Genomic DNA, 227595 nt, shown 5'->3' with positions numbered 1-227595 from the left:
TGGATCTTTTAATAGCCTTAGCAGTCCGAATATCGAGACACTTTCCCGATTTTGCTCTGCTCTCAATTTCGCTTCCTTTACCATGGATAATCCCTCTTGCACTTTTTCGGTTACTGGCGTAGCCACAATTTCCGCAACCTCAGCCACAGAGACCAGGTTTTCCTTTTTAGCGATCATCTCGATGAAAGGCGTTGCCCGTTCTAACATTTCCACTGTTTGAGCAAGTTTTGGCAGCTTTTCGACAAGCGACAATAGCGCATCAATATTATCCTTATTAAGGGCTACTTTTGAAATATGTGAGAGGGGTTCGGCTACATTGTTGATGGTTTGGCTATCAGTTGCCAGTACGCTTACCATCTCAATGCCCTGCTCCATCTTCACTACAGCTTCTTTGATTTGCGGCAGCTTCTGGACCAGCGTCGTCAAAGCTTCCTGTACTTCAGGATTTGATAATTCATTTACCCATTGGCCTGGCGTTTGTGTAGTTGCTACAGACATAATCTTCTCCCTTTCTTTTTCTCCACTCTGTATCAAGTATATTATTTCCTGTCCAAAGATGACAACTCATAAGAAATATTTTGCATATCCCTATAAGTTTAGATTAATTGAAAATATATACCAAAGCAATAATTAGTTGGTAATCCGGGGAAGGATGGAAGAACAAATCCACAGCATCAAGCCGCACGCAACTATCAGGATTCCCCAGTCGACGAGAAGATGGGCAGAATGACTAACTAGGAGCAAGCCCCGCAAGGCATCCACCAGGTAGCTAAGAGGATTAATCAGCGCTAATATTTGAAGCCAATCCGGCATAATGGAGATCGGATACAGGGCATTGGAGGCAAAGAAAAGCGGCATAGTAATCAGCTGGCCGATCCCCATTAACCTCTCCCTCGTTCGAACCAGAAAAGCAATCATCATCGAGAGTCCTGCAAAAAAAGAAGCACCAAGGATGACTGTAAAAAACAGTCCTAACACGTTGCCGATCCCCCAATCCAGGTGGACACCGAGGATAACGGATAAAATCATGATGACCACCGCCTGAACCGCTGCCCTCAAGGAAGCGGAAAGCATTTTTCCGAGTATAAAAGCTGAACGATAAATCGGTGTGGACAAGATTTTCTGTAATACCCCAGAATCTCGATCCCAAATAATCATGATTCCATAAAAAATGGAAAGAAAGGTAACGGATTGGGCCAGAATACCTGGAGCTAAAAATTCCAAATAGCCCACGCCGCCTGTAGGAATTTCCCGCAGTCCACTAAGAGCCTGCCCAAAAATCAAGAGCCAAAGAGCCGGCTGCACTCCCCGCATCAGCAGTTCCGTCGGGTCCTTGCTTAGCTTTCTCGCTTCCAGCTCCACGATCACACCTGCGTAAGCAAGGTAGGAGACCACCCCATTCCGGCGTTTACCCGAGTCTTTTTGCGGTGCGGCGGCTTCGATAGACATCTCTCATCCCTCCCTGATGCTGATCTGGATTTCCGGCAAAATGTACAAAGATCTCATTCATCCCCGCTCCGGGATTGCCCATGCTCGCTCTAAGCTCCTCTAATGAGCCTAACGCTGCAACCTCCCCCTTACACATAATGGCTATTGTGGAACACATCGCTTCGGCTTCTTCCATGTAATGAGTCGTTAGAATAATTGTCATTTTCTCTGTATTTCTCAGTTCTTCAATGTGGCTCCAGACTCCTTTTCTTGCAATCGGATCCAATCCAACCGTCGGTTCATCAAGATAAAGAATTTTCGGCCGGTGAAGAATGGCCTGACCGATTTCCAGCCTGCGAATCAAGCCGCCTGAATAAGTTTTTGCTTGCCGATGGGCCACCTCTTCTAAGTTAAGAAGCTTAATCACTTCTTGAATCCTTTCTTCCCGAACCCGCCTCGGCAATCCGTGGAGCTTGGCAAAGAGAAGAAGATTTTCATATCCGGTCAGGGTCCCATCCATAGAAATCGCTTGCGGAACATACCCGATCAGCTCCCGAATCTGCTCCGGATGTTTTTTAAGGTCCAAGCCCCCGATTTGAACTTCCCCGCCCTCCAGATCGGTTAGCGTTGTCAGTATCTTTATCGTGGTTGATTTCCCTGCCCCGTTCGGACCAAGCAGCCCGAAGCACTCCGCTCGCCGGACAGAGAAGCTAATATTTTTAACTGCCTGCACTTGACCAAAATTTTTGGTAAGTCCGGCAACATTTATCATGGACTCTTCCATGCCCTTCCCCCTCTCTCCATGTTGGCAAGTGAAAAGCAAGAAGGGAGGTGCTTCCCTTAGGTCCTCCCCCCTATCATCTCCGCTTAAGCCCCTGCTCTTCTACAAATTCTTTCATATATATCCTGCTCTTTTTTTCCAGCATAGTGACCATCAGCTCTGTCCAGCGATCCTTTCTCTTTCCTTTGGTTCTTTCCTCATAATACTTTCTCATGATTTCATCATATTCCTGAAGTTCCCGTTTCATTTCCTCGGTATCCGGCTGATATACATTTTCATGGTAGATGTGAGTCCATGGCAGTCTGGGTTTAATCTCCGGATTTTGCTCCGGAACTCCCACTGCGAGTCCGAATAAAGGGATAACAAACTTCGGGATCCCCAAAATTTCCCGAACCCGGTATAAATCATTACGGATGCCGCCAATATAACAAACACCCAATCCATAAGATTCAGCGGCAACAGCCATGTTTTGTGCAGCAAGGGCAGCATCTATAGCCGCAACCATAAACTTTTCTGTACTTTCAATGGAATCCAGCACGTCTCCTTCCGCCCACTCTCCTAATTGCTTATGTCGATAGAGATCTGCGCAAAACACAAAAAAATGACCGTTGTTCGCCACATAAGATTGATTTCCTGCAACCTCCGCCAACTGATCTTTTTTCAACTGATCCGTAACACCTATAATGGAGTAAGCTTGGATATGGCTGGAAGTCGAGGCAGCTTGAGCAGACCTCACTAACGTTTGAACTTGCTCCCTGTTTAAGGACTTGTCCCGGAACTTCCGTATAGACCGATGACTCAGCAGTAATTCAATAGTTGGATTCATGTTAGTCCTCCTAAAAATTTTTACCACTATATATTATCTAGAAAAGTGTTCCAAACTACAATAACTACACAAAAAAGAAGACTCTGGGTCGAGTCATTTCTACCAGAGACTTTCCATTCACTTTTGTTTATGGTTTTCAATAAATTCGATGGCGTTATAGATCCATATGGCTGCTTCTTCCCTCGTTAAGGGCAGTTGAGGCTCGAACTTCTCCCCGTCTTTCAATTCGCCGATTTTTGTAAGGAGCAGCTTCTGGATGCTGTTCATAAATTGCGGATTGATGCTCTGCTCATCCTGAATCATAATATACAATTCTATAAACATATAATCGCCTGTTTTGAGTGCCGCCTTCATGAGAAGGTCGGCAAATTGCTCGCGCGTCATATATTCATTTGGCTTCACATTTTTATCCAATTCCATCCCATTCAGGTGAGCTACAAGGAATGAATTAGCATACCAGGCATCATTAGGAACTGAAGTGTAGTAATCACTGGCTTTAGGTTCCTTCACGAATCGGATATGGTCAATATTTAAATTTAAGCCCTTTACGATTAAAGTAACAGCTTGAGCATAAGTCAATTGCTGGTGAGGGGCAAACTTTTCTGCGCTTATCCCCTGGATGATCCCTCTGTTCTTTAAAGAAAGGAGTTTCCCGTGTCCCTCCCTTTGTCCAACGTCAGTAAAAGCAAGCCCAGTAGTTGGGGCTAGCAAAGAAATGGACAATACCATCGTTAAAAGACCCTTCCAGTTTTTCATCATCGCTCATCCCTTCTATTCTTTTCTATAGTTATGGACGGCAAAGAAGATCCCAGGGTTGCATCTTCCTATGAAAAAATCTTTAGTGGTATAGATCCATTTCCTTATCTGGCAATCAATACGTTTTACAATACGTGTCGGGTTCACCGCTTGTGCTGTGTTCTTGGTAATAATGAAAAACCCTTTGAGATATCATTCAAAGGGCTTGAAAATTGATAATGCATAGCTTCCGATATTATCCGGTAAATAATTGAGTCCATATAATTCTACGCTGTCCTCCCGTTGCCCAACCGACTCCAGTACGTGTAAATTTTGGATTTAAGATATTATTTCGATGGGGTTTACTCTTCATCCAAGCGGCTACCACGCTTTGAGGTGTTTCATAACCCCATGCGATATTTTCTCCATGAGTACGAAAAGTTATCCCAAAACACCTTAACATTTGCTCCGGAGATCCAAAGGTTGGAGAATTGTGACCGAAATAATTTAAATCCCTCATATCAATGGATTTAAGGGCGGCAATTCTTCCGAGACGCCCATCCGATATGAGTGCCGGAATTCCTCGGCTAGTTCTTTCCTTATTCACTAAATCGACAACATCATCTGCTATGTTTCTGACAGATCCTCTACCAGATGCATAACGTCTGTAAGCCTGACTTCTCTTTAGCTTCTTTCCTGCCCATGCCGTGCCTATCCCTTTCATTTTCCTTTTCATTTTTTCCTCCTATATCATTTTCCGATAATTGAATTGATTTATCTGCATACTCCTTTCTCATTTCCAATAATCAGGTAATGCTAAAATGCTTTTGTTTGCTTGTGCTGCTGTCAGGTTGAGACACCTAAAAATAAAACAGCAGCCCAGTCTGGAAGATGCCAGACGAGCTGCTGTTATTAAACAAGAAATTAAACCAACCTATATTATGTACGGTAATGGCTGGCCCGCCTGGATTCGAACCAGGGCATGACGGAGTCAAAGTCCGTTGCCTTACCGCTTGGCTACGGGCCAATCGCTTATATGCATATAGTACCCGATATGGAGCAGTACTATACACGATTTCATATACTATTTTATCTTTGGTCTTTGGTGCTCTCGCAGCCATTATAATTGAACCCTATTGCAAGTATATGTAAAATAAAGAAAAAGATGTAAATAAGAAAGCAAAGTTGGTGAATGGCATTGGGCAAATTTCTTATCTTTTCCTTCCTCTGGTGGATAACAGGAAATCCATTTTTGGCTATACTTCTTCTCCTTATTATCTTTTATTTTCTTGACCGTCGATATATCGGTCTCTTTCCAAGCGTAACCAAGCCGATCCGGGAATACCAACGTGCTCGAAAAATAGAACAGGAGCTGCGGCTAAATCCTCATCATACAGCGAATAGATTGGAATTAGCCCGAATTTGGATGAACAAGCGCAAATATGGAACGGCTATCCCTTATTTACAAGAGGTTTACGCAAAGGTGGAGGATTCAGCCGAGGTGTTGTATGAGCTTGGGCTGTGCTACCTTAAAACGGGGAAGGTGATCGAGGGGGAACGAATGATTCTAGAAGCGCTGAAGGACAATCCAAAGTTAAAGTATGGTGAACCTTACCTGGAGTTAGGGGAAGAATTCAGCAAGAAAGAGATAGGAAAAGCGCTCCGCTACCTGGAACAGATTCGTGACATTCATTCTTCTTCTTCAGAAACCTACTATCGGTTAGGGCAGTTATACCTGCGGCTCGGCCGTAATCAGGAGGCCAGATCCTCCTTTAACGAAGCCTTGGAAATTTATCGAAGCCTCCCCAAATATATCCGCCGCAAGCAAAGGAAGTGGGCCCTCCTCTCACGATTGAAAAGCTGGTCTGCTTAATTCCTGAAAAAAGGGTCCCGACCAGCGGGTACCCTCTTTTCAACCTTGCTATCATTCCTCATTCTTTAAGCGATTTGTATTTTCGATAAAGGTGGCTACAGACTGATCCAGGAGAAATTCGCGGAAGCGGTCTTCATTGACATCCGTATCGACCTCCAGCTCTTGCCCTAATACTCCATAGGGGTCTTTAGGAAGAAACGGATGTTTTTTGTTTTTTGATTTTCCCATTAGCCCAATTCTTCCGGAAGAGATACGATAGTCATATTCTCTTGAGCATCATGATCGACAATCACTTGGATTCCTTCCTTCCAGGGATATCTCCCCGTAATTCCATCGGTAGGATTATCTCCTTGATTCAGCACATTAAAATCGCCGTAGTCACCATCCATAAACCGTTGAATAAAGCCCATAATTTCTTGAAGAGGAATTATGCCTGTCACCCCTTGGGTAATTGTCAAATCCCCTAGTCGGTTTTTCATATCAACGCTCCCTTTCCAATACTTCTTCCCTATTTTCTTCATCCCCCTGCCTTTTATGCGGCAGCATTTGACTTCCTATGGCCCGTCTTATAGTAACGGGCTAATAAATGGCCAAACAGAGAAGCCAAAATCTGCTGAAAAAGCATAGCCATTACGACTGGCGCTGCCACTGCCCCCGGAAAATAAGCTACAGCCATCACCGCCCCGGCGCTGACATTCCTCATCCCTCCAGTGAATACTAAGCTGACAATGTCTTCTCTGTTCCATTTTAATAGTTTCCCCAGGCCCCAGCTAAGGAGATAGCCGGTGGAGGAGACGAAAAATACGGTGCAGGCGATAGCAACAAGCCTCCAATTGACATGGATCAAATAGGGAGAAACCATGGAACTATTGATCATCACGACCATCCCTAGCCCAATCTTCAAAAAGGGAGCTAAGCGCGGGGAAAGGGTCACTTTCACTTTGCCTTTCGTCATTTGATTAAGCAGCATCCCTAAAAGAGAGGGTATAACGATCATGCCCAGCAGCCCTTTCATTAATCCCCACCCGTCAATCGCTACCATTTCCCCTACCAGAACGGAGAGGCTGAAAGGTACGAGCAAGGGAGAAAGGAGGGTGTCGATCAGGATAATGGATAAGGCCAAGGCGTGGTTTCCCCGGTAGATGGAAACCCAAATGAAGCTAGTAATTCCTGTAGGGATTACCATCCCTAAAATTAATCCTGTAATAGTCAAAGCATCCCCACTGAATGCGATATGTCCAACAGACCAAGCCCATAGCGGCATCCCGATATGCAGAACCAGAAACGCGATGAAAATCGGAAAAGGGTGCAGCATGACATTCGCTAAACTCCTAAAATCAGAGCTTAAGCTTCCCGCAAACGTCATGAAAGCGAAAATCCACGGCACGAGAAAAGTATAGTCATGCAGACGTTCGGCTAGCACCACCCCGCTTACAACACTTACAGGAGTTATGAGCGGCATAGCTTTCTCAAGCCCTCTATTCAATAATTGCAACATGATTTCCACTCCTAGTGTAACTTTTTCTTACTCTATTAAATCATATTTAGGTGTACTTTCCTATGTAACAGATGAATATCCATTACAATAGAAACCTATTAGTTCAAATTACTCTTGATCTGAAAACGGATACGAGGTTATCGTAATACTATTCTCAAATACTAGAAAAAAAACAGAGAAATAAAAGAATCTGGGGGTTTTCATGCTTGAACTGGGTACTAAGCTTTATTGTATTTTCTCCTTACCTGGCAGTAGTACCGATCCTGTTTATCACCTATCAATACTTTAAAAAAGGGGATTGGGCACTCAACCACTCTTGGACGAACGGGCTCTACATCTTGTTTTGGTGGTCTATTCTAGTGGGGTTTGTCAATGATCAAGGGGTGTACATCTCTACCTCTCTATTCATCTTGGGATACTTTTTCATCAGTCACTATTTGAGGGACAAATACCATACGGAAGTTTCGATTGAAAGGCTATTGTCTTCGCTTTTCTTCCTTTCGATTGGTTCTGCTTTCATTTCTTTCTTGGATCGAATGGGAGTAATCAGTTATGATCCTGCATGGTGGAAATTTCTTCTGGGAACAAGAAGTATCGTTGATATTGGAGCCTATCAGAACGACCGAGTCTCTGGAACCTTTAATAATCCCAATCTGGCAGGCACCTGGTATGCCAGTATGATTCTGATCGGCATTTACCTCTTCCAGCAAAGAAAGGGGCTGCTAAAGTGGGCTTATGCCTTTGGAGTAGTGATTTTTATTTGTTCCTTACTTTTTACGGAATCTAGAGCGGCTATTATGGGCTTAGGCCTTGGATTCGTCATCTACGCCTATTTCAGCGGGCACAAGAAACAAATGCTTGTCCTGATGTTTCTTTTGATGGGAGGCATTGCCCTCATGCTTCACCGTCCCGATTGGTTTCCGCGTGGCGAGTTCCTATTTTCGTCCATTCGGGACCGCGCAGCCATTTGGACCAATACGTTTGAGATGTTTCTGGAAAGGCCGATTACGGGTTGGGGAATTATGGGGATCTACTTCGCCGATAAAAGTGTTTATGATTACCTGAGGGTCTTTCATGCCCATAATATCTTCCTGACGCTAGCGACTACGCTTGGCATTGTCGGACTATTTATCTTCCTTCACATGCAATGGTCCTTGCTGCAGGAAATCCGCTTTCTTTACCAGTCAAACTGCCGATTGACTCCTCTATTAAGCGGCATGCAAGCCATGATAATGGGGCAAGGCCTCTTGGATTTCACCATCATGAGTCCGCAAATCTGCCTTCTCTATATCTCTTCTGCCGCATTCATTGGAGGATTAGCTCAAATGTATAAACCTTCTTATGTGAAGCTTGCACAATGGTCACGCAGGGATTACAAGAAAACATAGCGGAAAAAGAAAAATCTCCGGATATTCTCTGAAACAGAGAAAAATCCGGAGATTTCTTCTTAATCGGCCAACAAGCTGCGAATCTGTAGAACTTTTTCCGCGAACTTCTCATCACTCAGTACCGGCTTAGCACTGTCTGCGTCAATATCCTGCAGAAGCTCGTGCCAGGATTTGCAGCCTTGATAGCTTTCGTGAATCGGGACAACGACCGGCTTAGGCAACTTATAAACCCTTAATAGCAAAACATGTAGAGGCTGTTGCTTCTTCCATTTCAAACGGTCTTCAGCGACATTATCCACCCAAATATGGCAAGGCGAAAGGGCACGAACCTTATCCTCATCAAACACTTCAATGTCGTCCACTGCCTCTGCAAAAACTCGGATTTGTACCGTAGAACGGCGAGAATCCCATTGATTCATGGAATCAAAGAAGTCCGGTTCGTATTGAGGCTTGACCAAATCTACTTTTTGATGTTCAAAGGTAGGATATAAAAAAAATCGGTTTTCAATTAGTTCGAATTGCTTGGTTTCCTCCTGAATTCCGCCTTTGCGAAGTAAAATGATCTGCTCTCCTTCCTCTAAAGCTTTTACGGCTACTCCCCATTCCTTTAACGCAACTTTCATCCTAGCATCTCTCCTATTGACAGTCTTCCTTTAGCATACCTTTTCACATTCTCTCGTTCAAGCACCAATGGAATGGAAAAAAGACGTCTTAAGACGTCGGGATTTTTTACTATTTTGCAACCTGCTCCTCCGCTTCTGCCTGCTTCGCTGCGACTTCTCCAATAATCGGGAGAGCATACCATTCTCCTTTATAGGCCTTCACCATCATCAAAATCCATAGGATTAGACTAACCGGGATGAGGATCAGATTTCCAATCCAGCCGATGATAGGAATGAAGCCAAGAATAAAGTTGAGGATAAATAACACAGCAAATATAAGGACAGATTGTAACGCGTGAAATTTCACAAACTTATTTTCTTTCTCAAGCAGTAGGATGATTACACCTGAAATCACTCCAAATAAATAGCACAAGAATCCTGCAACGTTGGCTTCTAAACCAATGGAGGTTTTTTCTCTCGATTCATCACTCACGCGGTTTCCTCCTTTTCGCATTCTTCTATGCTATCTTATTCGGATTTTGTAATAAAATGAGGATTATAAGAAATGACTTCAGTCATATTTTTCATCGTTCTCTTGCGTTATCCCATCCACCAGGAGATCTAGCTCGTTTTCAAAGGGAAGATACAATGGGGCCGGCAAACGTTCAGCTATGTGCTCGATATCTGGGTAAGCCAAGGCTTGATCGAGCGAGGCAAAGCCGTCTAGCGTCTCATACCATGCCTTGAATGAATCAATGAACACATAGAACTTATGCTCCAGAAATGTTGCCTCATCTTCTGCCCCCTCCATAATGGAAGTTTTCTGATTGCGGTCCCATTGTTCAATGAGTTCATTTAGGTCTCTCATCATTTTTTCTTTCATCAATCTCCCTCCTTGCTACCAAACGCTTCAGCCAATAGATGGTACGAATTCAAAGTGGCTTGAAAATCATGGGTTCTCGTAACGACCATAAACTCTTCTGTTTCATATTCCTCGCTTAAGGACAAAATCTGGGCTTTCACCTGATCTTTCGAGCCAATGATCATGCGCTCTCTATTCTCTTTGACGATCATTCGTTCAAAGGGACTATAATTATACTTCTGTGCTCTTTCTAACGTCGGAATCCCCGCATTTCTCTTTCCTTGCCTAAACTCAAGGAGCATCAGGTCAAGGCTGGATGCTAACTTTTCTGCTTCTTCTTCCGTTTCCGCGCAGATTACAAAGACAGCCACTATAGTACGGGGATGCTCACCCATTAAGCTAGGTTTAAATCTCTGCTTATAGCTTCTTGTCGCATCCGGTCCGCCTGATCCATTAATAAATTGAGCAAAGGCAAAGCCCGTTCCCTTCTCTGCAGCCAACCGGGCACTATAATCACTTGATCCCAATAACCACACCTCAGGAGCTGTCGGAATGACCGGGGTAGCATAAAGCCCTTCAAAGCGATGTCCCGGCTGCAATTGGTCATACAGATAACCCGCCAGGTCATCCAACTGCAAAGGATAGTTGTCGACCGTACTCAGTTTCCCTTCCTGCAGGGCTTGAGTCGCGATCGGCATACCACCCGGGGCCCTGCCTAGCCCAAGATCAATCCTTCCTGGTGCCAATGCTTCCAGCACCCGAAAATTCTCTGCGACCTTAAAAGAGCTGTAATGAGGCAGCATAACTCCTCCAGAACCCAATCGGATCTGCTTCGTCCTGGCAGCCAAATGGGCAATCAGCACCTCTGGGCTTGAACCCACCAAACTTATGGTATGATGATGCTCCGCTACCCAAAATCGCCGATATCCCCAAGTTTCCGCTTCCTGTACGAGTTGAACTGTCCGGGAAAAAGCCTCCAATGCTGTTCCCCCCTCGATGATGGGGGACTGGTCTAGAATACTGAGAGAAATCAAAGATGAACACCTCCAAAAAAGTGCTTTATAATATACAATACCATATTCTTTCAATCCAGGACCTAAAAAAAGGGCCAAAAGCTTTTGCTTTCGAACCCTTCCTAGATAGCTATTCCTTATGGCCGTGCTTATGATGCCTGTCCCACTGCGGGATGAACCCGTTTTTCTCCTTCTTTGCATAATGCTCTTCCAAATGGGAGATAATTTTTTGACCTTTCTCTTCTGACATTAGGCCAAACTGCACATACTTCTTAATCACTTCTTTCTTTTTCTCTAAAATTTCCTTATGTAAAGCAGCTAACTCACTTTTCTGCTGAACCGTTAATTCCACCTTCTTTTCAGAAGCTGCAGGATCGGTTTCGGCAAAAACATTGCCCTGTCCCAGCAACATCATGGTGCAAACTATCGTGATCGCCAAAGATTGTTTAAATCGACGCATAAGAAAACACTCCTTCCAATAATTGTCGTTTTATCTTTTGAATATTTAACGGTTTTTATACTGCAGACTATTGTCCTATCTCTTCATTTTTCAAGTAATTTCCATAGCTATTTGAAATGTTGACACCACTTCATGGCAAACATATGAACCTTTCGCTACAGGGAGTGATTAATCGGACAAAAGCAGGTATGATGGTACATGTGAAGTGTTACACAAACTTAAAGGAGTGTGGACAAACGATGACTGGAACTTTGGTGCTTTACCCAAAAAACAAGGCTGTAATTCTTATTAGTGAAGTAGAGCAATCCGTTGTTGAGGAAATTAAAGCTCAATGCGGATGTGATCATTGCATGTGCAGCTTAAACGGGAACGTGGTGGATTTTGGACAAATTGATTACGTTACCTGGAGAACGGAACCGATTAACCTTGAATACGGATTTTAATAGAGTGATAAATAAATATAGCTATAGCTAAAAAAGAGGATAGATCAGTTAAACATCTATCCTCTTTATGCATGGTTATGTTCATTTTAAGTATACTATTTAACTCTGAGATTTTTAGCATCATTCTCCAGCCTTTGTCTGATATCTATAACGATTAAGCAAAAATGACGCAAACATTAACAAAGCTAAACTAAGGAAGGCATTCCGGTACATATGCTCAGGGTGGCTGTTCCATTCGAGAAACAGTCCTGCCATCGTAACTCCTATTGCCCCTCCAATAAATTGAACTAGCTGCATCATTCCCATCCCGGCTCCGACTTGCGGCTTATCCAAGATTCTGGAGGCTTCGTTAGATAGACTGGAGGTCATGCTCGTAAAGCCTAGGCTCGTTGACATATAGGTAACAAGTATGACAAAGGGAGAAACTCCCGAAAAGAAGGCAAATACAACTGCGGATAAACCCAAGAGAAGATGCCCGGTTTGAATTAAGGGGGCATTTCCGAACCGATCTATAGCTCTCCCGATGAAAATCGCAGCAAACGCCGATAGCATTGCCCCTGGAAAAATAATCATACCAATGGCTGCCGGACTCCTTCCAAAAAGATCCGATAGCATGATAGGCATTAGAAAAAGAATGGCAAAGTGGCTACAGAATGCGGAAAACCCCATAAATAAAAGCATAAGATATTTTCGGTGCCTTAATAGGGCAGGTTGGATAAAAGGAATCTTTTCCGTGAGCCGATGAATATGTCTCCAAAGAAGAATGAGAGAAAGGAGCGTTAAAGCTAGCACCCATATTTTAAAACTGACAAAAAAACCAAGCATCCCTGCCACTCCGATGGCCGTTAGGGAGGCACCTATGGCGTCAAAATCAACAGTTTGCCGTTTTTCTACCGGAAGCCATTTCCGATATAGCGGAATTAGAATCAATACAAGAGCGGTTACCGCAAACAGGGAATTCCAGCCCCACCACTGGGTAAGCGCCCCGCCTACAACAGGCCCTAAACCGAACCCTAAAGAAGCTGCGGAAGCAATAAGCGACATGGCCCTTCCCCTTCTGGGCAAAGCGATATACCGCGCAGCCAAAACCATCGCTAAACCCGGAACGGCCCCCGCACCTAAAGCTTGTAAAAATCGGCCAACGATCAGCAGGAAAAAGGAATAGGCGAAAAAACCGATAAAAGAAGACAAGCCAACCAGCGCTAACGCGCTGATCAACAGGCTGCGGATCGGTATGAAATCCGATAATCGACTATACGTAATTGTTGAAATGGCAAAGGCTACAGAATAACCGGAAACAAGAATTGAACCGGCTGTCGGCGTGAGTTGAAATTCATTAATGACAGTCGGCAAGGCCACATTGAACATAGTAGTATTCATAACGACCAGCCATACCGTGAGACTCCATAACGGAACCACTTTTTTCTCTATTGTGAAATTATTTACATCCTCCATCTCTCTGCATGTTCCTTCCTTCATTTGCTTACTTTAATCATACATAAAATCAATTCATGTTAGAAGTCGTTTGAACACATTAGGTTGAGCCATAAACGGATATTCAACCCTTCGCAAATAAGGTATAATAATTCTGTTTTGTGGTTAACCGAAATACATGGAGGTTTATATCGAATGCTGAACAAAAAATGGTTGGCTGGAATGATTACCCTAAGCCTTTTAGGAAGTAGCTCTTCTCTGGCTTATGCCTCTTACAACGACATTGAACATTCTTATGCAAAGGATTCTATTTTATACTTATCTCAGCAGGGCGTCTTAATCGGAAAGCAATCCGGAGTATTTGCTCCAAAGGAAACCGTTACCCGTAAGCAACTTGCGGTCATGGCAGCAAAGGTTTTGGGCATTCAGCCATTTCCTTCTCCTACCCCAACGTACTTCGATATTCCAAGCACAGATTGGTCCTATGTTTACATAGAAGCTCTTAGCCATCTAAGTGTAATCAAGGGGACAGAAGGCCGTTTCCATGGAGAAGAGCCGATCACTCGCGAACAAGCTGCTGTCCTTCTTTTTCATGCCTTAGGCATTGGAAAGACTTCCGATCCTTCTCTTTCTGAAACGACTTTTTCCGATGAAGCCTCCATCGCACCCTATGCTAAAGAAGCGGTAGCAGTTCTAAGCCGCCTCGGCATACTGAAAGGCAATCAAGGGTACTTCTCCCCAAAAGACTTGGTGACAAGGGAGCAAATGGCCGTCATCGGCAAACAAGTGTTTGATCGACAGAGCCAACAGGCCCAAAATAAAGACTGGACCGCATCCCCTTTGACTGTTGAGCTTAAAGTGGGGGAACAGACCCCGATCACCATTTTGCGAGCAGAGCAATCACCATATACCCCGGTATACGGCTGGGATCATCATGAGATTGGCACGATTACGCCCTCGGGATTATTTTCAGCCAAAGCAGTCGGAAAAGGGTTCTTATCCGTCAATCTAGGCAACCAATCTCAATATATCCTTGTAAAGATAACAGAATAACGTGGAGGAGAATGCATCATGTTACGCAAAGTCATTCTTGGGCTTTTAGCTTCCTGTTTGCTGATAGGGTCTGGCCAGGCAGCTGAAATGAACCCAGCAACTACAAGCTCTGCCCCGCCAATTACCTATACGGTAGAACAAGACGCGCCAGATGAAATGTTTCAACGAAACGAATATAAAATGTATCCGGGTCCGATTGATGGACTTCTCTCGAAAAGTGACACCTGGACAGGTTTCTTCCGACAAGAAGGGCGTGAGATCTCGGTCGATTTAGGGCAAAGCCGGATACTGAGCGAGGTTTCCATTGAATTTAACCAAAACAAAGGATCTGGTATTGTCCTCCCCAAATATTTGGATGTCAACGTCTCTGCGGACGGCCAAAAATGGAACAAGCTAGGGCAAGTGAAGCCCCATGTGCTCTCTTCTGAGCCTGGCGCCCTGACCCGCCGATATAGCCTTACCTTTTTGCCTACCTATACAAGGTATGTGAAACTTCACTTCCCTGTGGATGTTTGGGTGTTTGCACGGAAGCTTTCTTTTAAAGAGGAACCCTTAACCGCCTTGGTAAAGCCTGCGATTTTAGGGCATGCAAAAGAAACACCCGCTACGGATCAAGGTTATCTGAAGCTGGAAGGTCTCCATGATTTAGCTCTCATTTATACCGGAGGGCATGGGGAAAAAGGAACCTGGAAAAAGGACGATTTCGTGCCCATGGCGGGCTATGTTGACCCACAGGGGAAAATCCAAGGGAACATGTTTGATTCCTTCTTGTTTCTTCCTTATCCCAACCTCACCAATACCAAAGAAGAGTGGAACTTCTATTTAGAGGATTTGTTTAAACAAGGCCAGCAACTCGATGCCTTAAATGAAGCTAGCAAGTGGATTGCGGAACAAAATCCAGCTGTTCTTGTGAAACCGAAAGTCATCCTGACTATACCTTATCCTCATCCGAGCCAGGATGCGTTTGGACTGCTTGAGGATCCAACGAATGCGCTGATTTTTAATCACAATAAGGTAGCATCCGAAGATGCAGTCAAAAATCGTGCGGCGGCAGTCCAATGGTATTATCAGGAACTTATGAAAAAGTGGGAGCAAGCTTCTTTTTCCCATTTGGACTTTGCAGGTATTTATTGGTACCAAGAGACGATTGATAATACCATTCCTTATGAAAAAGAACTCGTACAGCTTGTCGCTAATATGGTTCACAAGGATGGTCATAAATTTTTCTGGATTCCTTATTTCGGTTCGCATGGCTATGAGCACTGGTCCACATACGGGTTCGATTATGTGTTTCTTCAGCCGAACTTCTATGCCCAAGAAACCCCTCCTGCAAACCGCATGGAGAACATTACCCAAATCGCCAAAAAGCATGGATTGGGTATTGAAATAGAGCTAGATGATAAGATCTTATTGAATCGCTATTACTATGACCTCTTCTATGAGCAATTAGATAAGGGAGCCCAATTCCAAATTAATACGGAAGCCAGCAATGCCTATTACCTTGGCGGATCGAAAGTGCTCGTCCAAGCCTCTAAAAGCACTCAGCCACTGGCGAGACAAATCTATGACAACATGTACCATTGGATAAACGGTTCATATAAGTCAAAATAACAAACATAACTAAAAGGCTCCTTTTATTTTAAGGAGCCTTTTTCTTAACGAGTTTTTAGATAGTCCCTGCGTTCTGAAAATCCGTCTGGATTCCAGGAATACCGGGAACCCAATTGGCCGGAACTCCTTGCCCGGTTTTGCGCCCGTATTGAATCGCCTGGACTAATCGCAGTATCTCGTAACTATTTCGCCCAACCTCTTTAGGGTAAATAAGCTTAGATACTATAACGCCATCAGGATCTATGATCACCGTTGCACGGAAAGCTGCACCGGCAGACTCATCTAACACTCGGTACGACCTGCTGATATGAAGGTTTCGGTCAGAAAGCATGGGAAACGGTACCGTTCTTGCTTTTGGCGACACATCCTTAAAAACTTTATGAGTAAAAACGCTATCCGTACTGATCGGCCAAACTTCTGTGCCTAGCGCTTGGAAGTAAGGATAAAGAGCAGCGACCGCTGCCAATTCTGTCGGTCAAACAAATGTAAAATCGCTTGGATAAAAAAATAACACGATCCACTTTCCCCTGTAGTCAGCTAGGTTCAGATTCTTTACTTCCTTACCGATTAAAGCCGGCGCAGTAAAAGGCGGGGCCAGATCATCACGGGTGGCGCAAAATGGTTGGTTCCGTTTCTCGTCGATATGCATGAACCCAAAGCTTCTCCCTTCCTCTCAACTCCTTCCATACTATGCAATGGGCGAATGCCTTGTTATTAATCCTTCTCAAATAAAAAACTGTCCCCGTGCTCAGGTAAGAGCATCAGGGACAGTTCCCTACTAATTAGTAGAACAAGCCTGGTTGTGCAATAATTACAAGCAGGATATAAAGAACCAAGATAAACGCGAGGCTGCCGCCCCATCCAGCAACTGCACCCATGTTTCCTCCCCCTTTCGTCTATCATCTGTTGTATCCTATGCACCGTCCGCGGAGAGTGGTTGTACGTTTGCCTATATGAGCGCATTAGTTTCTTTCTATCTCTTGGAAAATGATGTATAATGCTTGTGGACTTGAATGGATATAGGAGGAGGAGCTTAAGTGCAAAAGTATGCTGTTTTAAGCAATGGAGTGGAGATGCCTAGTTTAGGCTTAGGCGTGTGGAAAATCAAAGATGGAGATGAAGTGATCTCTTCTATCAAGCATGCCGTCCAAACCGGTTATCGCAGCATTGATACTGCTGCCGCTTATGGTAACGAAGAAGGGGTTGGACAAGCTATCAAAGAATGTGGCGTGCCTCGCGAAGAGCTCTTCATCACGACCAAAGTATGGAACACGAACCAGGGCTATGATACAACGCTGCAAGCCTTCGACGAAAGCATGAAGAAGTTGGGGCTGGAGTATTTAGACCTTTACCTGGTCCACTGGCCTGTAAAGGGAAAATATAAAGAGACTTGGAAATCCTTGGAAAAGCTTTATAAGGATGGCCGAGTTCGGGCGATCGGGGTTTGCAACTTCCAAGTACACCATCTTAAGGACCTTATGGCAGACAGCGAGATAACTCCCATGGCAAATCAAGTGGAATTTCACCCGATGTTAACCCAGAAGGAGCTTCTCACTTTCTGCAACGAGAACAAAATACAGCTTGAGGCTTGGAGCCCTCTCATGCAAGGGAACTTAGATCTGCCGGTCCTAAACGAGCTAAGCGCAAAGTATAAGAAAACACCTGCTCAAATCGTCCTTCGGTGGGATCTTCAGCATGGTGTCGTGACCATTCCTAAATCTGTTACCCCTCATCGGATTGAGGAAAACGCGGGCATCTTTGATTTCGAACTGTCTGCTGAGGACATGGAGCGTATAGACTCTCTCAACCAAAATAAAAGGTTTGGTCCAGATCCAGACAATTTTAATTTTTAAATGATATAGGGACTGGATTAAAGCAGTCCTTCTCTTTTTACATAAAGTGAATACTCCTGGATATTGCGGTAAACAGTATTATTGTTACCAATCAATGAGGAGGTTTTTCCATGAACGCTCAACGAGCAAAAGAAATTGCCGATTCCCCTGTGATGGCCAACGTCACTTATAACGATACGCCCATTTACATTCAACATGTTAATGAGGCCACCGAAACGGCACGAATCTTTCCCCTCAATCAACCCGAAAATGAGCAAGAGGTACCTTTAAACAGTTTAACCGAACATTAGAAAAAAGGGGGACCCATAACATGATTTTGGGTTCCCCTTCTTTATTCATTGATACGCCTAATTTACTTCAAATCTTCAATTGAGTTCACTTCCATATAAGAAGGTACAACAAGCCCGATCTTTGTACCCTTCAAGTTGGCTCCAAGGTCATCAAACTGACCTTCAAACTGCTCATAATAGTCAGCGTGCGTGGTGGGCAACCATGCAGCAACAATCGCATCCGCGTCCCCGCCTGCAACACCTGCCCACATCGGTCCAGCTTCTACTTGGCTCAGTTCTACCTTGTAGCCCAATTGCTCAAGGACAGCTCCTACCATATGCGTACTGGCAATCTCGGAATCCCAGGCAACATAGGCTAATGTGATTGGATCTCCTTGAACCGGTTCCACACCCTCAACCCAAGACTTCACTTTTCCTCCATTATTATCGATCCATTCCTTTGCTGCCTCAACAGGGTCTTTCCCATCGATGATATTGATAGAAAAACTAATCGATGCGCTGGAATCCCATGAGATTTTTTCTTTCATTCCCAAAAACAAAAAAGAAGCCGACTGATCAAGTCTGGCTTCTTTTTTGTTGTTACATCGAAAAAGTGGTCTTTATGAAAGATGCCACTTCTTCTGATGTTCTCATGGCTAAAATCTTATCTTTGTAATTGGCCATTTGTTGTTTGGACAGCTTTTTGATTTGGCTTCTTGCTGGCAGGATCGATGTTGCACTCATGCTGAATTCATCCAGCCCAAGCCCCAGCAATATGGGTATGGCGACAGGGTCGCCGGCCATTTCCCCACACATGCCCACCCATTTTCCCTTCTGATGGGCAGCCTGAATCACATGGTCGATAAGGCGTAAAATAGCCGGATGATAAGGCTGATATAAATATGATACGCGTTCATTCATTCGATCTGCAGCCATGGTATATTGAATGAGGTCATTAGTTCCTATGCTAAAGAAATCAACCAACTCGGCAAATTGGTCTGCGATGATAGCGACCGAAGGAATTTCTACCATAATTCCCACTTCAATGGCATCCGCCACTGAAATCCCTTGTTCGATCAGCGCTTTTTTCTCAGTCATTAACATCTCTTTCGCTTCTACAAACTCTTCGATAGTTGCCACCATCGGAAACATGATTTTAAGATTGCCATGAACACTTGCACGGAGTAATGCACGCAACTGCGTCCGGAACATCTCCTTTTCTTCCAAGCATAAGCGGATAGCCCGGAAGCCAAGAAACGGATTCATCTCTTTAGGCAAGTTGAGGTATGGGAGCTCTTTATCCCCGCCTATATCCAGAGTCCGAACCACAACAGGCTTTTCCCCCATTTTCTCAAGAACCGTTCGGTAGGACTCATATTGTTCTTCTTCCGTAGGCAGCTGGCTTCTCCCCATATATAAGAATTCGGTTCGGTAAAGTCCAACCCCTTCTCCGCCGTTGTCCAATATCCCCTTCACGTCTTCAGGGGTACCAATATTCGCAGCAAGCTCTACATGCTCCCCGTCTTCCGTGACTGTCGGTTCGTGCAGCAGCTTGGCCCATTCCGCTTTTTGCGCTTCATAGGCCTGCTTTTTTAACTCGTATTGCTCAAGCGTTTCATCACTGGGGTCGACGATCACCAGACCATCCAATCCGTCGACAATCACTTTTGTCCCGTGTTGAATCACAGATGTAACCGTTTTTGTCCCAACGACTGCCGGAATCTCCATGGAACGGGCCATGATGGCTGAATGGGAAGTTCTTCCCCCAATATTCGTGACAAACCCTTTTACAAAATCACGATTTAACTGAGCGGTATCCGATGGAGTCAAATCTTCTGCAACAAGAATGACTTCTTCAGAAAGCAAGCTGAGATTAGGAATCGTCACATTTAATAAGTGAGCCAAAACCCGGTTTGTGACATCCCGAATATCTGCTGCCCGCTCTTTCATATATTCATTGTCCATCTGCTCGAACATGGCAATAAACATCTTAGCGACTTCACTAAGCGCAAACTCTGCATTTACCCCTTCATTTCGAATATTCTCCCGGACAGGATCCAAGAGCTCTGGATCGTTCAACACGAGAAGATGAGCGGCAAAGATCGCCGCTTTATCTTCTCCTAACTTATGAAGGGCATGCTCTTGAATCTTTTCCAGCTCTTGCTGCGCCTGCTCTACCGCATGTGTAAGCCGTGCTACCTCAGCTTCCGAGTCGCTCACACTTTTTTTGTTTACACTGAGATCTGGACTTTCCAATAAATAAGCTTTTCCTATGGCAATTCCTGCAGATGCAGCAATACCTTGAATCGAAGATACCATTATTGCCCTAATCCTTCCTGTTTTAATGTTTCACCAATGGCACTTAATGCCTCGGTTTCATCGCTTCCTTCTGCTGTAACTTTAATTTCTGCTCCTTGCTGTACCCCTAAGGACATAACAGCCATAATCGATTTTAAATTGATATTTTTTCCATTATATTCCATCTTAATATCAGAGCTAAATTTCGTTGCCGTTTGGACAAGGGCGGTTGCCGGACGGGCATGCAGACCTGCTTCACTTGTGATTTGAAAGTTTTTTTCTACCATGTTATACTTCAACCCTTTCTTTTGCTTTTATGGATATAATCCCTTGCTCACCTTGACTTACTTGGCCTTTCTTTTGAATCTCAATATATTCTCCTTCTCGGAGATTTGTAAAAACGATCGGTGTAATGATAGAAGGAACCTTAGACTTGACTGCTTCCAAATCCACCTTAAGGAGAGGTTGTCCCCTTTTCACCTGATCATCTTGAGAAACCAATGCCTCGAACCCCTCGCCTTTTAGCTTCACTGTATCAATGCCAAAATGGATGAGGATTTCTCTTCCCTTATCTGAAACAATCCCAATGGCATGCTTTGTCGGAAATACGTTGACAATCCTCCCATCGACTGGAGATACGACCGTTCCTTCACTAGGAAGAATGGCAAAACCATCACCCATCATTCTCTGTGAAAAGACTTGGTCGGGAACCTCATCTATGGGAAGTACTGTTCCTTGCAGAGGGGAAACAATTCCCTCTTCTAGGGCAGCTTTACTCTGCGCAGGCTTGACATTTTCAATTTCTTCTAACTCCTTATCCGCTAGCGCATCAGGCATCACTTCCTCTACCTGTTCACTGACCTCATGCGCTGCAGACTGCTCCATAGGCTTTGGAGTCTTGCCTTCCATAATATCTTTGATTTGCGATTTCAAGTTATCTGATTTCGGGCCAAAAATGGCTTGAATATTGTTCCCAACTTCTAATACTCCCGCAGCACCTAGCTGCTTCAACCGATCTTTATTGACCTGTTTACTGTCGTTTACGGATACCCGCAACCGGGTAATACAGGCATCGAGGTGAGAAATATTTTCCTTTCCGCCCATGGCTTGGAGCACGTTATAAGCTAAGTCTCCTGCCCCTGCTTTTCCCGCAACTTGCTTTTCTTGGGCAACTTCTTCGCGTCCCGGCGTTTTCAGGTTAAATGTCTTAATTGCAAACCGGAAGCCGAAATAGTAAATAACGGAGAAAACGAGACCCACCGGGATCACTAGCCACCATGCGGTTCGATTCGGAAGAACTCCAAACAGCAGGTAGTCAATGACTCCTCCTGAGAATGTCATCCCAATTTTCACATTCAGGATGTGCATGATCATAAACGATAAACCGGCAAAAACCGTGTGGATCGCAAACAGCATCGGCGCTACAAACAGAAAGGAAAATTCAATCGGCTCGGTAATTCCCGTCAAGAAGGAGGTAAGAGCAGCTGAGCCCATGATTCCTGCCACCATTGTTTTCTGTTCCGGGCGAGCCATATGATAAATGGCTAGAGCTGCAGCAGGCAATCCGAACATCATAAAAGGATATTTTCCGGTCATAAAGGTACCGGCCGTCAATTCAACACCATCTTTGATCTGCTCAAAGAAAATTTTCTGATCTCCGCGGGCAACTTCCCCCGCCAGATTCGTATACTCTCCGAATTCATACCAAAAAGGAGAATAGAAGATATGATGCAGCCCGAAAGGAATTAATGCCCGTTCAATCACTCCAAAAACAAAGGCTGATGCGGTTAAGTTGGCGCCTACCATGTTATGGGAGAATGCATTTAGTCCCCCTTGGATGGGCGGCCAAACAAAAACCATGGCAATCCCAAGAAGAATCGCACTGGCCGACGTAATGATCGGAACAAAGCGTTTCCCGGCAAAGAAGCCTAAATAAGACGGCAATTCTATATTAAAGAAGCGATTATACATGAAAGCCGCCAGAATCCCAACAATAACCCCGCCAAACACACCGCTTTGCAGGGTCGGAATCCCTAGTATATTGGCATAAGCCGGATTCGCCGCTATAAGCTCCGGTGTAACCCCTAATATCACGCTCATCGTTACATTCATAACTAGATAAGCTAAGATCGCCGCTAATCCAGCTACACCATCTCCACCGGCCAATCCTACTGCCACTCCTACAGCAAATAAGAGGGGCAAATTTCCAAAGACAATTCCGCCTGCCTGCTCCATGACATTGGCTACCATCTGCACGCCACCTGCTTCTAGTACAGGAAAACGGGCAGTAAGGGCAGGATTATGCAAGGCGTTGCCCAGAGCCAGAAGGATACCGGCAGCTGGTAATATCGCAACAGGAAGCATGAGGGCTTTCCCAACTTTTTGCAATGTCCCAAAAACCTGTTTAAACATGACTTTCCCCCTTTGTCTTTTATTTTCTAACCATCATGAAGGTATTATGTGCAGGAAGTAAGGATAAAAGTCTTTCCATTAGCTTTAGAGAGCTGCAGCTCAAAACGCAAAAAAGCATGAGAAAAGAGAATAAAGAAATAAATGTCAGGTACGCTCTTGCATCCTGTCCATTCGCTTCCTACCTCTTCACTCATGCCTGATCGGATCAGTAACACGTTCAGAAAGTTAAGCTTATTTGAATTTATTTGAAAGCCTTCTCAAATGCATGGTCAAATATACTGCCTCTGCTTCATATACTTTTCTGTCCAAAGCGTTCTGTAGCACTTTTATCAACTTCCAAGCCAAATTATAGCATACTGGATATTCTTCCTTCAATAACAAAGTTAACTTTTCGGGCTCTTCTACTTCTTCTCCATTTTTGACTCTCTGGATGGTAAATTGCAAATGACGAATGAGTCGCATATAATTCACACTCGATCGGTCGATCATAACTTCTAGATTATTTTCTATAAGGCCAATCAATTGGGCAATCAGTTGATTATATTGAGTAACTTCTGAAACTGGCTTTTTCGCAAGTGCGCTATGGATATGAAGCGCAATAAAACCCACTTCCCCCTCTGGCAGTGCCAGATGTGTTTTCGCTGCTAAAATCTTAACGACTTCCTCAGCGATTTGGTACTCTTTCGGATATAGGTGCTTCGTTTCCACCAAGAAAGGATTCTTAATGTCTAAGCCTTCCTGAATGCGCTTAAACGCAAAGGATATATGATCCGTCAAAGCTATATGAATATGTTCATTTAGCTTTGATTTCATTTGGTCCTCAATGAAATGCATAACCTCGCTCATTGCTTCAATGAGGGTCTCAGAAACAAAAGGCAGCAATTTTTTATACTGTTCCTGTTCGTTTGGATCTTTAAGGACAAACATCTTTTCGATTGAAGGAGAAGCGATAGAATCGCCTTTCTTTTTTCCAAATCCTAGACCCGCTCCGATTAAAATGACCTCATCTCCGGTTTCTGTTTCTGCCATGAGGACATTATTATTCAAAACTTTTAAGATATAAAAGGACTCTTGCAAGACCTCCAGCTCCCTTAACAACAAGCATTCACTTGAAACTCATCATATCGGATCCTTTAAAAAAGTTCAACCCTAAATATCTTAAAACAAGGCACTAATCAATGGAAAAGTTGCTTTTTGTCACAAGTTATTGTATAATAAATTTCCGACTTCACTTTAATCTACATGTAACAAAACCCTATAAATCCTCGCTAGAACCCGTCTGGTTATTTTCCTGGCTATAACTCAAGGTGTTTTACGTTATTCCCCTGGATCGGTCATCGGAGCCGTAAGGATGGAAGAGAGGTAGGGCTTTCATGAATTGGAAAAAGGTTTGGGTCTTGTTCACCAAACTCTTGATGGTAATATACAGGCCTGCAGGATCCCTGCAGGCCTGTTTTGCGTATTTATTCGATCACGTCATAGTATTGAAGACCCACGCTTTCTATAAGAGGAAGATTGCCGCTGCGCCTACATATGAAAAGCTGATGTAACGGTCTTGTCATCGCTACATATAAAAGCTTCAAATCTAATTCTTCCCGAGTATATGGATATTCGATAGAAGCAATGAACACCACATCAAACTCCAGCCCTTTTACGGTATGACAAGGTACAATCACTGCATCTGTCCGTGTCATATCGTCGTCTCCAAGCAAAAGCTTTATATTGAAACTCGATTCCTTTTTCAAATGGCGGAAGATACTATGGCATTCTTCTTGGGTTTTCCCAATAATCGCCATAGACTCAAAGCCTTCACCTTTTAATCGCTCGATTTGGAAGGATAGATATTGTGCCAGTTGTTGATAATCTTGAGTTTCTTTTACTTGAGGCTTCGCACCGTGCCGGACAACAGGTTCGGCTAATATGAGACCAGGATTAGAGGACTGCTTGATGATCTGGTTGGCTAATTCCATAATTTCGATCGTCGTGCGGTAGCTTTGCTTAAGTATTTTGAATTGGCAATTTCCACTGGAAAAAACCGCTTTGCGGACATCTTCCCAGTCATTTATGCCCCGGTATCCATGGATACCTTGGGACAAGTCGCCGAGAATGGTAAATAGTTCAGTATGAAGTCCAGCCTTTAGCGCATAGAGCTGAAACAGGCTAAAATCCTGCGCTTCATCAATCACGATGTTTTTAACTTTATGCACCTCATCCCACCCAAACAGTTGATGCTTGAGAAAAAGCAGCGCAGCCATATCTTCCATTTCATATTTTTTCTGTTCTAATAATTGCAGGCTGTAGTGGCTAAGAAATTCTGCTTGCTTGTCTGCCATAGATGGAGCGTAATGCTTTATCTTTGTGAGTAAATGTTTATAGCAGTCAAACAAATCGTATTTAGGAATTTGAGCGATGTAATTTCTAATTAAGGATTTGCTTTTCTCTTCCAACTCCAATAGTTTGGCTTCCTTGCTATCCATTAGGGAGACAACGGTTTCCCTCCGTTTCTCCAAATCCGTCATCTTCTCAAAGCAGCGATCAATTTGTTTGTCATAAAAATTCTTAATTGATTTCTGGATATCCTTTTTCTTGGTCTTAAGATGGTTAGCGAAGATTTTCTTCATCTGGTCTAGCCGTTTGTAAATCGGCATATAGGCATAATCATGAAAAAATAGGCGGTCCATGTCCTCTCTCGAATAAATGATATGCTTACCTATTTTCAAGTCTTTATTGGGCAAAAAATTAGCTTTTATATCTTGAATGTAGGCTTCGATAATGCCTTTGTATTCCATGGACCCTTTGAATGCTGAAGCCCATTGCAAGAGTTCATGTCGCCCCCCAATAAACAAGATGAGCTTCCTGTCTTCGGCCAGCTTATATTTTTTCCCTATCACATCACCCGCGAAGTCTATCCAAGTTGTTTGCTTTACGTTTTCTACACCAAGTTCAGGAAGAACTTCGGAAATGTAATGAATAAACAATCGGTTGGGTGCAAGGATCATAAATTGCTCCGGTTCAAAACGATCCGCGTAGGTATAGATAAAATAAGCGATACGATGTAAGGCGATGGTTGTCTTTCCGCTCCCTGCTACTCCTTGGACAATCAGGGGGCGATTCATTTCGGCACGAATCACCTGATTTTGCTCTGCCTGGATCGTTGATACGATATCCTTCAGTCGCTTATCGGCATTGCTGCCCAATGAATCCTGAAGCAATTCATCCCTCGTCGTAATATCTATGTCCCGGAAATCCTCCAGTTTTCCTTCTTCGATCATATATTGCCGTTTAAGGAACAACTCCCCTTTTGCTTCCCCTATTTCTGTCTGGTAGGTTACCTCTCCTGGACGCCCTTCATAATATACATTTGCAATAGGAGAACGCCAATCCACGATCACAGGTTCATGATCCTCCATCCGATACAGCGAAGTTTTCCCGATATAGAGCTTTTCGGTCTTTTCGCTATCTTCCGGCTTAAAGTCGATCCGGCAAAAATAAGGCTTTTTTTGGATCCGATGAAGGCTATGCACATCTCGCTCAACCATCTCGAGGAATTTCGCATTGGTTAAAATATTAATATAGCTTTGGCTGCTGTCAGTTGGGTCAAGCTCTGTCATTGCCAGCTGAATATTGGCTTTAAGAACCCCGATATTTTCCCCGGATAGACTGAGAACCTGGCGAATATATTCTTTTGTTTCATCCAGCCGTTGCAGTTCGTCTTGGTAGTCCGGATGTTTATGTATCATCAGGCATCTAACCTCCCTTTTTTTTGAAATTGGAGCATCATCACCCTTGTAGCGGGACGAAATTTGACCAACAAAGACAAAAAATGCAGTCTTCTCATCATAATAAAAGCCACTTATAATATAAATATGACATACTAAACCGTGAATAAATGATACTAATTAAGGAGCTGGATCAAAATGACTATCCTAGTTTGCCAAGAATGTGATGCAACGGTTGATTTCATGCAAGACGAAAAGGTTAGTACTTTATATGTGAAGTGCTCCTGCTGTAAAGAACAAAGCCACAAGCAAGCCTAAATGGGCTTGCTTTTTCTTTTGGGCATTAAGTAAGCTAACGATAAAGGCAAAGACCCCTTGTGATCTTTGCCCTATTATACCATTATGTTCCGTTGACAGTTATTTTCCTTTGGGCATACTACTTAAAGACAAGCAGGAGGTGCTCACTATGGAAAAAGACATTCCGCGCTTATGGGAAATCACCCTCATTTGCGTTATTCCAACCCTTGCTTTCTTTGGGTGGGCAGCACGCATTATCATAAGTTAATAAAAAGCGATCGCTAAAGACGCAAAAACGCTACCTCTAACTTAAGGTAGCGTTCTTTTATTATACTATGTAGCTTTTACCTGCCTAAGTACGAATTCAACATCCAAACATGCTTTTCCAAGCTGGAAAAAATAGCTAGGAACATATCACCTGTTGTTTCATCCCCGACAGATTCAGCAATTTCCATACCATGCTTCAGTTCAGAAAGCATTTGTGTAAAATCATTAACCGTAGACTGAACCATTTCCGTTGCGGACTCATTTCCTTTCGCTTCCTGTACGGAAGCCAATTCAAGACATCCTGTCATGGTTGCAACTGGCTTACCGCCTATGGCAAGCAAGCGTTCTGCCAATTCGTCAATATGGACAGCACCCTCATTATAAAACTCCTCAAACTTGGCGTGCAATGTGAAGAATTGCTCTCCAGTGACATACCAATGATAATTGTGCAGTTTAATAAACATGACTGACCAATTGGCAATTTGTTTGTTCATCATTTCCGTTAAATTCATGAAACTGGACCTCCTTTGTTCTTGTCCATAGATTAGGTTGTCCAAAAAATAATGGATTAACCTGGTTATAGAGGGATTCCGAACGCAAAGAAAAAAGTGCCCCATACCTGGGACACTTCAATACCCGTTTCTATTTAAGAAGAGATAGAGTTACCTGATTTGCTAATGGTCACTTCGTGATGCTTATATTCCTTTTCCCAGAATTCCGCATCGGTGATTCCTGCCTTCACTGGATCAAAAACAGGGTCTTTCCCTTCCTTTTTCTGCTGTTCGTAATCTTTAAGCACCTTTAATGCAGGCTTTGTAAGGAGCAGAATCGCAATAATGTTCAACCAGGCCATACTTCCTACGCCGATATCCCCTAACCCCCATGCAAGTTCAGCTGTTTTGATGCTTCCATAGAATACGACAAGCAGTATTCCGATTTTCAATGCGTATTCGGACCATACTCGCTTGACTTTTCGGTTAAGATAGGCCAGATTGGTTTCTGCCATATAGTAATAAGCCATAATCGTTGTAAACGCGAAGAACAAAAGGGCAACAGCGACAAAAGGAGCACCAAATCCAGGTAAGACCGATTCAACTGCTTGCTGCGTATACATAGGCCCTGGACTAATATCCCCAAGATTATTGACAATGGGATCCATGCCATCAGGCTTTACATTGTACATACCCGTAATGAGAATCATAAATGCTGTAGCCGAACAAACAAAGAGCGTATCAATATAGATGGAAAATGCTTGAACCAACCCTTGCTTGGCCGGATGCGAAACCTCGGCTGCAGCCGCTGCATGGGGAGCCGTACCTTGCCCCGCTTCATTGGAATAGATCCCTCGTTTTACTCCCCAAGAAATCGCCGCACCAAGAATTCCGCCAAAGGCAGCATCTGTCCCAAATGCACTAGAGAAGATAAGAGCAAGTACGCTAGGTAATTTTTCGATATTAACTGCAACAATAATAAGTGCTACAAGAATGTATCCCAAGGCCATAAATGGAACAACTACTTGAGCTACCCCGGCAATCCGCTTTACTCCCCCAAAGATGATGGCAGCAAGGAAAGCTACTAATAAAACTCCTGTAAGGGAAGTGTTCATTCCGAATGCATTTTCCAAACCAGCTGCAATGCTGTTTGCCTGAACGCCTGGCAATAATAATCCAGTTGCGATAACCGTAACAATTGCAAACAATACAGCGTACCACTTTATTTTCAAGCCTTTTTCAATGTAATAAGCAGGTCCGCCGCGAAACTGCCCATCTTGCTTGGTTTTATATAATTGTCCTAAAGCAGCTTCTACAAATGCAGAACCAGAGCCTAAAAAGGCAATTAGCCACATCCAAAAAATAGCACCCGGTCCACCATAGGCAATCGCTGTAGCAACACCGGCTATATTCCCTGTTCCTACTCTTCCCGATAAAGCAAGAGAAAGAGCTTGGAAGGAGGACACCCCTGCCTCAGAACTCTTGCCTTCAAACATAAGCTTTATCATTTCCTTGAAGTGACGAAATTGAATAAAGCGGGTCGCAATTGTGTAAAACAATCCGGTTCCAAGGCAGAGATAAATCAACCCTTGACTCCAAATCAAACCATTCATCCAATTCACAAATGATTCCATTTAAGTACCCCCTAAAATTTTCTTTTTTTTTTATAATTATAAAATATTTATACACTTGAACAAAGTTTTTGTCCAGTCATATATTTTTTTCCATATTCAGGAATAAATCAATATAACGGTGGATCTTTTATCCTAAATACCTCAAAATAAAAAGATCTACTCATTATACAATTAATTTAGCTAAATGACACTGGAAAGCGATCCTAATCCAATGCAAATGAAAAACCCCCAATTTTGGGGGTTTTTCTTCTGGAGGGAAAGTTTTAATTTTTTGCTGTAATGATGAACAAACTTTCCCAGAAGCCTATAAGCTTCTGTTTCACTACATTGGCTTGCGATCCATGTACTGTACAAGGACCGAAGCAAGTGTCTTTTGCTGGTCAGGGTTTGCACTTTCCCAAAGCTCCTTCAGAAGGCGCTCTTCATCATTTTTTGGCTCTACCTTATCTGCAAGATAGTCAGCCATCTGATAGGCAATGTTGGAAATAGTCGCATCGTTCATTCCAGCGTTTTGAGCTTGATCAATACGCTCATTTAAGAAGGATTTCCAATCGTTAAAGTTATCTAATACAGACATTGTATAAAACCTCCTTAAATTTTTCTTCCGGGAGGGAGCGCATGTGTCGATGTTATTTTGTCCGTTGGACGAAAAAGTATTCAATACAAAAAAGCCTTCCTATGTAATGATTTTTGGCCTATCTATACTTGAAGCCAGGGGAGAATAGCAGATGCTTCATATGGCTATTTTTCCACTCTCCAGCGATTGCTCAGATGCCTGAAGAAAATCCCGAACTTCCTCAATTGTCAGACCCATCTCTTTTGCCAATAAGATTAACTCTACCCATTCTTGGTCTAATGCCTAGCCCATTTCATTATTCATCTCCTCGCTAAATATAGATCACAGTTCCCTGGTAAATTTATTCTGTAATTTTTGCACTAGATTTTGTCCATGTATTTATAGTATTAATGTATCACAGTATTTGTTAGAATTTTGTCATAATTCGCGCTGCAATTAGCCTTTTTTTTAGACAACTTGCGATATCAATTTAAAGAACAAAAAATGTCCTGCATACTCCTTAAAGGATAGGCAGGACACTTCAAAAGAAAGCTTCATTATTCAAGTTGTCACCCTCTATTTCTTATTCATGATGCTTGCCGTAACAGCGGGTACATTCATAAATCGGTGATTGAGCCTTTTCTTCAAATTGTTCACCACATTGCTGACATTCCTTTTGAATACGGTTCTTTTCCATTTTCATTATTGCATTCCTCCTGTTAATATAGTCTTCTTGTTATTCATTGTATTATAACAGATTGAATATGTCAATGTGTTATTGTACAATTTTTTTATCTTAAATAATTGAAACGTGGATGGAAAAGTTATATAAGGAATACTTCGAGAAGGAGATCTCCATATGCGAATCCTATTATTTATTCTCTTACTCTTTTCCATAACATTAACCGGTTGCAATGCCTGGAGTAATTTATCTGCTCAAGTCCCAGTTCAGCTTTCTTCAAAGCAAGTTGCTGAGCTAATGAAAGCCCCCGAAGTCCAGCAAGCTCTTATTCAGGTTATGTCTACTCCTGAAATGCGCAGACAACTGGCTCAAGTGTTATCTAGCCCTGAAATGCAGCAAGTCATTATTGATTTGATGAAAACACCGGAAATGCAAAAATCCATGGTTCAGGTAATGAAAAGTACAGAGATGAAACAGGTAGTAGTAGAGGTTATCCGTTCGATAGGTATACGTGAAATGATCAGAGAGCTAAGATGGTAAAATAGGAAAAAGTCCTTCTTCCCTAATTTGGGTAAGAAGGACTTTTGTTTATAGATTGTAAGGGGTTACCATTTCATTTCGTCTATAATGAAAATCATATTCGGTAAACCAGTCTTAGCCGATGGGAGTATGACCGACGATCCGCACTTGGATCTTTTGTCTGCCATTTTGCAGAGCCTCCTTACGCTCCCAGCAAAAAATATCAATTTTCTGCCCTTTTACTGCACCGCCCGTATCGGCAGCCAGTTTCCGTTCTATCCGACCGTCAGGATATTTGACCTCGATTACACTTCCTAATGGAATAACTGACGGATCAACGGCTATTACTTGCTCCGAAACTTTTAGTCCACTTGCGGTAGTTAACCCATTTCCGACCCCACCGGCTGGTGTATACCAAGTGGCCGTAAAATTCATCCATGGGCCTTCCTTTCTTGCCGAGCGAGCCATCAATTGGGAGTGATTCCCTCCTTTACTTGCTCGGCTTGCTAAAAATTTACTTGGTTCTTCACCTCTTGGATTGTTTTTTTCTGAACTTCAACCTGCTTTTTCAGTTCCGTTATTTGTGTTAGATGACCTTTGATTTCCTCCTTATAATTTTCAATCTGTTTTTTATTTTTATCGATTTCTGTTGATAATCGATCAATGTGCTGGTCCTTTTCCTGAAATTGTTTCTGCAGCGTATCAAGACGTTGAGCTTGTTCTTGGTGCATGCTGTATGAAAGCGATCCAATTCCTACTAAAAGCACAACCACACTGATCAAGGCAAACCAAACGACACGTTTCTCCATTGCTACCCTCCTGCTGAACTCTTAGACATTGTTTTGGAAAAGCTACTACAGATTTTACCAACTTGTCTATAAAAAGAGTGTCGATTACAGGGTGCGTTTCTTCACTAATTTTGTAAAATTCCGTAAAATTTGAATGAAATGATCGAAAACAAAAGTACACTCTGTCGAATTGAGTTTGCTCTATAACCTATGGACATAATAAATTCGAGGAGGGATCATGATGAATGATATGAACTGGATCTTATCTGTATCAAATCAAGATAACGATGGTTGGGTGGATATGGCTAAAACCTGGCACCCGAGTATTGCCTTGCAGCTAAAAGAGGGATTGGAGTCCATGGGACTGGACTGCCGTATTCTCCACCAGGTAGGGAATGTTCGACTAAGGGAAGATTTAACTTGGAATAAGGCATTGGAATTAGGAAAATTTATGGAAGGCATCGACGAATTTGACCAGCACATACACGATCGTCTAGTATAAGACAAAATTAACAGGGTATCTCAGTCGTGATGAGATACCCTTTCTTTCCTCTTTTATTACTCATTTCATTAGTTTATTCATCGTTTTTAATAATTCATCTATAACTTCGTGATCTCCGTCCTGGATCCTTTCTATAACGCAGCTCTTCATGTGTCCTTCTAGCAGTAACTTTCCTACACTATTGAGAGCAGACTGGATAGCTGCAATTTGGTTAAGGACATCATCACAGTATGCGTCCTTTTCAATCATACCTTTTACGCCGCGAATCTGTCCCTCTATACGGTTGAGCCGGGTTGTCAGATTGGACTTCACTTTATCCGAGTGATGGCTCTTCCTATCTCCATCCTCAGTACAGCAGATTTCGGCTTCCTTCTGATTCAAGATTACACCGTCTTGATTTTCCACCATGGAACCAACCTCCTTTTCTATATTTTACTATACCCCTCTACGGTACTCAAGTTTTTTTCTTTTTTGAGATAGGTGGAATTTATAGCTACGTTGCATGATTGGGACAACACAAGAAAAACTTGTAGTTTTCCTGTTATCCTTTTACATTTAAAACCTTTTGTTTATACTATACCTAACCAGCTCTGTAAGGAGGGTACTATGGCAGACAACGCGGATAAAAAAAGAAGAGAAAAACTAAAAAAGCTAAAAAAACAACGAGAAAGCATTAAAAAGGCAGCCAAACGAGGAAAAATCGTCAGTAAGCTTAGCAAAGGAAAGCTCATTATCCCAATGAAAGATGGAAAGCCGATTTTACGGAATAAACCGATACCGAAAAAAGAAACTGCAGAGTCAAAAGAGGGGTAATGGTTTTGGAAGAGGGAGCCATCCCTCCCCTTCGCATAATTCCCCCCCTATCTTCGAACTTCTCTTGTCCTGTTTCCACCCTGTACTGATGATTTGATTTCCCGGATTTACTTTGTATAAGCAGTATGGACATCAAGATAAGCGCCATTCCCGCCACTTGCCATCCATGGAGAATGTCACCAAACCAAGAGATCCCGACTAATGCCGCACTCAAATAAAAAAAGAAGGAGCAGAGTCCTTCTATAGTTTTATGTATCGTTTAATATCTTCTTTTTTGACCTCCACATCGGAAGCTTCGGACCCATCGTCAGCAATGACCCGCTTCCCATAAAGAAAATGACGATTCCACCAGCCTTTTTCCTGATTCGCCCTCATTTTCGAATCCGTTACACCGATCCCTTTTTGGTAGGTGTGAATAAATACAATTTCACCATTCTTTTTTACCTCTTTGACAATACCTACATGCCCATTTCTCTGATAATCATCAAGAGGGTATTTTTTAGCCGTTCCTGCGGTTGAGAAAAAAACGAGATCCCCTTTGCGGAGTTCCTCCCTCGTTAGGACTTTATCACCATCATGTAGAAATTGGGGACGAGATGCTCGTTTCAGCTTTATGCCATTTTTCCAGAAAACATATTGGGTAAGTGAAGAACAATCGAAAACATCCGTCCTTCCCGCTTTTGCCCCATATACATAATCTACGCCATAAAAGGTTTCCGCCAAGGCAATCACATCATCGGCTTTCCTTTCCCATCCCATCACGCTCGGTTTGGCGGGCAGAAGCTTCTCCTCCGGTACTTCAGGAATTTCCGGTTCATCGACAGGAGCCGTTGGCTCGGAAACGACATTCTCCGTCAGAACGGTAGCCACCCGATCCTTTTCATTCCAATGAACCTCCGCATCAAAAGCTTCCGCAACATACCGAAGGGGAACATAGGTCCGCGAATCAATTACGACAGATTCATACTGCCCTATACGAAAATATAAACTTTGGTTGCCTTTTTTCAGCTTAATGCTTCGAGTCTGATTCGACCAAACCGTTTCATATCCGAGATGTTCCGATACAAAACGGACAGGGACCAAGGTTCGGTTCGTATGATTGATAAAAGGTTTCGCGTCAGGAAATTGCACCGCATTTCCATTCACGTTAACCTGGACTTCCGATTGACTCCCATTATCGCCATGAACTACCCCCATGCCCAGTATACTTAAAATAAAGCCCATCAAAATCAGCTTTCTCCTCACGCGCACACCCTTCCTTTCTTCCAATATACGGACAAGCCGTTAATAGAATATTCGAAAGGAAGTAGCGGGTTATGTCGCAAATTACTGACCCATTCGGCGTTCCAGCTCCTGAGCGATTAAGCCAACTACTGCATCATTCATGCTTCCGCCATTTTCCTGAACCACCTGTTGGATCACTTCTTGAACAACTTGATCTCCAAGCTGGTTCGCTGCCTCTCGGATTTGAGGATCCTGCATCGCTTGCTCCAGAAAACGAGCAGCTGCCGCAGCGCTAACTTTAGCTGTGTCCATAAGGGCTTGCTGGAGTTCTTGATCTTCGGTGATTTTCTGTGCAACATCACCCGCCAGCTCCCCCAATTGTTTGCCTGCTTGCTTGACTACTTCAACCTCTTGATCAGAAAGAATTTCTTGCCCCTGATAAGAACAACCGCTGAGGGCAAAAGAAAAAAACATGGATGATAGCAGAAGGGTTTTTCCATTAATCATATCGTTTCACCTGTCCTTTTTTCTTTATCCAAACCTACAAATTGTTTTATTAAGTAATACGGCTATGAGGCAGTAATGTTACACAAAAATTTTAAATCCAAACCAATTGACATGCTTTATTTTGTTATGATAATATTTTATTTTTGATAATTTCACAAATTTATGCTATACTTAATGGGTTGACTCTATGAGGGGGTGTTTCGGTTGTTTCAAATCGGCGATAAAGTTGTTTATCCTATGCATGGAGCAGGCGTGATTGAGGCTATTGAGGAGAAGGAAATTCTTGGAGAAAGACAACTGTACTATATTCTGAATATGCCATTGAAGAATATGCAGGTCATGATTCCTAAATCCAAGACATCTGACCTCGGATTGCGTCAAGTGGTCGATTCCGACATTCTAGAGAATGTCCTCAAGAAGATTAATGACGGTGATCTTGAGCCAGTTTCCAATCCCATGCAGAGACACCGAATTAACATGACCAAGATGAAGAGCGGCGATATCTATGAAGGAGCGGAAGTAATCCGTGACCTGATGTATCTGGAGAAAAGCAAAAAGCTTGCAACCGGGGACAAAGTGATGCTGGATAACGCTCGCCAGATTTTAATCAGTGAAGTGGTGCTGGTTAAAGGGATTGCCGAAGAACAGGCGGCTAATCTAATTAATCAGGTCATCAATGTCTAAGCCATTCCCTACTCTGTTATAGAGATCTAGACTTCATAAGCTGGAGTCTTTTTTCTTTTGTCACCATTCTTTTATACAAAGTAGCAAAAGGGATGCTCCATCTTGAACAGACTGGTTGCATCCCTTTTTGCTTCTCATCTCGAATATCTGCAGAATATATCATTTTCAGGTGTATTTTGAACCCATCAATGTATTATAATACTGTTATTCTTATAATAAAGGAGATTCATCTCATGTCCGAAATTTCCAATCAAGAACAGGAAAGCAACGCGCCTCAAAGAAAAAAGATAAGCCTGCAGGAAGCTATCCAGCAAAAGCTATCTAACAAAAAGCAACAGCAATCCCAAGGCAGGAATAACACGAATTTCGCTCAGTCCAACCAGAAGATGCGAAGCCAGCAAACAAAAAAAGCCAATAATCAGCGCAGACGCACGGGAGTTTAACGAAATTACAAAAACGTAATGTCCTTGTAACAAACCTGTAATATTATGGATGTATGATTAGTTTATCAAGTAACCCCCTTTATAAATATCACTAAAGACTTGCTGAAACAGCAAGTCTTCTTTCTTTTTCTCTGTAATATTCATGAGCCCAAATAAAAGGTGACCCGAAAAATTGCTTAGGGTCACCTGATCATCCAGCTTATTCTCCAGATACCTGACTTACAAGCTGCACCACCGCTTCACGGCTTAGCTTTGCTTCTCCCGCTTCAATCGCATCCAACGTCCCGTGTGCAAGAACCAATGGAATTTTGCAGAAAAGAAGAATCGGGCCGGCTTTAAGACTTTCGGTGTAAACATTGGCCAGATTCAAATTGTTCCTAGCATAAGCAATCATTTCTTCTAACCCCCAGCCCTCCGGAAAAAAATCTACACCTCGCGTCTTATCCTCTACACGATTCCTAACAATATTTACCGCCTGCAATCCGCGGCCAAATGCGACGGCTAATTCCCGGTCGGTGTCCGTCTGATCATACCACATCCAAATTTCCGATAGTAATAATCCCACGAGTCCTGCAACATAAAAAGTATAGTCATCTAAGTCTGCTTTGTCTTTAATTTTCCATTCCTTAGATACCCAGGCGGCCATTCCGTCTGCCATTGTTGCAGTAGACTTGAAAACTTTCGGCGCAATCGAATCAGGGGCATATTTTGCCCAGTCTCCCAGCCGTAACGTCACTTCCGGAAGTTGGGATTGGTAGGGTCTGAAAAGTTCTGTAAATTCATTTTTGCTAAATGGCCTTTGGAGAATCTTTGCCGTTTCTCTTAATAGATGCACTTTGATATCTGAAGATAATTGGGGGTGGTCTTCAATCTCATCAATCGCTCTCATACATAAGTAAGCGGAAGCGACAGCTTCTTGAAGTCCTGGCGATAAGTGACTTATAGGTATAAAAAAAGTGCGGCTTGTGGATAGTAACATATCCATTGCCTCTTTATGCAGATTTAGAATTTCACTCATATGTAAACCCCCTTAGCATATATGCAACTTCCCCTATTATAATTCCTTGCATTATAGCATAGATCCTCGTTGAATCCAAAGGTAGGTTTACATCATACGACAATTTCAATCCATCTTGGTTTATTGAATGGCCTGACGAAGGGCTTCACCATGCTTATCCGTAATTAACCCTAATCTCCATAAGGCGATCCCGCGCAGCTTATACCTTTTGGCGACACCGATCTTTTCAACGATAGATTGTTCATTTTCCTGGTAAGCGGAAATCCCCAATACGAGCTTTTCTGCAGGAACGTTTTCTAACGCCATGGAAACGGCCTCCGTGACTTTGTGCAGAGGCTCAGGTAATCTCGCTCTATCTTGATGATAATCGTAAGCCATAATGACAATTGCATCCGCTATTTCACCCAGCGTTGAATAATCATAGCCTTTATAAACGCTATTAGGCGGGTGAAGGGTTAATGTAATGGACAGGCCTTGCTGTCTGGCTTGTTCAGAAAGCCTGCGGACAAAATGGTTAAATCGACTTTTGGTTTCGAGTAATTGCTCTGGTGTTTCATTATAACCCAATCCCTCAATATCCAAATTGATCCCGCTAAAGTACTCTTTCGCTTCCTCTAAGATGTTATCGATCGCTTGTTGGGTGGACTTCTCATCCCCTAGAATCGACATCATTGTTGGGCTGCGATCAGGTAAATGAACGACCATGTCCGTCCCCATCCGAGATTCCCTTGCCGCCTCTAGAACAGATTCCCAGCCCTCTGGTTGCTTCCAACCCGACGGACTATTTTTCACAAGGGTTCCTCCTGCATCCAGTGAGTACCAGCCAAGCCCTAATTCGTCCACAATATCCGTGTATCCCGTTTCGCGATTAGGATATTCAGCTCCAAACAAGTTCGTCCAACTGCTTGTATCCCGATCTCCAAGCGCATAGAATGCCATAACATTCATGTCTGACGGAGGGGAAGAAATTCGAACGGTTCTAGTCGTCTCCTCCCACTTCACCTCGGCCGATAGGTTTTCACTAAAAAAGCGCAGCGGAATCATCGTTCTTCCTTGTTGGATGATTGGATTTGCTTCCAGTCGAACCTGACTTTCATTTACCATAGCTGTAGCATTTCCTATCTGTAAAGCGATCGATTTTTCTTGGTGAACGGCCTTTACGGTTTGGCTAGAAGCATCCCAGCTCACATCCACTCCCAAAGCTTCGGCAATAGCGCGAAAAGGAACAAGGGTACGGCCATTTTGTATGACAGGATCTACGTCAAAATCGACCTTTAGCCCGTCAACATAGACAGAAATGACTGGAGACTGAGCTTGAACATATTGAGTCCCTTGACCAATGAAAACCATGAGTGCACACATGCAGGTTAAAAAAAACTTTTTCATTTCCCTCTCCTCTAACAAAGTATTCACTTAGGTTAGACGGATAAGGAAGCCAATGGTTACTGCAATCCCAATGAAAAAAAGTAGCTAAAAAAAGGAACGACCTCCATATTAATCAACAATTAAACTTTTTGATATAAATCGTCCAATCAGCGCCCCCAAAACCATCCCGATCAAGCCGTTAAAAATAGGACCTAATCCCCAACGATAACCATAAATGGTTCCTATCGTCCCTGTCATGGCTGCCAAGATAAAAGGGAAGAGCAGTTTTTTTGCACTGTTTCCTGTTTCCTGGTAATAAGCTTGGTAAAAAGCTTCACCTGCCCCAAAAATGTAAATACAAGGATAAAATAACAGCCAATCCCAATTAGCTGTCTGACTTGCCAAGGAAAACTCGCCATGGAAGCTATACAAAATAGCACGGTTAACCCCGCCGAGCCAATTAACAATGAATTCCAACAAGATAAAGGTGAATCCTTTCAACACTTGTCGATTATAGATCTGTCCAAATCCCGGAAAAGTCAGTGACCATAAAAGAGCGATCTGGGCTCGGGAGATTTTCACCCTTCATCGTTCCTTTCGCAATTTGATACACTTATTGTTTACAAGATCAGGAAAAAAACGTCCTCTTTTCATTAAAGATTCCGACAAGATTCGATAAAGATCTACTTTGAAGGTTAGTCTTATCTTTTTAGGCAACTTATGAGATAATCATGAAGTACCCAATTTGAACTTTTTCACATAAAATAAGTTTGTTTCGGTAAATCCTAATTGGTGATTCGAAAGAAATGAGGTGACAATCGTGGGTTCACATACCTATTCAAGACGAGAAGAAATTGCGAATGCCATTACACATGGGGTCGGAGTTCTCTTTAGCATCGCAGCCCTAGTTCTGCTCATCGTCTATTCCGCTAAAGAAGGAACGACAGCCCACGTCGTCAGCTTTACCATCTATGGAGCTAGCATGTTGCTGCTGTACTTAAGCTCAACCCTTCTCCATAGCCTACAGGAAGGCAAGGCCAAAGACATACTAGAGATCATGGACCATGCTTCGATTTATGTATTTATTGCCGGCAGCTACACACCTATTCTTTTGGTTGTAGTGAAAGGCACACTTGGCATTACATTATTAAGCGTGGTTTGGAGCATTGCCTTGTTCGGGATTATTTTTAAAGTGTTCTTCACCAAACGCTTTATATTTCTTTCCACCATCATATACCTCATGATGGGGTGGATGATTGTTTTTGCCTTTGATCCCGTCATATCTAGCCTTGCTACAAACGGGCTGATTATGCTTGTAACCGGAGGATTGCTCTACACGCTAGGGACCATTTTTTATATGTGGCGACTTTTCCCTTATCATCATGCTGTATGGCATCTCTTTGTAGTTGGAGGAAGTGTGTTTCACTTTTTTACCATTTTCTTTTACGTATTGCCTATTCGCTAAAAAGATCGAAAGACAAAAGACACAGAAGCTTAAGCTCCGTGTCTTTTTTTGTACGTATATTATTCTGCAACAATCCCATTGTTTAGCTGCCTAGGAAGATCCCCACTGCTCTCCATGATGTAATCATAATACTGAGAAGCCAAATATAAGACGCTTAAAGGGCTCAATAAATGGTTCGTTTCGGTGAATGGACCCTCAGGGAAACCTACCTGTTGTCCTTCTAATCTTTGAGCTTTAAATCTGATTAGATCCACCAAAAAAGAATCGCCTGTCACAGATCCATCATTATGCCAAGTCATTTGAGCCACTCTTCCCCCAGCCATGCCTCTCAATGTAAACATCCTATTCCTCCAATTCCTTTAAATTTGCACAAAATTCCATTTGGCAGCAAACAAAAGATTTTATGTTGCTAAAGGTAAGTCCATACTAGTACAATAGACTCACTGATAAAAAAACTAGTTAAAATGTAACAAATGCATAATATTCAGATAATTTTTCAACCAAATCGCAATCTCCTTTTCTGGGATGGTCTGTTTGGGTTCACGATGGGAATCCCCTTAACTTGGTTATTTTACAACTACATCTTAGAAATGAATACAACCTTCAGTCTTGTGATTGTGCCAAGCATTGCGTAAACGGCCTGTTCAACGCCCTTATTGCTGGTTTATTGCTTGAAATCAGTCCAATCAAAAAATGGATCTCTTTAGGCAATTCTTCGCATTCGCTACAGAGGAATATCTTTTACCTGCTCGTTTCGTTGATTCTTTTTCCTACCCTATTCTTTATTTTATATGAAGGATACAAGGAAGCACAACATATTAAACAAGAAATGGAAACTTCGATAAAAAAACAGGGTACTCCAGCTTTGGAGCACCCTGTTCTACTTCAGAATGATTAGCCTTCAATTAACGGTGTTACCTCACCTGTGTAGTATACATGCAAATAGTGCAGGGCTCGTGTACAAGCGGTATACAAAAGTTTCCTTTCACTTTCCCGTCCATAAACCTCATGACTAGCATTCATTACAATTACGCCGTCAAATTCTAATCCTTTTGCCAAATAAGCGGGTACAACGACCACCCCACTGAAGAAAGAACGGCTCTTCTTTGTGAAAAGATGCAATTCGCTGTCGATTTCCGATCGCAGTCTCTCAAAAGCTTCGGCTGATTCTTGCGCTGTTTTGCAGATGACAGCAACGGATTGCGCACCTTTCCGGAGAAGAATGCGGATTCCTTCTGCCACATTCGAAGCCAGCTGTTCCTTTTGCTCTATATGAATCATCAATGGCTCTTCGCCATGACGCCCTATCGGCTCTACCGGTTCTGGATCTTTTAAGATCTTTTTGGTGAATTCTATAATCTCACTTGTTGATCGATAGCTCTTGGTCAATCGGGTTACTTTGATATCCTCTTCTCCGAACAGCTGGCCTATCCGATCATAGCTTTGAACATTAGCGGAATAGATTCCTTGGTTTAAGTCACCCAATAATGTAAATCGAGCACGTGGAAATAATCGGTGAATATATTCCAATTGAAAAGGGGAATAGTCTTGAGCCTCGTCGATGATTACCTGTTTGATGCGGTTCAATGCATGGAAGCCCTTAAAGGCCGACTGAAAATATATGATAGGTGTCGCATCCTCATAAGGAACCACTTTACTGGCTAATTTTTCAATAGTTAACCTACCCATTTTTTCAAATCCTGCCTCTTTTTTTTCACCGAATCGTTCGATCCACTCAGAATTTCCTATAAAGCGGGTATACATTCCCATAATGTCGACAAACGCTAACCTCTTTGCCCTGTCCCGGAGGGGAGCCAATGCTTTTTTAGCTTTCCTGTGGCTATCCTCCCTCATTTCCCTATCTGAGCCAAGGTACTTAGGATTCTTCACCATCCGTTTGAATAAATTGCGAGTGATGCGCTGCTCCATTTTATCAAGCTCGGACAGCACCTTTTCCTTGACTTTATCTAACCGATTGCTGATCGAATCGTCATGCCCGAATTCATTGTAAAACCATTCCGCCAGGTCGTCCTTGCTCACTAACACTTTGTCTTTGAAGCTAAAGTCTTCAAATATGATGTCTCTATGCTTTAAGTGTTCAATATACTGATCCAATAATCTCATAAAAGGCATCGAAGTTTTCCATTCAATCCCTCTCACACGTGCCTGGTAGTCTTTCTCATCAACGGAACCCGCAAGCAAATATTCCAGTTGATCGTAGGCATCCTCCACCTCCCAGTGTTCGTCGAATCCCCGGTCCAGGTGGTCTTGGAAGGTGGTCTGGAGCATGTTTGCCTCTCCAAGTTCAGGCAAGACATTAGATACGTAATCATTAAAAATAGAGTTAGGCGAAAAAAGCAGCATTTGGTCTGCGTTTAGAGAGTGACGGTACTTATATAGAAGATAAGCAACTCGCTGCAGAGCAACAGAGGTCTTCCCGCTCCCTGCAGCCCCCTGTACAATAAGGACAGGATGCTGATCATCCCTTATAATTTGATTTTGTTCTTGCTGAATTGTCATTACGATGCTGCTCATTTTTTCATGAGCGCTTTTAGCCAGCATGACCTGCAGCATCTCATCGCCAATATTGATTCCCGTGTCAAACATATCTTCCAATTGGCCTTTTTTGATGATGTATTGCCTTTTTAAAACCATCTCTCCTTCAATTTCTCCGTCCGGCGTTTGATATCTCGCAGGACCTGGCGTATAGTCGTAAAACATGCCTGATATCGGAGCACGCCAATCATAAATAAGAAGTTCATGAGTTTCCTCATCAACGACAGAACCTATACCAATATAGACCTGTTCTGGTTTATCTCCCCCTTTCTCAGCGAAGTCTATCCTTGCGAAGTAAGGGGCTCCCTGCAGTTTAAGAAGCTTATAAAGGGTTTGTTCCGCATGACGAAAGCTGCGTTCTTGTTGTGTAAGTACAGCCTGCTGCTGGGTAATGCTGGCGGCTGTTTCTGCCACATCATCATAATTGGCCAAGTTAACTGTTATTTCGTCCCAGAAATTCTGACGAATGTCTAAAACCTCTGAGCCACGGTGCTCTACGATTCCTTCTAAACGCTTGATTTCATGTTTTATATCGGCTTTAACCCGTTCTAGTCTGTTTCGTTCAAAATTCCAGTCCACTTCTTGGATAGACATTCGTTTTGCCTCCCCCTTTATTATATCTTTGGCCACTCCCCTTATTTTTGTTGAATGGGAGTTTTTAGGTAATTACTCCAGATGCTACAAGTTTTCCTCGTCCAGCCCAAATTATTTAAGAAGTCGAAAAAACAGGCAAAAAAACAAAACAGAGCCGTCCATTGCTATCAGGTCGGCTCTGTTCATGGTACCTTTTTTCTTCAACAAAGTAAAATTACGATATTTTTTCACAAAAAAAAAAGCAGTTTGACGTCATACATCAAATTGCTGGATTCCTAGGACTCTTTCTCCCTAACTATAAGCGGCATATGCTCCTTGAGCATGGTGCCAAGATCCTCAAGGTCCTTAAGCACCTTCCGGTAAGCAAATTTTCTTCCCTCATGAAGCCCATAATAGAACGGATCATTCTCATATCTCTTTGCCAATTCTTTTGATTCTTCCAATCTGTCCTCTAACATCTTTCGATAGAGCTCTAGTTCATTCTTCGCTGCAGTTATCATGATCTAACCCCCACTATCTACAGATATACTTATGTTTATATAATACCAAAATCACTCGAGATATTAAAGCGCTTTCACAACTTTGTCATAAACTTTCTTTCTTCTTTTTTCGAGGAACTTTCTTTCGTGACTGTAAAAACTCGACAATCACTCCCTCTTCCATGACGACTGTCGTGTGATGAAATAGAAACTGAGCTACTTGCTGTTTGACCCATTCAAAGTTTCCCCGCTGGATGCACTGCAAGGCTAATTCCTTCTCTTTCTTGGATAAATCCATCCCCTGTTGAAATCGAATCGTTCGCTCAATCGAGCGTTTAGATTTTAGGATAACCCCATATTTATTCAAATAGTTGAGCTTCCACACAAAAGGCACATCAGCCATATGATTTTTCAGGTGATTACATTTATGGCAAGAGATATCCACATTGGGTTCTTCCGAGGGAAGAAACGTAATGCCCCATTTCGCTTTAAACTTAGGATCTCTCATCAGATAGCGCGGAATCAGATGTTCCTTTGTAGCTTCCTCGGGCCTCAATTCTCTGTGTTTGCCTACACAGACGGGTGATACCTCTCTGTAGCGGCAATCCATATCTATCCACCCACCTTAATTAAAAATTGCTATAAAAAAAAGATCACCCATATAAAAGGCAATCCTCTTGTATGCTAATATGTATGGCGCGCTCGGAGGGATTCGAACCCCCGGCAGACGCGGTACCGGAAACCGCCGCTCTATCCAGCTGAGCTACGAGCGCTCGCATTTGACTTGTGTAGATTATCATACTTCATATTTATATTGCTTGTCAAGCATTTATAAGTGTTCATCCTGTACATCCATCAATTGATAATCTGTTTTTTCAACTTCAATGCAATTATCAACTGATTGTGCCCAATTCAGGAAGTCCTGCCCTTTAATAACCGTCTGGTCACCTTCATGGTACAACGGAAAATTTCCCTGCTGGGCCAACTCTTGGATCGTTTTTTGGCTTAGTCCAGTCAATCCGGAGAGGACGATAAGAGGATATTTCGTTTCCTCATCCACTTCCTTCACTTTGATCTTGTAATTCAACTTTCTTCCCTCCTAACAAACGTCTTGCAATTTGTATCTTGGCATTCATTGCTATTTTGGCCCGTCACTTCAATGCATTCAGCAATGCAGATGGCTCCTTCTCCCCAATACTTGCATGAAGCTACAGTACAAGAAATGGTAGGAGACACTTCATATTCAGGATTCAATATACCCATGACAGATCCTGTCCAATTGACATTATCCGCAGAACTCACATAACTCAGAATGTTGCGGGCGTGGGAAAACGTTTTGCACATGGTTTCCTCAACCATCTCAGACATTTGAGTTTCTTGCTCATGCATAATATCAATGTTTCCGGCCCCGCAACGATCTCCATATAGATAATGAGTACAAGTGTTCACCAGACATTTTACAGAAGGTTTCATTCCATCTCCTCCATTTCACTGTTATGGAGTTTACCCGTGATGGAAGAAATTTATGTAAAACAGTTTCAACTATTTATGAATGGGACATCCCATGCTGCTTTCTTCTCTCATAGCGTCGCACAATGCTCTTCGCCCATCGATTCAGTACCTGATCAGAATCTCCGGTAAACTGGGCAATTAATGAAGAATTCTCTTGTTCAGCACTGCCGTAAAACGAAACGATCCACTGTTGCCTAACTTTTCGCACTTCGATATCTAGTTTTCTCCCTCTTTTATCATTCCAATCCAGCAAATGCTCAAGCATAGCCAGATCAGCTTTTAAATAGTCTCTCATTTCTTTCCACCTCCTGTTTCGTATCCGCATACATACGATTCTATTTTAACAAAAAAATAAGCTGTCGAACTATGCAAATATATGTCCTATTGTATAATAGGATTAGATAGAGGACTTCATTTAGGGGGGCGATGCGAATGACAACCCGCAAAGAAAGACATCAGTTTAAAAAAGCAGAAAAGAAAATTATTGTTTATAAAATCGGCAATTGGGTTTCTACAACCTACATGTATCTTTTTCTCTTTCTTCTTCTCGCTTGGCTATTTTTTCATGCCTTCACCCAGAAGCACGGAATTTCATTACAATGGAATTTAAACTTTGAACTCACTCCTAGCCGCCTCTCTCTATTCTTTAGTACTTTTCTTCTGAGTGGGCTTCTATCGATCCTGACTGAAAATGCCGTGCGTAAAAATAAGCTGAAGTAGGGCATTATTTCAATAGGGATAATGCCTATTTCAACTGAGACTTTTATGGCTTTAGGGCCTGTTTTTGATTGGCTGACCTATGGGGCATGATTCGCTCCAATCGGAAAAAAGAGATCCACGGTCGTCCCGATTCCCTCTTCACTATCAATGTTTATTTTCCCTTGATGTTCCTCTACAATCTTAAAACAAATCATTAGCCCTAACCCTGTTCCTTTTTCCTTATGGGAATAAAAAGGCTCCCCTAATTTATGAAGCCTGCTTTTAGGAATGCCACAGCCTTGATCTATTACTTGTATATGGAGATATTCGTGTCTCTTCGAAACATGCACCTCAATCTGGCCTCCATCTGGCATAGCTTCCATTGCATTTTTCAGCACATTTATCAGCACTTGCTTTACTTTGAATTCGTCGCAAATAATGGTAGGGAGGTTGTTGTCTGCCGTTAATTCGATTTGAATTTTGTTCATTAATGCCTGCGTATTCACAATGGCTAGCGTATTTTGTATGACAGTCATGATATTATGGGGCTTGAAGTTGGCTACTTGCGGTTTTGCCAAACTCAAAAACTCACTGATGATGAACTCTATTCTTTCTAATTCCGAAAGCATAATTTCAACATACTTTGCATCAATGGAACTCCGGAACAGCTGAATGAATCCTTTAATCGAGGTGAGCGGATTCCGGATCTCATGAGCCACAGCTGCAGCCAATTGCCCAATTACGGAAAGCTTGTCCGATCTCCGCAAAAGCTCTTCTGTCCTTTTTCGATCGCTGATATTCCTACAAATGGCAGATATCCCCACTACCCTGCCATGGTCATCGCGAATCGGGGAATAGGTATTGCTCACTTCTATAATCTCTCCATCCCTGCGTCGCCGGATTGTTTCAATTCCGCTTACTACATGCCCTTGCCGAACGGAGGAAAAAATCCTTTCCACCTCTTCTTTTAGCTGATGAGGGATCATAATGCCCCTTTTCCCAACGGATTCTTCTTCTGACCAGCCAAACATATTTTCAAAAGCAGGATTAATTCTTTGTACCCTGCCTTCCAAATCCAAGACGGCAATACCATCTGCACTATGATGAAAAAGCGACTCCCATTGCTCCTGAACCGACTGTCTCATCGATCTCTTTCGGAGCTTTTCTTTCCGAATACGGTAGCGTTTCTCTTTTGCGTTGACTTCTTCCATACGATCACCACCAATAGAATGGATAGGGTTAATGTGCAGGAACCCTATATTCCCTCTCCTTATTCCTTATAATAGGATAAATAGTTTAAGAAAAATAGAGTAATTTAGTAAATAAGCTCCAAAAATAACGTGAATAGTAAATTCCCTGAAAGAAAACGTTTACAAAATTGATTACATCATGTAGTATTATATTAGGACAAGTTTTAACGCGGAGGTACAAAACACGTCCCACAATTTCAAAGATAAGAGGAGGTTACGGTATGAGAGATTTCTGTGTACGGTGCGAAGAGGAGCTAGCCCCAATGGAACGAAACAGAAGTGAGTGCTGGGAATGTCAGGATGACATGTCCGTGACTTACTCGGATGATGTGGAGATGGAATAACAAAAAGAGTGTAAAGGAAGCCTTCGGTGTTTCTTTACACTCTTTTTGCGATTGAATTTAAAAGGACGTAATCAGTGCTCTTAGCTCAGTAATAATTTCTTGTTGATACAAGAGATTACCTTCTCCATACCGTTGGCCAATTTCTCGATATACATTCTTGATTCTCTCTTCATAATCCATAACACCCTCGCGGCTTGGATACTCTTGCTTAAATAAAACCATCGGTTCTTGGACCCGCTTTGGACGAGGTCCCCAACTGCCTAAGACTGTTCCCTTTGGATCAGTGAAAATGACAATAGGGATTGAGCGGCCACCCATTGTTAAAAACTGATCCATCACGTTCAAATTGTTTTCCATCACTAGGATTTCAGTATTGATTTCTGCCTTTTCTAACGCATGTAACACTACAGGCACATTCCGCACGACATCGCCACACCAATCGGCAGCTAAGATCAAACAATGCAGCTGGGCTTTCCCTGCAAAACCTGTAAAGTATTCCTCGTCCTCAGGATTCCAGATAAAACTTTCATAAATCTCCCTAAACTTCTCTTGGTTCACTGTCATACTATCGATAAAATCTTTTGGCTTAAGACCTTTTTCAAACTTACTATGAAGATTCATACTCTATCCCTCCCCCTGCATTATTTTACCAACATATTTACAGGATATAGCCTGCTAAGCATAAAATCAATTGGCTTATGTGTTCCCACGTGAGACTTCAGCATCAGTAAATAAGAAAATACCCTTAGCTCTCTGATTAAGAGGAACTAAGGGTATCCATTTACATCTGCTCTCTCTCAAGCTCATATGACTCATTATCGCTAGCCGAGGCATCGAGGTCCCATTCTTCGTCCGCTTGGTTCATAGGAGCGGTTTGGGCATAGTCAGTGTAGTTCGTAAAGGGTTTGACCGCTTTTCTAGCCGGCTTGGCGGTGAGGTCGTCCTGAATATACCATGCATCTGATTCGTACATGTCTTTCTCCTCCTTTTTCCTGTATATCCTATAGGATGAACTATTTCCTATTAAATAATTCAGCTGAAAACTCTTTAAATATGTGCGGTTCTAACAGACCTTTAGCTCTGTTATGTAAAATCTGGTGTGCATCAATGTCCATAGACAGAAATGGTTCCCGGTTTTCATAAAAAACTCCCTTTATCGAATTGATGTTATTCATAAGTAAAACCTGATAGAATTCTTCGTGACCATTTGCTAATGCCCAAAATTTCCAATCATTGACCTTGTCCCATATAATATGCATGGAGAGTCCCCCTCGTCCCAACAGAATATCTTCTTTTACTAATTTAATATCTTAGCTTTTGAATTATGAATATCTAGAATACCTGACTAATGAAAAAAGACGCTCATGGATTGAACGTCTTTCTATTTCTCCTTTTTTACTTCCTCTTTTTCCTTTTGTTCTTGTTTAGCCTTTGCCCCCTGCTTAATCTCTTGGCGCCCTTCTCTTTGTTGAACCTGGTTTGGGGCCTCGCGATTCGTCTGCTCCTGCACCATTTGGCATCCAAGCAGGAGAAACATCAACACTAATATTCCTAAAGAGCATTTTCCGGTCCGATTTAGCATTTAATCTTCTCCTTTAGTCTAGTTACCCATAGTATGAGCAGAAACTAAGGTAATCATGAATACCCATGGATAACGAATCGATTCACAATTCATTCACAATTTCATTGTCGAAAAAAGTCGAAATGGTGATATAATAATCTTGTTAACCAAATCAAAGTCAAAAATCTTACCTATGACTATAAATAAATTCAAAACTAGGAGGCAAGGAATGAACATTACATTGTCTGAAAAAAAATGTCAGCACTGTGGAGTGAAGTTAAGCGAATATGAAATTCAAGAAAAGAAAGGACACTGTATGGACTGCTATAATGAAATCCATGACGTGAACCGGAAAAAGAAAAATACAAATCTGTTTACACGCACAAAGAGTAAACAATTCGTGTCTATCTACTAAAAAAAGTGCCCCCTTGCGATAACCAAGGGAGGCACTTTTTCATCACCCAATTCTTTCTTATCTAGTCTAATATCCAAGCAACACTTGCTTCTGTTTCATAGTATACAGTAATCCAGTGAGTAAGCTGGAGAGGAACGGGCAATATATCCTGCAATTGCCTTCAAACACCTCCTTTTTCCAAGTCGGGCGGTACTGAGTGAGGTACCGCTTACTTTTTTATTTCTATATATAACAATCAAGGCTGCTCCTTCGAGCAGCCTTAATCTATGTGATCATCCCTGTGGGATGGGGTTTTTCCCAAGTCCATAATACTTATGTTATTCTATGCAACAACACAAGAACTTGAGCTAAATAATATATGAATTTTTTGTGACAATGAAAATAGAAAGGATACCTCACGATTAATAATCAGAGAAAAATACAGCTGAGCTGGTCTTGTAAGCGCATTACTGCTTCTTTCTTGTTATTGTCATATATAGGATTTCACCTTATTATATTCATACAATGGAAAGAAGGTGTGAACTTGATATTTGTTAATGTAATTCTTCCCGTACTCTTAATATTTTTAAGTGGTTATATTATCCAACGAAAATATCAAATGGACTTGAAGCCCATCTCAACTGTCGCTATCTATATTTTATCTCCAGCGCTTGTGTTCCGTACATTTTACAAAACACCCTTAGATATCCAACTCATGTATATTGCCGCCATCTCTTTGATTTTGCTTGGAGCCCTCATTCTCATCACAACCTTGACAGCTAAATTTTGCCACTACGATAAACAGCAAGAAAGTGCCTTGATGCTTTCTACTGCCTTTGCCAACAGCGGTAACTATGGTGCCCCGGTCATCCTCTTTGCCTTTGGGCCTGTTGGATTTGACTATGCTATTACAATCATGGTATTTCACTCCATAATTATGAGCATCTTTGGCGTATATTTTGCATCGCGTGGGCAAAGCGGAGCGAAATTGGCTATTAAAACAGTTTTACAGATGCCAGCAAACTACGCTGCGATCGTCGCAGTGATTATGTATGAATGGCAAATCATCATTCCAGATAATTTCTTTCAAGCCATAGATATGGTTGCCGATGCCGCAATCCCTCTCGTGATGATTATTCTGGGAATGCAATTAGCGAACGTTTCCACTAAGCAAATGGAATGGAAAGGGATAAGTTTAGCAACCGTTATCCGTCTCATCGCTTCACCTTTATTAGCTTACTTGATTTGTCTCATGTTCCCATTGGACCCGGTCTTGCAAAAGGTGCTCATTACACTTGCCGCGATGCCATCGGCTGCAACAACAACAATGTATGCCGTGCAGTTCAATGCCAAGCCTCAGTTCGTCTCAAGCAGTACATTAATTACAACTGTGCTCAGCTTTGTCACCTTGACTTGCTTGCTGAACTTGTTGCAATGATACAGAAAAAAGCTGTCAGCATAGAGGGCAGCTTTTTTTCCATGCTTTGACTTCCTCGGGATGGAATAGTGTCTGGCTCCATCTAATATGATAAAATGAAAATATTAGCAATAAAGGGGGTGCCCTAATGAAAATAGTGAGCGCTTGCTTAATCGGTTGTCAGTGTCGGTATGACAAACAATCAAATCGTGTTTCTGACGTGGAGCGTCTGGTTAAAGAACGGCAAGCTATTCCGGTTTGTCCTGAGCAGTTAGGCGGTCTTCCTACTCCTCGGAATCCCGCAGAGATTATCGGAGGAGATGGCTTTGATGTTCTAAAGTGGAATGCAAAAGTTATCGATAACCAAGGCGCTGATGTCACGCAGCAATTTATTGATGGTGCTTACCAAGCTTTAAATGTAGCTAAGACAGTTGGGGCTACCGAAGCTATCCTCAAAGAAAGAAGCCCCTCATGCGGCAGTCATCAGATCTATGATGGAACCTACAGCAAAACGAAGAAAACAGGTGTGGGCGTAACGGCTGCCCTGTTCATACAAAATGGCATTTCCGTTTCATCTGAAGAGCAAACATAGAGGAGTCATAACTTATGTAGACGGTGTCCCAGTACTGGCTTTGTGCGGGACACCTTTTCTTTATAGTTACCTTGAACCCAGCGGCTGTACTCTTTCTCTTCCGGGTTCCATGTAAGGGGCAGCTTTCTTTACTTGATAGCGCCTTCCTTCTGGTGTAAATTCGGGTACAACTGGCCCTTTTTCCATCCCCCAAATATTGGAGTTGGGTTCATTGACTCGAGAATACCGATAGTAGTTAGGTGACCCCCAACCCCGGACTTCATCTGTGACATCCTTGTCTGAATTTATTTGAGCTAACGTTTGTCCTTGGTTTCCTCGTCTCTGATTGTTTGTCGTCTCCCCCCGGTAGACTTGACCATAAGGTACCGCATTCCCATTCTTTTTCCCTTGTACATTAGTCGATTGATTATTGTTGCGGTTCCCTAAGGCTTTTCCTTGATCGTCACCCGTTTGGTAATAGCCGCATCCTGAGAACAGAAATGATGCAAAGCAAATAGAAGCCAATGCCTTATACCACTTTTTATGCATCGTACACCTCCATTGTCAAAAGGGGGCTTTTTCTTAGCCCCTTAACCTTAGACTCTCCGAGAACCACTATCCCTACATCAAGCAAATGCAGCCAGAAAGAGCATTGGGAATCTCAGGGCATCCGATATTATAGAGGAAACTTTTCTCACAGCAACCGAAAAAAGTTTGACAAATATGTGAACAAAGTGAATAATAGATAAAAAGGAGGATGAATGAAATGGAATCTAAAAGAAAGATACTTAACACTGTGAAGTATGTCGGCGGCAGCGTTCTTACAATGGGAATTGTTATGTTTTTACTTGGTCTGTTTGAAAACGATTACAGCGTTTTAACTTCGCTAGGCATTGGTACAGTTATGGGATCTGTTTTTATCTTTTTAATGGGCGTGTTTTTTGTGGCGACAGAGGAAATGCTCGACAAAACAATTAAAGGAATTAAAGTCGCCCCTGTAAATGCAAGAAAACTTGGCTAAAGCCAAGCTACAAGTTTTCCTTGTGCTGTCCAAATAATGTAAAGAAGTTATACATTAAAAAAGGAGCATCATTGTAGACGCTCCCTTAGTACATAAGATTTTATAGGTAACCCCAAATCATGCATAGTAATGTACCGAAGACAGTAATTAAAGCGATAAATAATCCGTAATAGATGTTTGTATAAATGGCCCCTTTGTCCTCAGATTCACCCGCGTGCATAAATACAACGAGCTGGAGACCCGCTTGCACGAATGCTGTTGCAAGAAGAATCGTCATGCCTACTGCGAATGACATGTCGAAGAAGTAAACGGCAAGTGCCACCGCTGTAAGGAGCAACGAAAACACAAAGCCCATGACTTGATTGCGCGGGAATAATTCATTCATGTTACATCATTCCTTTCAAGTAGACGAAGCTGAAGATGAAGATCCAAACTACGTCCAGGAAATGCCAATAAAGGGAGAAGATAAATGATTTATTGGCTGTTGCAGGCGTCAGTCCATCCCTTTTGATTTGCAGGATAATGAACAAGCCCCAGAACAAACCGAGTGTCACGTGTGCTCCATGCGTTCCTAAAGTAGTTAAAAGGATAGCTGTAAATGCACTTGTTTGAAGTCCTGCCCCTTCGTGAACAAAGTGATTGAACTCATAAATTTCAACTCCCAGGAATCCTGCGCCAAGAAGAAGAGTGATCACAAAAAATGAGATCATCGCTTGCTTATTGCCGATGCGCATGGCATGAATTCCTAAGCCTATGGTAAAACTACTTGTTAAAAGCAAAATGGTTTCAATCATCAATGGAGTGATTTTGAAAAGCTCAGCTCCAGTTGGTCCGCTTCCCGTACGATCAACTAAGGTGAAATAGGATGCGAAAAGCGTGGCAAAAAGCATAATCTCTGCGCCTAGGAAAATCCAAAAGCCTAAGATCTTTAAGCGATTTTCTTCCGTGCTATATTCAAGTGGCAGCGAGTGATCCAATTTCATTAGCTAACACCCCGCATTCTATTTTCTGTCTCTTCAACCTCTTTAACAGAGATGTAATGACCGTGATCCTTTTCGAAAGAGCGGTGAGCCATACAAGCCAAGATTCCGATTGTCGTAAGAATGACAGGAATCCACAAGCCGAATACAAAAGAAAATCCCCAAACGAAAAAGATTGAACTCATGATAAATGGTACACCGCTGTTATTCGGCATATGAATCTTTTCATAATTGCCTTGGAATAACACATGCCCTTTTTTCTTCGCATCCCACAATGATTCGATTGATTTAACTCGAGGTACAATGGCAAAGTTATATTCCGGAACCGGCGTATGAGTCGCCCACTCAAGGGTTCGGGCATCCCAAGGATCCGAACTGATATCTCTTGAAGCATAGCGCGTGCTGTAATACACGTTGTACACGATTATAACAAAGCCTACTGCAAGGCCAATGGCCCCAATAAAAGAAATCATATTCCAAGTTCCATAACCAGTGGATGCAGAGTACGTATACATCCGGCGCGCTTGACCGTCTAAGCCGGAGAAGAACATTGGCATAAACGCTACGAGCGTGCTGATTGCAATGATCCATGCCGAGAGCTTTCCAATTTTTTCGTTCAGCATGTAGCCGAACATTTTTGGCCAATAGTAAGTGAGACCTGCCAGCATCGCAAATACAACGCCAGGAATAATCACCATATGGAAGTGAGCCACTAAAAACATCGTATTATGATATTGATAGTCTGCAGCTGACATTCCAAGCATGACCCCGGTAACCCCTCCGATGGTGAAAAGCGGGATGAAAAGCAACGAATACAGCATTGGAGTGGTGATCTCAATTCTCCCTTTCCAAAGCGTAAACAGCCAGTTAAAGATCTTAACACCGGTTGGAACAGCAATGGCCATGGTTGTAATCGAGAAAATGCTGTTGGCTAGTGCTCCTTGACCCATTGTAAAGAAATGGTGCGCCCAAACTAAGAATGATAAAAGAGAGATTAATACCATTGATGCTACCATCGATTTGTAGCCATATAGATTGCGTCGTGCAAAGGTAGAAATAATCTCACTATAGATACCGAATGCTGGCAGAATTAAGATATAAACTTCAGGATGTCCCCAAACCCAGAACAAGTTTGCCCAAAGCATATCCATACCGCCATTATCCGTGGTAAAGAAATGTGTCCCAAATAACCGGTCCATGGTTCCCATCGCAAGCGCAACGGTTAAAACAGGAAAAGCGAAAACAATAATGATGTTAGCAATAAGAGAAGACCAGGTGAACATCGGCATTCTCATTAAAGTCATGCCAGGTGCTCTCATTTTCAGAATCGTTGTCATAAAGTTAATACCCGTCATTAACGTACCAATACCAGCAATCTGAATGGAAATCATATAATAATTGGTTCCGACAGATTGACTAAATTCGTTGCCAGCTAGAGGGAAATACGAAGTCCAGCCTGCATCCGGAGACCCTCCGATAACGAAAGAGATATTCAAAAGCATCGCACCCATGAAGAATAACCAGAAGCTTAAAGCATTCAAACGAGGGAACGCTACGTCGCGAGCTCCAATCTGTAATGGTACAACAAAATTCATCAAGGCCATGATAAATGGCATAGCCATAAAGAGGATCATTACGACCCCATGAGTTGTAAAAATTTCATTATAGTGCTGTGCATCCAGTAACTGATTTTCAGGCACGGCAAGCTGAGCGCGCATCATGATAGCATCTGCACCGCCACGAAACAGCATCAGCAAAGCCGAAATCAGATACATAATCCCAATTCGCTTATGGTCTACTGTGGTTAACCATTCACGCCACAGATAGCCCCATTTCTTAAAATAGGTTAGTCCAGCGATAATGGCAATGACAGTAAGGAAAATAGCGACCATTGATGCATAAATCGCAGGACTTGGATGGGGTACGGCAAATCGTGCAAAGAAATCCATACTTTTCCGACTCCTTTCAGGAAATCTATTCCTTGTGAATGTATAGCCCGTTGTTTTTTAAACCATGATTAAAAATTAATGATCCATGCTGCTATGTTCTTCATGTTCTTCAGAATGGGTCTCTTTTTCTTCAGTTTCAGATGACCCCTTGTGATCATGTCCTTCCGGCGGTGGTGAAAATCCTAAATGAGTTCCGGTGTATGTGGACTGTCCAAGATGGCCTGGCTCCAATAACTCATCAAATTTTTCTTTAGTAAGAGGCTGTGCCGTCTTTTTCACTTCCTCTACCCAATCATCAAATTCATCTTGTGGCATTGCTGTAACGTTAAACGTATTCTCTGCAAATCCTTTACCGCTGAAGTTTGCATTTCTTCCCATGTATTCCCCTGGAACGTCTGCTGCCAAATGTAACGTGTTAACCATGTCACTCATTGCGTATTTCTGTCCTCCAAGCTGCGGAATCCAGAAACTGGTGATCGGACCGTATGAGTAAAGTTTAAATTCAAGCGGCCGGTCTGTTGGAATATACAAGTAGTTAACCGTTTCGATATCTTCTTCCGGATAACTGAAATGCCACTTCCAGTTCGAGGAGGAAGCATAAACAATCAGTGGTTCTTTATCTCCGTATCCTTCTGGAGCTGCCTCGACCTTATAGTTGCTTTGAACAGAAACAAAGGAAAGGAAAGCAACAATTAGTACCGGAATTCCCACGCAAATCGCCTCCACAAGCACATTCCCTTCAATATGAGGCGGTTCATAATCTTCTCTTTGTTTAGAAGCACGGTATTTTACTAGCATATACACCAATAGCGCAAAAACAACAATCACAATAAACAGCATAATCCAAGCCGATAGCATAATATCATTAGCTAGCGTTTGAGCTTGCGGTCCTTTAGGATCCAGGATCATCAATGGTTCACACCCTGTTAACACCGTTGTAAGAGTGATAACCAAGCTTAAAAATGTCCATTTCAAGTTCATAAAGATTCCCCTTTCTTTACAGTGTAAAAGCTAGCAGCAAATAGATTTTACATGAACACATGTCTCTATCGAGAACAGTAAATTTAAACTATGCCCCCTTTAATCCCACCCATGTTGTGTCATATCTCTCAAAACTAACTAAAAATGACTAAAAGGGTTTATGTTTTGTGAATTCATGCACAATCTTCTTTTCTAGAAAGAAAAATTGTGCATGAATTCACAAAGCACACAAAAAAAGTATTACTAGAACGAATTAAAGACCATTTAATTTAGATTCTGTGTGTTAAACCTTTTATCACTGTGTAAATATATATTAACATACGTTCACCGATTATTTTGTTACGGATTAAGGGCAAAACTGTGTCTAAAATGTTAAGGTAAAAAATAGATCCCTCCTCTTTTAATTGATAAATGAACAGAAAAAAGACCCTCATCGAGGGTCTTTTAGATCTATACATGAGCAAGTTCGGGCGTATTCATATGAAGCGGAGGAGGAACTAACCATCCTTTTTCCTTCATGATGCGTAACAGTCGAAGTCCAAATTGGGCCTTTGATGCATGGAATTGCCCAAACATTGCAGCAATGTCCTCCCGAATCGATTGACCAATGATTTGACTGCAAGCAACTAGCCCTGCTGCAATATCACGGCTAACCGAAGTGGCGACTTCTTGATCCATGAAACGTGCTCCTGCCGGAATGCTTTCCAAGTTAGCAATAGGTCTTTCTGGAGGAGAAGGAGGAAGTCCTACGCCATTGGCTTTCAGCAAATTTTCCACCTGAGTAATTTCCTGCTTCTTGGTTTGAATACAATCCTGAAGAAAATTGCGAAGGTCTCCATCACCCGTATGGTTTATAAAGGTTTGGTAACCTGCCACTAGCGCCTTTGCACTGGACAGATAAGTCCAAACTGTAAACACCTCACCGTAATGCATTGGTTCATTTTGTGGATTTCCACTCAAGATTCCCATCATAGACCTCCCCATGCTTATGATTGTTGTCAAATCCATAGCGGGTTCTCCTTCAAAGTAAATTCATCACCCAAAGAATAGGATATCCCCCGTTCGCTCTCCATAGTAAGGGAAAATTACCCATGTTCATGCCACTCCCTCAATTTTTCATCGGAGGGAAGTAAGAAGGTAGATATCCCCAGTAAAGGAAGAACACTGCAAAAAAGCATAACGATCTGCAGTCCGTATAAATCGGCCATTTTCCCAAGAACAACCGAGCCCAAAGCCCCCATCCCAAAGGCAAGGCCTACGATCAGACCAGAAACCATTCCCACCCTCCCAGGAACAAGTTCCTGGGCATAAACCACGGAAACAGAAAAGCTGGACAATAGTACAAACCCCATGAGAAAGAAAATAGGATATACCCAAACTAGCGGGACATGCGGCAAGACTAAAGCCATCGGGGCGGATCCGAGCATTGAAAACAAAAGAATATTTCTCTTGCCGAAACGGTCAGCCAAGGGACCTCCTAAAAAGGTCCCTAATACCCCAGCAACTAAAAAGGCAAAAATATAGTATTGGGCTTCTTCTATTGCCAATCCATAATTTTGAATAAGATGGAACTGATAATAATTAGAAATTCCTGTTGAATACCAGCTCCTCGCAAAAACTAGAAAAACGAGAACGGAAATGGCAAAGACTACCTGCTTCTTTTGTTGGGGATGAATTTCTCTGCTTTGAAAGGTCTTTTTTATCCTTGGAAAATATTTTAACTGCTGCCGATACCATGTAGAAACGTAAAGCAGCACCAGGATAGCCAAACCTGCAACACTCGTAAACCAAATCGCTCCGAACTGGCCTAATGGCACAAAAATAAGTGCCGTCATTAGAGGAGCAAGGGACTGACCACTATTGCCTCCTACCTGATAAATCGACTGAGCTAAACCTCGCTTGGGTCCTGCAGCCATATAAGCCACGCGGGAGCCTTCAGGATGGAAGGCAGCGGATCCGAGTCCAATAAATACAACAGATAAGAGCAGCCATTCGAAATTTGGAGCTACCGCTAGCCCTAACATCCCAATAAGTGAGGAACCCATTCCTAAGGGAAGCATATAGGGCAAGGCCTGCTTATCGGTAAACCAGCCGACGAGCGGCTGAATGACCGAAGAGGTCATGTTTAAAGTAAAAGCAATCCAGCCTAATTGAACATAAGTAAGATTCATGGATTGCTGCAATATAGGAAAGATAGCGGGTATTACAGACTGCATCGAGTCGTTTAGCAAATGAACAAAACCAATGGCAAATAAAATCCTGTACATGGTAGGCTGGGCTACAGCCTGGGCATTCATAGCCACCTGCATAGCATTGTCTCTCCTCCCCATCTCTGAAACCTATTCCAATTATAACGAATTTGATAGGTTTTGGAACTCCCCTAGCACCTTGGATACTTTCACCATCATTTGAACAGGATAGATAACGAAAGGAGGATCGAAACATGGCCAAAAACCGAAAACCCTCAAAGACACTCGACAAGAACGATATCGTGCCCGATTTTCCCCAAGACCAAGTTCAGTCTAATGGACTTAAGAATGCCGCTCAAAAGGCAAAACAACAAGAAAGCGCAGCCGATTAGGCCCAACTTGCAAGCAAAAAGAGGACCTCATTCCAATAAGGAAGAAGTCCTCTCCATGCTTTTTTGAAAATATGACTTTACCTTGTGAATGTCAGCGGTTTAGATTGGGGTCTGGTGGACACGATCATCCTTTTTCTTTTTCCGATTGCAGGCTGAATTTGGCCATTCCGAGCTCCTCGCTTCGTTTCCCCCTGATAGCTTTGTTTGGTTTCCGGTAATCCTTTTTCCCCCCCCACAATCTCCTCACAGCAAAGCTCCAAAATTTCATCAAAATGAACAAATGACAACTCAATTCCCCCTTTAATATCGCATAGTATAAAAATGAATTTTTCAAATATTATGTTTATATCATACCTTCTTCGTTTGACACTGTAAATTAGTGAATTTTTTCAATAAGTGTGTTTATCCAGTATCTGACATTGTTAGAGTTTTTCACGAAACAGTGAAATATAGAGGAATACCGAGAAATATCAAGAGATACAAAGGTTTCCCCATTAAATCTTCTGTTAAAAACGCTTTCATTTAGAAAATAATCGATTTCCTCTACTTTTCAAACATGATTTACATGACGATATTAGGTATAATAAGAGTATAATAAATTGGACAAATAGGAGCGAATTCTTATGGCTCAACGAGTAGCCACCATGTACAAACAAGTCAAATTGGAACTTAGTTCGCATCAGTTAAAGGATTTTGTCAAACTATTTGAAACCCATCATAATTCTACGCAAATTCGTGTATTCGACAATGGCGACACGGAGATGATCCTCTTTGATCACGGTAACGAAATCCCTCTTGTCTTTCATCCTTTAGGACCTCACTATATCTTCGAAGGATCTTTTGTTGTGAAAGATCTTCAATTGGCCAATACTGTGCGTAAAGCTGTTCAGGAATGTAAAGGTCACGCTCTCGTTCATCGCCTCTACCACAAACATATCATGGAATATCATTATGCCTATGGAAATGTTGTTAAGATCCAAGAAATTCGCGGAGAAAAAACCAAATTGGTTTATGAATTTAAAGATACCATCGGTACCCTTGCCCGTTTATATTCCGAACGCGGGGTTGAAGACGAGATCGCTTGGGTCCGACTGCAAATTGACCAATTACTAGATCTTCGGGTGAAGGCTATTCATACGGAGGAAATTGATGCCCGCTTGAAAGAATTAACGAAAGAACTTTTTATACTAGAAGCATAAAAAAGGGGGAGGAAAAGGCATACTTTTCCTCCCCTTTTTTATCTCAACTTTCACAAAACAGCCACTTCATAACCTTATATTCTCCTGATCTTCATATTATACTAGAAGTAGGAAGAAGGCTTTCTCGGTTCCATCTTAACGAGGCAAGACATTCCGCACGAGCTTTCTTCCTTAATCTGACCGAAGGAGAAGGTGTGTATCATGTCCTTTGCCCATTTTGATGAAATCTGCAGGATTTGTTGTGAGATGGATGAGGAGCCCAGGTTCATTCGCCGCTTTGAGCACGTAGACGGATTTCCAGAAGGAATTTTACCCGAAGCCAAGATTCGCGGATCAGGAGCCTTTTCCCCTGCTGCTGCGCAGCAGGATAAGGCCCAGATTCAACCGCCTGAACCCGAAGACAATGCGATCTATATGATTGAATACGGACCATTAGTTTAGATATTTATCCTAGACCAATCGATTTTTCTGATTGGTCATTTCTTTTTTTTTGAAGTCTGGTACTGAATGGTTAGATGTGATCAATTTCACAGCAAACCTGAAAGGGACTTGGTATATTAATAAATATCCAGATAACAAGAAAAATTAATTGATACAAATCTATATTTTGACAAAATCAGGAGGAATAAATCATGATCATTTTATCTCAGCAAATGTGCCAGAGTTGTGGGGTTAAATTAACAACGTTTGAGGTTCAAGAAAAAGATGGGTATTGCATGGAATGCTTCCATGAAACCCAGTCCAGCAAGAAACCGAAACAGGACTCCGAGGATATCTTTGCCAAAAGGAAAAATACCCGCAAATACGCATGGTATTACCATCATCAAGCGCGTACTGCGGGTAACTCTTAAGTAAAAGGGAAGCTTTCCACGACTTCATATTTTGGCATTCGATCCATGTGTGACCGATATAGGCAAAAACGGTCTGCCTTCCAGGACAAGTCCGTATCTCCTAGTTCTTGCTGAAAGTCAGGAAGGACAAAAGAAAACTCGCCCTGCCATCTTCTTGCTATTGTGATATGAGGGCGATAAGGGCGATTTTCCATTTGGAAACCAGCCTGCTCGCATACATAGCCTGTCGCTTTTTGCAACTCATGAAGCGCTCTCTCATGTTCCGTACCTACCCAGAAGATTCTTGGCGATTGCTTCTCGCCAAAATAACCGAAGTGTGTGGCTTGAAGGGAAAAAGAAGAGATCCCCTCCTTTGCCTTCGGAATCCCTGCTATAACTTGAGACAGGGACTTATCCTCTGCTCGCCCCAAAAAGTGAAGCGTAATATGGTAATCTTCAGCGACAACCTTATTTTTAAAAGGAAGTTCTTCATGGCGAGAAGAAAGCCAATCAGCCAGACGTTGGGCCAATGATATAGGAATAGGCACAGCAAGAAAATAATGGATGTCCATCTCTTCTCCTTTTTTACTGCGGGATCTTTAATCGTTGCCCCACTTTGATGGTATTTTGTTCCTTTAGCTGATTATAGCTTGTGATAGCTTGTATGCTAGTATTGTGCTTGCGTGCAATCTGAAGAAGCGTATCCCCTGACTTCACGTCATACTCCTTAATTCTTGGAACTTTCAGAGTGGTCCCGGAAGGTAGATGGTTATACGAGTTGATTTGATTATGCTGGGCCATCATCTCCATGGATACACCATACCGTTTTGAAATGGAAAAAAGCGTCTCGCCTGGTTTTACTTGGTGGACAGCAGCATTGGCCGTTCTCTTGGGTGATTCCTTGGCTTTGACCGCTTTCCTTTCTATATCATCCACCACAACATAAACCTTAACCGAATTCTTTTCTTGAGCTGATGCCAGCTTGGCTCCTGCTGACTTTGTTTTCACAGGTATGATGATCCTTTGGTTAACCAGCAAGACTCGATTGGGATCAAGTTGGTTGAGGCTAGCCAACTCGTTTACGGTAAGTCCGTACTTTCTCGCAATGCTCCAAAGCGTATCTCCGCTCTCAGCCATATGGATAAAATTCAAAGTTACAGCACCGATTGACTTATACTGCTTAAAGTCCACCGTGATCTGAGTACCTTGGCCCGTTACTTTCATATTTGGCTGTATCTGGGCATAGGCAGGGTGAAACCCTGCTGTGAATAGTCCCACACACGCTGCCAAACTTAGCCCTATTTTCCCCATGCTCGTTTTCACTTCTCCTGCTCCTCCTGCCATGATTTTCTAATTGACATCTATCGACAGATTTCGAGAGCAAACTGCTTTTTCTGGGGGTCATAAAGCTAAAATGTTGGCAAATTATCTAAGTTATTTTCACGGATGCCATCTGGCTCGGAACGCAGGATATCCCTTCCATATTTGTGGAATACATCCACGTGCGCCAGCCTTCCTGCTTTTGCTTCGGCAAGAGCCTGATCATATCCTAAAACGCGTCCGTTTTGTGTCTGAATGGCCATAATGTTTCCATTTTCATTTTTCCTGACAGCGATGATCTGCTCTTGCTGACCCGCAGCATAGGCCATATCAGAATTCTGGAAATTCAGGTTACCTTGGTAGCCCTGATAGCCCTGGTACCCTTGATGGCCCGGATGGCCCTGACTTTCCTGATTGTACTGCAGAGTAGCGCGATTTTGTTGTTCTAATTGAAACAGTCTTTGTTCTAATTGGTAAAGCCTATCCATGATAAACGGTATCGGATTGGTTTGTTGGTACATGGGCTTGATTCTTCCTCACTTATCATTAAAGTCCTGTTGATCATGCATTTGGTGGTACTTCTGTTGTGGGGTTGACAAGTTCAAAGCATCCTCAACCGTTTCGCGTGCTTTCCGATCATCTTGTTGCTGCTCAACAGCTTCTTGCTCCAGTTGCATTATCTTCCTCGGATTATTAGGCATGTGTTTCCTCCTTAAGTGGGTTAAGTTTATATTTCCCTAATAGCATCCAAATCATTTCGTCTTTTTCCCTATAAGCTTCCCCCATAAATTTGGTAGGTTCATTTTAGTTGATAGGAATGGTAAGATGGAAACTATTAATGAACCCATAGACTAGAAATTACTGAGGAGTCTTAATTATGATTTGGAAGCCCTATGATCCCGTTCATGTCCCCGCGCCCATGCAGGAATGGCTGAACGACTCTCGCATTCCGTTCCTTTTCGGGCCCATCCTTTTTCGTCGGGGCGTAACTACGACAGAGGAATTGGAGCACTTTTTTTATGGGAGCCTTGAACAAACGACTCCCAGCACCGCTTTCGGTCCGGCTATATATAAAGGCGTAGAACGCTTGAAGCAAGCATTCCTGAATAAAGAGAAAATTGTAATCGTAGGAGATTACGATGCCGATGGTACGACAGCCGCTACCGTCATGATGACCGTATTAACCACTTTGCAAAAACATTACGGCTTTGAAGTGGAGTACCTGATCCCTGATCGCTTTTCAGAAGGCTATGGATTAAATGACCATAACTTGCCTCGCCTGCTAGAAAAGAATCCGCAATTAGTTATTACGGTAGATTGTGGGGTATCGAGTGATACTCAAATTAAAGCATTAAAAGAGTTAGGGATTGATACGATCGTAACTGACCACCACGAGCCTAAGCAGGCATTTCCGCAGCATGCCTATACGGTGATCCATCCGATGGTAACGGATTATCCTGAGCATGGCATTTGTGGCTGTACGGTAGCCTATCAATTCATGAAGGCGATTTGGGAATGCCAAGGCAAGAAGCCCCCTGCTTGGGTGGCTGAAGATCTCTTGGACCTTGTAGCGGTAGGCACAGTATGCGATATTATGCCTTTAAGAGGAGACAATCGAATTTTTGTCCGGCTAGGTATGGAGAAGATTCGCAGCGGTCAGCGATTGGCCTTCCGGCTTATGAAAGAAAAATTCGGATGGAAGCAGGTCAATACGAAAACCCTTGGCTTTTCCATCGGACCTCGCATTAATGCGGCTGGCCGGATGAAGGATGCCGATCCTGTCGTCAATTTGTTATTGTCCCAGGATGTGAGCTACTGTGAAAACATCCTTGCCGAGCTGGAAAGAAGAAATACTGAGCGGAAAGCAGCCCAGGAACACGTGGTCGAAGTCGGAATGAAACAAGCTGAAAACTCCCCCTTCCGATTTGTTTTAGCTGTAATGGATGAAACGTTCCATGAAGGGGTAGTAGGCATTGCCGCTTCGAAGATTGTCGAACGGTTTTATAAGCCCACCTTTTGCCTATCCAAGCATGAAGGAAAAGTCAAAGGCTCCGCTCGCTCCATCGAGGGCGTTCACCTCTTTCAGCTGATGGAGAAATATCAGTATCTCCTGGGCAACAAATGGGGAGGCCATGCCGCTGCTGCAGGCCTTACCTTTGAAGACGAAAGCATGGTGGAGCCTTTCTTCAGGGCCTTGGATGAGGAACTGGCTGCCTATCCACCGGAAACCTGGATCAAAATTCACCGTTGGGATGCGAAGCTTAGCAGCGATGACTTACCGGAGATGGATCGTTTTTTTGAGGTACTAGCCAAATTGGAGCCTTTTGGCCAAGGCTTTCCTTCCGTTCAATGGGCGATTGAAGGAACGCTCCTTCCTGGCAGAGAGCTCAAGGAGGATCAGAAAATCGGGAAGCTTCAGGTAGGTTTTTTGAATATTCCTTTCGCCATGTGGTCAGGTGCCTCCCGCGCAGCTTTCCACCAGCCTCAAACCTACTACGGCAGCTTTGAGTACAGTGATTTCTGGAAAGCCATGCAGGTTTTGCCTGTTTGGGTTGAGTAGGAAGTATGACGGGAGAAGCTCCTATCTCCCGTCAAATATCATCCATCTCCCCTTTCGTATCTTCCTTTCCAATACCATTTCACTCTTGATAATTCAAGCAGGAATTTTAGCATGAATGGCTAATACTATTACTCGTTGGACATATAGGAACTGAACCCTCATAAGATCCTTTTCTATTACGAATTGTATAAGAAGCTATTGGTAAGGAGGGCTGGCGGATGATCCCCATAAGTCATAGATATCAATTTGGAGAAGAAATTTTCTCCTCTTCAATGGGAAGCCTTTTTCTCGGAACTGACGTCTCATTGAAACGCCAAGTTTACCTTTATCGAATAGATAAAAAGAGTAAAACTAGCCATGATGAATATATGCGAATGATAGCGGGAGTCTCCCATGTTGCACACCCCAACTTTTTTCACATCCTAGACATGGGTTCCACACCAGAAGTTTACGCTGTGATGGAGAAAAGAGAAGGCACCCATTTATCTCAACTGATTCAGCAGGAAAAGATAAACCTATCCTTTCAAGAAACCCTAGCATTGGTGATTCAAGTCGGAAAAGCCGTTCAGGATGCCGTGGAAGAGCGAATCCGAGGGTATAGCATCACTGCGGAGAATCTTTGGATTTATCGGAATCAAGTTATGGTGATCAATTACTGGAGTGAAGGAGAGAAAGAGCACCGCAGCGTCTTAGGCTTGGTCCACTTGCTCTATCAATTGTTAGCCAGAACCATTGTTATCCCTCCTCAGTATGAGGAGCTGGAACAAAACGTAAGAGAAAACTTAAACCAACTCACCCCCGGAGAAAAAGGGGCAATCCTGCGAATTATTCGGCGAGCTTATAACGGTCAAGATTCAGTCTCGTCCATTATTTTGGAACTAGGCAACCTGCTGCAAGGTCCGGTGCCAATCGAAATCCAAGCAAATCGACTTCCCGCGGAGCCTCCAGAACCTGCAGTTGAAACAAAAAAACGCTTGCTCACCAAACCGAAGGCATCAATTGCTATTCTATTCCTCCTTGTCGTTCTCGTAGCTGCTTTAGGGAAATCATACTGGAAAACGGAAGAAGTAACCGTTTCTGAACCGCCCGTTATCACAGAGGTTCCAACGAAAGTGGTCACAGAACCCGTTGCAGAATCTCCGGAAGTTGTGCCCGAGCCATCCAACAATGCTGAGAAAACTCAGGTAGTCCCTAATCTAGTAGGACTCACGAAGGAAGCTGCAGAAAAGTTGGCCCTGGAGCATGGGCTGCGGTATCAATTCTTTCTAGAGGTGAGCGAGAAGAATCAGGGAGAAGTTTTCAAGCAAGATCTTCCCGTTGGAAGCAAGGTGGGCAAAGAAACGCGCATCACCTTCTGGGTCAGCAAGGGCCAAACCCCTTAATCGCGAATTTCATACTTGTCTCTTAAAGACGCCGGTGCCCATTTGACAATGGTTTGAAGGATCCAAGCCAATAAAGTCAAATCGTCCAGGATCCCAAAAAAGACAAAGAAGTCAGGAATTAAATCAAAGGGGAATATTATGTAGCCAATTACAAGCAGAGCGGACAGAAGCTTATAAGCGCCAGGCACCTGCCTCGAACGAAAGAATTCCAAGAGGAACGGGATGGACTTCCTAAGATTAAAAAGAAAACGAAAACGTCTGAGCATTTTTCGCATGAGCATCTCCCTCTTACATCTTTTGGTAATATATCATACACGTTATAATTCATATATTCAAGGCAATATGAGAAAATCCATGAAAAGCAGGGTCCCCAAACCACTTTGGGGCTCTGCTTTTTGTCCTTGAGGACCATTTTCTAGTAAGCTACTTTTTTTGAGCCTGATTTAAAAATAACCGCATCTATATCATCAATGGAAATAGCCCGTTCACTTGATTTAGACTGGCCCGCTTTCGACATCAGCTTAATCATGACTTGATTTCCCTGAACGGACAAAAGCATCCCGGTCATAACAGAACCCTTTACCTCTAGTTTTACTTTCTTGCCTACTAGCATGGCTAGCGTTTCTGCACTAATCTCGTCCAATGAAATAACCTCCTTTCCTAAGCCGTTTCTACCCTAATAATATATGAATCTTCTCTTTGAAAAGGCTAGACGAGGGTCGATAGTTAATGACCCGTTTCATCTACAATTATTTACAAGAATGCCTATAACCCTTTCCTTCCTCTCATATTTCCATTTGCATTCTGTATTTATCTTGATTAAAATAGAGAAGGTTTAGGAAACGATTTTTGTTGAAAAGGTGAAACTTATGCAGTGCAAAGTTTGTAAAGCTTCTGTTCCGTCTTACACTGGAGTTTGTAAGGAATGTGGTTCTCTCTCCCATTCTCCGGTACAATCTTTTAAAGACACTGTCAATAACTCCCTAGCGAATATTCTCCTTGGCTCCTTTGGGATTCTAATCTTAGGGATTATATTCTTAACCGTCGTCGCAAATGAACTATGAAGCGAAAAATGGCTAAAGCATACTCTATCGAGTACTTTAGCCATTTTTACTTTCAAGAAAGACATGATATCATTCATTTATATAATATATAATGATAGGAAAACGGAGGGATCGATATGCAATTTAAAATGAAAGATAATGGGTTTACCACCCAATTTGAATATGGCGAGCTACATATTTCAGGCGATGCTGCGTATGGATTTCGGCCTTATCAGCTGATGGTTTCTTCTATTGCGGTTTGCAGTGGAGGGGTTCTGCGAAAAATACTGAATAAAATGCGGATTCCTTATGAGGACATTCAGATTTCTGCTAATATGGAGCGAAATGAGGATGAAGCGGACCGGATAGAAAAGATTCATATGCATTTCACCATTAAAGGGGAAAACTTAAATCACATTAAAATAGAGAGAGCACTTGAGCTGACTCGAAAGAATTGCTCTATGGTGCAGTCTGTTAAAGATAGCATCGAAATTACCGAATCTTTTGAGTTAGTTCCTTAAGAAGCAGGGCTGGAATCCAGCCCTGCTTCTTTTTTCACCATAAAACTTGTGCATCTTGCGATAATTTCTGCAAGCCCTCCCAGGCCCTCATCGATGTTTCGTAGCCTTCCTTCAATTTTGCAGGATCCCCAGACTCCATCCCCTCAAGCTCTGTGCTTAGCCCTAAACGATACTGACCCACAACATAAACAAACTTCGCCTGAAATTTTCTAAGCTCCGGATGGTCTGGATGCAGGTCATTGTTTACCTTGTTCCAAATATAGAGCAAATCCTGGTGGGTCTGACCCATCATTTCCCTCACTTCGCCAAGTTCATCGTGTGCCTGGGCCTCTTGCAGCCCCAATTCAAGCTCTTCAATTAACGCTTGGGCTGTTGCAATAAACGACTCCATCTTATGAATGAAGTCTTGGTCATTAGGGGTGGGGGCGCCCCGTACAGCAGATAAATCATAATCCATGCTTTCCGTTGATATTGCCGATTCACGGGAGAGACTGCATCCGCTAAAAATCAAGCCAAACAGCAATATGAATGTAATGAATAGAAGGGAGGTTCTCACCCTAGCTCATTCCCCACCTTTCAGATGATTCTCCCTACTACTCTATGAGCTTGTCCCGGAAAAAATGAATCAAATACCGCCTATGAATCGCAAGCAAGAGTTAACCACTTTATCGCTTGGTCCAGCTCCTCTTTTGTTGTATATCTTCCGAGACTAAAGCGAATCGTTCCTTGGCCCTCAAATTCCTTAATCCCCATCGCTTTCAGGACGCTGGATAATTCCACTATTCCTGAATGGCAGGCTGAACCAGTAGAAGCAGCCAGCTGCGGAACGGCTGAAAGAATATCACTTCCGACCCGTCCAATAAAGCTCACGTTTAAAGTATTTGGCAATCTTTCCTTAGGATGGCCATTTAGCCGGATATTTTCACCAAATTCCTCCTGCAGCCTATTCCAGAAATAATCACGGTGATCTTGAATGGATCGATTTGGCAGTCCTTGCTCCGCCAGCTCACACGCTTCTCCAAGCCCTACCGCAAATATGACATTTTCTGTGCCTGCGCGGCGCCCCTCTTCATGTCCAGCTCCATGGACAAAAGACTCCAGTGGTGTTCCCCTTCGAATATAGAGAGCTCCCACTCCCTTAGGAGCATACAGCTTGTGTCCCGCAATACTCAGGAGATCTACACCCATATCATCTACCCGTGTTGGAATCTTACCCACAGACTGGGCAGCATCCGAGTGCAGCAGGATTCCATGCTTTTTGGATATTTCTGCAATGCGAGCTATCGGTTGAATGGTGCCCACCTCATTGTTCGCATGCATAACGGAGATAAGAATGGTCTTCTCTGTGATCGCAGCCTCGATTTCCTCAGGGGACACTCTTCCGTGTTCATCGACACCCACATAAGTGACTTCCGCTCCTAAGCGCTCAAGAAACCGGCAAGGCTGAATGATGGCAGGGTGCTCAATCGCTGTGGTAATAATATGGTTGCCCTTCTCTTTAAGCGCATAGTAAACGCCTTTTAACGCATGATTATTCGCTTCGCTTCCGCCGCTCGTAAAAATGACTTCAGACGGATCGCAGCCCAGCAACGAGGCCACCTGTCTCCGCGCCCGTTCAACCGCCTGCTTGGCGGACAAAGCCGCCCAGTGGGTAGTCGATGGATTTCCGTAATGCTTCTCCCAAAAAGGCTTCATCGCTTCGACCACTCTTTGATCAATGGGTGTACTGGCATTATAATCCAAATAGACTTGCGTCATATTTCCTACTCCTCCTTTACCCATTCCCAGCGATGTTCATACTTACTCAGCATCGGATGAAGGGAGTGGGCCGTTTTCTTTACAATAAACATTCTCAACTTGCGAATCCATTGTTCAAACGAAGAATAGCTTGCAAATCGGTTCGCATAATCCTCTGTCCAATATACGAAGTGGGGTCCCTCATATCGCTCGGTTAGAGAGCGAAGGGAAGTATCCAACGGGGTATATTTTTTTCTTTTCCCCTCCCACTCATCAATCGTTGCCCATGTTTCCAATCCCATGTCACCAAGGGATTCTCTAATCGTTCGAACCCGGTAAAAATAAGGACTGCCGTTGGAGACACCCATTCGCTTCAGCGTCTGTTCATGTAGGGGGTATAGCACAACTTGAACAAACCCTCGATCCACCGAGAACTCATACATACTTGATAAAGAGCTCAAAGGGTATTGCTCAAACGAATCAATGACGAGCAGCGTCCCCTTCTCCTCCCGTTCAAGCGGTTGGTAGCCATAAGGGACCATCGATCTTTGCCGTGACATCTCCTTCTCCTCCTTGAAATATCTTCCTTAGCTAAGACTATGGCGAAAGGGAAATCCTAGCAGTGGAGGTGATACTTATGAGCGTAAATAAAGATTTGAAAGAACAGGCTTATGAACAACTAGCGGAAAAGCAGATCGAAGAAATCGACCGGATGCAAGCCAAGCGATTCGGATTACCTTTGTCTACTCACACGAATCCGCAAATTCAGGCCCAAGTTTTTTCCGATCTGTTTTCTGGCATCCCTCAATCTGAAGAAAAAGAGGAGCCTCGTTAACATCATATCGATAATTGCTAGGAATATCCAGAAAAAAAAGGAGGCTCATCCGAGCCTCCTTTTAGAAACTTCTTTGACGATTGGTTCCTGATAGAGCTGTTGCATGCTCACGAAATCCCCATCGTTCGTTGCCATAATCCCATGATAGCTAACATCAAGCCCAATTTCTTCTTCTTCTGGCGAAACCCGGACAGGAACGAATCGATCAATCCATTTAAAGCTGAACCAAGTTGCAAAATACCCCCAAATGCACACGACGAGAAGCCCTAACGCCTGAACGCCCAACAGCCCCCATCCGCCGCCATAAAATAACCCGCCATCTGTCGCAAAAATTCCTACAGCAAGTGTTCCAAAAATGCCTGATACGCCATGAACAGGAAAAGCCCCAACAGGATCATCAATTTTCCACTTTTCTAAAAGGTTAGTAGATAGAATCATCAAAATACCGGCCATAGCCCCAATTAGAATAGCTGATTTGTTGCCTACAAATGCACACCCCGCTGTGATCGCGACGAGTCCCGCTAAAGACCCATTAATAACAGAAGGCGCATCAGCTTTCTGATAGCGAAACAGAGTGAATAACAGGGCAGCTGCTCCTCCTGATGCTGCGGCAAGCATAGTAACCAAAGCAATGTGGCCTATTCTCACATCTGTGGCGCTTAACGTACTGCCGGCATTAAATCCGAACCAACCAAACCAGAGCAAAAAGGCACCTACGGATGCGAGAGGCAGATTGCTAGGCATGACAACATGGTTGCCGGCTTCGTTCGTGAATTTATTTAATCGGGGTCCAATGTACTTTGCGGCTGCCAAGGCTGCAAATCCACCCAACGCATGAATCGCAGCTGAACCTGCAAAATCAAGCATGCCCAATTGCCCCAGCCAGCCCCCACCCCAAATCCAATGTCCTGAGAGAGGATAGATCACTGCTGTCATTACCATCGTATACAGGATATAGGCCTTAAAGTTAATGCGTTCCGCTACTGCACCGGAAACGATGGAAATGACGGCAATGACAAAAGCGGCTTGAAAAAGAAAATAAGCATCCAAGGAAAAAGGAAAAGACAGATGACTTAGGTCGCCGGATATCATAAAGCCCGTGGTTCCAATAATCCCTGCAGCATCTTTTCCATACATTAAGGCGAATCCCAAAAAATAAAAGCAAAGTGTCCCGAAGGTGATATCCACGAATACTTTCATAATAATGCTGACGGAATTCTTTAGCCTTACAAAACCAGCCTCCAATAAAGCAAAACCGCCTTCCATCAGCAAGATCATGGCCGCCGTCAGCACGATCCACACCGTATCCAAACCAGAGCTAAGCGTTTCAATATCCATGCTATCCCTCCTCTATTGACAAGAATTTTCTGTAGTTTTTTTCTAACTCATACGATAAGTGCAGGGGTACAAAGAGCTTGTCTGTCTCTTGACGAACCTCTGTAATCCATTTTTCAATCCTTTTCATGTCAGCTTGTATGTCATTAATTTCTTGCAAAGGGCGCTTCACATAAACCATATATTCAACGGCGAGGTGATGCTCCGGCCGTTTAGCAGCTAAGAGTCTCCTAAAAGGTCCCATTGATTGATAAACCCTTTCTTCCGCATTTCTTTTATTCTCATACTGTTCAACCTTCTCAACCAGTCCCCGTACTTGCTTTTCTCTTAAATGCAGCATCTCTTCAAGGAGTGGCATCATCCGATCTGTATTTACCTCATCCATTAAAATTTGTCCTGTACCCTCAAGCATAACAACCATGTCATATCACCTCACCTATATTGTTAGATTATATTACATGATTATGATTATAGCATAATCATATAAAGTTTCAAGATGAAAAAATGGGATGATGCATGAAGCATCACCCCATTTTCCTTACATTTTACGTCTGACAATGAACTCGGTATCATCCTCGTTGATACCCCTCGTGTAGAAATCGAACCGCTCTCGGTCAATCGCCCCTTGAATGCGATCCTCGCTACGTTCATTCACATGGTCGACCATAATCGTCAGCGTATCTTGTGTTTTCAATTGGTCGAGCAGTTGATGGATATGCTGCAGCTCATTATCACTTACTTCGTGCATGACGTTATAACGATAATCTGCCATGTCCTTCCCTCCTTAACAAGCAATCATGCTCACCCTTATCATTTCCTGTTTGAAGGAAAAATTGCACTGTTCAGAAGCGGATTGGGGGCACATCCTATCTTTTGAAAAGTAAAATATAACGTAACATCCTAAATTTACTGGTGGTGAAAAAGCAATAATGATCTTAGGGACAAGAAAACGACTCACCATAATGAATCAACTGTATCAGCGGAAATTACTCCAGCCTGACCATGTTTTTCGCTTATTGCATTTATCCGTTAAAAAGAAAAAACCCATTTCGGTTATTCGTCTCGGTGATGTCATGGCTAAGCTGTTAGCTAGGAAGGACATCTATACTTTAAAAGACGTCTCTCCCTTTCTTGGCATTCCCTATCCCCCACCCCCTAAACTTTTAAGGGCTCTGGAGCATTCCGTCCGCCATGCTACCGTGGTTGGAGTCACCTATTTTCCAAACCGGGCCAAACAATTAATGCAATTCATGCAGGCGAAACAATGGAAACCAAAACTCATTACGGATTCATTTATCAACGACCAATTATATGAGAATGGCTATCTTCATGAATTAATTCGCACCCATCGGGTCGCCCTTGTCGGACGGTCGGCAGAGAAAGCAGCAAAACAGCTGAGAAAAAAAAATCTTCATGTGGCCATAACCGTAAATCTTGAGCATTCCCGCATGCTTCCCCAAACGTTTAGCTTTCTGAAACAAAAAAGAAATAAATGGGATATCGCTCTGGTAGGGGCAAGTGTACCAGGAAGAATCTTATGCGTACATCTCACCCGCCGTCTAAAGAAGACATCGGTAGAGATTGGCCATATGATGGACGCCTTAGCTGATCCTAAAGAGTGGAAAAAACACCATGACCGCATGCGTTTTAAAAAGCGTTGGATGAAGAAATTATTAAAGGGGAATAGGGCTTAACCCCAAGGCCGTTTATTCACCTTCTCAGATAAGCTCGTAACCTCCCAAACTCCCTCAAGGAACTGAAGCGTATAATCAGCTTGATAGACCTCGCCAGGCTTACCGGCAAGAATACCTTTACCTTTCGTACCTGTAACCCGGACTTCATATTCATCGAATTCCTGCTTTAGAACTTCAATCGATAATAAGAGAGCCTCGGTTTGATCAGTCAATGGAACAGTAAAGCTTGGTTCTGCCGAGGAAAAGCCTCCATCAATAGTTCCAAATACCACCTGGCCATGGTAAGCCATTAATCCTTTAGCCACTGTTCTTTTCTCATCCTCCTTCCATGTCTCTAGGCTGCTAGTGTCTAGAGCTAGCACCTCTGGAGGCTGACCGACTTGTGGCGAGCGAAATAAGTGTTTCATTACAGCCCGGTATAACCCAATCTGATCGTCTGCTTCTTTAGCCGTCGTAAAACTGAAAGTATGAGATCTTCGCCCGGCTGTTACCGTAACTAGAACCTTCTTTCCAGGCAAGTACATTTCTGGAGTAAAGCTCATTCCATCCTTAGATCCGGATGTGGCGCCAAGAATCGGAATGGACGAATCATCCGCATAACGCACCTCCATTCCCATGCTTGAGGCTTCTTGTTTCCACTGTACGGTAATCGTATCATATAACGGAACGTTCACTGCCCCATCATTTGGATAAGTATTTTCAATCCATGTGGCATCGAGATACTTATTCCACCCTAACCATCCAGCGAATAGCAAGAGAAGGACGGCCAAACTCGCTCCTGCCCGTTTGGCAGATAACCGGATAGGAGATCCTGGAGAGGCTAAATCCTTTAGGATGATCCCAGCCGTAAAGAGGGCAAGAAAAGCTATGGCAAGATGGGGAAGCATAGGCAGAAAACTGCCGATCGCGGCCTGCTCTGCGGGTCCTTCGGTAATGGGAGATCCCCGGAAAATAAACCAAAAATAAATCGGCGGAATCTGCCCGAGAAGAAACAAGAGCATACCTAATAAAGCTGTGATTAAAGAGATTTGTTGTACAGCCCTGCTTTTCAGCCATAAAAGCCTAGAGCCCAACCACGCTAAGGCACCTCCCCCTGTCGCTAACATGGCCCATAAGGTGATTTCCGCCTCCGTTTCATTCCCTAATAAATACCACGGAAAATAAGGAAAGTATAAAAGCCCCGCAAAAATAGAAAGGACTCCTGTCCATTGAATCCAGCGAGCCGTTTTAAGCAGTAACGTATCCATATTACAATCTCCTTCATTCAACAAATAGAGAGGCTGCCGGAAAGCCTAAGCTTGCTGGTCAGCCTCTAAATTTCTATGTATTCATTATAGCTTATGCATTACTCTCCTAAAACCCGCTTTGCCCCGTAGAAAGGATAATTATTGATATACCACGTGACATCACTAATTTCAACCGATTTCACGGCAGAATGGGCCATTTTATTGTTCCCGATATAAATTCCCACGTGTGAGATTTTACCGCTGCCATAAGAATCAAAAAACAGAAGATCCCCTGCTTTCCAATTTTCCCGTTCAACCTGAATGCCTAGAGCAAATTGTTCCTCGGAAACCCGTGGCAATTTTACACCCAGCTGATCCATTACATACATGGTAAATCCGCTGCAATCAAATCCATTCAAGGTAGCTCCACCCGTGACATAAGGGATCCCGACTAAAGGTGCTATAAGCTGTTGGATTCTTGAAGCGGAGAGATCTCCAGACCGTGAAGCTTCTTGCTTGGGGATGTGTCCAAGTAGCGGAGTATATATATATCCTTCTATTTTTCCCCATTTCACTTGGGTCCATAGCTCACCTGTTTCCTGAATATCAACGGCCGTCCCCTTTTTCAGTACAGTCAAAATTTTCGATTCCAGATGGCCTTCTTGTCTTAAGTTGACATTTTCCGTTACTATGGCCCTCTTTCCTGAAAAACGAACTCCAACCGCCTCCTGCAGTACGGGCTTAGCTTCTGGCAGAGCAATGGCTTTTGCCCCAACGGCAGGCTTAGTGGATAAGACCAGCTTTTGACCGAGATATAGGGTGTCGGATGATAGATGATTGAGGGTTTTAAGCTGGTCCACCCCGAGTCCATACTGGCGGGATAGTTTAAATAAAGTGTCACCCTTGGCTACAATATGCTCTTCAGCTGCGGATGCAGCTGTAGAAGATAGGAATAAAGTCAAGAATAGGATTCCCGTGATCTTTTTCATGAACACCACCTCCGGTTGCCGAAAACTATGAATCTCTTAGTCTAGTATACTTCATTCGCGACAGAAAAGTAAGAATAATTAGATATTCTATCTGTTTCTGTCAAACGAGGGAAGATTATGTAATATAATTATACAATAGCACAATAGTGGAAGGTTATGATAAATCTATTAAATTTTTTGAAGTCTTTATGCGCTTCCAGCCATATTCATTTTCCTCCAGTGCTATATTTTGATCAGTCTTTGCAAAAACTATAGGAAATCATACACTGATTTCATCCCATGTCTAAATGGAGGCAAGCTAATTATGGTTGAGATTACCCTGCACGTTCGCGGAATGTCCTGCGACCATTGTGTAAAAGCAATTGAAGAAGCTTTAGGCTCGTTGCCTGGAATTGAAAGAGCCTTGGTTGATTTAGAAAAAGAAGAAGTTCATATTCAATACGATTCGGACATAGTGGATCCGAATCGGATGAAAGAAGCCATCACGGAGGCAGGGTATGAAGCCGATTAGGTGCCTTCAGCTCCAAATCCAAACGGTCTACGAGTAATAAATTATACAAAAAAAGCCTTCCATTCCAGAAGGCTAATTTCTTCTCAATAAAAGAATGACTAAAAGTATAAACAGCACAAGGATGATAATAAATTCGTCGTCCTGAAAAATTCCGCCAGAATGATCACCCATACACAGTACTCCTTTCCCGCCTACACTTCAGTCTATGAGGCCATCGCCTATACGGAATAGGCATAGGCCCAAGCAGGAAGTAAAATGGGCATAGGCCTAGGGCTTTTTAGCTTTTTCTAAGATAATACAACATCGTCTTTTTGACCTCGGTCCGCAAAACATCCCAACTAGGGTTGAAAACGTGATGATAACCCTTATACAGAAACTTAATGCTTATGCCCAAATCCGTTCTTTTCTGTTCAAATACTTTAACCCCATGTATCCTCAATGATTTTTTATTATGGACTATATCCAGATCTACTTTTTTGATTGCTTCTTCAAGCAGCGTAAGATATGGTTCTTTGGTTTTCAATGATGACTCACCAAGCACTTTTTTATCCCGCACTAAGACCGTCAGAACCAAAGGAAAAAGAACATAATTTCTAACAAGCGTTTCTTCAGTTTCGCTAGGGTGCTGCAAGGCTATTCACCTCAATAGGAACATTTGTTCTTATTATACACAAAAAGAAAAGGAAAGAGAACAAATCCCTTTCCTTTATCAATGGAAAATCTATATGGTTCAGTTATTTTAGAGCAGAAATAGTCTTCAATTCTGGGCTAACAGTAAAAGAAGCTTCTGTTTTTTCGATGACTTCCGAGACAGAAACCCCTTCCTGGGTTTCCATCAACACCATGCCTTCAGCTGTAAAATCAAAAACCGCTATTTCTGTAATCAGCCGGTGTACTACTCCCTGACCTGTTAACGGCAGTGTACATTCCTTCTTAATTTTAGATTCCCCATGCTTATTCACATGTTCCATAATTACGATCACACGCTTTGCTCCATGGACAAGGTCCATGGCCCCCCCCATTCCTTTCACCATCTTCCCGGGTATCATCCAATTGGCCAAATCTCCTCGTTCGGAAACTTCCATTCCGCCAAGTATCGCCAGATCGATATGGCCGCCACGGATCATGGCAAAGGATTCCGCGCTATCAAAATAAGAGGCACCAGGAACAGTCGTCACGGTTTCTTTACCTGCATTAATAAGGTCCGGGTCTTCTTCTCCCGCTAAAGGATATGGACCGATGCCCAGCAGTCCATTTTCGGACTGAAGCAGTACGTTGTAATCCCGCGGGATCTCATTGGCCACAAGCGTAGGCATACCGATGCCAAGGTTGACGTTCATACCGTCTTGAATTTCTTGTACTGCACGTTTAACGATAATTGATCGAACATCTTTCATGATTTCACTTCTCCTTCGGATATTTTTCAAGCCACTTAAGCTTGCATAACCGTTCTTCTTTCGATTCGTTTCTCATAGTCCGTGCCTAAGAGGACACGCTGGACATAAACTCCTGGGGTGTGGATTTCATCTGGGTCTAACTCTCCCACTTCTACGATTTCTTCCACTTCCGCAATCGTGATTTTCCCCGCCATGGCTGCTAATGGGTTAAAATTGCGTGCGGTCTTTCTGAAAACGAGATTTCCGAGCGGGTCCGCTTTCCAAGCTTTCACCAAAGCAAAATCTCCTACAATTCCTTCTTCCAAAATATACGTTCTTCCATTAAACTCTTTGTGTTCCTTCCCTTCAGCTATTGGAGTCCCTACTCCAGTCGCTGTATAGAAACCAGGTATGCCTGCCCCTCCTGCACGGATTCGCTCTGCCAAGGTGCCTTGGGGGACTAATTCAACTTCAAGCTCTCCGCTTAAGAATTGCCGTTCAAAAATTTTATTTTCACCTACATAAGATGAAACCATTTTCTTGATTTGCTTGTTTGCTAGCAGAAGGCCAAGCCCCCAATCATCTACTCCACAATTATTGCTTACCACGGTTAATTCTTTTGTTCCCTGTTCCTTCAGCGTCTGGATCGCTTTTTCCGGAATTCCGCAAAGCCCAAACCCTCCAACAATTAAAGTGGCTCCATCTTGAATATCTGCAAGGGCTTCTGCAAACGAATTCATTACTTTTCCTTTTTTCATCAACCTCTCTCCTTCCATGCTAATTCCGTACTTCATCAATTGTCCAAAAATTAGAAATTATATCTATATGTAAGAGTTTACACCAAGCTGTCATATAAGTAAAATGAATATAAATAATTCATTCTATAACAAAATAGAATAGTTAGGGGATCACTATGGAGCTTAGAGATATAAAATCCTTTATGGAGGTAGCAAACCATAAAAGCTTTACGAAAGCCACTTCCCAATCCTACTTATCCCAGCCAGCTTTGAGTAAAGCCGTTAAAAAATTAGAAGAGGAACTTCATGTCCAATTATTTGACAGGTCACGTCGTGAATTAAAGCTAACGGACGCTGGTCAAATCGTTTTCCGGCAAGGCGTTAAAGTACTGACCGCCATAGACGAGCTAACTGCGCTTTTGGATGAGTTGATAAATATGGAGGCAGGAGAGTTGAAAATGGGGATTCCTCCCTTAATTGGGACTTTATTTTTCCCTTCCATCGCTAGAGTTTTCAATGAAAAATATCCGAAGGTGACCTTGGAATTAGTAGAGCTAGGGGCAAAGCGCATAGGTAAATTAGTTGAAGCGGGGCAAATTGATCTAGGGATTATCGTACTTCCGAGCGATCCAAGCAAATTCAATATCTATCCTTTCATTAGTGACGAATTTGTATTATATGTTCATAAAGATCACTATTTAGCCGGACTAAAGGACGTATCTCTTCACCAGCTTAAGGATGAAAGGTTTATTCTATTTTCACATGAATTCACATTACATGACTATATCAAGCAAGCATGTATAGCAGCTGGCTTTACTCCGACCGTCTCTTACCAAAGCTCCCAATGGGATCTGATTATCGAACTTGTGTCTTCCCAGCTTGGGATTACAATTCTTCCAAAAGCCATTTATTCCAAACAAAACAACCCTCAAATCAAAATTATCCCATTGAATAACTCCACACTGGTATGGGAGCTAGGGATAATAACAAAAAAAGATGCTTACCATTCGTTCGCTTTGAGGGAATTGTTAAAGCTGCTTTCAGTAGGAAATCAACAAAAAGTCCCGTGATTAAATTCATCACGGGACCTTTAACAGCTAACTTAAAAAAGATTTAAAACCAGATAAGCAATTGAAGCGAGCAAGGCCGAAATAGGCAGGGTAATTACCCAAGTTAACACGATTTTACGAGCAACTCCCCACTTTACTCCCTTTACCCTTTTGGCTGCGCCTACCCCCATAATGGCTGAGGATATAACATGCGTGGTACTCACAGGCAAGCCGAATTTTGTAAATACTATGATAATCAGAGCCGAGGATAAATCGGCAGGCCTACTATCGTTACATATGCTAATGAAAATCAATTTGACATTGTCGTCATAGGCAGCCGCGGGTTAAACGCCCTGCAAGAATTTGTTATCGGGAGTGTAAGTCATAAGGTTTCTAAGAGGGCAAACTGCCCTGTTATGATTGTTAAATGACACTGAAAAGAGGGTTTCCCAAACAAAGTGCCCGGCACTCGGGAAACCCTCCTTAATTCTCCAGCTACTCCACCGTAAGCGACTTGGCTAAGTTCCTTGGTCTGTCAACATCATGTCCCCGAACGATGCCAGAATAATAGGCCAGCAACTGAAGAGGGATGGCAGCAAGAATCGGCATCAGGAAAGGATGAGTCTCAGGGATGTATAATACCTGATCCACCTCTTCGGTAAGCGAGTCCTCTCCAATGGTTGTCACTCCGATGACAAAAGCATCCCTGGCTTTTACCTCTTTAATGTTACTAATGACTTTATCCATGAGCTGTCTTTGTGTAGCCAGGGCAATGACGGGTACTCCTGGCGTAATGAGGGCCATGGTTCCGTGTTTCATTTCCCCCGCCGCGTAAGCATCGGCATGGATATAGGCCACTTCTTGGAGCTTAAGCGCCCCTTCCAGCGCCAGGACATAATCCAGACCACGCCCAATAAGGAAAAGATGCTCTTGGTCGAAGGTCACTTGCGCAAACTGGTCGATCGCATCCTTAGTCATGATCAGAGTGGAGTCTAGGTCCATTGGCAAGCGAGTTAAAGATTCCAGTAATGACATGGAATGAACCTCAGCCGTTTGACCCATTCTTTGCTCGAGCCATAACGCCAAGAGCATCATGGCGGTGAGCTGGGACGTATAAGCCTTGGTCGAGGCAACCGCTAATTCCGGACCAGCCTTCGTGTAGATCGTATTGTCCGCTTTCCTGGAAATCGTGCTCCCTACCGTGTTTGTAATGGCAATAATGGGGCAGCCTGAGCGTTTTCCTTCGCGAAGAGCCGATAAAGTATCAGCGGTTTCTCCTGATTGACTGATTACGATTATTAAATCATTCTCGTCAAGAGGAGGGGGATCATCTCTAAATTCAGAGGAATACGATGCTTGAACAGGCACCTTCAGCAACTGCTCCAATACTTTTTTTCCAATGATCCCGGCATGGTAAGAGGTCCCGCTGGCTACAATATCTATCTTTCGAATCCTTTGCACTCGTTCCTTAGTCCATACAGCTTCCAGCTCAGGTAATTGAATGCCGTCTGGTGTCAGCCGGCCCGCTAACGTCTCTTCTACAGCTTTGGTTTGCTCTAGGATTTCCTTTAACATATAATGCTCATGATCTTGGAACAGAACATCTTGCACATTCCATTCCGCAAACATCCGTTTCGGTTCGATCATTTCCCCATCCAGCGACTTCACCTGTACTTTGCCAGGAGTCAAAATGGCAATTTCCCCGTTTTTAATGGGGTAAATTTCTCGCGTATAGGGGAGAAGAGCCGGAATATCTGAAGCCAGGTATGCCTCTCCTTTTCCATATCCTATAACCAATGGATTATCGTGAGAAAGGGCAACGATCATATCCGGATGTTCCCGAGACATCATCGCCAAAGCAAATGAACCTTTCAACAAAGGCAGGATCGCTTGGACAGTTGTTTCAAAATCCCCTGTATCGTACTCTTCCAGCAAATGAGGGATCACTTCCGTATCCGTGTCTGTCGTGAATTGATGGCCTTGTTTCTTTAAGCTCTTTTTTAAAGACGTGTAATTTTCAATAATTCCATTATGGACCACCATAAAGCGATCATCACATCCTGTGAGAGGATGGGAGTTTTGCACAGAAGGAGTCCCATGGGTTGCCCAGCGCGTGTGCCCGATCCCAATGGTTCCCTGCGGGATGGGCTCCCTTAAAATATGGTTTCGCAGATCCTTTACCCGGCCTACGGCCTTTCTTTTTTCAATGGTTATCCCGTTAGAAATAGCGATGCCAGCGGAATCATACCCTCGATAGTCCAACTGATCTAAACAGTCTAAGAGGATCGGCTGTGCATTCCGTTTTCCTATATATCCTACAATTCCGCTCATTTTTTCACCTCGTTCAACTCATGCCTCTCTATTATATCGAATTGATTTGCCTTGTGCGAACGAAAAGGCACATTTCTTAACAAACCGATTTCTTATTAAGTTCGTTGCAGCTTTTTTGAAGAAATGTTTTATCTACAACACATCACTTTTTTAAAAGAGATACAGCCTATTCCTTGAACCGAATTCGTCTATAGGCAGTTACCGTCATCAATGTGTTAAATCACGTCTATCTTTAGCAGTTCATCTATATGTAATTTGTCGGTAGGGAACTCCATCAAAAAATATTTTTGTGAATTAGGCAACATGAAACTTGTAGGATAATATATTTTTAGTAATTCGAACTTAATTATTGTTCTGCGTTAAATTAATGGTTTGATACCGCAATGAAGGAGGAATATCAAAATGAGCCTTGCTAATTGGTCAGATATCATGGATATTTGTAAGGATAACGCCCCTATTGAAAATTTCCGTGGAATCAGGAGAAGAAAAATTGCCATAGCTCAACTGTTAAAATGGCAGAAAGAACTGCCCGCTCCTGTCGAGGAATCAAGACCCCATGCCTTGGTTACCCTGAAGCCATGAAATGATCCAGTACCATAATGAGGTGGCGGAACAAGAGATTCTTTCTTTGAACCCCCACCTTATCTATGAGCAATCCAACCGTCACTTACATACATTGTGTTTGTATAGAAATTTAGAGCGGGAAGGAGCCATAAATTTCAATGCAGCGCATGATGTGCAAAGGCAAGATCCATCGAGCCACCGTGACGGAGGCGGATTTAAACTATGTAGGAAGCATCACCATTGACGCCTCATTAATGCAGTCGGCAGATATCCATCCTTATGAGATGGTCCAGGTTACTAGCTTGAGGAATGCTACGCGTTGGAAGACATATGCTCTTCCAGCCCCTGAGGGCTCCGGCAAGATTTGTTTGAATGGCCCCCCAGCCCATCTGTTCCAACCTGGGGATCTCGTGATTATACTTAGCATGGGCCTATTCTCTGAACAAGAAATTAAAGAGTTAACACCCAAAGTTGTTTTTGTTAATGAAAAAAATCAAATCGTAAATGTAATCGAGCATCCCCTCCCCAACCAGGAGATACCGTAATGGGCAAAGCATACAAAAACAAATGGAGTAAATTCAAGATTTTGAAGGAAAGCAAGAAATTATCCTCTGCACTTCCAGAGACCCAAAAATTTTCTAAGCAAAACCTGTGGAAGATGGTCGAAAAATACAAGGAAGTCATCTTAAAACCCGTCGGAAGCAAGGGAGGAGAAGCGATCCTCCAGCTCACCTCTTTAGGCCATGGAAAGTATGAAATTCATGCTGAGAACAAGAAAAAAGTCATCATTGGAAAAAGACCGGCTTTTACGGAGGTTCACAAAGGACTTAAAAAGGACCAATACATCATTCAGCGAAGAATTGACCTTGCAACGATTCGAAAACGCCCGTTTGATCTGCGGGTGATGGTCCAGCGGGGCAAAACATCCCCATGGACAGTGACGGGGAAGCTCGCTAAATTAGCAGGGAAAGGATATCTTGTAACCAACATTAAACGGAGCAAAGGAAAAGTTCTTTCGCTTGAACATGCACTTCAGCAATCATCCGCAAAAAGGTTCCCGAGGACTAAGCTTCTTTCGAAAGTGGATGATATCTCTGTATCTTCAGCACAATGCTTAGGAAAATCATTCCCCGGGCTAAAAACGGTAGGAATGGATCTGGGAATCGACCAAAAAGGAAAGGTCTGGGTAATTGAAGCTAATTTTTTCCCTGATGTTTCTCTTTTCCTTAAGCTGAAAAATCGGAAAATGTTTCTAAGGATCAAAAAATGGGAAAAGAAATAAGCCGGAAGCCCAATATTTGGGCTTCCGGCTTTTTATGCTGCTTTTTCTGCCATCTCTTCCCGAATAATCCATCGATGCAGGAAATACTCAGTTATGGCTAAAAACGATGCCGTCAATAATGCACCAACCATGGATACGTAAGCGCCTGCGATGAAAAATTGGCTCATAAAGACGATGGCAGCACTTGCGAAGAAATCAAGGATCGTCATCACCCAAAGGCGTCCCGGCTTTAACCATATCACTTCCATCAGATGTCCTGCGGCAGCAAGAACCAGACCTACCACTACAGCTTGTAGCCATGTAGGGTAATATACTTCATCTGTCATCCAATTCACCATGAGAACGACTGCGGGACAAACGATGATCTTCATCAAAAGACCACTCATATAGACCCTCCCCATATTGTTGTTTATAGGTATTATTTCCAGCCTATGAATTAAATATGAGGAGCATAGCGCAATGTCACCCATTCATCGGTTTGGGATCTCTCCGCCAATTGGAACCCATTCTGCTCTAGCAATTGCATTATCTTAGGGGCACTCCACTCCACAAGTCCTGAGAGAAGTAGATTGCCCCGAAACCGCTGCAGCATGTCGTACCTTTCAATAATCAGACGGGTCTCGTCCCCACCAATATTGATAAAGATCCAATCATAGGAGAGATCGATTTCAAAATCCCCCTCTAATAAATCAGCTTGCTTCACGGATATTGAAGAAACCCCATTTAGCGACGCATTATATTGAATCTCCCTTTCTACGGGCTCTATATCTATCGCATCCACATGGCTTGCCCCCTTCAAGGCTGCTGCTAGGCTTAAAATGCCTGACCCTGTACCAAGATCAGCAACCGATTGACCAGTGAAATCCTGCTTTAATATCATTCTTAAACAATCTTGAGTCGTCCCATGAAGTCCCGTTCCGAATGCCCCCTGGGGATCAAACCACAGGTATTGCAGATGGGGATATTGATCAGGCGGCGTATCCGGAGAACAAATGATCCACCCATTGTCTAGGTCGATGTCTTCAAAGGGCTGCTGCCAGGAGTCGGTAAGAATGAATTGATAGCTAATCTCTTCTTCTGCAACTCCAAGCGCATTTGCCAAGATGTCTTTATAGGCGCTTGGCTGAGAACCGGTTCCATCATCCTCCGCATATACCTTAAGATCGATGGTGGCTTCCAGCCTCTCCTGATAGGCATAGCCATTCTCTGTGGTTAACAGTTCAATCGGCGTGTCATAGGAAACATAATAGATGCCTGCTTCGTTTAGTTTATCTACCGCTTCCTCCGCGTCTGCGTACGGGACTTGTATGGTAAATTCATGCAACATGCGTCTCTTTCCTTTCGCTAGGATTCGGTATAAAGCTTAAATAACGCTTGTGTACCGCTTTCTGCTTCCCCTTTCGCCGCTAACTCCTCATAAAGCGACTTAGCAAGCTTTAACCCCGGCGTCAATAGCTTCATTTCTTCAGCGGCTTCTAAGGCGATATTCATATCTTTAATAAAATGCTTAATATAAAACCCCGGCTCGAAGTTCCCTGCGATCATCCGCGGGGCCAAATTGCTGAGTGACCAGCTTCCCGCTGCCCCTGCTTCGATACTTTGCAATACTGTAGATGGATCCAGCCCCGCTTTGCTCGCATAGGCCATTGCTTCGCATACTCCCATCATATTGGACGCAATGGCAATTTGATTGCACATCTTGGTATGTTGGCCAGCCCCTGCTTGACCCTGCAATACAATATTTTTCCCCATTTTTTGCAGGATCGGCAGCATAGCTTCAAAGACATCGCGATCCCCTCCCACCATGATGGTTAAGCGAGCCTCCTTTGCCCCAATATCGCCTCCCGATACAGGCGCATCTAGCGAGTAGATTCCCTTCTCCTTCGCTGCTTCGTAGATTTTTTTGGCGAGAGTGGGCCTCGACGTAGTCATGTCCAATACATACGTCCCAGGTCGGGCGTGATGAAGGATTCCCCTTTCCCCTAAATAGGTTTCCTCCACGTCTTTCGGGTAACCGACCATTGTGATGATCACATCGCAGTCCGCTGCCAGTTCCGCTACTGTTTCCTTCCAAACAGCTCCTTGTTGAATCAATTCTTCCGCTTTCGTTTTCGTACGCGTGTAAATCAGCACCTGATACCCGGCACGGAGAAGATGCTCGGCCATGCTTTTCCCCATTACTCCGATTCCGATAAACCCTACCACATGATCTGTGGAAACTGTCATTCTACCCTCTCCCTTTTCCTGCAAAGATTTGACAATCCCATTATAAGAAACATCCATAAAAGAAACAATCTATTGGGAACGGGGTCGATCCTCCTCTTACGGTTGCATTCACACAAGGTCCCAGCAGACATACACTATAGAAGGAGAAGTTAGAGGAGTTGTCTTCTACATGACCAAACCCACTATAGGCATTTTGACGTGGAGACAGGGTCTCCGTTTTGAGGAGCCTGCTTATCTGCGCCACTTAATCCAGGAAGGAAGAAAGCTTGGTTCCACTGTCTTTTTGTTTTCACATGCTGATGTGTTTTTGGATAAAAGAAAGATTCGAGGATTTACCCCTTCTGCGCAAGGAGGATGGGAGAGCCGCATTTACCCATGGCCTGATGTGGTCATCGATCGCTGTCGCAAAGGCGAGCCTGGTTACCTCGCCTTGAGGAAGCAAAAAGACTTGTTTATGTATGCCAATGGCACGTATACGAACAAATGGAATGCCACTCAATTGTTTTCCCGTGAGGAAGAATTGAACCGCTGGGTTCCCCAAACGGTTGAGTACTCTCCAAATCAATTAATGAAGATGCTTAAAGAGCATCCTTTATTGTATATCAAGCCCGGGAATGGCACAGGCGGAAGAGGAATTCTCAAGATCAGTAAAAATAAAAACGGATACCGTCTTCTCGGTCGTGCCCGCAACCTTGTGACGCGCTCCGCTTTCTTTTCATCCGCCCCCTCCCTTATAGCAGCGGTGAACCGATGGGTCAGAAAAGAAAGCATCCGAAATGGAAATTTTATGATTCAGCAAGGGTTAGATCTAGCTTTAATCCCTGATCGTGTGGCCGATACTAGGTTGCTGATCCAAAAAGACGAGCAGGGCGAATGGAACATCACCGGAGCAGGAATACGTGTCGGTCCCAAAAACAGCCCAACCTCCAATTTGCACAATGGAGGAAAGCCTTTTGAATTCACCGAATTCATGACCACTCGATTTGGAGAAGAAAAAGCGAATACCATCAAGGAAGAATGCAACCTCCTAGCTAAGACCGTGGTTCATATTATTGAGAAGCACTTCGGAAGCATGATGGAGTTTGGGCTTGACATAGGGGTAGATGTAGATGGTCGAGTCTGGCTCATTGAAGTAAACCCCAAACCTGGACGCGATATTTTTAAGGAATTGGGTCGACCCGAGCTTTACCGCAAATCCGTTCAACGTCCGCTCCAATACGCTCTCCATTTAATCTCAGCCAAGCGAGAAACTGAAGCACCGATCGCCACATTGGTCCGTCAAGAGCAAATGAAAGAAATAGAAGAAAAAGAATAAGTTCATTTTTAAAATAGAGTCCCTCTCTGGAACGGGCTCTATTTTTATTTCCTTAGTTGAAATCGGAGGGACAAGCCATGCTAGCAGCCCAACAGAGGGTTGGAGGAAATTGGAGAAGGGCATGAAGACCGTTGGGGCGCAAGGGCTCGGAGGAATTGGAAAGCATTTGGTATTTTAGCGCGTGTTGATATGCTTTAATATCTAAGTATGCCTTTCAATACCGATCCACTAGACGGCAGAGATGACTAACTAGAAAAAACAATGAGAGGATTGAAGGTGTTATGAAAAATTGGTTTAAGCTTACCCTAACGGGTCTCATGTTGGCCACAGGAATATTTGGATTCACAACAAACAGTTCCGCTGAGACCGTAGCCACTGCTTCTAGTAAGGCAATCGCAAAGATAGAAAGCGCTTCAAATGTAAGCAAAAGGGCAAAGATTATCCGGACGGGAAATCGATACCTAGGCGTTCCCTATCGTTTTGGTGCAGAGTATAATACCTCACGCCGATTTGACTGCTCTTCCTTTACTCAATATGTTTACAAGAAAAACGGAATTTCCCTTCCGCGTGGTGCAAGGGATCAGTTTAAAAAAGGGATAAAGATTTCGCGGAAAAATCTAAGGCCTGGCGATTTGGTGTTTTTCTCCACTAAGGCTACACTAAAATACCCGCGCAATTCCATTAAGAGAATTGGACATGTTGGGATTTATGCAGGAAATAACCGCGTCTTGCATACCTACGGTAAAGGTGGCGTCAAATACAATACGATGGCCCGCGGTTGGTGGGATAAGCACTATGTAGGGGCTGTTCGAGTCGTTAAGTCGTAAAGGTATTCGTGCTGTCCAAACGAGTCATAATTCCGACAGTACATAAAAAGTAGCCATAGCTATTCAGCCATGGCTACTTTTTATGTACTCGTTCAATTTCCTGTTGTTATAGAATCGAGATGTAAGTTACGCACGTTTTCCCCTTTCGAAAAAGCCGAACATCTTTGATACAATAGCAGAAGAGAAAAGTAGGAGTTGGAGGAGCATAACATGAACGAAGGCCCCCAAAAACAAACCCAATTCAAAGATTTCCTCCATCTGCTTCAGTGGGCAAATCCTCCCTTTGCAGCGATTAGCGCTGCGGGTTTGCTGAGTATCGTATCCACCATAGCCGGGCTCATTGTTCCCTTTTTAACCAAGGATGCAGTGGACCTTATCTCCGCCCAGACTCATGATCGAGGCCTTTTTGTTTTGCTTGGGGTCGCCTTTCTCATTCAAGCGGTTACATCTGGGCTGTCGCTTTACTTATTGGCCTATGTGGGCCAACTGACCGTAGCTCGTTTGAGAAAGCGGCTTTGGAGTAAGATCTTATCGCTTCCTGTTTCCTTCTTTGATCAACAGCGCACAGGCGAAACGATCAGTCGGGTAACGGGGGATACGGGAGTAATTAAGGATTTAGTTTCTAATCATTTGGTCTCTTTTTTTTCCAGTCTCATCTCGATTATCGGCTCCGTGGTCATTCTTTCTTATATTGATTGGCAGATGACCATTGTTTTGTTGATCGCCGTCCCCATTATGGTCCTGTTCATCCGCCCTATGGGAAGAAAAATCCATTTAATTTCCAAAAGGCTGCAGGATGAGACAGCACAGCTATCAGGCGTGCTAACCGGTGTCCTTTCAGAGATTCGTTTGGTCAAGTCATTCAATGCTGAGCCAATTGAGCAAAAAAATGGAGAAACCGGAATCGATCACCTATTTCGTTCCAGTCTGAAGGAAGCTAAAATCTATGCCATCCTTTCTCCTGTGATGCAAATCTTCATGATGGCCATCCTAGTCGTGATTATTGGATTTGGTGGGGTGCGCGTTTCTTCTGGAGCGTTGACAGCCGGGGAGCTTGTTGCCTTTTTGCTTTATTTATTCAAGATTATGATGCCATTTAGTTCACTCGCTCAATTTTATACGTCTATTCAAAAAGCCATGGGGGCTACTGAACGAATCAATGCCATTTTAAGCCACGAAGAAGAAAGGGGTTTAGAAACTCGGCAGGTGATAGCCATTCATGAACGCATTCATTTCAAGCAAGTCCATTTCGCTTATAGAGATAGCGGTCCCATAATTGAAGGTTTAAACCTAACCATCTTACCAGGGCGGGTGACCGCCATTGTCGGGCCTAGCGGATCCGGAAAAACTACTTTATTCTCCTTGCTTGAACAATTCTATATTCCTCAGCAGGGGCAAATTTTCTTGGGTGCTCACCCCATTACTTCATTTTCCCTAGCCTCGTGGAGAAAGCAGCTCGGATATGTTTCTCAAGAAAGTCCCATGATGGCAGGAACTGTACGGGAAAATATCTGTTATGGAGTGGAAAGAGAAGTGAGCGACAGTGAAATGAAGGAGGCAGCAACCCAAGCTTATGCTGATGAATTTATTCAACAATTACCAAATGGTTACGGCGCAGAGATTGGGGAACGCGGGATCAGACTTTCAGGCGGACAGCGTCAGCGAATTGCTATCGCGCGAGCGATCCTTCGCAATCCCTCCATCCTTATGCTGGATGAAGCTACATCGAATCTCGATAGCGCCTCGGAACAATGGGTACAAAAAGCCCTGCAGCACCTAATGAAAGGCCGCACGACGCTCGTTATTGCCCATCGTTTGTCCACCGTCGCAGATGCGGATCAAATAGTGGTGATGGAAAAAGGAAAAGTAACCGGTCAAGGAACACATCACCAATTGCTAGAAAATCATGAAGTATATCGTGAACTGGCAAAACATCAATTGTAGGAAGGGACACTCTCATAGATGAAAGAACCTAAAATTGTATTAGTCACAGGGGCTTCAAGCGGAATTGGGTATGAGCTGGCCAAGCTTTTTGCCAAGGATGGGAATAAGATCATCCTCTGTGCAAGAAGCGAGGATAAGCTAATTGGCATAGCCAAAGAGCTGGAAAAGGCCTATAACGTCCAACCTCTTGTCCTAGTTGCAGATTTATCGAAACCAAGTGTTCCCCAAGAGATCATGGAACAGCTGAAGGACATAGGGATGGCCCCTGATATCCTCGTTAATAATGCTGGCTTTGGACTTTATGGCTTATTTTCATATATGGACACGCAAGAAATTCTGGATATGATCCAATTGAATATTGCATCCTTAACCCATCTGACAAAATTACTGCTTCCGGGCATGATCGAGAAACGCTCCGGCAAAATCCTAAACGTTGCCTCAACTGCGGCTTTTCAGCCCGGCCCTCTGATGGCGGTGTACTATGCAACAAAGGCCTATGTTTTGTCTTTTTCTGAAGCTTTAGCGAATGAATTGCAGCCATTCGGCATTACCGTTACGGCTCTTTGTCCAGGCCCAACAGACACCGGCTTTGAAAAACGGGCAAAGCTGGAAAAATCTAAGTTATTTCAGGGAGTGAACATGGACGCCAAAACAGTGGCACAAATTGGCTATGAGGCACTCCTTCAAGGGAAGACTACGGTGATTCCTGGGGTGAAAAATCAGATACTTGCCTCCTCTGTTCGCGTCATGCCCCGCAGATTGGTCGCCAAGGTCGTTCGCCGTTTACAAGAGACAAGGAAATAAGCAAACTGTACATAAAAACGAGCCTTAGAAACAATTCTAAGGCTCTTCCTATTATTCCTGCTTCAAATATAGCTTCGTAGGATACGCCCCATTAAAGCAAGCCAAGCAATGTTCCGGTCCATTGGGCATCCCCGAGCCTAATACCTTGAGAAGACCCTCTTCGCTTAGGAAAGCCAGCGTATCAGCCCCAATGGTTTGGCCCATCGCTCTTTCTTCCGCATGACGATTAGCGAAGAGCTCTTCCTTCGTTGGCATATCGATACCATAATAACAGGGATTGCCAACCTTCGGTGAACTGATCCGAACGTGGACTTCCTTGGCTCCGGCTTCCCTTAGAAGCTGAACGATCCGCTTACTGGTTGTCCCTCTTACAATGGAATCATCTATGAGCACAACCCTCTTATCTTGAAGCAGCTCTCTTACCGCGCTGAGTTTCAATCTCACCGCAAGCTCACGCAATTCTTGTGTAGGTTCGATAAAGGATCTTCCCACATAAGGATTTTTAATTAGCCCGATTTCATAGGGTATGCCCGCTTGATGGGCGTAACCGATCGCAGCGGGGATACTGGACTCCGGAACAGCCACGACCACATCCGCTTCGGCTGGATGCTCCAGGGCTAGGATTTTCCCCAGCTCCTTGCGAATCGCCATGACACTTTTTCCTTGAATCACACTATCTGCCCGAGCAAAATAAATAAATTCAAACGAACAAAGAGACTTTTTTTCTTCTTGGGCGAATCGCCCCCCTCTTACCCCATCGCGGTCGATCAGGAGCCACTCTCCAGGTTCCACATCCCGCCAGAAGGTAGCCCCGACAGCATTCAAGGCACAAGTTTCCGAAGCAGCAACAATGGCATCCCCGATCTTGCCTAAAGAGAGCGGTCTCAATCCATGCCGATCCAAGGCAATGAGCATTTGCTGCTCCGTCAGCATCAAAAGCGCAAATGAACCATGGATTCGCTTCAATACATCAGGTACTGCGTCCTCAAATCGTTTCTTTGCTGATCTGGCTAAGAGATGGGCAATCACTTCCGTATCGGTACTCGTTTGAAAAATACTTCCCTGCTGCTGAAGCAGTTCTCGCTCGTACTCAGCATTTACCAAGTTTCCATTATGGGCCAAAGCTAAATCCCCTTCACGATACTTGAATACTAAAGGCTGAGAATTATGGAGGAGACTTTCCCCTGTAGTCGAATAGCGAACATGCCCGATTGCCACATGGCCATGAAGCTGATCCAGGATGGGCCGCGTAAATACTTTAGTGACCAGCCCCATTCCTCGATGATAACTAAAAGTCTCTCCATTGCTCACAACAATTCCTGCGCTCTCCTGTCCGCGGTGCTGCAAGGCATGAAGTCCATAATAAGTCAAGTCAGCGGCTTGGGGGTGATTAAACACACCAAATACGCCGCATTTTTCCCTCATTTCATTTCCCACGTTTCGTATCCTCCCCACCATAGTCTGCCAGTTATCCTAACCCTAGTATCCATAATTTACTTAGGGTTTATGAATTTTATTGGACAAAATTTAGGATGTGCCGGTTCGCATCAGTCCACTTTTCCTCATGCAGAAAGTGTCCGCAATCAGACAGGACAATGAACTGGGAGTTTTGCAGTTCGCGATGGAGACGCTGACAATGCTCCAGTGGAATGACTCGGTCATTTTCACCAGCTAAGATTAACGAGGGGTGTTTGATCTGCTCATAATGATCTTTGAATTTGCCGAAGTCAAACTCGCGGAGCATCATCATATAAGATTCTTCAAAGCCCGGAGTGAAGATCGGGCTTATATATTGGCGGAGCTCCTCATCAGAAAGGAGATTCGGATCATGGTATGCCCCCTTAAACATTTCTGCCAAAACATCTTCTCTTAAATATCGACTTTGGATAAACGTCTTAATAAATGAACGATAAGGAAGATGTCCAAGCAGTTTGACCCAAACGGGCAATTTGTCCCGATAACCGGAGCTTCCCACCAAGACTAATCTGCGAATGAGTTCGGGTCGCATCAAACTCAAGCGCAATCCAATTTCTCCGCCCATGGAACTCCCTACATAGTTCACGGGAGGAAGACCCATCTGGGAAATAAACTTGACCATGGTATCTACATGGTGATCGATGGAGTAACCCGGTCCCAAAGGCTTCTCAGAAAAGCCAAAGCCCTTCAGATCAACAGCTAGCACACGAAAGTGCTTGGACAGTTCGTCGATATTGTATCTCCACGTAAAGGAATAGGCACCAAGCCCATGGACTAGGAGGAGAGGGGGCCCTTCTCCTTTTTCTACATAATGAATGAGAACTCCATCGATTTTTATGAAATTTCCTTTCCAGATGAGCTTTGACGGCACAGATTGTTCTACTTCTGTCATCATCTTCATCACCCTAACTATCCGCTGATTCATCATTTTATTTATCCTAAAGTATGCCCGGAACAACGCTATGCGAATGTACTGCCAAAAATTGATGCATTTACCTACCTTACCATTCCCAGCTGGATAAAAAGGCGGCCAAATGGACTTGGCCTGAAAACACCTCTTGAGCCTCCTGTACAAGGAGTGGATGGTCCCCATAATGAGGCAGATGAGTTAAAATCAGCCGCTTAACTCCCGCCTGCATCGCCAGCTGACCCGCTTCACCCGCCGTCATATGGCCGGCTACTTTTCCTTTTTGCTCATTATAGAGGCTCGCTTCACAAATTAGGATTTCGGCCCCTTTTGAAAAGGATACTAATTCATCACTCCAGCTTGTATCTGCGGTATATACAAGACTGCGACCCTGGTGAGAAAACTTCATAGCCAAACAATACGCGGGATGAAGGGTTGGGCAAAAATCAACCTGCCAAGGACCGATGGGCAGGGGGTGTTGAGCAAATACCCTTACTCCCTTGGTGTAATTATTATGGGTCAGAGTAGAAAAAAGGGAGTTATCCCCTTCCGCATGAGCATAGATCGGGAGAGATTGCGATCGTTTTCCGAGAATCGTTTGAATAAGAAGGGCAAATTGAAGGCAGCCAATATCAGCTACATGGTCATGATGGTAATGGGAAAGTACAACGGCATCCAGCTTCTCAATCGCTATTACCCGCTGCAGTTGAGAAAGTACCCCACTCCCGCAATCCACCAAAATCCGAAAATCCCCTTCTTCGAGTAAAAAGGAAGTGGTGGCCTCTCCTGCTTCCGGGTAGGCGCCCCAAGTTCCTATGCACGTCAATTTCATGATCCTGCTTTCTCCCTTCTCCATTTCATGTTCCTACCTCTATGGTGGAAAAAAGGAACGTGATCCATTCATCATTGCAGACAAACAAAAGGAAGCCCTCTCGGACTTCCCCTCTATCGTTGACCCTCTCGCCTTAGTGGTCTCCGTGATTTCCCTTGCTAGGATTGGTAATGACAAAGCTTTCCTGAGGAAAATACAAGTAATCAATTTTGACACCATCTAGCATTTCTTGGGTCTTATCAAGCAACACATCGATGTCCTTGTCAGTCTTTACCACCTCGTCATTCTCTCCCGGTTCATCCATCCCTAAGCCATAATGTACATGGTCACCATGCGAATGAGTGATGGCCACTCGCAACAATTTGCCCTGCGTATCTTCTTTCTCCATGATTTCTTTTATTTTCTTTGCCGCATTTCTGGTAATCTTGCATTTCATCTTTATTACCTCTTTTCTCCAATATACATTCTCTATCATTATAAACGAAAACTACTTTATTAAAACCACTAGCTTTTTAATAGGCGCAAGCCATTGAGAATCACAAGGATCGTGCTCCCTTCGTGGCCTATGACGCCAAGAGGCAAGGCGAGCTCGTAAGCGAAATTAGAAAAAATCAAGAGTAGAATGACAATCAAAGAGAATGCCATGTTTTGCTTCATGACACGCGTAGCCCTTTTTCCCAATCGAATGGCGGAAGGCACTTTTTCCAGGTCATCATGCATCAGCACAAGGTCCGCGGTATCCAGTGCCACATCACTGCCCGTAGTTCCCATCGCAATGCCAACGGATGCGGTCGCCAGGGCCGGAGCATCATTTACGCCATCTCCAAGCATGGCCACTTTTCCGTACTTCTCTTTTAGAGTTTTGACCATCTCCACTTTTTGTCCAGGCAACAATTCTGCAAAAAAAGCATTTACTCCCGCTTCCTGTGCAATGACCTGAGCCGTTGCGGAACGATCCCCTGTCAGCATGACCACTTGCACTCCTTGCTGCTGCAGCTGAGCTATAGCCGACTTGGCCTCCGGACGAATGGTATCTTGAATTCCCAGTATCCCTGCTAATCCATTGTTATTCTGAATAAAAACGACTGTTTTCCCCTCCTGTTCAAGACGGAGCGCTAAATCATTCACCTCTTCCGTCAATTGGGAAGGATCCATGAATTCACCTTTCCCAATCTTCCAGTGCTCCCCGCCGAATTCGGCCTGAATGCCACAGCCGGGTACAGCCTGAATTTGTTTCGGTCGATCCAGTGAGAGCTGAAGATCTAACGCTTTTTGCACAACCGCTTTACTTAAAGGATGCTCGGATAAACTTTCGATAGATCCAATCGAATAGAATAATTCTGTATGGCTTATTTGCTGGAATGTAAATACATCTGTGACCTGAGGGCGGCCGTAGGTCAGCGTCCCCGTCTTATCTATAGCAAGAACTTTCACATCCGATAGATTTTCTAAGTGGGCGCCACCCTTAAACAGAATCCCATGTCGGGCCGCATTGGAAATAGCCGATAAAACAACAGGCATGATGGATGCCACTAAGGCACAAGGCGATGAGACAACAAGGAAAACCATGGCTCGATAAAGCGTATCTTCCCAACTCCAAGACAATAGATTGGGAGGGATAACGATTAGGAGCAGCGTGATTCCGATAATCCCTTTTGCATAAATTCGTTCAAACCTCTCCATAAAAGCTTGGGAAACCGGCTTCTCACTCTGCGCCTCCTGAACAAGCTGAATAATTTTTGAAAAAAGTGTTGATTCGCTGCTGCATGTCACCTCCACAATCAAGGCTCCATTCTCGTTTAGCGTTCCGGCAAAGACATCATCGCCGATCCCTTTTTCCACTGGAATGGACTCTCCCGTAATCGATGCCTGATTAACGGAAGAACGGCCCTCCGTTATCCTTCCATCTGATGGAATTCGCTCCCCCGGCTTCACTAGCGTAAGGTCGCCGACCTGAAGCTGATCAATCGGTACAATGGTCTCTTTTCCCTCTTTAAGCAATGTAGCGGTCTCTGGCTTAAGGTCCATCAGTGATGCAATATCCCGATAGCTCCGAGCCATTGTATAACTTTCCAGCACTCCGCTTAAAGCGAAAATAAAGATTAGAATGGCCCCTTCCAGCCAGTATCCAATGCTTGCTGCACCCACAGCAGCAACTAACATCAATAGGTTCACATCGATTTCTCTTTCCTCGACTAAAGTATAAATTCCTTCCTTTGCCTTTACAAAACCGCCAATGATATAAGCAAGCACAAATAGCCATGGAGACGGCAAGCTAATACCCAGGTACTCTGACAACCAGGCCGCCATGGTCAATATTCCACATAGCAACGCGGCCAATCCCTCACCGTGCTGGCTTAAAAACTGCAGCCTCTCCCCAAGCTTAAGGGAGCGTGCAGAGGCGGCAGAAGCTGAGGACACATTCGGTTTGATTTCACTCATGAGTGATCCCTCCTGATAATGAATTTCATTTTTTTTACCCCCTAAAAAGCACCGATGCTGCTGTCAAATTGACAGCAGCATGCTAGTTAAGAATGATTATTATTATTTTGTACATATCTAATATTTTTGCCCAAAGGAAACTTATTAATATTATTATATGCTAGATATTGGCATTTTGTAAACTGGAAATTGACAGCCCACGAAATTCTAGATATAATAAATTAAAAATGATAATTATTATTATCTAGAGGTGGTCACTTTGGATATTCAACTTTTGGAAATAGGATTGTTATCCTGCCTTATCGTTGCACTGCCTTTTCTTATGCACAGCTTTCACAAAATCAGCAAATAAAAAAGCCGGTATTCTATCGCTGATAGAACATGGGCTTTTTTATTTACCAGGAATCAAATTATGACAGTATAAAAAAAGACGCGAGAATCATTGCTCGCGTCCTTTTTACTATACACTTTGCTTTAATGGCAGGGTTCCCTTTCCTTCAAGATGTTCAGGATAACCGTATACCCCGTGTTCACTGATGTCCAATCCCATAATCTCTTCTTCTTCGCTCACACGCAATCCGATTACGGCCATAAGTACTTTTAGGATGATATAGGTGACAACCGCTGCATAAAGTCCGCATGCCAGAACGCCTGTCGCCTGAACGCCCAACTGGTGGAGACCACCACCATACAACAATCCTTCTTTCCCTACCCCAACAATTTCAACTAACCTTGGCGAAGCAAAGAATCCTGTAGACAACGTTCCCCAAACTCCGGCAATCCCGTGAACGGATGCTGCATAAATCGGGTCATCTATACCTTTCCGATCAAGATAGATGGACATACCGTAACAAAGAACACCGGCAAAAGCTCCTATGATCACAGAGGCCCAAGCTTCAACAAAAGCACATGAAGCCGTGATGGCGACTAAAGCGGCAAGAACCCCGTTAAGCATGGCGGAAATATCCGCTTTACCTGTGTACATCCAAGAAACGAGTAAGGCGAATACAGCACCGGCCGCCGCCGCTAATAGCGTCGTCATGGCCACATGGCCAAATAAGCCGTTTGAAACCCCAAGGGTGCTTCCTGCATTAAAGCCAAACCAGCCTACAAAAAGAATGAGAACGCCGAGTACCGTATAAACCTGATTATGTCCTGGAAGAAAATTAGGCTTTCCATTTGCGTTATATTTGCCAATTCTCGGCTTAAGAAGGATGGTGGCTACGAGTGCAGCAACTGCTCCTGTCAAGTGAACCACAGTAGACCCGGCAAAATCCTGTTTTCCGTGCTCGGCTAACCAACCGCCACCCCAAATCCAGTGTCCAATTACAGGATAGATAAGTGCTGTAAATAAAATGCTGAATATTAGATAAATAGATAATTTAGCGCGTTCTGCAAAGCCCCCAAAAGCGATAGCAAGAGATACTCCAGCAAAAGCCATTTGGAAAATAAAGAATATCGGAGTAGGAATTCCAAATACATCTTCAATGCCGTTCAAGAAAAATCCGTTTGTGCCAAACAAGGCATTGCCTTCTCCAAATGTAATCCCAAAACCAAAAGCCCAGAAAATCAGCGCACATAGCCCGAATGTAAAAACCGTTTTCCCTGCCACATGTCCCGCATTCTTCATCCGGGTAGATCCGGCTTCCAACAGAACAAATCCTGCTTGCATAAAGAGAACTAAAATTGCAGAAACCATCACCCAAAGCCAATCTACTGTAATTGCTACCTGTTCAATCTCTCCTGCTGCTCCGGCCATTTGAGGAAACAGAAGCAGAAGACCCAAAATAAATGGAGTCCAACCTTTCACCTTCATACTACTACACCCCTTTGTGTTATTTTTCTTAACATCTCTGATCTTTAACAGTATTGTATGCTGAATCAAAAGTACTATCAATTATAATGTTAGATTTTCTAACACAAAACCTGAGGTGAAAAAATTGGGGGCAGCAGAAAACTGCGCCCCCAACCCTATCTATCTTAGGTTAACAAATCATCTCCACAGGACAGGATGATTCAAATTTATATTTGGTTTGGCAAGAAGGGCACTTGGCATAGATTTCCAGGTCCGCTTTCCTCCCTTGATCCACCGTAAAAAAAGTACTGGCGACAACAACTTCTACTTGGCTTTGCTTTATTGGCTCTTTTGAAATTGTCGCAGACCAATTAAACTTTCCTTTGCAGATGAGACAAGTGTGAACCCCTTCTATTGTATTAGCAGCCATGATTACTCTCCTTTCACCTATCGACAATACATATTTCGACAGAAATCGAGGAATTCCTCCCTGACAAAGTAAGTTCACAAGATTGTCATAGATTTGTCTCCTTGCATTCTAGGGCTTGTTCCGACATAGAATGAACTATAGCTTTTCCTGACTTCCGAAAGGAGCTCTTGGATGAATCGGAGAAAGGTCCTTTTCTATAATCTCGTCGCCCTCTTTCTATTTTATCTTAATATCGTTATCAGCTTCGCTTTGGTCTATACCGCCCTAGACCTGACCCAGCTCGGCCCCATTGTAGACCATTACGCTACACCTAACCACCAGGAACAATGGGTAGACCGGTTGACGCGATCTTTATACTTCAGTGCGATTACCCTTCTATCTGTCGGGTACGGTGACGTGACTCCTTTTGGCTGGTCAAAAGCTGTAGCTATCATTGAGGCCCTAATCGGTTATATTCTGCCGACAGCCCTCGTCTTTAAATATGTTTTACTTCCTGCTTCTCCCATAAGGAGAGTATTTCAGCAAGTTAGCCGAATAGATAAAAAATAGCCTGGTCCCCTTCTGAAATTTCCAGTATTGGGCAAGATAAGGGGTGAGGTGATTGTAATGGCTCGTTACGTTGGTCAATTTCGCATGTCAAAAAGCGATAATTTGCTTTACTACTATGAAGATGGTCCTTATAAGGATATCTTGCAATATTTAACAGAACTAACCCAAACCGAACCAAAATACATCCGTTCGGCGCGTGCTTGGACCGTACCTTTACCGAAGCTGAGCAAGAAGGCACTCGAGGAACAGCTGTCTAGTAAGGGTTGGGCTTTTGAAATGCTTTAACTGGACAGGTCTCTTCTCGCTTTTGACACACGTCTCGGTTATGATGGTATCTGTAGGAGGGATGAGACATGATTACAGTTGTCGTTAAAGTGCCGGAACAAACTCCGGAAGTCCAGATTATCGAGAGTGTAGATACTTTGGAAGAAATCATGGAAGGAGAGTTTGAACTGGCCCATGATGACCATTTGGAAGGAATAAGCATTCTGGTTAATGAAGAGGTAAGAGGCATAAAGCCTCATAACTTTACCATTGAAGCTGACGGCTCCCACGATTGGGTGTATGGAACAGCCATTTTTACCCGGCTGGAGGAAGGAATGCTGAAATCGCTAACTGAGAATGAAATCGATCTTATTAAAAATTATTTTTCTAAAACAAGAGCGTACAAATAAACCAGAGGGAATGTCTCCCTCTGGTTTATTTGTACGTGAAATCAAAAAGCGTAGGGCTTTTTTCATAATTTTCGTCTTCGTTTCCTTCATAATAAGGCATATGGTCTTCATAGGCAGCCTTGGCTACGGATACAGCATCGTCAAAGTGATCGAATAAGCCTAAATTTTTCATTTTCCCGTTCAAACATAGCTGCACTCTCCATTGCCCTGTTTTTTTGTACCAAGATACCCCCCGTACACCACTTGTATTATTCCGGTGAATTTTTCGGTTTTGCATATTTTCACCTGGAGAGATAATTCTAAGGTTTCCTCTTCTATTATTAAGGGAGTCCCGATCAATATGGTCAACAACCATTCCTTCAGGGCAATCCATGATGAATCTATGAAGCAGAATCGTTCTATTGACGCCTCCTCTTCGATCCTTTCCATGGATATAGTATCGCTTTCCGGAATCATCAAATCCGGCAAACCAAGTTCCTCTAAAAGATTTTACTTTTTCAAGGTCAGCGGTATCAATCAATACCCTTAGGTAATAGACCTTATATCGAACAAAAATGACGGTTGAATCTCCGCAAATTTCGTATTCATTTTTCATACGGTGCTACTTTCCTCTCCCTGATCGCCTGTTTTCAAAACTTCCCCTAACCTTAGGATAGCTAACCGGTCTCGCTCTAGCCCCCTTCGCTTCCATTCCGTCTGCAAGCGAACAAGAGCCTCCCATGGGGTATCATCAGCTAATCGAAAAGTGCTGTAATGCATGGGGATAAAGGTCGTTGCCCGGAGATCGAGGAAAGCTTGAACCGCTTCTTCCGGGGAGACATGCTGCATTCCCATAAACCACTCCGGTTCATAAGCACCTATTGGCATGAGGGCATAATCGATATCGAAACGTGTCCCTATTTCCTTAAAACCCGGAAAGTAACCGCTGTCCCCTGCAAAATATACCGTTTCTTTTTTATACTTATCTCCCAGAACCCATCCTCCCCAATGAGAAGCATTGGTGTCCCATGGGGTTCGCTTGGACCAATGCTGTGCAGGGACAAAAGATATTTCTATATCATTCATCTTTTTCGCATCCCACCAAGTAAACTCCTCAACCCTCTTAAATCCTTTGTTTATGAATTTCTGACCTAAACCTTCGGGAACAAAAAAGTAAGGATCCCCCTTGATTCCGCGAATCGATTTAAAATGAAGGTGATCATAATGACTGTGAGAGATCAGAACCATATCAATCTTGGGCATCTGAGACAAGGCAATCCCCGGTGGGGTCAATCTTGGATACATCGCCATCTGCCTGGCCCAAACCGGATCTGTCACGATATTTAAACCGCCCATCTTCACTAGGAATGTCGCATGACCAATCCAGGTAAGGGAGTTTTCTGCACGATTTCGATGAAGATAATCTAAGTCAATTTCGGTTTCATTTGAAATAACGAAGGAGTAGTCCTTGATGACAGATCTCCTGGATTTTTGCCACCGAACAAAGTGATCCCAAGTCCGCTTATTTGGAGTGTCGTCCATATTGGAAAACCGCTTACGCCACATCTTAGACATAGGATCCCTCCTTGCTCTTATATAGTTATAGTATAGTCCTTCTGGCAAGAAAGTCACCAGATGGAATCAACTATATGCTCTTTAGCAATAGTTTCTTTAATACCGGAGCAAATCGTTCAGGCAATTCCTTCACTGTTTGAATCATCAAATGCTCTTTGTCGTAGATGTTCTGCATCGTTTTTTGTTCTTCTTCCATTATTTCTCCGTTGGAGAGGAAAAGGCCAATCACTTCAATTCCTTGCTTCCTCGCGTGTATAACTGCTTCTTTCGTATCGATAATTCCATTTTGGTCATATTGAGCTGCTGCCGGTTCCCCATCAGAAAAAACAAGCAGAAACTTATTTTTCTCTTTTCTTTTCTTTAATTCTTGCACCGCTACCCGGATGCTGAAGCCGTCGCGATTATCCTCCTGGGGCTCTAATTGCATTATCTCTGCTCCCGTTTTGCTATAGACGGATTGGTCAAAATCTTTAATTACGTGATAATAGTTAGGCTGATATCCCTCTTTGACTTGATTGGCATCTTCCCAGAAGCCGACAATCGAATGTGGTATCTTCAGTTTTCTTAATACCTCGTGAAACAGGATGGTCCCCTTTTTCGTTTCCTTCATTTTGTTATACATCGAAGCGGAGCAATCGACAAGTAAGGTAAAGGTTGCATCGATCTCCTTGGATTGATGATCCTTCTTATAAAAAACTTTAGGGAAATCCTCTAGTACCATGGGAAGAAGATTTTTCGATAAACGGCCGAAATTCAAGTTTTGTCTGGGGTGGTTTCTTTTATGCTCCAGCGTTCTTTCGATCGTCTTGGATAGTTTTTGAACATGAGATTCCACCTCCGAAACTAGGGCATGATACAGCTCCTTATCCTCCAGACTGGGAGAATTGGCCCCTTTTATTATCAGGACAGCATCTTTATTCTCCTCACCGAATAGGGATTTTCCCCCTTGTGTAGGAGAGTCCGCAAGGCTTGATTCATCCGCCTTTTTTTCAAAATTATTTTTCTCGCTTGCCCTTGCTTTGCCTTGTACCGAGCCTAAAGCCTGGTCACCGTCCTCGGCCCCCCTAATAGCATCCCCCAGCATTCGGGTCTGCGTTCCGCTTTCTAAATCAAATTGCAGAAACCCCCTTGACTGGTCGCCATCCTTAGTTTCGCCATGCCAAGTAGGCATCTTTTCCTGTTTCGCTTCATCACGTCCGCGTTCATGCGAATCCTGATCCTGATTTTTCAGTTGGCTCTTTCGCTTCAAATCGTCGATCGTCAAACCTGAGGCTCGCAGATCAGATCTTAAGAAAGGCAAAATAAAATACTCATTGATACTATCTTTTTCCCCAAATCGGGATAGACGGGCCACAAGTTGTCCGGCAATACGCACAACGTCTCTGGTGTGCCTGGTTTCGAAAGCTTGATATAAATCTGACTTCATCTCTTCCAGGAAATCGAGATAAATTTCATCTACTTCCGGAAAATGCGGATCTGGCGTATCGGAATAAAGAGTGAGATAGATAAGGCAAAAAAGCACATCCAAATCATACCCGCGGCTTAAATTTACGGTTAATTGGCTTTGAAAAAACTTCTGGTATTCCCTGGTGCGGAGGTAGAACCATTTCGCAGTCCCCGGTCTCTTCTTTTTGCATAGTTCTTCCAAACGCATATCCTCTAGGAGAGTCAAAAGCTGTATCCCAAATTTCCGTACGGGGAGCTCCTCCAATTGCTCCAGGTAAAGAGAAATTTCCTTCCAATCCGTATATTCCAACGTACCAATCGCTCGCAGGTAGACATCCGTCTTGTATCCTGCTTCCCTTTCCGGAGAAGGCATAGTATCCCAGAAATGACTCGCTGTCATGACTAGATTCGTCAGGTCAACATAATGTCCATAGTCAAACTTAAATTTAAGGTCCCTTATTCCGGATAAGACGCTTGCGAGATCTTGCAGCTGAAGAAACAGACTTGTCTCGACTTTTTTATTATTAAAGACAATAAATTTCATAAGCCCCCCTCATATCCATCAAAACAGGGTTTCAGCCAGGTTCTGGACAAACTCTCTTTCCTTTTCTTCCTCCATTTTATCGCTGATGGCTCTCTTAATCGCCCTCAGCGGAGGAATGACCGTGCTCAAGTCGCAAGCATCCAAAAGCGCCCGTATCGATGCGGCTTCTTCGGAAACCTTTCCCTGGCTGGCAGCAAGAATCAAATCCTCAGACAATTGCACAAATAACTCGATTTGTTTTTCTTCCTTTAGCATACTGTTTGATCGGATCAGGGTTTTCAATTCTTCGCCCTTAATATAAGGTACTTCAATCACGATAAAGCGATTCATTAACGCTTCATTGAGCGGAACCGTTCCGATATACCCCTCATTGATGGCAGCGATCACTCCAAATCCCTGATGAGCTTTTACTACTTCTCCTGTAAAGGGGTTTGTGATCATTCTACGATAATCCAACACCCCGTTGATTAGAGGCAGCGTCTCTGGCTTGGCCATATTGACTTCATCTATATATAGAAAATGACCATGATTCATGGCCTTAATTACCGGTCCCGGCGAAAATTCGATGACTTGACGGTTATCTTGATAAGCAATATAACGTCCGCCAACTAGGCTTTCCGCATCGAGATCAATAGAGCAATTCACCATATGGATCGGCCTTTTAAATAAGAAGGACAAAGTCTCCGCAAACTTTGTTTTCCCAGCTCCAGTCGGTCCTTTTAGGAGAATGTTTTTTCCCATTCCAAGCGCGGTAATCGCATCTTCCAACAATTCAGCCTGCGGGGGAATATAACCGCCCTGGCCAATTAAATAGCCATATTCTGATGAAGCCTGCCCTTCCACGTGGTTTAGCATGTCCTTTGCTGAGCTGGACAATAGAGAATCAATGGTTTTCATGTGTATCACTCCTAGCATAGCTTCAACATAATCTTGCAAGATTACGAAATACTTATTATACAATAACTGTTTCTTAAAAGTATCCCCCTATTATACCTTAAAAAAAGGGCTGCTCTCAGAGATCTGCTCTCTAGAGGAACGCCCAATCAAAAAGTGATGATTCATATTCCTGCAGGAATCGATTTCCTTACCTAAGCAACCACTGAATCGCCTGCGCAACGCCATCCTCCCAATGAGGCGGGGTTACCCGATCAGCAGATGAACGAACCTCCAACGGGGCATTCCCCATCGCAAACCCCATCCCAGCCCAGCGTAACATCGCCACATCATTCAGGCCATCTCCCATAGCCGCAACCTGTTCAGGCAAAATCCCCAAATAATCGCATACCCGCTGAAGCCCTGTGGCTTTGCTTACTCCTTCTGGGTTAACCTCTATGTTCGTAGGATCTGAACTCGTACATTCCAATTTCCCATAGCTTTTTAAGCGTTTCCACAATTGTTCGATAATCTCGGGATCTTCACTCTTGAACCCAAATTTCAGCCAGTGATATCGCTCCACATCTTCGGGAAAAGTGTCCGGCTTAAACACCTCCCCTACGACAGAGCTCCAAAAATGAGTACCGTATTTCCGGGCCAGCTGATGCAGGAAAGCAATATCCTGGTGACATAGAGTATGCCGCTCCAATAAGCTTCCATCCATCGTCCAAACCTCACTTCCATTTGCTGCAACAAAAGGAACCTGCAGATCCAGGCACTCTAAATAGGATCGGATCATCCGGCAAGGTCGACCCGTGGCAATCGTAACTTCAATCCCTGCCTCGCGAGCACGGCGGATCCATTTTTTGTTTTCAGGCGAAACGGTTCCGTCTTTCCCTAGAAGTGTCCCATCCATATCTAAGGCAATTAAGCGCCATCTGGTCATAACCGTACCCCCTGATTTTTTCTGTGGTCGAGCTAAACCGTCCTCTTATTACTATATTCTACAGGCCAATGTTGTTAACCTTTACTTGCCGTTATAAAAGAAAGGTCCCTCAAGGACAAACGCATTTCCTTGAGGGACAGCCTTTTCTTTCAAAGCTAGGTTCTATAGCTGGCATTAATCCGAATATAATCATAGGTTAAGTCGCATCCCCACGCTGTTGCTTTCGCTTCGCCATCATGGAGATCCACCAAAATCTTCACATTTTCCTTTAACAGGTAATCTCTTGCGTCGTCCTCGCTAAAGGGCACTGGAAAACTAGCCTGAACCACCTGAATGGAGCCAAGAAAAACATCCACCAGTTCAGGTTTGATGTCTGCACCGCTATATCCAACCGCACAGAGAATTCGTCCCCAGTTGGCGTCTGCTCCATAAATAGCTGTTTTTACGAGATTAGAACTGATCACCGTCTTGGAAACTTTGCGAGCAATCTCTTCGGTTGGAGCTCCTGTCACTTCGACCTCCAAAAGCTTGGTTGCCCCTTCTCCGTCGCGCGCAATCTTTTTCGCCAATTCCTTCATTACATAACACAGAGCCTGATAGAAATCATCCGCTTGCGGATGCGCAGAGCTGACTTGGTTATTCCCGCTCATGCCGTTTGCGAGTACGATAACCATATCGTTCGTGCTTGTGTCTCCATCCACTGTAATCATGTTGAAGGTTTCGTCTGTTGCTTTTCTTAGTGCAGACTGCAGGAAGGCTTGGTCCACATTAGCATCTGTGGAAATAAAGGCAAGCATGGTGGCCATATTCGGGTGGATCATGCCTGAACCTTTCGCTGTCCCAGCAAGCGTCACCACCGTACCATCCAGTTCCAATTCCACACAGATTGATTTTTCCACAAGATCAGTAGTTAGGATAGCTTGGGAAAAGAGGGGACCGCTTTGATCGGAAAGATTGTCTGGCAGCTGCTCAATGCCTCGGACAACTTTTTCCATAGGCAGATACTCACCTATAACACCCGTCGAAGCTACACCGACTAGCTCAGGTAAAATGGAAAACGCCTTGGAGACTGTCTTCTGCATGGTGCGCGCATCTTCCAGGCCTTGATCTCCAGTGCAAGCATTCGCATTCCCGCTGTTGACGATGACCGCTTGAAGCTGTCCTTTCTCGATGCTCTCCTTTGCAACCACCAACGGAGCTGCCTGGAAAAGGTTGGTTGTATATACTCCTGCCGCTTGTGCAGGGACTTCACTAAGCAAGATACCCAAGTCGTGCTTTTCTACTTTTTTTATGCCGCTATAAATTCCTGTTGCCCTAAACCCCTTGGGTGTGGCAATATTCCCATCAATGATGCGAAACGTTGACATCATGGTTCTCTCCTCACACGGTGAAAATCAATATTTGACGCTATAATGTATATTTATACTACATTTTCTATGTTAATACAATTAGTATTTTGAGTCCGGCAAGAAGAAGGCTTGTGGCCAAGTTTTTCTTGTCAGCTCATGTCTGTTGTGCATAATAGTATCCCAGTATATAATACGGTTCATAGAGAAACATTTTAACCTGAGGAGGCTGGATCATGCTAGAGCCAGGAGAGAAACCGGAAGCGGGAGATGTGTATCAGAGTTACAAGGGAAACCTCTACATCATCATCGGAAGAGCCATTCACGCGGAAACGACCGAGGAAATGGTCATCTATAAAAGTGATGGGGAGATGATGTTTGTTAGGCCCTTAGAAATGTTCCAAAGCCTAGTACATGTTGATGGTCAAGACATGCCGCGCTATAAGAAAATCTGGGATAAAGAAGGACATTCCACCGTCCTTGCCCGTTAAAAAAAGCTTTATTGAAGTAAAGGGAGTCGATCCACAGTCAAAAGCTATGGAGCCGCTCCCTTCTTTATTTATTCCTTGTGATCAGTCGCTGCAGCCAGCTTCCTTCCTTTTGTTTTCTTCTTCGTTGCCTTGGCGGAAGCTTCGAAGATGTATTCTCTAGAATAGCAATGAAATCACCTTTACTCGTCCCTTGCGGCTCCAAAGTCCCCAAAGCCGGAGGTCCCTCAAGAGCTTCCCACTCCCCATCCGGTGAATTTGAGACCATCTCGGACAGATAACCGAATAGTTTAAGCTGGCTTTCCTGGTGAGCTGTATGTTCCCTGAAAGCAAAGCTCTCAAACAGCCGGGGGTAATGTTCAAAGGATAGAATTAATGTATCTTCCAGCACATAGCGTACATTTTTTCCTCCTTCGGGGACAACATAGCATTCATAGACTGGCAGCGCAGCTAATTCCCTATCTCTCTGAATTTTTCTGATCATCTTGCGGCCATCTCCAAATACAAGCTCTGTTTCCTTGCCCAGGGCATTGCAAACCAGACGGTCCGGGAGGACGGATAGGTAGGTTAGTTCATAAGGCAATAGGTAATATAAATAGACTCCTCCAGGACTCAATAAGACGGCATCGAAAAAACGATCAGAATGATCCGAAATGGGGAGAAGATGAGTATATGGGGTAGAATCGTTAACGGCCTCCAGTAGACTCCAAAAGGAAACTGTAAATTGCAGCCTATTTCTCTCACTTTCATTATGGATTGTCGGTTCCAGCTGCTGAACTCTATTCTTCAGCACTTCTATTGCCTGCTGCATATCCATTTCCTTTCCACACCTCCTATCGATACCAGCCTAACAGAAGCCCATCCTTCCTACAGCTTACCTTTCTCTAATTCCATATTCAGATAGCCCAAGTTCTTGGCTAGCTCTTCAATAAGCCTGTTCACCCTGACTCTCTCATCATCCATGCTTTTAACCGTCTCTTCCAAGCTGTGGATAAAAGCATCGCCGTTGATGACTCTTCCCTCTAATCCATCAATGGCAGAGAAAATATTTGGAATGTGATAATGGAGATAATCGTTTTTATTGATTTGTACTTTTTCAATCGCTTCTCCTCTCAGCTCCAAGAAGGACTGATATAAATCAGCTAGGCATTTCTCGGTTTGTCCTTTGATTGCTTGTCTTATTCGATTTTGGCCAAAATCGATATTGTAAACCAAGAGCTCTCGAAGATAACGGACCTGATCATGCGCCTCATCCATAAACGAACGGATAGTAATTAACTTCTTCAAAGCTAGACTGGAATTTAGATAAAACTGCTTGAGCATATCATGGGCTACCAATGGAATGTCAGCTTGCATTTGCTGTTTTTGCTCCTCAATTCTTTGCCTGCTGAAGACATATCCCGTTGCCAATCTGACTCCGCCTAATCTAGGGTAGTTTTCAATAATGGACCGTTGGGTCTGCTCCAAGATGGAGGCTGCCGTTTCTAAGTCTATCGGATCGAATAGGGTTGCTGATTGTCCTGCTAAAATATGGCGGCAAACAAAGCCTAGCGGGGTTTGATACCATGGTTCAGGTACGCGGAACTCCTCTTCGCCAGCAGGTTTCCATAAGGCTGCAAGCACTCGTTGAACAGCAAATTTCGCTTGAGGATAGGCTCTTCCGTTTTTCATATAAACTTGTACAATCAGATCTAGATCTTGCCCAAACTGGGTTTGCTTCAATTCCTCTAGGGTAAGATAAGGTAGGTCCTTGCCAAATAGTGATTTCAATTGTATTCTACGCTGATCGTATATATTCTCTAAAGTTTGATCCGCTTGCTTCCTTAATTCATCAACAGTAATCTGGGCAAGACTGACAATCGGTACATCAAGCTCTTCTCTAGGAGATTGCCCTTCATGAATCACGTTAGATTCTTCCTTAGGCAGGGCAGGCTCCAAAGGAGCGATCCATTCAGATGCCGGAGCAACATCGGAGACTTGAGAGTTATCCATTTCCCCTTGATCATCCAATGTAGTGACTTGCTCCCCTTCAGCTTCCGTTGTGGCATTTAACTTCTCTTTATGTATATTGACGGCTTGCTGCCATAAATCACGAATGGAGACATCGTGATCTTCTTCAGGTTGGGAGGCTTCGCCCTTTTGTACAGCCGGCAGCTGTTCATTTGCTGAAAAATCGGACACGCCTGTTTCCCTAAACTGATTCAATTTATTGAAAAAGCTCATACACCTAACTCCTATTTCCCAAGATTTGATCTAAATGAAACTGTGCTGTCACTTCGGTATCTTCCTCATCTTCCCTAACTATAGAAAAAGAGGAGTTATCAGCGGAATGCGTTTCGAAGCGGATGTTCACCCTGCCAAGAAGGCAAGTTGAACAGAAGCTGGACATTGTATGCACATGGAAAGATGTATGATGTATAACTTGCCGGCCAAAATCCCTGCAATCGGGATTCGTACATTCAATTGTAACCCACATCTCCCAATCCTCCTTCAAACAGGACTTCTGAATAGTTCTATTCCACATGCAAACAAAAAAACCTCCAATCAAAAGACAAATTTCTGCAATTTTCGCCTGATGAAGACCATCAATAAGATGAAACTGAATTTCTTTTAGGCCTGGATGGGGGATAAGTGCTCATTTCGAAGTTTAGCTTATCCGCATATCTTATATTATTATGTCTTTCAAGGGGGAGAGGGATGGGACCGGAAAGAGAATGGATGGTTGTGCTTCAGTGCCCATGTACCCCAAGCGAGAATATCATTATCACTCACCGAAAAATGCGAGACGGACTAGTCGTCATCTGCAGTTTATGCAAAAGGCCGCTGGTCATCCTGGGGTCCGATGGACACTTGTATCTTGTAGGAGAGATCATAATCACCGATGCGAAAAATATTAATTCCTAATCACCCTTTCCAATTCCTATCGGAAAGGGCTTTTCTTTTTTCACGTATGAACAAGGACGTGGGCCTCGAATCCGTTTTCAAGCAAAAACTTGCTGACATATTCCGGATCGCGCTTTACGCAAATCTCCAACCTTTCCACTTCCTTTAAGTATAAAACCTGCAAAAGATTAAGCTGATCGCAAATATCCTGAAAGACTAACTCATTCGAACAAACAATCCTGCACGACATGGGCATCGTATCTCCTCCTCGCAATAAGTTGTCATTTCCTTATATATATATGATTCAATCATCCTGAGGATTACGGCATCTATGTTACAATTTCACTTAGAGGACTTTTTTGAAATGTTTCTTTCATTTATTTTTTTGATATAATGGGGAGAGCTAAGAACGAGGAAGGGAAGGATTCACATGACTATTGCCATTTCGCTCCTTAGTCTCCTTATGGCGACGATCGTCATGGCTGTCCGGGTTAAGCGAGCCAAACAAGCTATTTCCCTGAAACAAATTGTTTTGCCTCCTTTATTCATGAGCACAGGCTTTGCCATGTTCTTATATCCACCCATGCATGTACCTCTGCTCTATGCGGTCGAATCGCTCCTTTTGGGGATGCTTCTTTCGGTTCCACTCATCCTCACCTCAAAATTTGAAGTTAAGGGACCTGATATATTCTTGAAGCGGTCCAAATCATTTATGGCCATTTTAATGGGATTGTTCCTGCTGCGGATGGGATTAAGAGTGTATTTAGAAGAGTATATTTCCTTTTATGAAACAGGCGGGTTGTTTTATATCCTTGCTATTGGGATGATTTTCCCATGGCGAATTGCTATGGCCCTTAAGTACAAGCAGTTAATTGAAACGCTAAAAAACGGCTCAAAGGCAAACGAGAAAAAAGTCTTGCCCCACATGTAAGGGGTAAGACTTTTTGAGTTTAATCGTCATCATGCTGATCATCGTCGTCATCAGATTTCCCTTTTGACTTTTCTTTTCCATTGCCCCAGTCCTTTGGATGGACTGTCCATTTCCCTTCCTTTCCTCCTTCTCTTTTCCATTCAATGGTACACTCAAATGGTTTGCTCGCGTCAATCTCAAAGGAGTTGGCAATAAACGCAATCATTTCTTCCTCTGAAGCTTTCTCCGCATCAGGTAGGGTGGAATACCATTTCTCCACGTATTGATTGGCTTCTGTCCCTTTAAGCTTGAGCTCTCCATTTCCTGTTTTTATTTCCACTTCCACGTCATCTTTTTTCCACTCCAATTTGACCTTCTTAGATCCTTGATGAAGTTCTACCTTTAACTCTTTGAACGGCAGACCTTGCGAAGGTTCCGCCCTTTGGACTGGAACAGGCTCAGCTGCTGCACTGCTCCCGGCAGATCCTGCAGAGGAATCCGTTGTTGGATTTACCGCCTGTTGAACGTCTTGCTTGGCTTCCAATTCTTTATTAATTAAGATATAACGAGCATCTCCATTCGAATTCAGGATGACCTTCACTTCATCGTTCAATGCCAGATTGTTCCTATCGCCTTTTACTTCATTTACCATCACTTGAGTCTGTGAAGTAAGTTGAAAGCTATGACTTTGCTTGCCATCGAATACCTTGAATTCTCCGGTTTCCCCATCGAGAAAGGAGACTTGGCCTTCGACTGTGGATTGATTTGTTTGAGTCCCTTCTTGCTGAGAATTGGTTCCTGCTGCAGTTTCCGTTTGCGATTGGTTCTTCTGGTAATCAGCCAAGCTGATCAAACTAAACGATATGATAAGTGCAAAAACGGCACCTATTGAAATATATCCTATTTTATTTATTTTCATATTGCACCTCTCACTTTTTCTTTATTGAATCTATTCGAGATCAAGTGGGAGTTTATGGGGGTTGTACAAAAATTGCACAAAAAAACCGCCCCTTATCCCGGAGCGGTCTTAATCTTGTCAGACTTAGTGAGTAGATAGAGCCAGCATATCAGCCATGTCGTCTTGCGCTTCGCCGATTAGCTTCAGGTTAAATGCCTGCTGCAGGACATTCAGTACGCCTGGAGTGATAAATTCCGGCGGCTTAGGACCAATGCGGATGTCTTTGATTCCTAGGCTGAACAATCCCAATAGGATGGCAACTGCCTTTTGCTCAAACCAGGATAATACAATACTTACAGGCAACTCGTTGACTTCACAGCCAAAAGCATCTGCTAAGGCCATTGCAATTTTTACGGTAGACCCGGAGTTATTGCATTGTCCTAAGTCAATATAGCGAGGAATCCCGGTATCTCCTACAGTTCCGTAATCTACATCATTGAAGCGGAATTTACCGCAGGATGTAGTGAGAATAACCGTATCGTTGGGTAGAGAGGTCGCTAATTCACGATAATACTCCCCGCCTTTCCCTGGGGCATCACAGCCTGCAATAACGAAGAAGCGCTTGATCTTTCCGGCCTTTACCGCTGCAATGATTTCAGGGGCTAATCCTAAAACGGTCTCGTGATGGTAGCCTGTTGTTAAAGTTTGATCAGATTCCATATTGGCTTCTGGAAGAGAAAGTGCCTTTTCAATTAATGGGCTAAAATCCTCGCCTTGAATCTTCGTAACGCCTTCCAAACCAGCCACTTCGTAGGAGAAGAAGCGATCCGCATAGCTTCCTTTAATCGGCATAACGCAGTTTGTGGTGGCCAAAATCGCTCCAGGGAACTGCTCGAACAAGCGACGCTGGTCAAACCAGGCTTTTCCGATATTCCCTTTTAGGTGAGCGTATTTCTTTAAGCCTGGATAACCATGAGCTGGAAGCATTTCAGAGTGAGTATAAATGTTAATTCCTTTGCCTTCAGTTTGCTTTAGAAGTTCTTCCAAAGCAAACAGGTTGTGCCCCGTTACTACAATCGCCTTGCCTTCTACTTTATTTTGCGAAATTGTAATCGGTTGAGGAATCCCTAGTCGTGAAGTATGGGCACGGTCTAGCAAGTCCATGACTTTAACCGCAGCACGTCCCACTTTCATGGCCATATCGATATGCTCTTGCATATTAAAGTTAGAGTTTGTTAAGGTCATATACAAAGCTTCATGGGTTGTTGCATCTACCTCTGGATCAGAGTAACCCAACTGGCGGGCATGAGTTGCATAAGCTGCAATTCCTTTTAGCGCAAAAATCATTGTATCCTGCAAACTTGCGATATCTTCATTCTTTCCGCATACGCCGATAACTTTACAACCCCCGGTAGGAGTTTGTTCACATTGGTAACAAAACATTATTTTTACCTCCTCGTGATTTGAACTAAACCTATCTTACCAAGGAGGAGCAAAAGACATAGTGACATTTATCACAATGTCTAAGTTTTTTTCCTTATTCCACAAGAGTCGGCTTCTCGTGCCGATCAAATGATTTTATACACAAAAAAGAAGCGGTGAATACCGCTTCCTGTCATTTAAGCATCTAGATGAGCCAATACTTGCTTTAGCTTCCATAGCTTCTCTTTAGATTGAGCTAAAACTTTATATTCAGCACTCCACATGAGGGAGTTGACCATATATTCAATCGTTTCCGTGGCCTCAAGCAGGGACTGGCGCAGCAGTTCACTTTCTTGCTGTCCTTGGAGTTCACCTTTACCCTCTAACACTTCGGTATTCATTAACTTCCCCTCATTTCATCCCTTTGATGTTTTAAATATACATTATAATTTATAAAAATTCAAGTGTTTTTATTCTGCCGATATGAAAAAAGGAGCTTCCCGATAAAAGGAAGCTCCTTCTTATTGATTTAACTCCATTGTCTGGATAAATTGGCCATTTCGATGGCAACCGCTGCGGACTCCCAGCCTTTATTCCCTGCTTTTGTCCCTGCGCGTTCAATCGCTTGTTCAATCGTGTCTGTCGTAAGTACTCCGAAAATAGTCGGAATACCTGTCTGCAGCGCAATCGCTGCAACACCTTTCGCCGCTTCATTGCATACGAAGTCAAAATGAGGGGTAGCACCTCTGATTACCGTCCCTAAGGTAATGACGGCATCGTATTTCCCGCTTTCCGCCATCTTTTTCGCAATCATGGGAATTTCAAACGCTCCCGGAACCCAAGCCACTTCTACATCATCTTCTTCAACCCCGTGGCGGTTTAAGGCGTCAAGAGCGCCACTCAATAGCTTGGACGTAATAAATTCATTAAAACGCCCTACAACGATTCCGAATTTTAAGCCTGTACCGACTAGTTTTCCTTCATAGACCTTTGCCATTGTATATTTCCCCTTTATTTATAAGTTTAATAAGTGACCGAGTTTATCTTTCTTTGTGTTCAAATACCGTTCATTGCTTTTGTTTGTTTGCATTTGAATAGGAACTCTTTCCACGATCTCTAGATCATGACCGGAAAGCCCCATAATTTTACGCGGGTTGTTCGTTAATAATTTGATCTTGCGTACCCCTAGATCTTTTAGAATTTGCGCACCAATGCCATACTCCCGAAGATCAGCGGGAAACCCTAGTTTTTCATTCGCTTCAACCGTATCGAATCCTTGTTCCTGCAGCTCATACGCTTTTAATTTATTGATCAGCCCAATGCCGCGTCCCTCCTGGCGCATATAGAGAAGGACTCCATTTCCTTCCTGCTCGATTTGCGATAGCGCCGCTTCCAATTGCGGTCCGCAGTCACAGCGATGGGAGTGGAATACATCTCCGGTCAAGCACTCGGAATGAACTCGCACTAGGGTCGGACGTTCCGGATCAATGGTCCCTTTTACAAGGGCGACGTGTTCTTTATGATCCACATCATTGGTATAGGCAACAGCCCGGAAGGTCCCAAAATCCGTCGGCATGGTTACCTCAACCTCACGATGAACAAGCTTTTCTTTATTGGTGCGATACTTGATCAATTCTTCAATGGTAATGATCTTTAGGTCAAATTGCTTGGCAATTTCTAAGAGGTCTGGCACACGGGCCATTGTCCCATCTTCCTTGATGATTTCACAAATAACCCCCGATGGGGAGGCTCCGCACATACGGGCCAAATCTACAGCAGCTTCCGTGTGCCCGGCTCGGCGCAATACCCCGCCCTTTTTTGCAACAAGCGGGAAGATATGGCCAGGTCTGCGAAAATGGCTTGGTTTCGTTTCCGGATTAATCAGATCCATAACCGTTTGAGAGCGCTCATGCGCTGAAATGCCGGTCGTGGTGCTAAATGAATCTACAGAGACGGTAAAAGCAGTCGAATGAGCATCCGTATTGTTCACCACCATGGGCTGGAGCTTAAGCTCTTGGGCTCTTTCCTCTGTAATCGGAACACAGACCAGCCCTCGTCCATGCGTAATCATGAAATTGATCACTTCTGGGGTGGCCTTTTCTGATAAGGCTACAAAATCCCCTTCATTTTCGCGATCTTCATCATCGACGACGATGATCGGCTTGCCTTGCTTTAAATCGTGGATCGCTTCTTCAATGGAATGAAACATTTCTTTTCCCCTCCCTAGAAAAATCCATGCTCCGACAAGAATGCTTCTGTTAGTTTGGAAGCTGGCTTACGGGCAGCGATAAATTTTTCAATATATTTGCCAATCATGTCACACTCTAAATTTACAACAGCCCCTATTCCCTTGTGTTGAAGCGTGGTCATCGAGAGCGTGTGCGGTATAATGGAAACCCGGAAACTGTCCGAAGCGACATCCAAAATGGTAAGGCTAATCCCATCGATGGTAATCGAGCCTTTAGGTATCATATAATGCAGCAGATGTTCGGGAGCTTTTATCTCAATAAGGACAGCGTTTCCGTATCCTTTTTTGGAGGCAATCTTCCCCGTTCCATCGACATGCCCGGAAACAAAATGTCCGCCGAATCTGCCGCCTGCTGCCATTGCTCTTTCCAGATTCACTTGGCTTCCCACTTGAATGTCCGATAAGCTTGTTTTTTGAAAAGTCTCTGGCATTACATCCACGGTAAATTCACGGGAGGTAAAGGAGGTTACCGTTAAACAAACTCCATTTACGGCGATGCTGTCCCCTAATTGAACATCCTTCAAAATCCTTGAAGCGCCAATGGTCAGGACCAGCCACTCCCCGCCTCTCTTTATTCCTTGGATCGATCCCAATTCTTCAATAATCCCGGTAAACATCTAATCCCCCCATTCCGGATACCCCTCTACTCGCAAATCCTCACCCACCGTTTCCACTTCCATATGCTGCAGATGGATGGCTTCTTCCATCTGTTGAATGCCGTCACCCCCAAAGGATGTCGGGGCTAGGGCTCCTCCAACGAGCTTGGGTGCAAAGTAGGTGATCACTTTATCTATCGCTCTTGCCCGAAGGAACGATCCGTTCACTTGGCTTCCTCCCTCAACAAGAATGGAGGAAACCTGATGTTCCCCTAAATGCTTGAGGACATCTTCAACACCTACCAGCGGTCCGTCAGAGACTCGAAAAACTTCCACACCGGCTAGCTTCAGTTGACGGAGCTTTCCTTCGTCAGCCTCAAATGTTGTATAAATCCATGTAGGGGCTTGTCCATCCTGTACAACCTTTGACTCTAAGGGAATTCTTAGCTTGGAATCCAATACAATTCTAAGAGGATTTCTTCCGCCCTCAGGAAGACGGGTTGTTAATTCTGGATTATCTTTTATAATCGTATTGACTCCTACTAGAATCCCCTGATTCTGGTGCCTCAATCGATGAACATCCTGCCTTGCCTTCTCTCCCGTGACCCATCGACTGCTTCCCGTCTGTGTAGCCACTTTTCCATCGAGCGTATTAGCTGTCTTAATGGTAACAAAAGGACGCTGCGTGGTAATGTATTTGATAAAAACTTCATTTAATCTGCGGGACTCAGCCTCACGGACGCCATGAATCACTTCGATGCCGGCTTCCTTAAGCCGCTGAACGCCACGGCCAGCCACCAGCGGATTGGGGTCAAGCATTGCTATTACCACCTGAGAAATCCCTGCACGAATGACGGCATCCGCACACGGAGGCGTCTTTCCATGATGGGAACAAGGTTCGAGGGTGACATAAATGGTTGCCCCCTTTGCCTTTTCTCCAGCCATAGCTAAAGCATGAATCTCGGCATGCGGCTCTCCCGCTTTTAGATGTGCCCCCATCCCAACGATTTCCCCATCTTTAACCACTATGGCTCCAACCATCGGATTAGGTGCTGTTTGACCTTTTGCTGTACTCGCCCATTGAAGGGCCATGTCCATAAAGTATTCATGCGTATTCAATCGTATCCGCTCCTCCAAGAAAGCTTGCACTCATGCAGAACAGAAAGGTACCCTACTTATTTTTTCCAACCCTATTAAATACAAAAAGCCCCAGAAATAGGTAGACTATTCCCAGGGCTTGGTTTATCGGTAGCAAAAAGAAAGCATGGTTCTTCAGATCTGTGCGCATGCCATGCCAAACCTAAAAAGGCATATCCAAATAAGCACAGTCTTTCACTGCTTCTTCCCATTTCCTTCTCCCATCCAGACTATACTGTCGGTTTCGGAATTTCACCGAATCAGCGTCAACCTACTAGGTATCGGCTCACGGACTGAGGGGACTGGCCCCATCACCGCCGGTCGGGAATTTCACCCGGCCCCGAAGGAATATTTATTCAAATTTCTTTAAGTGATGCTTATTTTATCACTATTTTTAGAAATAAACAATCCCTTATGACTCCTGTGTGATTTGTTTTCTTTCTTTTTTCGCCAAAATGACTTCGTTCTGTAGTTCTTTGGCAGCTTCCGTTGGCGAATCGGCCTGGCAAATGGCTGAGATTACCGCTACCGAATCACCGCCTGCATGAATGACCGGTGCGGCCTTTCCATGCTGTATGCCCCCTATTCCAACGATGGGAAGATCAGAGAACCGACGGATATCTTCAATGAGCGATGGAGATACGGCTTCCCCTGCATCACTTTTGGATAACGTAGGGTAAATGGAGCCCACACCAAGATAATCTGCCCTTTGTTGAATGCCCCTCTGTGCCTCTTCAATACTGGATGCGGAGATGCCTAAGATCATGTCATCCCCTATTAAATCCCAAACAGACCCTTCCGGGAGATCATCCTGCCCTAAATGTACCCCATCCGCATCCAGCTGCAATGCCAAGTCGATTCGGTCATTCACAATAAAATCGACCTTCTTCTGGCGACAAAGCTCCCGAATAGGCAATGCCGATTGATTATAGTCTTGGTCCCCCATCTTCTTTTCCCGCACTTGAATGACCTTCACCCCGCCAGCAATCGCCTGCGAAGCAATGTCAAAAGCACTGAAATGGCCATAGCCTTGCAGGTCCATCACTAAATAGACGTCCCAATCCTTCATTCGCATGATTTTACTCATATTATTCTGTCCCATAGGCCCAATGGTTGGTTGGCCCATGCCCTTTCCCCAATCCTAATTCCTTGCTGATCGCTGCGGTAATAAACGCTTTAGCTGTTCGCAAGCTTTCCTCTAGTCCATTCCCTTTGGCAAGCTCGGCTGTGATGCAGGCGGCAAAGGTACAGCCGGTCCCATGGGTATGTCTGGTATCGATTCTTGTTCCGCTGAATGTAAGGATTTCCGTGCCATCAAAAAACAGATCCACGGGCTCTCCTTCCAAATGTCCGCCCTTTACAATGGCAGACTTCGCTCCCATATCCACTATCTCTTTTGCTGCTGAAATCATGTCATCCATATTTTTGATACTCTTGCCTGTTATTACTTCCGCTTCAGGTATATTAGGAGTGACAATCGTCGCCAAAGGGATCAATGAAACAATCAAACTTCTTACCGCTTCCTCTTGGAGCAGCTTTGCCCCGCCCTTGGCTACCATCACAGGATCAACCACCACAAAGGGAACCTGATATTTTCTTAGCTTGTCCGCCACCAATTCAATTACATCGGAAGTCCCCAGCATCCCGGTTTTTACCGCATCCACCCCAATATCCTCGATCACAGATTCAATCTGCTGTGAAATCATGTCTAAAGGGATAGAATGAATGCCATGCACACCTAGTGTATTCTGAGCTGTGATCGCAGTAATCGCACTCATGCCATACACGTTCCGAACCGTAAATGTCTTTAAATCAGCTTGAATCCCAGCACCTCCACCGCTGTCTGATCCAGCAATCGTTAAAGCCCTAGCTATCTTCATTCTAATTTACCTCCTTGTTCTTATAAAAAAGACCATTCGAGAAATGGCCTCGTAGATAGGTCTGATGAAGTTACCGTTAGCATAGGGCATTTTCTTATAGAATTCAAGCACAAAAAAGGTCCATCAAGCTTCGAAACAGCCACCAGGGTAAAAACTGACGAGAAAAGGGTTCCCTAATAAATAAGGAACCCTTTTCTTTCATTGACTATTTTTTCGGTTGGAGGTTGATTTTTCCTCTTTCAAGCGGAACTCCATCTCTCATGAGACCGTTGCGGTTTCGAGGGTTTTTCTTCATGTTTGCCTGTTCTTTCAATGCCATTTAAGACCACCTCCATCAATAGTATGCCCATCATCGTCTTATGGATTGTTGGTGTTTTTTCGGAAGTCATACTGTTCCTGCATATCCGCATCGGAGTCTGGATTGTTCATGGCATTACGCCCTTGGAGATAAACCAAGGTTTCTGCTTTGGCTGGCTGTCTCCTTCGCACATTTACCCAGCTCAAAGATAAAAGGACAAGAATCGATAATAGAAGGAAAATGGTCCAATTCATGTGGAAGTACCGTCCTTTTTCTACTTAGTTTGATTCATCATACCTATGCTATTCCTGCCTCATCTTGCATATTTCCTGCCTCGTCGTGCCAAAATGAGGAGGAATTACAGGACAAGAAGCGAAAGATATAAGGCAGCTTATTATTCGGAGGGAATTTTCTATGTATAAAATCTATGATGTCTCTATGTCTATACAGGAAGGTATGACGGTTTACAAAAATAAGCCGGAGAAGCAACCTTCTTTTGAAACGGTTCAAAATAACTATGTAAGCGAAACAAGAGTAAGCCTTGATGTGCATACTGGCACCCATGTGGATGCTCCTTTACACATGGTAGTCAGTGGGGAAACCATGGAATCGATTCCCTTGGAACATTTGGTGGGCCCATGCCGATTGCTGGATTTATCCCATGTACAGGACGGAGTTACCGCTGCAGATCTTGAGCCTTTCAACGTTCAGGAAGGAGAGTTCCTTCTCTTGAAAACCGCTAACTCGCAAGAAGACAGCTTTAACCCTGAGTTTATTTATGTCAAGGAAGATGCTGCGAAGCTTTTGGTAGAAAAAAGAGTCAGAGGTGTGGGAATTGACGCGTTGGGGATCGAACGAAGCCAACCCGGCCATCCGACCCATAAAGCCCTTTTTGGCGCGAAGATTATCATTATTGAAGGGCTTCGCTTGCTCGAGGTTCCTGAGGGTTCCTATTTTATGATGGCTGCCCCCCTTAAACTAACGGGAACAGATGCAGCACCCGCAAGAGTAATTTTAATCGAGGGTCTCCTCTAACTAACAGCAAGAGGGTGTCCCACAAAGTGCCTGGGACTTTGTTTTGGGACACCCTTATTCTTTACCGTGAAGGCATAAAAAACTTCCAGTTAAGGCGGTTTTGCTAACCTGAAATACTTCGATACAGTTTTTTTTTACTTTTTTTCCACAGCATGTCCGCCGAATTCATTTCGAAGGGCAGCCACAACCTTTCCTGTGAACGTATCTGCTTCTAATGATCGATATCGCATGAGAAGGGACATCGCAATGACCGGGGTTGCACACTGCAAGTCAAGGGCTTCCTCAACCGTCCACTTCCCTTCCCCTGATGAGTGCATAACTCCCTTGATGGCTTCCAGTCTTCCATCTTTCATGAACGCCCTCTCGGTTAGATCCATGAGCCATCCGCGAATGACGGAACCATTGCTCCAAACACGCGCTACCTTTTCGTAATCATAATCATAGCCGCTTTTTTCCAACACTTCGAAACCTTCGCCAATCGCAGCCATCATCCCATACTCAATCCCGTTATGCACCATCTTTAAATAATGACCGCTGCCAGCCTTTCCTGCATAGAGATATCCCTTTTCGACGGCCGTATCCCGAAAAACAGGCTCAACTCGCTCCCAAGCTTCCGGATCTCCGCCAATCATGTAACAGGCACCGTGACGTGCTCCTTCCATCCCCCCAGACGTTCCGACATCTAAGAAATGTATGCCTTTTTCCCTTAAGGTCTCATAACGTCGGATAGATTCTTTGTAATGGGAATTTCCTCCTTCAATTACGATATCCCCTTTTGAAAGGAAAGGAATAAGCTTGTTCAGGGAGTCGTCTACCACTGCATGCGGAATCATGAGCCATATGATCTTAGGTGTTGGCAAAGCATCCACCAGCTCCTTGTAAGTCTGCGCAGGAACTCCTCCAAAGCTGTTCAATTGCTCCACAGCCGCTGTATCCAGATCAAATCCTACAACTTCATGGCCGTGATCCAATAAATTTTGTACCAAGTTTAATCCCATCTTGCCCAAGCCGATCAGTCCGATTCTCATAGAATCTTGCCCCTTTCTTCTATGCCTTAAGCCTGTGCCCACCTTCTCTACATAGTTATAAATTTTGTTTTTTCCGGAAAGAAAATGTGCCTTAAAAAAATGAAAAATATGGTAAACTAGAAGTATTGACGGAGAAGAAAAGGAGATATCATGTTCCAAGTAATCGAGTACCCTCAATATACTCATATCAAATTTACCCACGAAAAAGGGAATCCGATTGATTTGACTTTTATTCGTCGATTCATTGAAGCCCTCGATCATCTCGGCAGCAATCTACCAGCCCTTATCATAGAAGGAACGCCGCATTTTTCTGTGGGAATGAACCTAGAGAAGCTAGCCCAGATGGGCCCTAACGAAGTAGAGACCCTTTTCCACGACTTCGAGAAACTCCTAACAAAGCTGGAGACTGCATCCTATGTCACGATTGCCAAGATTACGGGGTATGCCATGGGCGCTGGTGCCGAATTGGCTCTTGCCTGTGACTTCCGATGGATGGAGCAAAAGGCGAAAATCGGTTTTCCAGGAGTAAATGTCGGATTCACTTACAATACCAAGCGTCTTCAGCAGCTCGTTCCATTACAGGTAGCCAAGAGGCTTGTCCTAGCCGGCTTGACCATCAATGCCCATGCGGCGCAAGCTTACGGAATTGCGGACCGGGTTCAAACCAATAAACGCATAGATGAAGAATTAGCGGAGTACGCAAAACAATTTGCGGCCAAATCCCCTGTTGCGCTAAAATATGCAAAAGCGGCTTTTCTCGATATGGATCCATGGAGAGCGCTTTCTCTCTCCATTGAATCGAAGCATTACCAAGAGGGAGCCCATGCCTTCCTGGAAGGCCGCCGTCCTCAATGGGACTAGAATAAACTAGGGCTAACAGCTGCTCATCAAAAGGAAACTCAAGAAAGAAAGGACTTAATCGGATGACTAAGGACAAGCCATCGGAACACCATCGACCTGATACATCCAAAAATGGCCTGATGAAAAAATATCCACTTCCTGCGGCCGATGAAGTGAAAGATAGAAAAGGACGAACAAGCAAGATCCTGTCGCGCTTTAAATCATTAGACGTCCAATCCGAACCCGATCCGGAATAAATCCGGCTCTTTTACCTGGAAAACAGTATGGAGGAAAGCCTATGATCCCGTCACAGCATTCCCTATTTAAATGGGAAAAGTACTCAGGCCACCATTTGCCAATCATTCTCGACCATCAGGAAGAGCTATATTCGCTGAACTTTACGAAGATGAACTTTGATGATCAGTTCTATCAGAACATCACCCAATGGTATACTGAAGGGATTGAAGAACAAGGCTGCCACTCTCATCTCCTTTATGATGGACTTGGGGAATTGATTGGCTTTTATTTATTCCAAAAGAACGAATCGACCGTATATCTGATGCAAATGTTCGTAGAGCGGACATTTAGGGGAAAAGGTTATGGCCATATGTTGCTGGAACACTATGAGCTTATGGGAAAACAGATGGGTGCGATTTCCTCTTTTCTGCATGCCAGCAGTATGAATCAGCAAGCCGTTTCATTTTATCAACGGAATGGTTATCACATTATTGATCAAGAGCGAGAGGAAGACAGCAGTCCGCGCTTTCTGATGTTCAAAAGTTTGACCAGAAAGCTTGGATGACGCAATATCAACTGTGTTCAAAACTTATAAATGAAACCCTGCAGCTATGGCATAAGCCATGGCTTTTTTAATAAATGGACAAAACTTAACTTACAATTCCTACAAGTTTTCTACTATAATAGCTACAATAGAAAGAATTATTAAATCAAACCAGGGGGAAGCATTCGGATGAACGACAAGCATGTGTACCTATTTTCAGAGGGAAATGCAGGAATGAATGACCTATTAGGGAGAAAGGGCGCTAACCTGGCTGAAATGTATAGTCTAGGTCTTCCTGTTCCTTTCGGTTTTACCGTGAGTACCGAAGCTTGCCGCATGTTTTATGCAGATGGCAAAAAAATCAACTCGCTCATCGAAAAGCAAATTGATGACGCTTTAATAACAATGGAAGAGATGACGGGCAAAGAATTTGGACATGCTAAAGATCCTCTGCTGGTCTCTGTTCGTTCAGGTTCACCCATCTCCATGCCAGGCATGATGGATACCATCCTGAATTTGGGCCTGAACGACACGACCGTGGAAGGGTTAGCCCAAAAGACGGGAAATCCTCGTTTTGCTTTTGATTCTTACCGGCGGTTTATTCAAATGTTCAGTGATATTGTTTTACAAGTGGATCATTATCAATTTGAATGGGAACTGGATCAGCTGAAGAAAAAAGCTCAAGTCATTAGAGATGCTGATCTTTCCGCAGCTCATCTCTATGAGCTGGTTAAGTCTTATAAAAAAATCGTAAAAAAGGAAATAAAAGACGAATTCCCCCAAGATCCTAAAGTCCAATTGATGCTAGCCATCGGAGCGGTTTTCGAATCCTGGAACAATCAACGGGCGGTCTTATTTCGACGAATCAACCGTATTGAGATAGATTATGGGACAGCAGTCAATATCCAAGCCATGGTATTCGGAAATATGGGGGACGATTCTGGAACAGGCGTAGCCTTCACCCGCAATCCGAATAATGGGGAGAATGAATTATTCGGAGAATACCTGCAAAATGCTCAAGGAGAAGATGTGGTTTCAGGCATTCGCACCCCGGAGCCTTTATCCGAATTGAAGCGATTAATGCCAGATACGTATCAGCAATTTAAACTGCTGGCGCGAAACCTGGAGACCCATTATCGTGATGTGCAGGATATTGAATTCACTATCGAGCAAGGCAAGCTATTCCTCCTTCAGACCCGCAAAGCTAAAGTAACGCCCCAGGCAAGTATTAAAATTGCCGTAGATATGGCCGAAGAGGAATTCATCACGCAAGACGAGGCTCTATTAAGAGTAGATCCACATTCACTCATATCCCTATTGCATGAAACACTCGATTCGGATATTGAAGTCGAAGTCCTGGCAACCGGTCTGCCGGCTAGTCCTGGAGCGGCAGCCGGAATCATTGTATTCGATTCGGAAGAAGCCGAACGGCTTCAGCGTACCGGCCATGAGGTCATTTTGGTCAGAAGGGAAACGAGTCCGGATGATATCCATGGCATGGTTGCCAGTGTCGGCATTCTAACCAGCCACGGGGGAATGACGAGCCATGCCGCGGTAGTAGCACGCGACATGAGCAAGCCTTGCATCGTGGGCTGCGAATCCATGCAGTTGGATGAATCCAGGCAAGAGGTGAGCTTTGGCGAGGTTACATTAAAGGCAGGGGATACCCTTACCCTTGACGGTTCAACCGGAAGGGTTATCCTAGGTCGGGCCCCCTTGGTCGCCCCAACCTTAAGCCAGGAGTTTACAACCCTTTTATATTGGGCGAAAAGAAGGAAAACCATGGAAGTGCTCGGAAGTGTTAACACGCCTAAAGAAGCTACACAAGCCAAGTCACTTGGGGCTGAGGGAATTGGACTTTGTCGAACAGAATTTATGTTCATGGATCCGATCCGGGTTCCGATCGTCCAGGAAATGATCTTATCGCAAAACAAATGGGAGCGAAAGAAGGCATTGGACAAGCTGCTTCCCATGCAAAAAAGTGATTTTCTTGAGATGTTTCGGATTATGGAGGGAAAAGACGTTATTATTCGCCTGCTAGACCCTCCGCTCCACGAATTTTTGCCCAGTGCCGAAACGCTATCCATAGAAATAGAACGGGCCAAGCTTCATAAAAACTTCGAGGAAGTACAAGAAAAAGAGAAGCTATTGCGCAGGGTAAAAACGTTGGACGAGTTAAACCCTTCGTTCGGGCATCGGGGATGCCGAATCGGGATAACCTACCCAGAAATTTATGAGATGCAAGTGACCGCCATCATTGAAGCGGCTCTTGAGCTTAAGAAGGAAGGCATCCGCGTCCAACCGCAGATTATCGTACCGCTGATCAGCCACGCGAATGAAATGAAGGTCGTGCGGGAGCAGGTAGAAGAAACACTAAACCATATTTTTGGGGCTTATCAGGATCACATCCAAATTCCTATAGGAGCTTTCATGGAGCTTCCCAGAGCTTGCATGACCGCGGGCCAAATCGTAAAACACGCCGATTTCATCATTTTCGGTTGCAACGATCTTACCCAGACTACGTATGGCTTCAGCCGTGATGATGCCGAAGGGAAATATCTCGCTTATTACATCGACTATAAGATCCTTCCGGAGAACCCTTTCATCTATTTGGATCAGGATGGAGTAGGAGAATTGATTCGAGTGGGAACTGAGAATGGACGAAACAATAATTCGAACCTTCGGGTTGGCGTATGCGGTGTACCAAGCGCCGAGAAAAAATCTGTCCGTTTCTTCCACCAAATTGGCTTAGATTATCTCTCTTGTGTTCCTCATCTCGTTCCGGTCGGCATCGTTTCCGCCGCTCAGGCCGCGATAGTCCAAGAAAGCGTTAGAAAACGGTAATCAAAAATGAAGCGGGGTCAAACCCACCATTCCTTACGGATGAAGGTTAGAGCCCCGCTTTTTTTATCTCGGCTATTCTTCCATCGGCTTCAGTTCAAAACCCTCCTGAAAAAGATCCTTATATTGAATGTCAGGAAACTTTTTCTTCGTATGGGTGTAAAACATCGTATCCATGACTACCCTTCCGTCTTCTGGATATTCAAGGATTTCAAAATACTTCTTCGCTTGCTTTAATCGTTCCTGGACATCTGACCAAGATTCAAATTGCCAGCAAACCTCTAACTTATCCTTAAAAATGCTGAAATGAAGACCTGTCTCAGGCATAAAGGGCATGACCTTACTGTGCATGACCTCGCCATTCCAAACGATCACGTCACCATTCTTCAGGATGATCCCCCGCGCGTAATTCTCTTGTCCGAAAATCTTCTTCACATCCCGTCGGGATGGATTCGTGCATATGAAAAGGTCATCTAAATTATTCATTGCCTGTCCTCCTGCTAACTATTCCGTTTCTTCCTCATCTTCATCATCATCCGTAACGAAGATTAACTCAACCCCTAAGTCCTGCAACAGCTGGAGAACGGCTTCGTTTAGCAGAGGATCGTGAACCAGCCCAATGGATTCAACAAGTTCAAGCTCCTCTAAATCTCCCTTTTCCGCATCCTCTATCAGTTCGGTAATTTCTTCTAGGCCTTTTTGCTGCAGAGCCTGCAAAATTTCTTCTTTAGTCATTTTTTCCACTCCTTCCCTACAAATCGCCTGAACATATTATACATGATTTCTATAGTTGATTATACCCAATTAAAGATATACAACCCATAAAGGAACTTTAAAATTTATTCAGACGAAATCAACACTAGCTTTACATCTGCATGCTACATTAATAATGTAGGAATGATGAAAATATAGTCAAGTTAGTTCCCTTTCTGAGTATTATATGTTACCCTTAATATATAATAAATTCACTTTACCAAACTTTCAGTTCTTTTATTGCAATGGAAACCTGACCAACTTCTGCTTTTTTAGTTCCCATCATAATTATTTCTAGATAATATATAATGATAAAAGGATAAAAATAGAAATTAGATCCAGAATAATTCCTAAGGAGTTATCCAAGTAATGGAAATTAGCTTTGCCATTTGCAGAAGGTAGCGTCCCCTAACCTAAGCGATATTGCAAGAACTGAACAATGTTTTAGGACAAAGATTCGACAGGACAGAAAAGCGACCAAATCTAGCCTTTCTGATTCCCCCAACGGCCGATTCAGGCGAAAAGCGTATTCTCTTATCGAATTTCTCACTTCTAAAAGGAGGCGTTGTTAGTTGAATCCAAATGAACGCATGGTAACCCGTATCAAATCCATCTATTACTATCTGAAGAAGAAAGGAAATGATGTACATTCTACGGAGTTGGCTGAAGAATTTGGATATACTGCACGTACCATTCAGAGAGATCTAAAAACGTTAGAATATAATAAGCTGGTCAAAAACAAAGGGAAAGGCAAGTGGGTTGTAATTTAAACCAAATGAAAAAGGGCGTTTCCCAAAAGTATCATTTGAGAAACGCCAAAATAAGGATGTAAAAACATTTAAACACTCGACAATATTATTATATTCCAATAGCAAAAAACAATCAATGAAAACGCTTAATTTTATTAAAAATAAATTCATATGCCAAAAAAGAAGAATGCGCTCAATAAGGGAACAACCCTTTTGCACATTCTTCTTTTCATTTATATTAATTAGCTTTCATACTAGAGTGTCTTTCTTTCCACTCTGTAAGAAACTGCTCTTTTTCCAGACGCTCTTTTTTAGTTGCCTTGCGTTCCATCTTGTAAGAGGAACAATCTTCAGAATGATCACTAGCATGGAAAGAGAGCTTTTTCTGCTTTTTCATGCATAGATTCTCAGACTTAACAAGATAGAAGCAATTGCGACATGAATTAACAGCTTGGATTTGTGGAGTCTTCTTTTGGGTGATGGCCATTTTTCCCTTGCAAAATGGACATACTTCCATATCCAGATTCTTTGACCAGCCGATGCATCCATCATTTTTGCATTTACGGACATCAATCCACTCTTCTCCAGCGATGATATTCGTTTTCAGCTGAGCCTCAGGACTTTCAGACATTAGAAAGATGTGATTCATTAACATCACGTCCTATTCTATTTAGAATTAGTTGAAGAGGTCCTCTTGTATATTAGTGACATTGTATCATCAAATCAATTCAAAAGATGCAAGTAAGTATTGGAAAAGCCACCTAGCGTAGGTGGCTGAAATCATCATTACTTTATGGCCGGTACAGCTTCCTTCACAAGATCAGGTGTAACGACTTCCATCTCGCCAACACCGCGGATGATCTTACGAGCGTAAGCTTTCTCAGGGTTTAGGATCTTAACCAAGTATTCAATAGCAACTTCAGGATCTACGGTATCACCGCAAGTGTAGCAATCAAGCGCGGCAAACCCTCTCTCAGGGTACGTATGAATCGAGAGATGACTCTCTGACAAAAGAACCAGAACTGTAGCTCCTTGTGGATCAAATTGCTTGGACTGTACAGACAATACTGTTGCCCCACAAGCTTCAGCAGCCTCTACCATATGATGTTGCAGTAGTTCTGCATTGTTTAACAAATCAAAGTCTACACCCCAAGTATCAATTGCAACATGTCTTCCGAAAGTTGAGTATTCCATCTTTCGGTCCCCCCTCCTAGCATATTATAGTTAAACGATATCGCTAGGACCTACGCCATTCACTTTCATCGAGGAGAATTTCCTTGAGTGAATCCTGGTTCCTATTCTGTATCAACAATGAATAAAATAACATGTATTGAATCATGACGCAACCTTTTTTTTGGATTCGAACAAAAAAGAAGGCCAGTTAATTTTAACCAGCCTTCCTGTTATTACTCTCTTCCGCCCCTTGGTTCGCAGTCATTCAGGGAAATGAACGCTTCCTTTACCCGATTCCAGAAAGGGAAGGACCGGCAGCGAAGAAAGCGAATTTTTTCTTTTCCGACGTAGCACCTCATATGCTGAATGGAATCCATCGGAAACGATTCATGATCGACAGATAGCATATAGGTATCTTCCTTAGGCAGTAAAGTCAGGATATGATGCTTCGGAATAACCAGGGAAGAACCTATGGTTCGGTAAACTCGGTTGTTGATCGAAGCCATCTCACTGAGTTGGATCATCTCAAGCGATGGGTGAACAATGGCTCCTCCTAAGCTTTTGTTGTAGCCTGTACTGCCCGAAGGACTTGAGATGCATAACCCATCTCCCTTAAACGACTCGAAGTGGTGTCCGTTAAGCTGCACATCAATTTGAACCGAGCCCTTTGCCCCCTTTATGGTGATATCATTGAGGGCCTGATAGACTACCGTTTGCCCTTCCGCTTCTATCTCAGCCGCTACTAACGGATACTCCACCGTTATTAAGCGGCGGCCCACAATCGCAGCTAGCAGGGACTCAACAGTGTCCCAATCCGAATAAAAGCCAAGATGCCCCGTATTATAGGCAATGAACGCCGTTTTATCCAAACGTTGCTTATAAGTATGATAGGCTTGCAGTACAGTACCGTCCCCCCCTACCGCTATGACCACCTCAGGGATCATTGGATTGTAAGTATAGCCCTGACCATTCAAGTACTCAATGACTTGCTCCTTTTTGGCCTCAGAGACTTCATCGCCCCTGCTGATGACAGCAAAATCCATGGTTACATCTCCGCTTTCTTATGATTGATAAATTCTAGTTCTAATTCTCCTGTATTTTTATCTTTTAATACAAGCATTGCCTCGTAAGGGTTCCCTGCCTTGCTCTTAAATTTGAGTTTACTCGTTTTTCCCTTAGAGAGGAGCGTTTTAACCATACTTTCCGATAATTTTTTCCCAAAGCTGTTTTTCCATACAACAAAAGAACAGCCTTGTTTAAAATGGGTGCAGCCATACCCCTTTCTCCCTTCCACGATCATTCCGCCACAGCCCTCTCTCGGGCAAGCAGCCAGCGGTGAACGCTCGGAAGCCGCCGTGCGGAGGATAGACTCTTTGGCAGAGGATGGCAATGGCTGGTCTCGCACTTTATCGACAATAAGATTTGCCAACTTTTTTACCTGCTCGAGAAAGGAGGTATCCGATGCTTGTCCTTTAGCAATTTGATTTAATCTCCGCTCCCATTGACCCGTCATTTCCGGAGACGTGAGAAGCTCAATGCCAATTTGGCGGATCCATTCAATCGTGGAACGGCCTTTAGGCGTAAGCCCTATCTTTTTCCCCTCCATCATGATATATCCGACCTTTTTTAATCGTTCAATCACAGCAGCCCGTGTCGCCGGCGTCCCTAGTCCCGTATCTTTCATGGCTTCTCGCAGCTCATCATCCTCCATCCGTCTCCCTGCGCTCTCCATTGCCTTAAGCAAGGTGCCTTCCGTATAGAGGCTTGGGGGTGTTGTCTCCTTATCCTTACATTCTGCAAGCAGACAGAGGACGCCCTTGTGAGGGCTTACGGAAAACGTACCCATCGTCTCTTCATGTTCTTCTTCATCCCGTTTTTTCTTTGATTTAGGTGCTTCCGGATATATTACTTTCCATCCCGGTGAGAGCAATTGCTTTACCTGTGTCTTGAAAGTCTCTCCTTCAGTCTGTGTCATGACAGTATGAATATGGTACTCCGCAGGAGGGTAAAATTGAGAAAGAAACCGCCGAACGATCATATCGTAAAGCTTTTGTTCATCTGGAGCCAGCTTCCCGGCCCTCTTGTGTGTCGGAAGAATGGCATGGTGATCCTCTACTTTTGCAGGGTTGCACACATTCCGGTTATTTTTATGGACGAGGCTCTTATTCGCCCCGCTAACAAGCGCATCATAGTCTGTTCCGCGCAGGGCATCCAGCGCTTTATGCATTTCAGGGATATTCTCCTCATTCACATAATTGCTATTCGTTCTGGGATAGGAAATGACTTTGTGCTTTTCATATAATGCCTGGGCAAGATCTAAGGTTTTTTTTGCGGAAAAATGATATTTGCTATTGGCCTCTCGCTGCAGCAAGGTCAAATCGTACAATTTATTGGGATATTCTTTCGTGGGCTTGTTCTCATACTGTGAGATCTGCCCCGGCTTTCCCTTTACTTTCTCAGCGACGAGCTCTGCCTGTTTTCGCTCCAGAATTCTTTCCCCTATCCATTTCCCTTTATACACAAGCTCATCTTGCTGGAACTGCGCTTCGATTTCATAGTAGTTCGTGACTTTAAAATCTTCAATTTCCTTCTGGCGATCATAGATCAGTGCGAGAACAGGGGTTTGAACACGGCCCACAGAAACAAGCGACTTCACCTGGGAGGTGAAGGCCCGCGATCCGTTCATTCCTACTAACCAGTCTGCTTCGCTGCGCGATCGGGCAGCTTTGGTCAGGTTCGCATACTCAGCCTCATCCTTCAATTGTTGAAAACCCCGCCGAATGGTCTCCGGCGTCAAATCAGATATCCACAAGCGCTTGACGGATTGCTTCAATTTCAGGTGGCTCTGAATGAAATAAAAAATCAGCTGGCCTTCCCTTCCCGCATCACAGGCGTTTATTAAAAGCTGAGACCGCTTTGAAAGTTCGGCTATGGTTTTTAATTGATCTCGGGTTTTATAGTTGGGGACAAGCTTAAAGGATTGGGGAATAATAGGAAGGTCGCCAAGGTTCCATCTTTTATATTTGGGGTCATACTTTTCCGGTTGAGCCAATTCCACCAGATGCCCAATGGCCCATGTAATGATATAGTTTTCTCCTTCTATGTACGTTTTATGATTCTTGCCTCTGGGTTCGATGACAGCTGCAATCGTTCGTCCCATAGAGGGCTTTTCCGCAATGACTAACGTCTTCAACGAGACACCTCCTGAGCTAAAGGTTTAAACACCATTCTATTTTATCCTTTTGGCACTGAATAGAAAAGATTGATTCGTGAGGGGAGTGATTCGGAGTGAGATAAGGGAAGGTTTTTCCCTTATCATTCTTAGTGAATCTGCAATCCTGGCTGTGCAATGATCGACCATCTCGAAACACCTGTATTAATCCAAGCTCCCTCTATCTACTCCGAAAAAAGCTTCTGAAGCCTCGGAGAAATCCTGAAAATGATAAGTGGGAGCCTGATGCGTCACAGTGTCCGCTGGGGTATGGATTAAAGCCGAAGCCATTCCTATACCGTTCGCTCCGATAATATCATGTTTTATCGAATCGCCGATGTGAACAGCATCTGTAGGAGAAATGCCAGCTTTCGATAAAGCTGAATGGAAAATTCTTGGGTCCGGCTTGCTTGCGCCCACCTCTTCAGAAATGACCAGTAAGTTTTCTTCAAAATACGAACGCAAATCCATTTTTTCTAATTTAGCCATCTGCATTTCCACCGGACCATTCGTGATTAGGCCCACCCGAGATTGCTTCTGAAGCTTGTGCAAAAACTCCCTTGCGCCTGAATACGGTTCAACATGCCTGAGGTATTGCGTAACAATATACTCGTTCAATTGAGACATTGTGGCATCGCTCAACGGAATCTGGAAGTGCTCAAATGTTCGAAGCCATCTCTCATCACGATAGCTGTCCATTGTACGCAAACCTTTTTCATATTCAAAATAAAGCTCATCTGCGATGGAACGAAAGGTTTCGTAAAAAGGATCAAAGGGAATACCCAATCGCCCGATTCCAATGACTTGCTGCAAAGCTTCGTGCGATGTTTTCTTGTACATCTCATCAAAGCTGAAAATCGTGTTGTCCAAGTCCAAAAATACAGCTTTATACATAGAGCCTGTCCCTTCCATTTAGATTACGCATTCAATGTCCGGAAATGGTACTCATTTCCTCTTCAATCCGGAAAAGAATTTCGTTGCATTTGGCATTGCTCTCTTTACGGACGGCTTGTCCCTCCTGCTGAAGGCGATAAGATTGTTCATGATCTTTAAGGTATCTGGTATTAATATTCATAGTTAGAAGCGCACCCTGGCAGGCCGCATTCAAATAGAAGACAGCACAACCCAGATCACTCAGCACATTTTTTTGAATCCGATCGATCAGCTCTTCGCAAAGGACCATGGCTGAACAGCACTCCTTGGCCAGTCGGAGAGGGACAGCAGCGGCAAGCGCAATCACTTGCTGAAGTTGCTCTTCATCCTTTTTTCTCTCCAGCGCGTTCATAACCCGCTGGAAGGATTCCATATCTTCCTGGCACAGCTTCTCAAACTCATCCCGGTGCTGCTTCAGGCGCTGAACTCGTTGCTGAATATCAACCTGATCCTCATTTCGGTCACTAATCCTGGCAGCCATTAGGGCAATGGCAGCACCCAGCGCGGCCACAACAGCGGATGTGCTCCCTCCGCCTGGTGTAGGCTTAGAGGAACTTAAAACATGAAGGTACTCGTCAATCGTATGGGCGAAAGGGGAACCTGTCACTTCCAACTCCTCCTACCAAGGATCATTCATCACATTATATCCCACTTCTTCTAGGTATTTTTCCTTATTTAATCGGTCCATGTAGCTAGCTTGGGAAATTTCCTGCTCAAAGCTCCTAAAATAACCTTTAAAACCATCAAATATCCATAAGAAAATAAAGGAAAGAAATGTCACTACGGATATAAACTGAACTAGCATCCCTGCACCCCCCTCTTTCATATTATTCCGGGGAGGAGTCATTCAGAATGCTAATATGTGATCGCTTGCCGGCCCATTTGCTCCCAGCCTTTTTCAAAAGAGTAGCGGCCCAGCTTACGGTTTTTTTGTCCACTGAGAGGATCATTCACGTACACAAACCGCTGATCATACCCAACCAATAAAACAGCATGCTCCCGAAAGGTGACTCGGACTTTTCCTTGGGGCCCCTTCCATTGAATCCAATCATAAACGGGACGAAAGCGTGAGTTGATGATGGCAACCACGGGATGCCCCTTTTCCAGGAATTCCAGTACATCGTTAAAATCAGAACCAGTCAAATCCAAAGCCTTTCCTTCCAGATGATGATTCGCCAGCACCAAAAGCGGTTCATGATAAACGCCGAAGCCAGGATTGTTCCAATTATACATATCGCCTACAAAACCGAGGTAGGGATCTCCCCACGATACAATTTTCCCATGCTTCTTCTTAATCGGTGTACGGTCTTTAATCACTTGTTCCGCCAATAGCATTTTGCTCGTTGCTTTGCCCGCATGATGGAGCATCATTGCCAAAGAGGTAACCTCACAGCCTCTCGGCAGCTCTGGATTTTGTTTAATCAACGGTGCGTCCAGCAAGGCAAAACCCTTGCGGGCAGCTGCCCAGCGCCAGACTTCCTGCTGGTCCCAGGTTCGAACCACTCGGCTATTCTCCCACTTATTGGCATAAGGAATGGCCGTACTCAGAGACGAGAACTCCTTAAGCAGCTTGCTGTTTTGATAAACCTGGAACTGATTACCCGTATGAAAAACAGGATAATTCCTTCCCTCACGTTTGATATAGGAACCCGAATGAGCTTTTGCAAAGGCTATGGCTTGAGCCGCATCAGGAAAGCTTTTTTTGCTCTGACTGGGAAGATAGACCTGATAGGGATAGTTGTCCCACAGCCATCGATCGCCCGGCATTTTCCTAATGGAGGCATGATCCCATTTCCGCGCATACTTCAGTGCTTGCTGATGGCTTGGAAACTCTTTCAGCTTTTTGTCATACTGATAAACTTCGAACGGGTAGTTATTCCAAACCCAATTCCCATCCCGCCTGACCGATGAGTGGTCCCACTTTCTCGCATAAACAATAGCGGATAGCTTGCTCTCAAACCGTTTTATAAGCTTTTCTCCTTGGTAAACATCATAAGTGGCTGCAGCCTGAACGTCTGAAGGCCCCCCACTTAGCAGAATGATAGCGGCTGCAGCAATCATAAACCATTTCAACTCAAAAACCCCCAATGCATCATATTTCCTATTTTGCACGGGGGGCTATCTCTTTATGTTATTTACTTATATTTTTTCCAATCCATTTGAGACTCGTTCAACAGTTCTTCAAATGACTTGTTTTTTTCTCTTTGCTTGGCTTCAAATTGCTTGCGAGCCAGTTCTTCTTCGCGTTGCTGCTGCAGCTCTTGTTCTTTTTCCTTTTTTATTCTTTTTAACAGTTCTGCCGTATCTTGACTCAACAGATCTCCCAAACTTAACCCTTTATCCTTTTCGGGAGCTGGGGAAGGAGTTTTTTTGCGCATGGGACAGCCTTCCTTTCCAAAACAAATCAATTAATGCTTTCTCGGCAGTTCTCCTGTCCGATGATAGACCTCAGCCAAGTCGTCTATTTCCTTTTTCAATTCCTCAACTAATGTTTCCTCTGGAATCTTCCTTACAATCTCACCATGACGGAACAGCAAACCTTCCCCTCGGGCTCCGGCAATCCCGATATCCGCTTCACGGGCTTCCCCTGGTCCATTCACAGCGCAGCCAAGGACAGCCACCTTGATAGGAGCTTTGACTTTACTGATATAATCCTCAATTTCATTGGCTACAGAGATCAAGTCAATCTCAATCCTTCCGCAGGTTGGGCAAGAGATAAGCGTCGCCGCATTCGCTGCCAAACCAAAGGTTTTCAGCAATTCACGGCATACCTTGATTTCTTCAACAGGATCCGCGCTAAGCGATATGCGAATGGTTGAACCGATTCCTTGAGCTAATAACGCACCTAATCCTGCTGCACTTTTTATCGTACCGGAAAACAAAGTGCCCGCTTCCGTAATGCCCAGGTGTAATGGGTAAGAAAAAGCGGAAGCGGCTTTCGTATAGGCTTCAATCGCTAACGGCACGTCGGATGCCTTTAAGGAAACGATAATATCATGAAAATCCAAATCCTCAAGAATTCGAATATGATGGAGGGCGCTTTCCACCATGGCATCGGCCGTAGGGTAGCCGTACTTATCCAATAAGTGCTTTTCCAAAGATCCTGCGTTCACGCCAATTCGAATGGGCACCCCTTTTTCTTTACACGCTTTGACGACTTCTTCTACTTTTTCTCTTTTCCCGATATTTCCTGGATTGATCCTTACCTTATCGATTCCATTCTCGATTGCTTTGAGAGCTAGCTTATAGTCAAAATGAATATCGGCCACAAGGGGAATGTGAATCTGCTTTTTAATTTCTTTAATTGCTTCCGCTGCTTCCATGTTGTTTACCGTTACGCGGACAATTTGGCAACCGGCTTCTTCAAGGCGAAGAATCTGTTCAACGGTGGATGATACATCAGCTGTTTTCGTTGTGGTCATACTTTGGATGACGACCTGGTCGCTGCCTCCAATGATCAGATTTCCCACTTTTACTTGCTTCGTCTGGGTTCTATGATACATAATGTGACTCCTTTTGTTTCCTCTAAAAGTTATAATTATCTTCATTTTAAACCATCTTAACCACTTGTCGATAGTAATTTTCTCTAGGTCCCACTCGCATAGGGTTGCTTTAAATTTTGAAAAAATTCTGTAAAAATAACCCTAGCTATGATATACTTATATTACCTCATAACCTTTGTTTCTTCTCCTCACTCGTTGGGGAGCTTTTTTTTGAAGGAACAAGGACGGCGACTATACTGTCCCTTCCGAATCGGTTACCGCATTTTCAATGGCTAAGCGAATACGTTCACCCAAATGTCCTAGTTGGGATATTCTTCCGAATTCCCATATTTCCTTAAAGCTTTGATAGAACCGATCGGCTTCCGTCACCTTTCCATAGGTGTAAAGCCTTTGAATGTCCCTTAGAATGTTGCTTACCATTTGCGACTTCGTCTCAAATTCCTGTTGAGCATCTTTGACTTCTTCCCGTATTAGTGACATTTCCTTATCGAGCTCATGTGCGGCCTCTGCTGCCTTAACCAGCCGTTCACGGATATGCGGGGGAATATTCTGTTCATATTTATAGTTGAGGGAATGTTCTATCGTTGCCCAGAAATTCATTGCTAACGTGCGAATTTGAATTTCAGCGAGTATTTCTTTGGGACCGACGGAGGTCTGTACAGGATATCTGATTATAATATGATGACTTCGATATCCGCTTTCTTTCTGATTGTTGACGTAGTCCTTTTCATAGAGAATTTCCATGTCTTTTCTCTGCAAGACCAGTTCTCTCACTTTGGCTATATCTTCAACGAACTGGCACATGATGCGAATGCCAGCTATATCTTCAATCCCCGTTTCTATATTCTCCATAGCGACATTGAGTCTCTTAGCCTTGGAGAATATGCTCGATATCCGTTTAACCCGGCCCGTGACAAACTCCACCGGGGAATAGTCTTCCCTTTTCTTATATTCCTTGCGGATTCCTTTAAACTTTATCTTTAATTCTTCTACCGCTTGCTCATACGGGATCAAGAATTTATCCCAATCACGATTGCTCACTCCGATTCCTCCTGCCAGAGTTCTTCCCCTATCAGGACATTGCGGTATCCAAGACATCTGGATAGGGAAATCATGCTAATAGTTACCCCATCTATTTTACAGGATTTCTTCGGTAAGGGAAAGTTTTAAGGCCTCTCAATAGTTGAGAGGCCTTATCGATACTCATTAAACGAGTATGGCTTTATCAGATTTGCTCATCATATCTTCAATGTCTTTGATGGATTGCTCCAATTCTTTAATATCATCGTCTAGCAACTCCTTTAAGCGAATTTTATCTTTCAAAAGCTTCCTCGTATGTTCTAGTCGTTGCTTCAGATCGAATACGCCTAAGTACATCTTAATCCCTCCATATTACCTAATCCTTGGTTTTAACCTTTATATTTATATGCAGGGCGGATGAAAAACTTTCCTTTTTCTTTTATGGGACCCACTTGGCTACGATAGGATAGCCATAGGGGCGGTCCTGCGCAGCATAGATGATCCCTTTGACGGGATACCATAGCCAGACAATCCCGAAAAAAATAAGCAGCGGAATCCCGATCAATACAAAAGATAAAAGAGTGGAAATAAATACACAAAAGCTAATGAGTATATGAAACAGCAAAGCCTGTATGGCAAAATCCTTCACCTCATCATCCTTCGTAATAAACAAAAAGATCAACGGAATGAGGATTGGAGCGAAAAAGGCACTCGCGTGAACGACTATAAGCGATGCTTTTCTATCCATCTATAATCACCCTTTCTTGCGTTCTTTCTATACATACGTTGCCTTAGAAAAAATAGTTTCAGAAACAGAAAAAAAAGCAGCAAAGAGGGAATAATATTCATATGCAAATACTTCCGAAGGAGGGAATTCCCTTGATTACTTGCGATGATTGCGGAAAATTTCAAGATGGAAACGAAATTGGCATGTCTTGGATTTGCGAAGACTGCAACCACCCTCTTCTTTTCCCTTCTATTCTTTCTGAAGACGATCCTGCCCAGAGCTAAAAGAAAAGACTTGGCCTTTTAGACGGAAAGGACAAGTCTTTTTTTCATTCAGGAAAATAAATGCAGTTTTTCGATTCTCGCAACGGCCTCCTGAAGTCTTGCTTCAGGCGTCAACAAACCAACCCGTACATAACCTTCACCGGTTTCACCGAAGCCCTTTCCCGGAGCGACAACAATATGAGCATTTTCCAATAGCATATCGGCAAAACTGACCGAGGTATACCCATCCGGAACAGGCAGCCAAGCAAAGAATGAGCCTTGGGAAGGCTTGGCCTCCCAGCCTATGTTCTTCAGTCCTTGATATAATGCATCCCGTCTGGACTGATAGGTGGAAACAAGCTCTTGTACACATTCTTGAGAACTCGTTAAGGCATGAGCCGCAGCCATCTGGACGGCACCGAATAGGCTGACAAACAAGTGATCCTGAAGAAGATTAATCAGGCTGACCACTTTTTTATTGCCTACAACGAAGCCTACTCTCCACCCGGCCATATTATAGGTCTTGGACAAAGTGTACACTTCAACTCCTACTTCTTTTGCTCCTGCGGCTTGGAGAAAGCTCACAGGCTTTTTCCCGTCAAACCCAATCGCTCCATAAGCAAAATCATGGCACACTACCACCCCATGGGCCCCGGCAAATCGTACCGTCTCTTCAAAAAACGTTAGCGGTGCCGTGGCTGCAGTAGGATTATTCGGGTAGTTTAAAAACATCAATTTCGCTTTATCTAGATCTGATTGCGTGATTTCAGCAAAATCAGGCAAGAACTCATTTTCTTTCCGAAGAGGCATAAAAGACATCCGGGCACCGGTTAAGGCCACGCCTGACCAATAATCCGGATAACCTGGATCGGGAACCAGGCATACATCACCGGGGTTTAACAGAACTTGGCATACCTCAATCAGCCCCGTTTTCCCGCCAAACACGATAGCCACTTCTTCTTCCGGATCCAGCTCAACGCCAAACTCGATTTTATACCAATGGGCCATGGCCTCTTTCAACTCTATGCGCCCTTGGAAAGGAGGATACTTATGATGAACGGGATTGGCTACAGCACGCTGCATCTCTTCCACAATATGCTGCGGAGTGGGAAGATCGGGATTGCCTTGACCTAAATTAATCACATCGTGTCCTGCAGCGGCCACCCGATTAACCTTAGAAACCAAGGTGGCAAAGAATTGGGTCGGCAGGCCCTTCATAATATCTGCGGATTCGATTTTCATTGCATTCATTCTCCTCTTGACATACTGAGTGCCTTAGTTTTTGCGAAGACGCTTAGCTATAAAATTCCCTAGGGATTGGACACCTTGCACAATAATGACCAAAAGAACCACCGTCCAGATCATAACATCCAGCTCCCAACGCTGGTAGCCGTAGCGAATAGCCAAGTCACCTAAACCACCCGCTCCAATTACTCCTGCCATTGCTGTAGCGCCGATCAATCCGATGCTGGCAATCGTCAATCCAAGTGAAATGGCTGGTCGGGCTTCACGTATCATGACACGCCAAATAATCTGTCCACGGCTGGCACCCATGGCTTTAAACGCTTCGATAATTCCTGGATCCACTTCCAGAAGAGCCGTTTCCATTAAGCGCGCAATGTAAGGCGCCGTATAGACTACTAGCGGGACAATGGCTCCTTTTACCCCAATCGCTGTTCCCACAATAAACTTAGTGAATGGAATAATCGCGACCATCAAGATGATAAACGGAACAGAGCGAAGGATGTTGATAATCACATTCAACACATTATAAATGATTGCATTCTCATATATATGCTTCGGCCGAGTAACCACGAGAAGGATACCCAGCGGCAATCCAATGGCAGCTGATATGGTCAAGGAGTAAAATACCATCCACCAAGTTTCTACCAAGGATATCAGATACAGATCGCTTTGTTCCAATAAACTAGTCAACATCCTGCAGCACCTCCACCGTTAAGCCTTCCCCTTGCAGATAGTCTATTCCTTGCCGGATGGCGCCCGCATCCCCCGTAAGCTTCAGAATAAGGCTGCCAAAGGTTGTTTCCTTAATTTGAGTAATGTTTCCATACAATATGTTGGGGCGAAGCGGAAAACGGATAGAAAGTTCAGCAAAAACAGGTTCAGCTGTCGTTTCTCCAACGAATGAGACGCGTATGAGCTCTCCGTTAGCTCGTTCCTGCGCAAATTTTCGTTGCAAGTTTTCAGGCAAATGGATGTCAAACACATTTTTAATGAAGTTTTTCGTCGTTTGTGTTTTCGGTTGAGAAAAAATTTCCAAGACACTTCCCTGTTCAACAACCTGCCCATTCTCCATCACGGCTACATGGTCACAGATTTTTTTGATTACATGCATCTCATGGGTAATCAACATAATCGTAATATCAAATTTTTTATTGATATCCAACAATAAGTCAAGGATGGAATCTGTCGTTTGGGGATCAAGAGCGGATGTCGCTTCATCACAGAGCAAAATCTCCGGATCATTGGCTAGAGCCCGAGCAATCGCTACTCTCTGTTTCTGTCCCCCGGACAATTGTGATGGATACGAGCCGCCTTTTTCCGCTAGTCCCACTAATCGCAGAAGCTCGCTAACCTTTTTTTCGATTTTATCCTTCGGGGTATTGGATAATTTAAGAGGAGCCGCTACATTTTCAAATACTGTACTGGACGATAACAGGTTAAAATGCTGAAAGATCATTCCGATCTTCCGGCGAGCTTCACGCAAGGGCTTTTCCGCAAGATTGGTCATTTCTACTCCGTTTACTATGACTGAACCCGAGCTTGGGGTTTCCAAAAGATTAACGCAGCGGATCAAACTGCTTTTTCCCGCTCCGCTAAACCCGATAACACCAAAAATTTCACCTTTTTTAATCTCTAGATTTACATTTTTCACCGCTTCTACTTTACGGCCATTTTGTTCATAGGTTTTATATAAATTTTTTAAAACAATCATAAGGCTAACCTCCTACTTTCTTTAACTAGCTTGCATCTCAAACCTCATAACTGATGTATTTTCAAGTAGCCGGTCCTCCACCTTAAAAAGAAGGACCCCCTGTGAGGAGGTCTTCTTTTCTTATTCAAAGCTTCTCCAATTCCACTTTGCTGCATACTGAACAGTTTACCAGGATGGGACCACAGAGCCTTGGAAATTCTCTTCTATAAACTTTTTCACTTCATCGGAATGATAGGCCTTTACAAGCTTTTCGAACTCCGGACGATCCTTGTCCTCCGCACGAACCGCAATAAGGTTTACCCAAGGAGAATCGCTCGGTTCGATAAAGATGGAGTCCTTCGTCGGGACAAAGCCATGTTCCATAGCAAAGTTTGTATTAATGGCTGCTGCCGCCAGGTCATCAAGCGCCTTAGGAAGGAATGCAGCCTCTAACTCCTTAAACTTTATGTTCTTTGGATTTTCCGCTACGTCATGGACCGTTGCCTTGACGCCAACTCCTTCTTTTAGCTTTATCCAGCCTGCTTGCTCAAGCAGCTGAAGAGCTCTGGCGCCATTCGTCGGGTCGTTCGGCAATCCTACTTCAGCTCCATCTTCCAGTTCACTTACGTCTTTAATTTTGGTCGAATAAATCCCCATTGGGAAATTTATGTTATTAGCTAGCTTCACCAAATCCAAATTATGGTCTGCTTTAAATTGTTCTAAGTAAGGCTCATGCTGGAAGCTATTTGCGTCCAATTCTCCCTCAGCCAATACTTTGTTAGGCTGAACGTAATCATTGAAGGCTACGATCTCAATTTCCAATCCATCCTTGGCTGCTACTTCCTTTACCTTCTCCATGACTTCTTCATGCGGACCGGCTGTTACTCCTATTTTCAACTTAGCCGTTTGTTCCTCGCTAGCTTGGGTTGGTTGATCTTCAGAGCTTCCGCATCCGGCAAGAAGAGATACGGCTAATATCGATGTCGCTAAGACTTTAGTCCATTTTTTCATTTACTTGACTCCCCTTCATGTTGGCATTGGCTTTAGGAGAGAGAACCCTTTTATTGTCAGTATCCGGGCCCTTGGATGATGACAAATAAAAAACCTCTTCGCAGAGAAGAGGTTTGACGTGTATGTAGTCACGGTCACTCTCTTATCTGTCAGAACTCGGCGTCCTGTTGGAATTGGCACAGCATCTTCAAGCAGAAGATCCGCTGCCGGGTTTCATAGGGCCATTCCCTCCACCTCTCTGGATAAGACAAAAAACAATTCCTAGCGGAATAACTCTCTATACTTGTTAACTTCTGCCATATCTGCTTCTCAGAAGATCAATGCATTTCCATTAATAGTCGCAGGAGATAGAGAAGATAACGTTATTGAGAATATTACGTTTTGATCTTTCTGTCAATAAAATCAGATGAAGTCTATATAATTAAAACAGTCAGAGAAAACCAAAATAAAAAAACCAAGCCAGAGAGCATCTCTGGCTTGGTTGGCAAATCGTTTGGATTTCCGCGAGCTATTCCTGATTATCAGGCATAAGGGATACCGGACGTTGGGGAAGGAATGTGGAAATCGCATGCTTGTATACTAATTGCTGCTTGCCATCACTATCAATAACAATAGTGAAGTTATCAAACGCGCGGATCAGTCCTCTTAATTGGAATCCGTTCACTAGATATATGGTAACTGGAACATTTTCCTTTCTCAAGTGGTTAAGAAACGTATCCTGAATGTTGATGGAATTTGCCATTGGGGGTTTACCTCCTCTATTTATATCTTAACAGTTATATTCGTGGTCTTACCTAATCTTTCCTGCTACAAAGGTTCGAATATTTTCGACAAGCTCTTGCCTATCCCCGGGGTTAGTCATATCCTGCCAGGTGATATCCTTCATGGATCTAAACCAAGTCAACTGGCGCTTTGCAAAATTCCGGCTGTTTTTCTTAATCAGTTCAACGGCCTCATCAAGCGATAGTGTACCTTCTAGATGCTCAACCATCTCTTTGTAGCCAATCCCTTGCATCGATTGAAGACCCTTATGATATCCTTCGTCAAGCAATCTCCTGACCTCGTCCACAAGGCCTTGTTCAACCATGATATCTACACGGCGGTTGATTCTCTCATATAAGACAGACCGCTCCATTGTCAATCCAAGAAGGCAGAGTTGATAAGGAGACTCGGGTGACCGCTGTTGAAATTCCGCCATAGGCTTTCCCGTTAATTGATAAATTTCTAACGCACGGATTACTCTTTTTACATCATTCGGGTGAAGACGTTCCGCGGTAATCGGATCAATGGATTGCAGCCGTTGATGCAGCGCCTCTTTCCCATGTTCTTCCGCAAACTTTTCTAAAGCATCGCGCAGGGAATGGTCTTTCTGGGCTTCGGAAAACTGATATTCATAAATGACAGATTGAATATATAGACCTGTTCCCCCTACGATCATCGGAAGCTTTCCCCTATAGTTCATATCCGTAATAAGCCTTCTTGACTCATGCTGAAAATCGGCAACAGAAAATGCTTCATGAGGGTAAATGATATCAATAAGATAATGAGGAATGGACTCCATCTCTTCTTTAGTGATTTTGGCTGTCCCAATATCCATCCCCTTGTAGACTTGCATTGAATCTCCTGAAATGATCTCACCGCTAAGCTCCTTGGCCAAATCAATACTTAAGGCGGTTTTTCCCACTGCAGTCGGGCCTACAATGACCAAAAGCTTTTCTTTACTGTTCATGTTTGATCCTCCCTAAGTCTCGAGGATGCCGTATGCGATTTCCGTGCTATCGTTATGGATTACACTTATACCAAGACGTTCGAACTCCCCGCTATCCCTGCGCTCCTTAAGAACGATTCTACGTTTGGCTACTCTGCGCGCTTCGTTGACCGCCTGGATATCGAGTGGCGTTGGGTTAGCATACCCCCTAAGAACCTGGAGAGAGTCCGATTCAAGGATCCCCTGCCGAAACATAGGATCAAAGTAGACAATGTCATAGCTTTTATCTGGTAGCTTCCTTAGCACATCGAGGTGATGGCTGCACATCACTTCGATTCGCCTTGCAGCTTCATCCAACTCGGGGAATTCCTCAAGGGCTTGTAGCCCTTGCTCAACCAGGAGAGCAATGATAGGCTCAGATTCTATCCCTGTCACTCTTCCTTCCTCTCCTACTGCAAACGAAGCAACAAGGCTGTCCGCTCCAAGACCCATCGTGCAATCTAAAAAGGAATCCCCATTCCGAAGCTGACACGCTTGAATCATTATATCATTATCGCCGCCCAGAAGCCGCTTTATACGAACAGTAGCCATGCCAGGGTGAAAAAAAAACGGCTTTTCTTTCCCTTTGGCGTACCATTGTATCCTTTTCTTCGTAATCACGAGAAATTGATCTGTCTCCTCCTCTTCATAAAACCTCTCAATAGATCTCTCTTTTCTAGGTATGAATGTCCCTTGAATTTGCGCGGCAAGAGCCCGTGCTTTATCGGTCAGGGTTTGCGTTTCTTTCTGGGATGTGGTTACGATCATGTCTTACATCACTCGCTTAAACATTTTTTCAATATCATACTTAGAAAAATGGATAATAATTGGACGTCCATGCGGACAAGTAAATGGTGAATGGGTTTCTCTCAACTTGTCTAACAAAGCTTCCATTTCAATGTGGCTAAGGTGCCGATTCGCTTTGATCGCCGCCTTGCAGGACATCATGATCGCTGCTTTTTCACGCAGCTTAAGCGTATCAATTTTAGTTTCTCCACTGGCAATCATTTCTACCATTTCATGGATAATGGATTCCTCTTCTCCTTCGAGAAACCATCTCGGGTGGGCCCGGACTAGAAAAGTCTGGCTTCCGAAGGGCTCCATATCTAAGCCGACCTGTTTAAATAAATCCATTTTTTCCTGAACCTGCCTCATCTCCTTGATAGAAAGGTGAATGGACAAAGGGATAAGCAAATCCTGCATCTCGATTTGTTCCTGACTAAGCTTTTCGAGAAAGTATTCATACCATATCCGTTCCTGTGCTGCATGCTGATCAATCATGTACAGCCCTTCTTCACTTTGCGCAAGGATATATGATCCATGAAGCTGCGCAAGGGGGTAAAACTCAGGAACAGCCGGCTTGGGTGGCGGAGGCGATGTTTCTCTAATCGCAACAGGAGCTTCCGAAACCGCTAAGGGCGCATTCTCGTTGATGTCCTTCTTCTCTTCCGCTTGCTTAAGCAGCCACTCGGTATACTTTGCAGCAGCTTCTCTTTCTGATCTCTGATCAGGCTTATTATTTTGCTCTATACGTGTAAGAGGATAAGAAGTAGGCCTGTTTAGCTCCAGCCTGGTCTGGGTAGACACCTCAGAGGGATAGGAACGCGAAGGTTCTGGAATCAACCGTTGCTTTCCCCATACTTTTCTTACTTCCTCTTCCACGAAAGCCAATAGCTCCTGCTCCTTGCTTAGCCTAACTTCAAGCTTTGCCGGATGAACATTGACATCGATCAAGGTTGGATCAAGATTGATTTTTAGAATGGCGATAGGGTAGCGGTTTATAGGCAAAAGAGTATGATAGCCCCTTAAAATTGCACTTATAAGACCATGATTGCGTATATAGCGGCCGTTAACCAAAAGAGAGATATAGGAACGATTGGCCCGAGTTGTCTGTGGATTCCCCATGTAGCCTTCGATATGAAAATCGAGGTTGTTTGCCCGGATGGGCTCCATCTCCTTAGCAATAGGCATGCCGTATACGGATGCAATCACATGCAGGAGCTGTCCATCCCCGTAGGTTTTAAACAAAGTCTTTCCTTCGCTTGTCAAAAGGAACGCGATCTCCGGAAAAGAGAGCGCTAATCGGTTCATATAATCAGAAATGTGCCCAATCTCGGTTTGAATGGTTTTTAAATATTTCAAGCGGGCTGGAGTGTTGAAGAATAGGTCTTTTACGGTAATTTCCGTCCCTTGGGGGTGGGCCACGGAGTCCACACTGATTTTGTTTCCCCCCTCCATCACCACTCGAGTGCCAGCCTGTCCCGACTGATTGCAGCTCTTTAATTCTACGCGAGCAACTGCGGCGATACTGGGTAAAGCTTCACCCCGGAAGCCGAGTGTTGAAATGTGGAATAGGTCCCGGTCTCGCTTTATCTTGCTGGTTGCATGGCGCTCGAAACAAATCTCGCAGTCTTCGGGAGACATGCCATGGCCATCGTCAATAACTTGGATGAGGCTTAATCCCCCTTCTTTTACGTGGACCTCAATTTTTCTGCTGCCGGCATCGATTGCATTCTCGACCAATTCCTTGACGACGGATGCTGGCCTTTCCACCACTTCCCCGGCTGCAATCATATTGGCCAATCGATCATCTAACAGTTGAATGACCCCCATGAAACTAACACCTTCCTTCTCTTGAGGGTTTGCTGCAATTTATCTTTATATCATACCACATCTAGAAAAAAAGGAACCAGTCCTGCTGTACAGGGCGGTTCCTCACTCCAAGAAGGACAAAATCTGGAAAGTTGCTTTAAGAAATTTAGGGTACTTTACTAAATACAGAAAGGAGGATGGATGATGGGAAAAGAGCGAAACACAAAGAAGGCGCTGCTTTCAATTGACCATTATGACAGCGTTCGTGACCCCGAGCGACTTCAGGAAGGACGATTAGAGGGAATGAATGTGTATGAGTTATTGCTTCAAGATATATCGGATCAAAATAAAAAATCCTAGCTTTACTTCTAGGAATGGAGGGTTTACCCCTCTTTTTTTCGTGATAAGGGGATTTTACGCTGAGTCAGCCTCCAATCCCCCATTAGTACTGCTAATACCGATGAAACTCTTCCGGGGTATCATAATCCAATTCATTATCAAAGTAGTAGTTGATCTGGCCCTCCAGCCCTTCCCCTTGGTCTATTGTTTGAATGAGTTCGTTCAGGAAATTCGCCGCAGCCCCTTCCGTCTTCAACCTAGCAGAGGTCACAAAAGGAACATTCTCCTCCCCCAGAGTTATAGTCATATCAAAATGCTGATTTAAGAGCTCAATTACGGATTTAATTACATGCTGATTAGAAAACATATCACTCTACCCCTTATCAGTTCTTTAAGATGTATTATGCCCACTTTAAGAAAAGCTTCTTCGAAGCATATTCAAGGAAGCCAGACCGCCTTTAGAGGAAGCTTTTCATTCCTCCAGGAAAGTTTTGTTCGCTTTAACATTTTAGCGAACTTAAACTTTCCATCACGGTAAAAAGAAAAAGCTTAGGAGGCTACCTAAGCTTTTGTTTGATCTCATGAAGATAGTTTATTGCCTGAAGCGGCGTCATGTTCAGAAGATCCACTTCCTTCAGTTCTTTCACTAATTTATCGTACTTTTTCTTGGGCTCGTCCGTTTCTTTGGCTCCCGGTGCTGGTTCATTGACTGCAAACAAATCCAACTGCAAGGTTTCAGGGCTGCTTGGCTTGTCCGAAGGCAGGAAAAGGGGGGCTTCTTTATAGCTTTCCAAAAGCCCTTCTGCCCGCTGTATGATAGAGCTGGGCATACCGGCAAGTTTGGCGCAATAAATCCCATAGCTTTCATCCGTGGCTCCCCGCTTCAGCTTTCTCAAGAAGATGATATTACTTTCTTCTTCTTGAACGGCCATATGATAGTTTTTTAAACGCGGGAGTGTTTCCTCCAAGATGGCCAATTCATGATAATGGGTGGAAATCAGGGCTTTGCATCCAATCTGGTTATGAAGGAATTCGATCACAGCCTGGGCAATCGACATCCCATCGTGCGTGGATGTCCCCCGGCCAATCTCATCTATAATGACAAGACTGTTTCGGGTTGCTTGTGTGGTCATCAGCTGTATGTCCTTCATTTCTACCATAAACGTACTCTGCCCGCCAACCAAATCGTCTGCCGCCCCGATGCGGGTGAAGATGCGGTCTACCAGTGACAGGGAAGCCTCCTTGGCAGGGACAAAGCTGCCTATTTGGGCCATGATGACAATTAAGGCAAGCTGGCGCATATAGGTGCTTTTTCCCGCCATATTGGGGCCTGTGATTAACAATATACGCTGGTCCTCGTCGTTCAGCACCGTATCATTCGCTATGAACGTTTCATTCTCTAAAACTCTTTCCACAACAGGATGCCTGCCGTCTGAAATGACGATGGACGAATCCTCTGTCAACTGAGGGCGAACCAAGCGATATTCCTGAGCAACCTGTGCTAGTGCGCTTAGCACATCGAGGGCGGATACCTCCTTGGATAATGCTTGCAGCCTGGCAATTTCCATCGCTACTTGCGTGCGGATCTGAACAAAGATTTGATATTCCAGCTCCGTTAGTTTTTCTTCTGCCTCGAGGATCAACGCTTCTTTTTCCTTCAGCTCAGGTGTGACAAACCTTTCGGCATTGGCTAACGTTTGCTTTCTTTCATATCGACCAGGTGGAATTTGGGCCAGATTAGCCCTTGTCACCTCTAGATAATAGCCAAACACTTTGTTATATCCAATTTTAAGCGACTTGATTCCTGTTGCTTCCCGTTCTCTTTGTTCCAGCTGCGCGATCCAAGTCTTTCCATCTCGGCTAACTCTTTTTAGCTTATCCAAATATTCATCATAACCCTCGCGGATGAGACCGCCTTCCTTCAAGGAAATCGGCGGTTCATCAGCAATGGCATGGGAAATGAGCTGAACAATATCTTCGCACTCATCTAATCTTTCAACGAGTTCAACTAGCCCTTTGGATAAGCCTGCTTGACCTGACATTAGCCGCTTTATCAGCGGAATGCATTCTAAAGAGCTTCGCAGGTTAACCAAGTCTCTGGCATTTGCATTCCCGTAAGAAACCCTTCCGGCTAATCGTTCAAGGTCATAAATGGCTTTGAGCAACTCTCTTAGCTCTTCTCTCAACAAGAAATGCTCGGAAAAAAATTGGACGGCATCTAATCGCTGTTCGATTTTGGCGCGATCCGCCAGAGGCTTGTCGACCCACTTGCGCAGCATGCGAGCCCCCATGGAAGTAATCGTATGATCCAAGTACCAAAGAAGAGATCCCTTTTTTGATTGATCCATCAGGGTCTCGCTCAATTCCAAATTTCTTTTGGAATAAAGATCAATGGTCATGTATTGCTCAGACTGATATATTTCTAAACTCAGGATATGCGCCAATGTTCTTTTCTGAGTTTCCTTAAGATAGGACAATAGCAGTCCAATATTTTTCCAGAGCAAAGGTTCTCCCCCTTGCTCAGGAAACTGGATCTGTGCAAGCCGGACCAGATCTTCTTCGGCTGATTCTTTGATCAGCTGTATGGCTCTAACCCCCACCGTACGGAATCGATCCTTCAGCAACTGGCCCCCGTCATTGTCATAGATCAAAATCTCTTTCGGCTGATAGGATAAAGCTTCCCCCATTAATTGCTGCAAAGAATCAAACTGCCCCGCATGGAAATGTCCGGTTGAGATATCGCAAGCAGCTAAAGCATACTGCCCCTCTTCCGCCCATACCGAAACCAAGTAATTGTTTTCCCGGTCGGTCAGCATTTTTCCTTCCATTACTGTTCCGGGGGTCAAGACTCGTACAACCTCGCGGCGGACCACTCCCTTTGCCTCTTTAGGATCTTCTACCTGTTCGCAAATGGCAATCTTGTAGCCCTTAGCTAACAAGGTGTGCAAGTAGCCATCGACAGAATGATAAGGGACCCCGCACATCGGGATCTTGTCTTGTCCCCCACCCTCCCGGCCGGTCAACGTAATCTCAAGCTCTCTTGAGGCCAGAACAGCATCCTCGAAGAACAGCTCATAAAAGTCTCCTAAACGAAAAAAAAGAAAGGCATCTGGATAGTCTGCCTTTATGGATAAGTATTGCTCCATCATCGGTGTATATTTAGCCATTGGACTTCCTCTCCTACTTCACAAATCGAGACCATTATATCATACAATGATTGTTTTTTTATGAGAATAAGGAGGGATTTGCCAAGCGACCCGAATATCCTGGAATTCATCCCATTCTTCCATGCGGAAGATCATGTCGCGTAATGGGGTAATATAGTTTTGGTATTTAATATAACCCGTTAGTTTTTCTACTTTCGCCCATATGGAATTCACCGCACTGAAGACCGCTCTCTTGTTTCCCTCATAGAAGGCCTTTTGGATAGATGGATTAAGAACCGGGAGCTGGTTCAATTCCGTATAAGACTCAGCAAGCAATTTCGCTAGAGACAGCACTCCTTTCGTTACGCGCGGAGTCACTAGCCAGCTTGGGAGTGTCCGATATTCAAATCCGCCGTGGAACTGTTTGCGAAAGTCTCCGAGAAATCCGTACTTTGGCCTTCTGCTTAGGGAATGATGATTTTCTATAAGCATGAGCGGAATGGCGAGGTAGGAGTCAAGTACACGCAAAAAATAGGAATTGACAGAGGTCTGGCTAAAATGAATATGGCCTCCTATAGGATACCCTTTCAGCGGCATACCGCCCGCTAGCCATTCAATGGATGAGTTGGCGACTTTTTTTTCGGCTAATAGCATCGTCTTATACAAATTAATCGTAAGTTGTCGCGGGTCCTTTGATGGGTCAGGACGAAGTTCAGCTAAGGGGAGTTGTTTTCTCGTTTGATCGCTGCGGATCCAGATTTGGTCACAGCCGACCTTTCCTTTTTTCCCGAAGTATCGGGAGGCTAATACCATCTTGCCTGTATGTTTGTTCCTCAATACAAATTCAGGATCGGCGCCTAATATGACAGATCGGGGCGATTTGCGGCTGTACTGCGCTGCATACTCATGTATAGCATCCGCAAACTTCTCTGCTAATGCCTCGTTCAGCTTAGGCGTAGGGGTAATGTCGATGACCTGCATTGTCCCATTTACTCCGATGGCGATGAGAACCCCTCCAAAATCAAGACCAACTGCGTAGAGGCTGCGGACGGCAAGTCGAAGCACCTTACGGATCTCTCGCAGGCTGCGATTCATCTCAATCTCTTCATAGGTATCATCCGTGTTTGGTGAAATTTCATTAGTCAACCATACTTTGCGCCCACGCGACCGGAATAGGGCAAGTTCTTGCTGCTGAAAGACAGGAACAAAATATCTTCTAATAGTAGAAACTTTGGACGAAAGCCCATTGCTATCCACAGTAGGAATCCCGTTCCATTTCAGCATATCCAGCATCAAGCGACGGCTAGAAATGTTGGCTAATCCTTCAGCTCCGTTCAGAACATGTCTGGTCGGATCCTGTGACGAATAGGCGTCCCCTCCCCATTGGATGATAACATCCACATCGTCATTGGCTAGGGTCGTACCGCTCGGGATCTTTAGAAGGGACAACAATGGCGCTAACGAGTTTTGCTTAGAATATATCAAGAATGCTGACATTCTACTCTTCCTTTCTTCAACATGGAGGATAACTCCTCAATGCCAAGAATACCGCAATAGCTCCCTATCAACATATGCCCCTATTCCAGGAGGGTGCTAAAGAAAACAAAAAGGGAGGATGATCCTCCCTATCCTATTCAATCGAGGTCGTCGATGAGTCCATCAAGGTCGTCGAAATCTTCAACATCCTCAAGGTCATCGAAGTCTACTTCCTTGTCGCCGTCTTCCAAGATATCGGTACAAACTACATTAAGCTTCGTTTCACCGATTACCTCAACGGCAAATTCACTTTCCACCTTCACCACGATATTCCCGCCCGCAGCAATTCTTGCTTCGAGACAATTGGGCTGCTGAGTGGCTTGAGAAAGCACCTCAAAATTCCCGCGGGAATTGCTGTCATAAAAGGAAAGGGGAACATTCTCGACAAATGAAACATTTTCCTTGATTACAGCCGTATCCGTATTGTTGTTATACGATACCCAGATTTGAATATCATAGGAACCCGATACCTCAATCACGTCACCTACCTTATCTGCATCGAAGGAGTGATTAATAATCCAGCATCCCAAGATGTTGGAAGGCTTTTGTTTTGGGGTAAGGGTATGCGTTCTTTGAGAGAACTTACGACCTTTTCCACAGACCGCTTTCGTAATAATTTCACGGTACTGCATTTCTTTATCTGTACTCGGCATGTTTTTACCTCCTCCATACTGCTTTTCAGTACATTTGTATGCAGGACATTCGTCTAGGGTGCAACATTCACTGATCAAAAGTGAATTCACAAACGTACTTCCAAACCCTGTTAAATATTTTCTATATTTACTTCAGCCTATGCAGGACATTCGTCTAGGGTTCTCAAGGCAAAAAAAAGAAAGTGCCTAATTTCAGCACTTTCCTTTATCCATTTAGCAACAACCGCAGTCATCATGGTCCGCAGAACCCTTGGCTTTCGGGTACCCCGTTTCGCCGCTTAGAGGGTCTCCGCCTGTTGAAACAATTATATTCTGAGATACGGTATTGGCAATTACATTGGTTACCATCTGCAAAAGATCATTAATTTCTAATTGCGTTTGCTTAAATTCAGCGACAAGTGGAATCTCATCGAGTTCTTCCTGGAGTTGATCTATTTCAGCTTCCACTTTTTTAATTAGCTCAGTTCGTCCCAAATGCTCGAGTGCAACCGCTTCTTTCTGCTTCTTCTTGATGGCGCCGATCAGCTCTTGAACTTTGTCGTTCGCTTTGATCTGCCTCTCTGCCTTTTTATAGAATTCCACTTCGTTGGAGCTAGCAATCATGTCTGCCAGCTCTTTTGCTTTATCAACAATAACGCTTTGGTTGATTACCTGTGCATTCCCCATCCCCATCTTAAACCTCCACTTTTGTTAAAAGTTCCCCATATAAGGTCCATGTTTTGGCCTCTGTTATTTTAACATGGACAAACTTTCCGATACAATCCTTTGGTCCGACAAAATGAACTAGTTTATTGCTTCTCGTTCTGCCTGATAAAACATCAGGATTTGTTTTAGATTCCCCTTCCACAAGAAGCTCAACCACTTGTCCTTGCAGTTCTTCATTCTTTTCCCTAGCAATGCGATTCACGACTTCCATTAGACGCTGAAGGCGGGCCTTTTTGACCTCTTCCGTGATGTCGTCTTCCATCCCTGCAGCTGGGGTGCCATGACGGGGAGAGTAAATGAAAGTATAGGCTGAATCATACCTTACTTGCTCAACCATGGATAGAGTATCCTGGAACTGCTCCTCTGTTTCCCCCGGAAAGCCAACGATAATATCCGTTGTTAAAACAACATTCGGGATTGCCTTCTTGATCTTATCGACAAGCTCTAAATACTGTTCCCTGGTATATTTGCGAGCCATTTTTTTCAGAACTTCTGTACTTCCAGACTGAACCGGCAGATGGATGTGCTCCACAAGGTTGCCTCCTCCAGCTAGCACCTCGATGAGATGATCATCAAAGTCACGAGGGTGGCTTGTCGTGAAACGAACCCTTGGCACATCGATTTTTGAGATATCATCCATCAGATCTCCAAACAAATAATTGCGGTCCGTTAAATCCTTTCCATAGGCATTAACGTTTTGTCCTAAAAGAGTTATTTCCTTATACCCTTGTCGAGCCAGTTCTCTTACTTCGGATATCACATCCTCGGGCAAACGACTTCTCTCTTTGCCTCGCGTATAAGGAACAATGCAATATGTACAGAACTTATCGCACCCATACATAATATTAACCCATGCCTTTAGCCCGCCCTCGCGCACTTTCGGCATGTTCTCAATGACATCCCCTTCCTTCGCCCATACTTCTACAACCATTTCCTTGCTGTACAGGGCATCCCTCAAAAGAATAGGAAGACGATGAATGTTATGGGTACCGAAGATCAAGTCAACATGCTGATATTTTTGCAAAATCCGATTGACGACAGACTCATCTTGGGACATGCATCCGCATACTCCGATGATCATGTCGGGTCTTTCCAGTTTTTCCGCCTTCAGGGCGCCTAAATGTCCGAACACTTTATCTTCTGCATTTTCCCGGATGGCACAGGTATTGTACAAGACGATATCTGCCTTCCGCTCGTTATCCGTTGCTGTATAGCCCATATTTTCAAGGATTCCGGCAATGGTTTCACTATCGTGCTCATTCATCTGACACCCGAAGGTAACCAAACAATACGTTTTATCTTTCCCGAGTTCCTTTAGTTCGTCCGGAATCGGATCGAAGTTGACAACCATGATTTCCTCTTTGCCGCGTCGCTTCGCTTCCTTTTGCGAATAACCCACGTCTTCGGCGGTTTTTGGTTTTTTCTTTTTCGCATCTGTATTATAGGTCGTTTGGAAATATTGGCTATAATCCTTGTTAGACATCGAATCACTCCTTTTGGGATAACGCCCCTTACTTGATATTATGACAAACACCTTATCGTGTTAGTTGACACAAGTTTCCCTTATTGTTTGCACTTTAACTCCCCTATTATAACAAATGGCGTGTCAAAGTAAAACGAAGGGCGGTTGGCGCAAAGCAAACAATAAACAAGAAAAAACAGCCACCTTTATGTGACTGCTTGGTTGACTAGCGTTCTTTGACTTCAATGATCCGCTTTAATCCATTTTTTTCGCTTAAATCTTGTTCCGCTCTTTTTCTGGCTTCTTCCTGGTTATTCGCCAGCATATGTCCGCTGATCTGTTTACCTTCCGTTGTTTCAAATAAAATTTGATATCTGCCCATTATTGTATCACCTATGCCTATAATAAAATTTTTCCGAGATTTATTGTAAATCGAAAATGGACTGGCGTCTATCCCTTTTTCTGCTTTTTTATTCATCAAGATATGGAGGGGCAGCCCAAAACCGGCTATAGACCTCAGTCCCGCTGCGAATTTCTTCGTCAAATAGCTCCCATACATCCAGTACCTGATCATACACCCAACGTGTCTTTTTCCCGTTAGTTTCCCAAATTTCATCTTCATACTCTTTCCCCCACTGGTTTGCTAACAAAAGAGCTTCATCATCAGAATCCGCTTTTAATACTACCAAAGTTTCGCAATACGTAGGCATTTCTTCCACTTGTTCCACACGAAAAAGTATAGAAGCTGTATACCACACACGGATTCACCTCACTTTAAGTTTCCGCCACACAACACATTAACCTTACATTTCCCTAACCTCAAGAGGTCCATGCACTGGCGAATGTTTCATGCTATGTTCCTGCGAAAGCGGGAAAAACTATTCCTACTCGCCAAAAGGAGGAGTGGTTTACATGCCTAAAGACATTTTCCGCAACAAGCGGGATTTTGCCAGAGCAGAATTTGCTACCGAATTCTATAAGCCTGACGGACGCCCCCGTCCCCGTGAAGCCAAGTCTCAAGTGCGTCAATATGCACCAGAGCATTATGAGGGCTTAAAGAATAAGAAGGTTCCGTTCCACAAGAAAATTGGAAATCCCGGAGAGTAGTAGCCAGACCACTTTTAGAGGAAGCTTTTTCCCTAACTTTACATCAAGGGATAAACCCTCAAATATGATAAAATTGATTTTATCATATTTGACCCGTAGGGTTGATGTAAAGCTAGGGAATTTAAGCAGAATCAGGATGAGATTCAAAAGGTTATACATTCTGATTCTGTAAAAAAAGAAAGAGGGAGGAGATTCGTCTCTTCCCTCTTTACCTGCGTCGCTCGATGGCCAGAATATAAGGCGGTTGATTTTTAGGATTTACATACTGGTATCGCAGAACCATAAATTCAGGATAAGGAAGGTTTTCGACATACCATTCGACTTCTTCCTTTTCGTTCTTCCCTTCTTCATGTCCCCAATAGACGGTTAAGACAATCAATCCACCCACCCTGATAAGACGAAGAGCTTTTTCAATAGCAGCAAGCGTGGTACTTGCTTGAGTGGCAATCACTTTATCAGAACCAGGTAGGTACCCTAAATTGAATATGACTGCGGCCATACTTCCCTCAGGGTAATCCATTTCATCATGGGATCTGTGAAGCAGCTCAGCACGATGCCGCAACCCATATGACGATAACAATTTATCCGTACTTAGAATGGCTTGGCTCTGAATGTCGTAAGCATAGACCTTTCCTTGATCCTGAACCAACTGGGCTAAAAACAAAGTATCATGTCCATTACCCATGGTTGCATCAATGACCTCATCCCCGGGCCGTACTCTAGATTCAATTAGCTGATGGGCGGTTTGAGTAATTCGCGGGAACATAAGTACCTCCTTTTCCTCCACTAAACAAGGAAAACCATTTCCATTAAAAGGAAAAAGGCTGCCCATAAATACATGAGCAAGCCTTTCTTTTTACATGAATTCTGCACAAAGCTTTTCAAACTTGGCAGGATCGAGTGTAAGATCTTGTTTAGCAAGACCCTGTTCACTAAATCCATGAACCAGGGATTGGTAATCCTTAGCTTCTGTATTCTGATAGATCAATCCGCTCACCAAGTCATTGTTCTCCATCAATACACGCATAGCTTGGATCTTATTATGTGGATCATAGCCTTCAATATCATTTAAGCTAACGACGTTTTCTTTGAACCAGTCGTAAGTATTGATCTTGTTGAAGGTTACACATGGGCTAAATACGTTAACTAAAGAGAAGCCTTTGTGTTGGATTGCCTTTTCAATAATATCAGTCATTCCCTTTAAATCACTGGACATGGTTTGCGCCACAAATGTAGCTCCCATGGAAAGGGCTAACTGCATCGGAGAAACCGCAGCCTCAATGGCTCCCTTAGGAGTACTCTTGGTTACAAATCCAGTACCACTGCGAGGGGAAGTTTGCCCTTTGGTTAATCCATAGATTTGGTTGTCCATAACGATGTAAGTAATATCAACGTTACGACGAATGGAGTGTACAGTATGGCCCATTCCGATAGCAAAGCCATCGCCATCGCCACCTGATGCGATTACAGTTAAATCGCGGTTCCCCATTTTTACCCCTTGTGCAATCGGTAATGCGCGTCCATGGATACCATGGAATCCATAGGAGTTAATATATCCGGAGATTCGGCCAGAACATCCGATACCAGAAACTACAGCTAGGTTTTCCGGTTCAAGACCTACACTCGCAGCTGCACGCTGAATCGCAGCTTGTACAGAGAAGTCTCCACATCCTGGGCACCAGTTCGGCTTGACATTGTTACGAAAATCTTTAAATGTTGCCATGACTATAACAACTCCTTAACTTCTTTATAAACGATAGAAGGCAAGAACGGATCACCATCGTATTTCAATACGGATTTGATTTTATCATGCTGACCAACATGAAGCTTAATTTGAGCTGCCAATTGAGCTGTTGCATTGTTCTCTACAACCACAACCGTCTTAGCGTTTTCTACGTAATGCTTCAGCTCTTCAGCTGGGAATGGCCAGATTAAGCGAACGTGCGCTTGGTTAACTTTTAATCCTTCTTTTTCAAGTCTTTCTACAGCTTCCTCAATCGTGCCTCGAGTAGATCCCATTCCAACAACAAGCACATCTGCTTGTTCATGTTTCGCATTAGCAAGAATCGGATTGGTGACTTTGAGATTTTTCAATTTACCCAATCTCTTGTCCATCATCTTTTGGCGATTTACAGGATCCTCAGACGGTCTACCACCCTCATTATGCTCTACTCCGGTAACATGGTGAATTCCGTTTTTCACTCCAGGGATAACGCGAGGAGAGATTCCATCCTCAGTGAATTCATAGCGCTTAAACAGTCCACCCTCTTGCTCCGGCTGATCCTCGTCCACTAACTTACCGCGATTGATTTTTACGCGAGTATAATCTAGAGGCTCAACAGACATTTTACCCAAAGAAAGCTGAAGGTCTGTTAAAAGAATAACTGGAACTTGGTATTCTTCTGCGATATTTAAACATTCCATAGCATCATAGAAAGCTTCTTCTGCTGTACTAGGAGCTAAGACAACCTTTGGTATTTCTCCGTGAGTACCATAGATCATCGCATTGACGTCACTCTGTTCTTGCTTCGTTGGCAATCCAGTGGAAGGACCCCCACGTTGAGTATTTACAATAACGATTGGCGTTTCTGTCATTCCAGCTAAACCGATGGCTTCCATCTTCAAAGAAAGACCAGGTCCTGCAGAAGCTGTAATCGCGCGCGTACCAGCATAGTTCGCACCAAGCGTCATGGTAACCGCAGCAATTTCATCTTCCGTTTGGATAACCGTTCCGCCGAATTCAGGAAGCTTCTTAGTCAAGTATTCCATAACTTCGGATGCAGGAGTGATAGGATACGCAGCCATGAAGCGAACTCCACCAGCAACAAATCCTAGAGCGATCGCATCATTCCCAATCATAAACATCCGCTTCTTGCCGTCAGCAGGGTCGAGTTTAAATTCTGGAATGCTTCCACCTGCTTCATTGTTTATATATTCAGCGCCTTTGGCGATAGCTTCCATATTTTTGTCTACTACTTTTTGACCTTTTTTTCCAAACAACTCAGTTACCACTTCAGTGAAAGACTCCACAGGCAAGCCTAATACCGCGGTCGAAGCCCCCACGGCAACCATGTTTTTCATTAGGGACGTACCCAAATCTTCTGCTAACTGTGTAAATGGCACAGAGAATAGTCTTACATCCATCCCCTCTGGAGCTGTTGGGGAAAACTTGCTGTCCCCAATGATGATGCCGCCCTTACGCAACTCATGGGCATTGACATCTATGGTTTCTTGATCGAAAGCAACAAGGATATCTAGATCATCGGAGATTGCGCTGATAGGCTTTGTGCTTACGCGCATCTTATTATTTGTGTGTCCTCCTTTAATCCGAGAAGAGAAATGGCGATAACCGTACAAGTAATAACCTAAACGGTTCAGCGCGATAGCGAATATTTCACCCGTACTGTCTATCCCTTCCCCTTGTTGACCTCCAACCTTCCATGAAAGTTGACTTAACATGAACTCCACCCCTTCAAACGTTGACATCGTTTCTTTCTCAAAATTACACCTACAAGCTTATCATTTCTTTCTTTCGGAAGGAAGAGTATTCCCAAAGGCACACTACAGTATGCCTCTTACTAAAATGTGAACAAATTGTTAAGCTTTTAACCGTCTTCATTGTAGTCCTATCTGCAAAAAAATGCAAGTAATTTTGCGGAAGAAATAAAAAATTACAATTCTACATTTTAACCTAAAACTTGAGTGAATAATCTCTCCCAATTACCATGCAACCACTTTTTAACTTGTTCCTCTTTATAATAAACCAATAGGGTATCAACTAGAAGGGTATAATATTCCATACTTTTCAAATCTGTCATGGTTTGTGTGATCCCATCAAAGTCAGACCCGAACGCAATATGATCCTCTCCCCCTAAAGATAATGCATGCTCCAAGTGCTTGATCAATTCCGTGATAGTCACTTGGTTTCCGGTGGAAACAAAATAAGGGACAAAAGTAAGACCAAGCACACCATTTTTCTGGTAAATAGCCTTAATCTGTTCGTCATTAAGATTACGTCGATGTTTATGTACATGCAGACAGTTCGAATGCGAGGCCATGAATGGGTCAGAGGACAGCTCAACCACGTCCCAGAAACCTTTTTCCGATAAATGAGAGACGTCTAATACAATTCCTAGGCGGTTACACTCCCTTACTACCTCTCGCCCAAAATGGGATAGCCCGCTAGGGTTCGGCTCTTCCACTCCATCTGCCGCTTCATTCCGATAGTTCCAGGTCAAGCCTAAGGCTCTTACACCCAGACGATACAAAGTTCTTAAATTCACGATACTTCCTTGCAGCGCATCGGCTCCCTCTAAAGTCAGCATTCCCCCACGCAAATTTTTATCCCTCATGACTTTGGCCATATCGTTTGCATTGTAAATTGGAATAAGTTTGCTGTCTCGTACAACCTTCTCGTAAAAGATGTCAATCATCTTTAATGCGGACTCGAATCGAAGCTGTACAGGGGTTTCTGCATAGACAAACAATGCAAAAGCCTGAACGGATACGTTTGACTTTTCCATAAAAGAGTACTGCACATGCAATTGTTCATTACCGTCATAAAACGATAGGCTCGGCTCTTCCCATAATTTCAGTAAGGCATCACAGTGAGCATCAATGATTTTCATGAAGGGTCCTCCTCTATTTATCGGCGGGCTGACACAGCAAGAAAACTTGGCACGCGCCGAGCCACAAGTTTTCCTCGTGCTGTCCAAATAATATAACGAAGTAATAATTTGACAGTACTAAAAAACCTGTTTACTCAACTTGAATAAACAGGTTTTATCCATATATTAACATACATTCTTATCTTGGCTCTACAATAAGCTTTATGGCCGTACGCTCTTCCCCATCTATTAAAATATCAGTAAATGCAGGTATGCAAATAAGATCTACACCGCTAGGAGCTACAAACCCTCTTGCAATAGCTACCGCTTTGACAGCCTGGTTTAGTGCACCTGCTCCGATCGCTTGGATTTCAGCAGCACCACGTTCCCGCAGCACCCCGGCAAGCGCACCAGCTACAGAGTTGGGATTAGACTTTGCTGAAACTTTTAATACCTCCATGATCCAGTACCTCCTTGAATGATTGGATGATTATTAACACTGCTACTATATTCACCGGTTCAGCCAAACATTCCACTTCTATTCTTGTCCAGTTTCAAATATTCAGTTAATTATTCCTAAAAAAACACCCCTATGTCTCAAAGGGGTGATCTTCGTCAATCCGAATAGGTTTAATTTTAATTCCTTTACCCGTTTCCTTATGTAAATCTATAATTACGGCATTGAGTTGATTGCGTCCGGAAGCAACCTCGAACCGAACAGGCAATTGTGTGAGAAACTTTTTGAGCACAGCGTCTGTTTCCATACCTAAGATGGAATCGTAAGGTCCTACCATGCCAACATCAGTTAAGTAAGCTGTACCCTTTGGCAGGATTCGGGCATCACCTGTTTGGACGTGCGTATGAGTGCCCACCACGGCGGAAACCTTGCCATCAAGAAACCAGCCCATGGCTTGCTTTTCAGACGTTGCTTCTGCATGAAAATCGACAAAAATATAAGGGGTGCGTTGCCTAATCTTTTCAATCAGTTCTTCTGCTATACGAAATGGACAATCAAGGGGAGGAAGGAAGGTTCTTCCCATGAGGTTGACGACAGCCAATTCTGCTTGGTTTGATTTGATATATGTATAGCCCACGCCAGGTGTTCCAGGAGGGAAATTTGCTGGACGGACTAGTTTGCTTTCTCTATCAATAAACTCAAAGATCTCTTTGTTATCCCAGGTGTGATTTCCCATGGTTATCGCTTGGACACCCGCTTCATAAAACGATTTCGAAATAGCCGCGGTAATCCCTCTTCCTCCTGCAGCATTTTCTCCATTCACGACAGTAAACAGCGGCTGGTACTTTCTTTTAAGCTTAGGCAGTAACTCAATTAAGGTTTCTCTTCCACCTTTCCCTACAATATCCCCGATAAATAATATCCTCATTGCTTCACCTCAGTTATCGTTTTTAAACAAAGAAGAATGATAAAGACGTAAAAAGTCTGCTCCTTATGAGAGAAGCCTATATAAAAGTTATATTCTCCTAAAAAGCTAAAAAAATAAAGTGGCTAGCAGCCACTTTATTTTGCATATTCAACAGCTCTTGTTTCACGAATGACGGTCACCTTAATATGTCCAGGATAATCCAATTCACTCTCGATCTGCTTGGTTATCTCTCTGGCCAAGCGATGCGCTTCCAGATCATCAACGACTTCCGGTTTCACCATTATGCGAATTTCCCGTCCAGCTTGAATCGCATAAGATTTCTCAACTCCTTCAAAGGACTCTGAGATCTCTTCAAGCTTTTCTAATCGCTTAATATAGGTTTCTAGCGTTTCTCTTCTCGCTCCCGGTCTTGCAGCAGAAAGAGCGTCAGCAGCAGCAACAAGCATCGCAATCACATTATCCGCTTCCACGTCTCCATGATGTGATGCAATAGCATTCACGACATGAGGATGCTCATTGTACTTCTTCGCTAATTCAACGCCAATTTCCACATGGGATCCCTCTACTTCGTGGTCAATGGCTTTACCAATGTCATGCAAAAGTCCAGCACGCTTCGCTAAGATGATGTCTTCGCCTAGTTCAGCCGCCATCAATCCGCATAAATGTGCCACTTCAATGGAATGCTTAAGAACATTTTGTCCATAACTTGTACGGTATCTCAATCGACCCATGATCTTGATTAGATCTGGATGCAATCCATGGACTCCGGTTTCAAACGTAGCTTGTTCCCCATATTCTCGAATGCGCTCATCTACTTCTCTTCTGGATTTTTCAACCATTTCCTCTATACGGGCTGGGTGAATGCGTCCATCAGCTACCAGCTTTTCAAGCGCAGTCTTTGCAATTTCTCTTCGAATCGGATCAAAGCCGGATAAAATAACAGCCTCCGGCGTATCATCAATAATTAGATCAATTCCTGTCAGTGTTTCTAGTGCGCGTATATTACGTCCTTCTCTCCCGATAATACGCCCCTTCATCTCATCATTCGGCAACGTTACAACAGATACAGTTGTTTCTGCAACGTGATCGGCTGCACATCGTTGAATCGCTGTAGTGATAATTTCTCTTGCACGCTTGTCAGCTTCTTCCTTAGATCTCTGTTCGATTTCCTTGACAAGCATAGCACACTCATGTTTAACTTCGCTTTCTACTTGGGACAGGATAATGGATTTGGCCTCTTCTCTGGTCAATCCAGATATCCTTTCTAATTCAAGCTTTTGGCTATTGTAAAGCTCTTCCACTTTGCTTTGCAATTCCGAGATGGCACGCTCTCTTTTTTCAAGCTCTGCTTCTTTTCTCTCGAAATTCTCCAACTTGCGGTCTAGGGTTTCTTCCTTTTGCAGGACACGTTTTTCTAAACGCTGAACCTCATTTCGTCTTTCACGATTCTCTTTCTCTGCTTCGGTGCGGACCTTATGCACCTCGTCCTTCGCTTCAAGAATTTTCTCTTTCTTAAGCGCTTCTGCTTCTTTTCCAGCCTGGTCAACGATCTGCTTCGCAGCTTCTTCTGCACTGGAAATCTTCGCTTCAGCTATGGACTTACGAATTAGATAACCGATACCGACTCCGACCGCCGCGGCTGCAAGCAGAAGCAAAATTCCTCCAACACTCAACAGATCCATCTGTCGTCACCTCCTTGCACCTGGGTCATAAAGTCAAATTTTCTTTTTCATTTTCACATAAACATTTCATTGAATTTTAGAATGGATTTGTCAAAGGAGACACTACAAGTTTCTAAAAATCCAACTTTTAATTGAAATAAGAGTAAAAGGTGAATATACTTTTATATTTTACTGATAGAAAGTAAACCTTGTCAAGAAATTACTAAGTAATTTCGTTATCTTATTCCATATATCTGTCCCCCACCGCATGTATTCCTTCCATTATCACTTCTAAGGGGAAACCCTTCCTCTGTAAAAAAGGGACTAGCTTTTTTTTCATTTCATAGAGATTGGGGTACTTTACACCCTTACACTTTTTTTCAATCCACTGGATGACCATCTCTTTTTCTTCTCGCCCAGAAAGATGTCCTTGTATTGCTTGGTCTGCTATATTATCTTCGATGCCCCGTTGCATTAACTCCATTCGAAGCAAATATCTTCCCCTAGGTTTCAGCCTTTTTCTTTCCTCCACCCACTGAAGGGCGTAGGTTTGGTCATCTAGGTAGTTTTTCTCAAGCAAAAAGGTAATGGCACTGTCGATATCCTCAGAAAGAAACCCCTTCTTTTGCAAGTATTCCTTAACCTCGGCACTCGTTCGGGGCCTGAAGCTTAAAAAACGCATGGCATACTGAGTTGCCCGATGGCGTTCTTCTGCTAAAAGGACTTCCTTCATTTCTGCAGAATCGATCTCTCTGCCCTTCATTAAGCGGTATTTGACCAAAATATCTTCATGCACGGCGAACGCGAATTCGTCATTCACATAGACATTATACCGAGAACGGTTTTTTTTCTGCTGCTCAATCGATGTAATTTTGGTTTCATTTCCCTGTACTTGCTCTTCAGACATACCTATCCCTACTTTATTATTAAATCAGAGGAAAAAAGCAGTCTGCTCTCTCAAGTAAAAGAACAGACTGCCACCTATTTATTTATTCAAAGTCAAGTTCTAGTTCGTCTAGCGACTCTTCTTCGCTATCATTCTGTGGTTGGATAACGGGATTATCTAAGCTGTAATGCTCTCTTATTTGCTTTTCAATCACTGCTGCAATTTCCGGATTGTCTTTAAGGAACTGCTTCGAGTTTTCCCGTCCTTGCCCTAAACGATCACCGTTATAGGAATACCAAGCTCCACTCTTATTGACAATATCCACTTCCGCAGCAATATCCAACAAACTGCCTTCATGGGAAATTCCTTCCCCATACATAATGTCCACCTCACACACCTTGAAAGGAGGAGCTACTTTATTTTTAACGACTTTAATTTTTGTTCGGTTACCGACCATATCATTGCCCTGCTTAATAGTATCAGCGCGCCGAACATCTAAGCGCACGCTTGAGTAGAACTTCAACGCTCTTCCCCCTGGAGTGGTTTCCGGGTTCCCAAACATGATCCCTACCTTTTCCCGCAGCTGGTTGATAAAGATCGCAATCGCCTTCGACTTATTAATGGCTCCCGCTAACTTCCTTAAGGCCTGGGACATCAATCTCGCTTGAAGACCGACATGAGAATCTCCCATTTCTCCTTCAATCTCTGCTTTTGGAACTAGAGCTGCGACCGAGTCAATAACGAGTATATCAACCGCTCCGCTGCGTACAAGAGCTTCAGCAATCTCAAGGGCTTGTTCTCCTGTGTCAGGCTGCGATAGAAGCAATTCGTCAATGTTTACCCCCAGCTTTTGCGCATAAACCGGGTCAAGGGCGTGCTCGGCATCTATAAATGCAGCTTGCCCCCCATTTTTCTGGACAGAAGCAATGGCATGAAGGGCAACAGTTGTTTTACCAGATGATTCTGGACCATATATTTCTACGATTCTTCCACGCGGGTAACCACCAATACCCAAACAAATATCTAAAGCGATGGATCCACTAGGAACCGTTGAAACAGTTGCAGAGGCAGCCATTTCACCTAGTTTCATAATCGATCCTTTTCCGAATTGTTTCTCTATCTGGCGTAACGCCATATCTAAGGCAGCTTTTCGATCAGACAAAAAAGCTCTCCCCTTCCCTCAATTAAAGTAACGATACAAGCTACCTCGATAGGCTCATATCCCTCACATCTATGATACCTAAAATATCGGTTGTTGCCAATAGCAAATAACAAACAAACGTTCTCTTTTTATTAACAGTTGCTTTCAGGCTAAAAGGGTCAAAAAATGATGGACCTGCTTCAATTTTACCCGCTAATAGCAAAAGAAGACCCTTCTTTAAGAGCCTTCTTTCCTTTGCATGATATATTCTCTATGCCTTTGCCCCTCTAGGTTTAGCCGGCTCTACGTTAACGCGTGCTCCTTTAATCCGGGATTGGCGAAGGGCTTCATATACAAAAGGCGCCACTTCTTCAGTAACTTCAAAGAATGTAAACTTTTCAAAGATATCGATGCGTCCAATGGACTTCGAGGTAATTCCCACCATTTCAGAAACTTCCTTAACTAGATCCTGTGGCTTAATATCCACGTTGCGGCCGACATTCATAAAGAATCGGACCATTCCTTTGGTTGCCCCTGTTTCTCCAAAATTGTATACTTCTTCTTCCTCACCTACTTGCAGGGATGAGGAGAATGCGGTATATAAGGCTGCCGAAGCAATTTTATCAAGAGGGAACTGGTGTTGGAGTTCCTCTACAATACTGCTGAATAATGATAAATCTACATCTTGCGACAATAGATTTACCATCTGATCTCTCCATTGGCCCTGCTGGCGTTCAGCTACTTCTTCGAGCGTAGGAACGTTGCGAGGCTGGATGATAGATTTCGTTACTTTCTCAATCGTAATAAGCTGCTTCATTTCCCGTGGCGTCACTAGCGTTAACGCAATACCTTTGCGTCCCGCCCGTCCTGTCCGGCCGATTCGATGAACATAGCTTTCTGGATCTTGAGGAATATCGTAATTGATAACATGAGTTACATTGCCTACATCTATTCCCCTTGCAGCAACATCTGTCGCAACGAGCAATTCAATGGTTGAATCACGGAAAGCCTTCATCACGCGGTCCCGCTGCGCTTGGCTGAGATCTCCATGGAGGCCGTCTGCCATATAGCCTCTTTCCTGCAAGGCATCAGTAAGTTCATCGACTCCACGTTTGGTGCGGCAAAAGACAATGCCTAAGCCAATATCTTCACTATCCAAGATGCGGCACAAGCTTTCCATTTTGTTACGTTCCAGAACCTTATAATAAACTTGGTCAATAAGCGGGGCAGTCACTTCCTTACGGTTAATAGCAACTGTTTCGGGATTGTTCATATACCTGCGAGATAAATCCTTGATCTCATTCGGCATTGTTGCAGAGAAGAGCAAGGTTTGCCGCGTATCTGGCGTATGGCCAATAATTTCCTTGATATCATCAATGAAGCCCATGTCTAGCATTTCATCAGCCTCATCCAGTACGACCATGCTGACATCATCTAGGCGAAGCGTTTTTCTTCTTAGATGATCCAATATTCTTCCCGGAGTTCCAATAACTACCTGGACTCCTTGTTTCAATGTCCGAATCTGATGCCCAATGGATTGACCGCCATAAATGGGAAGAGTGCGAGTTCGTTTATACTTGGAGATCTTGCGAAGTTCCCCTGAAACCTGAATGGCTAGTTCGCGCGTAGGCGTTAAGACCAAGGCTTGCACCTTGTTGTCATTGGACATTTTCTCAATCAGAGGAATCCCAAAAGCTGCCGTTTTCCCAGTTCCCGTCTGAGCCTGGCCCAATAAATCCTTTCCTCCCAGAATAAGCGGGATGGCAGAAGCCTGGATTGGGGATGGTTCTTCAAAGCCCATGTCATGGATAGCACGATGCACATTACGATGCAATTCAAAATCTGAAAAAGTAATCATATTTAACCACCTTGTATTCAATTAATTTCTCTTAACTGCTGGATCAGCAGGTTTAGACTATTTTTCGCAGCACGCAGCTGAATGCCGTCTCTTGTTCCGGAAAGATTCAATTCGATGAACCGCTCTCCCTGCTCGCTCGAAATTCCAATATACACAAGTCCAACTGGTTTGTTTTCAGTTGCGCCTGGCCCTGCTACACCTGTTATCGACAAGCCAAAATCTGCGCTCAATTTGGCTCGGACCTGAGAGGCCATCATGGTTGCCACAACTGAACTTACAGTGCCATGTTCCTCTATCGTGCCGCCCGGAATATCAAGCAGCAGCTGTTTAGCTTCTGCGGAATAGCTGACAACTCCGCCTAGGAAGACTTCCGACGATCCGGGAATCCTCGTTAACATCCGACTGACTAACCCCCCCGTGCAGCTTTCTGCTAAAGCTAAGGTAAGCCCTTTTTCCTTCAATAAATCAAAGGCTACCGTCTCAAGTGCCTCTTGATTATAACCATATAAAAAGTGCCCCACGCGTCGTTTAATTTCAGCTTCCACTTCATGAATCATTTCATTAGCCATTTCTGTACTCGTAGCTTTAGCCGTCAAGCGAATGGTCACTTCCCCCTCGCTGGCTAATGGAGCGATGGTAGGGTTGGATTGGCTGTCAATGAGATCCATTAGGCTTTCTTCCAAAGCGGACTCACCTATGCCAAAAAATCGAAGAACTTTAGAATGGACCACCTGCTGATCGGGGAACAATGCCTTAAAATAAGGGACTGCATAAGAATCAAACATCGGATTTAGCTCGCGAGGAGGGCCCGGCAGCAATACATAGTGAATTCCTTCCACTTCTATAGCCATGCCTGGGGCCATACCATGGTCATTCGGCAAAACATGGCATCCCTCAATGACCATGGCTTGTTTTCGATTGTTCTCGGTCATGACAATCCCGCGGCGAACAAAAAACTCCTCAATCCGAGACATGGAGATAGAATCTAGCACCAAGGATTTGTTCATGCAGCCGGCGATCGTTTCCTTCGTGAGGTCATCCTTAGTCGGACCTAAACCCCCAGTAAAAATAATAATCTTTGATCTGCTTTGAGCGGTTTCTACGATTCCTTTCAGGCGCTGGGCATTATCTCCGACTACGGTATGATATAGGACATCTATGCCCAATTCGGCCAATTTTTTAGATATGTATTGCGCATTCGTATTAGCAATCTGACCAAGCAGCAACTCTGTCCCTACAGCGATGATTTCCGCTTTCAATTTCTCCTCACCTCTACCATTAACTAAAATCTATAACATGTTTGTTTTTTACAAAATAATCGACACCTGAGAAGAGAGTAATGATAATCGCAGCCCAAACAGCGATCGTTGAGAAAGGAAGGCCTATGTAGGAAAAAGGGAAATTATTAATCATAAGGGAGCAAACGGCTACAATTTGAATGACCGTTTTCAGCTTTCCCCAATTGCTTGCAGCTATAACCTGTCCTTCTGCCACAGCTACGAGCCTCAAACCGGTTACCGCAAATTCTCGGCTAATAATCAGGATGGCTACCCAAGCATCTAGACGTTGCATCTCCACCAAGGAGATTAAGACAGCAGAGATCAGCAGCTTGTCGGCTAGGGGATCCAGAAACTTTCCAAGGTTCGTAACCAACTTATTCTTTCTGGCAATATACCCGTCTAATCCATCTGTGCTCGCCGCAATAATGAAGATCAGCGTAGCGATAATCTCACTGTATGTTATTTTAAAACCGCCAATGCTAAGAACACCAAAATCAAAGCGTACCAGTAGGAAAAGCATCACTACTGGTACTAGAAAAATACGTGCCAAGGTTATCTTATTGGGTAGATTCACCTAGACAACCTCCCCCGACAGGTCATAATCGTAAGAATGAGTAATTTTTACTTTTGCCATTTGGCCTAATGGTCCTTGGTAGCCAGTCACAAACACTTCTCCATCGATCTCTAATGCATCAAATTGAGTGCGGCCAATATAGATATCGTTTTTGCCATCATATTTTTCAATGAGGATATCTAGGACTTGACCAACAAATTGACCATTTCTTTCGTTTGCGATTTCCCTTTGGATTTCCATTAGCGTGTTTGCCCGGCGTTCTTTGGTTTCTTCATCAAGCTGGTCTCCCAGGCGATTTGCTGCGGTTCCTTCTTCTTGGGAATACGTAAAGACACCCAATCGGTCAAACTTCATTTCCTTCACAAATTCGCATAAGCGCTCGAATTCTTCTTCTGTCTCTCCAGGAAACCCCACAATTATGGAAGTTCGAATGGCTAGCTGGCCAATCCGCTCTCTCATTTTGTTTACGAGCTCACGGGTATCGCGCTGACGTCCGGGGCGACGCATTCTCTTGAGAATGGCATCCTCGCTGTGCTGCAACGGCATATCGATATAGTTGCAGATTTTAGGGTTCGTTGCGATAACCTCAATCAATTCATCAGTAAAATAACCCGGATAAGCATAATGGATGCGGACCCACTCAATCCCTTCCACTTTGCTGACTTCAGTCAATAGATCCGGAAGCCGGTGTTGATTGTATAGATCCATCCCATAATTCGTCAAATCCTGGGCAATCAAGCTTACTTCTTTGATCCCCTGCCCTGCCAAATCTTCTACTTCCCTGACAATCGACTCGATCGTTCTAGAGCGGAATTTGCCGCGAAGCTGTGGGATAATGCAGAAGGTACATGTGTTGTCGCACCCCTCTGCAATTTTGACATAAGCGGTGTATGTTCCCGCTTCGACCTTGCGCCTCGCCACGTCTTCATAAGAAAATGCCGGGTTGCCCACCATTACGGGTCTCTCACCAATGAGAGACTTCTCAATAATATCGGTAATTTTATCAAAATCACCTGTTCCAACGATACCATCGATTTCCGGCATCTCGTCCAGTAATACTTCCTTATATCGCTGGGTTAAGCATCCAGCTACAATCAACGATTTTACGTTGGCTTTTTGCTTGAGATCAGCCATATCCAAAATGGTATTGACCGATTCTTCCTTTGCCGCGTCGATGAAGCTGCACGTATTGACAATGACAACCGTCGCTTCTTCAGGCGTCTTAACAAGTTCGAAACCACGTTTATCAATCAATTCTGACATAATATCAGAATCCACAAGATTTTTTTCACATCCCAAGGTAACAATGGCCACTTTTTCCTTGGAGTTCGTTTTTATTGTCATTCGTTTTGCCTCACTTTTCTTCAATAAGCTACTAAGAAACAAGGTGCCTTAATCCCTATAAAGCGTGTAAAAGAGCTTTTTTTGCCTTCTACAGTATAATATATGGATAAGTGGCTGTCAAAAAAGACACCCTTGCTCGAAGGGGCATCCTTCATATAGCAAGGGCTTATGGCTTAAGTGAAATGGCAATGATTTGAGAAGAACGCTTCATTTGACTTGTATCCAAAGGTTGGCCATTTACTGTAATCTGTACATCGGGAGCACTTCCTAATCGTATCCAAGCTTCCTTTGCACCTGTCAAATTCCAATCCTTTTGCGTACCAGCAGTGAGAGTCAACTCGTCGACTCTTTCCCCGTTTTGACCGTTCTTCAAAATTCTCAACCAGCAATTCCCCTTTGCAAGGATCGTAACCGTAATGTCCTTTGCTCCAGTTAGCTCGTAGCGGTAAATATTATTTTGCTGAGAAACGAAGGACAAGGCGGCAGCCGGCACAGGCTGTTCCACAACGGGAGGAACAGTTGGCGTAGGATTACTAGCGGAAGGTTGACCTTGGCCCGGTTCAGGACTAACTGGTGAAGTCTCTGCTCCCTGCTCCACTTCTGGCGATGGGATCGGGGTATTTGGAGTGGTCGGTTCAGGATTTGCCTCTGGTGTATCCCCCAATTGCGTAGTGGCTATGTAGATGACAAAAAGAATAAGCACAGCGAATAAGTAAAGCAAAACTCTAGACAGCCATCTGACACCTTGGATCGATGGCTTGCTTTGTCGTTCCCTCCTTAAAGGGACGATTTGCTCCTCAGCAGGCGGCGGCGGGAAGTTGTTTTTAGCTTGGCCCAATACAACCTCAGGGTCCAATCCCACAGCTTCTGCATAACTCTTGACAAAGGCTCGAGCATAGAAGTGACCAGGCAATGCATCAAGATTCCCATGTTCTATAGCTTCCAAATAGCGTTTTTGGATTTTTGTCATTTGTTGTATATCTTCTAGGGTGTAATCCTTTTTTAATCGTGCTTGTTTTAGCATTTCACCCAATTCCGTCACGGTTTCACCTCCCTAAAATAAATCCTCCATTTAAGTAAGATCAAAACCAGTAAAACTGGAATCCACGATCTCATAGGTAATTTCTTCGTCAGGATCATTCCTCAATTCAATGATATAATCGAAATCATCCAGAGTATATTCCGTCTCACGGATAAAGATATCCGGATGCTCTATCACCTTGGGTGCCGGAAAACGCATGACTTCCCTCATCAGCGAATGATGCTTTTCCGTTGAGCGCATTGTTGAGACAATCCCATCGATGAAAAATACACTTTCTGCGACCATTTCATCATTGGCTAATTGGTTTCTTACCGTTTGTCTTAATAATGTCGAGGAAATGAAGATCCATCTTTTATTGGCGGATACGCTAGCCGCTACCATGGATTCGGTCTTCCCGACCCGAGGCATCCCCCGGACGCCGATCAGCTGATGTCCTTCTTTCTTGAAAACCTCCGCCATGAAATCGACAAGCAATCCAATTTCATCTCTTGTGAAACGGAAGGTTTTCTTATCCTTCATATCTCGCTCAATATATCTTCCATGGCGTACCGCTAGCGTGTCCATGATTGTTGGAGGCCGCAAAGCTGTGATCGTGATATTTTCTACCTTCCTCAGTATATTTCCCAATAGCTCAATCTTTTTGTCATCATCTGTCTGCAGCAGCATTCCCCTCCGTCGGACCTCAACCCCGTTAATCGTTATGATATTTATCGTAAGCATCCCTAGGATGGAGGCAATATCGCCAAGAAGACCAGGCCTATTTTTATGAATTTCCCATTCGAGATACCAATCCCGAGTTTCCATATTATAATCCCCCTAATTCCATAAATCATGTGACAAAACATAATCTTTCTGGCAAGTATACCATATTTTAATAGTTCCATACTCATTTTATTTGTTTTCTCTACAGAATTTCAACCTTATGTAATAAAATAAAATACCCCCAACCGGGGGTTCAAAGACATGGAACTGAGCAAGTTTTACCATAAGCGGACACAAACGCCCCTCCCAGAATGTTGGCCGCAGGGTAAAGACCTGCTCATCCATTAATATGAGACGATTTTGTCCTGTTTATGCTCTTTTTTTTAAGTGTACCAACCACCATTAGGGCTTATCACTTGTCCCGTAATATATCCTGCCTCCGGCTGCATCAGATACCATACCAAGGAAGCGACTTCTTCCGGTTTTCCTAGACGCCTCATAGGAATGTCATCGGCAATTTCCTCTAAGTCCTCATCAGCAAATTGGCGTCTAAGCAAATTTCCTTCAATCGCTCCAGGTACCACGGCGTTTACAGTCACTTTGCTTGGAGCTAGTTCTTTTGCCAAGGCTTTTGTAAACGAGAGGAGGGCTCCTTTTGTCATGGAATATAAAACCTCGCAGGATGCACCTGTCATCCCCCAAATCGATGAGATATTAATGATTCTGCCAAATCTTCTTCTGATCATATATGGAGCTAGCCTTTGGGCTAGCACAAATGGAGCACGCACATTGATATGATACAATTGCTCAATATCTTTTAGCTCGGTCTCAGTAAATAAACCGTAATGCGTGGCTCCTGCATTATTTACCAGAACATCTGGCATTCTGGAGACCTGTGCGATCATGTGTTCAAGCTCTTCAAGCTTTGACAAATCTGCCTTTAAAAGGACGACAACAGCACCAAGCCTTTCACAACTAGCCTTTATCTCCAGCATCTCTTTCTCAGCACTTCGGTAATGCAAATATAAATAATATCCCTTTTGAGCCAATAGCTTCGCTATTGCTGATCCAATTCCCCCGCTGGCACCTGTAAGGAGTGCCCATTTTTCTGCGCTCAACGCTCATCCCTCACTAGCTAATTATGATCTTCTTTTCAATTAATTTGTTCAAAAACAAAAGAAGAGGAGGCCATCTCCCCTTCAGCGTGTTTACCTTATTTCTTTTGGATCGGCTTTATGATTGAAACACTAAGCTGCTCTCGGTCAATATGTTCCAGAAGCCTGTTATTTACATCCTCTAAAGTTATTTCCTCAAGGATCGGGACAATATGAAATAGATCCGTCCCATTGAATTTATACTTTGTAAAAGAATTGGCAATGAACTCTATGGAGTTCAAGGAACGAAGGAATGATCCGATTTTCTTTTTGCGGCTTAATTCAAAATCAGCCTGTTTAATTCCATTTGCCTTGGCGGCTTCTAAACCTTCCGTAACGACTTGAACCAATTTTTCGGGTTCCGGTGTATCCCCGCCCATTACAGAAAAGCCGTATTGGCTTTCACCGCTGTAGTCCGTGCCAAAAGTATCATTAATTACCCCTTGGTCATATAGACTCTGATACAAATCAGAACTTGGTCCCAATAGAATATCTAATACCAGTTGCGTCGTCAACTCCCGGCGCAACAAAGCATCACCGGTTAAACCGACTACTTTCTCTTTGTATCCAAACATGATCTTCGGGATTGCAACGGCCATTTCTCTAACGGTTTGAGGTACTTCTACATTTGTTGGCTCGTCTTCAAAAAACCTTTCAATCTCTTCCTGGGACTCATAACGCTTGCTTTTTTGGTTTTCTCGCACCCATGCCATGACCTCCTCCGGTTGGACAGCTCCCACGACGAACAAAAGCATATTACTTGGATGGTAGAACGTTTCATAGCAGGTATACAACATGTCCTTTGTAATCTTAGAAATTGAAGGAATTGTCCCGGCGATATCGATTTGAACCGGATGGCGATGATACATATTATGGATCAATCCGAAATAAACCCGCCAATCGGCATTATCGTCATACATTTTAATTTCCTGACCAATAATTCCCTTTTCCTTTTCGACATTTTCTTCCGTAAAATAAGGACTCTGTACAAAGTTTAAAAGCGTTGTTAAATTTTCTTTTACATGGCCTGTAGAAGAAAAGAGGTAGGCTGTTCGGTCAAAGCTCGTAAATGCGTTGGCAGAGGCCCCATAAGTGGCAAATTTATTGAATACATCTCCGCCTTCTTCTTCTTCAAACATTTTATGCTCCAAAAAATGGGCAATGCCGTCGGGTACTTTGACTGGTTCTTTTCCTGGAACTTGAAAGTGGTTATCAATGGAACCGTATTTTGTTGTAAAAGTTGCGTAGGTCTTGCTGAAGCCGTGCTTCGGTAAAACATATACATCTAGACCATTATCCAGTTTCTCATAGTAGAGGGTTTCTTTTAACTGCTCATAATTAATTTCCTTCATTTCTATTTCCCCTCCTTATCCCGCAAAAAGTAAATGGTATCAATCTCCACCTTCTGTGCAATGTTTATAATGTCCTTGACCGTAACTTGTTCAATCTTTTCCAGCATTTCTTCTAGTGTTTTAGGCTTGCCAGCAAGTCGGCCATTATAGGTAAAATCAATGATGGTTCGAGCATTATCCTGAATCTCCAGCAACTGATTGCGAAGGGTCGCTTTCGTTTGGGTCAGCTCTTGTTCGCTGATTTCACCGTTCTTCATCATTTGGAGCTGTTCCTTCATGATGGCCACAGCCTGTTCGTATTTATCGATTTCAATACCTGACATCATCATCAGGATTCCTTTTTGGCTTTCCAAACGGGAAACTGCATAATACGCCAGGCTGGCTTTCTCTCTCACATTGACAAAAAGCTTAGAATGAGGAAACCCTCCTAATATCCCGTTGTACATAAGCAAAGCTTCGTAATCGTCATCAATCAAAGTGGTTTGGGTTCTGCATCCGATATTTAGCTTTCCTTGACCCACTTCCATCTCTTCCACAACCGTGTTTTCTTCCACTTTCGTCTTTTGCATAGGCTGGAAAGTAAAATTTTTTACTTGTTTTCTATCCAACCTAAAGTATTTCTCAATTTCCGCCTGGACTTCCTGAGGCTTGACATCCCCTACGACGTAAATATCGATGGGGTTTTCAGAGAGAAGCTGTTCGTAGTATGTATAAAGAGCAACAGGATCGACTTGCTCTAATTCTTCTAATTTTCCATAGGACAGAAGTCGATAAGGTTCATCCTTGCACATTTCTTCTGTCACTCGCTGGTTCGCATATTTAATCTTATCGTCCACAAGACTCGAGATCTTATTTTTCAATGATTCAGCTTCGGACTTTACAAAGCTAGGCAAGAATCCGCCATTTTCCACTAAAGGCTGGGTAATTACTTCACCAAGGAACTCTATCCCTTTGCTTAATAAAGGAGATTGATCAGAAAGGTAGTTTTCATTGGCGATTTCGAGCTGGATTTGGATAACTTGCTTTTCCCCTTTTTTTATAACATCGGTATGGAATACAGCCCCAAACAAACTGTCCAGATATTGCCGAAGCTGTTGAGTAGTTGGATATTTGGCACAGCCGCGTTTAATCACATAGGGAACTAACGCTGTTTTTGTAACTGTACTTTCATGTAAGTCCTGCTCCAATTGAACAATGATGGTCGTAGTTTTAAACTTATCGGTGGATAACACATGCAGATTCATTTCGTGGATTGAAGCACTGTCAAACACGAGTTGACCCAATATGATCCCTTCTCCTTTTTGAGTGTATTATTTCCATTATACTCCACTTTCTCTAATAGTTTAACCTAAAATCCATATTTCGAAGCATTTCAGGGAGGTATGACTAATTCTTAAGAATAAGAAAAGGAGTTCTGCGTTTAGGCAAAACTCCTTTCTTCACTTTCTGCATGGTCCAGTTGGCTATATGCCTGTTCATCTAGTTCATTGAAACGTCCGCAGTCCGGGTGCATGCAAAGCATCCCTTGCAGGTTGCTATCCTTGAACCTGACACCGCTATGGTTGCCGCAATAAGGACAAGACCACATTTTTCTCACATCCTCAAAAATATAGATTGTGCAGCTTAACGTGCAACAATTATAGTTTTGGATTAGAGGAAATTTTTATACATCATTGATAAATTTTAAAATCATCAGGAGATATTTGATTCATTTTTCTTAATTAGTACTTCACGGGGCTTGCTTCCCTCAAAGGGTCCGACAATCTTATTCGCTTCCATCATATCCACTAAGCGAGCTGCTCTGGTGTACCCAATTCGGAATCGGCGCTGCAATAAGGAGGCAGACGCGGTTTGGGCATCAATAACCAGTTTGACTGCTTCCTCATACAGATCATCCTCAGGAGCGGTTTCTGTCATTTGTTCTGGCTCGGATGGAATCATTTCGGCGTGGTATTTAGCCGTTTGCTGGTTTTTCACAAACTCAACGACCGCTTCCACTTCCTCATCAGAAACAAACGCCCCTTGAACACGGGTTGGTTTCGACGCCCCCATCGGAAGATATAGCATATCTCCGCGGCCAAGTAGCTTCTCTGCTCCCCCCATGTCCAAGATTGTACGGGAATCCGTCATGGAGGATACACCAAAGGCAATTCGCGATGGAATATTAGCTTTTATCACGCCTGTAATGACATCCACAGATGGTCTCTGGGTTGCAATGATTAAATGAATGCCTGCTGCCCTGGCCATCTGGGCCAAGCGGCAAATCGCGTCTTCCACATCCCCGGCTGCCACCATCATGAGGTCAGCTAATTCATCTACAATAACTACGATAAACGGCAATGGTTTCCCGCTGCCTGATTGGATAACCGATTGATTATATAAGTCGATATTTCTTGTTCCGCTCTTGGCAAATAGTTCATACCTTTTTTCCATTTCTACAACCACTTTTTTCAAGGCCATGGATGCTCTTCTTGCATCCGTGACAACCGGTGCCAGCAAATGAGGGATCCCATTGTACATATTTAACTCCACCATTTTGGGGTCGATCATCATCAATTTCACTTCATGCGGCTTGGCCTTAAAAAGAATGCTTGTAATGATCCCATTGATACATACACTTTTCCCGCTCCCGGTAGCCCCTGCAACGAGCAAGTGCGGCATCTTGGCTAAGTTAGCGATGATTGGCTCCCCAGAGATGTCCCGCCCTAAGCCGACATTCAATTTCCCTTCTGAATCCTGATACGTTCCAGACTCCAATACCTCGCGCAAACTTACAACAGCCACTTCAGAATTAGGAACCTCGATTCCAATGGCAGATTTCCCAGGGATCGGGGCCTCAATGCGAATGTCCTTAGCCGCTAAAGCCAAAGCAATATCGTCGGCAAGATTAACGATTTTACTCACCTTCACCCCTACTGCTGGTTGAACTTCATACCGAGTGACCGTCGGTCCGCGATGAATTTGCATCACTCTAGCATTTACGCCGAAGCTCTCTAAGGTCTGTTCAAGTTTTCTTGCGTTGGATTGCATATCTCGATATTCTTTTCCCTGTTGCTTCGCCATTTTCGGTCGCGCTAGCAAGGTCAAACTAGGAATTTCGTAATGTGCGACAGGTTCTTCTACAATCACTCCATTGCTCTCTTCTGTATGGATAAATTCAATATCCTTAATATCTAACTCCAGCTCCGAGTTCTTTTCTTTCGCCTTCGTTTGTCCCATAGGCCGCTCTTGATGAGAAACGGGCTCGAGCCCGAGATCCATCTCTTCTTGTTTGAAAGCTGTTTCCACAAAATCATGGATTACGGGAGGATCATAATTACCCTGACCTGCAGATGGAGGAAAGGAAAAATCATCGGAAGAAAAGTCACCTATGGAAGCAGCTTCTGATTTTGCTGGTATAGGCTTGGGCGAATCTTCCTTTTCTGCACGTTCCATAATCAAATGGACCGCTTCTTTTCCTTTGTCTGCAATGGAACGACCGGCAGATGATACCATTTCCCTGCCTCTTGAAAAGATAGAGACATATGAAATTTGGAATAAAAGCATAAGTCCAATCAGAAAGGCAAAAAACGCAATGATCATTGTCCCCGTACGGGCAAACAAATAATAATTAATGGCCAAGCCTACGGCTCCTATGATTCCGCCACCAATATCGGTCGTTGAAGCTTGACCCATTTCCAGCTGTGCTTTTTCTTGAAGAATCGCATTCCAAGAAACCTTGAGTATACCTTGATCCGTGAATTTCCCCTGAGCAGACAACTGGTCAAAAAACAAAATATGATCGAACAGCAAGATAGAAAACAGTATAATGAACAAACCAATCCAACGGGGGGTGTAGAGCACTGGCCACTGCCTGCGAACCATAATATAGAGGGCACAGTATATCCCGATTAATGGGAGAATAAAATCCCAAGTCCCTGCAAAAAAACGGAAGATCCAGGAAAAGGTCTCCCCCACCCATCCGTATTTTGACAGCGTAATGAGAAATACAGCTAACAGCACCAGACCATATAATTCAAACACCAATGTACTCTTTATTGGATTTCTGGGTGAACTCTGCTTACTACCTTTTTTGGCTTTACTAGATGCCATTATTCATCCACCTCTCACTGAAGAAGGAAGGGCAGCCATGAAGGGGGCTGCCCAAAGTTTCCTATATTATAACATAACCTGAGACTGGATAATAGTTCCTGTCTTAAGAAAGAGTAGCTGCAGGACGGAAATGAATCGTTTGTCCAGGCATATACTTGGGATTCAAATAATCCTGTGGATTCGGACTCATCAACCTCACAATCTTTACGTCAGTAGAATGGGGAACCGGCTCAACAAGCATCTTCACTCCTTCAATTTCAGCTTCCTGATAGTGATACTCAGTGGAATCCAGGTTTTTCATAATCATCTCCATAGGCATCACGGAATAAATAATCATGGTTTTCCCGCCCTTCTACACAAATTCAAACTACTGCAATACTTGATTTTGAGACTTTTGCTGCTGAATAAGTTCATTTAATTTCTTCATTGCCTGGGCGATGCCGCCGACCTCATTAATCAGCCCTACTTCCACTGCCGTAGTACCGACAACATTCGTTCCAACGTCTCTTGTTAGTTCGCCGACCTTGAGCATAAGTTCTCTAAACTTATCTTCTTCAATCTTTGAATGCTCTACTACAAAACGGACCACCCGATCTTGCATCTTTTCCAAGTACTCAAAGGACTCTACCACGTTAATGACCAGTCCTGTCAACCTTACGGGGTGCACAATCATCGTCGCTGATGGAGCAATAAAGGAGTAGTCGGCAGAAACCGCAATAGGCACGCCGATGCTATGTCCACCGCCAAGCACGAGGGAAACTGTCGGCTTGGAAAGAGAAGAAATCATTTCTGCAATCGCAAGTCCTGCCTCAACGTCTCCGCCTACGGTGTTCAAGACAAGAAGTAAACCCTCTATTTTGGGGTTTTGTTCGATGGCAACCAACTGTGGAATGATATGCTCGTACTTCGTTGTTTTGTTTTGAGGAGGCAATTGCATATGTCCCTCAATTTGCCCAATAATAGTTAAACAGTGAATGTTGCTTTCAGGGCTCGTAGCAACATTTGTCTGACCGAGCTGTTGAATCGTTTCTAAGATTCCCTTCTTTTTTGGATCCTCGTTGGGCTGCATGGGTTGGTCCGCTCGAATAGGCTGCTGTCCCGGATCCGGAGGAGCTGGCTGACCTGGCTGGTTTAGAAACATTGGGGTTCGCACCATTGGTTGTGGCTGCGTAGGATTAGAGTTATATGGCCTAAATTGACTGAAATCATATGTCATGTCTTTTCCCTCCATATTAAGCGAACTTGGAGCTTACTTCATTTATTATGGACGGAAATTTTAAGAACATGTACAAGAAGCTGCCAGTTTTCGCTTTTTAAAAAAGAGCCTGTGCTTCGCAATGAAACACAGGCTCCTTTTAAGCTTCCATAATTATAGGCAATATCATGGGTCTTCTTTTTGTTTTCTCGTAAAGAAAACGTCCCAGGCCATCTCTCACACTATTTTTCAACGATGACCATTCGTTTACTTTTTCTTCCATACACCTCGTTAATATTTGATTAACAAGTTGGTTGGCCTGATCAAGAAGTTCTTCCGATTCTCGAACATAAACAAACCCTCGTGAAATAATATCCGGCCCGGAAAGGATAGCGCCCGTTTGTTTGCATAGAGTAACAACCACAACAAGAATGCCATCCTGTGATAATAATTTACGGTCACGCAGAACAATATTGCCTACATCCCCGACACCAAGGCCATCGATCAGCACTTGTCCAGCGTGAACTTTTCCCCCTAAACGGGCTACCCCCTCAGACAGTTCGACTGTATCCCCATTATCAAGGAGAAAAATATTTTCCGCTGGAATACCTACTTGCTGAGCGAGCTTCGCGTGAGCTCGCATCATGCGGAACTCCCCATGGATGGGAATAAAGTACTTCGGCTTGAATAGATTGAGCATCAATTTAAGCTCTTCTTGACTGCCATGCCCCGAAACATGAACATCAGACCCATAATAAACATCTGCTCCGATCCGATAGAGCTGATCCACGATTCGTCCTACATGCCTTTCATTCCCCGGGATAGGGGTCGCAGCGATGATTACGGTGTCGCCCGGGAGTATATCGACCTTCCGGTGGGACGAGCGGGCCATACGAGTAAGAGCTGACATGGGCTCTCCCTGGCTTCCTGTAGAAAGAATGGTGATTTCATTTCCGCTGTATCGATCGATATCGTCAATATCAATCAACATTCCTTCGGGTACATGCAGATAGCCTAGCTCCAAGGCTATTTTCATAACATTTTGCATACTTCTGCCGACAACAGCAACCTTCCGCCTATATTGATCCGCCGCGTCGATGACCTGTTGAATACGGTGTATATTGGAAGCAAATGTCGCTACAACAATTCTTCCCTTAGCAAGGTGAAATACTCGATCAATAGCTTGTCCAACACGCCGTTCAGAGCCCGTAAATCCAGGCCTATCCGAATTGGTACTATCAGAAAGCAATGCGATAACGCCTTCTTCTCCTATTTTACTCATGGTTGCCAGGTCAGCCATCTTATTGTCTACCGGGGTCTGGTCAAATTTGAAATCTCCAGTATGTACGACTTTTCCTTCGGGTGTATCAACACAAATTCCCAACGAATCCGGTATGCTGTGTGTTGTCCTAAAGAAGCTAACCTTAAGTTTCTCTAATTGTACGGTAGACTTATCATCCACTAGGTGTAAGGAAGCATCCCTCAATAGCCCGGCCTCCTTTAACTTAACTTGAACAAGGCCTAGGGTCAGCTTGCTTCCATATACAGAAACATCCAAGTGTCTCAGGACATACGCTAAGCCGCCAATATGATCCTCATGACCATGTGTTAGAAAAATCCCTTTTACCTTAGCACGATTTTCCTGAAGATAAGTAATATCTGGAATCACCATATCGATGCCCAGCATATCTTCCTCAGGAAACTTCAAGCCTGCATCAATGACGACGATTTCATCATCGTATTGCACAACATACATATTCTTGCCTATCTCGCCTACGCCGCCCAATGCGAAGATAGACAGTGTTTTGTTGCCTTGTTTCACCAACGGTATACCTCCTAGCCTAGGACTCCTATATTCAGTTTTAGCTTATGAAGATTTGTCATATCAATCACCTCGAATGAGGATGCTAGCCTTCATAGGTACAATAACACCGGACGAGTCACTTGAACCTATTATACATGAATGATCAATTGAAGGAAAGATATTCCGGTCCCGTTACCGTTCCGTCCTCGAAGCCTTCTATGGAAAGAAGCCGCTCTTTCCAAGCCATTAAATTTAGGGAAATAGATAGTAAACTTAATTTATCCGTGAATGTAACGGATTATTAAAGGTCAAAAAAAAGGCGGAAATTATCCGCCTTTAATTAAAAAATATATTTTACTCAAATAAATTATCGATAAACTTAGCTTCGTTTTCACTTGCTGGGACCAGAGGTAATCTCACGGATCCAACTGAAATTCCCTTGCTATTTAAAGCATGCTTTACGGGGACAGGGTTGGAAGTAATAAATAACCCTTCAAAGATGGGCAAGTATTTGCGATGCAGACCCGATGCGGTCTGGACATCCCCCTGCACATAAGCCTCAATTAAGTCCTTCATTTCCTGACCAATTACATGGCTCGCAACACTAACTACGCCATAGCCTCCAACGCTAAGAGTTGGCAATGTCAGCTTGTCGTCACCTGTATACACTTTAAAGCCTTCAGGCGCTTTATCGACGATGAATGCAACTGCAGAAAGGTCACCGCTTGCCTCTTTCACCGAGGTGATATTCGGAATCTGAGCAAGGCGCAAAATGGTCTCCACCTGCATATTTATAGCTGATCTTCCCGGAATATTATAGAGCATGACAGGCAGCTTAGTTGAATCAGCAATGGCTTTGAAATGCTGGTATAACCCTTCCTGGGATGGCTTGTTATAATACGGGACAACAAGCATAATGCCATCTACGCCCGCTTCTTCCGCTTTGCGGGTCAATTCGATGGAAGCCTGGGTATTATTGCTTCCTGTTCCAGCAATCACTTTGGCTTTTCCTTTTGCAACCTCTACTACATGCTTAAACAAAGCAACCTTTTCTTCTTTGCTTAAAGTAGGGGACTCTCCAGTTGTACCGCCGACTACGATCGTTTCTGTACCTGTTTGAATGAGGTGGTTGACCAGCTGAGTCGTTTTATCGAAATCTACCTCCAGCTGATCATTAAACGGTGTGACCATTGCTGTTAATAATCGTCCAAAATCTGTCAAAATAGGGCTCTCCCTTCAAGTCTAGTGTGCAAGTTTATGCAAATTGAATTTGCGATGAAGGGCCCGGACTGCCTTTACCATATCCTCATCCTTCACCAGTACCCATATCGTTGTATGGGAATCTGCACATTGTAAAATTTGAATGTCTTCATGATTTAAGGCTTCTGCTATTTTTGCCATAACTCCTGGTACGCCTGCCATTCCGGCACCGATGATGGAAACCTTGGCACAATGTGGTGTCAATATCGGTTCATGTCCCATATCTTGTAAAATGCTGGCAGCTTTATCCGCGACTTCATCCCTAACGGTATACGCCACTCCGATGGGATTAACATTGATGAAGTCAACACTGATCCCATTCTCAGCCATTGCCTTAAAGACACTCAACTGCAGATCATATTGGCCTTCTTTTGCCAACACTTTTATTTGGGTAATATTAGCGATATGAGCAATTCCTGTAATCAGTCTTTCAGATGCTTGGTTAACTCTTCTTTGCAGCTCTGACCGATTGGTTACCAACGTACCAGGATCTTGACTAAACGTAGATCGGACACGAATAGGCACATTGCCTTGCATAGCCATTTCAACAGCTCGAGGGTGAAGTACCTTGGCTCCCTGGTACGCCATATTCGCGATTTCCGTATACGTCACAGCATCCAGCTGCTGCGCATCTTCTACGATGCGTGGGTCCGCCGTCATGACCCCACTTACATCGGTAAAAATATCTACACAGTCCGCTTGAAGGGCAACGCCTAATGCCGTTGCTGTCGTATCGCTTCCGCCCCTACCCAATGTGGTGACTTCCCAATCTTCCGTTCTTCCTTGAAAACCCGTTACGATAACAACCTGATGGGTTAAGAGCTCTTGTTTTATCCGCGTTCCATCTAGCCTTTGAATTGTTGCATTACCGTATTCCTTATCGGTAATAATCCCGGCTTGCCCTCCTGTTAATACGGTCGCAGAGATGTTTCTGCTACCCAGCATACTGGATAAGGTCGTTGCCGAAATAATTTCCCCGCAATGCAAAAGCAAATCCCAGTCCCGCTTGTTTAGCCTAGCGCCATTCTTATGGATGAGCTCTATTAAGGTGTCAGTGGCATACGGCTGACCTTTTCTGCCCATCGCCGACACAACCACACAAACTGAATATCCTTCTTCCAAAGCCGAACTAATATGATTAATAGCTTCTTCCCTATCTTCTGCTGAAGAAAGGGAAGAACCTCCAAATTTCTGTACCAGTATTTTCATATTTTACACTGCTCCCTTGCAGATCACTGCTTAATAACAGCCTAATCAAAGGGAAATAGCATATTAAGCATTTTGTTTTGCAATCATTTGCTCAGCAATTTGTACAGCGTTCCATGCAGCGCCCTTTAATAAGTTGTCGCTTACTATCCACATATGAAGGCCACGAGGTTCAGAAACATCTTTTCTTAAACGACCTACGTATACTTCCAATTTACCTGCTGACTCAGTGGCTAATGGATACAACTGTTCAGCTGGTTCATCCGCTACAATAATCCCCGGAGCTTGAGCTAGCAACTCCTTCACTTCATCTAAGTTAAAATCTTCTTTGGTTTCGATATATACGGATTCGGAGTGTCCATTCAGAACAGGAACGCGTACACAAGTAGCAGCTACTTTTACAGTTTCATCGCCAAAGATTTTCTTCGTTTCATTGATCATTTTCATTTCTTCTTGAGTAAAGCCATTATCCAAGAAAACGTCAATTTGTGGGATAACATTAAACGCCATTTGATGCTTTTTAGGCAGGGAACCTACTGGCAGAATTTCACCATTTGCTTCTTTCCCTTCCAGAACTGCCTGGGTTTGGTTAATCAGATCTCCAATAGCACGGTTTCCTGCACCAGACACTGCCTGATAGGTAGAAACAATAATGCGGTCAATGCCGTATTTTTCTTTAATTGGCTGTAAAGCTGCTACCATTTGAATGGTTGAACAATTTGGGTTTGCAATAATCCCTTGGTGCTCAAAAGCTTTTTCCATATTCACTTCCGGTACAACCAACGGAACTTCTGGAGTCATCCGGAATGCATTGGTATTATCTATAACAACAGCCCCTCTTTGAACAGCTTCATGGGCTAATTGTTTACTTACGCTTCCCCCTGCACTGAACAAAGCGAAATCAATGCCTTCAAAGCTTTCCGGGGTAGCCTCTTCCACGGTGATTTCCTGTCCTTTAAAAGTTAAAGTTGCTCCTGCGGATCTAGCTGAGGAGAGACATTTCAATTGATTGATTGGGAAATTACGTTCTTCAAGTAAACGTAAAATCTGTGTTCCTACTGCTCCTGTTGCTCCAACTACTGCTACATTGTAAGTTTTTACATCTGCCATTGTATTCTCTCCCTTTTCCGTGTTTATTCTATATACTAGTTCATATATTTAAATTTTTCAACGATAACCGGTTGAAGTTGTTTCCCCTCTAAGGCCATTTCACACGTTTCTTTAATCAATTCCATCCGTGCAACGAGTGATTTTGGCTTTTTTTCCGGGGCATCCTGCCCGAAAGGGACAAAATAAATATCCTTGGCGGCCATAAGCTTGGCAATATTAGCCATATTTAACCCAAGTCCATCATTCGTGGATATGGCTAACACGACCGGTCGATGATTACGCATGGTTGCCTTAGCAGCCATCAAAACTGGGCTATCTGTCAAGGCGTTAGCCAGCTTACTCGTCGAACCTCCCGTCATTGGCGCAATGACCATCACATCCAGCGGACGCTTCGGTCCTAGCGGCTCTGCATCTACAATCGTGGAGACGATATCATTGCCAGTAATATCATAAAGTTGCTTTTTCCAGTCTGCTGCATTCCCGAAATAGGTATCGGTGGATGCTACCGTATGTGTGATGATTGGAATAACATTAGCCCCTTCATCTACTAGCCGCTTAATCTGCGGCATGATTTCTTCCAATGTGCAATGAGATCCTGTCACTCCGAATCCGATCGTTTTTCCTGCCAACTTCATAATGATCCCTCCCGATCTGCCATTTGTTCAGAAACAAGCCTAGACAATGTCTTAGCAATGATCTGGCCCGCTGTTTTTGGCGCAACAATCCCAGGCAAACCAGGTGCTAATAAGGCCTTGATTCCTCGTTTTTCGGCATATCGAAAGTCCGTTCCACCAGGCTTCGATGCAAGATCAATGATCAAAGTGTGCTGCGGCATCCTGGCTATAATCTGCGCGGTGACAACCATCTTGGGGATGGTGTTATACACGATATCCACATCATCCACTTGTTCGGCGAGATCACTAAGTTCGAAGGGAGAAAGTCCCATTTCATATATCCGAGCAAGATGCTCGGGCTTCCTTGCTCCCACCCTTACATGGGCACCTAGGGCATGAAGGGCTCTCGCCATGGATATTCCGACTCGGCCTAAACCTAGCACAATGCAGGTTGAACCGTGAATCGTAATATCCGTGTTTTGGATGGCCATCATTAGCGCACCTTCTACCGTTGGAATGGAATTATAAATGGCTACATCGTCTCGGTCGAGAATCTCAATTAAATTTAATTGATGAGCTTGACAACGATCTTTTAAGAAAGGTTTCGCCATTCCGGTATAAATCGTAACATTCTCGTTTAGCGATTCGAAATGTTTGTCTGTCAATTGGATCGGTTTCGAGCAAAATATGCTTTCTACAAATCCTTCGTCATCCGTACCTACAATAGGGAGAATTAGGGCATTTGTTTCCTGCAATACGTCCAATGATAGCTCTTTTTTTGCCGCTCCTATAAAATTACTTTCTAAATTATCAAATCCAATGAGGGTTACCGATGCGTCCAGCTCGATAAATTTCTTGATGACTTCAAGTTGGCGAGCATCTCCTCCGATGAAGGTAGCGTGAATCCCTGTGAGCATAAAGCTGATAACCCCTTTCAAACAGTTTACTACAATAAAGTGGACATTAAAAGTAGAAAACAAGTTGATTTTTATCAAAGTGGTTTGCCGGAATTCGTTGCGTTCTACCCTCATCGTATGTGCGCGCCTACCGAAGCGTTACAACCATTCGCCTACACTAATATTTGGCAGTCCCTCGTTCCTTTAACTCCACGATAATCATATCGGGCCCAACCTTGCGTATCGCGTTCCATGGAATAATGACATCATTTTTCTTTTTGCCCCATCCAAGGAAGGAGCTCACTGGAAGGATAATCGAATCAATTTTTCCAGAATCCGAATGGATGACTAAATCCGATTGCCCGAGCATGCCCATTCTCTCTCCATTATCGAGATCAATGATTTCCTTTCCGCTAAATTCGCTATATCTCATCGTTACCCCAGCCCTTTCGGTTTATAATTCATGATCCTTGCAGTGGAAGGATATGCCTTGACCCATAAAAAAAGTACTTCTGCTTTTGCAGAAGTACTTTTTGTTGATGCTAGTTAATCCCCGTATGGCCAAAACCGCCTTCGCCTCTGTCAGTAGGCGGAAGCTCCTTAACGATTTCCCATTTAACTGCAGGAAGGGCCTGGATAACCATCTGGGCAATTCGATCCCCACGAGAGATCAAAAAAGGTGCCTCACCATGATTGATCAAAATAACGCCCACTTCCCCACGATAATCAGCATCAATTGTTCCGGGAGAATTGAGACAAGTTATTCCACTTTTTAAGGCGAGACCACTTCTCGGGCGAATCTGCGCTTCCATATTCATGGGTAATGCCAGGGAAAAACCGGCAGGCACAAGTACACGCTTCCCTGGCAATAGCTCAATCGGCTCCTTAATGGCCGCAAACAAGTCAAACCCTGCGGCATATTGTGACATTTGAGTGGGGAGGCTTATATCCTCATTCCCTGGCAGCTTCATAATTTGTATTGTAACGGTTGACTCTTGCAACTTCTTTCCCCCTCTGGCAGGCTACCTGATCAGATGCTCCTGATTGAAGGTTGAAGGCAATTCTTCAAAAGGACTTACCAGCGCAATCGACATCGCTTGCTGAAAAATCTTTTCAGTTGTAGCCTGGACATGATCTAAGGTGACGCTATCTACTCTTTGAATGATTTCATCAAGGCTCAAGTGTTTGCCAAGAAGCAGTTCATTTTTTCCCAAACGGCTCATGCGGCTGTTGGTGCTTTCTAAACTAAGCATAAGACTTCCTTTGAGCTGTTCTTTGCCTTTTAGTAATTCTTCTTTGGTCATACCCTCCGACTTCATGGTCCGCAACGTATTCACAATCACGGAATACACTTCTTCTAGCTGATGCGGAGCGGTTCCGGCATAGACCGTAAACATTCCATTATCCTGGAAGGAAGAATGATAAGAGAATACCGAGTAGGCTAATCCTCGCTCTTCGCGAACTTCCTGAAACAGCCTTGAACTCATGCTTCCTCCAAGAATATTGTTCATTAGAATCAAGGGATAAATATCCTTATTGCCGACTTCAAGTCCTGGAAAAGCCAAACAAAGATGAGCTTGCTCGGTTTCCTTCTTCTTTAATCTAATGCCGGCCTGGAATTGCGGCGGGATCCGGTTATCCACCTCTTCTTCCCTTTGGAAGCCGGAAAATTGCTCTTTGATGGATGCTAAAAGTCCTTCATTGACATTCCCGGCTACGGTAATGACGACATTCGAAGGCGTGTAGCGACTATTGATATAAGAAAGCACTTTTTCCTGGTTTAGCTGGTTAAGGACGTCCTCTGTCCCTAAGATGCTATAACCCAATGAATGGTGAGGAAAGCTAGCTTTGGAAATCAAGTCATGAACCAGGTCATCTGGCGTATCATCATACATTTTTATTTCTTCGATAACAACCTTGCGCTCTTTTTTGATTTCTTCTTCGTCGAAAACAGAGTTAAAGAACATATCTGAAAGAATATCTAGCGCCATCGGGGCATGGTCGTCTAAAACTCTGGCATAATAGCACGTATATTCTTTAGAAGTAAAGGCGTTAACATGACCGCCTATTTGATCAAAGGATTCGGCTATCTCTTTCGCTGATCTGGACCTTGTTCCCTTAAAGAGCATGTGTTCAATAAAATGGGAAATCCCATTGTTCGCAGGCTCTTCATTCCGGGAGCCGGTTCCAACCCAAATCCCCAATGCAACGGAACGCACCGTTGGGATTTTTTCAATTATCACACGTACCCCATTGTCTAGGGTGTATTTTTCGATCACGAGTGAAAGCCTCCTTGTCGTCCCCATGTACTCCGGGGTCTTCTAATGCAAGATAAAAAGCTTCTTTGAAGCCATTCTCTTTGGTAACATCTGCCCTTGACAGTCAGTATATCTACTATAGCAAAATTACCTTTTTACCTCAATAGGGTATAACCGTTGTGATGAGAGAAGTTCACTGACTGTCCCCACTTTTAGTCCCTTGGACTTTGCCGCCTCCAAAAGGGAGGGCAAAGCTTTCATAGAGGACTCTGTAGGATGCATCAGAATCAGACATCCATTATCCAGTTTAGGTACAAGTCTTTGTATAATTTGGGAAGGGGCCGGTTTCTGCCAGTCAATCGTATCTAATGTCCATAATACGGTATACATACCTTCTTGCGCCGCCATCTGAACGGTACGGTCATCAAAGGATCCAGAAGGAGGGGCAAACAACGTCGGTTTAATAGCCAATTCTTTTTCAATAACCTCGTTTGTTTTTGTAATTTCCAGACGTATTCTATTCAAGGAGATGGTTTTCATATCAGGATGGGAATAAGCATGGTTGCCGATTTCATGCCCTGCGTCCTTAATCTTTCGCGCTTCCTCAGGGAATTTGCTGACCCAGGAGCCATCTAAAAAGAAGGTCGATTTCACATTATATTTATCTAATGTCTTCAGAATTTCTGGCAAATATTCGTTCCCCCATGCCACATTAACCATAAAGGAAACAATAGGCTTTTCCGAATTCCCCTTGTAGATGGGAGAGGGCTTTAAATCAGACAGCTTAACTTTTGGCTCAATCTCCTCAAATTTGATCAGGGACTCATCCCACGCGCCTGCTTTTCCTAAGGCATCCAGAGAGCCCTGCATATCGAGGGTTATGCCATTATAACCCGGAATAGCCTTCCATACGGGATCAATACGAGCATCGATAGGAGCGATATCGTGCGTTTTCTTTAATTCCTGCAGTTTCGCCACCCACTCATCCTTAACCGGAACGGATGCCGGGATTCCTTTCACAGAAGAAATATACGTATTGACTGCCTCAGATTGAAATGCAAACAAAAAAAGCACCAGAAAAAGCCCCCCTAATAAGAGCTGAACCTGTGCCTTTGATACATTCATTCCACCACCTCCGTTTAATCCAGACATATCCAATAGTACAAGTTATGTCGGAAGGGTGGCTTATATTCAAAAATAATTGGGAAATATCGATTTGCTTTAAACCGATATTTTCCCGGATTTAGGTTGTTGCATTTTCCTGCTGCTCTTTTGCTTCCTTCAAAAGGACTTTGCGGGAGAGGTTAATTCTGCCCTGGTTGTCAATTTCCACAACTTTTACCATGATCTGGTCGCCGATCGAAACCACATCCTCCACCTTCGCCACTCTTTCTTCAGCCAATTGGGAGATATGGACCAATCCTTCTTTTCCGGAGAAAACCTCAACGAAAGCACCGAATTTTTCAATCCGCTTAACCGTCCCCAAATACGTTTGTCCAACAGCAACCTCACGTACCAGGTCTTCGATAATTTGCTTCGCACGCTGGTTCATCGCTTCATCAACTGATGCAATAAAGATACGCCCATCCTGCTCAATATCGATTTTCACGCCAGTTTCTTCAATGATCTTATTGATAATCTTACCGCCAGGTCCAATGACATCACGAATCTTATCTGGATGGATTTTCATGGTTAGGATCTTTGGAGCAAATTTTGACAAATGATCTCTAGGCTGAGAAATGGCCTCTAGCATCCGCTCTAGGATATGTATGCGTCCTTCTCTCGCTTGCTTGAGAGCCTGTTCCAGAATTTCTCGGTTAATCCCATCAATCTTGATATCCATTTGCAGTGCCGTTACGCCATCACGCGTACCAGCCACCTTAAAGTCCATATCACCCAAATGATCTTCCATTCCTTGAATATCGGAAAGTACAGTAACATGGTCACCCGATTTAACCAAGCCCATTGCAATCCCAGCTACTGGGGACTTAATCGGTACTCCTGCATCCATCATCGCTAGCGTACTCGCACAGATGCTAGCCTGTGAGGTGGATCCGTTGGACTCCAACACCTCGGAAACCAATCGAATGGTATAAGGAAACTCTTCCTCTGAAGGAATAACCGGTTCTAATGCGCGTTCCCCTAAAGCACCATGCCCGATTTCCCTTCTTCCTGGAGGACGCAAAGGACGTGCCTCTCCTACACTGAACGGAGGGAAATTATAATGATGCATAAAGCGCTTGCTTTCTTCAATCCCAAGTCCATCCAGTATTTGTACATCCCCAAGAGCTCCTAGCGTACAAATGCTTAAAGCTTGCGTTTGTCCACGGGTAAATAATCCGGAACCATGAGTCCGTGCCAGTAAGTTTACTTCTCCGGAGATAGGACGAATCTCATCGATAGCTCGTCCATCAGGCCTAATCTTGTCATGGGTAATTAAGCGACGAACTTCATCTTTAACAATAGTATAAAGCACTTCAGATATTGCTTTGGCATCCTCAGGGTAAATCTCTGCAAAATGTTCTAAAGTTTCTTCTTTAATGCTATCAATCGCGTCTTGCCTAGCTTGCTTTTCTTCCACGCGCACCGCTTCCACAAGACGCTCTAGGGCGTATTCCCTTACTGCCTTATCAATCTCGGGATCTACAGCATGAAGAACTACTTCCATTTTTGGCTTACCCACTTTGGCTTGGATATCCTCTATGAAGCCTACAATGGAACGAATATGATCATGACCAAACATAATAGCCTCGAGCATGACCTCTTCCGGAACTTCATCAGCTCCTGCTTCAACCATGTTTATAGCGTCTTTCGTACCAGCAACTACAAGATGGATATCGCTTTGCGTTTGCTGTTCAACTGTCGGATTTAACACAAACTCCCCATTGATTCTTCCGACAACTGCCCCTCCAATCGGCCCATTAAATGGAACATCAGAGATGCTTAAAGCAATGGATGTACCAATCATAGCAGCAATTTCCGAGGAACAATCCTGATCAACGGACATGACGATATTCACCACTTGAACCTCATTGCGGAATCCTTCTGGGAACAAAGGGCGAATGGGACGATCAATGAGGCGGCTAGCCAATATAGCCTTTTCACTTGGTCTGCCTTCCCTTTTAATGAATCCTCCCGGAATTTTTCCTACGGCATAAAGACGTTCTTCATAGTTTACAGTAAGCGGAAAAAAGTCTAGAGTCGATGGTTGGCTTGACGCGGTTACAGTCGACAATACAGCCGTTTCTCCATACCGCACTAAAACTGCGGCGTTAGCTTGCTTAGCCATTTTCCCATACTCAACGGTTAATGTTCTTCCGCCTAATTCATAAGTAAATGTTTCCATTTATGTAAGCCTCCCTTCTCAAAAGTGATTTTAAACTTAATCTTTCGTCATTATACTATTATTTCCTGCAAATGAAAAATTAAAAGATGGATACTCTTGAATCATTTACTTTATTTTTCCAGGTATCCGCGCAATAGAAAAAGCGGGGATGCCCCCGCTTTATTCCTATCGACGTAAGCCTAACTTATTGATTAGATTACGGTAACGAGTTACATCGGAATTCTTCAAGTAGTTCAACAGGTTACGACGTTGTCCTACCATCTTTAGAAGACCGCGGCGAGAATGGTGATCTTTCTTATGCTCGCGCAAATGCCCGTTTAAGTAGTTAATCTTCTCCGTAAGGATAGCTACCTGTACTTCTGGAGATCCAGTATCGGATTCGTGTACACGGTGTTCTTCGATTAACTGCTGCTTGCGTTCTTGTGTCAATGCCATCCTTGTTCACCTCCTTTGTCATAATCCCCAATAGCCGAGATACACCGTCGGTGATATCGGTCATCCAAGCCATGGTTACTTGCCAATTATAGTTATAACCAATCTTCCTTGAGAAATGTCCTTCACTACCATATCAAATACCCTTCCGCTGCTTGCCATGAATCCTCTGAATCGAGTAGCTACTGGCACCGTCCCTGGTATTGATTTCGCTTGATAGATGATATCTGGAACAGATATTCCATCCTGCCGATGTTGACGAATTCTCTGCTTCACATGTGAAGTAATAATCACATGCATAGCCTATAGGTAGGAAATCTCTTCCCTTGCCTCAGGATGCAGTTGTTCAAGATACATGGAGAATAAGGAATCTTGAAAGGCAACCCGAGAGGCATCAGTTAATCCGTTTTTCCGGTAGATTTTTGACATTTCCTTATGCAGTTTCTTAAATTCATCACTGCAACAGATAATGGCCACTTCTTGGCAAAGTTTACTTAATTGCCGATCAGATTCATCGGCCTTCGGCAATTTCACCTTGAACCTCTCCCTTCTTCACGATTCTGAAACACAATCTTCTCCGTGAGATCCATTCCAGTGAAGGTTTAGCAGGAGGAAGTTTACTAGCGCAATAGCTAATAAGAAATTACCACGAGTAAGTATAACATACATTACGGGACGAGTAAATGCCTAATTCGGGTTACTAAAAAGAATATGTTAGCCCTTTTGGCATTAGAACCTCTGTCTGCGACTAACCCGCTCCGAAGCTAGCTAGCTTGCTTTTGGCATAATCCACATCCTGCGAAATCTGCTTCACAAGATGTTCTACCCCGGCAAACTTCTGCTCCTCACGTATAAAGAAGAGAAAATCTACTTTGATTTCCATATCATACATATTTTCACTAAAATCAAAAATATATACCTCTAAACTCTTTTCTTTCTTTTCATGTTCAAAGGTAGGCTTAATCCCGATATTCATGACGCCATAGAGTATTTGTCCCTGGAAATGAATCCTCACGCCATATACACCCGTACGAGGAATCAGGTAAGGTTCATGCAATCCAATATTCGCGGTTGGAAATCCAATTTGCCGTCCTCTTTTTTCCCCATGAACAACAATGCCCCGCAGACTATAGGGTCTCCCCAAAAATTCGGTCGCCTCTTGGATCTTTCCCCCATAGAGATACTCCCTAATAATGGTGCTGCTGATTTTCTCGCCATAACGGGTAATGGGAGATACGACATCAAGGCCATAACGGCCTTGACTATATTCCTGTAAAGTAAAAGCCGTACCTTTTCCCCGATAGCCAAACGTGTAGTCAAAGCCAACGACAATATGACGGGCTTGTAAGGGAACCAAGAATTCATTGATGAAATCCTGGGGATAAACGGACGAAAATGGAATATCAAACGAAACGACATAGGCGAGATCTACCCCCATGCGTTCCAGCAATTCCAATTTCCCTTCAAGTGGCGTTAGATAATGCGTATAGCCGCTTTGGCCAAGTATTTCCCTCGGATGGGGATGAAACGTCATGACAGCTGATTTTAAGCCCAACTCCTTTGCCAAATCAATAGCCTTCTGAATCACTCTTCGATGGCCTTGATGCACGCCATCAAAATATCCAATGGCCAGCACACTTGGATTAAAGTCCAGAGATTCCAAGGGATATTGCAAGTGCTGTATGATCATTATTTATTCCCCTTCCAATCGAAACACTTTTTCCGGTTTTCCCCACGCTTCGTTCTCAACATATACAACTTTGTACAAAGCTAAGAACTTTTTTTCCGATGAATAAATACGGATCAGTTGATCCTCTGGTAAAGTCTGAGATAACCTTAACTTCTTTCCATTTAAAATGTCTAGTGCCTGGTGTGCAGGTACCACGATTTCCGGATATTGCAGCAAAGCCCAATCTATAGGTTTAAGAAGAGAATCAATATTTCCCTCCTCTGCTGCCGCTTCAATTTGTTCAAAAGTAAAGCAATCCTTTAAGCGAAACGGTCCGCTTGCCACCCTTTGCAAATTTTTCATGTGCGCAGGATAACCAAGCTTTTTCCCAATATCTACACACAATGTCCTAATATAAGTACCTTTTGAGCATTTTACATGGATCGTTATTTCAGGATAGGGAGGGGCTAATGTCGTCGATAACACATCAATCTGGTAGATTACGACTTTTCTAGCTTTCCTTTCAATTTCCTTGCCTTCGCGAGCTAGTTCATGCAGTCTTTTCCCATTTACCTTAACAGCAGAGTACATGGGTGGAATCTGCTCAATCGTACCTAAAAAAGTGTTAAGGACTTGCCTTACTTGATCTTCTTCCAGAGGAAAACTAAGCGGTTGGTCTAAGGTAGTTTCACCATCCGCATCCTCTGTAGTGGTGGAGCGACCAATGGAAACTGTTCCTACATACTCCTTCGGAAGATCCTGAATATATTCCGCAACCCGTGTAGCATGCCCGATACACATCGGAAGGACACCCGTTACCGAAGGGTCAAGGGTCCCCGTATGCCCAATCTTCTTCATGTTCAATATTCTTCGAAGCCTATTTACACAATCGTGGGAGGTCATTCCGGGAGGTTTAAGCAATGGTACAATTCCTATTTTACTCATGGCTGTCAGCTCCAAGCTTGTCCAAGTCTATTCTTGACAATCTCTATTACTTCGGGCAAACTTCCTTTCACCGTGCAGCCCGCAGCTTTAGCATGACCTCCACCGCCAAGTTCTTTGGCAATGGCTGAGACATCTACTTTCTTATTCGAACGAAAGCTGACTTTTACCGTTTCCGGATCCATTTGCTTAAATAAAACTCCCACTTCAACACCTTCTATATTTCTCGCGTAATTCACAATGCCTTCCATATCTTCCGGATTAGCTTGGCTCACTTCCATCGCTTCCAGGGTTATAGTAAGATAAGCCGCTTCATCATTAAAATCCATCGTAAGGGTAGGCAAAACCTCTCTTAGCAAACGCAAGTAAGAAGCAGTAATGGTTTCTAAGCAACGCTCCGCCACTTCAGACGGAGACACTCCATGATTCAATAAATCCGCTGCTTTTTGCAAGACTTCCGCCGTTGTATTAGAATACCTGAATCCACCCGTATCCGTTAGAAGACCCATATATAACGATGTGGCTAAGCCAGTATGTAAAGGTATACCCATTTCTTTTACTAAGTCATATAAAATTTCCGCAGTCGCACAAGCATCGGTACGGACAAGATTAAATTTTCCAAACAGATCATTCGTAGGATGATGATCCACATTCAACAATTGGACATCCTTTGTAAAATAACGCGCGGCTTCCCCTACTCTCAGGAAATCTCCGCAATCTAAAGCAATAGCATGATCGAATAATCCATCTGGTTTCTCTTCAGACAAATTGATAATTTTATTACTATGTGGAATAAACAAGAATTTTTCTGGAGTTGATCCTTCATTTACAAGGACAAATTCTTTACCCAGCGCTTGCAGCATATGCCCCATCGCAAGAATTGAGCCTGTCGCATCCCCATCTGGACTAACGTGGTTTACAACAAGAAAGCGGTCGTTCTCCCTAAGGAAACGACCTGCTGCCTCCAGATCCTGTTTATAGTTCATGGTCCGTATCCTTCTTGATATCTTTTAGTATAGTTTCAATACGGCTGCCATAGCTAATGGATTCATCAACCTTGAATTGGAGATCCGGTGTATGGCGAAGCTGAATTCGTTTTCCGAGCTCGCTGCGAATAAATCCTTTTGCCTTATTTAAGGCGCCTAAGGAATTCTCCTTCTGCTCTTCATTTCCCATCACGCTAATAAATACCTTAGCCAATTGTAAATCTCCAGCGACCTCCACACCGGTTACAGTGACGAAACCAATTCGCGGATCTTTAATTTCCCGTTGGATAATTTGACTTAATTCTTTTTTCATCTGCTCGCCAATTCGGCTTACACGAACTTTACTCATGGCCCTCACCTCGAGTATTAATGAGCCGCCGGTAATGCCCCGGCGGCGTTAAAATTCCTTGCTTCGTTATTTTAAGTTAACATCATAGGTTTATCCTAACAGATCTTAGGATGCCGGAACTTCTTCCATAATAAAGGCTTCAATGATGTCTCCTTCTTTTATATCGTTATATTTTTCTATGGTAATTCCGCACTCATACCCTTGGGCAACTTCCTTGGCGTCATCTTTAAATCGCTTTAAGGCATCGATTTTACCTTCAAAGATGACAATCCCATCACGGATTACGCGAACGCCAGAATCCCGGGTGATTTTTCCGTCTGTCACCATACATCCGGCAATATTGCCGACCTTGGATACCTTGAAGACTTGACGAACTTCCGCTTGCCCAATCGTTTTCTCCTGGAAGTTCGGATCCAGCATCCCTTTCATCGCAGCTTCAATTTCTTCCATGACTTTGTAAATAATCCGGTGGAGCCTGATATCCACCTTTTGGGATTCCGCTACCGACTTGGCATTTGCATCAGGACGTACATTAAAGCCAATAATAATGGCATTAGACGCATCCGCAAGCACAACGTCTGATTCTGTAATGGCTCCTACCCCTGTGTGGATGATGCGAACTCTGGCTCCTTCAACATTAATTTTTTCCAGAGATCCCTTTAATGCCTCAGCCGATCCCTGAACGTCAGCTTTTATAATAACGCCTACTTCCTTGACGTCGCCTTCTTTGATTTGGTTGAACAAATCATCTAAAGATACCCTTGCAGATGCCCTCAACTCATTTTCTCTTCGCTTAGATGCTCTTTTTTCTCCAATGGATCTTGCCTTTTTCTCATCTTCAAAGACCATGAACTGATCTCCAGCTTGAGGTACATCGTTCAGTCCAGTAATCTCTACTGGTGTACTTGGACCTGCTTCCTTTATCCGGCGGCCCTTATCGTTTACCATAGCTCTCACGCGCCCAAATGCACTTCCTACAACCAGAGGATCTCCAACCTTCAACGTTCCGTGTTGTACAAGCACAGTAGCCACTGGTCCTCGACCGCGATCAAGTTCTGCCTCAATTACAGTTCCTCTAGCTCTCTTATCCGGGTTAGCCTTGAACTCTTGAACTTCCGCAACAAGAAGGATCATTTCTAACAACTCATCCAAGCCTTCTCTCTTTAAAGCTGAGAGATTTACGAAGATGGTATCGCCTCCCCATGCTTCAGACACCAAGCCGTGTTCAGTCAGTTCCTGCATCACCCGATCAGGATTTGCCGCAGGTTTATCCATTTTATTAACAGCTACGATAATGGGAACATTCGCTGCTTTCGCATGGTTGATAGCTTCAACAGTTTGAGGCATTACGCCATCGTCTGCAGCCACAACCAAGATAGTAAGATCCGTTACTTTAGCTCCGCGAGCGCGCATTGACGTAAAGGCCGCGTGACCAGGTGTATCCAAGAAGGTGATCTTCTTGTCATTGATTTCCACTTGATAGGCGCCAATATGCTGTGTAATTCCTCCGGCCTCTGTAGAAACAACTTTGGATTCACGGATCGCATCCAGAAGAGTTGTTTTTCCGTGGTCTACGTGACCCATGATGGTAACTACTGGCGGGCGTTCAGACAATTGGGAAGGCTCATCCACTTCCTCAATGGTTTCAAATTCCAACTCATTGATAAGGATTTTCTCCTCAACTTCTACCCCATATTCAGTCGCTATGAGGGTAATCGTGTCGCTTTCCAATTCCTGGTTGATATTGGCCATGACACCGAGGAAAAGAAGCTTTTTAATGATCTCAGAAGATTCTCGATTTAACTTTTTCGATAGTTCTCCTACGGTCATTCCTTCAGAAAAGACAAGTTTATCCGGTAGGGGCTTTGGTCCTCTCGGTTCTGGCTGGCTGCCCTTTTTGTTCTTTAGCTTGTTGCTGAAATCAACCGAGTTTTTGTTATCATCGAAGCGTTTGGGATTCCCTTTCGACTTGACCTTGGTCTTTCCTCGAGATGCGTAATTCTCATCTGTATTAGCCGGCGTAGGTGACTTCTTTGCAATATTGTTGTTATTATTTTTTTTCTCCACCAAATTCCCTCTCTTTTCCTTCTCACCATTGAATGGCTTGTTGTTTTCCGTCTGTTGATTTGACGGTCTTCTCTGTTGTTCTCCCGTACCTCGTTGTTGGCCTTGCTGTTGACCCTGAAAGCCGGGTCGCTGACCTGACCGTGGATCGCGCTGCTGACCGCGCTGGTTCCGGTTAGAATTCTGCATACCCGTTTGCGGCCTCTTTTCATTTCCTCCTTGCCCTGATGGGCCTCCCTGTACAGGCCTTGACTCTGGCATTTTATTTGCAGCCTCTGGAGGTTTAGAGGAGGCGTTTGATTGATTCTTAAGACCCTTTATATGATTCTCTACTTTAGAGATGGCATCAGCCTCAAGAGTGCTCATGTGGTTCGCTACTTCCACATTCACCTTCTTAAGAACGCTAATAAGCTCTTTGCTTGACATGTTAATTTGTTTAGCGTACTCATAGACTCTCAATTTATTCATACGTTACCCCCTTCATCTTGGTCCAAATACTTCAGTAGTTCACGGGCAAAACCACTATCCTTTACACCGATGACAACCCTCTGTTCCTTACCAATGTAATGCCCAAGACGATATCTGTCAGCAAACAAACGTAAAGGGATGTCATATGTTCGACACTTATCCATCAATTTCTTCTTCGTATTATCAGACGCATCACCAGATAGAATGACAAGGTGAGCCAGCTTTGAACGCACAGCCTTCACCACCAGCTCTTCCCCCGTAACGAGCTTTCCAGCCCTCTGCGCAAGCCCTAAAAACTGTTCTATTTTATGGTTCACGTGCACCCATCCCAATCAAGTCCATTTCTAGCCGCTCATACACTTCCTCGGGAATGGAAACCTCTAAAGATCTATCCAGTGCTTTACGTTTTCTCGCTAGGGAAAAGCAATCCTGCTTTCGGCATATATATGCTCCTCTTCCGGAGGCCTTACCCGTTAAGTCAATTTTTACTTGCCCTTCCGTTCCACGGACCACACGAATCAATTCTTTTTTGGGGATCATCTCCTGACAAGCTACGCACTTTCGCATAGGGATCTTCTTAGGCTTCATCAGACCGCCCCCCTCCTACTCATTTACACGTTGATCGTCAACAGCCTCTTCTTCCATTATACCATAATCGCCCTCCGGCACCTCGTATCCTTCTTTTTTGGCTTGGGATTCGCTTTTGATATCAATTTTCCACCCTGTCAGCTTAGCGGCTAATCGGGCGTTCTGCCCTCTTTTCCCTATAGCTAGGGATAGTTGGTAATCCGGAACCATTACCCGCGTCATCTTTTCCTCTTCTGATACCTCTACGGAGATAACCTTAGAAGGACTAAGCGCATTAGCTACATATACCGTCGGATCCTCTGACCATCTTACAATGTCAATTTTTTCGCCGCGCAGTTCGTTAACAATCGTCTGCACTCGTGCCCCTTTCGGACCAACACAAGCCCCTACAGGGTCAACATTGGGATCAATGGAATGAACGGCAATTTTCGAACGATCCCCCGCTTCTCGGGCCACGGATTTCAACTCCACCACACCATCAAAAATTTCAGGAACCTCGAGCTCGAACAACCGTTTCAGTAAGCCCGGATGAGTCCGGGAAACAAAAATTTGCGGCCCCTTCGTCGTTTTCTCGACCTTGGTAATGTACGCTTTAATCCGATCACCCTGTTGAAAGTTTTCTCCCGGCATTTTTTCGTTGACGGGCATGATGGCTTCCACTTTCCCCAAGTCAATGTAATAATTGCGTGCATCCTGGCGTTGGACAATACCGGTAATAATATCATCTTCTCGGTCAATAAACTCACTGAAAATTATTCCACGTTCAGCTTCCCTTATCCTTTGGGTAACGACTTGCTTGGCCGTCTGTGCGGCAATTCTACCAAAATCGCGCGGTGTCACCTCAATTTCAACGATATCATCGAACGTAAAATTGGGGTCAATTTCCTGTGCGGCCTCGAGGGAGATTTCTAAGCGGGGGTCTAATACTTCCTCCACCACGTTTTTGCGGGCAAACACCTTGACAGCACCTGTATCGCGGTTAATATCAACGCGTACATTCTGGGCTGAATTAAAATTCCTCTTATAGCCCGAAATCAAGGCAGCCTCAATGGCTTCAATCAATATTTCTTTATTTATGCCTTTTTCCTTTTCCAGATCATTTAACGCTTCAATAAAATCCGAATTCACCGAATTACTCCTCCTTCATCTTTGTGCTGGTGCACTACGTCGAGTATACGTCCTGCCTCCAGCAATCCGTGTCCTTGTAAAAGAACCCCTTATTCTATAACAGCTTGGGCCTATGTATAACTAAAAAACAAAGGCTAATCGGGCATTTTCCACCTTATCGTACGGAATGACGTAAGATTTTTGCTCTTCCTGGATGGTAATTAACCCCTGATCGAATTGGGAGAGGATCCCTTCGAAAACCTTCAAGTCCTCTATCGGCTCTTTGGTTTTAAGATGGACTCGTTTCCCGATGGACCAACGAAAGTCCTTTTCCTTCTTCAATGGGCGTTCGATGCCTGGCGAGGATACTTCAAGAAAATAGGCATCAGGGATAGGGTCTACTTCATCAAGACGCTTGCTCAGCTTTTCACTGACAGCCCCACAGTCCTCAATGTCTATACCGCCTTCTTTATCGATGTATACGCGCAGGAACCAATTGTTTCCCTCTTTCACATATTCTATATCAACGAGCTCTATGCTCATGTCTGCAAGGATGGGTGTCACGAGTTCTTCAACTACTGTAGTTACATTCTTACCCATCGGATTTCCTCCTTCAAGTGCTTTATGATTGATGTATGGCGCTGACAAATTGACTTGCGTTACGTTCAACACCTAATTAGGATAAAACGAAAGAGTGGGTTTCCCCACTCTTGCAAATTCCGTATCCTTAGTATTTCCAAAAAGATTATACCATAATCCACAAGCCCTAGCAATAACAGGCACTTGAAATCTATGGGCTCCTGGTTTCTAGAACAGCGATAACTGATTAGATTCTGGAAGCCCCTTTAAGCAGCCTTGCTCTTGCAAGTATTCGATGACCGTCTTGGATACCTTAGACCTTTGCTGCAGGTCCTCAATGGATAAGAACTCCCCATTCTCCCTCGCAGCTGCGATATTAATGGCCGCGTTCGTTCCAACTCCAGGCAAGGAATTGAAAGGGGGAATGAGTCCGTCCCCATCCAATAAGAATTGGGTAGCGTGCGAACGGTATAAATCAATGTTCTTAAAGTGGAACCCGCGCTCGCACATCTCCAAGGCGATTTCCAGGACGGTTAGCAAGTTTTTTTCTTTAGGCTGGGCATCGTTTCCTTTTCTTTCAATTTCTTCGATTTTCGCCCGGATGGCAGGACTGCCTTTCACCATGACTGGAATATCAAAATCATCGGCGCGCACGGTAAAATAGGTCGCATAATATTCAAGAGGATAGTGAACCTTAAAATAGGCAATCCTGACTGCCATCAGTACATAGGCTGTAGCATGAGCTTTCGGAAACATGTACTTGATTTGCTTGCATGACCAAATATACCAATCCGGCACATTGTTTTGCTTCATGTCCTCTTCCATCTCAGGGGTGAGACCTTTCCCTTTGCGGACACTTTCCATGATTTTAAAGGCAACACTAGGCTCCAAGCCCTTATACATCAAATACACCATGATATCGTCACGACACCCAATAACCTCTTTCAGCGTACACGTACCTTTTCGAATCAATTCTTGAGCGTTGTTAAGCCATACATCCGTCCCATGGGAAAGACCGGAGATCTGCACTAACTCCGCAAAGGTAGATGGTTTCGTATCTTCTAGCATTTGACGGACAAATTTTGTACCAAATTCCGGTATACCTAACGTCCCCGTATTGGTACGGATTTGCTCGGTAGTCACCCCGAGAGACTCCGTACTGCTAAAGAGCGCCATCACCTGCTTGTCATCTGTTGGGATCTTTTTCGGATCTAGTCCGGTCAGATCCTGAAGCATACGAATGGCCGTGGGATCATCGTGACCGAGTATATCCAATTTCAGCAGATTATCATGGATAGAATGAAAGTCAAAATGAGTCGTCTTCCATTCAGATTCCTTATCATCCGCTGGAAATTGAATGGGAGAAAAATCATAAATGTCCGTGTAATCCGGAACTACAATAATTCCGCCTGGATGCTGACCCGTGGTACGCTTTACACCGGTACACCCGGAGGCTAGACGAAGAATCTCTGTATTTTTTAGCTGAAGCCCTTTTTCTTCTTCAAACTTTTTGACGAACCCGTAGGCCGTTTTATCAGCTACTGTACCTATCGTTCCTGCACGGTATACATAATCCGGGCCAAACAATACCTTCGTATAATTGTGTGCTCGAGGCTGGTACTCTCCTGAAAAGTTTAAGTCGATATCGGGAACCTTATCCCCCTTAAAGCCCAGGAATGTTTCAAATGGGATATCATGCCCATCTTTATTGTATTCAGCGCCGCATTGCGGACACTGCTTATCAGGCAAGTCATAGCCGCATGCCACGGACCCATCTTCAATGAACTCAGAGTGCTTGCAGCTCGGACAAACGTAATGCGGAGGGAGTGGATTTACTTCCGTGATCTCCATCATCGTCGCAACAAATGACGATCCTACGGAACCACGCGACCCTACCAAATAACCATCATCCAAAGACTTCTTTACAAGCTTATGCGAGATCAGATAAATAACGGCAAACCCATGACCAATGATGCTATTCAGCTCTTTCTCGAGCCGCTTTTGAACCAAATCAGGCAGAGGGTCGCCATAGATGCTTTTGGCCCGTTCGAAGCTCATCACTTCCGTATCCTCATTTGCTCCATCAATCTTTGGCGTAAACAACTTGTCAGGAATAGGCTTAACCTCTTCAATCCATTCGTTCACTTGTCTCGGTCCCGCTACTACGGCAGCATAGGCCTGATCCTCTCCCAAATAGCGGAATTCTTCCAGGAATTCATTGGTCGTCGAAAAATGGGCATCTGGCAGCTTATCCGGCTTCAGCATACTCGCTCCGCCTAAACTGCGGATAAGAATTTGCCGGTAAATTTTTTCGTGTCGCTCCAGATAGTGAACGTTACCGGTGGCAACTACTGGTTTGCCTAATTTTCGACCCAAATCCATGATTTTGCGGTTAATATCCTGCAAAGCTTCTTCATCTTTGACTAGTTCCTTTTCAATCAGGTGAAGATTATAATACGTTGGCTGTATTTCTAGGTAGTCATAAAATTTAGCGACTTCCTCCGCTTCGTCGATCGATTTTTGCATCACCGTTTCAAACAATTCCCCGCGTTCACATCCTGAACCAATAATAAGCCCTTCTCGGTGCTTAATCAATTCGCTTCGGGGAATTCGCGGAACACGATGGAAATATTCGGTATGAGCCTTAGAAACCAGGATATACAAATTACGCAAGCCGACCTGATTTTTCACAAGAATAATGGAATGGAAAGGCCGTTGACGCATCCAATCGCCATTGCTTCCGATATAGTCATTCAATTGATTTAAATTGGTCATGTTTCGCTCTTCTAAGCGAAGCACCATTTTCCAAAGGACATGGCCCGTTGCTTCTGCATCGTAAACGGCACGGTGGTGACTCACCAGTTCAACATTCAAGTAATTACTGATCGTATTTAAACGGTGGTTCTTGAGTTCTGGTAAAAGAAAGCGCGCCAATTCCAAAGTATCGATGACGGCATTTGTTAATTCCGGCTGATTAAGCTTCCGATAGCCCGTATTTATGAACCCCATATCAAATCTGGCGTTATGAGCTACGAGTACCGCATCCCCGACAAACTCCCGAAAGTCATTAAGCACCTGGTCAATTTCCGGAGCATCGACAAGCATATCATCCGTAATCCCGGTTAAATCGATAATCGTATTGGTCAAGCTCTCATGAGGATTAGCAAACCGTTCGAAGCGGTCCACGACCTCCCCATTCACAATTTTTACTGCTGCTAACTCGATAATTTTATTGTAAACTACCGATAAACCGGTCGTTTCCACGTCAAAAATAACATAGGTTGCTTCTTTTAAAGGCATATCAATTGGATTGTAGGCAATAGGTGCACCGTCATTTACAATATTCGCCTCTAGTCCGTAAATGATCTTGATTCCTGCTTTTTGCCCCGCACTATAAGCTTCTGGAAAGCTTTGCACACCCGCGTGATCCGTAATGGCAATCGCCGGATGGCCCCACTTCGCAGCTTGGGCAACTAACTTTTTCACAGGCGTTATTGCATCCATCGTACTCATTGGCGTATGCAAATGAAGCTCAATCCTTTTTTCAGGAGCTGTATCCTCCCTGAATTTAGGCTTGATTTCGTTCACATCATTGGCTTCCATAGCCAGTTCGCGGGCAAACTGATCGTACGTTACTCGACCCCTAACCTTAACCCACATTCCCTCTTTAACTGCCTTCATCATGACAAGGTCTTCTTTATCCCGCGAAAAGATCTTCACGCTAATCGAGTCCGTATAATCGGTTACACGGAATGTTAGTAGGGATCTCCCGCTCTTCAGTTCCCGAATTTCCGAGGCAAACACTTGCCCCTGAATGGTAATTCTTTTTTCCTCTTCTACAATCTGCTGGATCGGACTAGGCTCATCCTGGATTTTATAGCCAATGAGAAACTCGACATTTGCTTCAGCCAGAGTCGATGAGTCTCCTTTTTCCTTTTCTTTTTCGGTTTCAATTAAAGCCTCCATGGCACGAGAACGGTCTTCTTGCATTCTCTGCTCCAGAAACGCCTGATAATCTTCCTCTGACTCTACGACTTTAAATTCAACAGGCACGCGCGTTCCCGAAATTTTTTCAATCAATCCGGCAATCAAACGGTCAATTTCCTTCTTTTTGACCATTGAAAGCGCGATTTCATTGGTAACAGATAAAATGACTTTATTGCCCATGACTTCCGGCAAGGATTCTTTCATAAAGGCAGCAGATGATGAGACTTGACCAGCAACCAGGTCAACGATGTATCCCCAATAATCTCCAATAAAGGCTAGGATATCAACGGGCTCCATATAGGTTATATAGCAATCTACCAAAGCGATATGCGAAAAAGTCTCCTGGATCCGTTGAAAAAAAGCACGGTATACGAGGCTTGGCAACATCTTTTCTAGTTCAATATAAAAAGTCCACTGCTTGTTCTGTCGTGTCAGTTCTAGTCTATCGATTCTTCCCTCTGCAAAATATTGGCTTCGATACTCTTCAGGTATGTCAGCCTGTCGCAAAAGAAGTTGAAATCGCTCCTTCTGTTCCAGCCATTGCTGCATCCCCAAACACCTCTGCTTTTCGGTTTCTTATGTCCCAAAACCAGCATATACAAGTCTTAGAAATGTAAAATGAGTTCCGAGTGTCATCGGAACCCATCCACTAGTTTTATTATAGCTTAGAAAGTGTTTCTTTCATATAGTTTAAAACCTGGTCAGCCGAGATTTCCAACATTTCACCGGTTTTGCGAATCTTGCACTCGACAATCCCTTCACTAGCTTTCCCGCCAACGGTAACCCTTAATGGAATTCCTATGAGGTCTGCATCTTTGAATTTAACACCCGCTCGCTCAGGGCGATCATCGTATAAGACTTCGAATCCCGCACCTTGTAAGGATTCATAAAGAGTCTCCGCAAGCTTCACCTGATCCTCATTTTTTGTATTAACGGCGATCAGATGAACCTGATACGGCGCTATAGATAACGGCCATATGATTCCATTCTCATCATGATTTTGCTCAACGACCGCAGCAACCGTACGAGAAATCCCAATCCCGTAGCAGCCCATGATCATCGGCTTTTCTTTCCCATTTTCGTCAAGGAAGGTGGCCTTCATTTTTTCGCTATAACGAGTTCCAAGCTTAAAGACATGCCCCACTTCGATGCCTCTAGCGAACTGAATGTCACTTCCGCACTGCGGGCAAGGATCTCCTTCTTCAATGTTCCTTAAATCCCCGTACTGTGCTACTTCAAAATCTTTACCTGGTGTAGCGTTTCGGAAGTGATAATCAACAGCTCCAGCACCCACTACACCATTTACCATATCTTTTACGGCCTCATCAGCCACAATGGTTACTCTCTTTCCAGAGAGCCCTACTGGCCCGACAAATCCAACCGGAGAACCAAGTACATCCAACACTTCTTGCTCGGTAGCCATCGAGATCACATTCGCATCGAACATATTTTTTAATTTCACATCATTCAAATCGTGATCCCCGCGAATAAGGGCAAGCACATATTGCTGATCGACCTTAAACAAAAGCGATTTGATTGTTTTATGCGCCGGCAAGCCCAAAAATTCACTGAGCTGGGCAATCGTTTTTACCGATGGCGTATGTACCTTCTCCAGTTCAGCAGGAGTCTCCGCAGAGGCTTGCCCTTGATAGACAACGTCTGCTTTTTCCAAGTTAGCGGCATAATTACATGAAGTACAGTACGCAATCGTATCTTCTCCAATGTCCGAGAGCGCCATAAACTCGTGGGTCCCTTTTCCTCCGATGGCACCTGCATCGGCTTCAACAGCACGAAAATCCATCCCGCATCTCGTGAAAATACGGGTGTAGGCATCATACATAGCTTGATAACTGCGATCGAGACCTTCTCGGTCCGAATCAAAGGAATAGGCATCTTTCATAATAAATTCCCTTGCTCGGATCACACCGAATCGAGGTCTAACCTCATCACGATACTTGGTTTGGATTTGATATAAGTTAATGGGTAATCTCTTATAGGAATTAATTCCATCCCGGGCAATGCTTGTCACTACCTCTTCATGGGTTGGACCTAATACAAAGCTGCGGTCATGGCGATCCTTCAGCCTCATCAGCTCGGGACCATAGGCTTCCCATCGCCCTGTTTCCTGCCAGAGTTCTGCTGGTTGGATGGCCGGCATGGAAATTTCCTGAGCTCCTGAGCGATCCATCTCTTGACGAACAATCTCAGTGACTTTTCGAACCACACGGTATCCCAGAGGCAAGTACGAGTACACCCCTGATACCAATTGCCGAATCAAACCGGCGCGAAGCATTAACTGATGACTTACAATTTCGGCTTCCGACGGCACTTCCCTTAGAGTAGGAAGAAACAAGCTAGACTGACGCAAATCATTCATCCTCCTTAACCACATGCACCACTTGATCTATAAATTAGAAGAAAAACCTTTGGATATCGTTCCATGTAATAACTAGGATCAATAACATGAGAAAAGCAAATCCCAAGAAATGAACCATTCCCTCTTTCTGGGGATCCACTGGTCTGCCACGTAAAGCCTCTAGCATCAAAAACACCAGTCTTCCTCCATCTAAAGCAGGGAGAGGAAGGAGATTAATGATCCCCAGGTTTATGCTTAATATGGCTGCCCACTTTAACAGGATGGCCACTCCCTTTTCGGCAGCCTCATAGGTATAGTTGAAAATTCCGACAGGACCAGATAACTCATCCATCGACACCTTTCCGGTCACCAGCATTCCCAGTCCCTTGAAAATGAGAGTCGAAAACTGCCAGGTCGTATCCCCGGCATATCGGATGGACGGACCAAACTCTGTAGTCACTGGCGGATAAACTCCAATCTTTCCTACCGTTTGCCCCTCGACATCTACAGAATCAGTCACTAAAGGAACGGTAAATTGCTCTTTATTTCTTTCGATAATAAATGTCAGTTCTTTTCCTGGAGATTGGCTCACGATCTTTACAATATCTTCCCAGGACTGAACCTCTTGATTATCCACTTGTAAAATCCGGTCTCCTTGCTTCAGTTCTGCCCGTTCAGCAGGTCCTCCCGGACTGATTTCTCCAAGAAAAGGAAGATTGGTGGGCGTTCCATAAGAAAGGGCCATGACCAGCAGGAGTATAAAAGCAAGGATAAAATTGGCTGCAGGCCCGGCAAAGATTGCTGCTGCCCTTTGTCCTACCGTTTTGCTTCCAAACTGGCGATCCCATGGAGCAATCTGAATATCCTGGCCGTGTGATACCAACATGGCCTGCGGATGAATATTCCACTTTTGCAACTCCCCATCCACATACGCTTCTAGGGTTAATTTCCGCTCCATATCTATCCGTTCAACTGAAACGATTTCTGCATGAGGATGGGATCTTAACTGGTCAACAATAATTCGCTTCACCTGATCGTTCTCAACAATTATTCCGACTTCTTGGCCCGAGTTAATTTTCACGACTTCGGGGTCTTCACCAGCCATTCGGACAAATCCCCCAATGGGGAGTAAGCGAAGCGTATACGTCGTCTCGCCTCTTTTGAATGAAAACAGCTTCGGACCCATGCCTAGTGCAAACTCCCGGCAGAGTATCCCAGCACGTTTTGCAAAAACCAAATGTCCCAACTCGTGGAAAAAAACCAACGCACCAAAAACTAGAATGATGGATAAGACCTCAAACATAATACCCCACCTTTCCGGCTAATTGTTTTAGACTAAGCTGGCCTCTCTTCGTGCCCAATGATCTGCCTCCCAAATCGTCTCAATCTGAGGATTAGCTATATTCTGGTGCTTTTCTAACACTTTTTCAATAAAAGGTTCAATTTGTGTAAACGCAATTTCCCCTTTTAAAAAGCGGTCCACCATGATTTCATTGGCTGCATTCAGTACTGTAGGCAAGGTGCCTCCTGCCTGGCCACACTCATAAGCTAACCTTAACGCAGGATATCTTTCCCAATCTAATGGAGCAAAATTCAACGATAGGGCTTGACTAAAGTCAAAAGAAGGAATATTGAGCGATATGCGCTCAGATTCACTCAGCGCATATTGGATAGGCACTCTCATGTCAGGTGTACCTAACTGGGCCATAATGGCACTGTCCTTAAACTCAACCATCGAATGGACAATGCTTTCCCTATGCAGGACACAATCGATCTGGGAAAAAGGCAAACCGAATAGCCAATGGGCTTCTATCACTTCCAAACCCTTATTCATCATTGTAGCAGAATCAATGGTAATTTTCGCCCCCATTTTCCAGTTTGGGTGATTAAGAGCTTGTTCGACGGTAACCTCCTCTAATTCTTCTCTTGATTTATCCCGAAAAGAACCACCGGAAGCTGTGAGAATCAGCCTTTTAATGGTTTTGGAATTTTCTCCTTGAAGACATTGGTGGATGGCAGAATGCTCGCTGTCTATCGGCAAAATGTCTACTTGTTTTTCTGCCGCCAGCTCCATTACGATATGCCCGGCCGAGACAAGTGTTTCTTTATTGGCTAAACCAATCGTTTTTCCCGCTTCAATTGCCTGTAAGGTTGGGGCCAATCCTACACTCCCTACCATTGCCGAAACTACAAAATTCGTTTCCGGGAAGGTAGCCACTTCTGCTGCTCCATCTGAACCATACGTGACTTTTATATCTTGTGGGATATGCATTCTAACTTTTTCAGCCAACTCTTTGGTTCCAACTGAAACGATACGCGGGCGAAACTGCAGTGTCTGGCGAACTAGTTCTTCCCAATTGGATCCAGCCGCAAGACCGGTTACTTTAAATCGTTCAGGATGTTCGGAAATGACATCAAGCGTCTGTATTCCTATTGATCCCGTAGAGCCTAATATAGATATGTATTTCAAAAAAGGGCACTCCTTCCTATATCAACGAAAGCAGGTGTAAAACAGGGAATACAAACAATAAGCTATCAAATCGGTCTAATGCTCCGCCATGTCCCGGCAAGAGTTGACCGGAATCCTTTACACCCAAAGTTCTCTTTACGGCAGATTCTACTAAATCACCTAACTGCCCGAAAGTGGAGACCGCTAGAGCTAAAATCAAAGCATCGGTGAATGCAAGCTGATCTGAAAAAAAAGACATAACAGCAAGCACCAGAACAGCCACTACTATCCCGCCTACAGACCCTTCAATCGTTTTATTGGGGCTAATCGTTGGCCAAAGCTTGTGCCTGCCCATCGCCTTGCCAACAAAATAAGCAGACGTATCCGTGGCCCAAGCGGCTAACAGCACAGCCAAGGTTAGGATCAGCCCTTGTTCCAGCAAACGGGTCTCCAGCATGTAATGCAAGGATACCCCAAGATAGACGGATCCTATAAATATATAAGAAACCTCATGAATAGAGGATGTATTCTTACTGACTACAGGCATTGATAAAAGAATAAGCATTTGCAAAATAAACGGTTCCAGGGATAACTCACCGGTAATTTGGCTAGGCAAAAAATAATAAATGGTGAAAAGGAACCCTGTAATCGATGACAGGCTCCATATAGATATGTTATTCATCTTCAGCCATTCATAGTAACCGGCTAATGCGATGAAAAAAAGGAGGACTCCATAGCTAACTCCCCCCATAAACAGAAGGGAAAGGAACACGGCCCCCCCAATTGCTCCAGTTATCACTCTTGTCTTCAATGTTTATCCACTCCAACTATACCCCGCCATAGCGGCGATTCCGGTGCTGGTATTCAAAAATGGCTTTATAGAATTCATCTCGGTTAAAATCAGGCCAATACACTTCACTAAAGCATAATTCTGAATAGGCTAACTGCCAAAGCATAAAGTTACTTAAGCGAAGCTCGCCACTCGTACGAATGAGCAGATCCGGATCAGGCAAACCATTCGTGAACAGGAATTGATCCATCATTTGCTCGTTAATATCCGTGACGTCAAGCTTCCCTGTCTTAACCTCATTTGCAATGGAGCGAATAGCATGAAGCATTTCATCCCGGCTTCCATAATTCAGCGCAAAATTCAGGATAAGGCCTGTGTTATTCTGAGTCTTTTCCTGTGCTTGCAGCACAGCATCCATTGTATATTCGGGAAGTTGTTCCTTATTACCAAGCATACGGACTTGAACATTCTGTTCGATCAATTCTTTCAGTTCTGTGAGCAGATACTCTTGGGGAAGTCTCATGAGATACTCGACTTCATCCTTAGGTCTTTTCCAATTTTCCGTAGAAAAAGCATAAAGAGTCAATGCCTTTACCCCGATCTCATCCGCTGCCCTCGTAATTTCTTTCACAGTTTTCATTCCGGCACGGTGTCCTGCAACCCGAGGCAATCCCCGCTTCTTTGCCCATCTTCCGTTTCCGTCCATAATGATCGCAATATGTTGAGGAATGTTATCAAGGTCAAGATCAAGAGCCAATCCTTCGCCTTCCTTGCCCTGCATCCATTTGGTAATTCTGTTTAGCATAAGTCTTCCCCCAAAAATAGGCAATATACATAAGCCCCCACTAAAAGGATGGGGGCAATATGATCTAAGTTAGACTTCCATAATTTCTTTTTCTTTTTCCTGGACGATCCTATCCACTTGCTGAATGCTGCTGTCCGTTGACTTTTGAATTTGATCCTGGTATCGTTTCAAGTCATCTTCCGAGATAGTGCCATCCTTTTGAAGCTTCTTAAACGAATCATTTGCGTCGCGTCGAACGTTCCGAATCGCAACTTTCGCTTCTTCCCCTTCTTTTTTCACCAGTTTGACAAGTTCGGCTCTTCTTTCCTCTGTTAAAGGAGGGATCATTAACCGGATGACGCTGCCATCATTTGTCGGCGTCAACCCCAGATCCGATTTCAATATTGCCTTTTCTATCGGTCCCAGCTGGGTTTTATCCCATGGCTGGATGGTAATCAACCGAGCCTCAGGCACCGATACGTTTGCCATTTGAGAAACAGGAGTTGGCGTTCCATAATAATCGACGAGAACCTTATCAAGCAGAGCTGGAGTCGCTCTTCCGGCACGCAGGCTGGAAAGCTCTTTCTTCAGGGCTGCCTGAGCTTTGGACATGCGTTCTTCAGCGTTTTGAATGACGTTTTGTGGCATAATTCATTACCCCTTTACGATTGTACCAATTTTTTCTCCCATAATTGCTTTTTTAATATTACCTTCTTCGGTAATCGAGAAGACGACAAGCGGGATATTATTATCCATACAAAGGGATGATGCGGTAGAATCCATGACACCCAAACCTTGGTTTAGTACCTCAAGGAAAGAAAGGCGCTCATATTTCACTGCATCTGGAGTGGTAGATGGATCTGCATTATATACCCCATCCACTTTATTTTTGGCCATAAGGATAACTTCCGCTTCGATTTCAGCGGCACGGAGTGCAGCGGTTGTATCCGTTGAAAAATACGGATTTCCTGTTCCGGCAGCAAAAATCACAACCCGATTTTTCTCCAAATGGCGAATGGCTTTCCTGCGAATATAAGGCTCTGCAACCTGTCTCATTTCAATCGAGGTTTGAACGCGTGTGGGAACCCCTGCTTTTTCCAATCCATCCTGAAGAGCCATGCTGTTCATAACGGTCGCTAGCATTCCCATATAATCAGCTGTGGCGCGATCAATGCCTTTAGCGCTTCCTGCAATTCCTCGCCAAATGTTTCCTCCGCCAACGACAATGGCCACTTGTACACCCAACTCAACGATTTCCTTAATTTGTTCAGCAATGGATGCAATGACTTTGGCTTCGATTCCATAACCCATTTCACCTGCTAAGGCTTCTCCACTTAACTTCAGTACAACCCTCTTAAATGCGGGTAGAGGCATGTATGACCCTCCAATCATTCCATAAGAAATTCAATTCACTTTTTCCGCTTTTTAGCCTTCAAAAATGGGGAACACGTTGTGTCCCCCATATCTTTTGACTTATTGCTTCTTTGTTTGTGCCATTACTTCTTCAGCAAAGTTTTCTTGGCGTTTTTCCAAGCCTTCCCCTACTTCATAGCGTACAAACGTAACGATTGAAGCGCCTTTTTCACTTAAAAGCTTTCCTACTTTTTTATCAGGATCTTTAACGAAGGCTTGATCGTTTACGCAGATCTCTTCAAAGAACTTGCTCAAGCGACCCTCTACCATCTTTTCGACGATGTTGGCAGGTTTTCCTTCATTTAGCGCCTGCGCTTTTAAAATTTCCTTTTCCTTTTCCACTTCTTCCTGAGATACCTGGTCGCGGGAAACATACTTCGGATTTGCTGCTGCGATATGCATCGCGACATCTTTTGCAAGGCTCTCATCGGCAGTTCCATCAAGAGCTACCAATACACCAATCTTTCCACCCATATGTAAGTAGGCACCGAATGAACCATTTTCAGGTTTTTCTAATACGCTGAATCGACGCAAGGAAATTCTTTCACCGATTTTAGCAATTTTTTCGTTCAAATACTCATTCAAAGAAGGTGCAGCACCAATTGGGGCAGCAAGTGCTGCATCTAGATCAGCAGGGCGCGATTCAACCAAGAGGCTAGAAATTTCCTTCGTAAGATTTTGGAACTCTTCATTCTTAGCAACAAAGTCTGTTTCGGAGTTGATTTCAAGAACAACACCATAGTTCCCTTTTACTTCAACAGAAGCCAATCCTTCTGCAGCAATGCGGTCAGATTTCTTTGCCGCTTTAGCGATCCCTTTTTCACGTAGAATTTCAGCTGCACGCTCCATATCTCCATTTGATTCTTGAAGCGCCTTTTTGCAATCCATCATTCCGGCTCCGGTTTTTTCACGAAGTTCTTTAACCATGCCTGCACTTATAGACATAAAGATCCTCCTTCATCATATGTATTAAAGTAGTGGTTATTCATTAAATCATAGAAAAAGGGTGGTAAGGGTTACTACACCCTTAGGCCACCCTTAAATCTTACGCCTTACGCAGTTGTTTGTTCACCTTGATTACCTTCAATGATCGCATCTGCAACTTTAGCAGTCAATAGCTTAACCGCACGAATCGCATCATCATTTCCAGGAATTACATAATCAATTTCATCTGGATCGCAGTTGGTATCAACAATCGCTACAATCGGGATACCTAACTTCCGTGCCTCAGCAACAGCGATACGCTCTTTGCGAGGGTCAATGATAAACATTGCATCAGGAAGTTCGCGCATATGACTGATACCGCCCAGGAATTTCTCAAGGCGTTCCTTTTCCTTGCGAAGAAGAATAACTTCTTTCTTAGGCAACACTTCAAAAGTACCGTCAGTTTCCCATTGCTCCAATTCATGAAGACGATTGATACGCTTCTGAATGGTAGAGAAGTTAGTTAAAGTACCACCCAACCAGCGTTGGTTGATATAGTACATTCCACTGCGTTCTGCTTCTTCCTTCACAGAATCCTGAGCTTGCTTCTTGGTTCCAACGAAAAGAATCTTTCCTCCGTTAGCTCCAAGATCGCGGACGAAGTTATAAGCTTCTTCGACCTTCTTTACAGTTTTCTGCAAATCGATAATGTAAATTCCGTTTCTTTCAGTGAAGATGTATTTCGCCATTTTTGGGTTCCAACGACGAGTTTGATGTCCAAAGTGAACACCTGCTTCAAGCAATTGTTTCATAGAAATAACTGCCATCTTCACGCACCTCCTTCAATGGTTTTTATTTTCCTCCGTTCACCTCATTTTCAATCAAGACTATCCATGGATAGCACCCTTCATTGAATTGGCAAACGTGTGTATTTTTACACCGTTGATAACTATAACATATGTACTTTTGAAAAGCAACCCGTCCATCAACAGAATTTAGCGGTGGCCCGCCAGTTGAAGAATTAACTCCAATTCTCCTTTCCCATATCCTAACTCCTTGGATATTTCTTCAATAGTATAGCCCTGATTGCATAAATCGAATACTTCTTTATAGCGGTTTCGCAAATGTAAAATGTCTTGGCTAGTTCTCGCTGCCTCCTGAGTCGAATGACCAAGAGCCAATCCCCCCTCGCTTGTTGCCAGAGATTCGTCTGGCATAAGGGGCTGCTCTTCCAACAAAGCCATTCGGTTCTCTAATTGTTTCAGTCCCCATTGAAGCTGCGCTATTTTATCCTCTGTCTTTTTATTCATTTCAATCATGGTCTGCATGAGCCTCTGATTCTCGGACACCAGCTCATTGGCGAAGGATTGCATCATCTGAACCGTTTGCTGTTCTGCCCTTTTTTTCCTTGAAAAAAAAAAAGGACCATTCCAATGAATATACCGCATACGAGTGTTAGGTATATCCATCCTTCCATGGTCATCACCTCTTTTTTTAAAATAAAATCACTGCACTTTTATCCTTTATTCAATAACGTTCGTATCCGCAATAAGGCTTTGGAATGGATTTGGGAGATACGAGAGGGAGAAAGGCTCATAATTTCCGCAATCTCTGTCAAAGTCAACTCTTCATAATAGAACAAGGATACGACCGTCCTTTCTTTTTCCGACAATTGATCTATGGCCTCGGCCAAAAATTGTTTTTGGACCGCTTCATCTAGAGCCTTCTGTGGATCTTTCGCCTTCTCATCGACCACGAAAGACTGTCTCGAGTTTTTTTGCTCCTCTTCTTCATGGATCGGTTCATCCAAGGAAAGAAGGCTTGCAAAGGAAGCATCTGAAAATGCCTGCCCTAAATCCTTTTCCGAGATCCCTAAATATTCACTGATCTCCTTATCTGATACGGTTCGCAATTGCTGCTGTTCAAGTACCAAATAGGCTTCCTCTATTTTTTTTGCCTTATCCCGAGCGGACCTGGGAATCGTGTCGCACTCTCTCAAACCGTCCATGATCGCTCCGCGGATTCGCCACATGGCATAGGTTTCAAATTGGAGTCCTCGCTCAAAGTCAAACTTTCTCATCGCATCCATTAACCCAAGATGGCCAAAGCTTTGTAAGTCTCCCTTATCAACGGTTCCCGGCAGCCCCATCGACAGCCGGCCTACCACGTAACTAACGAGAGGCAAGTAACTTTTAATGAGCTCTTCTTCCGCTTCACGATCCTTCCGCAGCCTCCAGCGCCTCCACAGTTCTACGTTCAAAGCTTTCTTTTCGCCCGTGCGTGCCATTTATCCAACCTCCCTCCCTAGTCATCATTGTTTGCTACTGGTTGGAAAGGATCCGTACAGCATTGGCTATTTCTTCTGCATCCATCGCAGATCCTTTGTCTGTCTTTTTTCTTATAGTTGGCGGGGCTAAAGGAACAAATTCCTTCGACTCAGCATTTATGGGGCGTTCCGCCAGCTTGTCCGCTGAGAGTTGTTTGAGCAAATCATCTTCTGGCGTTTGTACGTTGACGTTTTGGCCTGCCTTAACCTCAACAGGAGGTTCATGAGAACCTTTTCTTCGGAAAAACCAGCTAATCGGAAACATGACTATAAAAAAAATAATAAATCCGTAAAAAGCACGCACCATGGAAGTAGCAAACGTATTATTACCTATGGAAATCAACAGAGTAAAGAGAAAGGCAAAAGTTCCTACCGCCGCATGAACACCATACTTTCCCATCAGATTTCCTTCACTCCCTGATTCACTGTACGGATATGGAGGCTTCCCGTTGAACAGTCTATTTCAATCGTACGCCCCCAATTTCCTCCAGTATCTTCAGATAATACGCGAATCCCTTCTTTTTTTAGCGCTTCTTTACAGGCTTCCACATTTCGGGGGCCAATTCGCATAATGTCGCTTGAAGATGAAAAGGAAAACATTTGTGCGCCCCCAGCCAGTTTCGCCACTAATCTCCTGCGATTGGCTCCCCGCTTTTCCATATCGCTTATTAATTTAGGGATTGCGGTATCGGCATACTTCGCTATATTGACTTCACCTTTTCCGAGCGTAGAAGAAGGAAGCATGACATGAGCCATTCCCCCTACTTTTGTCAATTGATCAAACAGCGTTACGCCTACGCATGACCCAAGTCCTGTCGTCCGGATACGATCAGGAGAACCTGCCACGTTTAGATCAGCCATTCCCACTTTCACTATATTCATTCTAACGGCACTCCTAGTGCAGAAAATATTTTCCCTAAGTAAGCTGGATCTGGAAGCAAAAAGAAATGACCTTGAACCTCTTCATTTCCTTCGAAAAAGACCGTATCTATCGCAAGGGCGAAATCCCCCGATTGTCCAAGCTCGATTAGGCCATAGCTGAGGATAGCGCCTGCCATATCAATGGCTAGAGAAGGTACAGAGGGCTGTAGATTCAACTGCGTAAAATCGGCTAACGATGAGAGATACGAGCCAATGAGGATATTTCCGATTTCACATAACGCCGATCGTTCGAGTTCCGTTAGTTGCCCATCCGCCGGCTCCATGCCAAGGGTTTCCTTAATTAGGCTATTGGCCGATTTTAAGCTCATAAGGAAAAACATGTTTCCAGGAATATCTCCCAATATGCGAAGAAATACAGCAGCGACTACATTTTCCGCACCGCCAACGCAATCGGCGATATCATTAAAGCCGACAATTTGTACCTGAGGGACCTGCATATCGATTTCTTTTGAAATAAGCTTCGACAGTGCCGTCGCTGCATGACCCGCACCGATATTTCCGATTTCCTTCAATACGTCAAATTGAAATTCCCCAAAATGAACAAACTCCTTGCTCATCCTATTCTACCTTCCATCGTTTCCAGCTGCTTTAATTCCGCAGTATCCAGAACCATATTTAAATTCAACAATATCAATAATCTTTTTTCTAGCTTTGCGACCCCCTTAAGATATACAGCTTCAATGCCCCCCACGATCCGCGGCGGAGGTTCGATAGCATGAACCGGCACATCAATGACGTCCGTAGCCGAATCGACAATTAAACCCATCTCTAACCCATTGACAGAAACGATGATAATCCTCGTAGCCTCTGTAAGCGATGTGTCCGAAAGTCCGAATCGTTCACGCAAATCAATGATTGGCGTAACAATCCCCCTCAAATTGATTACCCCTTTAACGAACGGAGGGGTCTTCGGCACGCGTGTAATCGTTTCTAGCCGCTCTATGGACTTGACTTGGTGAACATCTACCCCATATTCCTCATCCTGCAAGCGAAACACAATCACCTTCACTTCTTCCGCTACATCATTGTGATTGGGTTGCATGTACTTTCCTCCTTTATTTGATTAGTGCGTTGCAATCGATGATGAGCGCCACTTGGCCATCCCCCAGAATGGTTGCTCCTGAAATGGCAAATACATTCACAAGATATTTGCCTAAGGATTTTAAAACTATTTCCTGCTGTCCGATAAAGGAATCGACTACCAAACCAGCCATCTTATCCCCCTTGCGGACAATGACAACGGAAATCTCATCCCTTTTATTCTCGCTCAAACCATCCGGGATCTGAAAAATCTTTTTCAGCGATACAAGCGGTACTACCCTTCCCCTAAAATCAATCACATCTTGCTGGTGCGCACGCATAATTTGTTCTTTTCTAAAAACCGCTGTTTCGATAATGGAACTCAAAGGAACAGCAAACTTTTCTCGTTCCACTTCGACAAGCATGGCCGAAATGATAGATAGAGTCAAAGGCAGTTGGATCAGGAAGGTCGTCCCTTGACCTAAGCTGGAGTCAACGCTCACAGCTCCCCCTAAAGATTCGATCTTTGTCTTGACGACATCGAGTCCTACACCCCTACCTGAAACATCTGTGATCTTCTCGGCAGTGCTTAGCCCGGATGCAAACAATAGCTCATATACCTGGCTATCTGACATACTTGCAGCCTGCTGATCCTGGATGATCCCTTTTTCTTTAGCCTTTTTCAGGATCTTTTGCCGATCTATGCCTTTGCCATCATCCATGACTTCAATAAAGACATGATTCCCGCTATGGTAGGCTTTGAGCAAAACTTTTCCCGTTTCCTCCTTGCCAACCCTGATTCGCTCTTCAGTAGACTCCATGCCATGGTCAATCGAGTTCCGCAAAAGGTGGACAAGAGGATCCCCAATCTCATCAATTACCGTGCGGTCTAGCTCCGTTTCTGCTCCCTCGATGATCAGGTTGACCTTTTTATTCAAATCTTTTGCCAAATCTCTTACCATCCTAGGGAAACGATTGAAAACCTGCTCGACTGGAACCATTCGCATATTTAAGATGATATTTTGCAAATCGCCTGAAATCCTGCTCATGTGCTCAACCGTTTCAATAAGAGCCGGATTCTTGGAATCTCTTGAAAGCTGCTCCAAGCGTCCGCGATCAATTACCAGTTCGCTAAACAGGTTCATGAGTACGTCCAGTCTTTCAATATCTACCCGTATCGTTTTGCCGCCAGATACCTTTTTCTGAACGCTCGCTTTTTCATGTACGGCTGCCTCTGCCTTATGGACTATCTCTTCCAGCGGCATTTCTTCAGAAGGTATCTCTTGATTTTTTGGTAAAGCCTCAATAGCCTGAATGGATACAGAAGCAATCTCAGAAACACTCAGCACAACCTTCTCTAATTCTTCTTTCGTTTTTTTCGTGACAAGAACTACTTGAAAAGCCTGGTCAAATTTTTCCTGTTCCAATTCTTCAACACTAGGGCTTGCTTTGATAATCTCTCCGCAAGACTCTAATTGATCAAAAACCATATAGGCACGGGCAGCTTTTAGAACACAATCTTCTCGGACCACGGTTTCTATCTGATAGGCTCCATACCCTGAATCGATAGACTGCGCAATAACAGTCCATGCGTAGTCATCAAACTCAAGACCTGCCCCACCGCCAGAAGGGGACTCTGCTATTTTCGCTTCAAAAATAAGTTCCCCAGATAAGATCTTTCGCAGATCTAGGACAACCGCAGTCACATCATGGCGTCCGTCTCCGCCTTGGGAAATGGATAAGAGAATGGATTCTAGAATATCCACGCATCGGAATAGAATATCCATTGTCCCTGCTTGAACTGTCAGTTTTCCATTGCGTACTTGATCTAGCACATTTTCCATCTCATGGGTCAGGTTAGCCATATCTTCAAAGCCCATCGTGGCTGACATCCCTTTAATCGTATGGGCAGAGCGAAAAATATCATTGACAATGCCCGTACTGTCAGGCTGATCCTCGAGACGCAATAAGTTTTCATTAATGGCTTGCAGGTGTTCTTTCGATTCCTCTATAAACATATCCAGATATTGTTCCATATCCATGATTGTGCCCCCCGCTATTCAGTCCTCAGTTTAGTCCTGCACTTGGAATAGTTTAGCCAGATAATCCCCTATCTTGGGTAAAGGGAGAACGGTATCCACATTTCCCGATGCAATTGCTGCCTTCGGCATGCCGAATACGACACAAGTACTTTCATCTTCGGCAATTACCTCTTTACATCCCCGCGTAGTCTTTAATGCTTTAATTCCTTTCGTACCATCGCTTCCCATTCCCGTCATCACAACGGCATATGTATCGGGATAATCCAGCTGTGCTACCGATTCAAAAAGCATATCCACAGAAGGCCTATGCCCTGACTTAGGCTCTGTCTGATTTAATCTGATAACTAGTGAGCCTGAACTTTTTCTTTTCAGCTCCATATGATAGTCACCTGGTGCTATATAGGCGCTTCCCCTGTTAATTACCATACCGTCCTCAGCCTCCATCACCTGGATGTCGCAAATCGAATTGAGACGTTGAGACAATGACTTAGTAAAGCCAGATGGCATATGCTGCACAATGAGAATGGCAGCCGGCAAATTTGATGGCAATGAAGCAAGTACGATCTGAAGTGCTTTTGGACCTCCTGTAGAGGTACCTATAAGTATTAATTTGGGCAGTTCATTTTGACTCGATAAAGCTTTTATTTTGTAGCCCGTTTGTTTAACAGGAGAGGAAGATAGAAAAAGGTGCCTATTTAAATTCGCTCCTGCGGCTGCCTTTACTTTTGCTACTATTTGGTCTTCCACCTTATGGATATCTAATGATATAGAGCCTGATGGCTTCGGGATAAAATCAACGGCACCAAGTTCCAGGGCTTTAATCGTTGCCGATGCTCCTTCTTGGGTTAAACTGCTTAACATAATGACCGGCACCGGATGATGCTTCATCAGATAATCCAGGGCTTCGAGCCCATTCATAGCCGGCATCTCGACATCCATCGTCACCACATCAGGTGATAATTGCTTCACTTTTTCAATTCCTTCTAATCCATTCCTTGCTTTATCTACTACTTCAATTTTAGGATCTTGAGATAGGATGTCTGATATCACCTTTCTCATAAAAGCAGAATCGTCAACAACCAAAACTCTGATTTTTTTCATGTCTTCCCCCCTCTCTACCTCATATGGCTGATCATCCTCTTAAGGAAGCCTTTTACTCCTCGCGGGACATAAATCGATTGTATAGTCCCTTCCAGGTAACTGTGCACCAAGTCCTTCATCCCCAGCGATGCAATAGCCCCCGGGTAAGCCAGAAGGAATGGAGTTTGCTGCTTTACTGCTCGAGGCACGTGACTGTCATCATGCATATACCCGAGAGAGGTTATGTCTAGATTTAAAAACTTTTTAGAGACTAAAGCTAGTTTATCAAAAGCCATTTTTCCTTCACGGGGACTCCCTACCCTATTCACTACCATTTTAAATTGAACATTCGGCTCGGTTGCTTGAACTAGCTTGACTACCGCATAAGCATCCGTAATGGAAGTCGGTTCAGGCGTAGTTACTAGCACAACATCATCAGCGGCCATAATAAAGCTTAGGGACTGCTTCGTTAAACCAGCACCCGTGTCGATGATGACAAAATCAGCATATCCGTTCAAAGCTGCCATCTTCTCAAAGAACCGATTGAGCTGGACCTCATTCAATTCCAATAGGTGACTGAAACCCGTACCGCCAGAAATAAATTCCAGACCGTTCGGCCCCTTCTCCAATACATCCCAAATGGATTTATCCTGTTCTATTAAATCTAGCAAGTAACTCTTAGGAGAAACACCCATGAGAACTTCGATATTGGCTAATCCGAGGTCCACGTCAAGGACAACGACTTTTTTTCCTTCCGCTATCAATCCGAGTGCAAAGTTCAAAGAAAAGTTGGACTTGCCTACTCCTCCCTTACCGCTTGTCACGGTAACGATCCTTGTTTGCTTTAGCGTCTGATCTGCCTGTTTTTTGATAATATCACGCAAACCTTGTGCTTGATCATACATAACTATCTTCTCCTAGAATCAAATTGGCCACCTTGTTCGGAACGGCAACGCGGATATCATCAGGGACATTTTGGCCCGTTGTCAGATAAGATAGAGAGAGTTGATAGCGCATTACCATATTCAAGATTGAACCATAGGTTTGCGTTTCATCCGACTTGGTAAAAATAACTTTTCCCAAAGGAAGACACTTGAAGTTTTCCAAAATCTCTACCATATCACTGTTCTTGGCTGTTAGACTCAGCACGATATAGTTTTCCCCTCCTGATATGGCAGGAAAATACTGAGCGAGTTCCATGGCATAATCCTGCTTTCGGTAATTTCTCCCCGCGGTATCTACCAAAATCAGATCACATGCCTTTAGATTCTCGAGGGCTGTGATCATTTCTCCAGGTTTAAAAACAACTTCTAATGGCACATTGAGAATATTCGAGTAGGTCCTCAACTGATCAACCGCCCCAATACGAAAGGTGTCCGTGGTGATCAAACCCACCTTCCTCTTATGCTTCAGCACTCCCTCAGCAGCCAATTTAGCAATTGTCGTTGTTTTTCCTACACCGGTAGGTCCAAAAAACCGAACCAAACTCGTATCATTTCCTATAAGGCTTTGCCTAGATTGTCTTTCTGCCAGCATTTCCTCTATCACTAATTTTGCATGTTGGATCTGAGCCGGATGGCTTTGCAGCAATGCTGAACTATATCGAGACTGCATCCGTTGAACGATTTCTTCAATCCACCGTTCTTCTACATCTTGTTTGGTTAATCTTTTCCGTAGAGATGAAAAATCAAGTCTTGAGGAAATCTCCAACTCACTTGTTCCTGCTTGGTCAATCGTACCCTTTTCTCTTTGATAATCCCCGCCCTGTGGACTTTTTTTCGCAACAATGGACTTGAGATCATAAGTTGGGATTTCCTTTCTAGGCTCCTCTTGCCGAGAAAGCGCTGGTTCTGCGGCGGGAGAAGCATTTGTGCCCTTGCTTGAAGGAGCTGGACCTTTATTAACATCAATCGCGGCTATCACTTCAATTTGCTTTTTGGTAAATAGGCCGAAGAAACCACCAGTTTTGATGTTTTTTGTATTCAAGATAATGGCATCTTTTCCTAAATCCGCCTTTATTTTCTGGAGAGCATCAGGCATCGAGTCCACGACATATCTTTTGACACGCATTACAGGTTCACCACCCCTAGACTTTGCACTTCTATGTCTGCTTCAATCTCACTATAAGAAAGAACTGGAAGATCCGGAAACATTCTCTCAAGCAATTGTCTCGTATACATTCGAATCGCCGGTGATGTCAGCAAAATCGGTTGATGTCCCATATTCATCAAACGCTGGACTTGCTCGGACAAAATCTGATATATCCGTTGGGACAGGTCCGGATCGACAGCAAGATAGCTGCCTTGCTCTGTTTGCTGGACACATTCGGATATGGTTTTCTCTAAACCAGGTCCAGCTGTAATAACATGCAGAGTTTGTCCTGGCTCAGCGTATTGCAAAGTAATTTGCCTTGAGAGGCTTTGTCTTACATATTCAGTCAAGAGGTCCGGATCTTTTGTATATTGTCCGTAATCAGCCAATGCTTCCATAATGGCATGCAGGTTCCTAATGGATATCTTTTCCTTCAATAGTTTTTGAAGAACTTTTTGGATATCTCCGATAGTCATAATCGAAGGCAGCACCTCTTCTACGAGAGCAGGGGCTTGTTCCTTCAAATTATCTACTAGTGATTTGGTATCCTGTCTGCTTAGAAGCTCATGGGCATATTTCTTTATCACTTCAGACAGATGGGTCGCAACGACCGAAGGCGGATCCACCACCGTGTAACCTGCCAGTTCCGCTCTTTCTCTCACCTCTTCAGAAATCCAAAGGGCTGGCAATCCAAATGAGGGTTCAATGGTATCTATCCCAATCACGCTGTCATCTTCGATACCCGGACTCATAGCAAGGTAATGATCAAGCAGGATTTCTCCTCCGGCAATCATATTACCCTTGATTTTGATGACGTATTGATTAGGTCTTAGCTGGATATTATCCCGAATACGAATAACTGGCACAACCAGTCCCAGCTCCAATGCACATTGCCTGCGGATCATAATGACTCGGTCTAGCAAATCTCCCCCTTGATTCGTGTCGGCAAGCGGGATAAGTCCATAACCGAATTCAAATTCAATGGGGTCCACGTGCAGAAGTCCCAGCACGCTCTCTGGACTTTTCACTTGTTCCACTTCCGCATCCTCAGCAGGAGCTTGAGCGGCTAACTCTTCCCGCTGTTGAAGATTTTTCTGGAGCCTCATTCCGCCAAAAACTAATATCCCGGCAATGGGAATCGTGCTGAAAGGTCCTATTGGAGTAAAAATTCCCAAGGCAGCAACCGTACCTGCTACAACGAATAAAAGCTTGGGATAGGCTAATAATTGCTTTGATATGTCATCCCCTAAATTCCCTTCGGATCCCGCCCTCGTGACCATAATACCCGTTGCAACCGATATGATAAGAGCTGGAATCGAACTGACCAAACCATCCCCTACCGATAGCAGGGTAAAAGTGGAAGCGGACTCCGCAAATCCCATACCATGGATGGCCATTCCAATGATGAAGCCTCCAAGTACATTGATCAGGAGAATGATAATTCCAGCAATCGCATCACCTTTGACGAACTTACTGGCCCCGTCCATCGCTCCATAAAAGTCAGCTTCCCGTTCCACTTTCCTTCGCCGATCCCGAGCTTCGTGTTCGGTAATCATGCCCGCGTTCAGATCAGCATCGATGCTCATCTGCTTGCCCGGCATGGCATCCAGGGTGAATCGTGCAGCAACTTCAGCAACCCTTTCAGATCCCTTGGTAATAACAACGAAGTTAATGATAACTAGGATGATAAAGATTACAAATCCAATAACGGGGCTTCCGCCAACTACAAATTCACCAAAGGCCTTAACAACATGTCCCCCATCCGCATCCTGCAAGATTGAACGCGTCGTCGATACGTTCAGGGACAAACGAAATATAGTCGTCAACAAAAGCAAGGTCGGAAAGATGGAGAAATCTAGCGGTTCTTTGGTGTTCATAGCCACCATAAGAATCATTAGAGACAACGAAATATTGATAATTAGGAAAAAATCTAGCAAAAGAGTTGGCAAGGGGATAATCATCATGAGGACAACTGCTATAACAAGTAATAAAACTGAAAGATCTTTTAATTTCATTTGTTATCCCCTCCCTTCCTAAGCTCTTTTCCTTAACTGGTAGACATAAGCCAGAACCTCCGCTACAGCCTTGAACAAGGATTCAGGGACTTCTTGTCCAATCTCTACTTGTGCAAACAAGGTTCGAGCCAAAGGTCTATTTTCCATCGTAATAACATTTTCTCTTTGTGCAATCTCTTTAATCTTAAGAGCTATTAGATCTTTTCCTTTTGCAATTACCTTGGGTGCTTGCATTTCTTGTGGATTATATTGAATCGCTACGGCAAAATGCGTAGGATTTGTGATTACTACATCTGCGTTAGGAATTTCCTGCATCATCCGGCTCATTGCCATTTCTCTTTGACGCTGCTTGATTTTACCCTTAATTAAGGGGTCCCCTTCCGTTTTCTTATGCTCATCCTTAATATCCTGCTTGGACATGCGCAGTCCCTTTTCATGTTCAAACTTCTGATAGATGTAGTCAAGGACAGATAAGACGAGCAAAAGCAGTGCAATGAAAATCCCAATTTGAACGGTCAAAGTAGACACTAAGGTTAAAACATTCCCTATAGATGTTTGAGATAATACCATAATTTCATCTACTGCCTTACTCAACACGAGAATTGCTATGACAGAAGTCAGAACAATCTTTAGGATCGACTTTAAAAGCTCCACGATGGATCTCATGGAAAAGATCCTTTTAGCTCCTTGTATAGGATCTAATTTCTCCAGCTTCATCTTTATCGGTTCTGTTGTGAAAAGAAACCCAATCTGTATGTAGTTAGAAAACACCCCCATAGCCAAAGCAACCAAAAGAAAAGGCAGAACAATGAGTGCACTATCGTACAATAAACGGTTAAATACGACTTGGACATTATGAATCGTTACATCCCAATGAAGGTATTCACTAAACGTTCCCCTCATCATGTGAATGAGATTGGCACCCATAGATTGGCCTAAAAATAGCAGGAACAGGAAACTGGATAGCATGATGAGAGCTGAAGCCACTTCTTGACTTTTCGCAACCTGACCTTTTTGCCGGGCTTCCTGCTTTTTTTTCGGCGTAGCCTTTTCTGTTTTTTCCCCTGCGAAATATTGCAAATCGATTGAAATCAACAATTTTGGCTGCTCCATTTAGCTCCACCCCATGGCTTTCAATAAAGCTCCCATCGACTGGACCAACGATTGCAAGAGGTTTTTTAAAGTAAAGAAATACCCTGGAAGCACCACGATTAACACCAAGAACCCTGCCATTAACTTGATGGGTATACCGACTACAAAAATATTGAGTTGAGGCACTGTTCTCGCTACAATCCCCAGGGCAACATCTACTAAAAATAAGGACACAACAAGGGGTGCGGCAATCATAAAAGCGGATAAAAACATATGATAAAAGGCTTCTAAGACCACTGTTGTTACATTTCCGCTGGTTAGATTCAATCCCAGCCGGTCTAAGGGAACGATTTTATAACTTTCGATAATACCTTTTATAAGAAGATGATGAGCGTTCACAGATAGTAAGAACAGTAAGGCTAAAATATATTTAAATTGACCCATTAAGGGCGTATGAATGCCGGTCTGAGGGTCAATAACACTCGCTATGGCAAGTCCCATCTGCATATCTATGAACCCACCTGCAGTTTGAATGGCAAATAAGATAAGGGTGCCTATAAAGCCCAGCATCAGTCCAATCACGACTTCTTTGAGAATCAATAGGAAGTAGTTTTCATCAAAACCTACCGGCTGTATGCCTTGGGTACTAAACGTAATTAAACTTAGCATAAAGGCTAAACCAATTTTTACAGTCTGCGGAACATTTCGCGACGAAAAAATAGGGACTGTTACGAAATAAGAAGTAAGCCTTACAAAAATCAATAGGAAGCTTGGAAATAAATCCCACGCAAAAAAAAGGTTCATTTTTTCAACCTATATACCGATATAAATTATTGAAAATATGATAAGTGTAGTCTACTAATTGAGTTAACATCCAGGGACCAAATATAATGAGAGCTACTAAAATCGCCACAATCTTTGGAACAAAAGCTAAAGTTTGCTCCTGTATTTGAGTAGTGGCTTGAAAGATGGCGACTAACAGTCCGACCAATAGGCCTATTCCTACGACAGGAGCAGTGACCAATAGGATCATATAAACGGAATTTTTCGCCAGATTAATTACACCTTCCGGAGACAATGCGACTCACCTCTTCATGGGTATCTAAAAACTGGCTAATAATGATTTAACAATTAAATGCCAGCCGTCAACCAAAATAAACAGCAAGATTTTAAAAGGCAAAGAAATCATAACCGGCGGAAGCATCATCATCCCCATAGCCATTAATACACTTGCCACGATCATATCAATTACAAGAAAGGGGATAAAAATCATAAATCCCATTTGAAACGCAGTCTTTAACTCGCTGATTACATAGGCCGGGACTAAAGC

256 protein-coding genes, 2 tRNA genes, 4 pseudogenes and 2 riboswitches (2 of these 264 only partly in view) are annotated in these 227595 nt (G+C 43.8%); of the genes and pseudogenes, 54 read left to right on the top strand and 208 right to left on the bottom strand.

Annotated features, from left to right (window positions below):
- From ABLT31_RS03440 to ABLT31_RS03410, 7 genes are all read right to left on the bottom strand, one after another.
- A protein-coding gene (locus tag ABLT31_RS03440) for a DUF1641 domain-containing protein (RefSeq protein ID WP_367748880.1) crosses the window boundary here: on the bottom strand, positions 1–498 show its 5' portion. 87 nt of this gene lie to the left of the window's left edge; the window shows 498 of its 585 coding nt (coding positions 1–498); it begins with the start codon at positions 496–498; its stop codon lies off the left edge, out of view.
- Between the two features lie 132 nt (positions 499–630).
- Positions 631–1449: an ABC transporter permease gene (locus tag ABLT31_RS03435; protein WP_367748878.1), complete on the bottom strand. Its 819-nt coding sequence runs from the start codon at positions 1447–1449 to the stop codon at positions 631–633.
- A complete protein-coding gene (locus tag ABLT31_RS03430) occupies positions 1409–2212 on the bottom strand; it encodes an ABC transporter ATP-binding protein (protein WP_367748876.1) in 804 nt (267 codons plus the stop codon). The genes ABLT31_RS03435 and ABLT31_RS03430 overlap by 41 nt, the downstream gene beginning before the upstream one ends.
- 73 nt (positions 2213–2285) lie before the next feature.
- Entirely contained in the window at positions 2286–3035 is a 750-nt protein-coding gene (nfsA, locus tag ABLT31_RS03425; protein ID WP_367748874.1) for an oxygen-insensitive NADPH nitroreductase, read from the bottom strand.
- A gap of 117 nt (positions 3036–3152) precedes the next feature.
- Positions 3153–3794 carry an S-layer homology domain-containing protein gene (locus tag ABLT31_RS03420; RefSeq protein ID WP_367748872.1) on the bottom strand — a complete coding sequence of 214 codons (642 nt, stop codon included), beginning with the start codon at positions 3792–3794 and terminating at the stop codon, positions 3153–3155.
- A 232-nt stretch (positions 3795–4026) separates the two neighbouring features.
- The gene (locus tag ABLT31_RS03415; RefSeq protein ID WP_367748870.1) at positions 4027–4506 is read right to left on the bottom strand and encodes a CAP domain-containing protein; all 480 of its coding nucleotides are present in this window, start codon (positions 4504–4506) and stop codon (positions 4027–4029) included.
- A gap of 216 nt (positions 4507–4722) precedes the next feature.
- Positions 4723–4797, bottom strand: a tRNA-Gln gene (locus ABLT31_RS03410).
- Positions 4798–4962: 165 nt separating this feature from the next.
- On the opposite strand from ABLT31_RS03410, the gene ABLT31_RS03405 reads away from it, so the two are divergent.
- Positions 4963–5643 (top strand): tetratricopeptide repeat protein, encoded by a 681-nt coding sequence (locus ABLT31_RS03405; RefSeq protein WP_367748867.1) that lies wholly within the window; start codon positions 4963–4965, stop codon positions 5641–5643.
- Between the two features lie 51 nt (positions 5644–5694).
- Here ABLT31_RS03405 and ABLT31_RS03400 read toward each other — a convergent pair whose 3' ends face one another.
- From ABLT31_RS03400 to ABLT31_RS03390, 3 genes are read right to left on the bottom strand one after another with little or no spacing between them, the layout of a single operon-like run.
- Positions 5695–5871, bottom strand: coding sequence for a hypothetical protein (locus ABLT31_RS03400; protein ID WP_367748865.1), 177 nt, complete (start codon positions 5869–5871; stop codon positions 5695–5697).
- Positions 5871–6122 carry a hypothetical protein gene (locus ABLT31_RS03395; RefSeq protein ID WP_367748863.1) on the bottom strand — a complete coding sequence of 84 codons (252 nt, stop codon included), beginning with the start codon at positions 6120–6122 and terminating at the stop codon, positions 5871–5873. The genes ABLT31_RS03400 and ABLT31_RS03395 overlap by 1 nt, the downstream gene beginning before the upstream one ends.
- 53 nt (positions 6123–6175) lie before the next feature.
- Positions 6176–7141 carry a bile acid:sodium symporter family protein gene (locus ABLT31_RS03390; protein ID WP_367748862.1) on the bottom strand — a complete coding sequence of 322 codons (966 nt, stop codon included), beginning with the start codon at positions 7139–7141 and terminating at the stop codon, positions 6176–6178.
- Positions 7142–7347: 206 nt separating this feature from the next.
- Between ABLT31_RS03390 and ABLT31_RS03385 the strand changes: the two genes are divergently transcribed.
- A complete protein-coding gene (locus ABLT31_RS03385; protein ID WP_367748860.1) occupies positions 7348–8529 on the top strand; it encodes an O-antigen ligase family protein in 1182 nt (393 codons plus the stop codon).
- Between the two features lie 59 nt (positions 8530–8588).
- On the opposite strand, the gene ABLT31_RS03380 is transcribed toward ABLT31_RS03385, so the two are convergent.
- The 5 genes from ABLT31_RS03380 to ABLT31_RS03360 all read right to left on the bottom strand — a co-directional run bounded on the left by ABLT31_RS03380 (position 8589) and on the right by ABLT31_RS03360 (position 11466).
- Positions 8589–9152: a DUF1802 family protein gene (locus ABLT31_RS03380; protein ID WP_367748858.1), complete on the bottom strand. Its 564-nt coding sequence runs from the start codon at positions 9150–9152 to the stop codon at positions 8589–8591.
- A 109-nt stretch (positions 9153–9261) separates the two neighbouring features.
- Entirely contained in the window at positions 9262–9624 is a 363-nt protein-coding gene (locus ABLT31_RS03375; protein WP_367748855.1) for a DUF4870 domain-containing protein, read from the bottom strand.
- 78 nt (positions 9625–9702) lie between these two features.
- A complete protein-coding gene (locus tag ABLT31_RS03370) occupies positions 9703–10014 on the bottom strand; it encodes a hypothetical protein (protein ID WP_367748853.1) in 312 nt (103 codons plus the stop codon).
- Complete coding sequence (locus ABLT31_RS03365; protein WP_367748851.1) at positions 10014–11027, bottom strand: LLM class flavin-dependent oxidoreductase; 1014 nt, start codon at positions 11025–11027, stop codon at positions 10014–10016. Before ABLT31_RS03365 ends, ABLT31_RS03370 begins: the two co-directional genes overlap by 1 nt.
- Before the next feature lie 109 nt (positions 11028–11136).
- Entirely contained in the window at positions 11137–11466 is a 330-nt protein-coding gene (locus ABLT31_RS03360) for a YckD family protein (RefSeq protein ID WP_367748849.1), read from the bottom strand.
- Positions 11467–11705: 239 nt separating this feature from the next.
- Between ABLT31_RS03360 and ABLT31_RS03355 the strand changes: the two genes are divergently transcribed.
- A complete protein-coding gene (locus tag ABLT31_RS03355) occupies positions 11706–11909 on the top strand; it encodes a hypothetical protein (protein WP_367748846.1) in 204 nt (67 codons plus the stop codon).
- Between the two features lie 120 nt (positions 11910–12029).
- On the opposite strand, the gene ABLT31_RS03350 is transcribed toward ABLT31_RS03355, so the two are convergent.
- Complete coding sequence (locus ABLT31_RS03350) at positions 12030–13388, bottom strand: MFS transporter (protein WP_367748843.1); 1359 nt, start codon at positions 13386–13388, stop codon at positions 12030–12032.
- Positions 13389–13538: 150 nt separating this feature from the next.
- On the opposite strand from ABLT31_RS03350, the gene ABLT31_RS03345 reads away from it, so the two are divergent.
- Both ABLT31_RS03345 and ABLT31_RS03340 read left to right on the top strand, forming a co-directional pair.
- Positions 13539–14396 carry an S-layer homology domain-containing protein gene (locus tag ABLT31_RS03345; protein ID WP_367748840.1) on the top strand — a complete coding sequence of 286 codons (858 nt, stop codon included), beginning with the start codon at positions 13539–13541 and terminating at the stop codon, positions 14394–14396.
- Between the two features lie 18 nt (positions 14397–14414).
- Positions 14415–16007, top strand: coding sequence for a DUF4855 domain-containing protein (locus ABLT31_RS03340; protein ID WP_367748837.1), 1593 nt, complete (start codon positions 14415–14417; stop codon positions 16005–16007).
- A 55-nt stretch (positions 16008–16062) separates the two neighbouring features.
- On the opposite strand, the gene ABLT31_RS03335 is transcribed toward ABLT31_RS03340, so the two are convergent.
- A complete protein-coding gene (locus ABLT31_RS03335) occupies positions 16063–16656 on the bottom strand; it encodes a peroxiredoxin (protein WP_367748834.1) in 594 nt (197 codons plus the stop codon).
- Positions 16657–16789: 133 nt separating this feature from the next.
- Positions 16790–16885, bottom strand: a complete 96-nt coding sequence (locus ABLT31_RS03330) for a sporulation protein YjcZ (protein ID WP_367748831.1) — start codon at positions 16883–16885, stop codon at positions 16790–16792.
- A gap of 195 nt (positions 16886–17080) precedes the next feature.
- Here ABLT31_RS03330 and ABLT31_RS03325 point away from each other — a divergent pair, with 195 nt between their 5' ends.
- Both ABLT31_RS03325 and ABLT31_RS03320 read left to right on the top strand, forming a co-directional pair.
- A complete protein-coding gene (locus ABLT31_RS03325) occupies positions 17081–17860 on the top strand; it encodes an aldo/keto reductase (RefSeq protein ID WP_367749349.1) in 780 nt (259 codons plus the stop codon).
- Between the two features lie 110 nt (positions 17861–17970).
- On the top strand, positions 17971–18150 hold the full coding sequence (locus ABLT31_RS03320) for a small acid-soluble spore protein H (protein ID WP_367748828.1): 180 nt from the start codon (positions 17971–17973) through the stop codon (positions 18148–18150).
- Positions 18151–18212: 62 nt separating this feature from the next.
- On the opposite strand, the gene ABLT31_RS03315 is transcribed toward ABLT31_RS03320, so the two are convergent.
- The 6 genes from ABLT31_RS03315 to helD (ABLT31_RS03290) form a co-directional block, all read right to left on the bottom strand.
- Positions 18213–18677 carry a glycine betaine ABC transporter substrate-binding protein gene (locus tag ABLT31_RS03315; RefSeq protein ID WP_462976458.1) on the bottom strand — a complete coding sequence of 155 codons (465 nt, stop codon included), beginning with the start codon at positions 18675–18677 and terminating at the stop codon, positions 18213–18215.
- A gap of 52 nt (positions 18678–18729) precedes the next feature.
- On the bottom strand, positions 18730–20448 hold the full coding sequence (gene ptsP / locus ABLT31_RS03310) for a phosphoenolpyruvate--protein phosphotransferase (protein ID WP_367748825.1): 1719 nt from the start codon (positions 20446–20448) through the stop codon (positions 18730–18732).
- The gene (locus ABLT31_RS03305; protein ID WP_367748822.1) at positions 20448–20714 is read right to left on the bottom strand and encodes a phosphocarrier protein HPr; all 267 of its coding nucleotides are present in this window, start codon (positions 20712–20714) and stop codon (positions 20448–20450) included. The genes ptsP and ABLT31_RS03305 overlap by 1 nt, the downstream gene beginning before the upstream one ends.
- A 1-nt stretch (position 20715) precedes the next feature.
- A complete protein-coding gene (gene ptsG, locus ABLT31_RS03300; protein WP_367748820.1) occupies positions 20716–22839 on the bottom strand; it encodes a glucose-specific PTS transporter subunit IIBC in 2124 nt (707 codons plus the stop codon).
- Between the two features lie 231 nt (positions 22840–23070).
- Positions 23071–23937 (bottom strand): glucose PTS transporter transcription antiterminator GlcT, encoded by an 867-nt coding sequence (gene glcT, locus ABLT31_RS03295; RefSeq protein WP_367748817.1) that lies wholly within the window; start codon positions 23935–23937, stop codon positions 23071–23073.
- A gap of 365 nt (positions 23938–24302) precedes the next feature.
- The gene (helD, locus tag ABLT31_RS03290) at positions 24303–26579 is read right to left on the bottom strand and encodes an RNA polymerase recycling motor HelD (RefSeq protein ID WP_367748814.1); all 2277 of its coding nucleotides are present in this window, start codon (positions 26577–26579) and stop codon (positions 24303–24305) included.
- A gap of 177 nt (positions 26580–26756) precedes the next feature.
- Between helD (ABLT31_RS03290) and ABLT31_RS03285 the strand changes: the two genes are divergently transcribed.
- Positions 26757–26876 (top strand): GapA-binding peptide SR1P, encoded by a 120-nt coding sequence (locus tag ABLT31_RS03285; RefSeq protein ID WP_367748811.1) that lies wholly within the window; start codon positions 26757–26759, stop codon positions 26874–26876.
- A 323-nt stretch (positions 26877–27199) separates the two neighbouring features.
- Here the strand turns inward: ABLT31_RS03285 and ABLT31_RS03280 are convergent, their stop codons facing one another.
- The 5 genes and pseudogenes from ABLT31_RS03280 to ABLT31_RS03260 form a co-directional block, all read right to left on the bottom strand.
- Positions 27200–27634, bottom strand: a complete 435-nt coding sequence (locus tag ABLT31_RS03280) for a Dps family protein (protein WP_367748808.1) — start codon at positions 27632–27634, stop codon at positions 27200–27202.
- A gap of 134 nt (positions 27635–27768) precedes the next feature.
- The gene (locus tag ABLT31_RS03275) at positions 27769–29247 is read right to left on the bottom strand and encodes an alanine/glycine:cation symporter family protein (RefSeq protein WP_367748805.1); all 1479 of its coding nucleotides are present in this window, start codon (positions 29245–29247) and stop codon (positions 27769–27771) included.
- 322 nt (positions 29248–29569) lie between these two features.
- Positions 29570–29824 (bottom strand): DUF3243 domain-containing protein, encoded by a 255-nt coding sequence (locus ABLT31_RS03270; protein ID WP_367748802.1) that lies wholly within the window; start codon positions 29822–29824, stop codon positions 29570–29572.
- A 156-nt stretch (positions 29825–29980) separates the two neighbouring features.
- Positions 29981–30091 (bottom strand): annotated as a pseudogene (locus ABLT31_RS03265) (anti-repressor SinI family protein); the annotation flags it as partial.
- Positions 30092–30386: 295 nt separating this feature from the next.
- Positions 30387–30506, bottom strand: a complete 120-nt coding sequence (locus ABLT31_RS03260) for a YhfH family protein (protein WP_367748799.1) — start codon at positions 30504–30506, stop codon at positions 30387–30389.
- A 156-nt stretch (positions 30507–30662) separates the two neighbouring features.
- Between ABLT31_RS03260 and ABLT31_RS03255 the strand changes: the two genes are divergently transcribed.
- Positions 30663–31025, top strand: coding sequence for a GerD family protein (locus ABLT31_RS03255; protein ID WP_367748796.1), 363 nt, complete (start codon positions 30663–30665; stop codon positions 31023–31025).
- Positions 31026–31139: 114 nt separating this feature from the next.
- On the opposite strand, the gene ABLT31_RS03250 is transcribed toward ABLT31_RS03255, so the two are convergent.
- Entirely contained in the window at positions 31140–31472 is a 333-nt protein-coding gene (locus ABLT31_RS03250; RefSeq protein WP_367749348.1) for a 3D domain-containing protein, read from the bottom strand.
- 38 nt (positions 31473–31510) lie between these two features.
- Positions 31511–31813: a hypothetical protein gene (locus ABLT31_RS03245; RefSeq protein WP_367748794.1), complete on the bottom strand. Its 303-nt coding sequence runs from the start codon at positions 31811–31813 to the stop codon at positions 31511–31513.
- A 220-nt stretch (positions 31814–32033) separates the two neighbouring features.
- Between ABLT31_RS03245 and ABLT31_RS03240 the strand changes: the two genes are divergently transcribed.
- Positions 32034–32294 (top strand): hypothetical protein, encoded by a 261-nt coding sequence (locus ABLT31_RS03240; protein WP_367748791.1) that lies wholly within the window; start codon positions 32034–32036, stop codon positions 32292–32294.
- A 60-nt stretch (positions 32295–32354) separates the two neighbouring features.
- Here ABLT31_RS03240 and ABLT31_RS03235 read toward each other — a convergent pair whose 3' ends face one another.
- Positions 32355–32702, bottom strand: coding sequence for a metal-sensitive transcriptional regulator (locus ABLT31_RS03235; protein ID WP_367748788.1), 348 nt, complete (start codon positions 32700–32702; stop codon positions 32355–32357).
- A gap of 198 nt (positions 32703–32900) precedes the next feature.
- On the opposite strand from ABLT31_RS03235, the gene ABLT31_RS03230 reads away from it, so the two are divergent.
- Positions 32901–33107 carry a hypothetical protein gene (locus ABLT31_RS03230; RefSeq protein ID WP_367748785.1) on the top strand — a complete coding sequence of 69 codons (207 nt, stop codon included), beginning with the start codon at positions 32901–32903 and terminating at the stop codon, positions 33105–33107.
- A 240-nt stretch (positions 33108–33347) separates the two neighbouring features.
- On the opposite strand, the gene ABLT31_RS03225 is transcribed toward ABLT31_RS03230, so the two are convergent.
- Positions 33348–34352 carry a C40 family peptidase gene (locus ABLT31_RS03225; protein WP_367748781.1) on the bottom strand — a complete coding sequence of 335 codons (1005 nt, stop codon included), beginning with the start codon at positions 34350–34352 and terminating at the stop codon, positions 33348–33350.
- A gap of 81 nt (positions 34353–34433) precedes the next feature.
- Complete coding sequence (locus ABLT31_RS03220) at positions 34434–34838, bottom strand: hypothetical protein (protein WP_367748778.1); 405 nt, start codon at positions 34836–34838, stop codon at positions 34434–34436.
- 204 nt (positions 34839–35042) lie between these two features.
- Here ABLT31_RS03220 and ABLT31_RS03215 point away from each other — a divergent pair, with 204 nt between their 5' ends.
- Together ABLT31_RS03215 and ABLT31_RS03210 are read left to right on the top strand one after the other, a co-directional pair.
- Positions 35043–35522, top strand: a complete 480-nt coding sequence (locus tag ABLT31_RS03215; RefSeq protein WP_462976457.1) for a CarD family transcriptional regulator — start codon at positions 35043–35045, stop codon at positions 35520–35522.
- A gap of 233 nt (positions 35523–35755) precedes the next feature.
- Complete coding sequence (locus ABLT31_RS03210) at positions 35756–35965, top strand: hypothetical protein (RefSeq protein WP_367748774.1); 210 nt, start codon at positions 35756–35758, stop codon at positions 35963–35965.
- A gap of 199 nt (positions 35966–36164) precedes the next feature.
- Here ABLT31_RS03210 and ABLT31_RS03205 read toward each other — a convergent pair whose 3' ends face one another.
- The 3 genes from ABLT31_RS03205 to ABLT31_RS03195 form a co-directional block, all read right to left on the bottom strand.
- On the bottom strand, positions 36165–36983 hold the full coding sequence (locus ABLT31_RS03205; protein WP_367748771.1) for a squalene/phytoene synthase family protein: 819 nt from the start codon (positions 36981–36983) through the stop codon (positions 36165–36167).
- A 120-nt stretch (positions 36984–37103) separates the two neighbouring features.
- Positions 37104–38369 carry a stalk domain-containing protein gene (locus tag ABLT31_RS03200; RefSeq protein ID WP_367748768.1) on the bottom strand — a complete coding sequence of 422 codons (1266 nt, stop codon included), beginning with the start codon at positions 38367–38369 and terminating at the stop codon, positions 37104–37106.
- Positions 38370–38477: 108 nt separating this feature from the next.
- Complete coding sequence (locus ABLT31_RS03195; protein WP_367748765.1) at positions 38478–38930, bottom strand: hypothetical protein; 453 nt, start codon at positions 38928–38930, stop codon at positions 38478–38480.
- Positions 38931–39165: 235 nt separating this feature from the next.
- On the opposite strand from ABLT31_RS03195, the gene trhA reads away from it, so the two are divergent.
- A complete protein-coding gene (gene trhA, locus ABLT31_RS03190; protein WP_367749347.1) occupies positions 39166–39813 on the top strand; it encodes a PAQR family membrane homeostasis protein TrhA in 648 nt (215 codons plus the stop codon).
- A gap of 59 nt (positions 39814–39872) precedes the next feature.
- Here trhA and ABLT31_RS03185 read toward each other — a convergent pair whose 3' ends face one another.
- The 8 genes from ABLT31_RS03185 to ABLT31_RS03150 all read right to left on the bottom strand — a co-directional run bounded on the left by ABLT31_RS03185 (position 39873) and on the right by ABLT31_RS03150 (position 45249).
- Entirely contained in the window at positions 39873–40154 is a 282-nt protein-coding gene (locus tag ABLT31_RS03185) for a hypothetical protein (RefSeq protein WP_367748762.1), read from the bottom strand.
- 553 nt (positions 40155–40707) lie between these two features.
- Positions 40708–42963 carry an RNA polymerase recycling motor HelD gene (gene helD / locus ABLT31_RS03180; protein WP_367748760.1) on the bottom strand — a complete coding sequence of 752 codons (2256 nt, stop codon included), beginning with the start codon at positions 42961–42963 and terminating at the stop codon, positions 40708–40710.
- Positions 42964–43238: 275 nt separating this feature from the next.
- The gene (locus tag ABLT31_RS03175) at positions 43239–43463 is read right to left on the bottom strand and encodes a hypothetical protein (RefSeq protein WP_367748757.1); all 225 of its coding nucleotides are present in this window, start codon (positions 43461–43463) and stop codon (positions 43239–43241) included.
- Between the two features lie 85 nt (positions 43464–43548).
- Entirely contained in the window at positions 43549–44052 is a 504-nt protein-coding gene (locus tag ABLT31_RS03170) for a hypothetical protein (protein ID WP_367748755.1), read from the bottom strand.
- An 84-nt stretch (positions 44053–44136) separates the two neighbouring features.
- A tRNA-Arg gene (locus ABLT31_RS03165) sits at positions 44137–44215 on the bottom strand.
- 56 nt (positions 44216–44271) lie between these two features.
- Positions 44272–44529: a hypothetical protein gene (locus ABLT31_RS03160; RefSeq protein ID WP_367748752.1), complete on the bottom strand. Its 258-nt coding sequence runs from the start codon at positions 44527–44529 to the stop codon at positions 44272–44274.
- Positions 44526–44915, bottom strand: a complete 390-nt coding sequence (locus tag ABLT31_RS03155) for a DUF1540 domain-containing protein (protein ID WP_367748750.1) — start codon at positions 44913–44915, stop codon at positions 44526–44528. The genes ABLT31_RS03160 and ABLT31_RS03155 overlap by 4 nt, the downstream gene beginning before the upstream one ends.
- A 73-nt stretch (positions 44916–44988) precedes the next feature.
- A complete protein-coding gene (locus ABLT31_RS03150; protein WP_367748747.1) occupies positions 44989–45249 on the bottom strand; it encodes a hypothetical protein in 261 nt (86 codons plus the stop codon).
- Positions 45250–45386: 137 nt separating this feature from the next.
- Here ABLT31_RS03150 and ABLT31_RS03145 point away from each other — a divergent pair, with 137 nt between their 5' ends.
- A complete protein-coding gene (locus tag ABLT31_RS03145; RefSeq protein WP_367748744.1) occupies positions 45387–45674 on the top strand; it encodes a hypothetical protein in 288 nt (95 codons plus the stop codon).
- Between the two features lie 77 nt (positions 45675–45751).
- On the opposite strand, the gene ABLT31_RS03140 is transcribed toward ABLT31_RS03145, so the two are convergent.
- Complete coding sequence (locus ABLT31_RS03140; RefSeq protein WP_367748741.1) at positions 45752–46864, bottom strand: ATP-binding protein; 1113 nt, start codon at positions 46862–46864, stop codon at positions 45752–45754.
- Between the two features lie 260 nt (positions 46865–47124).
- Here ABLT31_RS03140 and ABLT31_RS03135 point away from each other — a divergent pair, with 260 nt between their 5' ends.
- On the top strand, positions 47125–47247 hold the full coding sequence (locus tag ABLT31_RS03135) for a hypothetical protein (protein WP_367748739.1): 123 nt from the start codon (positions 47125–47127) through the stop codon (positions 47245–47247).
- 57 nt (positions 47248–47304) lie between these two features.
- Here ABLT31_RS03135 and ABLT31_RS03130 read toward each other — a convergent pair whose 3' ends face one another.
- The 4 genes from ABLT31_RS03130 to ABLT31_RS03115 all read right to left on the bottom strand — a co-directional run bounded on the left by ABLT31_RS03130 (position 47305) and on the right by ABLT31_RS03115 (position 48829).
- Positions 47305–47868, bottom strand: coding sequence for a thioredoxin family protein (locus tag ABLT31_RS03130; protein WP_367748736.1), 564 nt, complete (start codon positions 47866–47868; stop codon positions 47305–47307).
- Positions 47869–48028: 160 nt separating this feature from the next.
- Entirely contained in the window at positions 48029–48220 is a 192-nt protein-coding gene (locus ABLT31_RS03125; protein ID WP_367748734.1) for a hypothetical protein, read from the bottom strand.
- A gap of 40 nt (positions 48221–48260) precedes the next feature.
- Positions 48261–48506 (bottom strand): hypothetical protein, encoded by a 246-nt coding sequence (locus ABLT31_RS03120; RefSeq protein WP_367748732.1) that lies wholly within the window; start codon positions 48504–48506, stop codon positions 48261–48263.
- 122 nt (positions 48507–48628) lie between these two features.
- On the bottom strand, positions 48629–48829 hold the full coding sequence (locus ABLT31_RS03115) for a hypothetical protein (protein WP_367748730.1): 201 nt from the start codon (positions 48827–48829) through the stop codon (positions 48629–48631).
- 208 nt (positions 48830–49037) lie between these two features.
- Here ABLT31_RS03115 and ABLT31_RS03110 point away from each other — a divergent pair, with 208 nt between their 5' ends.
- From ABLT31_RS03110 to ABLT31_RS03100, 3 genes are all read left to right on the top strand, one after another.
- A complete protein-coding gene (locus ABLT31_RS03110; protein ID WP_367748728.1) occupies positions 49038–49223 on the top strand; it encodes a hypothetical protein in 186 nt (61 codons plus the stop codon).
- A gap of 523 nt (positions 49224–49746) precedes the next feature.
- On the top strand, positions 49747–50640 hold the full coding sequence (locus ABLT31_RS03105) for an AEC family transporter (protein WP_367748726.1): 894 nt from the start codon (positions 49747–49749) through the stop codon (positions 50638–50640).
- A gap of 127 nt (positions 50641–50767) precedes the next feature.
- Positions 50768–51211 (top strand): 2-thiouracil desulfurase family protein, encoded by a 444-nt coding sequence (locus ABLT31_RS03100; RefSeq protein ID WP_367748723.1) that lies wholly within the window; start codon positions 50768–50770, stop codon positions 51209–51211.
- 66 nt (positions 51212–51277) lie between these two features.
- Here the strand turns inward: ABLT31_RS03100 and ABLT31_RS03095 are convergent, their stop codons facing one another.
- Complete coding sequence (locus ABLT31_RS03095) at positions 51278–51739, bottom strand: hypothetical protein (RefSeq protein WP_367748722.1); 462 nt, start codon at positions 51737–51739, stop codon at positions 51278–51280.
- Positions 51740–51956: 217 nt separating this feature from the next.
- Between ABLT31_RS03095 and ABLT31_RS03090 the strand changes: the two genes are divergently transcribed.
- Positions 51957–52211: a hypothetical protein gene (locus tag ABLT31_RS03090; protein WP_367748719.1), complete on the top strand. Its 255-nt coding sequence runs from the start codon at positions 51957–51959 to the stop codon at positions 52209–52211.
- Between the two features lie 100 nt (positions 52212–52311).
- On the opposite strand, the gene qoxD is transcribed toward ABLT31_RS03090, so the two are convergent.
- The 6 genes from qoxD to ABLT31_RS03060 all read right to left on the bottom strand — a co-directional run bounded on the left by qoxD (position 52312) and on the right by ABLT31_RS03060 (position 58430).
- Positions 52312–52596 (bottom strand): cytochrome aa3 quinol oxidase subunit IV, encoded by a 285-nt coding sequence (gene qoxD / locus ABLT31_RS03085; protein WP_367748716.1) that lies wholly within the window; start codon positions 52594–52596, stop codon positions 52312–52314.
- A 1-nt stretch (position 52597) separates the two neighbouring features.
- Positions 52598–53194 carry a cytochrome aa3 quinol oxidase subunit III gene (gene qoxC, locus ABLT31_RS03080; protein WP_367748713.1) on the bottom strand — a complete coding sequence of 199 codons (597 nt, stop codon included), beginning with the start codon at positions 53192–53194 and terminating at the stop codon, positions 52598–52600.
- Positions 53194–55140, bottom strand: coding sequence for a cytochrome aa3 quinol oxidase subunit I (gene qoxB / locus ABLT31_RS03075; RefSeq protein ID WP_367748709.1), 1947 nt, complete (start codon positions 55138–55140; stop codon positions 53194–53196). The genes qoxC and qoxB overlap by 1 nt, the downstream gene beginning before the upstream one ends.
- Positions 55141–55215: 75 nt before the next feature.
- Positions 55216–56121, bottom strand: coding sequence for a cytochrome aa3 quinol oxidase subunit II (qoxA, locus tag ABLT31_RS03070; RefSeq protein WP_367748706.1), 906 nt, complete (start codon positions 56119–56121; stop codon positions 55216–55218).
- A 450-nt stretch (positions 56122–56571) separates the two neighbouring features.
- Positions 56572–57090 (bottom strand): DUF3231 family protein, encoded by a 519-nt coding sequence (locus ABLT31_RS03065; RefSeq protein WP_367749346.1) that lies wholly within the window; start codon positions 57088–57090, stop codon positions 56572–56574.
- Positions 57091–57206: 116 nt separating this feature from the next.
- Positions 57207–58430, bottom strand: coding sequence for an MFS transporter (locus ABLT31_RS03060; protein ID WP_367748704.1), 1224 nt, complete (start codon positions 58428–58430; stop codon positions 57207–57209).
- 134 nt (positions 58431–58564) lie between these two features.
- On the opposite strand from ABLT31_RS03060, the gene ABLT31_RS03055 reads away from it, so the two are divergent.
- A complete protein-coding gene (locus tag ABLT31_RS03055; protein WP_367748701.1) occupies positions 58565–58702 on the top strand; it encodes a hypothetical protein in 138 nt (45 codons plus the stop codon).
- A 77-nt stretch (positions 58703–58779) separates the two neighbouring features.
- On the opposite strand, the gene ABLT31_RS03050 is transcribed toward ABLT31_RS03055, so the two are convergent.
- Positions 58780–58989, bottom strand: a complete 210-nt coding sequence (locus ABLT31_RS03050; protein ID WP_367748698.1) for a hypothetical protein — start codon at positions 58987–58989, stop codon at positions 58780–58782.
- A 336-nt stretch (positions 58990–59325) separates the two neighbouring features.
- Here ABLT31_RS03050 and ABLT31_RS03045 point away from each other — a divergent pair, with 336 nt between their 5' ends.
- The 3 genes from ABLT31_RS03045 (at position 59326) to ABLT31_RS03035 (ending at position 60752) form a co-directional block, all read left to right on the top strand.
- Complete coding sequence (locus ABLT31_RS03045; RefSeq protein ID WP_367748695.1) at positions 59326–59901, top strand: non-ribosomal peptide synthetase module; 576 nt, start codon at positions 59326–59328, stop codon at positions 59899–59901.
- Positions 59902–60102: 201 nt separating this feature from the next.
- The gene (locus ABLT31_RS03040) at positions 60103–60342 is read left to right on the top strand and encodes a hypothetical protein (RefSeq protein WP_367748692.1); all 240 of its coding nucleotides are present in this window, start codon (positions 60103–60105) and stop codon (positions 60340–60342) included.
- A gap of 191 nt (positions 60343–60533) precedes the next feature.
- The gene (locus ABLT31_RS03035; protein WP_367748690.1) at positions 60534–60752 is read left to right on the top strand and encodes a hypothetical protein; all 219 of its coding nucleotides are present in this window, start codon (positions 60534–60536) and stop codon (positions 60750–60752) included.
- Here ABLT31_RS03035 and thpR read toward each other — a convergent pair.
- From thpR to ABLT31_RS03015, 4 genes and pseudogenes are all read right to left on the bottom strand, one after another.
- Positions 60749–61303, bottom strand: coding sequence for an RNA 2',3'-cyclic phosphodiesterase (gene thpR / locus ABLT31_RS03030; RefSeq protein WP_367748687.1), 555 nt, complete (start codon positions 61301–61303; stop codon positions 60749–60751). The two genes, ABLT31_RS03035 and thpR, sit on opposite strands and share 4 nt — an antisense overlap.
- Before the next feature lie 13 nt (positions 61304–61316).
- On the bottom strand, positions 61317–62054 hold the full coding sequence (locus ABLT31_RS03025; protein WP_367748684.1) for a LysM peptidoglycan-binding domain-containing protein: 738 nt from the start codon (positions 62052–62054) through the stop codon (positions 61317–61319).
- A gap of 86 nt (positions 62055–62140) precedes the next feature.
- Positions 62141–62356 (bottom strand): annotated as a pseudogene (locus ABLT31_RS03020) (DUF3892 domain-containing protein); the annotation flags it as partial.
- Positions 62357–62587: 231 nt separating this feature from the next.
- Entirely contained in the window at positions 62588–62752 is a 165-nt protein-coding gene (locus ABLT31_RS03015) for a hypothetical protein (RefSeq protein ID WP_367748682.1), read from the bottom strand.
- Between the two features lie 176 nt (positions 62753–62928).
- Here ABLT31_RS03015 and recJ point away from each other — a divergent pair, with 176 nt between their 5' ends.
- A complete protein-coding gene (gene recJ, locus ABLT31_RS03010; protein ID WP_367748680.1) occupies positions 62929–64611 on the top strand; it encodes a single-stranded-DNA-specific exonuclease RecJ in 1683 nt (560 codons plus the stop codon).
- 218 nt (positions 64612–64829) lie between these two features.
- Positions 64830–65993: a PASTA domain-containing protein gene (locus ABLT31_RS03005; RefSeq protein WP_367748677.1), complete on the top strand. Its 1164-nt coding sequence runs from the start codon at positions 64830–64832 to the stop codon at positions 65991–65993.
- Here the strand turns inward: ABLT31_RS03005 and ABLT31_RS03000 are convergent.
- On the bottom strand, positions 65990–66268 hold the full coding sequence (locus ABLT31_RS03000; protein WP_367748674.1) for a YkvA family protein: 279 nt from the start codon (positions 66266–66268) through the stop codon (positions 65990–65992). The genes ABLT31_RS03005 and ABLT31_RS03000 overlap by 4 nt on opposite strands.
- 140 nt (positions 66269–66408) lie before the next feature.
- A complete protein-coding gene (locus tag ABLT31_RS02995; RefSeq protein ID WP_367748673.1) occupies positions 66409–66636 on the bottom strand; it encodes a hypothetical protein in 228 nt (75 codons plus the stop codon).
- 537 nt (positions 66637–67173) lie between these two features.
- Between ABLT31_RS02995 and ABLT31_RS02990 the strand changes: the two genes are divergently transcribed.
- The gene (locus tag ABLT31_RS02990; RefSeq protein ID WP_367748670.1) at positions 67174–67557 is read left to right on the top strand and encodes an OsmC family protein; all 384 of its coding nucleotides are present in this window, start codon (positions 67174–67176) and stop codon (positions 67555–67557) included.
- 34 nt (positions 67558–67591) lie between these two features.
- Here the strand turns inward: ABLT31_RS02990 and ABLT31_RS02985 are convergent, their stop codons facing one another.
- The 3 genes from ABLT31_RS02985 to ABLT31_RS02975 all read right to left on the bottom strand — a co-directional run bounded on the left by ABLT31_RS02985 (position 67592) and on the right by ABLT31_RS02975 (position 69854).
- Complete coding sequence (locus ABLT31_RS02985) at positions 67592–68113, bottom strand: hypothetical protein (protein ID WP_367748668.1); 522 nt, start codon at positions 68111–68113, stop codon at positions 67592–67594.
- A gap of 80 nt (positions 68114–68193) precedes the next feature.
- On the bottom strand, positions 68194–69315 hold the full coding sequence (locus tag ABLT31_RS02980; protein ID WP_367748665.1) for a cysteine desulfurase family protein: 1122 nt from the start codon (positions 69313–69315) through the stop codon (positions 68194–68196).
- Positions 69316–69320: 5 nt separating this feature from the next.
- Complete coding sequence (locus tag ABLT31_RS02975; protein ID WP_367748663.1) at positions 69321–69854, bottom strand: hypothetical protein; 534 nt, start codon at positions 69852–69854, stop codon at positions 69321–69323.
- A 77-nt stretch (positions 69855–69931) separates the two neighbouring features.
- Here ABLT31_RS02975 and ABLT31_RS02970 point away from each other — a divergent pair, with 77 nt between their 5' ends.
- Positions 69932–70129 (top strand): hypothetical protein, encoded by a 198-nt coding sequence (locus ABLT31_RS02970; RefSeq protein WP_367748660.1) that lies wholly within the window; start codon positions 69932–69934, stop codon positions 70127–70129.
- Positions 70130–70174: 45 nt separating this feature from the next.
- On the opposite strand, the gene ABLT31_RS02965 is transcribed toward ABLT31_RS02970, so the two are convergent.
- From ABLT31_RS02965 to ABLT31_RS02955, 3 genes are all read right to left on the bottom strand, one after another.
- Complete coding sequence (locus ABLT31_RS02965; protein ID WP_367748658.1) at positions 70175–71467, bottom strand: ammonium transporter; 1293 nt, start codon at positions 71465–71467, stop codon at positions 70175–70177.
- Between the two features lies 1 nt (position 71468).
- Positions 71469–71885, bottom strand: a complete 417-nt coding sequence (locus tag ABLT31_RS02960; RefSeq protein ID WP_367748655.1) for a hypothetical protein — start codon at positions 71883–71885, stop codon at positions 71469–71471.
- A gap of 117 nt (positions 71886–72002) precedes the next feature.
- Positions 72003–72212, bottom strand: a complete 210-nt coding sequence (locus ABLT31_RS02955) for a hypothetical protein (RefSeq protein ID WP_367748652.1) — start codon at positions 72210–72212, stop codon at positions 72003–72005.
- Between the two features lie 214 nt (positions 72213–72426).
- Here ABLT31_RS02955 and ABLT31_RS02950 point away from each other — a divergent pair, with 214 nt between their 5' ends.
- Complete coding sequence (locus ABLT31_RS02950; RefSeq protein ID WP_367748649.1) at positions 72427–73158, top strand: GT-D fold domain-containing protein; 732 nt, start codon at positions 72427–72429, stop codon at positions 73156–73158.
- On the opposite strand, the gene ABLT31_RS02945 is transcribed toward ABLT31_RS02950, so the two are convergent.
- Positions 73155–74405, bottom strand: a complete 1251-nt coding sequence (locus tag ABLT31_RS02945; RefSeq protein ID WP_367748647.1) for an Ig-like domain-containing domain — start codon at positions 74403–74405, stop codon at positions 73155–73157. The genes ABLT31_RS02950 and ABLT31_RS02945 overlap by 4 nt on opposite strands.
- Positions 74406–74503: 98 nt before the next feature.
- Entirely contained in the window at positions 74504–75373 is an 870-nt protein-coding gene (locus ABLT31_RS02940; protein ID WP_367748644.1) for a C40 family peptidase, read from the bottom strand.
- A gap of 304 nt (positions 75374–75677) precedes the next feature.
- Between ABLT31_RS02940 and ABLT31_RS02935 the strand changes: the two genes are divergently transcribed.
- Positions 75678–75884 carry a heavy-metal-associated domain-containing protein gene (locus tag ABLT31_RS02935; protein ID WP_367748642.1) on the top strand — a complete coding sequence of 69 codons (207 nt, stop codon included), beginning with the start codon at positions 75678–75680 and terminating at the stop codon, positions 75882–75884.
- A gap of 277 nt (positions 75885–76161) precedes the next feature.
- On the opposite strand, the gene ABLT31_RS02930 is transcribed toward ABLT31_RS02935, so the two are convergent.
- From ABLT31_RS02930 to ABLT31_RS02920, 3 genes are all read right to left on the bottom strand, one after another.
- Complete coding sequence (locus ABLT31_RS02930; protein WP_367748639.1) at positions 76162–76515, bottom strand: hypothetical protein; 354 nt, start codon at positions 76513–76515, stop codon at positions 76162–76164.
- A 103-nt stretch (positions 76516–76618) separates the two neighbouring features.
- Positions 76619–77281 carry a 3-oxoacid CoA-transferase subunit B gene (locus tag ABLT31_RS02925; protein WP_367748637.1) on the bottom strand — a complete coding sequence of 221 codons (663 nt, stop codon included), beginning with the start codon at positions 77279–77281 and terminating at the stop codon, positions 76619–76621.
- Between the two features lie 35 nt (positions 77282–77316).
- The gene (locus tag ABLT31_RS02920; RefSeq protein ID WP_367748635.1) at positions 77317–78018 is read right to left on the bottom strand and encodes a CoA transferase subunit A; all 702 of its coding nucleotides are present in this window, start codon (positions 78016–78018) and stop codon (positions 77317–77319) included.
- A 155-nt stretch (positions 78019–78173) separates the two neighbouring features.
- Here ABLT31_RS02920 and ABLT31_RS02915 point away from each other — a divergent pair, with 155 nt between their 5' ends.
- A complete protein-coding gene (locus ABLT31_RS02915) occupies positions 78174–79067 on the top strand; it encodes a LysR family transcriptional regulator (protein ID WP_367748633.1) in 894 nt (297 codons plus the stop codon).
- A 32-nt stretch (positions 79068–79099) separates the two neighbouring features.
- Here ABLT31_RS02915 and ABLT31_RS02910 read toward each other — a convergent pair.
- A pseudogene (locus ABLT31_RS02910) lies at positions 79100–79324 on the bottom strand (inorganic phosphate transporter); the annotation flags it as partial.
- Positions 79325–79327: 3 nt separating this feature from the next.
- On the opposite strand from ABLT31_RS02910, the pseudogene ABLT31_RS02905 reads away from it, so the two are divergent.
- Positions 79328–79477: pseudogene (locus ABLT31_RS02905) on the top strand (universal stress protein); the annotation flags it as partial.
- 64 nt (positions 79478–79541) lie between these two features.
- Here ABLT31_RS02905 and glmS read toward each other — a convergent pair.
- Positions 79542–81377, bottom strand: a complete 1836-nt coding sequence (gene glmS, locus ABLT31_RS02900) for a glutamine--fructose-6-phosphate transaminase (isomerizing) (RefSeq protein WP_367748630.1) — start codon at positions 81375–81377, stop codon at positions 79542–79544.
- A 402-nt stretch (positions 81378–81779) separates the two neighbouring features.
- Here glmS and ABLT31_RS02895 point away from each other — a divergent pair, with 402 nt between their 5' ends.
- The 3 genes from ABLT31_RS02895 to ABLT31_RS02885 all read left to right on the top strand — a co-directional run bounded on the left by ABLT31_RS02895 (position 81780) and on the right by ABLT31_RS02885 (position 83223).
- Complete coding sequence (locus tag ABLT31_RS02895) at positions 81780–81959, top strand: hypothetical protein (RefSeq protein ID WP_367748627.1); 180 nt, start codon at positions 81780–81782, stop codon at positions 81957–81959.
- A 140-nt stretch (positions 81960–82099) separates the two neighbouring features.
- Positions 82100–82486, top strand: coding sequence for an aspartate 1-decarboxylase (gene panD / locus ABLT31_RS02890; RefSeq protein ID WP_367748624.1), 387 nt, complete (start codon positions 82100–82102; stop codon positions 82484–82486).
- Positions 82486–83223 carry a YheC/YheD family protein gene (locus ABLT31_RS02885; protein WP_367748621.1) on the top strand — a complete coding sequence of 246 codons (738 nt, stop codon included), beginning with the start codon at positions 82486–82488 and terminating at the stop codon, positions 83221–83223. The genes panD and ABLT31_RS02885 overlap by 1 nt, the downstream gene beginning before the upstream one ends.
- A 32-nt stretch (positions 83224–83255) precedes the next feature.
- Here the strand turns inward: ABLT31_RS02885 and ABLT31_RS02880 are convergent, their stop codons facing one another.
- From ABLT31_RS02880 to ABLT31_RS02870, 3 genes are read right to left on the bottom strand one after another with little or no spacing between them, the layout of a single operon-like run.
- Complete coding sequence (locus ABLT31_RS02880; RefSeq protein ID WP_367748619.1) at positions 83256–83609, bottom strand: DUF2512 family protein; 354 nt, start codon at positions 83607–83609, stop codon at positions 83256–83258.
- Between the two features lie 50 nt (positions 83610–83659).
- Positions 83660–84550, bottom strand: a complete 891-nt coding sequence (locus ABLT31_RS02875; RefSeq protein ID WP_367748617.1) for a 50S ribosomal protein L11 methyltransferase — start codon at positions 84548–84550, stop codon at positions 83660–83662.
- 17 nt (positions 84551–84567) lie between these two features.
- Positions 84568–85449: an NAD(P)-dependent oxidoreductase gene (locus tag ABLT31_RS02870; RefSeq protein WP_367748614.1), complete on the bottom strand. Its 882-nt coding sequence runs from the start codon at positions 85447–85449 to the stop codon at positions 84568–84570.
- 169 nt (positions 85450–85618) lie between these two features.
- Here ABLT31_RS02870 and ABLT31_RS02865 point away from each other — a divergent pair, with 169 nt between their 5' ends.
- The 4 genes from ABLT31_RS02865 (at position 85619) to ABLT31_RS02850 (ending at position 90339) form a co-directional block, all read left to right on the top strand.
- Entirely contained in the window at positions 85619–86764 is a 1146-nt protein-coding gene (locus ABLT31_RS02865) for a YheC/YheD family endospore coat-associated protein (protein WP_367748611.1), read from the top strand.
- Between the two features lie 281 nt (positions 86765–87045).
- Positions 87046–87591 carry a C40 family peptidase gene (locus ABLT31_RS02860; protein WP_367748607.1) on the top strand — a complete coding sequence of 182 codons (546 nt, stop codon included), beginning with the start codon at positions 87046–87048 and terminating at the stop codon, positions 87589–87591.
- A gap of 210 nt (positions 87592–87801) precedes the next feature.
- On the top strand, positions 87802–89535 hold the full coding sequence (locus ABLT31_RS02855) for an ABC transporter ATP-binding protein (protein WP_367748604.1): 1734 nt from the start codon (positions 87802–87804) through the stop codon (positions 89533–89535).
- 18 nt (positions 89536–89553) lie between these two features.
- On the top strand, positions 89554–90339 hold the full coding sequence (locus ABLT31_RS02850) for an SDR family NAD(P)-dependent oxidoreductase (protein WP_367748601.1): 786 nt from the start codon (positions 89554–89556) through the stop codon (positions 90337–90339).
- 51 nt (positions 90340–90390) lie between these two features.
- Here ABLT31_RS02850 and purF read toward each other — a convergent pair whose 3' ends face one another.
- The 7 genes from purF to ABLT31_RS02815 all read right to left on the bottom strand — a co-directional run bounded on the left by purF (position 90391) and on the right by ABLT31_RS02815 (position 98221).
- Positions 90391–91797, bottom strand: a complete 1407-nt coding sequence (gene purF / locus ABLT31_RS02845; protein WP_367748598.1) for an amidophosphoribosyltransferase — start codon at positions 91795–91797, stop codon at positions 90391–90393.
- Between the two features lie 55 nt (positions 91798–91852).
- Entirely contained in the window at positions 91853–92710 is an 858-nt protein-coding gene (locus ABLT31_RS02840) for an alpha/beta fold hydrolase (RefSeq protein ID WP_367748595.1), read from the bottom strand.
- Positions 92711–92816: 106 nt separating this feature from the next.
- A complete protein-coding gene (locus ABLT31_RS02835; RefSeq protein ID WP_367748592.1) occupies positions 92817–93554 on the bottom strand; it encodes an MBL fold metallo-hydrolase in 738 nt (245 codons plus the stop codon).
- Between the two features lie 133 nt (positions 93555–93687).
- Positions 93688–93990 (bottom strand): HesB/IscA family protein, encoded by a 303-nt coding sequence (locus ABLT31_RS02830; RefSeq protein ID WP_367748590.1) that lies wholly within the window; start codon positions 93988–93990, stop codon positions 93688–93690.
- A gap of 68 nt (positions 93991–94058) precedes the next feature.
- Positions 94059–95996, bottom strand: coding sequence for a heavy metal translocating P-type ATPase (locus ABLT31_RS02825; RefSeq protein ID WP_367748587.1), 1938 nt, complete (start codon positions 95994–95996; stop codon positions 94059–94061).
- A gap of 460 nt (positions 95997–96456) precedes the next feature.
- Positions 96457–97755 carry an ammonium transporter gene (locus ABLT31_RS02820; protein ID WP_367749344.1) on the bottom strand — a complete coding sequence of 433 codons (1299 nt, stop codon included), beginning with the start codon at positions 97753–97755 and terminating at the stop codon, positions 96457–96459.
- A gap of 226 nt (positions 97756–97981) precedes the next feature.
- Positions 97982–98221 carry a hypothetical protein gene (locus tag ABLT31_RS02815; RefSeq protein WP_367748585.1) on the bottom strand — a complete coding sequence of 80 codons (240 nt, stop codon included), beginning with the start codon at positions 98219–98221 and terminating at the stop codon, positions 97982–97984.
- 171 nt (positions 98222–98392) lie between these two features.
- On the opposite strand from ABLT31_RS02815, the gene ABLT31_RS02810 reads away from it, so the two are divergent.
- From ABLT31_RS02810 to ABLT31_RS02800, 3 genes are all read left to right on the top strand, one after another.
- Positions 98393–98770, top strand: a complete 378-nt coding sequence (locus ABLT31_RS02810) for a potassium channel family protein (RefSeq protein WP_367748583.1) — start codon at positions 98393–98395, stop codon at positions 98768–98770.
- A gap of 57 nt (positions 98771–98827) precedes the next feature.
- The gene (locus ABLT31_RS02805; protein ID WP_367748581.1) at positions 98828–99055 is read left to right on the top strand and encodes a hypothetical protein; all 228 of its coding nucleotides are present in this window, start codon (positions 98828–98830) and stop codon (positions 99053–99055) included.
- Between the two features lie 68 nt (positions 99056–99123).
- Positions 99124–99444 (top strand): DUF3846 domain-containing protein, encoded by a 321-nt coding sequence (locus ABLT31_RS02800; RefSeq protein WP_367748579.1) that lies wholly within the window; start codon positions 99124–99126, stop codon positions 99442–99444.
- Between the two features lie 25 nt (positions 99445–99469).
- Here ABLT31_RS02800 and ABLT31_RS02795 read toward each other — a convergent pair whose 3' ends face one another.
- The 6 genes from ABLT31_RS02795 to argJ form a co-directional block, all read right to left on the bottom strand.
- Positions 99470–100039, bottom strand: coding sequence for an HNH endonuclease (locus ABLT31_RS02795; RefSeq protein WP_367748576.1), 570 nt, complete (start codon positions 100037–100039; stop codon positions 99470–99472).
- Positions 100036–100998, bottom strand: a complete 963-nt coding sequence (locus tag ABLT31_RS02790) for an MBL fold metallo-hydrolase (RefSeq protein WP_367748574.1) — start codon at positions 100996–100998, stop codon at positions 100036–100038. The genes ABLT31_RS02795 and ABLT31_RS02790 overlap by 4 nt, the downstream gene beginning before the upstream one ends.
- A 70-nt stretch (positions 100999–101068) precedes the next feature.
- Entirely contained in the window at positions 101069–102988 is a 1920-nt protein-coding gene (locus tag ABLT31_RS02785; RefSeq protein ID WP_367748572.1) for a vWA domain-containing protein, read from the bottom strand.
- An 18-nt stretch (positions 102989–103006) separates the two neighbouring features.
- Entirely contained in the window at positions 103007–103843 is an 837-nt protein-coding gene (locus ABLT31_RS02780; protein WP_367749343.1) for an ATP-binding protein, read from the bottom strand.
- Positions 103844–104072: 229 nt separating this feature from the next.
- Positions 104073–104807 (bottom strand): Cof-type HAD-IIB family hydrolase, encoded by a 735-nt coding sequence (locus ABLT31_RS02775; protein WP_367748570.1) that lies wholly within the window; start codon positions 104805–104807, stop codon positions 104073–104075.
- A gap of 155 nt (positions 104808–104962) precedes the next feature.
- Positions 104963–106174: a bifunctional glutamate N-acetyltransferase/amino-acid acetyltransferase ArgJ gene (gene argJ, locus ABLT31_RS02770; protein ID WP_367748567.1), complete on the bottom strand. Its 1212-nt coding sequence runs from the start codon at positions 106172–106174 to the stop codon at positions 104963–104965.
- A gap of 215 nt (positions 106175–106389) precedes the next feature.
- On the opposite strand from argJ, the gene ABLT31_RS02765 reads away from it, so the two are divergent.
- On the top strand, positions 106390–106644 hold the full coding sequence (locus tag ABLT31_RS02765; protein ID WP_367748564.1) for a DUF1653 domain-containing protein: 255 nt from the start codon (positions 106390–106392) through the stop codon (positions 106642–106644).
- A 64-nt stretch (positions 106645–106708) separates the two neighbouring features.
- On the opposite strand, the gene ABLT31_RS02760 is transcribed toward ABLT31_RS02765, so the two are convergent.
- Together ABLT31_RS02760 and ABLT31_RS02755 are read right to left on the bottom strand one after the other, a co-directional pair.
- Positions 106709–107458, bottom strand: a complete 750-nt coding sequence (locus ABLT31_RS02760; RefSeq protein WP_367748562.1) for a hypothetical protein — start codon at positions 107456–107458, stop codon at positions 106709–106711.
- Between the two features lie 50 nt (positions 107459–107508).
- The gene (locus tag ABLT31_RS02755) at positions 107509–108864 is read right to left on the bottom strand and encodes a hypothetical protein (protein WP_367748560.1); all 1356 of its coding nucleotides are present in this window, start codon (positions 108862–108864) and stop codon (positions 107509–107511) included.
- Positions 108865–109338: 474 nt separating this feature from the next.
- On the opposite strand from ABLT31_RS02755, the gene ABLT31_RS02750 reads away from it, so the two are divergent.
- A complete protein-coding gene (locus ABLT31_RS02750; protein WP_367748558.1) occupies positions 109339–109545 on the top strand; it encodes a hypothetical protein in 207 nt (68 codons plus the stop codon).
- Positions 109546–109585: 40 nt separating this feature from the next.
- On the opposite strand, the gene ABLT31_RS02745 is transcribed toward ABLT31_RS02750, so the two are convergent.
- Positions 109586–109780 carry a hypothetical protein gene (locus ABLT31_RS02745; RefSeq protein WP_367748556.1) on the bottom strand — a complete coding sequence of 65 codons (195 nt, stop codon included), beginning with the start codon at positions 109778–109780 and terminating at the stop codon, positions 109586–109588.
- A gap of 174 nt (positions 109781–109954) precedes the next feature.
- Between ABLT31_RS02745 and ABLT31_RS02740 the strand changes: the two genes are divergently transcribed.
- Positions 109955–110455, top strand: a complete 501-nt coding sequence (locus ABLT31_RS02740) for a CcdC family protein (protein ID WP_367748553.1) — start codon at positions 109955–109957, stop codon at positions 110453–110455.
- 19 nt (positions 110456–110474) lie between these two features.
- Here the strand turns inward: ABLT31_RS02740 and ABLT31_RS02735 are convergent, their stop codons facing one another.
- The 10 genes from ABLT31_RS02735 to ABLT31_RS02690 all read right to left on the bottom strand — a co-directional run bounded on the left by ABLT31_RS02735 (position 110475) and on the right by ABLT31_RS02690 (position 119167).
- On the bottom strand, positions 110475–111353 hold the full coding sequence (locus ABLT31_RS02735) for a YusW family protein (RefSeq protein ID WP_367748551.1): 879 nt from the start codon (positions 111351–111353) through the stop codon (positions 110475–110477).
- Positions 111354–111476: 123 nt separating this feature from the next.
- The gene (hcp, locus tag ABLT31_RS02730; RefSeq protein ID WP_367748548.1) at positions 111477–112775 is read right to left on the bottom strand and encodes a hydroxylamine reductase; all 1299 of its coding nucleotides are present in this window, start codon (positions 112773–112775) and stop codon (positions 111477–111479) included.
- 176 nt (positions 112776–112951) lie between these two features.
- Positions 112952–113155 carry a hypothetical protein gene (locus tag ABLT31_RS02725; protein WP_367748545.1) on the bottom strand — a complete coding sequence of 68 codons (204 nt, stop codon included), beginning with the start codon at positions 113153–113155 and terminating at the stop codon, positions 112952–112954.
- A gap of 128 nt (positions 113156–113283) precedes the next feature.
- Positions 113284–113751, bottom strand: a complete 468-nt coding sequence (gene ribH, locus ABLT31_RS02720) for a 6,7-dimethyl-8-ribityllumazine synthase (protein ID WP_367748543.1) — start codon at positions 113749–113751, stop codon at positions 113284–113286.
- A gap of 18 nt (positions 113752–113769) precedes the next feature.
- Positions 113770–114963 (bottom strand): bifunctional 3,4-dihydroxy-2-butanone-4-phosphate synthase/GTP cyclohydrolase II, encoded by a 1194-nt coding sequence (locus ABLT31_RS02715; protein ID WP_367748540.1) that lies wholly within the window; start codon positions 114961–114963, stop codon positions 113770–113772.
- Between the two features lie 14 nt (positions 114964–114977).
- The gene (gene ribE, locus ABLT31_RS02710; protein ID WP_367748538.1) at positions 114978–115619 is read right to left on the bottom strand and encodes a riboflavin synthase; all 642 of its coding nucleotides are present in this window, start codon (positions 115617–115619) and stop codon (positions 114978–114980) included.
- Positions 115620–116717: a bifunctional diaminohydroxyphosphoribosylaminopyrimidine deaminase/5-amino-6-(5-phosphoribosylamino)uracil reductase RibD gene (gene ribD, locus ABLT31_RS02705; RefSeq protein WP_367748535.1), complete on the bottom strand. Its 1098-nt coding sequence runs from the start codon at positions 116715–116717 to the stop codon at positions 115620–115622.
- A gap of 227 nt (positions 116718–116944) precedes the next feature.
- Positions 116945–117087, bottom strand: a riboswitch (FMN riboswitch).
- Positions 117088–117147: 60 nt separating this feature from the next.
- A complete protein-coding gene (gene thiE / locus ABLT31_RS02700) occupies positions 117148–117861 on the bottom strand; it encodes a thiamine phosphate synthase (RefSeq protein WP_367748533.1) in 714 nt (237 codons plus the stop codon).
- Positions 117824–118615 (bottom strand): bifunctional hydroxymethylpyrimidine kinase/phosphomethylpyrimidine kinase, encoded by a 792-nt coding sequence (gene thiD / locus ABLT31_RS02695; RefSeq protein WP_367748530.1) that lies wholly within the window; start codon positions 118613–118615, stop codon positions 117824–117826. Before thiD ends, thiE begins: the two co-directional genes overlap by 38 nt.
- Before the next feature lie 357 nt (positions 118616–118972).
- Positions 118973–119167 carry a hypothetical protein gene (locus ABLT31_RS02690; RefSeq protein WP_367748528.1) on the bottom strand — a complete coding sequence of 65 codons (195 nt, stop codon included), beginning with the start codon at positions 119165–119167 and terminating at the stop codon, positions 118973–118975.
- Between the two features lie 160 nt (positions 119168–119327).
- Here ABLT31_RS02690 and ABLT31_RS02685 point away from each other — a divergent pair, with 160 nt between their 5' ends.
- On the top strand, positions 119328–119948 hold the full coding sequence (locus tag ABLT31_RS02685) for a cyclase family protein (protein ID WP_367748525.1): 621 nt from the start codon (positions 119328–119330) through the stop codon (positions 119946–119948).
- 134 nt (positions 119949–120082) lie between these two features.
- Here the strand turns inward: ABLT31_RS02685 and gnd are convergent, their stop codons facing one another.
- On the bottom strand, positions 120083–120976 hold the full coding sequence (gene gnd, locus ABLT31_RS02680) for a phosphogluconate dehydrogenase (NAD(+)-dependent, decarboxylating) (RefSeq protein ID WP_367748522.1): 894 nt from the start codon (positions 120974–120976) through the stop codon (positions 120083–120085).
- A 150-nt stretch (positions 120977–121126) separates the two neighbouring features.
- Here gnd and ABLT31_RS02675 point away from each other — a divergent pair, with 150 nt between their 5' ends.
- The 4 genes from ABLT31_RS02675 to ppdK all read left to right on the top strand — a co-directional run bounded on the left by ABLT31_RS02675 (position 121127) and on the right by ppdK (position 125441).
- Complete coding sequence (locus ABLT31_RS02675; protein ID WP_367748520.1) at positions 121127–121837, top strand: enoyl-CoA hydratase/isomerase family protein; 711 nt, start codon at positions 121127–121129, stop codon at positions 121835–121837.
- 62 nt (positions 121838–121899) lie between these two features.
- The gene (locus tag ABLT31_RS02670) at positions 121900–122073 is read left to right on the top strand and encodes a hypothetical protein (protein WP_367748517.1); all 174 of its coding nucleotides are present in this window, start codon (positions 121900–121902) and stop codon (positions 122071–122073) included.
- Between the two features lie 41 nt (positions 122074–122114).
- Positions 122115–122618 (top strand): GNAT family N-acetyltransferase, encoded by a 504-nt coding sequence (locus tag ABLT31_RS02665; RefSeq protein ID WP_367748516.1) that lies wholly within the window; start codon positions 122115–122117, stop codon positions 122616–122618.
- Positions 122619–122786: 168 nt separating this feature from the next.
- Positions 122787–125441 (top strand): pyruvate, phosphate dikinase, encoded by a 2655-nt coding sequence (gene ppdK, locus ABLT31_RS02660; RefSeq protein ID WP_367748513.1) that lies wholly within the window; start codon positions 122787–122789, stop codon positions 125439–125441.
- 72 nt (positions 125442–125513) lie between these two features.
- On the opposite strand, the gene ABLT31_RS02655 is transcribed toward ppdK, so the two are convergent.
- A complete protein-coding gene (locus ABLT31_RS02655; RefSeq protein ID WP_367748511.1) occupies positions 125514–125924 on the bottom strand; it encodes a hypothetical protein in 411 nt (136 codons plus the stop codon).
- A gap of 18 nt (positions 125925–125942) precedes the next feature.
- Positions 125943–126173 carry a nucleoside triphosphate pyrophosphohydrolase family protein gene (locus ABLT31_RS02650; RefSeq protein ID WP_367748509.1) on the bottom strand — a complete coding sequence of 77 codons (231 nt, stop codon included), beginning with the start codon at positions 126171–126173 and terminating at the stop codon, positions 125943–125945.
- Between the two features lie 590 nt (positions 126174–126763).
- On the opposite strand from ABLT31_RS02650, the gene ABLT31_RS02645 reads away from it, so the two are divergent.
- Entirely contained in the window at positions 126764–126961 is a 198-nt protein-coding gene (locus tag ABLT31_RS02645; protein WP_367748506.1) for an HTH domain-containing protein, read from the top strand.
- Between the two features lie 217 nt (positions 126962–127178).
- Here ABLT31_RS02645 and ABLT31_RS02640 read toward each other — a convergent pair whose 3' ends face one another.
- From ABLT31_RS02640 to ABLT31_RS02580, 13 genes are all read right to left on the bottom strand, one after another.
- Positions 127179–127571 carry a hypothetical protein gene (locus ABLT31_RS02640; RefSeq protein WP_367748504.1) on the bottom strand — a complete coding sequence of 131 codons (393 nt, stop codon included), beginning with the start codon at positions 127569–127571 and terminating at the stop codon, positions 127179–127181.
- Positions 127572–127726: 155 nt separating this feature from the next.
- Positions 127727–128134, bottom strand: coding sequence for an adenosylmethionine decarboxylase (speD, locus tag ABLT31_RS02635; protein ID WP_367748501.1), 408 nt, complete (start codon positions 128132–128134; stop codon positions 127727–127729).
- A 212-nt stretch (positions 128135–128346) separates the two neighbouring features.
- A complete protein-coding gene (locus ABLT31_RS02630) occupies positions 128347–129156 on the bottom strand; it encodes an NAD kinase (protein WP_367748498.1) in 810 nt (269 codons plus the stop codon).
- 2 nt (positions 129157–129158) lie between these two features.
- Entirely contained in the window at positions 129159–131306 is a 2148-nt protein-coding gene (locus ABLT31_RS02625) for a type IA DNA topoisomerase (RefSeq protein ID WP_367748495.1), read from the bottom strand.
- Between the two features lie 183 nt (positions 131307–131489).
- Positions 131490–132218: an HAD family hydrolase gene (locus ABLT31_RS02620; RefSeq protein ID WP_367748492.1), complete on the bottom strand. Its 729-nt coding sequence runs from the start codon at positions 132216–132218 to the stop codon at positions 131490–131492.
- A gap of 31 nt (positions 132219–132249) precedes the next feature.
- A complete protein-coding gene (locus ABLT31_RS02615) occupies positions 132250–132864 on the bottom strand; it encodes a cyclodeaminase/cyclohydrolase family protein (protein WP_367748490.1) in 615 nt (204 codons plus the stop codon).
- Between the two features lie 12 nt (positions 132865–132876).
- Positions 132877–133062, bottom strand: coding sequence for a hypothetical protein (locus ABLT31_RS02610; protein ID WP_367748487.1), 186 nt, complete (start codon positions 133060–133062; stop codon positions 132877–132879).
- A 50-nt stretch (positions 133063–133112) separates the two neighbouring features.
- The gene (locus tag ABLT31_RS02605; RefSeq protein WP_367748484.1) at positions 133113–134330 is read right to left on the bottom strand and encodes a C39 family peptidase; all 1218 of its coding nucleotides are present in this window, start codon (positions 134328–134330) and stop codon (positions 133113–133115) included.
- 62 nt (positions 134331–134392) lie between these two features.
- Positions 134393–134635 carry a YqkE family protein gene (locus ABLT31_RS02600; protein ID WP_367748481.1) on the bottom strand — a complete coding sequence of 81 codons (243 nt, stop codon included), beginning with the start codon at positions 134633–134635 and terminating at the stop codon, positions 134393–134395.
- Between the two features lie 30 nt (positions 134636–134665).
- A complete protein-coding gene (gene ispG / locus ABLT31_RS02595; protein ID WP_367748478.1) occupies positions 134666–135760 on the bottom strand; it encodes a flavodoxin-dependent (E)-4-hydroxy-3-methylbut-2-enyl-diphosphate synthase in 1095 nt (364 codons plus the stop codon).
- A 231-nt stretch (positions 135761–135991) separates the two neighbouring features.
- A complete protein-coding gene (locus ABLT31_RS02590) occupies positions 135992–136801 on the bottom strand; it encodes a GTP pyrophosphokinase (RefSeq protein WP_367748476.1) in 810 nt (269 codons plus the stop codon).
- Between the two features lie 165 nt (positions 136802–136966).
- Positions 136967–137137 (bottom strand): hypothetical protein, encoded by a 171-nt coding sequence (locus ABLT31_RS02585; protein ID WP_367748473.1) that lies wholly within the window; start codon positions 137135–137137, stop codon positions 136967–136969.
- An 82-nt stretch (positions 137138–137219) separates the two neighbouring features.
- Positions 137220–137528: a magnetosome magnetite crystal formation protein family gene (locus ABLT31_RS02580; protein WP_367748470.1), complete on the bottom strand. Its 309-nt coding sequence runs from the start codon at positions 137526–137528 to the stop codon at positions 137220–137222.
- A gap of 131 nt (positions 137529–137659) precedes the next feature.
- Between ABLT31_RS02580 and ABLT31_RS02575 the strand changes: the two genes are divergently transcribed.
- On the top strand, positions 137660–137791 hold the full coding sequence (locus ABLT31_RS02575; protein ID WP_367748467.1) for a hypothetical protein: 132 nt from the start codon (positions 137660–137662) through the stop codon (positions 137789–137791).
- Positions 137792–137839: 48 nt separating this feature from the next.
- Here ABLT31_RS02575 and ABLT31_RS02570 read toward each other — a convergent pair whose 3' ends face one another.
- From ABLT31_RS02570 to mutL, 8 genes are all read right to left on the bottom strand, one after another.
- Positions 137840–139012 (bottom strand): pyridoxal phosphate-dependent aminotransferase, encoded by a 1173-nt coding sequence (locus tag ABLT31_RS02570; RefSeq protein WP_367748464.1) that lies wholly within the window; start codon positions 139010–139012, stop codon positions 137840–137842.
- 33 nt (positions 139013–139045) lie between these two features.
- Positions 139046–139708, bottom strand: a complete 663-nt coding sequence (locus ABLT31_RS02565) for a methionine ABC transporter permease (protein ID WP_367748461.1) — start codon at positions 139706–139708, stop codon at positions 139046–139048.
- The gene (locus tag ABLT31_RS02560; RefSeq protein WP_367748458.1) at positions 139698–140726 is read right to left on the bottom strand and encodes a methionine ABC transporter ATP-binding protein; all 1029 of its coding nucleotides are present in this window, start codon (positions 140724–140726) and stop codon (positions 139698–139700) included. Before ABLT31_RS02560 ends, ABLT31_RS02565 begins: the two co-directional genes overlap by 11 nt.
- Positions 140727–140891: 165 nt before the next feature.
- The gene (locus ABLT31_RS02555) at positions 140892–141716 is read right to left on the bottom strand and encodes a MetQ/NlpA family ABC transporter substrate-binding protein (RefSeq protein WP_367748456.1); all 825 of its coding nucleotides are present in this window, start codon (positions 141714–141716) and stop codon (positions 140892–140894) included.
- A 139-nt stretch (positions 141717–141855) separates the two neighbouring features.
- Positions 141856–141965: riboswitch (SAM riboswitch) on the bottom strand.
- A gap of 259 nt (positions 141966–142224) precedes the next feature.
- Complete coding sequence (hfq, locus tag ABLT31_RS02550) at positions 142225–142458, bottom strand: RNA chaperone Hfq (protein WP_129197296.1); 234 nt, start codon at positions 142456–142458, stop codon at positions 142225–142227.
- 48 nt (positions 142459–142506) lie between these two features.
- Complete coding sequence (gene miaA, locus ABLT31_RS02545; protein WP_367748453.1) at positions 142507–143445, bottom strand: tRNA (adenosine(37)-N6)-dimethylallyltransferase MiaA; 939 nt, start codon at positions 143443–143445, stop codon at positions 142507–142509.
- Positions 143446–143457: 12 nt separating this feature from the next.
- Positions 143458–144231 carry a class I SAM-dependent methyltransferase gene (locus tag ABLT31_RS02540; protein ID WP_367748450.1) on the bottom strand — a complete coding sequence of 258 codons (774 nt, stop codon included), beginning with the start codon at positions 144229–144231 and terminating at the stop codon, positions 143458–143460.
- 3 nt (positions 144232–144234) lie between these two features.
- Positions 144235–146076, bottom strand: coding sequence for a DNA mismatch repair endonuclease MutL (gene mutL, locus ABLT31_RS02535; protein WP_367748447.1), 1842 nt, complete (start codon positions 146074–146076; stop codon positions 144235–144237).
- Positions 146077–146259: 183 nt separating this feature from the next.
- Here mutL and ABLT31_RS02530 point away from each other — a divergent pair, with 183 nt between their 5' ends.
- Entirely contained in the window at positions 146260–146415 is a 156-nt protein-coding gene (locus ABLT31_RS02530; RefSeq protein WP_367748445.1) for a hypothetical protein, read from the top strand.
- Between the two features lie 91 nt (positions 146416–146506).
- On the opposite strand, the gene ABLT31_RS02525 is transcribed toward ABLT31_RS02530, so the two are convergent.
- The 8 genes from ABLT31_RS02525 to ABLT31_RS02490 all read right to left on the bottom strand — a co-directional run bounded on the left by ABLT31_RS02525 (position 146507) and on the right by ABLT31_RS02490 (position 154654).
- Positions 146507–146761, bottom strand: a complete 255-nt coding sequence (locus ABLT31_RS02525; protein WP_367748442.1) for a hypothetical protein — start codon at positions 146759–146761, stop codon at positions 146507–146509.
- A 190-nt stretch (positions 146762–146951) separates the two neighbouring features.
- Complete coding sequence (mutS, locus tag ABLT31_RS02520) at positions 146952–149561, bottom strand: DNA mismatch repair protein MutS (protein WP_367748439.1); 2610 nt, start codon at positions 149559–149561, stop codon at positions 146952–146954.
- A gap of 39 nt (positions 149562–149600) precedes the next feature.
- Positions 149601–151037 (bottom strand): putative amidoligase domain-containing protein, encoded by a 1437-nt coding sequence (locus tag ABLT31_RS02515; protein ID WP_367748437.1) that lies wholly within the window; start codon positions 151035–151037, stop codon positions 149601–149603.
- Positions 151038–151174: 137 nt separating this feature from the next.
- Positions 151175–151729 (bottom strand): outer spore coat protein CotE, encoded by a 555-nt coding sequence (gene cotE, locus ABLT31_RS02510; protein ID WP_367748434.1) that lies wholly within the window; start codon positions 151727–151729, stop codon positions 151175–151177.
- Positions 151730–151942: 213 nt separating this feature from the next.
- Positions 151943–152395, bottom strand: coding sequence for a YlbF/YmcA family competence regulator (locus ABLT31_RS02505; protein ID WP_367749342.1), 453 nt, complete (start codon positions 152393–152395; stop codon positions 151943–151945).
- A 7-nt stretch (positions 152396–152402) separates the two neighbouring features.
- Positions 152403–153917: a tRNA (N6-isopentenyl adenosine(37)-C2)-methylthiotransferase MiaB gene (miaB, locus tag ABLT31_RS02500; protein ID WP_367748432.1), complete on the bottom strand. Its 1515-nt coding sequence runs from the start codon at positions 153915–153917 to the stop codon at positions 152403–152405.
- Positions 153918–154122: 205 nt separating this feature from the next.
- Positions 154123–154278, bottom strand: a complete 156-nt coding sequence (locus ABLT31_RS02495) for a hypothetical protein (RefSeq protein ID WP_367748429.1) — start codon at positions 154276–154278, stop codon at positions 154123–154125.
- Between the two features lie 88 nt (positions 154279–154366).
- Positions 154367–154654, bottom strand: coding sequence for a DUF4288 domain-containing protein (locus ABLT31_RS02490; protein WP_367748426.1), 288 nt, complete (start codon positions 154652–154654; stop codon positions 154367–154369).
- Between the two features lie 154 nt (positions 154655–154808).
- On the opposite strand from ABLT31_RS02490, the gene ABLT31_RS02485 reads away from it, so the two are divergent.
- The gene (locus tag ABLT31_RS02485) at positions 154809–155003 is read left to right on the top strand and encodes a hypothetical protein (RefSeq protein WP_367748424.1); all 195 of its coding nucleotides are present in this window, start codon (positions 154809–154811) and stop codon (positions 155001–155003) included.
- A 208-nt stretch (positions 155004–155211) separates the two neighbouring features.
- Here ABLT31_RS02485 and mnmM read toward each other — a convergent pair whose 3' ends face one another.
- The 70 genes from mnmM to fliP form a co-directional block, all read right to left on the bottom strand.
- The gene (gene mnmM / locus ABLT31_RS02480; protein WP_367748421.1) at positions 155212–155769 is read right to left on the bottom strand and encodes a tRNA 5-(aminomethyl)-2-thiouridylate-methyltransferase MnmM; all 558 of its coding nucleotides are present in this window, start codon (positions 155767–155769) and stop codon (positions 155212–155214) included.
- Between the two features lie 90 nt (positions 155770–155859).
- Positions 155860–156726, bottom strand: a complete 867-nt coding sequence (locus ABLT31_RS02475) for a 2-oxoacid:ferredoxin oxidoreductase subunit beta (protein WP_367748418.1) — start codon at positions 156724–156726, stop codon at positions 155860–155862.
- A gap of 2 nt (positions 156727–156728) precedes the next feature.
- Positions 156729–158462 (bottom strand): 2-oxoacid:acceptor oxidoreductase subunit alpha, encoded by a 1734-nt coding sequence (locus ABLT31_RS02470; protein ID WP_367748416.1) that lies wholly within the window; start codon positions 158460–158462, stop codon positions 156729–156731.
- A 227-nt stretch (positions 158463–158689) separates the two neighbouring features.
- A complete protein-coding gene (locus ABLT31_RS02465; protein WP_367748414.1) occupies positions 158690–159631 on the bottom strand; it encodes a dipeptidase in 942 nt (313 codons plus the stop codon).
- Positions 159632–159809: 178 nt separating this feature from the next.
- Positions 159810–160070, bottom strand: a complete 261-nt coding sequence (gene spoVS / locus ABLT31_RS02460) for a stage V sporulation protein SpoVS (RefSeq protein ID WP_094835567.1) — start codon at positions 160068–160070, stop codon at positions 159810–159812.
- 130 nt (positions 160071–160200) lie between these two features.
- Positions 160201–160995: a TIGR00282 family metallophosphoesterase gene (locus ABLT31_RS02455; RefSeq protein ID WP_367748411.1), complete on the bottom strand. Its 795-nt coding sequence runs from the start codon at positions 160993–160995 to the stop codon at positions 160201–160203.
- A gap of 134 nt (positions 160996–161129) precedes the next feature.
- Positions 161130–162677, bottom strand: coding sequence for a ribonuclease Y (rny, locus tag ABLT31_RS02450; RefSeq protein WP_367748410.1), 1548 nt, complete (start codon positions 162675–162677; stop codon positions 161130–161132).
- A 220-nt stretch (positions 162678–162897) separates the two neighbouring features.
- On the bottom strand, positions 162898–163563 hold the full coding sequence (locus ABLT31_RS02445; RefSeq protein WP_367748408.1) for a RecX family transcriptional regulator: 666 nt from the start codon (positions 163561–163563) through the stop codon (positions 162898–162900).
- A gap of 82 nt (positions 163564–163645) precedes the next feature.
- On the bottom strand, positions 163646–164704 hold the full coding sequence (gene recA / locus ABLT31_RS02440; protein ID WP_367748406.1) for a recombinase RecA: 1059 nt from the start codon (positions 164702–164704) through the stop codon (positions 163646–163648).
- A 250-nt stretch (positions 164705–164954) separates the two neighbouring features.
- Positions 164955–166541, bottom strand: coding sequence for a DEAD/DEAH box helicase (locus ABLT31_RS02435; RefSeq protein WP_367748403.1), 1587 nt, complete (start codon positions 166539–166541; stop codon positions 164955–164957).
- Positions 166542–166558: 17 nt separating this feature from the next.
- Positions 166559–167800: a competence/damage-inducible protein A gene (locus ABLT31_RS02430; protein ID WP_367748400.1), complete on the bottom strand. Its 1242-nt coding sequence runs from the start codon at positions 167798–167800 to the stop codon at positions 166559–166561.
- A 19-nt stretch (positions 167801–167819) separates the two neighbouring features.
- The gene (gene pgsA, locus ABLT31_RS02425; RefSeq protein ID WP_367748397.1) at positions 167820–168395 is read right to left on the bottom strand and encodes a CDP-diacylglycerol--glycerol-3-phosphate 3-phosphatidyltransferase; all 576 of its coding nucleotides are present in this window, start codon (positions 168393–168395) and stop codon (positions 167820–167822) included.
- A complete protein-coding gene (rimO, locus tag ABLT31_RS02420) occupies positions 168396–169739 on the bottom strand; it encodes a 30S ribosomal protein S12 methylthiotransferase RimO (protein ID WP_367748394.1) in 1344 nt (447 codons plus the stop codon).
- 166 nt (positions 169740–169905) lie between these two features.
- The gene (locus tag ABLT31_RS02415; RefSeq protein WP_367748392.1) at positions 169906–170781 is read right to left on the bottom strand and encodes a helix-turn-helix domain-containing protein; all 876 of its coding nucleotides are present in this window, start codon (positions 170779–170781) and stop codon (positions 169906–169908) included.
- Between the two features lie 30 nt (positions 170782–170811).
- Positions 170812–171585, bottom strand: coding sequence for a DUF3388 domain-containing protein (locus ABLT31_RS02410; protein ID WP_367748389.1), 774 nt, complete (start codon positions 171583–171585; stop codon positions 170812–170814).
- Positions 171586–171866: 281 nt separating this feature from the next.
- Complete coding sequence (gene ymfI, locus ABLT31_RS02405) at positions 171867–172601, bottom strand: elongation factor P 5-aminopentanone reductase (protein WP_367748387.1); 735 nt, start codon at positions 172599–172601, stop codon at positions 171867–171869.
- Between the two features lie 95 nt (positions 172602–172696).
- Entirely contained in the window at positions 172697–173989 is a 1293-nt protein-coding gene (gene yfmH / locus ABLT31_RS02400) for an EF-P 5-aminopentanol modification-associated protein YfmH (protein ID WP_367748385.1), read from the bottom strand.
- 2 nt (positions 173990–173991) lie between these two features.
- On the bottom strand, positions 173992–175272 hold the full coding sequence (gene yfmF, locus ABLT31_RS02395; protein ID WP_367748383.1) for an EF-P 5-aminopentanol modification-associated protein YfmF: 1281 nt from the start codon (positions 175270–175272) through the stop codon (positions 173992–173994).
- Positions 175273–175409: 137 nt separating this feature from the next.
- A complete protein-coding gene (locus ABLT31_RS02390) occupies positions 175410–175577 on the bottom strand; it encodes a hypothetical protein (RefSeq protein ID WP_367748380.1) in 168 nt (55 codons plus the stop codon).
- Between the two features lie 104 nt (positions 175578–175681).
- Positions 175682–178081: an FtsK/SpoIIIE family DNA translocase gene (locus tag ABLT31_RS02385; RefSeq protein WP_367748378.1), complete on the bottom strand. Its 2400-nt coding sequence runs from the start codon at positions 178079–178081 to the stop codon at positions 175682–175684.
- 103 nt (positions 178082–178184) lie between these two features.
- On the bottom strand, positions 178185–178418 hold the full coding sequence (locus tag ABLT31_RS02380) for a YlzJ-like family protein (protein WP_367748376.1): 234 nt from the start codon (positions 178416–178418) through the stop codon (positions 178185–178187).
- A gap of 30 nt (positions 178419–178448) precedes the next feature.
- A complete protein-coding gene (locus ABLT31_RS02375) occupies positions 178449–179150 on the bottom strand; it encodes a ClpP family protease (protein ID WP_367749341.1) in 702 nt (233 codons plus the stop codon).
- Positions 179151–179436: 286 nt separating this feature from the next.
- Positions 179437–181032 (bottom strand): ribonuclease J, encoded by a 1596-nt coding sequence (locus ABLT31_RS02370; RefSeq protein ID WP_462976460.1) that lies wholly within the window; start codon positions 181030–181032, stop codon positions 179437–179439.
- Positions 181033–181434: 402 nt separating this feature from the next.
- Positions 181435–182301 (bottom strand): 4-hydroxy-tetrahydrodipicolinate synthase, encoded by an 867-nt coding sequence (gene dapA / locus ABLT31_RS02365; protein WP_367748371.1) that lies wholly within the window; start codon positions 182299–182301, stop codon positions 181435–181437.
- A 21-nt stretch (positions 182302–182322) separates the two neighbouring features.
- Positions 182323–183549, bottom strand: a complete 1227-nt coding sequence (gene dapG, locus ABLT31_RS02360; protein ID WP_367748368.1) for an aspartate kinase — start codon at positions 183547–183549, stop codon at positions 182323–182325.
- A gap of 63 nt (positions 183550–183612) precedes the next feature.
- Entirely contained in the window at positions 183613–184656 is a 1044-nt protein-coding gene (locus ABLT31_RS02355) for an aspartate-semialdehyde dehydrogenase (RefSeq protein WP_367748365.1), read from the bottom strand.
- Between the two features lie 35 nt (positions 184657–184691).
- Positions 184692–185291 carry a dipicolinate synthase subunit B gene (locus tag ABLT31_RS02350; RefSeq protein WP_367748362.1) on the bottom strand — a complete coding sequence of 200 codons (600 nt, stop codon included), beginning with the start codon at positions 185289–185291 and terminating at the stop codon, positions 184692–184694.
- Positions 185288–186187 carry a dipicolinate synthase subunit DpsA gene (gene dpsA, locus ABLT31_RS02345; RefSeq protein WP_367749340.1) on the bottom strand — a complete coding sequence of 300 codons (900 nt, stop codon included), beginning with the start codon at positions 186185–186187 and terminating at the stop codon, positions 185288–185290. Before dpsA ends, ABLT31_RS02350 begins: the two co-directional genes overlap by 4 nt.
- 157 nt (positions 186188–186344) lie before the next feature.
- Positions 186345–186599, bottom strand: a complete 255-nt coding sequence (locus ABLT31_RS02340) for a YlmC/YmxH family sporulation protein (protein WP_367748359.1) — start codon at positions 186597–186599, stop codon at positions 186345–186347.
- Between the two features lie 109 nt (positions 186600–186708).
- Entirely contained in the window at positions 186709–187167 is a 459-nt protein-coding gene (gene dut / locus ABLT31_RS02335; protein WP_367748356.1) for a dUTP diphosphatase, read from the bottom strand.
- A gap of 21 nt (positions 187168–187188) precedes the next feature.
- Positions 187189–188445 carry a M16 family metallopeptidase gene (locus tag ABLT31_RS02330; RefSeq protein ID WP_367748354.1) on the bottom strand — a complete coding sequence of 419 codons (1257 nt, stop codon included), beginning with the start codon at positions 188443–188445 and terminating at the stop codon, positions 187189–187191.
- Positions 188446–188571: 126 nt separating this feature from the next.
- A complete protein-coding gene (locus ABLT31_RS02325; protein WP_367748352.1) occupies positions 188572–189549 on the bottom strand; it encodes a polysaccharide deacetylase family protein in 978 nt (325 codons plus the stop codon).
- A 118-nt stretch (positions 189550–189667) separates the two neighbouring features.
- Complete coding sequence (gene pnp / locus ABLT31_RS02320; RefSeq protein WP_367748349.1) at positions 189668–191770, bottom strand: polyribonucleotide nucleotidyltransferase; 2103 nt, start codon at positions 191768–191770, stop codon at positions 189668–189670.
- Positions 191771–191935: 165 nt separating this feature from the next.
- Positions 191936–192205: a 30S ribosomal protein S15 gene (rpsO, locus tag ABLT31_RS02315; protein WP_367748346.1), complete on the bottom strand. Its 270-nt coding sequence runs from the start codon at positions 192203–192205 to the stop codon at positions 191936–191938.
- A 75-nt stretch (positions 192206–192280) separates the two neighbouring features.
- On the bottom strand, positions 192281–192502 hold the full coding sequence (locus ABLT31_RS02310; RefSeq protein ID WP_367748344.1) for a hypothetical protein: 222 nt from the start codon (positions 192500–192502) through the stop codon (positions 192281–192283).
- 3 nt (positions 192503–192505) lie between these two features.
- Positions 192506–192736, bottom strand: coding sequence for a hypothetical protein (locus ABLT31_RS02305; RefSeq protein WP_367748342.1), 231 nt, complete (start codon positions 192734–192736; stop codon positions 192506–192508).
- Between the two features lie 214 nt (positions 192737–192950).
- The gene (locus ABLT31_RS02300) at positions 192951–193892 is read right to left on the bottom strand and encodes a bifunctional riboflavin kinase/FAD synthetase (RefSeq protein WP_367748340.1); all 942 of its coding nucleotides are present in this window, start codon (positions 193890–193892) and stop codon (positions 192951–192953) included.
- A gap of 3 nt (positions 193893–193895) precedes the next feature.
- On the bottom strand, positions 193896–194816 hold the full coding sequence (truB, locus tag ABLT31_RS02295) for a tRNA pseudouridine(55) synthase TruB (protein WP_367748337.1): 921 nt from the start codon (positions 194814–194816) through the stop codon (positions 193896–193898).
- Between the two features lie 5 nt (positions 194817–194821).
- Positions 194822–195799 carry a DHH family phosphoesterase gene (locus tag ABLT31_RS02290; protein ID WP_367748335.1) on the bottom strand — a complete coding sequence of 326 codons (978 nt, stop codon included), beginning with the start codon at positions 195797–195799 and terminating at the stop codon, positions 194822–194824.
- Positions 195789–196148, bottom strand: coding sequence for a 30S ribosome-binding factor RbfA (rbfA, locus tag ABLT31_RS02285; RefSeq protein ID WP_367748332.1), 360 nt, complete (start codon positions 196146–196148; stop codon positions 195789–195791). The genes ABLT31_RS02290 and rbfA overlap by 11 nt, the downstream gene beginning before the upstream one ends.
- A 105-nt stretch (positions 196149–196253) precedes the next feature.
- A complete protein-coding gene (gene infB, locus ABLT31_RS02280) occupies positions 196254–198680 on the bottom strand; it encodes a translation initiation factor IF-2 (RefSeq protein WP_367748329.1) in 2427 nt (808 codons plus the stop codon).
- Entirely contained in the window at positions 198677–198997 is a 321-nt protein-coding gene (locus tag ABLT31_RS02275; protein WP_367748326.1) for a YlxQ family RNA-binding protein, read from the bottom strand. Before ABLT31_RS02275 ends, infB begins: the two co-directional genes overlap by 4 nt.
- Positions 198987–199268: an RNase P modulator RnpM gene (gene rnpM / locus ABLT31_RS02270; RefSeq protein ID WP_367748324.1), complete on the bottom strand. Its 282-nt coding sequence runs from the start codon at positions 199266–199268 to the stop codon at positions 198987–198989. The genes ABLT31_RS02275 and rnpM overlap by 11 nt, the downstream gene beginning before the upstream one ends.
- Positions 199269–199283: 15 nt before the next feature.
- Complete coding sequence (gene nusA, locus ABLT31_RS02265) at positions 199284–200396, bottom strand: transcription termination factor NusA (protein ID WP_367748321.1); 1113 nt, start codon at positions 200394–200396, stop codon at positions 199284–199286.
- 120 nt (positions 200397–200516) lie between these two features.
- Positions 200517–200975 carry a ribosome maturation factor RimP gene (rimP, locus tag ABLT31_RS02260; protein ID WP_367748318.1) on the bottom strand — a complete coding sequence of 153 codons (459 nt, stop codon included), beginning with the start codon at positions 200973–200975 and terminating at the stop codon, positions 200517–200519.
- A gap of 207 nt (positions 200976–201182) precedes the next feature.
- The gene (locus ABLT31_RS02255; RefSeq protein WP_367748316.1) at positions 201183–205490 is read right to left on the bottom strand and encodes a PolC-type DNA polymerase III; all 4308 of its coding nucleotides are present in this window, start codon (positions 205488–205490) and stop codon (positions 201183–201185) included.
- A gap of 109 nt (positions 205491–205599) precedes the next feature.
- Complete coding sequence (locus ABLT31_RS02250) at positions 205600–207309, bottom strand: proline--tRNA ligase (protein ID WP_367748314.1); 1710 nt, start codon at positions 207307–207309, stop codon at positions 205600–205602.
- Between the two features lie 43 nt (positions 207310–207352).
- A complete protein-coding gene (gene rseP, locus ABLT31_RS02245; RefSeq protein WP_367748312.1) occupies positions 207353–208600 on the bottom strand; it encodes an RIP metalloprotease RseP in 1248 nt (415 codons plus the stop codon).
- A 27-nt stretch (positions 208601–208627) separates the two neighbouring features.
- The gene (locus ABLT31_RS02240; protein WP_367748310.1) at positions 208628–209767 is read right to left on the bottom strand and encodes a 1-deoxy-D-xylulose-5-phosphate reductoisomerase; all 1140 of its coding nucleotides are present in this window, start codon (positions 209765–209767) and stop codon (positions 208628–208630) included.
- A 16-nt stretch (positions 209768–209783) separates the two neighbouring features.
- Positions 209784–210557 (bottom strand): phosphatidate cytidylyltransferase, encoded by a 774-nt coding sequence (locus tag ABLT31_RS02235; RefSeq protein ID WP_367748308.1) that lies wholly within the window; start codon positions 210555–210557, stop codon positions 209784–209786.
- Positions 210558–210573: 16 nt separating this feature from the next.
- Positions 210574–211341 (bottom strand): isoprenyl transferase, encoded by a 768-nt coding sequence (locus ABLT31_RS02230; RefSeq protein ID WP_367748306.1) that lies wholly within the window; start codon positions 211339–211341, stop codon positions 210574–210576.
- Between the two features lie 69 nt (positions 211342–211410).
- On the bottom strand, positions 211411–211968 hold the full coding sequence (frr, locus tag ABLT31_RS02225) for a ribosome recycling factor (RefSeq protein ID WP_367748304.1): 558 nt from the start codon (positions 211966–211968) through the stop codon (positions 211411–211413).
- Positions 211969–211974: 6 nt separating this feature from the next.
- On the bottom strand, positions 211975–212694 hold the full coding sequence (gene pyrH / locus ABLT31_RS02220; RefSeq protein ID WP_367748302.1) for a UMP kinase: 720 nt from the start codon (positions 212692–212694) through the stop codon (positions 211975–211977).
- Positions 212695–212793: 99 nt separating this feature from the next.
- Positions 212794–213678 (bottom strand): translation elongation factor Ts, encoded by an 885-nt coding sequence (gene tsf / locus ABLT31_RS02215; RefSeq protein WP_367748299.1) that lies wholly within the window; start codon positions 213676–213678, stop codon positions 212794–212796.
- Positions 213679–213785: 107 nt separating this feature from the next.
- Positions 213786–214484: a 30S ribosomal protein S2 gene (gene rpsB / locus ABLT31_RS02210; RefSeq protein WP_367748297.1), complete on the bottom strand. Its 699-nt coding sequence runs from the start codon at positions 214482–214484 to the stop codon at positions 213786–213788.
- A 168-nt stretch (positions 214485–214652) separates the two neighbouring features.
- Complete coding sequence (locus tag ABLT31_RS02205; RefSeq protein WP_367748295.1) at positions 214653–215105, bottom strand: DUF6115 domain-containing protein; 453 nt, start codon at positions 215103–215105, stop codon at positions 214653–214655.
- Positions 215106–215173: 68 nt separating this feature from the next.
- The gene (locus tag ABLT31_RS02200) at positions 215174–215944 is read right to left on the bottom strand and encodes a FliA/WhiG family RNA polymerase sigma factor (protein WP_367748292.1); all 771 of its coding nucleotides are present in this window, start codon (positions 215942–215944) and stop codon (positions 215174–215176) included.
- Between the two features lie 34 nt (positions 215945–215978).
- On the bottom strand, positions 215979–216383 hold the full coding sequence (locus ABLT31_RS02195) for a hypothetical protein (protein ID WP_367748290.1): 405 nt from the start codon (positions 216381–216383) through the stop codon (positions 215979–215981).
- Positions 216383–216865 carry a chemotaxis protein CheD gene (locus ABLT31_RS02190; RefSeq protein WP_367748288.1) on the bottom strand — a complete coding sequence of 161 codons (483 nt, stop codon included), beginning with the start codon at positions 216863–216865 and terminating at the stop codon, positions 216383–216385. The genes ABLT31_RS02195 and ABLT31_RS02190 overlap by 1 nt, the downstream gene beginning before the upstream one ends.
- Entirely contained in the window at positions 216862–217482 is a 621-nt protein-coding gene (locus ABLT31_RS02185; RefSeq protein ID WP_367748286.1) for a chemotaxis protein CheC, read from the bottom strand. The genes ABLT31_RS02190 and ABLT31_RS02185 overlap by 4 nt, the downstream gene beginning before the upstream one ends.
- Positions 217479–217967, bottom strand: a complete 489-nt coding sequence (locus ABLT31_RS02180) for a chemotaxis protein CheW (RefSeq protein WP_367748284.1) — start codon at positions 217965–217967, stop codon at positions 217479–217481. The genes ABLT31_RS02185 and ABLT31_RS02180 overlap by 4 nt, the downstream gene beginning before the upstream one ends.
- A gap of 13 nt (positions 217968–217980) precedes the next feature.
- Complete coding sequence (locus tag ABLT31_RS02175; protein ID WP_367748281.1) at positions 217981–219987, bottom strand: chemotaxis protein CheA; 2007 nt, start codon at positions 219985–219987, stop codon at positions 217981–217983.
- Between the two features lie 30 nt (positions 219988–220017).
- Positions 220018–221088 (bottom strand): protein-glutamate methylesterase/protein-glutamine glutaminase, encoded by a 1071-nt coding sequence (locus ABLT31_RS02170; RefSeq protein ID WP_367748279.1) that lies wholly within the window; start codon positions 221086–221088, stop codon positions 220018–220020.
- Positions 221089–221102: 14 nt separating this feature from the next.
- Positions 221103–221972: a MinD/ParA family protein gene (locus ABLT31_RS02165; protein WP_367748276.1), complete on the bottom strand. Its 870-nt coding sequence runs from the start codon at positions 221970–221972 to the stop codon at positions 221103–221105.
- The gene (gene flhF / locus ABLT31_RS02160; RefSeq protein WP_367748274.1) at positions 221965–223137 is read right to left on the bottom strand and encodes a flagellar biosynthesis protein FlhF; all 1173 of its coding nucleotides are present in this window, start codon (positions 223135–223137) and stop codon (positions 221965–221967) included. The genes ABLT31_RS02165 and flhF overlap by 8 nt, the downstream gene beginning before the upstream one ends.
- Positions 223137–225173, bottom strand: coding sequence for a flagellar biosynthesis protein FlhA (gene flhA, locus ABLT31_RS02155; RefSeq protein WP_367748272.1), 2037 nt, complete (start codon positions 225171–225173; stop codon positions 223137–223139). Before flhA ends, flhF begins: the two co-directional genes overlap by 1 nt.
- An 18-nt stretch (positions 225174–225191) precedes the next feature.
- Positions 225192–226286, bottom strand: coding sequence for a flagellar biosynthesis protein FlhB (gene flhB / locus ABLT31_RS02150; RefSeq protein ID WP_367748270.1), 1095 nt, complete (start codon positions 226284–226286; stop codon positions 225192–225194).
- Positions 226287–227069, bottom strand: coding sequence for a flagellar biosynthetic protein FliR (fliR, locus tag ABLT31_RS02145; protein WP_367748267.1), 783 nt, complete (start codon positions 227067–227069; stop codon positions 226287–226289).
- Positions 227070–227073: 4 nt separating this feature from the next.
- Complete coding sequence (gene fliQ / locus ABLT31_RS02140) at positions 227074–227343, bottom strand: flagellar biosynthesis protein FliQ (RefSeq protein ID WP_367748264.1); 270 nt, start codon at positions 227341–227343, stop codon at positions 227074–227076.
- A 24-nt stretch (positions 227344–227367) separates the two neighbouring features.
- A protein-coding gene (gene fliP, locus ABLT31_RS02135) for a flagellar type III secretion system pore protein FliP (RefSeq protein ID WP_367748261.1) crosses the window boundary here: on the bottom strand, positions 227368–227595 show its 3' end. 492 nt of this gene lie beyond the right edge of the window; only the last 228 of its 720 coding nucleotides appear in the window; its start codon lies beyond the right edge, outside the window; it ends in the stop codon at positions 227368–227370.

This window comes from Ammoniphilus soli, assembly GCF_040813775.1.
The sequence above is the reverse complement of the archived record's forward strand: the minus strand, read 5'-3'. Positions and strand labels throughout refer to the sequence as shown.

Coding starts and splice junctions, on each gene's coding strand:
- gnd (WP_367748522.1), bottom strand. CDS start 120,976: ATGAGAATCGGACTGATCGGCTTGGGCAAGATGGGATTAAACTTGGTA.
- fliR (WP_367748267.1), bottom strand. CDS start 227,069: ATGAACCTTTTTTTTGCGTGGGATTTATTTCCAAGCTTCCTATTGATT.
- speD (WP_367748501.1), bottom strand. CDS start 128,134: ATGGAATACTCAACTTTCGGAAGACATGTTGCAATTGATACTTGGGGT.
- ABLT31_RS03435 (WP_367748878.1), bottom strand. CDS start 1,449: ATGTCTATCGAAGCCGCCGCACCGCAAAAAGACTCGGGTAAACGCCGG.
- dpsA (WP_367749340.1), bottom strand. CDS start 186,187: ATGCTCACAGGGATTCACGCTACCTTCATCGGAGGAGATGCTCGCCAA.
- tsf (WP_367748299.1), bottom strand. CDS start 213,678: ATGTCTATAAGTGCAGGCATGGTTAAAGAACTTCGTGAAAAAACCGGA.
- ABLT31_RS02960 (WP_367748655.1), bottom strand. CDS start 71,885: ATGGTTGTTATGCTTGAGGGTACAGGACAAATTTTAATGGATGAGGTA.
- ABLT31_RS03235 (WP_367748788.1), bottom strand. CDS start 32,702: ATGGTGGAAAATCAAGACGGTGTAATCTTGAATCAGAAGGAAGCCGAA.
- ABLT31_RS02690 (WP_367748528.1), bottom strand. CDS start 119,167: ATGAATTGGACCATTTTCCTTCTATTATCGATTCTTGTCCTTTTATCT.
- ABLT31_RS02725 (WP_367748545.1), bottom strand. CDS start 113,155: ATGAATACCGAAGTGTTAGAGGGTAAAGGTGAACTCCAAGGACAGCAA.
- ABLT31_RS02165 (WP_367748276.1), bottom strand. CDS start 221,972: ATGTATGATCAAGCACAAGGTTTGCGTGATATTATCAAAAAACAGGCA.
- qoxB (WP_367748709.1), bottom strand. CDS start 55,140: ATGGATTTCTTTGCACGATTTGCCGTACCCCATCCAAGTCCTGCGATT.
- mutL (WP_367748447.1), bottom strand. CDS start 146,076: ATGGGGGTCATTCAACTGTTAGATGATCGATTGGCCAATATGATTGCA.
- ABLT31_RS02530 (WP_367748445.1), top strand. CDS start 146,260: ATGGGAAAAGAGCGAAACACAAAGAAGGCGCTGCTTTCAATTGACCAT.
- yfmH (WP_367748385.1), bottom strand. CDS start 173,989: ATGAAGGAAATTAATTATGAGCAGTTAAAAGAAACCCTCTACTATGAG.
- ABLT31_RS02640 (WP_367748504.1), bottom strand. CDS start 127,571: ATGTCTGAAAGTCCTGAGGCTCAGCTGAAAACGAATATCATCGCTGGA.
- ABLT31_RS02525 (WP_367748442.1), bottom strand. CDS start 146,761: ATGTTTTCTAATCAGCATGTAATTAAATCCGTAATTGAGCTCTTAAAT.
- miaB (WP_367748432.1), bottom strand. CDS start 153,917: ATGTCTAACAAGGATTATAGCCAATATTTCCAAACGACCTATAATACA.
- ABLT31_RS02665 (WP_367748516.1), top strand. CDS start 122,115: ATGATCCCGTCACAGCATTCCCTATTTAAATGGGAAAAGTACTCAGGC.
- ABLT31_RS02760 (WP_367748562.1), bottom strand. CDS start 107,458: ATGGATATGCAGCAGGCAATAGAAGTGCTGAAGAATAGAGTTCAGCAG.
- ABLT31_RS03240 (WP_367748791.1), top strand. CDS start 32,034: ATGAATGATATGAACTGGATCTTATCTGTATCAAATCAAGATAACGAT.
- rbfA (WP_367748332.1), bottom strand. CDS start 196,148: ATGAGTAAAGTTCGTGTAAGCCGAATTGGCGAGCAGATGAAAAAAGAA.
- frr (WP_367748304.1), bottom strand. CDS start 211,968: ATGCCACAAAACGTCATTCAAAACGCTGAAGAACGCATGTCCAAAGCT.
- nfsA (WP_367748874.1), bottom strand. CDS start 3,035: ATGAATCCAACTATTGAATTACTGCTGAGTCATCGGTCTATACGGAAG.
- ABLT31_RS03390 (WP_367748862.1), bottom strand. CDS start 7,141: ATGTTGCAATTATTGAATAGAGGGCTTGAGAAAGCTATGCCGCTCATA.
- ABLT31_RS02495 (WP_367748429.1), bottom strand. CDS start 154,278: ATGGGCAGATATCAAATTTTATTTGAAACAACGGAAGGTAAACAGATC.
- recJ (WP_367748680.1), top strand. CDS start 62,929: ATGATTTGGAAGCCCTATGATCCCGTTCATGTCCCCGCGCCCATGCAG.
- argJ (WP_367748567.1), bottom strand. CDS start 106,174: ATGTCAACGTTTCGCATCATTGATGGGAATATTGCCACACCCAAGGGG.
- ABLT31_RS03005 (WP_367748677.1), top strand. CDS start 64,830: ATGATCCCCATAAGTCATAGATATCAATTTGGAGAAGAAATTTTCTCC.
- purF (WP_367748598.1), bottom strand. CDS start 91,797: ATGGTGGGGAGGATACGAAACGTGGGAAATGAAATGAGGGAAAAATGC.
- ABLT31_RS03210 (WP_367748774.1), top strand. CDS start 35,756: ATGTCCGAAATTTCCAATCAAGAACAGGAAAGCAACGCGCCTCAAAGA.
- ABLT31_RS03420 (WP_367748872.1), bottom strand. CDS start 3,794: ATGATGAAAAACTGGAAGGGTCTTTTAACGATGGTATTGTCCATTTCT.
- ABLT31_RS03270 (WP_367748802.1), bottom strand. CDS start 29,824: ATGTCTGTATTAGATAACTTTAACGATTGGAAATCCTTCTTAAATGAG.
- ABLT31_RS03145 (WP_367748744.1), top strand. CDS start 45,387: ATGACAACCCGCAAAGAAAGACATCAGTTTAAAAAAGCAGAAAAGAAA.
- ABLT31_RS03255 (WP_367748796.1), top strand. CDS start 30,663: ATGCGAATCCTATTATTTATTCTCTTACTCTTTTCCATAACATTAACC.
- ABLT31_RS02865 (WP_367748611.1), top strand. CDS start 85,619: ATGACCAAACCCACTATAGGCATTTTGACGTGGAGACAGGGTCTCCGT.
- thiD (WP_367748530.1), bottom strand. CDS start 118,615: ATGAAGATAGCTAGGGCTTTAACGATTGCTGGATCAGACAGCGGTGGA.
- rpsB (WP_367748297.1), bottom strand. CDS start 214,484: ATGGCAGTTATTTCTATGAAACAATTGCTTGAAGCAGGTGTTCACTTT.
- ABLT31_RS02600 (WP_367748481.1), bottom strand. CDS start 134,635: ATGCGCAAAAAAACTCCTTCCCCAGCTCCCGAAAAGGATAAAGGGTTA.
- ABLT31_RS03185 (WP_367748762.1), bottom strand. CDS start 40,154: ATGTTTACATTGAGAGGCATGGCTGGGGGAAGAGTGGCTCAAATGACT.
- ABLT31_RS02580 (WP_367748470.1), bottom strand. CDS start 137,528: ATGGATAGAAAAGCATCGCTTATAGTCGTTCACGCGAGTGCCTTTTTC.
- ABLT31_RS02920 (WP_367748635.1), bottom strand. CDS start 78,018: ATGAAAAAAGGAAAAGTAATGAATTCGTTTGCAGAAGCCCTTGCAGAT.
- ABLT31_RS03130 (WP_367748736.1), bottom strand. CDS start 47,868: ATGAATCTTCATAGTAAGTTTGAAAAAGGTCTTAAGCCAAAAGATTTT.
- ABLT31_RS02740 (WP_367748553.1), top strand. CDS start 109,955: ATGACTATTGCCATTTCGCTCCTTAGTCTCCTTATGGCGACGATCGTC.
- ppdK (WP_367748513.1), top strand. CDS start 122,787: ATGAACGACAAGCATGTGTACCTATTTTCAGAGGGAAATGCAGGAATG.
- ABLT31_RS03430 (WP_367748876.1), bottom strand. CDS start 2,212: ATGGAAGAGTCCATGATAAATGTTGCCGGACTTACCAAAAATTTTGGT.
- ABLT31_RS03100 (WP_367748723.1), top strand. CDS start 50,768: ATGAAAATAGTGAGCGCTTGCTTAATCGGTTGTCAGTGTCGGTATGAC.
- ABLT31_RS03140 (WP_367748741.1), bottom strand. CDS start 46,864: ATGGAAGAAGTCAACGCAAAAGAGAAACGCTACCGTATTCGGAAAGAA.
- ABLT31_RS03230 (WP_367748785.1), top strand. CDS start 32,901: ATGGCAGACAACGCGGATAAAAAAAGAAGAGAAAAACTAAAAAAGCTA.
- ABLT31_RS03135 (WP_367748739.1), top strand. CDS start 47,125: ATGAGAGATTTCTGTGTACGGTGCGAAGAGGAGCTAGCCCCAATGGAA.
- ABLT31_RS03220 (WP_367748778.1), bottom strand. CDS start 34,838: ATGATTAATGGAAAAACCCTTCTGCTATCATCCATGTTTTTTTCTTTT.
- ABLT31_RS02975 (WP_367748663.1), bottom strand. CDS start 69,854: ATGTCACGGCAAAGATCGATGGTCCCTTATGGCTACCAACCGCTTGAA.
- ABLT31_RS02715 (WP_367748540.1), bottom strand. CDS start 114,963: ATGTTTCATTCCATTGAAGAAGCGATCCACGATTTAAAGCAAGGCAAG.
- ABLT31_RS03325 (WP_367749349.1), top strand. CDS start 17,081: ATGCCTAGTTTAGGCTTAGGCGTGTGGAAAATCAAAGATGGAGATGAA.
- ABLT31_RS02915 (WP_367748633.1), top strand. CDS start 78,174: ATGGAGCTTAGAGATATAAAATCCTTTATGGAGGTAGCAAACCATAAA.
- ABLT31_RS02955 (WP_367748652.1), bottom strand. CDS start 72,212: ATGCACGAAGTAAGTGATAATGAGCTGCAGCATATCCATCAACTGCTC.
- ABLT31_RS03305 (WP_367748822.1), bottom strand. CDS start 20,714: ATGGTAGAAAAAAACTTTCAAATCACAAGTGAAGCAGGTCTGCATGCC.
- ABLT31_RS02880 (WP_367748619.1), bottom strand. CDS start 83,609: ATGAGTGGTCTTTTGATGAAGATCATCGTTTGTCCCGCAGTCGTTCTC.
- ABLT31_RS02355 (WP_367748365.1), bottom strand. CDS start 184,656: ATGGCAGATGTAAAAACTTACAATGTAGCAGTAGTTGGAGCAACAGGA.
- ABLT31_RS02765 (WP_367748564.1), top strand. CDS start 106,390: ATGCTAGAGCCAGGAGAGAAACCGGAAGCGGGAGATGTGTATCAGAGT.
- ABLT31_RS02825 (WP_367748587.1), bottom strand. CDS start 95,996: ATGAGTGAAATCAAACCGAATGTGTCCTCAGCTTCTGCCGCCTCTGCA.
- ABLT31_RS02875 (WP_367748617.1), bottom strand. CDS start 84,550: ATGTTGCATGAATTTACCATACAAGTCCCGTACGCAGACGCGGAGGAA.
- ABLT31_RS03275 (WP_367748805.1), bottom strand. CDS start 29,247: ATGGAATCATTTGTGAATTGGATGAATGGTTTGATTTGGAGTCAAGGG.
- ABLT31_RS02325 (WP_367748352.1), bottom strand. CDS start 189,549: ATGAATGTATCAAAGGCACAGGTTCAGCTCTTATTAGGGGGGCTTTTT.
- ABLT31_RS03415 (WP_367748870.1), bottom strand. CDS start 4,506: ATGAAAAGGAAAATGAAAGGGATAGGCACGGCATGGGCAGGAAAGAAG.
- ABLT31_RS02650 (WP_367748509.1), bottom strand. CDS start 126,173: ATGACTAAAGAAGAAATTTTGCAGGCTCTGCAGCAAAAAGGCCTAGAA.
- ABLT31_RS02950 (WP_367748649.1), top strand. CDS start 72,427: ATGAATCAACTGTATCAGCGGAAATTACTCCAGCCTGACCATGTTTTT.
- ABLT31_RS02630 (WP_367748498.1), bottom strand. CDS start 129,156: ATGGATTTTGCTGTCATCAGCAGGGGCGATGAAGTCTCTGAGGCCAAA.
- infB (WP_367748329.1), bottom strand. CDS start 198,680: ATGAATAAATTGAGAGTCTATGAGTACGCTAAACAAATTAACATGTCA.
- truB (WP_367748337.1), bottom strand. CDS start 194,816: ATGAGTAAAATAGGAATTGTACCATTGCTTAAACCTCCCGGAATGACC.
- rimO (WP_367748394.1), bottom strand. CDS start 169,739: ATGACAATAAAAACGAACTCCAAGGAAAAAGTGGCCATTGTTACCTTG.
- ABLT31_RS02940 (WP_367748644.1), bottom strand. CDS start 75,373: ATGAAAAAGATCACGGGAATCCTATTCTTGACTTTATTCCTATCTTCT.
- ABLT31_RS03040 (WP_367748692.1), top strand. CDS start 60,103: ATGTCCTTTGCCCATTTTGATGAAATCTGCAGGATTTGTTGTGAGATG.
- ABLT31_RS03015 (WP_367748682.1), bottom strand. CDS start 62,752: ATGCCTAATAATCCGAGGAAGATAATGCAACTGGAGCAAGAAGCTGTT.
- ABLT31_RS02205 (WP_367748295.1), bottom strand. CDS start 215,105: ATGCGGTATATTCATTGGAATGGTCCTTTTTTTTTTTCAAGGAAAAAA.
- ABLT31_RS02410 (WP_367748389.1), bottom strand. CDS start 171,585: ATGGAAACTCGGGATTGGTATCTCGAATGGGAAATTCATAAAAATAGG.
- ABLT31_RS02375 (WP_367749341.1), bottom strand. CDS start 179,150: ATGCAGCCCAACGAGGATCCAAAAAAGAAGGGAATCTTAGAAACGATT.
- ABLT31_RS02895 (WP_367748627.1), top strand. CDS start 81,780: ATGAGCCTTGCTAATTGGTCAGATATCATGGATATTTGTAAGGATAAC.
- ABLT31_RS03345 (WP_367748840.1), top strand. CDS start 13,539: ATGCTGAACAAAAAATGGTTGGCTGGAATGATTACCCTAAGCCTTTTA.
- ribE (WP_367748538.1), bottom strand. CDS start 115,619: ATGTTTACCGGGATTATTGAAGAATTGGGATCGATCCAAGGAATAAAG.
- qoxD (WP_367748716.1), bottom strand. CDS start 52,596: ATGAATGAATTATTCCCGCGCAATCAAGTCATGGGCTTTGTGTTTTCG.
- ABLT31_RS02340 (WP_367748359.1), bottom strand. CDS start 186,599: ATGAGATATAGCGAATTTAGCGGAAAGGAAATCATTGATCTCGATAAT.
- ABLT31_RS02790 (WP_367748574.1), bottom strand. CDS start 100,998: ATGTCTAAGATGTGGCGTAAGCGGTTTTCCAATATGGACGACACTCCA.
- ABLT31_RS02560 (WP_367748458.1), bottom strand. CDS start 140,726: ATGATTGTTTTAAAAAATTTATATAAAACCTATGAACAAAATGGCCGT.
- glmS (WP_367748630.1), bottom strand. CDS start 81,377: ATGAGCGGAATTGTAGGATATATAGGAAAACGGAATGCACAGCCGATC.
- ptsG (WP_367748820.1), bottom strand. CDS start 22,839: ATGTTTAAACAGGTTTTTGGGACATTGCAAAAAGTTGGGAAAGCCCTC.
- ABLT31_RS03120 (WP_367748732.1), bottom strand. CDS start 48,506: ATGCATATTATATGGGACAAGGTCAATGATTGGAAATTTTGGGCATTA.
- ABLT31_RS03320 (WP_367748828.1), top strand. CDS start 17,971: ATGAACGCTCAACGAGCAAAAGAAATTGCCGATTCCCCTGTGATGGCC.
- ABLT31_RS02860 (WP_367748607.1), top strand. CDS start 87,046: ATGAAAAATTGGTTTAAGCTTACCCTAACGGGTCTCATGTTGGCCACA.
- ABLT31_RS03110 (WP_367748728.1), top strand. CDS start 49,038: ATGAACATTACATTGTCTGAAAAAAAATGTCAGCACTGTGGAGTGAAG.
- ABLT31_RS02735 (WP_367748551.1), bottom strand. CDS start 111,353: ATGAAAATAAATAAAATAGGATATATTTCAATAGGTGCCGTTTTTGCA.
- ABLT31_RS02515 (WP_367748437.1), bottom strand. CDS start 151,037: ATGTCAGCATTCTTGATATATTCTAAGCAAAACTCGTTAGCGCCATTG.
- ABLT31_RS02840 (WP_367748595.1), bottom strand. CDS start 92,710: ATGATGACAGAAGTAGAACAATCTGTGCCGTCAAAGCTCATCTGGAAA.
- ABLT31_RS02970 (WP_367748660.1), top strand. CDS start 69,932: ATGAGCGTAAATAAAGATTTGAAAGAACAGGCTTATGAACAACTAGCG.
- ABLT31_RS02195 (WP_367748290.1), bottom strand. CDS start 216,383: ATGGGAAAGTATGGTGTTCATGCGGCGGTAGGAACTTTTGCCTTTCTC.
- ABLT31_RS02170 (WP_367748279.1), bottom strand. CDS start 221,088: ATGAAAAAAATCAGAGTTTTGGTTGTTGACGATTCTGCTTTTATGAGA.
- hcp (WP_367748548.1), bottom strand. CDS start 112,775: ATGTTTTGTTACCAATGTGAACAAACTCCTACCGGGGGTTGTAAAGTT.
- ABLT31_RS03400 (WP_367748865.1), bottom strand. CDS start 5,871: ATGGGAAAATCAAAAAACAAAAAACATCCGTTTCTTCCTAAAGACCCC.
- ABLT31_RS02810 (WP_367748583.1), top strand. CDS start 98,393: ATGAATCGGAGAAAGGTCCTTTTCTATAATCTCGTCGCCCTCTTTCTA.
- ABLT31_RS03095 (WP_367748722.1), bottom strand. CDS start 51,739: ATGCATAAAAAGTGGTATAAGGCATTGGCTTCTATTTGCTTTGCATCA.
- ABLT31_RS02370 (WP_462976460.1), bottom strand. CDS start 181,032: ATGTATGTTGTGCAATACGATGATGAAATCGTCGTCATTGATGCAGGC.
- ABLT31_RS03395 (WP_367748863.1), bottom strand. CDS start 6,122: ATGAAAAACCGACTAGGGGATTTGACAATTACCCAAGGGGTGACAGGC.
- ABLT31_RS03000 (WP_367748674.1), bottom strand. CDS start 66,268: ATGCGAAAAATGCTCAGACGTTTTCGTTTTCTTTTTAATCTTAGGAAG.
- ABLT31_RS02300 (WP_367748340.1), bottom strand. CDS start 193,892: ATGATCATACAGCACTTGCAATATCCCTTGGAATCTCTGGACTTTAAT.
- ABLT31_RS02655 (WP_367748511.1), bottom strand. CDS start 125,924: ATGAATAATTTAGATGACCTTTTCATATGCACGAATCCATCCCGACGG.
- ABLT31_RS02785 (WP_367748572.1), bottom strand. CDS start 102,988: ATGAAATTTATTGTCTTTAATAATAAAAAAGTCGAGACAAGTCTGTTT.
- ABLT31_RS03060 (WP_367748704.1), bottom strand. CDS start 58,430: ATGCAGGTGGCTATGAATGCCCAGGCTGTAGCCCAGCCTACCATGTAC.
- dapG (WP_367748368.1), bottom strand. CDS start 183,549: ATGAAAATACTGGTACAGAAATTTGGAGGTTCTTCCCTTTCTTCAGCA.
- ABLT31_RS02620 (WP_367748492.1), bottom strand. CDS start 132,218: ATGTATAAAGCTGTATTTTTGGACTTGGACAACACGATTTTCAGCTTT.
- ABLT31_RS03170 (WP_367748755.1), bottom strand. CDS start 44,052: ATGGATTGCCGCTACAGAGAGGTATCACCCGTCTGTGTAGGCAAACAC.
- thpR (WP_367748687.1), bottom strand. CDS start 61,303: ATGGACATCCATTATTTTCTTGCTGTGCCTATTCCTATATCATTGGCC.
- ABLT31_RS02885 (WP_367748621.1), top strand. CDS start 82,486: ATGGGCAAAGCATACAAAAACAAATGGAGTAAATTCAAGATTTTGAAG.
- ABLT31_RS02935 (WP_367748642.1), top strand. CDS start 75,678: ATGGTTGAGATTACCCTGCACGTTCGCGGAATGTCCTGCGACCATTGT.
- spoVS (WP_094835567.1), bottom strand. CDS start 160,070: ATGGAGGTATTAAAAGTTTCAGCAAAGTCTAATCCCAACTCTGTAGCT.
- rseP (WP_367748312.1), bottom strand. CDS start 208,600: ATGTTTGAGGTCTTATCCATCATTCTAGTTTTTGGTGCGTTGGTTTTT.
- ABLT31_RS03055 (WP_367748701.1), top strand. CDS start 58,565: ATGGCCAAAAACCGAAAACCCTCAAAGACACTCGACAAGAACGATATC.
- ABLT31_RS02505 (WP_367749342.1), bottom strand. CDS start 152,395: ATGGGGAATGCACAGGTAATCAACCAAAGCGTTATTGTTGATAAAGCA.
- ABLT31_RS02445 (WP_367748408.1), bottom strand. CDS start 163,563: ATGTCTGAAGAGCAAGTACAGGGAAATGAAACCAAAATTACATCGATT.
- ABLT31_RS02470 (WP_367748416.1), bottom strand. CDS start 158,462: ATGTTAAGTCAACTTTCATGGAAGGTTGGAGGTCAACAAGGGGAAGGG.
- ABLT31_RS02555 (WP_367748456.1), bottom strand. CDS start 141,716: ATGAAAAAATGGACTAAAGTCTTAGCGACATCGATATTAGCCGTATCT.
- ABLT31_RS03360 (WP_367748849.1), bottom strand. CDS start 11,466: ATGCGTCGATTTAAACAATCTTTGGCGATCACGATAGTTTGCACCATG.
- ABLT31_RS03045 (WP_367748695.1), top strand. CDS start 59,326: ATGGCTCAACGAGTAGCCACCATGTACAAACAAGTCAAATTGGAACTT.
- ABLT31_RS03280 (WP_367748808.1), bottom strand. CDS start 27,634: ATGAATTTAACGGAAATGATGAACAAACAAATTGCCAATTGGTCAGTC.
- ABLT31_RS03150 (WP_367748747.1), bottom strand. CDS start 45,249: ATGAGAGACTATTTAAAAGCTGATCTGGCTATGCTTGAGCATTTGCTG.
- ABLT31_RS03355 (WP_367748846.1), top strand. CDS start 11,706: ATGACTGGAACTTTGGTGCTTTACCCAAAAAACAAGGCTGTAATTCTT.
- ABLT31_RS03250 (WP_367749348.1), bottom strand. CDS start 31,472: ATGGCTCGCTCGGCAAGAAAGGAAGGCCCATGGATGAATTTTACGGCC.
- ABLT31_RS02610 (WP_367748487.1), bottom strand. CDS start 133,062: ATGCTAGTTCAGTTTATATCCGTAGTGACATTTCTTTCCTTTATTTTC.
- ABLT31_RS02475 (WP_367748418.1), bottom strand. CDS start 156,726: ATGGCAACATTTAAAGATTTTCGTAACAATGTCAAGCCGAACTGGTGC.
- ABLT31_RS02585 (WP_367748473.1), bottom strand. CDS start 137,137: ATGTACTTAGGCGTATTCGATCTGAAGCAACGACTAGAACATACGAGG.
- ribH (WP_367748543.1), bottom strand. CDS start 113,751: ATGGCAAAGGTCTATGAAGGAAAACTAGTCGGTACAGGCTTAAAATTC.
- ABLT31_RS02565 (WP_367748461.1), bottom strand. CDS start 139,708: ATGTTGACTAGTTTATTGGAACAAAGCGATCTGTATCTGATATCCTTG.
- rimP (WP_367748318.1), bottom strand. CDS start 200,975: ATGGGTAAGAATGTAACTACAGTAGTTGAAGAACTCGTGACACCCATC.
- miaA (WP_367748453.1), bottom strand. CDS start 143,445: ATGAACAGTAAAGAAAAGCTTTTGGTCATTGTAGGCCCGACTGCAGTG.
- ABLT31_RS03350 (WP_367748843.1), bottom strand. CDS start 13,388: ATGAAGGAAGGAACATGCAGAGAGATGGAGGATGTAAATAATTTCACA.
- ABLT31_RS03285 (WP_367748811.1), top strand. CDS start 26,757: ATGACTATCCTAGTTTGCCAAGAATGTGATGCAACGGTTGATTTCATG.
- ABLT31_RS02815 (WP_367748585.1), bottom strand. CDS start 98,221: ATGGCTGCTAATACAATAGAAGGGGTTCACACTTGTCTCATCTGCAAA.
- flhA (WP_367748272.1), bottom strand. CDS start 225,173: ATGAAATTAAAAGATCTTTCAGTTTTATTACTTGTTATAGCAGTTGTC.
- mnmM (WP_367748421.1), bottom strand. CDS start 155,769: ATGTTCCCGCGAATTACTCAAACCGCCCATCAGCTAATTGAATCTAGA.
- ABLT31_RS02190 (WP_367748288.1), bottom strand. CDS start 216,865: ATGAATATAGTGAAAGTGGGAATGGCTGATCTAAACGTGGCAGGTTCT.
- ABLT31_RS03315 (WP_462976458.1), bottom strand. CDS start 18,677: ATGAAAGAAAAAATCTCATGGGATTCCAGCGCATCGATTAGTTTTTCT.
- rnpM (WP_367748324.1), bottom strand. CDS start 199,268: ATGAAGCCTAAGAAGATCCCTATGCGAAAGTGCGTAGCTTGTCAGGAG.
- ABLT31_RS03370 (WP_367748853.1), bottom strand. CDS start 10,014: ATGAAAGAAAAAATGATGAGAGACCTAAATGAACTCATTGAACAATGG.
- ABLT31_RS02540 (WP_367748450.1), bottom strand. CDS start 144,231: ATGATCGTAACCACATCCCAGAAAGAAACGCAAACCCTGACCGATAAA.
- ABLT31_RS02385 (WP_367748378.1), bottom strand. CDS start 178,081: ATGGCATCTAGTAAAGCCAAAAAAGGTAGTAAGCAGAGTTCACCCAGA.
- ABLT31_RS02870 (WP_367748614.1), bottom strand. CDS start 85,449: ATGACAGTTTCCACAGATCATGTGGTAGGGTTTATCGGAATCGGAGTA.
- ABLT31_RS02485 (WP_367748424.1), top strand. CDS start 154,809: ATGCCTAAAGACATTTTCCGCAACAAGCGGGATTTTGCCAGAGCAGAA.
- ABLT31_RS03405 (WP_367748867.1), top strand. CDS start 4,963: ATGGCATTGGGCAAATTTCTTATCTTTTCCTTCCTCTGGTGGATAACA.
- ABLT31_RS02465 (WP_367748414.1), bottom strand. CDS start 159,631: ATGAAAATCATTGATGCTCACTGTGATGCCTTACTGAAATTATGGGAA.
- ABLT31_RS03380 (WP_367748858.1), bottom strand. CDS start 9,152: ATGAAAGTTGCGTTAAAGGAATGGGGAGTAGCCGTAAAAGCTTTAGAG.
- ABLT31_RS03125 (WP_367748734.1), bottom strand. CDS start 48,220: ATGTACGAATCAGATGCATGGTATATTCAGGACGACCTCACCGCCAAG.
- ABLT31_RS02745 (WP_367748556.1), bottom strand. CDS start 109,780: ATGCCCATGTCGTGCAGGATTGTTTGTTCGAATGAGTTAGTCTTTCAG.
- ABLT31_RS02755 (WP_367748560.1), bottom strand. CDS start 108,864: ATGAGCTTTTTCAATAAATTGAATCAGTTTAGGGAAACAGGCGTGTCC.
- ABLT31_RS02980 (WP_367748665.1), bottom strand. CDS start 69,315: ATGACGCAAGTCTATTTGGATTATAATGCCAGTACACCCATTGATCAA.
- pyrH (WP_367748302.1), bottom strand. CDS start 212,694: ATGCCTCTACCCGCATTTAAGAGGGTTGTACTGAAGTTAAGTGGAGAA.
- ABLT31_RS02230 (WP_367748306.1), bottom strand. CDS start 211,341: ATGCTAAACAGAATTACCAAATGGATGCAGGGCAAGGAAGGCGAAGGA.
- ABLT31_RS02310 (WP_367748344.1), bottom strand. CDS start 192,502: ATGCATGTGATTATTACTTCACATGTGAAGCAGAGAATTCGTCAACAT.
- ABLT31_RS03175 (WP_367748757.1), bottom strand. CDS start 43,463: ATGATAACTGCAGCGAAGAATGAACTAGAGCTCTATCGAAAGATGTTA.
- ABLT31_RS02775 (WP_367748570.1), bottom strand. CDS start 104,807: ATGACCAGATGGCGCTTAATTGCCTTAGATATGGATGGGACACTTCTA.
- ABLT31_RS02820 (WP_367749344.1), bottom strand. CDS start 97,755: ATGGCCGGAGCAGCAGGAGAGATTGAACAGGTAGCAATTACAGTAGAT.
- ABLT31_RS02925 (WP_367748637.1), bottom strand. CDS start 77,281: ATGAAAGATGTTCGATCAATTATCGTTAAACGTGCAGTACAAGAAATT.
- ABLT31_RS02380 (WP_367748376.1), bottom strand. CDS start 178,418: ATGATTATTTATTCCGTGATGCCTATGGAGATGATTATGAAAAACCTG.
- ABLT31_RS03340 (WP_367748837.1), top strand. CDS start 14,415: ATGTTACGCAAAGTCATTCTTGGGCTTTTAGCTTCCTGTTTGCTGATA.
- ABLT31_RS02180 (WP_367748284.1), bottom strand. CDS start 217,967: ATGCAACCCAATCACAATGATGTAGCGGAAGAAGTGAAGGTGATTGTG.
- ABLT31_RS02435 (WP_367748403.1), bottom strand. CDS start 166,541: ATGATTACTTTTTCAGATTTTGAATTGCATCGTAATGTGCATCGTGCT.
- pnp (WP_367748349.1), bottom strand. CDS start 191,770: ATGGAAACATTTACTTATGAATTAGGCGGAAGAACATTAACCGTTGAG.
- ABLT31_RS02390 (WP_367748380.1), bottom strand. CDS start 175,577: ATGTGGTCTTGTCCTTATTGCGGCAACCATAGCGGTGTCAGGTTCAAG.
- ABLT31_RS02965 (WP_367748658.1), bottom strand. CDS start 71,467: ATGGATATTGAAACGCTTAGCTCTGGTTTGGATACGGTGTGGATCGTG.
- ABLT31_RS02750 (WP_367748558.1), top strand. CDS start 109,339: ATGGGACCGGAAAGAGAATGGATGGTTGTGCTTCAGTGCCCATGTACC.
- ABLT31_RS02835 (WP_367748592.1), bottom strand. CDS start 93,554: ATGAAATTGACGTGCATAGGAACTTGGGGCGCCTACCCGGAAGCAGGA.
- hfq (WP_129197296.1), bottom strand. CDS start 142,458: ATGGCAAATTCCATCAACATTCAGGATACGTTTCTTAACCACTTGAGA.
- ABLT31_RS03115 (WP_367748730.1), bottom strand. CDS start 48,829: ATGCTAAATCGGACCGGAAAATGCTCTTTAGGAATATTAGTGTTGATG.
- ABLT31_RS03090 (WP_367748719.1), top strand. CDS start 51,957: ATGGAATCTAAAAGAAAGATACTTAACACTGTGAAGTATGTCGGCGGC.
- ABLT31_RS02945 (WP_367748647.1), bottom strand. CDS start 74,405: ATGGATACGTTACTGCTTAAAACGGCTCGCTGGATTCAATGGACAGGA.
- ABLT31_RS02175 (WP_367748281.1), bottom strand. CDS start 219,987: ATGGATATGGAACAATATCTGGATATGTTTATAGAGGAATCGAAAGAA.
- ABLT31_RS03205 (WP_367748771.1), bottom strand. CDS start 36,983: ATGAGTGAAATTCTAAATCTGCATAAAGAGGCAATGGATATGTTACTA.
- flhF (WP_367748274.1), bottom strand. CDS start 223,137: ATGCGTGTCAAAAGATATGTCGTGGACTCGATGCCTGATGCTCTCCAG.
- ABLT31_RS02185 (WP_367748286.1), bottom strand. CDS start 217,482: ATGAGCAAGGAGTTTGTTCATTTTGGGGAATTTCAATTTGACGTATTG.
- ABLT31_RS02685 (WP_367748525.1), top strand. CDS start 119,328: ATGTATAAAATCTATGATGTCTCTATGTCTATACAGGAAGGTATGACG.
- ABLT31_RS03245 (WP_367748794.1), bottom strand. CDS start 31,813: ATGGAGAAACGTGTCGTTTGGTTTGCCTTGATCAGTGTGGTTGTGCTT.
- ABLT31_RS02455 (WP_367748411.1), bottom strand. CDS start 160,995: ATGAGGATATTATTTATCGGGGATATTGTAGGGAAAGGTGGAAGAGAA.
- ABLT31_RS02780 (WP_367749343.1), bottom strand. CDS start 103,843: ATGCTAAACCACGTGGAAGGGCAGGCTTCATCAGAATATGGCTATTTA.
- rpsO (WP_367748346.1), bottom strand. CDS start 192,205: ATGGCATTGACACAAGAACGCAAGCAGCAGTTAATCGAAGAACACCGT.
- ABLT31_RS02990 (WP_367748670.1), top strand. CDS start 67,174: ATGCAATTTAAAATGAAAGATAATGGGTTTACCACCCAATTTGAATAT.
- flhB (WP_367748270.1), bottom strand. CDS start 226,286: ATGGAGCAGCCAAAATTGTTGATTTCAATCGATTTGCAATATTTCGCA.
- ispG (WP_367748478.1), bottom strand. CDS start 135,760: ATGTATCATAGAACCCAGACGAAGCAAGTAAAAGTGGGAAATCTGATC.
- helD (WP_367748760.1), bottom strand. CDS start 42,963: ATGTCTATCCAAGAAGTGGACTGGAATTTTGAACGAAACAGACTAGAA.
- ABLT31_RS03260 (WP_367748799.1), bottom strand. CDS start 30,506: ATGAAAATGGAAAAGAACCGTATTCAAAAGGAATGTCAGCAATGTGGT.
- ptsP (WP_367748825.1), bottom strand. CDS start 20,448: ATGGTATCTTCGATTCAAGGTATTGCTGCATCTGCAGGAATTGCCATA.
- thiE (WP_367748533.1), bottom strand. CDS start 117,861: ATGGGCCAACCAACCATTGGGCCTATGGGACAGAATAATATGAGTAAA.
- ABLT31_RS02570 (WP_367748464.1), bottom strand. CDS start 139,012: ATGAAAATCGAATCCGCAGATATTATGAAGGGCCTGCCGACCCAATTC.
- ABLT31_RS02670 (WP_367748517.1), top strand. CDS start 121,900: ATGACTAAGGACAAGCCATCGGAACACCATCGACCTGATACATCCAAA.
- mutS (WP_367748439.1), bottom strand. CDS start 149,561: ATGGCTAAATATACACCGATGATGGAGCAATACTTATCCATAAAGGCA.
- qoxC (WP_367748713.1), bottom strand. CDS start 53,194: ATGAAATTGGATCACTCGCTGCCACTTGAATATAGCACGGAAGAAAAT.
- ABLT31_RS02850 (WP_367748601.1), top strand. CDS start 89,554: ATGAAAGAACCTAAAATTGTATTAGTCACAGGGGCTTCAAGCGGAATT.
- ABLT31_RS02805 (WP_367748581.1), top strand. CDS start 98,828: ATGGCTCGTTACGTTGGTCAATTTCGCATGTCAAAAAGCGATAATTTG.
- cotE (WP_367748434.1), bottom strand. CDS start 151,729: ATGCCGAGTACAGATAAAGAAATGCAGTACCGTGAAATTATTACGAAA.
- ABLT31_RS03155 (WP_367748750.1), bottom strand. CDS start 44,915: ATGAAACCTTCTGTAAAATGTCTGGTGAACACTTGTACTCATTATCTA.
- ABLT31_RS02255 (WP_367748316.1), bottom strand. CDS start 205,490: ATGCAGCAATGGCTGGAACAGAAGGAGCGATTTCAACTTCTTTTGCGA.
- ABLT31_RS02290 (WP_367748335.1), bottom strand. CDS start 195,799: ATGAACTATAAACAGGATCTGGAGGCAGCAGGTCGTTTCCTTAGGGAG.
- helD (WP_367748814.1), bottom strand. CDS start 26,579: ATGATACATAAACATCCGGACTACCAAGACGAACTGCAACGGCTGGAT.
- ABLT31_RS02200 (WP_367748292.1), bottom strand. CDS start 215,944: ATGGCACGCACGGGCGAAAAGAAAGCTTTGAACGTAGAACTGTGGAGG.
- ABLT31_RS02795 (WP_367748576.1), bottom strand. CDS start 100,039: ATGAAAAATGAATACGAAATTTGCGGAGATTCAACCGTCATTTTTGTT.
- ABLT31_RS03200 (WP_367748768.1), bottom strand. CDS start 38,369: ATGAAAAAGTTTTTTTTAACCTGCATGTGTGCACTCATGGTTTTCATT.
- ABLT31_RS02350 (WP_367748362.1), bottom strand. CDS start 185,291: ATGAAGTTGGCAGGAAAAACGATCGGATTCGGAGTGACAGGATCTCAT.
- ABLT31_RS02830 (WP_367748590.1), bottom strand. CDS start 93,990: ATGAAATGCAAGATTACCAGAAATGCGGCAAAGAAAATAAAAGAAATC.
- ABLT31_RS02675 (WP_367748520.1), top strand. CDS start 121,127: ATGTTCCAAGTAATCGAGTACCCTCAATATACTCATATCAAATTTACC.
- ABLT31_RS03065 (WP_367749346.1), bottom strand. CDS start 57,090: ATGGGAATCTTGAGTGGAAATCCACAAAATGAACCAATGCATTACGGT.
- ABLT31_RS02800 (WP_367748579.1), top strand. CDS start 99,124: ATGATTACAGTTGTCGTTAAAGTGCCGGAACAAACTCCGGAAGTCCAG.
- panD (WP_367748624.1), top strand. CDS start 82,100: ATGCAGCGCATGATGTGCAAAGGCAAGATCCATCGAGCCACCGTGACG.
- ABLT31_RS03330 (WP_367748831.1), bottom strand. CDS start 16,885: ATGGGTGCAGTTGCTGGATGGGGCGGCAGCCTCGCGTTTATCTTGGTT.
- ABLT31_RS02855 (WP_367748604.1), top strand. CDS start 87,802: ATGAACGAAGGCCCCCAAAAACAAACCCAATTCAAAGATTTCCTCCAT.
- rny (WP_367748410.1), bottom strand. CDS start 162,677: ATGGATCTGTTGAGTGTTGGAGGAATTTTGCTTCTGCTTGCAGCCGCG.
- qoxA (WP_367748706.1), bottom strand. CDS start 56,121: ATGAACTTGAAATGGACATTTTTAAGCTTGGTTATCACTCTTACAACG.
- ABLT31_RS03035 (WP_367748690.1), top strand. CDS start 60,534: ATGATCATTTTATCTCAGCAAATGTGCCAGAGTTGTGGGGTTAAATTA.